213 protein-coding genes and 1 pseudogene (2 of these 214 running past the window's edge) are annotated in these 230,686 nt (G+C 45.1%); 130 read left to right on the top strand and 84 right to left on the bottom strand.

Features of this window, described 5'->3' with window-relative positions; translation table 11 throughout:
• Window positions 1-558, bottom strand: the 5' portion of a protein-coding gene (locus ACLD71_RS06210) for a TetR/AcrR family transcriptional regulator (protein WP_411993633.1). 51 nt of this gene lie to the left of the window's left edge; 558 of the gene's 609 nt are visible here — the first part of the coding sequence; the start codon lies at window positions 556-558; its stop codon lies off the left edge, out of view.
• A 176-nt stretch (window positions 559-734) separates the two neighbouring features.
• On the opposite strand from ACLD71_RS06210, the gene ACLD71_RS06215 reads away from it, so the two are divergent.
• Window positions 735-869, top strand: a complete 135-nt coding sequence (locus ACLD71_RS06215; RefSeq protein WP_411993635.1) for a hypothetical protein — start codon at window positions 735-737, stop codon at window positions 867-869.
• Here ACLD71_RS06215 and ACLD71_RS06220 read toward each other — a convergent pair.
• The 5 genes from ACLD71_RS06220 to ACLD71_RS06240 all read right to left on the bottom strand — a co-directional run bounded on the left by ACLD71_RS06220 (window position 843) and on the right by ACLD71_RS06240 (window position 6,389).
• On the bottom strand, window positions 843-2,957 hold the full coding sequence (locus tag ACLD71_RS06220; RefSeq protein ID WP_411993637.1) for a substrate-binding domain-containing protein: 2,115 nt from the start codon (window positions 2,955-2,957) through the stop codon (window positions 843-845). The two genes, ACLD71_RS06215 and ACLD71_RS06220, sit on opposite strands and share 27 nt — an antisense overlap.
• 145 nt (window positions 2,958-3,102) lie before the next feature.
• Window positions 3,103-4,128: a GGDEF domain-containing protein gene (locus ACLD71_RS06225; protein ID WP_137672574.1), complete on the bottom strand. Its 1,026-nt coding sequence runs from the start codon at window positions 4,126-4,128 to the stop codon at window positions 3,103-3,105.
• Between the two features lie 109 nt (window positions 4,129-4,237).
• Window positions 4,238-4,534 (bottom strand): hypothetical protein, encoded by a 297-nt coding sequence (locus ACLD71_RS06230; RefSeq protein ID WP_137672573.1) that lies wholly within the window; start codon window positions 4,532-4,534, stop codon window positions 4,238-4,240.
• A 231-nt stretch (window positions 4,535-4,765) separates the two neighbouring features.
• Window positions 4,766-5,875 (bottom strand): aspartate-semialdehyde dehydrogenase, encoded by a 1,110-nt coding sequence (gene asd / locus ACLD71_RS06235; RefSeq protein WP_411993640.1) that lies wholly within the window; start codon window positions 5,873-5,875, stop codon window positions 4,766-4,768.
• A 169-nt stretch (window positions 5,876-6,044) separates the two neighbouring features.
• Window positions 6,045-6,389 (bottom strand): hypothetical protein, encoded by a 345-nt coding sequence (locus ACLD71_RS06240; protein WP_137672571.1) that lies wholly within the window; start codon window positions 6,387-6,389, stop codon window positions 6,045-6,047.
• Between the two features lie 347 nt (window positions 6,390-6,736).
• On the opposite strand from ACLD71_RS06240, the gene ACLD71_RS06245 reads away from it, so the two are divergent.
• Genes ACLD71_RS06245 through ACLD71_RS06255 form a run of 3 tightly spaced genes read left to right on the top strand, consistent with a single transcriptional unit; the run spans window position 6,737 to window position 10,026 of the window.
• On the top strand, window positions 6,737-8,173 hold the full coding sequence (locus ACLD71_RS06245) for a sensor histidine kinase (RefSeq protein WP_137672570.1): 1,437 nt from the start codon (window positions 6,737-6,739) through the stop codon (window positions 8,171-8,173).
• Window positions 8,163-8,678: a hypothetical protein gene (locus ACLD71_RS06250; RefSeq protein WP_411993642.1), complete on the top strand. Its 516-nt coding sequence runs from the start codon at window positions 8,163-8,165 to the stop codon at window positions 8,676-8,678. Before ACLD71_RS06245 ends, ACLD71_RS06250 begins: the two co-directional genes overlap by 11 nt.
• A complete protein-coding gene (locus ACLD71_RS06255) occupies window positions 8,665-10,026 on the top strand; it encodes a sigma 54-interacting transcriptional regulator (protein WP_274595105.1) in 1,362 nt (453 codons plus the stop codon). The genes ACLD71_RS06250 and ACLD71_RS06255 overlap by 14 nt, the downstream gene beginning before the upstream one ends.
• Here the strand turns inward: ACLD71_RS06255 and ACLD71_RS06260 are convergent.
• Complete coding sequence (locus ACLD71_RS06260) at window positions 10,023-11,246, bottom strand: dicarboxylate/amino acid:cation symporter (RefSeq protein ID WP_137672568.1); 1,224 nt, start codon at window positions 11,244-11,246, stop codon at window positions 10,023-10,025. The genes ACLD71_RS06255 and ACLD71_RS06260 overlap by 4 nt on opposite strands.
• A 214-nt stretch (window positions 11,247-11,460) precedes the next feature.
• Here ACLD71_RS06260 and ACLD71_RS06265 point away from each other — a divergent pair, with 214 nt between their 5' ends.
• Window positions 11,461-12,744, top strand: a complete 1,284-nt coding sequence (locus ACLD71_RS06265; protein WP_411993645.1) for a leucine-rich repeat-containing protein kinase family protein — start codon at window positions 11,461-11,463, stop codon at window positions 12,742-12,744.
• Window positions 12,745-12,770: 26 nt separating this feature from the next.
• Here ACLD71_RS06265 and ACLD71_RS06270 read toward each other — a convergent pair whose 3' ends face one another.
• Entirely contained in the window at window positions 12,771-13,289 is a 519-nt protein-coding gene (locus tag ACLD71_RS06270; protein WP_411993647.1) for a hypothetical protein, read from the bottom strand.
• A gap of 261 nt (window positions 13,290-13,550) precedes the next feature.
• Here ACLD71_RS06270 and yeiP point away from each other — a divergent pair, with 261 nt between their 5' ends.
• The 3 genes from yeiP to ACLD71_RS06285 all read left to right on the top strand — a co-directional run bounded on the left by yeiP (window position 13,551) and on the right by ACLD71_RS06285 (window position 15,404).
• The gene (gene yeiP / locus ACLD71_RS06275) at window positions 13,551-14,123 is read left to right on the top strand and encodes an elongation factor P-like protein YeiP (protein WP_137672566.1); all 573 of its coding nucleotides are present in this window, start codon (window positions 13,551-13,553) and stop codon (window positions 14,121-14,123) included.
• Window positions 14,124-14,454: 331 nt separating this feature from the next.
• Complete coding sequence (locus ACLD71_RS06280) at window positions 14,455-15,042, top strand: hypothetical protein (RefSeq protein ID WP_411993649.1); 588 nt, start codon at window positions 14,455-14,457, stop codon at window positions 15,040-15,042.
• A gap of 59 nt (window positions 15,043-15,101) precedes the next feature.
• A complete protein-coding gene (locus ACLD71_RS06285) occupies window positions 15,102-15,404 on the top strand; it encodes a hypothetical protein (RefSeq protein WP_411993651.1) in 303 nt (100 codons plus the stop codon).
• 551 nt (window positions 15,405-15,955) lie between these two features.
• On the opposite strand, the gene ACLD71_RS06290 is transcribed toward ACLD71_RS06285, so the two are convergent.
• The 7 genes from ACLD71_RS06290 to ACLD71_RS06320 all read right to left on the bottom strand — a co-directional run bounded on the left by ACLD71_RS06290 (window position 15,956) and on the right by ACLD71_RS06320 (window position 25,320).
• On the bottom strand, window positions 15,956-17,842 hold the full coding sequence (locus ACLD71_RS06290) for a propionyl-CoA synthetase (RefSeq protein ID WP_411993653.1): 1,887 nt from the start codon (window positions 17,840-17,842) through the stop codon (window positions 15,956-15,958).
• Window positions 17,843-17,922: 80 nt separating this feature from the next.
• Window positions 17,923-19,101 carry a 2-methylaconitate cis-trans isomerase PrpF gene (gene prpF / locus ACLD71_RS06295; protein ID WP_411993655.1) on the bottom strand — a complete coding sequence of 393 codons (1,179 nt, stop codon included), beginning with the start codon at window positions 19,099-19,101 and terminating at the stop codon, window positions 17,923-17,925.
• Window positions 19,102-19,110: 9 nt separating this feature from the next.
• Window positions 19,111-21,705 carry a Fe/S-dependent 2-methylisocitrate dehydratase AcnD gene (acnD, locus tag ACLD71_RS06300; RefSeq protein WP_411993657.1) on the bottom strand — a complete coding sequence of 865 codons (2,595 nt, stop codon included), beginning with the start codon at window positions 21,703-21,705 and terminating at the stop codon, window positions 19,111-19,113.
• A gap of 56 nt (window positions 21,706-21,761) precedes the next feature.
• A complete protein-coding gene (gene prpC / locus ACLD71_RS06305; protein WP_411993658.1) occupies window positions 21,762-22,889 on the bottom strand; it encodes a 2-methylcitrate synthase in 1,128 nt (375 codons plus the stop codon).
• A gap of 174 nt (window positions 22,890-23,063) precedes the next feature.
• Window positions 23,064-23,948 carry a methylisocitrate lyase gene (gene prpB, locus ACLD71_RS06310; protein WP_137672561.1) on the bottom strand — a complete coding sequence of 295 codons (885 nt, stop codon included), beginning with the start codon at window positions 23,946-23,948 and terminating at the stop codon, window positions 23,064-23,066.
• The gene (locus ACLD71_RS06315; protein ID WP_411993660.1) at window positions 23,945-24,691 is read right to left on the bottom strand and encodes a GntR family transcriptional regulator; all 747 of its coding nucleotides are present in this window, start codon (window positions 24,689-24,691) and stop codon (window positions 23,945-23,947) included. The genes prpB and ACLD71_RS06315 overlap by 4 nt, the downstream gene beginning before the upstream one ends.
• 194 nt (window positions 24,692-24,885) lie before the next feature.
• Window positions 24,886-25,320, bottom strand: coding sequence for a hypothetical protein (locus ACLD71_RS06320; protein WP_303552318.1), 435 nt, complete (start codon window positions 25,318-25,320; stop codon window positions 24,886-24,888).
• 520 nt (window positions 25,321-25,840) lie between these two features.
• Here ACLD71_RS06320 and ACLD71_RS06325 point away from each other — a divergent pair.
• The 16 genes from ACLD71_RS06325 (at window position 25,841) to ACLD71_RS06400 (ending at window position 40,009) form a co-directional block, all read left to right on the top strand.
• Window positions 25,841-26,125, top strand: a complete 285-nt coding sequence (locus ACLD71_RS06325; RefSeq protein ID WP_137672558.1) for a hypothetical protein — start codon at window positions 25,841-25,843, stop codon at window positions 26,123-26,125.
• A gap of 230 nt (window positions 26,126-26,355) precedes the next feature.
• The gene (gene ubiE, locus ACLD71_RS06330) at window positions 26,356-27,108 is read left to right on the top strand and encodes a bifunctional demethylmenaquinone methyltransferase/2-methoxy-6-polyprenyl-1,4-benzoquinol methylase UbiE (protein ID WP_303516539.1); all 753 of its coding nucleotides are present in this window, start codon (window positions 26,356-26,358) and stop codon (window positions 27,106-27,108) included.
• 9 nt (window positions 27,109-27,117) lie between these two features.
• On the top strand, window positions 27,118-27,717 hold the full coding sequence (locus ACLD71_RS06335; protein ID WP_137672556.1) for an SCP2 domain-containing protein: 600 nt from the start codon (window positions 27,118-27,120) through the stop codon (window positions 27,715-27,717).
• Complete coding sequence (gene ubiB, locus ACLD71_RS06340; RefSeq protein WP_137672555.1) at window positions 27,714-29,342, top strand: ubiquinone biosynthesis regulatory protein kinase UbiB; 1,629 nt, start codon at window positions 27,714-27,716, stop codon at window positions 29,340-29,342. Before ACLD71_RS06335 ends, ubiB begins: the two co-directional genes overlap by 4 nt.
• A gap of 45 nt (window positions 29,343-29,387) precedes the next feature.
• Window positions 29,388-29,624 carry a twin-arginine translocase subunit TatE gene (tatE, locus tag ACLD71_RS06345; RefSeq protein ID WP_137672554.1) on the top strand — a complete coding sequence of 79 codons (237 nt, stop codon included), beginning with the start codon at window positions 29,388-29,390 and terminating at the stop codon, window positions 29,622-29,624.
• Window positions 29,625-29,626: 2 nt separating this feature from the next.
• Window positions 29,627-30,040 (top strand): Sec-independent protein translocase protein TatB, encoded by a 414-nt coding sequence (gene tatB / locus ACLD71_RS06350; protein WP_411993664.1) that lies wholly within the window; start codon window positions 29,627-29,629, stop codon window positions 30,038-30,040.
• A 3-nt stretch (window positions 30,041-30,043) separates the two neighbouring features.
• Window positions 30,044-30,787: a twin-arginine translocase subunit TatC gene (gene tatC, locus ACLD71_RS06355; RefSeq protein WP_137672552.1), complete on the top strand. Its 744-nt coding sequence runs from the start codon at window positions 30,044-30,046 to the stop codon at window positions 30,785-30,787.
• A 5-nt stretch (window positions 30,788-30,792) separates the two neighbouring features.
• The gene (locus ACLD71_RS06360; RefSeq protein WP_411993666.1) at window positions 30,793-31,572 is read left to right on the top strand and encodes a TatD family hydrolase; all 780 of its coding nucleotides are present in this window, start codon (window positions 30,793-30,795) and stop codon (window positions 31,570-31,572) included.
• Between the two features lie 178 nt (window positions 31,573-31,750).
• Window positions 31,751-32,668 carry a hypothetical protein gene (locus ACLD71_RS06365; RefSeq protein ID WP_411993668.1) on the top strand — a complete coding sequence of 306 codons (918 nt, stop codon included), beginning with the start codon at window positions 31,751-31,753 and terminating at the stop codon, window positions 32,666-32,668.
• Window positions 32,665-34,608, top strand: coding sequence for a methyl-accepting chemotaxis protein (locus ACLD71_RS06370; RefSeq protein ID WP_411993670.1), 1,944 nt, complete (start codon window positions 32,665-32,667; stop codon window positions 34,606-34,608). The genes ACLD71_RS06365 and ACLD71_RS06370 overlap by 4 nt, the downstream gene beginning before the upstream one ends.
• 468 nt (window positions 34,609-35,076) lie before the next feature.
• Window positions 35,077-37,302: an alkaline phosphatase gene (locus tag ACLD71_RS06375; protein ID WP_411993672.1), complete on the top strand. Its 2,226-nt coding sequence runs from the start codon at window positions 35,077-35,079 to the stop codon at window positions 37,300-37,302.
• Window positions 37,303-37,359: 57 nt separating this feature from the next.
• Window positions 37,360-37,839: a DUF3299 domain-containing protein gene (locus tag ACLD71_RS06380; RefSeq protein WP_411993674.1), complete on the top strand. Its 480-nt coding sequence runs from the start codon at window positions 37,360-37,362 to the stop codon at window positions 37,837-37,839.
• 98 nt (window positions 37,840-37,937) lie between these two features.
• Complete coding sequence (locus ACLD71_RS06385; protein WP_411993675.1) at window positions 37,938-38,588, top strand: FMN-binding negative transcriptional regulator; 651 nt, start codon at window positions 37,938-37,940, stop codon at window positions 38,586-38,588.
• Window positions 38,585-39,223 carry a DUF1294 domain-containing protein gene (locus ACLD71_RS06390; RefSeq protein ID WP_411993677.1) on the top strand — a complete coding sequence of 213 codons (639 nt, stop codon included), beginning with the start codon at window positions 38,585-38,587 and terminating at the stop codon, window positions 39,221-39,223. The genes ACLD71_RS06385 and ACLD71_RS06390 overlap by 4 nt, the downstream gene beginning before the upstream one ends.
• On the top strand, window positions 39,224-39,688 hold the full coding sequence (locus ACLD71_RS06395) for a GNAT family N-acetyltransferase (protein ID WP_411993679.1): 465 nt from the start codon (window positions 39,224-39,226) through the stop codon (window positions 39,686-39,688).
• Between the two features lie 114 nt (window positions 39,689-39,802).
• A complete protein-coding gene (locus ACLD71_RS06400) occupies window positions 39,803-40,009 on the top strand; it encodes a hypothetical protein (RefSeq protein WP_411993681.1) in 207 nt (68 codons plus the stop codon).
• Between the two features lie 41 nt (window positions 40,010-40,050).
• Here ACLD71_RS06400 and ACLD71_RS06405 read toward each other — a convergent pair whose 3' ends face one another.
• Window positions 40,051-40,473 carry an organic hydroperoxide resistance protein gene (locus ACLD71_RS06405; RefSeq protein ID WP_411993683.1) on the bottom strand — a complete coding sequence of 141 codons (423 nt, stop codon included), beginning with the start codon at window positions 40,471-40,473 and terminating at the stop codon, window positions 40,051-40,053.
• 111 nt (window positions 40,474-40,584) lie between these two features.
• Here ACLD71_RS06405 and ACLD71_RS06410 point away from each other — a divergent pair, with 111 nt between their 5' ends.
• The 3 genes from ACLD71_RS06410 to ACLD71_RS06420 all read left to right on the top strand — a co-directional run bounded on the left by ACLD71_RS06410 (window position 40,585) and on the right by ACLD71_RS06420 (window position 43,985).
• Window positions 40,585-41,040 carry a MarR family winged helix-turn-helix transcriptional regulator gene (locus ACLD71_RS06410; protein ID WP_137672541.1) on the top strand — a complete coding sequence of 152 codons (456 nt, stop codon included), beginning with the start codon at window positions 40,585-40,587 and terminating at the stop codon, window positions 41,038-41,040.
• Window positions 41,041-41,173: 133 nt separating this feature from the next.
• Window positions 41,174-42,511 carry an MATE family efflux transporter gene (locus tag ACLD71_RS06415; protein WP_161985104.1) on the top strand — a complete coding sequence of 446 codons (1,338 nt, stop codon included), beginning with the start codon at window positions 41,174-41,176 and terminating at the stop codon, window positions 42,509-42,511.
• Between the two features lie 202 nt (window positions 42,512-42,713).
• Complete coding sequence (locus ACLD71_RS06420) at window positions 42,714-43,985, top strand: O-acetylhomoserine aminocarboxypropyltransferase/cysteine synthase family protein (protein WP_137672539.1); 1,272 nt, start codon at window positions 42,714-42,716, stop codon at window positions 43,983-43,985.
• 155 nt (window positions 43,986-44,140) lie between these two features.
• Here the strand turns inward: ACLD71_RS06420 and ACLD71_RS06425 are convergent, their stop codons facing one another.
• Genes ACLD71_RS06425 through ACLD71_RS06440 form a run of 4 tightly spaced genes read right to left on the bottom strand, consistent with a single transcriptional unit; the run spans window position 44,141 to window position 48,837 of the window.
• Window positions 44,141-45,526 (bottom strand): ABC transporter ATP-binding protein, encoded by a 1,386-nt coding sequence (locus ACLD71_RS06425; protein ID WP_411993686.1) that lies wholly within the window; start codon window positions 45,524-45,526, stop codon window positions 44,141-44,143.
• The gene (locus ACLD71_RS06430) at window positions 45,501-46,310 is read right to left on the bottom strand and encodes an ABC transporter permease (RefSeq protein WP_137672537.1); all 810 of its coding nucleotides are present in this window, start codon (window positions 46,308-46,310) and stop codon (window positions 45,501-45,503) included. The genes ACLD71_RS06425 and ACLD71_RS06430 overlap by 26 nt, the downstream gene beginning before the upstream one ends.
• Complete coding sequence (locus ACLD71_RS06435) at window positions 46,307-47,245, bottom strand: ABC transporter permease (protein ID WP_411993689.1); 939 nt, start codon at window positions 47,243-47,245, stop codon at window positions 46,307-46,309. The genes ACLD71_RS06430 and ACLD71_RS06435 overlap by 4 nt, the downstream gene beginning before the upstream one ends.
• Window positions 47,245-48,837 (bottom strand): ABC transporter substrate-binding protein, encoded by a 1,593-nt coding sequence (locus tag ACLD71_RS06440; protein ID WP_411993691.1) that lies wholly within the window; start codon window positions 48,835-48,837, stop codon window positions 47,245-47,247. Before ACLD71_RS06440 ends, ACLD71_RS06435 begins: the two co-directional genes overlap by 1 nt.
• Window positions 48,838-49,605: 768 nt before the next feature.
• Here ACLD71_RS06440 and ACLD71_RS06445 point away from each other — a divergent pair.
• The 5 genes from ACLD71_RS06445 to ACLD71_RS06465 all read left to right on the top strand — a co-directional run bounded on the left by ACLD71_RS06445 (window position 49,606) and on the right by ACLD71_RS06465 (window position 54,919).
• Complete coding sequence (locus ACLD71_RS06445) at window positions 49,606-51,273, top strand: cellulase family glycosylhydrolase (RefSeq protein WP_137672534.1); 1,668 nt, start codon at window positions 49,606-49,608, stop codon at window positions 51,271-51,273.
• Between the two features lie 137 nt (window positions 51,274-51,410).
• Window positions 51,411-52,082 (top strand): substrate-binding periplasmic protein, encoded by a 672-nt coding sequence (locus ACLD71_RS06450; RefSeq protein ID WP_411993693.1) that lies wholly within the window; start codon window positions 51,411-51,413, stop codon window positions 52,080-52,082.
• Between the two features lie 211 nt (window positions 52,083-52,293).
• A complete protein-coding gene (locus ACLD71_RS06455; RefSeq protein WP_137672532.1) occupies window positions 52,294-52,857 on the top strand; it encodes a PepSY domain-containing protein in 564 nt (187 codons plus the stop codon).
• 63 nt (window positions 52,858-52,920) lie between these two features.
• Window positions 52,921-53,601: a response regulator transcription factor gene (locus ACLD71_RS06460; protein ID WP_137672531.1), complete on the top strand. Its 681-nt coding sequence runs from the start codon at window positions 52,921-52,923 to the stop codon at window positions 53,599-53,601.
• Window positions 53,540-54,919 (top strand): sensor histidine kinase, encoded by a 1,380-nt coding sequence (locus ACLD71_RS06465; RefSeq protein WP_411993696.1) that lies wholly within the window; start codon window positions 53,540-53,542, stop codon window positions 54,917-54,919. The genes ACLD71_RS06460 and ACLD71_RS06465 overlap by 62 nt, the downstream gene beginning before the upstream one ends.
• Window positions 54,920-55,380: 461 nt before the next feature.
• On the opposite strand, the gene ACLD71_RS06470 is transcribed toward ACLD71_RS06465, so the two are convergent.
• The 4 genes from ACLD71_RS06470 to ACLD71_RS06485 are packed head-to-tail and all read right to left on the bottom strand — an operon-like array spanning window position 55,381 to window position 60,149.
• Window positions 55,381-56,568, bottom strand: a complete 1,188-nt coding sequence (locus tag ACLD71_RS06470; RefSeq protein WP_411993698.1) for an ABC transporter permease — start codon at window positions 56,566-56,568, stop codon at window positions 55,381-55,383.
• The gene (locus tag ACLD71_RS06475) at window positions 56,565-57,746 is read right to left on the bottom strand and encodes an ABC transporter permease (protein WP_411993700.1); all 1,182 of its coding nucleotides are present in this window, start codon (window positions 57,744-57,746) and stop codon (window positions 56,565-56,567) included. The genes ACLD71_RS06470 and ACLD71_RS06475 overlap by 4 nt, the downstream gene beginning before the upstream one ends.
• A gap of 3 nt (window positions 57,747-57,749) precedes the next feature.
• On the bottom strand, window positions 57,750-58,733 hold the full coding sequence (locus tag ACLD71_RS06480; RefSeq protein WP_137672527.1) for an HlyD family secretion protein: 984 nt from the start codon (window positions 58,731-58,733) through the stop codon (window positions 57,750-57,752).
• A 12-nt stretch (window positions 58,734-58,745) separates the two neighbouring features.
• Window positions 58,746-60,149 (bottom strand): TolC family protein, encoded by a 1,404-nt coding sequence (locus tag ACLD71_RS06485; protein WP_411993702.1) that lies wholly within the window; start codon window positions 60,147-60,149, stop codon window positions 58,746-58,748.
• Window positions 60,150-60,659: 510 nt separating this feature from the next.
• Here ACLD71_RS06485 and ACLD71_RS06490 point away from each other — a divergent pair.
• Window positions 60,660-61,013, top strand: coding sequence for a DUF805 domain-containing protein (locus ACLD71_RS06490; protein ID WP_137672619.1), 354 nt, complete (start codon window positions 60,660-60,662; stop codon window positions 61,011-61,013).
• A 17-nt stretch (window positions 61,014-61,030) separates the two neighbouring features.
• Here ACLD71_RS06490 and ACLD71_RS06495 read toward each other — a convergent pair whose 3' ends face one another.
• The 4 genes from ACLD71_RS06495 to ACLD71_RS06510 all read right to left on the bottom strand — a co-directional run bounded on the left by ACLD71_RS06495 (window position 61,031) and on the right by ACLD71_RS06510 (window position 65,077).
• Complete coding sequence (locus ACLD71_RS06495) at window positions 61,031-61,534, bottom strand: M48 family metallopeptidase (protein WP_303514760.1); 504 nt, start codon at window positions 61,532-61,534, stop codon at window positions 61,031-61,033.
• Between the two features lie 76 nt (window positions 61,535-61,610).
• Window positions 61,611-62,546, bottom strand: coding sequence for a DMT family transporter (locus ACLD71_RS06500; protein ID WP_411993704.1), 936 nt, complete (start codon window positions 62,544-62,546; stop codon window positions 61,611-61,613).
• Between the two features lie 344 nt (window positions 62,547-62,890).
• Complete coding sequence (yjeH, locus tag ACLD71_RS06505) at window positions 62,891-64,162, bottom strand: L-methionine/branched-chain amino acid transporter (protein ID WP_411993706.1); 1,272 nt, start codon at window positions 64,160-64,162, stop codon at window positions 62,891-62,893.
• A 105-nt stretch (window positions 64,163-64,267) separates the two neighbouring features.
• Window positions 64,268-65,077 carry a substrate-binding periplasmic protein gene (locus ACLD71_RS06510; RefSeq protein ID WP_411993708.1) on the bottom strand — a complete coding sequence of 270 codons (810 nt, stop codon included), beginning with the start codon at window positions 65,075-65,077 and terminating at the stop codon, window positions 64,268-64,270.
• A gap of 321 nt (window positions 65,078-65,398) precedes the next feature.
• Between ACLD71_RS06510 and nirB the strand changes: the two genes are divergently transcribed.
• The 10 genes from nirB to folE all read left to right on the top strand — a co-directional run bounded on the left by nirB (window position 65,399) and on the right by folE (window position 73,436).
• The gene (gene nirB / locus ACLD71_RS06515; RefSeq protein WP_411993710.1) at window positions 65,399-67,957 is read left to right on the top strand and encodes a nitrite reductase large subunit NirB; all 2,559 of its coding nucleotides are present in this window, start codon (window positions 65,399-65,401) and stop codon (window positions 67,955-67,957) included.
• Window positions 67,957-68,283, top strand: a complete 327-nt coding sequence (gene nirD / locus ACLD71_RS06520; RefSeq protein ID WP_235836172.1) for a nitrite reductase small subunit NirD — start codon at window positions 67,957-67,959, stop codon at window positions 68,281-68,283. The genes nirB and nirD overlap by 1 nt, the downstream gene beginning before the upstream one ends.
• Window positions 68,284-68,318: 35 nt before the next feature.
• Complete coding sequence (locus ACLD71_RS06525; protein ID WP_137672519.1) at window positions 68,319-69,131, top strand: formate/nitrite transporter family protein; 813 nt, start codon at window positions 68,319-68,321, stop codon at window positions 69,129-69,131.
• A 198-nt stretch (window positions 69,132-69,329) separates the two neighbouring features.
• Window positions 69,330-70,103, top strand: a complete 774-nt coding sequence (gene cobA, locus ACLD71_RS06530; protein ID WP_137672518.1) for a uroporphyrinogen-III C-methyltransferase — start codon at window positions 69,330-69,332, stop codon at window positions 70,101-70,103.
• Window positions 70,104-70,160: 57 nt separating this feature from the next.
• Window positions 70,161-70,586 carry an Lrp/AsnC family transcriptional regulator gene (locus ACLD71_RS06535; RefSeq protein WP_137672517.1) on the top strand — a complete coding sequence of 142 codons (426 nt, stop codon included), beginning with the start codon at window positions 70,161-70,163 and terminating at the stop codon, window positions 70,584-70,586.
• An 8-nt stretch (window positions 70,587-70,594) separates the two neighbouring features.
• Window positions 70,595-70,801, top strand: a complete 207-nt coding sequence (locus ACLD71_RS06540; RefSeq protein ID WP_137672516.1) for a DUF3565 domain-containing protein — start codon at window positions 70,595-70,597, stop codon at window positions 70,799-70,801.
• A 77-nt stretch (window positions 70,802-70,878) separates the two neighbouring features.
• Complete coding sequence (locus ACLD71_RS06545; protein WP_137672515.1) at window positions 70,879-71,436, top strand: DUF3833 domain-containing protein; 558 nt, start codon at window positions 70,879-70,881, stop codon at window positions 71,434-71,436.
• Between the two features lie 106 nt (window positions 71,437-71,542).
• Entirely contained in the window at window positions 71,543-71,953 is a 411-nt protein-coding gene (gene folX, locus ACLD71_RS06550) for a dihydroneopterin triphosphate 2'-epimerase (protein ID WP_137672514.1), read from the top strand.
• Window positions 71,946-72,689: a dihydromonapterin reductase gene (gene folM, locus ACLD71_RS06555; RefSeq protein WP_411993713.1), complete on the top strand. Its 744-nt coding sequence runs from the start codon at window positions 71,946-71,948 to the stop codon at window positions 72,687-72,689. The genes folX and folM overlap by 8 nt, the downstream gene beginning before the upstream one ends.
• A gap of 66 nt (window positions 72,690-72,755) precedes the next feature.
• On the top strand, window positions 72,756-73,436 hold the full coding sequence (gene folE / locus ACLD71_RS06560) for a GTP cyclohydrolase I FolE (protein WP_137672513.1): 681 nt from the start codon (window positions 72,756-72,758) through the stop codon (window positions 73,434-73,436).
• Between the two features lie 139 nt (window positions 73,437-73,575).
• Here the strand turns inward: folE and ACLD71_RS06565 are convergent, their stop codons facing one another.
• Window positions 73,576-74,928 carry a DEAD/DEAH box helicase gene (locus ACLD71_RS06565; RefSeq protein ID WP_137672512.1) on the bottom strand — a complete coding sequence of 451 codons (1,353 nt, stop codon included), beginning with the start codon at window positions 74,926-74,928 and terminating at the stop codon, window positions 73,576-73,578.
• Between the two features lie 239 nt (window positions 74,929-75,167).
• On the opposite strand from ACLD71_RS06565, the gene ACLD71_RS06570 reads away from it, so the two are divergent.
• The 5 genes from ACLD71_RS06570 (at window position 75,168) to ACLD71_RS06590 (ending at window position 77,718) form a co-directional block, all read left to right on the top strand.
• Window positions 75,168-75,629, top strand: a complete 462-nt coding sequence (locus tag ACLD71_RS06570; RefSeq protein WP_137672511.1) for a RidA family protein — start codon at window positions 75,168-75,170, stop codon at window positions 75,627-75,629.
• Entirely contained in the window at window positions 75,629-75,958 is a 330-nt protein-coding gene (locus ACLD71_RS06575) for a TfoX/Sxy family protein (protein WP_411993716.1), read from the top strand. Before ACLD71_RS06570 ends, ACLD71_RS06575 begins: the two co-directional genes overlap by 1 nt.
• Window positions 75,959-75,971: 13 nt before the next feature.
• Complete coding sequence (locus ACLD71_RS06580; protein ID WP_411993718.1) at window positions 75,972-76,514, top strand: N-acetyltransferase family protein; 543 nt, start codon at window positions 75,972-75,974, stop codon at window positions 76,512-76,514.
• A 52-nt stretch (window positions 76,515-76,566) separates the two neighbouring features.
• The gene (locus ACLD71_RS06585) at window positions 76,567-77,013 is read left to right on the top strand and encodes a YaiI/YqxD family protein (RefSeq protein ID WP_303514721.1); all 447 of its coding nucleotides are present in this window, start codon (window positions 76,567-76,569) and stop codon (window positions 77,011-77,013) included.
• A 144-nt stretch (window positions 77,014-77,157) separates the two neighbouring features.
• Window positions 77,158-77,718 carry a pyridoxamine 5'-phosphate oxidase family protein gene (locus tag ACLD71_RS06590; RefSeq protein WP_411993720.1) on the top strand — a complete coding sequence of 187 codons (561 nt, stop codon included), beginning with the start codon at window positions 77,158-77,160 and terminating at the stop codon, window positions 77,716-77,718.
• Between the two features lie 33 nt (window positions 77,719-77,751).
• On the opposite strand, the gene ACLD71_RS06595 is transcribed toward ACLD71_RS06590, so the two are convergent.
• On the bottom strand, window positions 77,752-78,243 hold the full coding sequence (locus tag ACLD71_RS06595; protein ID WP_137672506.1) for a MarR family winged helix-turn-helix transcriptional regulator: 492 nt from the start codon (window positions 78,241-78,243) through the stop codon (window positions 77,752-77,754).
• A 143-nt stretch (window positions 78,244-78,386) separates the two neighbouring features.
• Between ACLD71_RS06595 and ACLD71_RS06600 the strand changes: the two genes are divergently transcribed.
• The 4 genes from ACLD71_RS06600 (at window position 78,387) to ACLD71_RS06615 (ending at window position 82,159) form a co-directional block, all read left to right on the top strand.
• Window positions 78,387-79,379, top strand: a complete 993-nt coding sequence (locus ACLD71_RS06600; protein ID WP_411993722.1) for an ABC transporter substrate-binding protein — start codon at window positions 78,387-78,389, stop codon at window positions 79,377-79,379.
• A gap of 63 nt (window positions 79,380-79,442) precedes the next feature.
• Window positions 79,443-80,342 (top strand): ABC transporter permease, encoded by a 900-nt coding sequence (locus tag ACLD71_RS06605; protein ID WP_137672504.1) that lies wholly within the window; start codon window positions 79,443-79,445, stop codon window positions 80,340-80,342.
• Window positions 80,335-81,567 (top strand): quaternary amine ABC transporter ATP-binding protein, encoded by a 1,233-nt coding sequence (locus tag ACLD71_RS06610; protein WP_411993724.1) that lies wholly within the window; start codon window positions 80,335-80,337, stop codon window positions 81,565-81,567. Before ACLD71_RS06605 ends, ACLD71_RS06610 begins: the two co-directional genes overlap by 8 nt.
• A 169-nt stretch (window positions 81,568-81,736) precedes the next feature.
• Complete coding sequence (locus tag ACLD71_RS06615) at window positions 81,737-82,159, top strand: GNAT family N-acetyltransferase (RefSeq protein ID WP_411993726.1); 423 nt, start codon at window positions 81,737-81,739, stop codon at window positions 82,157-82,159.
• 47 nt (window positions 82,160-82,206) lie between these two features.
• Here ACLD71_RS06615 and ACLD71_RS06620 read toward each other — a convergent pair whose 3' ends face one another.
• Window positions 82,207-82,719 carry a hypothetical protein gene (locus ACLD71_RS06620; RefSeq protein WP_411993728.1) on the bottom strand — a complete coding sequence of 171 codons (513 nt, stop codon included), beginning with the start codon at window positions 82,717-82,719 and terminating at the stop codon, window positions 82,207-82,209.
• Between the two features lie 672 nt (window positions 82,720-83,391).
• On the opposite strand from ACLD71_RS06620, the gene ACLD71_RS06625 reads away from it, so the two are divergent.
• Genes ACLD71_RS06625 through ACLD71_RS06635 form a run of 3 tightly spaced genes read left to right on the top strand, consistent with a single transcriptional unit; the run spans window position 83,392 to window position 84,891 of the window.
• The gene (locus tag ACLD71_RS06625) at window positions 83,392-83,925 is read left to right on the top strand and encodes an N-acetyltransferase family protein (protein ID WP_411993729.1); all 534 of its coding nucleotides are present in this window, start codon (window positions 83,392-83,394) and stop codon (window positions 83,923-83,925) included.
• Window positions 83,926-83,927: 2 nt separating this feature from the next.
• Window positions 83,928-84,176, top strand: a complete 249-nt coding sequence (locus ACLD71_RS06630) for a DUF2164 domain-containing protein (protein ID WP_137672499.1) — start codon at window positions 83,928-83,930, stop codon at window positions 84,174-84,176.
• 22 nt (window positions 84,177-84,198) lie between these two features.
• Window positions 84,199-84,891: an aspartate/glutamate racemase family protein gene (locus ACLD71_RS06635; RefSeq protein ID WP_137672617.1), complete on the top strand. Its 693-nt coding sequence runs from the start codon at window positions 84,199-84,201 to the stop codon at window positions 84,889-84,891.
• A gap of 117 nt (window positions 84,892-85,008) precedes the next feature.
• Here the strand turns inward: ACLD71_RS06635 and ACLD71_RS06640 are convergent, their stop codons facing one another.
• Window positions 85,009-85,209 (bottom strand): cold-shock protein, encoded by a 201-nt coding sequence (locus ACLD71_RS06640; RefSeq protein ID WP_137672498.1) that lies wholly within the window; start codon window positions 85,207-85,209, stop codon window positions 85,009-85,011.
• A 307-nt stretch (window positions 85,210-85,516) separates the two neighbouring features.
• Between ACLD71_RS06640 and ACLD71_RS06645 the strand changes: the two are divergent.
• From ACLD71_RS06645 to ACLD71_RS06675, 7 genes and pseudogenes are all read left to right on the top strand, one after another.
• Window positions 85,517-86,308, top strand: a pseudogene (locus tag ACLD71_RS06645) (PhzF family phenazine biosynthesis protein).
• 34 nt (window positions 86,309-86,342) lie between these two features.
• Window positions 86,343-86,699 carry a VOC family protein gene (locus tag ACLD71_RS06650; protein WP_137672497.1) on the top strand — a complete coding sequence of 119 codons (357 nt, stop codon included), beginning with the start codon at window positions 86,343-86,345 and terminating at the stop codon, window positions 86,697-86,699.
• A gap of 22 nt (window positions 86,700-86,721) precedes the next feature.
• The gene (locus ACLD71_RS06655) at window positions 86,722-87,576 is read left to right on the top strand and encodes a DMT family transporter (RefSeq protein WP_411993731.1); all 855 of its coding nucleotides are present in this window, start codon (window positions 86,722-86,724) and stop codon (window positions 87,574-87,576) included.
• A gap of 1 nt (window position 87,577) precedes the next feature.
• Window positions 87,578-88,177, top strand: coding sequence for a glutathione S-transferase N-terminal domain-containing protein (locus ACLD71_RS06660; protein WP_411993733.1), 600 nt, complete (start codon window positions 87,578-87,580; stop codon window positions 88,175-88,177).
• Window positions 88,177-88,599 carry a DUF1801 domain-containing protein gene (locus ACLD71_RS06665; RefSeq protein ID WP_411993735.1) on the top strand — a complete coding sequence of 141 codons (423 nt, stop codon included), beginning with the start codon at window positions 88,177-88,179 and terminating at the stop codon, window positions 88,597-88,599. The genes ACLD71_RS06660 and ACLD71_RS06665 overlap by 1 nt, the downstream gene beginning before the upstream one ends.
• Window positions 88,600-88,697: 98 nt before the next feature.
• Window positions 88,698-89,075 (top strand): hypothetical protein, encoded by a 378-nt coding sequence (locus tag ACLD71_RS06670; RefSeq protein ID WP_235836170.1) that lies wholly within the window; start codon window positions 88,698-88,700, stop codon window positions 89,073-89,075.
• 21 nt (window positions 89,076-89,096) lie between these two features.
• Entirely contained in the window at window positions 89,097-90,122 is a 1,026-nt protein-coding gene (locus ACLD71_RS06675; RefSeq protein ID WP_411993736.1) for a Solitary outer membrane autotransporter beta-barrel domain, read from the top strand.
• A 40-nt stretch (window positions 90,123-90,162) separates the two neighbouring features.
• Here ACLD71_RS06675 and dbpA read toward each other — a convergent pair whose 3' ends face one another.
• From dbpA to ACLD71_RS06695, 4 genes are all read right to left on the bottom strand, one after another.
• Window positions 90,163-91,551 carry an ATP-dependent RNA helicase DbpA gene (dbpA, locus tag ACLD71_RS06680; protein ID WP_411993737.1) on the bottom strand — a complete coding sequence of 463 codons (1,389 nt, stop codon included), beginning with the start codon at window positions 91,549-91,551 and terminating at the stop codon, window positions 90,163-90,165.
• A 218-nt stretch (window positions 91,552-91,769) separates the two neighbouring features.
• Window positions 91,770-92,243 (bottom strand): NYN domain-containing protein, encoded by a 474-nt coding sequence (locus tag ACLD71_RS06685; protein WP_137672614.1) that lies wholly within the window; start codon window positions 92,241-92,243, stop codon window positions 91,770-91,772.
• 395 nt (window positions 92,244-92,638) lie between these two features.
• Complete coding sequence (locus ACLD71_RS06690) at window positions 92,639-93,262, bottom strand: hypothetical protein (RefSeq protein ID WP_303552187.1); 624 nt, start codon at window positions 93,260-93,262, stop codon at window positions 92,639-92,641.
• Window positions 93,263-93,695: 433 nt separating this feature from the next.
• Window positions 93,696-95,603 carry a serine/threonine-protein kinase gene (locus ACLD71_RS06695; protein ID WP_411993739.1) on the bottom strand — a complete coding sequence of 636 codons (1,908 nt, stop codon included), beginning with the start codon at window positions 95,601-95,603 and terminating at the stop codon, window positions 93,696-93,698.
• Window positions 95,604-96,207: 604 nt separating this feature from the next.
• On the opposite strand from ACLD71_RS06695, the gene tagH reads away from it, so the two are divergent.
• The 25 genes from tagH to ACLD71_RS06820 all read left to right on the top strand — a co-directional run bounded on the left by tagH (window position 96,208) and on the right by ACLD71_RS06820 (window position 127,866).
• Complete coding sequence (tagH, locus tag ACLD71_RS06700; RefSeq protein WP_411993741.1) at window positions 96,208-97,614, top strand: type VI secretion system-associated FHA domain protein TagH; 1,407 nt, start codon at window positions 96,208-96,210, stop codon at window positions 97,612-97,614.
• A 2-nt stretch (window positions 97,615-97,616) separates the two neighbouring features.
• Window positions 97,617-98,081, top strand: coding sequence for a type VI secretion system lipoprotein TssJ (gene tssJ, locus ACLD71_RS06705; protein WP_137672489.1), 465 nt, complete (start codon window positions 97,617-97,619; stop codon window positions 98,079-98,081).
• A gap of 22 nt (window positions 98,082-98,103) precedes the next feature.
• Complete coding sequence (gene tssK, locus ACLD71_RS06710; RefSeq protein ID WP_137672488.1) at window positions 98,104-99,429, top strand: type VI secretion system baseplate subunit TssK; 1,326 nt, start codon at window positions 98,104-98,106, stop codon at window positions 99,427-99,429.
• 24 nt (window positions 99,430-99,453) lie between these two features.
• Window positions 99,454-100,758, top strand: a complete 1,305-nt coding sequence (tssL, locus tag ACLD71_RS06715) for a type VI secretion system protein TssL, long form (protein WP_303552176.1) — start codon at window positions 99,454-99,456, stop codon at window positions 100,756-100,758.
• 21 nt (window positions 100,759-100,779) lie between these two features.
• On the top strand, window positions 100,780-104,319 hold the full coding sequence (gene tssM / locus ACLD71_RS06720; RefSeq protein WP_137672486.1) for a type VI secretion system membrane subunit TssM: 3,540 nt from the start codon (window positions 100,780-100,782) through the stop codon (window positions 104,317-104,319).
• Window positions 104,301-104,987 carry a type VI secretion system-associated protein TagF gene (gene tagF, locus ACLD71_RS06725; protein WP_137672485.1) on the top strand — a complete coding sequence of 229 codons (687 nt, stop codon included), beginning with the start codon at window positions 104,301-104,303 and terminating at the stop codon, window positions 104,985-104,987. The genes tssM and tagF overlap by 19 nt, the downstream gene beginning before the upstream one ends.
• Complete coding sequence (locus tag ACLD71_RS06730) at window positions 104,981-105,805, top strand: PP2C family protein-serine/threonine phosphatase (protein WP_303514674.1); 825 nt, start codon at window positions 104,981-104,983, stop codon at window positions 105,803-105,805. Before tagF ends, ACLD71_RS06730 begins: the two co-directional genes overlap by 7 nt.
• A 4-nt stretch (window positions 105,806-105,809) precedes the next feature.
• Entirely contained in the window at window positions 105,810-106,922 is a 1,113-nt protein-coding gene (gene tssA / locus ACLD71_RS06735) for a type VI secretion system protein TssA (RefSeq protein ID WP_411993744.1), read from the top strand.
• A 47-nt stretch (window positions 106,923-106,969) separates the two neighbouring features.
• A complete protein-coding gene (tssB, locus tag ACLD71_RS06740; RefSeq protein ID WP_137672483.1) occupies window positions 106,970-107,485 on the top strand; it encodes a type VI secretion system contractile sheath small subunit in 516 nt (171 codons plus the stop codon).
• Window positions 107,482-108,975 carry a type VI secretion system contractile sheath large subunit gene (gene tssC, locus ACLD71_RS06745; protein WP_411993746.1) on the top strand — a complete coding sequence of 498 codons (1,494 nt, stop codon included), beginning with the start codon at window positions 107,482-107,484 and terminating at the stop codon, window positions 108,973-108,975. The genes tssB and tssC (ACLD71_RS06745) overlap by 4 nt, the downstream gene beginning before the upstream one ends.
• Before the next feature lie 34 nt (window positions 108,976-109,009).
• Complete coding sequence (gene tssC, locus ACLD71_RS06750; RefSeq protein ID WP_303552163.1) at window positions 109,010-110,566, top strand: type VI secretion system contractile sheath large subunit; 1,557 nt, start codon at window positions 109,010-109,012, stop codon at window positions 110,564-110,566.
• Window positions 110,567-110,570: 4 nt separating this feature from the next.
• Window positions 110,571-111,380: a type VI secretion system accessory protein TagJ gene (locus ACLD71_RS06755; protein ID WP_137672480.1), complete on the top strand. Its 810-nt coding sequence runs from the start codon at window positions 110,571-110,573 to the stop codon at window positions 111,378-111,380.
• Complete coding sequence (tssE, locus tag ACLD71_RS06760; protein ID WP_137672479.1) at window positions 111,380-111,859, top strand: type VI secretion system baseplate subunit TssE; 480 nt, start codon at window positions 111,380-111,382, stop codon at window positions 111,857-111,859. The genes ACLD71_RS06755 and tssE overlap by 1 nt, the downstream gene beginning before the upstream one ends.
• A 3-nt stretch (window positions 111,860-111,862) precedes the next feature.
• The gene (gene tssF, locus ACLD71_RS06765) at window positions 111,863-113,692 is read left to right on the top strand and encodes a type VI secretion system baseplate subunit TssF (RefSeq protein WP_411993749.1); all 1,830 of its coding nucleotides are present in this window, start codon (window positions 111,863-111,865) and stop codon (window positions 113,690-113,692) included.
• Window positions 113,693-113,758: 66 nt separating this feature from the next.
• Complete coding sequence (gene tssG / locus ACLD71_RS06770; RefSeq protein ID WP_411993751.1) at window positions 113,759-114,736, top strand: type VI secretion system baseplate subunit TssG; 978 nt, start codon at window positions 113,759-113,761, stop codon at window positions 114,734-114,736.
• A gap of 33 nt (window positions 114,737-114,769) precedes the next feature.
• Complete coding sequence (tssH, locus tag ACLD71_RS06775; RefSeq protein ID WP_411993753.1) at window positions 114,770-117,355, top strand: type VI secretion system ATPase TssH; 2,586 nt, start codon at window positions 114,770-114,772, stop codon at window positions 117,353-117,355.
• 200 nt (window positions 117,356-117,555) lie between these two features.
• A complete protein-coding gene (locus ACLD71_RS06780) occupies window positions 117,556-118,035 on the top strand; it encodes an Hcp family type VI secretion system effector (RefSeq protein WP_137672475.1) in 480 nt (159 codons plus the stop codon).
• Between the two features lie 65 nt (window positions 118,036-118,100).
• Entirely contained in the window at window positions 118,101-119,915 is a 1,815-nt protein-coding gene (locus tag ACLD71_RS06785) for a type VI secretion system Vgr family protein (RefSeq protein ID WP_137672474.1), read from the top strand.
• Between the two features lie 8 nt (window positions 119,916-119,923).
• The gene (locus ACLD71_RS06790) at window positions 119,924-120,211 is read left to right on the top strand and encodes a PAAR domain-containing protein (protein ID WP_137672473.1); all 288 of its coding nucleotides are present in this window, start codon (window positions 119,924-119,926) and stop codon (window positions 120,209-120,211) included.
• A 3-nt stretch (window positions 120,212-120,214) separates the two neighbouring features.
• Window positions 120,215-121,087 (top strand): hypothetical protein, encoded by an 873-nt coding sequence (locus ACLD71_RS06795; protein ID WP_411993756.1) that lies wholly within the window; start codon window positions 120,215-120,217, stop codon window positions 121,085-121,087.
• Window positions 121,088-121,104: 17 nt separating this feature from the next.
• Entirely contained in the window at window positions 121,105-125,343 is a 4,239-nt protein-coding gene (locus ACLD71_RS06800; RefSeq protein WP_411993758.1) for an RHS repeat-associated core domain-containing protein, read from the top strand.
• A gap of 43 nt (window positions 125,344-125,386) precedes the next feature.
• Window positions 125,387-125,920 (top strand): CbrC family protein, encoded by a 534-nt coding sequence (locus ACLD71_RS06805; RefSeq protein ID WP_411993760.1) that lies wholly within the window; start codon window positions 125,387-125,389, stop codon window positions 125,918-125,920.
• Between the two features lie 142 nt (window positions 125,921-126,062).
• Window positions 126,063-126,749 (top strand): D-Ala-D-Ala carboxypeptidase family metallohydrolase, encoded by a 687-nt coding sequence (locus ACLD71_RS06810; protein WP_411993761.1) that lies wholly within the window; start codon window positions 126,063-126,065, stop codon window positions 126,747-126,749.
• A 10-nt stretch (window positions 126,750-126,759) separates the two neighbouring features.
• Window positions 126,760-127,176: a hypothetical protein gene (locus ACLD71_RS06815; protein ID WP_411993762.1), complete on the top strand. Its 417-nt coding sequence runs from the start codon at window positions 126,760-126,762 to the stop codon at window positions 127,174-127,176.
• 300 nt (window positions 127,177-127,476) lie between these two features.
• Window positions 127,477-127,866 (top strand): hypothetical protein, encoded by a 390-nt coding sequence (locus tag ACLD71_RS06820; protein WP_411993764.1) that lies wholly within the window; start codon window positions 127,477-127,479, stop codon window positions 127,864-127,866.
• Window positions 127,867-127,978: 112 nt separating this feature from the next.
• On the opposite strand, the gene ACLD71_RS06825 is transcribed toward ACLD71_RS06820, so the two are convergent.
• From ACLD71_RS06825 to ACLD71_RS06845, 5 genes are all read right to left on the bottom strand, one after another.
• Window positions 127,979-129,166 carry an NAD(P)/FAD-dependent oxidoreductase gene (locus ACLD71_RS06825; RefSeq protein ID WP_411993766.1) on the bottom strand — a complete coding sequence of 396 codons (1,188 nt, stop codon included), beginning with the start codon at window positions 129,164-129,166 and terminating at the stop codon, window positions 127,979-127,981.
• Window positions 129,167-129,233: 67 nt separating this feature from the next.
• Window positions 129,234-130,763 (bottom strand): copper resistance protein NlpE N-terminal domain-containing protein, encoded by a 1,530-nt coding sequence (locus ACLD71_RS06830; protein ID WP_411993768.1) that lies wholly within the window; start codon window positions 130,761-130,763, stop codon window positions 129,234-129,236.
• Window positions 130,764-130,785: 22 nt separating this feature from the next.
• Window positions 130,786-131,580, bottom strand: coding sequence for a Cof-type HAD-IIB family hydrolase (locus ACLD71_RS06835; RefSeq protein WP_303514631.1), 795 nt, complete (start codon window positions 131,578-131,580; stop codon window positions 130,786-130,788).
• Window positions 131,581-131,616: 36 nt separating this feature from the next.
• Window positions 131,617-132,618 carry an alpha/beta fold hydrolase gene (locus ACLD71_RS06840; RefSeq protein ID WP_411993770.1) on the bottom strand — a complete coding sequence of 334 codons (1,002 nt, stop codon included), beginning with the start codon at window positions 132,616-132,618 and terminating at the stop codon, window positions 131,617-131,619.
• 121 nt (window positions 132,619-132,739) lie between these two features.
• The gene (locus ACLD71_RS06845; RefSeq protein WP_137672462.1) at window positions 132,740-133,195 is read right to left on the bottom strand and encodes a DUF2214 family protein; all 456 of its coding nucleotides are present in this window, start codon (window positions 133,193-133,195) and stop codon (window positions 132,740-132,742) included.
• 136 nt (window positions 133,196-133,331) lie between these two features.
• Here ACLD71_RS06845 and ACLD71_RS06850 point away from each other — a divergent pair, with 136 nt between their 5' ends.
• Window positions 133,332-134,252, top strand: coding sequence for a DMT family transporter (locus ACLD71_RS06850; RefSeq protein ID WP_411993772.1), 921 nt, complete (start codon window positions 133,332-133,334; stop codon window positions 134,250-134,252).
• Here ACLD71_RS06850 and ACLD71_RS06855 read toward each other — a convergent pair.
• On the bottom strand, window positions 134,199-134,567 hold the full coding sequence (locus ACLD71_RS06855; protein WP_137672460.1) for a DUF2500 family protein: 369 nt from the start codon (window positions 134,565-134,567) through the stop codon (window positions 134,199-134,201). The two genes, ACLD71_RS06850 and ACLD71_RS06855, sit on opposite strands and share 54 nt — an antisense overlap.
• A gap of 296 nt (window positions 134,568-134,863) precedes the next feature.
• Between ACLD71_RS06855 and ACLD71_RS06860 the strand changes: the two genes are divergently transcribed.
• The 3 genes from ACLD71_RS06860 to ACLD71_RS06870 are packed head-to-tail and all read left to right on the top strand — an operon-like array spanning window position 134,864 to window position 137,067.
• Window positions 134,864-136,576 (top strand): YdbH domain-containing protein, encoded by a 1,713-nt coding sequence (locus ACLD71_RS06860; protein ID WP_411993774.1) that lies wholly within the window; start codon window positions 134,864-134,866, stop codon window positions 136,574-136,576.
• 2 nt (window positions 136,577-136,578) lie between these two features.
• Window positions 136,579-136,734 (top strand): YnbE family lipoprotein, encoded by a 156-nt coding sequence (locus ACLD71_RS06865; RefSeq protein WP_174235933.1) that lies wholly within the window; start codon window positions 136,579-136,581, stop codon window positions 136,732-136,734.
• A gap of 6 nt (window positions 136,735-136,740) precedes the next feature.
• The gene (locus tag ACLD71_RS06870) at window positions 136,741-137,067 is read left to right on the top strand and encodes a YdbL family protein (RefSeq protein ID WP_411993776.1); all 327 of its coding nucleotides are present in this window, start codon (window positions 136,741-136,743) and stop codon (window positions 137,065-137,067) included.
• On the opposite strand, the gene ACLD71_RS06875 is transcribed toward ACLD71_RS06870, so the two are convergent.
• The 3 genes from ACLD71_RS06875 to ACLD71_RS06885 form a co-directional block, all read right to left on the bottom strand.
• Window positions 137,064-137,387 (bottom strand): hypothetical protein, encoded by a 324-nt coding sequence (locus tag ACLD71_RS06875; RefSeq protein WP_137672457.1) that lies wholly within the window; start codon window positions 137,385-137,387, stop codon window positions 137,064-137,066. The two genes, ACLD71_RS06870 and ACLD71_RS06875, sit on opposite strands and share 4 nt — an antisense overlap.
• Entirely contained in the window at window positions 137,384-137,695 is a 312-nt protein-coding gene (locus tag ACLD71_RS06880) for a DUF1820 family protein (RefSeq protein ID WP_137672456.1), read from the bottom strand. The genes ACLD71_RS06875 and ACLD71_RS06880 overlap by 4 nt, the downstream gene beginning before the upstream one ends.
• Before the next feature lie 259 nt (window positions 137,696-137,954).
• On the bottom strand, window positions 137,955-138,098 hold the full coding sequence (locus ACLD71_RS06885) for a hypothetical protein (protein ID WP_174235929.1): 144 nt from the start codon (window positions 138,096-138,098) through the stop codon (window positions 137,955-137,957).
• A gap of 281 nt (window positions 138,099-138,379) precedes the next feature.
• Here ACLD71_RS06885 and ACLD71_RS06890 point away from each other — a divergent pair, with 281 nt between their 5' ends.
• Together ACLD71_RS06890 and ACLD71_RS06895 are read left to right on the top strand one after the other, a co-directional pair.
• Window positions 138,380-138,769, top strand: coding sequence for a SirB2 family protein (locus ACLD71_RS06890; RefSeq protein ID WP_411993779.1), 390 nt, complete (start codon window positions 138,380-138,382; stop codon window positions 138,767-138,769).
• Window positions 138,770-138,782: 13 nt separating this feature from the next.
• Window positions 138,783-139,013, top strand: a complete 231-nt coding sequence (locus ACLD71_RS06895; protein WP_137672454.1) for a hypothetical protein — start codon at window positions 138,783-138,785, stop codon at window positions 139,011-139,013.
• Here the strand turns inward: ACLD71_RS06895 and ACLD71_RS06900 are convergent.
• The 5 genes from ACLD71_RS06900 to def all read right to left on the bottom strand — a co-directional run bounded on the left by ACLD71_RS06900 (window position 139,010) and on the right by def (window position 144,723).
• Window positions 139,010-140,467, bottom strand: coding sequence for a TrkH family potassium uptake protein (locus tag ACLD71_RS06900; RefSeq protein ID WP_411993781.1), 1,458 nt, complete (start codon window positions 140,465-140,467; stop codon window positions 139,010-139,012). The two genes, ACLD71_RS06895 and ACLD71_RS06900, sit on opposite strands and share 4 nt — an antisense overlap.
• A gap of 12 nt (window positions 140,468-140,479) precedes the next feature.
• The gene (gene trkA, locus ACLD71_RS06905) at window positions 140,480-141,856 is read right to left on the bottom strand and encodes a Trk system potassium transporter TrkA (RefSeq protein WP_137672453.1); all 1,377 of its coding nucleotides are present in this window, start codon (window positions 141,854-141,856) and stop codon (window positions 140,480-140,482) included.
• Between the two features lie 68 nt (window positions 141,857-141,924).
• Window positions 141,925-143,247: a 16S rRNA (cytosine(967)-C(5))-methyltransferase RsmB gene (gene rsmB / locus ACLD71_RS06910; protein ID WP_411993783.1), complete on the bottom strand. Its 1,323-nt coding sequence runs from the start codon at window positions 143,245-143,247 to the stop codon at window positions 141,925-141,927.
• Window positions 143,240-144,196 (bottom strand): methionyl-tRNA formyltransferase, encoded by a 957-nt coding sequence (gene fmt / locus ACLD71_RS06915; protein ID WP_137672451.1) that lies wholly within the window; start codon window positions 144,194-144,196, stop codon window positions 143,240-143,242. Before fmt ends, rsmB begins: the two co-directional genes overlap by 8 nt.
• A gap of 26 nt (window positions 144,197-144,222) precedes the next feature.
• Window positions 144,223-144,723, bottom strand: a complete 501-nt coding sequence (gene def / locus ACLD71_RS06920; protein ID WP_137672450.1) for a peptide deformylase — start codon at window positions 144,721-144,723, stop codon at window positions 144,223-144,225.
• A gap of 101 nt (window positions 144,724-144,824) precedes the next feature.
• Here def and ACLD71_RS06925 point away from each other — a divergent pair, with 101 nt between their 5' ends.
• The 5 genes from ACLD71_RS06925 to ACLD71_RS06945 all read left to right on the top strand — a co-directional run bounded on the left by ACLD71_RS06925 (window position 144,825) and on the right by ACLD71_RS06945 (window position 148,695).
• Window positions 144,825-145,901 carry a LysM peptidoglycan-binding domain-containing protein gene (locus tag ACLD71_RS06925; protein WP_411993785.1) on the top strand — a complete coding sequence of 359 codons (1,077 nt, stop codon included), beginning with the start codon at window positions 144,825-144,827 and terminating at the stop codon, window positions 145,899-145,901.
• Complete coding sequence (gene dprA, locus ACLD71_RS06930) at window positions 145,902-147,005, top strand: DNA-processing protein DprA (protein ID WP_411993787.1); 1,104 nt, start codon at window positions 145,902-145,904, stop codon at window positions 147,003-147,005.
• A gap of 2 nt (window positions 147,006-147,007) precedes the next feature.
• Window positions 147,008-147,481 (top strand): DUF494 family protein, encoded by a 474-nt coding sequence (locus ACLD71_RS06935; RefSeq protein WP_137672447.1) that lies wholly within the window; start codon window positions 147,008-147,010, stop codon window positions 147,479-147,481.
• 128 nt (window positions 147,482-147,609) lie between these two features.
• Window positions 147,610-148,185 carry a type I DNA topoisomerase gene (locus ACLD71_RS06940; RefSeq protein WP_411993790.1) on the top strand — a complete coding sequence of 192 codons (576 nt, stop codon included), beginning with the start codon at window positions 147,610-147,612 and terminating at the stop codon, window positions 148,183-148,185.
• A gap of 138 nt (window positions 148,186-148,323) precedes the next feature.
• Entirely contained in the window at window positions 148,324-148,695 is a 372-nt protein-coding gene (locus ACLD71_RS06945) for a hypothetical protein (protein ID WP_303514600.1), read from the top strand.
• A gap of 91 nt (window positions 148,696-148,786) precedes the next feature.
• Here the strand turns inward: ACLD71_RS06945 and glnG are convergent, their stop codons facing one another.
• The 4 genes from glnG to glnA form a co-directional block, all read right to left on the bottom strand.
• Window positions 148,787-150,196, bottom strand: coding sequence for a nitrogen regulation protein NR(I) (gene glnG, locus ACLD71_RS06950; protein WP_137672444.1), 1,410 nt, complete (start codon window positions 150,194-150,196; stop codon window positions 148,787-148,789).
• 12 nt (window positions 150,197-150,208) lie between these two features.
• Window positions 150,209-151,264 (bottom strand): nitrogen regulation protein NR(II), encoded by a 1,056-nt coding sequence (glnL, locus tag ACLD71_RS06955; protein WP_137672610.1) that lies wholly within the window; start codon window positions 151,262-151,264, stop codon window positions 150,209-150,211.
• Between the two features lie 75 nt (window positions 151,265-151,339).
• Entirely contained in the window at window positions 151,340-151,882 is a 543-nt protein-coding gene (locus ACLD71_RS06960; RefSeq protein ID WP_411993792.1) for a DUF4124 domain-containing protein, read from the bottom strand.
• A gap of 104 nt (window positions 151,883-151,986) precedes the next feature.
• Window positions 151,987-153,393 (bottom strand): glutamate--ammonia ligase, encoded by a 1,407-nt coding sequence (gene glnA, locus ACLD71_RS06965; protein ID WP_137672442.1) that lies wholly within the window; start codon window positions 153,391-153,393, stop codon window positions 151,987-151,989.
• Between the two features lie 340 nt (window positions 153,394-153,733).
• Here glnA and typA point away from each other — a divergent pair, with 340 nt between their 5' ends.
• The gene (gene typA, locus ACLD71_RS06970) at window positions 153,734-155,557 is read left to right on the top strand and encodes a translational GTPase TypA (protein WP_137672441.1); all 1,824 of its coding nucleotides are present in this window, start codon (window positions 153,734-153,736) and stop codon (window positions 155,555-155,557) included.
• A 71-nt stretch (window positions 155,558-155,628) separates the two neighbouring features.
• On the opposite strand, the gene ACLD71_RS06975 is transcribed toward typA, so the two are convergent.
• From ACLD71_RS06975 to ACLD71_RS06985, 3 genes are all read right to left on the bottom strand, one after another.
• Window positions 155,629-156,459: a PEP-CTERM/exosortase system-associated acyltransferase gene (locus ACLD71_RS06975; RefSeq protein ID WP_411993793.1), complete on the bottom strand. Its 831-nt coding sequence runs from the start codon at window positions 156,457-156,459 to the stop codon at window positions 155,629-155,631.
• Between the two features lie 348 nt (window positions 156,460-156,807).
• A complete protein-coding gene (cls, locus tag ACLD71_RS06980) occupies window positions 156,808-158,256 on the bottom strand; it encodes a cardiolipin synthase (protein WP_411993795.1) in 1,449 nt (482 codons plus the stop codon).
• A 107-nt stretch (window positions 158,257-158,363) separates the two neighbouring features.
• Entirely contained in the window at window positions 158,364-159,923 is a 1,560-nt protein-coding gene (locus ACLD71_RS06985) for a SulP family inorganic anion transporter (protein ID WP_303514589.1), read from the bottom strand.
• 195 nt (window positions 159,924-160,118) lie between these two features.
• Here ACLD71_RS06985 and ACLD71_RS06990 point away from each other — a divergent pair, with 195 nt between their 5' ends.
• The 5 genes from ACLD71_RS06990 to ACLD71_RS07010 all read left to right on the top strand — a co-directional run bounded on the left by ACLD71_RS06990 (window position 160,119) and on the right by ACLD71_RS07010 (window position 165,273).
• A complete protein-coding gene (locus tag ACLD71_RS06990) occupies window positions 160,119-161,009 on the top strand; it encodes a virulence factor BrkB family protein (RefSeq protein ID WP_411993797.1) in 891 nt (296 codons plus the stop codon).
• The gene (gene dtd / locus ACLD71_RS06995) at window positions 161,006-161,443 is read left to right on the top strand and encodes a D-aminoacyl-tRNA deacylase (RefSeq protein ID WP_137672436.1); all 438 of its coding nucleotides are present in this window, start codon (window positions 161,006-161,008) and stop codon (window positions 161,441-161,443) included. Before ACLD71_RS06990 ends, dtd begins: the two co-directional genes overlap by 4 nt.
• A gap of 190 nt (window positions 161,444-161,633) precedes the next feature.
• Window positions 161,634-162,635, top strand: coding sequence for a LacI family DNA-binding transcriptional regulator (locus tag ACLD71_RS07000; protein ID WP_137672435.1), 1,002 nt, complete (start codon window positions 161,634-161,636; stop codon window positions 162,633-162,635).
• 194 nt (window positions 162,636-162,829) lie between these two features.
• Window positions 162,830-164,173, top strand: a complete 1,344-nt coding sequence (locus ACLD71_RS07005; protein ID WP_411993799.1) for a GH1 family beta-glucosidase — start codon at window positions 162,830-162,832, stop codon at window positions 164,171-164,173.
• A gap of 2 nt (window positions 164,174-164,175) precedes the next feature.
• Window positions 164,176-165,273, top strand: coding sequence for an ABC transporter ATP-binding protein (locus ACLD71_RS07010; RefSeq protein ID WP_411993801.1), 1,098 nt, complete (start codon window positions 164,176-164,178; stop codon window positions 165,271-165,273).
• Window positions 165,274-165,338: 65 nt separating this feature from the next.
• Here ACLD71_RS07010 and ACLD71_RS07015 read toward each other — a convergent pair whose 3' ends face one another.
• Window positions 165,339-167,753 (bottom strand): GH36-type glycosyl hydrolase domain-containing protein, encoded by a 2,415-nt coding sequence (locus ACLD71_RS07015; RefSeq protein WP_411993803.1) that lies wholly within the window; start codon window positions 167,751-167,753, stop codon window positions 165,339-165,341.
• A gap of 16 nt (window positions 167,754-167,769) precedes the next feature.
• Window positions 167,770-170,997 carry a GH116 family glycosyl hydrolase gene (locus tag ACLD71_RS07020; protein ID WP_411993805.1) on the bottom strand — a complete coding sequence of 1,076 codons (3,228 nt, stop codon included), beginning with the start codon at window positions 170,995-170,997 and terminating at the stop codon, window positions 167,770-167,772.
• An 881-nt stretch (window positions 170,998-171,878) separates the two neighbouring features.
• Between ACLD71_RS07020 and ACLD71_RS07025 the strand changes: the two genes are divergently transcribed.
• Window positions 171,879-173,096 carry a carbohydrate porin gene (locus tag ACLD71_RS07025; protein ID WP_137672430.1) on the top strand — a complete coding sequence of 406 codons (1,218 nt, stop codon included), beginning with the start codon at window positions 171,879-171,881 and terminating at the stop codon, window positions 173,094-173,096.
• 89 nt (window positions 173,097-173,185) lie between these two features.
• On the top strand, window positions 173,186-174,145 hold the full coding sequence (locus ACLD71_RS07030; protein WP_411993807.1) for a MalM family protein: 960 nt from the start codon (window positions 173,186-173,188) through the stop codon (window positions 174,143-174,145).
• Window positions 174,146-174,350: 205 nt separating this feature from the next.
• Here the strand turns inward: ACLD71_RS07030 and ACLD71_RS07035 are convergent, their stop codons facing one another.
• Window positions 174,351-175,604 (bottom strand): hypothetical protein, encoded by a 1,254-nt coding sequence (locus ACLD71_RS07035; protein WP_411993809.1) that lies wholly within the window; start codon window positions 175,602-175,604, stop codon window positions 174,351-174,353.
• Between the two features lie 124 nt (window positions 175,605-175,728).
• Here ACLD71_RS07035 and ACLD71_RS07040 point away from each other — a divergent pair, with 124 nt between their 5' ends.
• From ACLD71_RS07040 to ACLD71_RS07050, 3 genes are all read left to right on the top strand, one after another.
• Window positions 175,729-176,151: a hypothetical protein gene (locus ACLD71_RS07040; protein ID WP_411993811.1), complete on the top strand. Its 423-nt coding sequence runs from the start codon at window positions 175,729-175,731 to the stop codon at window positions 176,149-176,151.
• A 106-nt stretch (window positions 176,152-176,257) separates the two neighbouring features.
• Window positions 176,258-177,169: a YiiD C-terminal domain-containing protein gene (locus tag ACLD71_RS07045; protein ID WP_411993812.1), complete on the top strand. Its 912-nt coding sequence runs from the start codon at window positions 176,258-176,260 to the stop codon at window positions 177,167-177,169.
• Between the two features lie 121 nt (window positions 177,170-177,290).
• Window positions 177,291-178,202, top strand: a complete 912-nt coding sequence (locus ACLD71_RS07050) for a LysR substrate-binding domain-containing protein (protein WP_411993813.1) — start codon at window positions 177,291-177,293, stop codon at window positions 178,200-178,202.
• Window positions 178,203-178,204: 2 nt separating this feature from the next.
• On the opposite strand, the gene ACLD71_RS07055 is transcribed toward ACLD71_RS07050, so the two are convergent.
• The 9 genes from ACLD71_RS07055 to glpD form a co-directional block, all read right to left on the bottom strand.
• Window positions 178,205-180,472 carry an AsmA-like C-terminal region-containing protein gene (locus ACLD71_RS07055; RefSeq protein WP_411993815.1) on the bottom strand — a complete coding sequence of 756 codons (2,268 nt, stop codon included), beginning with the start codon at window positions 180,470-180,472 and terminating at the stop codon, window positions 178,205-178,207.
• A 132-nt stretch (window positions 180,473-180,604) separates the two neighbouring features.
• Complete coding sequence (gene arnF / locus ACLD71_RS07060; protein ID WP_411993817.1) at window positions 180,605-181,036, bottom strand: 4-amino-4-deoxy-L-arabinose-phosphoundecaprenol flippase subunit ArnF; 432 nt, start codon at window positions 181,034-181,036, stop codon at window positions 180,605-180,607.
• On the bottom strand, window positions 181,027-181,386 hold the full coding sequence (locus ACLD71_RS07065; RefSeq protein ID WP_137672422.1) for an EamA family transporter: 360 nt from the start codon (window positions 181,384-181,386) through the stop codon (window positions 181,027-181,029). The genes arnF and ACLD71_RS07065 overlap by 10 nt, the downstream gene beginning before the upstream one ends.
• Window positions 181,386-183,035, bottom strand: coding sequence for a lipid IV(A) 4-amino-4-deoxy-L-arabinosyltransferase (arnT, locus tag ACLD71_RS07070; RefSeq protein WP_137672421.1), 1,650 nt, complete (start codon window positions 183,033-183,035; stop codon window positions 181,386-181,388). Before arnT ends, ACLD71_RS07065 begins: the two co-directional genes overlap by 1 nt.
• Window positions 183,036-183,054: 19 nt before the next feature.
• A complete protein-coding gene (gene arnD, locus ACLD71_RS07075; RefSeq protein WP_411993819.1) occupies window positions 183,055-183,969 on the bottom strand; it encodes a 4-deoxy-4-formamido-L-arabinose-phosphoundecaprenol deformylase in 915 nt (304 codons plus the stop codon).
• Between the two features lie 2 nt (window positions 183,970-183,971).
• Window positions 183,972-185,948 carry a bifunctional UDP-4-amino-4-deoxy-L-arabinose formyltransferase/UDP-glucuronic acid oxidase ArnA gene (gene arnA / locus ACLD71_RS07080; protein ID WP_411993821.1) on the bottom strand — a complete coding sequence of 659 codons (1,977 nt, stop codon included), beginning with the start codon at window positions 185,946-185,948 and terminating at the stop codon, window positions 183,972-183,974.
• 48 nt (window positions 185,949-185,996) lie between these two features.
• The gene (gene arnC, locus ACLD71_RS07085; protein ID WP_137672418.1) at window positions 185,997-186,983 is read right to left on the bottom strand and encodes an undecaprenyl-phosphate 4-deoxy-4-formamido-L-arabinose transferase; all 987 of its coding nucleotides are present in this window, start codon (window positions 186,981-186,983) and stop codon (window positions 185,997-185,999) included.
• The gene (gene arnB, locus ACLD71_RS07090; protein WP_137672417.1) at window positions 186,973-188,148 is read right to left on the bottom strand and encodes a UDP-4-amino-4-deoxy-L-arabinose aminotransferase; all 1,176 of its coding nucleotides are present in this window, start codon (window positions 188,146-188,148) and stop codon (window positions 186,973-186,975) included. The genes arnC and arnB overlap by 11 nt, the downstream gene beginning before the upstream one ends.
• Window positions 188,149-188,368: 220 nt before the next feature.
• Window positions 188,369-189,910 carry a glycerol-3-phosphate dehydrogenase gene (glpD, locus tag ACLD71_RS07095; protein WP_411993824.1) on the bottom strand — a complete coding sequence of 514 codons (1,542 nt, stop codon included), beginning with the start codon at window positions 189,908-189,910 and terminating at the stop codon, window positions 188,369-188,371.
• 191 nt (window positions 189,911-190,101) lie between these two features.
• Between glpD and ACLD71_RS07100 the strand changes: the two genes are divergently transcribed.
• Entirely contained in the window at window positions 190,102-190,845 is a 744-nt protein-coding gene (locus tag ACLD71_RS07100; RefSeq protein WP_411993825.1) for an MBL fold metallo-hydrolase, read from the top strand.
• Here ACLD71_RS07100 and ACLD71_RS07105 read toward each other — a convergent pair.
• Complete coding sequence (locus ACLD71_RS07105; protein ID WP_137672414.1) at window positions 190,842-191,630, bottom strand: DeoR/GlpR family transcriptional regulator; 789 nt, start codon at window positions 191,628-191,630, stop codon at window positions 190,842-190,844. The genes ACLD71_RS07100 and ACLD71_RS07105 overlap by 4 nt on opposite strands.
• A gap of 227 nt (window positions 191,631-191,857) precedes the next feature.
• On the opposite strand from ACLD71_RS07105, the gene glpK reads away from it, so the two are divergent.
• Together glpK and ACLD71_RS07115 are read left to right on the top strand one after the other, a co-directional pair.
• Window positions 191,858-193,372 (top strand): glycerol kinase GlpK, encoded by a 1,515-nt coding sequence (gene glpK, locus ACLD71_RS07110; RefSeq protein WP_137672413.1) that lies wholly within the window; start codon window positions 191,858-191,860, stop codon window positions 193,370-193,372.
• A gap of 188 nt (window positions 193,373-193,560) precedes the next feature.
• Window positions 193,561-194,502, top strand: coding sequence for a LysR family transcriptional regulator (locus ACLD71_RS07115; RefSeq protein WP_137672412.1), 942 nt, complete (start codon window positions 193,561-193,563; stop codon window positions 194,500-194,502).
• On the opposite strand, the gene recG is transcribed toward ACLD71_RS07115, so the two are convergent.
• Complete coding sequence (gene recG / locus ACLD71_RS07120; protein WP_411993828.1) at window positions 194,503-196,584, bottom strand: ATP-dependent DNA helicase RecG; 2,082 nt, start codon at window positions 196,582-196,584, stop codon at window positions 194,503-194,505.
• Between the two features lie 95 nt (window positions 196,585-196,679).
• Here recG and ACLD71_RS07125 point away from each other — a divergent pair, with 95 nt between their 5' ends.
• The 3 genes from ACLD71_RS07125 to ACLD71_RS07135 all read left to right on the top strand — a co-directional run bounded on the left by ACLD71_RS07125 (window position 196,680) and on the right by ACLD71_RS07135 (window position 198,354).
• Complete coding sequence (locus ACLD71_RS07125; RefSeq protein ID WP_411993830.1) at window positions 196,680-197,207, top strand: RodZ domain-containing protein; 528 nt, start codon at window positions 196,680-196,682, stop codon at window positions 197,205-197,207.
• 123 nt (window positions 197,208-197,330) lie between these two features.
• Window positions 197,331-197,852 (top strand): DUF2058 domain-containing protein, encoded by a 522-nt coding sequence (locus ACLD71_RS07130; RefSeq protein WP_137672409.1) that lies wholly within the window; start codon window positions 197,331-197,333, stop codon window positions 197,850-197,852.
• A gap of 187 nt (window positions 197,853-198,039) precedes the next feature.
• The gene (locus tag ACLD71_RS07135) at window positions 198,040-198,354 is read left to right on the top strand and encodes a DUF496 family protein (protein ID WP_137672408.1); all 315 of its coding nucleotides are present in this window, start codon (window positions 198,040-198,042) and stop codon (window positions 198,352-198,354) included.
• A 53-nt stretch (window positions 198,355-198,407) separates the two neighbouring features.
• Here the strand turns inward: ACLD71_RS07135 and ACLD71_RS07140 are convergent, their stop codons facing one another.
• Window positions 198,408-200,141, bottom strand: coding sequence for an ATP-binding protein (locus ACLD71_RS07140; protein WP_411993832.1), 1,734 nt, complete (start codon window positions 200,139-200,141; stop codon window positions 198,408-198,410).
• Between the two features lie 957 nt (window positions 200,142-201,098).
• Here ACLD71_RS07140 and ACLD71_RS07145 point away from each other — a divergent pair.
• The 3 genes from ACLD71_RS07145 (at window position 201,099) to ACLD71_RS07155 (ending at window position 203,409) form a co-directional block, all read left to right on the top strand.
• The gene (locus ACLD71_RS07145) at window positions 201,099-201,410 is read left to right on the top strand and encodes a hypothetical protein (RefSeq protein WP_411993834.1); all 312 of its coding nucleotides are present in this window, start codon (window positions 201,099-201,101) and stop codon (window positions 201,408-201,410) included.
• A gap of 29 nt (window positions 201,411-201,439) precedes the next feature.
• Window positions 201,440-201,799 carry a hypothetical protein gene (locus tag ACLD71_RS07150; RefSeq protein ID WP_411993836.1) on the top strand — a complete coding sequence of 120 codons (360 nt, stop codon included), beginning with the start codon at window positions 201,440-201,442 and terminating at the stop codon, window positions 201,797-201,799.
• Window positions 201,800-202,545: 746 nt separating this feature from the next.
• A complete protein-coding gene (locus ACLD71_RS07155; RefSeq protein ID WP_411993838.1) occupies window positions 202,546-203,409 on the top strand; it encodes a DUF2971 domain-containing protein in 864 nt (287 codons plus the stop codon).
• 70 nt (window positions 203,410-203,479) lie between these two features.
• On the opposite strand, the gene pntB is transcribed toward ACLD71_RS07155, so the two are convergent.
• Window positions 203,480-204,880 carry a Re/Si-specific NAD(P)(+) transhydrogenase subunit beta gene (pntB, locus tag ACLD71_RS07160; protein WP_411993840.1) on the bottom strand — a complete coding sequence of 467 codons (1,401 nt, stop codon included), beginning with the start codon at window positions 204,878-204,880 and terminating at the stop codon, window positions 203,480-203,482.
• Window positions 204,881-204,893: 13 nt separating this feature from the next.
• The gene (locus ACLD71_RS07165; RefSeq protein WP_411993842.1) at window positions 204,894-206,453 is read right to left on the bottom strand and encodes a Re/Si-specific NAD(P)(+) transhydrogenase subunit alpha; all 1,560 of its coding nucleotides are present in this window, start codon (window positions 206,451-206,453) and stop codon (window positions 204,894-204,896) included.
• Window positions 206,454-206,868: 415 nt separating this feature from the next.
• Here ACLD71_RS07165 and ACLD71_RS07170 point away from each other — a divergent pair, with 415 nt between their 5' ends.
• The gene (locus ACLD71_RS07170) at window positions 206,869-207,312 is read left to right on the top strand and encodes a hypothetical protein (RefSeq protein ID WP_411993843.1); all 444 of its coding nucleotides are present in this window, start codon (window positions 206,869-206,871) and stop codon (window positions 207,310-207,312) included.
• Between the two features lie 730 nt (window positions 207,313-208,042).
• Entirely contained in the window at window positions 208,043-208,168 is a 126-nt protein-coding gene (locus tag ACLD71_RS07175) for a hypothetical protein (RefSeq protein ID WP_255437773.1), read from the top strand.
• A 109-nt stretch (window positions 208,169-208,277) separates the two neighbouring features.
• On the opposite strand, the gene ACLD71_RS07180 is transcribed toward ACLD71_RS07175, so the two are convergent.
• Window positions 208,278-209,162, bottom strand: a complete 885-nt coding sequence (locus ACLD71_RS07180; RefSeq protein ID WP_411993845.1) for a LysR family transcriptional regulator — start codon at window positions 209,160-209,162, stop codon at window positions 208,278-208,280.
• Between the two features lie 115 nt (window positions 209,163-209,277).
• On the opposite strand from ACLD71_RS07180, the gene ACLD71_RS07185 reads away from it, so the two are divergent.
• The 6 genes from ACLD71_RS07185 to ACLD71_RS07210 all read left to right on the top strand — a co-directional run bounded on the left by ACLD71_RS07185 (window position 209,278) and on the right by ACLD71_RS07210 (window position 214,476).
• Window positions 209,278-210,459, top strand: a complete 1,182-nt coding sequence (locus tag ACLD71_RS07185; protein ID WP_411993847.1) for an MFS transporter — start codon at window positions 209,278-209,280, stop codon at window positions 210,457-210,459.
• 59 nt (window positions 210,460-210,518) lie between these two features.
• Complete coding sequence (locus ACLD71_RS07190) at window positions 210,519-211,811, top strand: condensation domain-containing protein (RefSeq protein ID WP_411993848.1); 1,293 nt, start codon at window positions 210,519-210,521, stop codon at window positions 211,809-211,811.
• 141 nt (window positions 211,812-211,952) lie between these two features.
• Complete coding sequence (locus ACLD71_RS07195; protein WP_137672398.1) at window positions 211,953-212,210, top strand: GrxA family glutaredoxin; 258 nt, start codon at window positions 211,953-211,955, stop codon at window positions 212,208-212,210.
• A gap of 174 nt (window positions 212,211-212,384) precedes the next feature.
• Window positions 212,385-212,582, top strand: a complete 198-nt coding sequence (locus ACLD71_RS07200; RefSeq protein ID WP_235836167.1) for a DUF4250 domain-containing protein — start codon at window positions 212,385-212,387, stop codon at window positions 212,580-212,582.
• 58 nt (window positions 212,583-212,640) lie between these two features.
• Window positions 212,641-213,234, top strand: a complete 594-nt coding sequence (locus ACLD71_RS07205) for a hypothetical protein (protein ID WP_137672397.1) — start codon at window positions 212,641-212,643, stop codon at window positions 213,232-213,234.
• A gap of 210 nt (window positions 213,235-213,444) precedes the next feature.
• Window positions 213,445-214,476 (top strand): porin, encoded by a 1,032-nt coding sequence (locus tag ACLD71_RS07210; RefSeq protein WP_137672396.1) that lies wholly within the window; start codon window positions 213,445-213,447, stop codon window positions 214,474-214,476.
• A 174-nt stretch (window positions 214,477-214,650) separates the two neighbouring features.
• Here ACLD71_RS07210 and argA read toward each other — a convergent pair whose 3' ends face one another.
• On the bottom strand, window positions 214,651-215,982 hold the full coding sequence (gene argA, locus ACLD71_RS07215; protein ID WP_137672395.1) for an amino-acid N-acetyltransferase: 1,332 nt from the start codon (window positions 215,980-215,982) through the stop codon (window positions 214,651-214,653).
• A gap of 182 nt (window positions 215,983-216,164) precedes the next feature.
• Between argA and ACLD71_RS07220 the strand changes: the two genes are divergently transcribed.
• A complete protein-coding gene (locus tag ACLD71_RS07220; RefSeq protein ID WP_161985097.1) occupies window positions 216,165-216,887 on the top strand; it encodes a TetR/AcrR family transcriptional regulator in 723 nt (240 codons plus the stop codon).
• On the opposite strand, the gene ACLD71_RS07225 is transcribed toward ACLD71_RS07220, so the two are convergent.
• Window positions 216,879-217,091, bottom strand: coding sequence for a hypothetical protein (locus tag ACLD71_RS07225; RefSeq protein ID WP_137672393.1), 213 nt, complete (start codon window positions 217,089-217,091; stop codon window positions 216,879-216,881). The genes ACLD71_RS07220 and ACLD71_RS07225 overlap by 9 nt on opposite strands.
• Before the next feature lie 174 nt (window positions 217,092-217,265).
• Between ACLD71_RS07225 and ACLD71_RS07230 the strand changes: the two genes are divergently transcribed.
• A complete protein-coding gene (locus ACLD71_RS07230; protein ID WP_137672392.1) occupies window positions 217,266-218,090 on the top strand; it encodes an HDOD domain-containing protein in 825 nt (274 codons plus the stop codon).
• Window positions 218,091-218,139: 49 nt separating this feature from the next.
• Here the strand turns inward: ACLD71_RS07230 and ACLD71_RS07235 are convergent, their stop codons facing one another.
• The 4 genes from ACLD71_RS07235 to ACLD71_RS07250 all read right to left on the bottom strand — a co-directional run bounded on the left by ACLD71_RS07235 (window position 218,140) and on the right by ACLD71_RS07250 (window position 224,763).
• Window positions 218,140-221,286, bottom strand: coding sequence for an efflux RND transporter permease subunit (locus ACLD71_RS07235; RefSeq protein ID WP_411993851.1), 3,147 nt, complete (start codon window positions 221,284-221,286; stop codon window positions 218,140-218,142).
• A gap of 37 nt (window positions 221,287-221,323) precedes the next feature.
• Window positions 221,324-222,487: an efflux RND transporter periplasmic adaptor subunit gene (locus tag ACLD71_RS07240; protein WP_411993853.1), complete on the bottom strand. Its 1,164-nt coding sequence runs from the start codon at window positions 222,485-222,487 to the stop codon at window positions 221,324-221,326.
• An 18-nt stretch (window positions 222,488-222,505) separates the two neighbouring features.
• Window positions 222,506-223,909, bottom strand: coding sequence for an efflux transporter outer membrane subunit (locus tag ACLD71_RS07245; RefSeq protein WP_411993855.1), 1,404 nt, complete (start codon window positions 223,907-223,909; stop codon window positions 222,506-222,508).
• 128 nt (window positions 223,910-224,037) lie between these two features.
• On the bottom strand, window positions 224,038-224,763 hold the full coding sequence (locus ACLD71_RS07250; protein ID WP_137672388.1) for a glutamine amidotransferase-related protein: 726 nt from the start codon (window positions 224,761-224,763) through the stop codon (window positions 224,038-224,040).
• Between the two features lie 135 nt (window positions 224,764-224,898).
• Between ACLD71_RS07250 and ACLD71_RS07255 the strand changes: the two genes are divergently transcribed.
• Window positions 224,899-226,395 (top strand): aldehyde dehydrogenase, encoded by a 1,497-nt coding sequence (locus tag ACLD71_RS07255; RefSeq protein WP_411993857.1) that lies wholly within the window; start codon window positions 224,899-224,901, stop codon window positions 226,393-226,395.
• An 8-nt stretch (window positions 226,396-226,403) separates the two neighbouring features.
• On the opposite strand, the gene ACLD71_RS07260 is transcribed toward ACLD71_RS07255, so the two are convergent.
• Window positions 226,404-226,595 (bottom strand): hypothetical protein, encoded by a 192-nt coding sequence (locus ACLD71_RS07260; RefSeq protein WP_137672386.1) that lies wholly within the window; start codon window positions 226,593-226,595, stop codon window positions 226,404-226,406.
• A 491-nt stretch (window positions 226,596-227,086) separates the two neighbouring features.
• On the opposite strand from ACLD71_RS07260, the gene ACLD71_RS07265 reads away from it, so the two are divergent.
• A complete protein-coding gene (locus ACLD71_RS07265; RefSeq protein WP_411993859.1) occupies window positions 227,087-228,631 on the top strand; it encodes a P-loop ATPase, Sll1717 family in 1,545 nt (514 codons plus the stop codon).
• A 299-nt stretch (window positions 228,632-228,930) separates the two neighbouring features.
• On the opposite strand, the gene ACLD71_RS07270 is transcribed toward ACLD71_RS07265, so the two are convergent.
• Entirely contained in the window at window positions 228,931-229,968 is a 1,038-nt protein-coding gene (locus ACLD71_RS07270; protein WP_411993861.1) for a transposase, read from the bottom strand.
• Window positions 229,965-230,686, bottom strand: partial view of a site-specific integrase gene (locus tag ACLD71_RS07275; protein WP_411993863.1) — the 3' portion only. The gene runs 175 nt beyond the window's last position; only the last 722 of its 897 coding nucleotides appear in the window; its start codon lies off the right edge, out of view — the gene reads right to left on this strand; the stop codon is at window positions 229,965-229,967. Before ACLD71_RS07275 ends, ACLD71_RS07270 begins: the two co-directional genes overlap by 4 nt.

Genomic DNA, 230,686 nt, shown 5'->3' on the forward strand with positions numbered 1-230,686 from the left:
ATCGACAATTTCTTCAATTTGCTCGGGTGACGGCATCAGTGAGCGACTAATAATTTGCGGCCAAAAGCACTGTCCTTTAATCAATGACATAAACTGAGTACATGCCAGTGAAGGATTGTCGGTGCTTAATAAACCCTCTTTTGCCGCGCTTTCAAACCAGTTGTTAATACTGTTTTCTAAAGTCGACATTTGCTGCATGGTGGCCACCATTTGCTCGGGCATATGAATCGCTTCTGCAATTACTAAACGTGCTAAGGCAATAAACTCTTGGTCGGCAAATAAGGCCAGTTCTTTATTGGCGAGTTCTCTCAGCTGTTCGCTTAAGCTTCGCTGACTAGAGAATTCCATTTTAGTTGCCGCAGAAATGAGCTCTAGCATTACGCTCACTATACCCACAAACAGTGCTTGTTTACTGGGAAAGTGATTGTACACCGTACGCTTGCTCACTTGGGCGACTTGAGCCACGCGATCCATGCTGGTGGCAGCATAACCGGCTGCTTTAAATTCGCTAATTGCAGCATCAATAATTTGAGCGCGCTTTTTCTGGCTAAGAGTCATTAATAATTCGTTGTATTACCTTGGCAACATTGCCGCGAACTTATTCTATCAAATTTGCTGAATAGGTGGGGTGAGAAAAAGCAATTTACGAGTACAGAATATTCATTAAAGTTTCACGGCCGCGAATGGATCCAGCGCCAAAATAGTTGGGTGATTAACAAGATAAAAGAGCGGTTATGAATAATTTTACCGATCTACCGTTAGCTAAATGGGTAAGCATAATCGACGATTATCGACACGCAAAAACCAACTTCCACCGACATCGCATTGTTATTACTTGGTGTTTAATGCAGCTCCGCAGCCTGGTTTAGTGCTGGTTGCGGAATAGTAATGTTGAAACTAAAACCTTGTTCAATTTGCGTTTCTATCTGCAGTTGCCACTGTAGTTTTTGAGTGATGAGGTTATACACAATGTGCATGCCTAAACCGCAGCCTCCATCACTTCGGGCGGTGGTGTAAAAGGGTTCAAAAATGTGGCTTAAAGTTTCCTGGCTAGCCCCTTTACCGTCGTCTTTAATACAAAGCTGTGCGCCGTTACTTAGTTTTTTAAGGCTGATGAGAATCGCCCCTTTACGACGTCCAGACTCAAAGCCATGCAGTAAGGCGTTAGCAAATAAATTGGTCATCACTTGGGCGATGGCGCCGGGGTAGGTAAACAAGACGATATTTCTGTCTAAATCAGTGTGTAGCTCAACGGGAGTCCCTTTCAATTGATGCTGCAAGCTACGCAGCACTTTTTCAATATAATCGGCTAAGTTGATATTACGTTGTTCTTCGTAGCTTTGGTCTACGGCGACTTGTTTAAAGCTGGTTATTAGCTCGGCGGCGCGTTGGGCGCTACTGATGATGATTTCGCTGGTATTGCCGGCATCCTCTATAAACTTCTCAAAATTTGATTTGGTGAGCTTTTGGTTGGCCATCAGTTGAGCCAGTTGAGCAATTTGCTCCTTAAGGTGGCTAGCGGCCAATAAGCTATTACCCAGCGGGGTGTTAATTTCATGTGCTACGCCGCTAACTAAACTACCTAGGGCTGCCATTTTCTCGCTGAGTTCGACCTGCTCTTGGTATTGCTTTGTATCATCCAGTAAGCGCTGATGATCGATAATATCGGCGATTTGCGGCGCCATAAATTCTATAAACTCGGCATGCACCTCTTCAGTGAGTGCCACCAAATACCCAAAGCTCTGTTGGTCGTTTTTTAGTTCACTAATAACCCATAAACCACGGTGTACGTCTGGGCTTATCGCCTGGTTAAAAGCGGCAGGTAGGGTTTGGTGTGATTCTTCAATGTTCAAATGGTGTGGATGTAGGCTATGGGCTAAATAGTTTAGGCTTTTACCCTGCTCGGAGCGCTGGTGTTGGTATATATATACTTCGGGAATGCCTAATTCGTTAAGCGTGTCTTGTGCCGCGCTAAGAATGTTATCTAGCCCTTGTCGTTGGTGTAATAAGCGCGTTACCGCTAAGCGTTGCGCATTGCTGTCTCGCTGTTGGATTAACAGCCGGCGTTGCTCATCGTTGCTGTGTAAGGCCGAATCTTTAACTGGGGTGCCAGTACTCGCACGAAACCTTGCCATGGTTTCTAGTTGATACTGCGGTTCTAATTGGGTGCCCTGAAGGCGGTCTGAGATGAGCTGGGAGGCTAAAGCCCCTGCTCGTTGCGCCGGGTAAATAGCGGTGCTTAAGCTGGGGCGAATGGCATCAGCATATTCAAAGTCATCAAATCCGGTCACCAAAATTTGTTCTGGAATGGCAACTTGTTGTCTATCCAATTCTTCAATTACGCCTTTGGCGCTCAGGTCGTTTACACACATAATCGCATCGGGAATACGCTTGTGTTGTTGTAGCCATTGCTTGCACAAAGCAGCAGCGCAAACTGGCGTCATATCGCCTACCAAGTGCTGTTGCTCGGGCAGGTTTAATCCATGTTCGGTTAAGGCGTCTTTAAAGGCATTGAAGCGTTGTTGTGAATCAAAATTAACCTTGGGTCCATCAAGATAAACAATGTCTTTACAGCCTCGTTCTAGTACGTGTTGGGTTAGTTGATACATACCACTGTAGTTATCAACTAATACTGAGGGAATATTGTCTAATACAGAGCCTATATTGATGATCGGAAGGGGCCCCAAAGCCGCGAGTAAGGTTTGCATTATCTCGGCTGAGGTTTTGTAACCTACGCCGCCGCCATAAAGAATCACGCCATCTATCGCTAGGCTAGGAATTTGTTTGATAAGCCACAAGTCGTTATCGGAAAACTGCTCTGCCACCGGTAAATAACCAATGGGCATGAATAAACAACTATAGTGCTGGGGATCTAAACTTGCCTGAATGCCTCGAATCACTTGTTGATCGATAGTTTGCGACAGCGTAGGCAATATGATGGCAATACGTTTTTTCATGAATATTAACGATTTTTCTAGTTATGCTATTCAATGTATCAAGTGTTAGTGATTTTGCTGTGATTTAGCTAGGAGAATTGTTATTAAATTGTATTGTAAATGGCAAAGCATAGCCGAGCTCACTGTTAAGTCGCTCGGCTAATCATTAACTTACAATTGGCATTACACGGTTACGGCCTAAGCGTTTGGCTTCGTAGAGCTGAGTATCTGCGGCATCTACAATAGCCTTTGATTTACTCACAACGTTGTACTCTGCCACGCCAAAAGAGCAGGTAATATTGTCGATTCGCTGATTAGAACGCCTATCTTTAAGGCTTAACTTCTCTATTGCTCTGCGTATTGATTCTGCTAAATGCCGGGCAGAACGCAGGTTCGATTTGGCGCAGATAATGGCAAATTCTTCACCGCCAATGCGATAAGCTTTAGCTCCCTCTCGGCAGGCTTCGGTGATTCGCTTTGCAACAATCTTAAGCACTTGATCACCCAATACGTGGCCATAGTTGTCGTTAAAGGCTTTAAAGTGATCAATATCGGTCATAATAATACATAGACCTTCCGGACTGGATTCAATCACATCTTTAAAGTCGGCATCGAAGGCTCGACGGTTTAGTACGCCAGTTAGTGCATCGTATAAGGCTTCTTTTTCTGTTTCTTTTAACTGAGTTTTAAGGTTCTCAATTTCAGCTTGAGCTTTACCTAATTGAGAGTTGAAAAAGTCGGTACTTTGGCGAATGTTGGTGGCGTCATCAATAAGGTTGCGCACTAGACCAAGCACTTGTTCAAGCGGAATGCCGTCTTCTTCAATGCGGTTTAGCTTAGCAAAGCTTTTATCAATGCTTGATTGAAAGGCATTGGCATCGGAACCTGTGTCTTGCATGGTTTGCGACAACTCGGTTGCCATAGCTTCTAGGCTTTGGCGCATACTTTTCATATCTAGCTCGTCTTGGCTGGCGATATGATTTTGATATAAGACTTGGCTGCTGGTGGTGGGTACCGTGTCGTACTCACTGATTATTTCGTCGATCGCGGCGTTAAGCTCTGGGTTTTGATCATCAACGTACAAATACCACAAGGCATAGTTGCTGGGTGTGGCCGGAATTTGATGTTTCATCATCAAAGGCACTGCTTTTTTTAAATTTAGCGTGGCTTTCTTTAAAATTTTCTCGCTCATAAGAGCTCCATCGATACTGGGTTGTTTACTGCTACCTTGCGTTTCCAGTATTGGATCATGCAAACAACATTACTTAATCAAATATTTATATATCCGAGTTAGAGGCGGCTTAAGAAGCCTCTGGGCATTGATATACATGTGCGCTAACTAACTCTGGCTCAGCAGTACTTAACGGAATCAACTGTACAGCGTTGCCTTTTAAATCAAGAACGCGTTGGCTTAGCTCTTGTTTGCCGTTATCGCTTTCTAAACTTTGTGGATCAACGTTAAAAACTCCGAGAATATTGCAATCCACTACATCGGTAGAACTTTCGGTAATCATTACGCCTTGGTTTTGCTCAGGAGCAGAGCTAGAACAAGCGCTCAATAGGGTGAAGGCGCTGGCTACAATTAAGGTTTTTTTCATTACGCTTCCTACAATTTCAAAAATAAGTAAACAGAGGATTTTTATCTTATCAACAGCTTAGTAAATTTTACTCAGCTATGAAAACAATTTACCGCTTAATTTTAACTCAGCCATTGTAATGAATGTTGTGCAGAGCGTTTAGAGACAGCGAATGCTGCAGGGAGACTAAATAGACGGCATAAAAAAGCCCAGCGTTTGAGGCTGGGCGTATGCAATGTCGAATGCCAGTAATTACTTACCGATTAAAATTCGTAGCATGCGACGAAGTGGCTCTGCAGCTCCCCAAAGTAATTGGTCACCAACAGTGAATGCGGAGATATATTCTGGGCCCATTGTTAGTTTGCGGATGCGGCCTACAGGCACACTTAAGGTACCGGTTACTTTGGTTGGAGTAAGTTCTTGTGCCGATAACTCACGGTCATTCGGAATCACTTTTACCCAATCATTGTGAGCGGCTAAAATTTCTTCAATTTCAGCCACTGGAATGTCTTTCTTCAGCTTAATGGTAAGCGCTTGGCTATGACAACGCATGGCGCCAATACGTACACAAATACCGTCGATAGGTGTTTGGCTATCACTTGTACCCAAAATTTTGTTGGCTTCAACTTGAGCTTTCCATTCTTCCTTGCTTTGGCCGCTAGCCAGAGGCACATCAATCCAAGGAATTAAGCTACCCGCCAGTGGCACACCGAATTGATCGGTAGGGAAATCGTCACTGCGCATTTTGTTGGCTACTTTGCGATCAATGTCGAGAATAGCAGAAGCTGGGTCAGCAAGTTCTGTGGCTACATCGTCACGAATGTCGCCCATTTGGCTGATGAGCTCACGCATATTGCGCGCACCAGCACCAGAAGCCGCTTGATAAGTCATTGGGCTTACCCATTCGATTAAGTCTTTCTCGAACAAGCCGCCAATCGCCATTAGCAGTAACGAAACGGTACAGTTACCACCTACGTAGGTTTTCACACCATTGCTTAAGGCTTTGTCAATCACGTCACGGTTAACGGGATCTAAAACAATGACTGCGTCATCTTCCATACGCAGCGCCGAGGCCGCATCAATCCAGTAACCATCCCAACCGCTTTCGCGCAATTTAGGGTAAACGTCTTTGGTATAATCACCACCTTGACAGGTGATAATGGTATCCATGGCTTTTAGGCTGTCGATATCGAAGGCATCTTGCAAGGTGGTTTCGCCGGTGCCCACATCTGGGCCAGCAATACCTACTTGAGATGTACTAAAAAAAACCGGAGCTATGTGGGCAAAATCGCTCTCTTCGCGCATACGCTGCATTAACACGGAACCCACCATGCCGCGCCAACCAACCAAACCTACTTTCATGGTCCGTTTATATCCTTTATTTTATGATCTTTTGTGTTTGCTTTTAGACTAAACAAATTTGTCTGTCCAATCTTTGAGATTACCATCGGCAGGCCCTTAACACTAGCGCTTATCAAACTAAATTGAGCGCTTTTCGACCACTGTTTGAGCAAAATACCACTCAATATAATTAGATATTGTTTGCCGGAAAGTTGACCACTTTGGGTGATTGTCGCTGGTCTTCACCAATCGTAATATTGCGGCTGCGGCGCTTACCCTGTGAATAGCGGTCGTAGGTGGCGTCGGTAATGCCCATGTCTTGGCAAAATTCTACAAAGGCAGCAAAATCTTTGCCGCTAAAGGCATTGTCTACACGGGTAAGCTGACTGTCGATGTAGGCTTGAGTGCCATTAAAATTGATATTGGCGCAGGCGTCGTAGGGTTGACCGTACTCACTAACACGAATAGCACGCACCATTTTTATTTCAAATATCCAATCGCCGACTCGTATACAACGTTGATCAAACTGTTCCATTTTTACTTCCTTAAATGAATGCCGTTGCGAGATAGGGGAAATCGCTCGCTATCAAGGCTTAGTGCCTTACAGCACAAACTGAGCCAGATATTTAAGGCTTTAAAGATCAATATCTTAGTAAGACAAAAGGTATTTGTTTGTCGCTAATCGGCGACAGGCGGCTAAAAAAACGTATTTTATTTGCTGGTTGCTAGCAATAAATGTTTACGGTGTCACATAAAAACAAGGATTTAGTGACTTTTTGTGTGAGCTAGGCGATCTGTCTCTAATTGGCGACAGTGGGATTTTTGTCCATCTCTGGCATTATAGGCGGCTGTTTTATTAAGAACCATGCTAGGGATAGGTGTTTGATTAATTTTCGCGCGCTAGTGTCAATTAGGCGACTGAGCTTTTGGGCTTTGGCAACCTTAGGTTTGCCTTTATTACTCAGCCTATCATTGGCTTCTTATTACTTGCAGCAAGTGTCTATGCAGGGGCAGCATACCGCATTTTTGGCGGCAAAAGTGGTCTCTGGCAGTAAACGCATTGATGAGTCTTTACTGGATTTAGAACGCAGTGCTAGGCAGTTTCGGGTGGTGGCCGACCAAAACCTACTCAAGCTTTATCGCCGCCAATGGCAGCGAGTATCTCGCGCCTTAATTGAACAACGAGAAAACACCGAAGATCCTGATTTATTGACCATTGTTGCCGAATTACAGCAGCAATTGCAGTCCTTACAGGAGTTAATGGAGCGCCCTCAGCCCTTACAAAAAATTGCGCTTAATCAGCAATTTTCGCGCTTTACTGAGCTGAGCCGTAACTTTGACCTGCGCAGCCAAACGTTGATTAATGAACTGGCCATGGATTTACAAAACAATACTCAGCAAGCTCAGCAGCGCTTGTTGCTTAGCATGATTAGTTTGCCGTTTGCCTTAGCCGCTGCAGTATTGTTGGTGCTAGTAATTACTCGGCCGTTGCAGCAACTAAGGCCGCAAATAGCTCGGCTTAAGTCGGGTGAGTTTGATCAAGCGATTAAGGTGAGTGGCGCTACCGAGGTCATGGCAATTGCCGATGCGCTAGACGATATGCGCTTGCGTTTATTGAGCTTAGAGCAGCAAAAGACTGCTTTTATTCGGCATATTTCGCATGAGCTTAAAACGCCGTTAGCGGCTATTCGTGAGGGGAACGAGTTACTTTACGATAACAGTGCCGGGCCACTAAATCCTCAACAGCAAGAGATAACCGAAATTCTTCGAGAAAGCAGTTTACGCCTGCAACAACTGATTGAAGCCTTGCTCGACTTTAACTTACTGCTCGATACACCTGGTGAGCAAGTTCATCATCCGGTGGATTTAAAACCGCTTATGGAAAAAGTGCTGGCGACGCATCGTTTGAGCTTATCTAGCCGCCAACTACAGGTTAAATTAGAGCTTAGTCAAGCCGCGGTATTAGCCAATCAAGAGCAACTGCGGGTAATTATTGATAATTTGTTATCCAATGCGATTAAGTTTTCGCCAGAAGGTGGGTTAATTAAACTTGGTGCATTTTCTACGGTGAGTGGGGTGAGCGTATACATTGATGACCAAGGCGAGGGCATTGATGAAGAGCTACAACAGCGAATTTTTCAGCCCTTTGTGCAAGGTAAGTCTGCCAAAGACCCACGGCTTAAAGGCAGCGGCTTAGGGCTGACTATTGCGAAAGAATTAGTTGAACGACAACATGCTAACTTAAACTATCAGCGATTAGATAAAGGCAGCCGATTTGTTGTAGAGGGATTACAAGGAAGCGAATTAGATGAAAGTTAAGATGTATATAGGCTGGATGCTTTGTTTAGCTTTGTCTGGCTGCCAACTGTTACAGCCTAATAGTGAGGTGGTGCCAGTTAACGACGCCCTAGCCATTAAGGTGGGTGAATTTGACCCTGCCGCTTATTATTTGCGCTTAAACGAGCTAAGCGAAGACCAAATCTTTAATGAGTTAGAGCTGCTGAACTTAGATCCTGAATTGGGTAATAACGGTATAAAACTAGGATTACTTTACGCCTATAAAAAGTCGCCGGTTAAAAATCCACATCGCGCCCATGCGGCCTTTAATCGCGCGGTTATTACCAACAATCCTTATGCGAAACACGGCATGATAGTGGCACTAAATGACCAGATTTTAGACGGTTTGCGTTGGCAGCATAAATACGAAGATTTAGGCTCTAACCAAGAGCAACAACAAATATTATTGCAGCAGCAAATTGCGGCATTAAAGATGCAGTTGGAAGAACTCACCAGAATTGAGCAGCAATTAAATGAACGAAATTAATCACCAAGGTGGCAATATTTTGGTTGTGGACGATGATCCCAGCCTATTACGCCTTATTAGCTTACGTCTGCAATCTGCAGGTTATCAAGTACATGCAGTGGCTAGTGCCAAAGCAGCCTTAGCAGAATTAGAGAGTTATCCAGCCCAACTGGTGATTAGTGACGTGCGCATGGATGGCATGGATGGCTTGGCTTTGTTTAACGCCATCAAGCAGCTTTATCCTAGTCTGCCAGTCATGCTATTAACCGCTCATGGCAATATTCCTGATGCCATTGCGGCCACCCAACAGGGTGTATTTGGTTATTTAACGAAACCTTTTGATAGCCAAGAGCTGCTGGCTAAAGTCGCTGATGCACTGCGTTTGCAGCCTAGTGTTTCGGAAGACAATAGCAGCAGTGATAAAGCCGCTTGGCGAAGCGACATTATTAGCCGTAGCCCAGTGATGGAAGTGCTGATTAAACAAATTCAGCAAGTGGCACCGAGCGATGTAAATATCATGATTCAAGGTGAAAGCGGCTCGGGTAAAGAGTTGCTAGCTAAGGCTATTCACCAAGCAAGTATGCGTAACTCGGGCCCATTTGTGGCAGTAAACTGTGCTGCTATCCCTGAAGGTTTGTTTGAGTCAGAGCTATTTGGTCACGCCAAAGGGGCATTTAGTGGTGCCGCGCATGCGCATCAGGGCTTATTTCAGGCGGCTGAAGGTGGCACCTTATTCCTTGATGAAATTGCCGATACCCCGCTAAGCGTGCAAGTTAAGTTATTGCGAGCCTTGCAAGAGCGTGAAGTTCGCCCGGTGGGCTCAACCAAAAATATCCCGGTGGATGTGCGGATTGTGTCGGCTACTCACCAAGACTTATACCAAGCGGTGCAGCAACAAGAGTTTCGCGAAGATTTGTATTATCGCCTGAACGTGGTTGAGCTGGGTTTGCCGCCATTAGTGAAGCGCAGAGAAGACATCCCTTTGTTAGTGCATCACTTCAGCCAACAAATAGCTGAGCGCCAAGAAATGACGATTAAAACTTACTCACCAGAAGCGATGGCGAGCTTAGTGGCGGCGCGCTGGCCAGGTAACGTGAGGCAGTTAATGAATGTGGTAGAGCAGACCAATGCGCTGTCTACTGGGCCGTTAATTCCGCAGCAATTGGTACAACAAGCCCTGCGTGAAAAAGCCGAACTAGTGAGCTTTTCGCAAGCCAGAGATGAATTTGAGCGAGGCTATTTAGCGCGCTTGTTGCGCCTAACTCAAGGTAATGTGAGCCAGGCAGCGCGCTTAGCGATGCGAAATCGCACCGAGTTTTACAAACTACTGGAGCGCCATCATCTGCGCCCCGAGTCGTTTCGCGCTTAAACGTGCTTTTCGTTAAAACGATCCACAATGACTGCACAGGCTGCATCGCCAGTGATATTCAGTGCGGTCCGAATCATGTCGAAAATACGGTCTAAAGCAAATAGCAGAGGTAGACCTTCAATAGGAATGCCTGCTGCTAGCAATACCGCTACCACCAAAAATGAAGGACCTGGTACGCCAGCTTGTCCAATAGCGCCCAAAGTTGCAGTGAAAATAATCGCTGCATAGGCTGCAATACCTAAATCTACTTGGAACATTTGGGCAAAAAATACCGCCACTAAACCATAGTAAATCGCGTTTCCGCTCATGTTAATGGTGGCACCTAAAGGCAGCACAAACGAGGCCGTTGCTTTAGAGATTTTGAGCTCTTCTTCTACAACTTCCATGGTGACTGGTAGTGTTGCCATAGACGATGAGGTAGACAGTGCTACTGCCTGTGGCTTTTTCATGGCGCTCATAAATTCACGCACCGGCATTTTTGAGAATAGCTTGATGGTCAGTGGGTAAAAGATGAAGCCATAGATAAGAATGGCCGCAACATATACGCCAAATAACTTCGCTACTAAGCCCAACATAGCAAAGCCGAAGGTACCTACCGATTCAGCCATTAGGCCAAATACACCCAGCGGTGCAATTAACATTACAATGTTAATCATCCAAATAAAGGCACGAATGATGGTGTCTAGGCCACCCATTATTGGTGCGGTTTTGTCACTAGGTTGCTTAGATAAAGCAATACCAAAGAATAAACAAAACACCATGATTTGTAGGATGTTAGCGTCCATTAATGAGGCAAAGATGTTTTCTGGAATCATGCCAATAATGGTTTCCATTACACCTGGTACGCCGCCTTGGTCGGCATATTCATTAGAGAACATATCGCTGGCTTGGCTTAAATCTAAACCGGTACCCGGCTGGAAAATAGAGCCCATGACTAAGGCGAGTAATACCGCTACTGCTGAAGTCGCCATAAAGAAGCCAAAGGTAGAAATACCAATTTTACCAGCTGCTGGGCTATTACCTAGGTTTGCCGCACCGGCAATAATCGATACGCCAATCAATGGAATAACTAGCATTTTGATCAGGTGGATGAAGATTGCACCTAGCGGGGCAAATATGGCGGCTTGTTCGCCCATGATGGCACCAACGATAGTACCTATGATCATCGCGACGATGACTTGCACGCCAATGTTTTTATAAAGCGGTTGTGTTGCGTCCATCAATTTTCCTGTTATGAATAGTGTTATCAGTGCTTTTGATGGTAGCGCATTGTACTGCATAAACTGATTTTGAACATCAATTATACCGACATTTATTTTTAAAGTGGTTTTTTATGTTTCATTGATAGTAAATGTTCGTGCTTAGTACTGAAAAGGCTTTGAGTGATGCTAAGCCCGTTAAAACATGAAGAAAAGCCATAAACAACACGTTATTATGTCGCATCTTTTTCTACTCGTCCGTTTAAGCATGCATACTCTCGAACAACTTCTTTCTGGTGAATTACGCCAGCAAACGCGTATTCATATCAAAGACAACTTGCTGTACTTACCGGAAAATTTCGTCCAGTTTTGTCCACAAGTAGAAGTGCTTGATGTTAGCGATAATCAGCTAAGTAGCTTACCGGACACCCTAGAGCAGTTACCAAACCTGCGCATCGTGTTTGCTTCAAATAATCGTTTTGAGGTGCTGCCGGAAGTACTCGGGCGTTGCGCAAAGTTAGAAATGGTAGGTTTTAAATCAAACCTTATTCGCGAAGTACCGGCTGCCGCATTACCTAAAAATTTGCGCTGGTTGATTCTTACCAATAATCAGATTGAGGTGTTGCCTGAACAGTTAGGCGAGGCTGCATTGCTACAAAAATGTGCCTTAGCGGGGAACAAGCTACGCGCTTTGCCGCAATCGATGAGCCAATGCACCAAGTTAGAATTGCTGCGTATTTCGGCTAACCAATTACTACACTTTCCTACTCAGTTATTAGAGCTACCACGGTTAGCGTGGTTGGCGTTTGCGGGCAATCCGTTTTGCCAAGCCTTTGATCATGGTTCCAGTTTGCCTAAGTACCAATTAACGGACTTTGAAATGGATAAAGTGCTTGGCCAGGGAGCTTCTGGAGTGATCTCTTTAGCTTATCCAAATGTTAGCACTAACTTACCTGCGAGCGTGGCGATTAAGGTATTTAAGAGCGAAGTGACCAGCGACGGCTACCCCAGTGACGAGCTAGATGCTTGCTTACATGTGGATCAGCATCCAGCATTGGTTAACTTTATCGGTCAAATCCAACAAGCTAATTGTTCAGCAGTAGTTATGGCGTTAATCCCAGAGCATTTCACCAACCTTGGCCAGCCGCCAAGTTTAGCCACTTGTACTCGCGATACCTTTTTGCCAGAACAGCAATTAAGCATTGAAGCAATCTGCGGCATTGTGAAACAAATGGAAAGTTTAGTAGCCCACCTAGCCGACCATCATATGTGTCATGGCGATTTATACGCACACAATGTGTTGGTAGACAGCGCGCATAACATTGTATTGGGTGACTTTGGCGCGGCGTCGCATTACGAGTACTTACCGCAGGAAGTACAAGCCAAACTCATGCGAGTAGAGCAGCGAGCGTTAGCGTTCTTTATCGAAGACATGCTAAGTATTTGTCAGGCAGACGAACAGGATTCAGATACTTATCAAAACTTAAAGCGCCAAAGCAGCGAGCTGCTCGGCGCTTAAAACATAAGATAGAAAGGCTGAGCTATTTACTCAGCTTTTTCTTCTATGCCTTCATTTGCCGTGCGGCAGGCCAAAATAAATTCATGTGCTTCTTTTTTGGTTTCGGCAATTTTTACTGGTGAATCGACCAATATTTCAAACTTGCTCAAATGAATGCTCGGCAGGCATAAGTGTTTTTGCGTCATATCTGAAAAGATATCTACGTTGTATAGAAACTCTCCACCTTCAGAGTAAACATCTAGGGTTGTGCTACTCATAAAATCGATTAAGAAGGTCGCGTTTTGGCTAGCGTCTTCACCATTAATTCGGGGCTGTTCACCGTCACGGCGTTGGTTAATGGTAATACTTTGAGAGGGGGAACTACCGTCTGCTCTAAAATGGCGTATTTGAGTAATAGTTTCGGTATCACCGGCAGAGCCAGGGAAGGAAACAGCAGGGGGATAAAAGGTAACAGCAATTTGACTACGTGGCTGTTCATCTTCAACAGAACAGGCCAATAACAAACCAAATAACAGCGCAACGGCAACAATACGCGGGGATAACATTCCAACTCCTAATACAGCAACAAGGCTAACTTTCCTGTCAGCTATCATCATCCCTAAGTAAGTAACCCAGCTTTTTACAGAAAGCGGTAAAACTAAGCAAGTTAAAGTTCTAATATTGAGCTAACTATCGGTATTTTATTCGTTTTCTGCGGGATTAATAACATAAAGCTTACTAATCTGCAGCGTCTAAATGCGCTAACGGTTGCCTAAAATTCTGTACATGATATTTTCATTGCACGAATTATTTAAGGACCTCAAGCCATGCCAAAGGCCAGTGAAATAAAAAAGAATGCCGCTATTGAACATAACGATAAAGTTTACTTTGTAAAAGACATCGCTAAGCTCACGCCAAGTGGCCGAGCCGGTGCCAGTTTATACCGCATGCGTTTATACGATGTAGCCACAGGCGCTAAAGCAGATGAGAGCTTTAAAGCAGACGAAATGATTACCTTGGCAGACGTAAGCCGCCATCAAGTGATGTTCTCTTACATCGACGGTGATGAATACGTGTTTATGGATAACGAAGACTACACGCCGTTTAATCTAAACAAAGAAACCATTGCAGAAGAAGTGCCATTTATCACCGAAGATACCGCTGGTATCCAAGTGGTTACTGTAGACGGCGCACCAGTGGCAGTAGAGCTACCAGCCAGCGTTGAATTAGTGATTGTAGAGACTGACCCATCGATTAAAGGTGCCTCGGCCAGTGCCCGCACTAAGCCCGCTATTTTAAGCACTGGCTTGTCGGTACAAGTACCTGAATACATTGCCAGTGGTGAGAAGATTAAGATCAGCACCACCGAGAAGAAATTTATGAGTCGTGCAGACAAGTAAGTTTTTGTGGTGAGCGGTGGATTTATAAAGCAGCCTAAGGGCTGCTTTTTTACAGGGATGATAGATGGACGGTGATTGGACTCACTCCAGCTCAAAAATATACTGCTTAAAAACGACACTAACGGGCTTTTGTGTATGGCTTGTCTTTAATCTGTTAACCGGTTTTATTACTGGAAACCATCGTTTAGACGATAACTACTTTATTTTGTTTCTCGTTGTGATCTTCGTGGTGGTGAAATGCAGTTACAAAGTAGTGTTTATTGATTCCTATCTAACTATATCTCGATTTGGCATGGTCACTGCGTACATAGATTTGTATAAGCTAGATAAAGTGAGTTTAGAGCAGCAGATGCTCCATTTAGTAACTAATGATCAAGCTCGCTATCAGCTTAAACTCTATAAATTGCCTGAAAAGCTTTACGACGATATTCGCCATTCAATCCAGCCTTTAACTGGGACGCGGCAGTCTAGGCCCGCGCCGGTTTTTGCGTTAAAAAATGAAGATAGACAACAGTTGGTTCTTTCTGGTGTCGGAGTAGTAGCTGGCTTGCTTGTACTGGCAGGGATGATCCGTAATTATTTGGAGTTAAATGGGCTCTTTGGTTCGGAAGGTATTCGATTAGATAGTCAGCTCGCTTCTGTGTTACACGGACTCCTTGTTGCTAGCCTGTTGATTGGTAATGGCCTTAGTCAGTTATATGGAAAAACTATCTATCAACGCATAAAAAGAGCGCGAGCAAATACGGTGGCGTTGATAGCGTTTATCTTGTTTCTTATTGCCGTAGGTCTAAATGAAGGTGGAGTGCTTAGACAGTTTGAAAATTCGATATTGGCCAATGTTATAGCTATTTCTCTTACCCTAACCTTTGTTGGCCTGTTGGTATTTGCCTATTTTTTAAAGAAAAGGGCTGAGAAATAACTTGGCTGTGATAAGTCAAAGAAAGTCCTCTTTCATCCGTTATTTTTAGGGAGTGAAGATTGAACTTTGAGAAACTACCACTACATGATGCTTTGCTAGATCGGATAGAAATAGATTGGGACAATGCTTTGGTCAGATTAGATTTTCAAGCATTTATCGAGGTGTCAGAACCAGCATTACCGTATCATTTATTGTTTCGAGTCGTTACTGACTTCCGGTGCTCTAGGGAAAATGAGTGGGGGCCTTCTAATTCTATACTTGAGGCAAAGGCGGTTGATGATGAATACCATATAAAAATGCAAAGCGGTGACAGCATTTTTATAAAAGCGAGTGGTTATGAGTTTCAGCAAAGTGGCATATAACAAGGTCATTGATCTTCAGGCACTTGGCGGCTTGGATAGTTTTAGTTGAATGAAGAAACTAAATAGAATAACTAAATTTTTGGCAATATTTCTTTGTAGCGGATTTATCTTGTATCAGTTATACGGCGCTAGCGTATACGGAGAGATCGCTGCTAGAGGAATCAATCCGACAATAAGAGCCAATCCATTTAAGTTTTGGCTGGTCGTTTCTGTATATTCTCTTATTGTCGCTGCAGCTCTATCCCTACTTAGTTTGACCATTGGTGGGTATGTAAGCAGTCGATTCAAAAAATATGGTGGAAATTACAATTTGAAAACTGTCCTGCATGTTTTCAAGGACTTTTTTAGTAAACATAAATAACAAGCCATGAAACATAAATCGCCAACATAGCAACTTGGAGTTGCAAACGCTCATTTGGTTACGGAGCGTCAGTTCAGGTTTTTCCAAATTTACGTTAATCCAAAACACCTTCGTACAAGAGCAAGCTCAAACTCACTTCATTTTAGAAATGAGTTTAAAGCTCATCAATGATATCCGTTGATGTTATTGGCTAAATCATCATCCTACCTTGGCGCATTAGCTCTTCAATTTCGCCTAAGCTGGCTGGGTCGTCGATGGTGGAAGGGATCGCGTATTCCTCTCCGTCGGCAAGTTGGCGCAGGGTGCGGCGCAGTATTTTTCCGGAGCGAGTTTTAGGTAAGCGCTGCACAATAATGGCTTGTTTAAAGCAGGCTAAAGGGCCAATTTCATTACGTACTTTTTGAATCAACTCTTTGGATACTTCTTGGTCGCTTTGTTGCACACCGTCTTTGAGAACCACTAAACCAAAAGGGACTTGGCCTTTTAAGTCGTCGTGGCTACCAATAACGGCGCATTCTGCCACTGCTGGGTGAGCACCAACTACTTCTTCCATTTCGCCAGTAGATAGGCGATGACCAGCGACGTTAATCACATCGTCGATGCGACCCATAACAAATAAGTAGTCATCTTCGTCGATATAGCCGCCATCTCCAGACACATAGTAACCAGGAAACTGTTTTAGGTAGGCTGATTCAAATCGAGCTTGGTCTCCCCAAACGGTAGGCAAACAACCTGGGGGCAGCGGGAGTTTGATGGCAATAAAGCCTTGCGCCATGGGGGCGCTGGGTTCACCCATTTCATCCAGTATGCTTACTTGGTAGCCGGGCAATGCTTTGGTTGCGCTGCCGGCTTTAACGGGCATGCGTTCTAAACCCAGTGGGTTGCCTGCAATGGCCCAACCAGTTTCGGTTTGCCACCAGTGGTCGGTCACTGGTTTGTCGGTTTTGGCGATGGTCCATTCTAGCGTGGGAGGATCGAGGCGTTCACCAGCCATGAAAATATCGCGCAGCTGGCTAAGGTCGTAGTCTTTTACCAAAGCGCCTTCGGGGTCTTCTTTCTTAATCGCTCTAAAGGCGGTGGGCGCGGCAAACAGTACTTTTACTTTATGCTCGCTAGCGACTCGCCAAAACGCGCCAGCATCTGGGGTGCGTACCGGTTTACCCTCATACAAAATGGTGGTGCAACCATAAATTAATGGGGCGTATACGATGTAGGAGTGGCCTACCACCCAACCCACGTCGGAAGCCGCCCAAAATACGTCGTCGGGTTGTACGTTGTACACGGATTGCATCGAGTAGTTCATGGCAACGGCATGGCCGCCGTTATCGCGCACTACACCTTTAGGTTTGCCGGTGGTGCCAGAGGTATACAGGATGTACAAGGGATCGGTGGCGTCCACAGGTACACATTCAGCGGGTTTAGCTTGCTGTTGTTGGCTTTGCCAGTCTTGGTATTGAGCATTAAATTCAACGGCTTGCTGCGGGCGTTGCCACACTAGCACGGGGGTATCCATTTGTTGGCTTTGCTCTAAGGCTAAACTCACCATGGGCATGTAGTTAATGACTTTGGCGCCCTCAAGGCCGCAACTGGCGGTAAGAACAACTTTTGGCTGCGCATCGTCTATTCGCACGGCCAGTTCTTGCGCGGCAAAACCGCCAAATACTACCGAATGAATTGCCCCTAAGCGCGCGCAGGCCAACATAGCAATCGCCGCTTGTGGGATCATTGGCATGTACAGCACCACCCGATCACCTTTATTCACTCCGTGCTCGGCTAACATACCGGCCGTGGTGGCCACTTCGTCACGTAGTTGGCTGTAGGTAAATTTTTGCTGTAGCTCCGCGACAGGTGAGTCGTAAATAAGCGCGGTTTGCTCGCCGCGGCCATTTTCACAATGATAATCTAAAGCTAAGTAGGCTGTGTTCATGCTGCCGCCTTTAAACCAGCGATAGTTGCCATGTTCGTCTTGGCTTAGCGCTTTGTCGGGCTGTTTAAACCAAGCTAATTGTTGAGCTTGTTCTAGCCAAAACTGTTCTGGTTGCTGCTTGGCGAAATCTGCTTGTTGCTGATAACTCATAATGTGCTCCTCGTCCCTAAGCTATAACCACTTGGTAGGGAGAATGTATTTAGGTTCCGATTTTTGATACCAGTGGTAGCTTAAAAGCTATCACTGGGTACCCGAATCCACCCTTCCATTAGTATTCTGGCGCTGCGACTCATGCTCACTTTGGTCACCTGCCATTGTTGATTGTCTTGCTGTGCTTGAGCGCCTACTTTTAAGCTGCCAGAGGGATGGCCGAAGCTCACTGCTTCTCGTTCTCCTCCGCCAGCGGCTAAGTTAACCAAGGTGCCGGGAATGGCGGCTGCAGTGCCTATCGCCACTGCGGCAGTGCCCATCATGGCGTGGTGTAGCTTGCCCATGGATAAGGCGCGTACGCACAAGTCGTTATCGGCGGTTTTTATCTGCTTGCCGCTCGCGCTTAGGTAGTCTTGAGGCTTAGCCACAAAGGCCACTTTGGGGGTATGTTGGCGCTGAGCTGCTTGATCAATATGACTAATTAAGCCCATTTTTAGCGCGCCGTAAGCGCGGATTTTTTCAAACATCGCGAGAGCTTTTGGGTCGTTGTTGATGTCGTCTTGTAATTCAGTGCCCGAGTAGCCCAATTGCTCGGCTTGTAAAAAGATAGTGGGGATGCCGGCGTTGATCATGGTGGCTTGTAACGTACCGATGTCTGGCACTTCCAGTTGATCAACTAAGTTACCCGTAGGAAACAAGGCACCGTCGCTATCTGCTGGGTCAACAAATTCTATTTGTACTTCGGCGGCGGGAAAGGTCACGCCATCTAGTTCAAAATCACCACATTCTTGCACTTCCCCATCATTAATCGGCACATGGGCGATAATGGTTTTTTGAATGTTGGCTTGCCATATCCTTATACAGGCAAAGCCATCTTGGGGAATTAAAGCTGGGTCAACTAATCCGCTGTTTATGGCAAACGCGCCCACTGCGGCGGTAAGGTTGCCGCAATTTCCACTCCAATCAACAAAGGCTTTATCAATTGATACTTGGCCAAACAGGTAATCAACATGGTGATTGGTTTGCTGGCTTTTCGACACTATTACCGTTTTACTGGTGCTAGACGTTGCGCCGCCCATACCATCAATCTGTTTGGCGTAGGGATCAGGGCTGCCAATCACTCGTAGTAGCAATTTATCTCTAGCTTCACCTGCTTGTTGAGCTACGTCTGGTAAGTCACTAAGCTTGAAAAATACCCCTTTGCTGGTGCCGCCACGCATATAGGTAGCAGGAATGCGAACTTGTTTTACTGTGCTCATCGTTGCCTCCTAATGCTGGCTTTCACTTTCGAGAAAGTCTTGAGCGAAGCGTTGTAATACGCCGCCCGCTTGATACACCGAGACTTCTTCAGCGGTATCTAAGCGGCACACTACGGGTAAATCGATACGCTCGCCGCTGGCACGGGTTATTACTAAGGTAAGCAACTCGCCGGGCGCGGGGGTACCAATTACATCGTAAGTTTCGCTGCCATCTATGCGGTAGCTATGGCGGTTGTTACCCTTGGTAAACTCTAGGGGTAATACGCCCATGCCTACTAAGTTAGTGCGGTGAATACGCTCAAAGCCTTCGGCTACAATCACCTCTACGCCAGCTAAACGCACGCCTTTGGCTGCCCAATCTCGCGACGAACCTTGGCCATAGTCTGCGCCAGCCACAATAATTAATGGCTGTTTACGATCCATATAGGTTTCAATGGCCTCCCACATACGCATTACTTCGCCTTCAGGTTCTACTCTGGCGAGTGAGCCTTGTTTCACTTCGCCACTTTCTTTAACCATTTCGTTAAACAGTTTGGGGTTAGCGAAGGTTGCGCGTTGTGCGGTAAGGTGGTCGCCGCGATGGGTCGCGTAAGAGTTGAAATCAACTTCTGGTAGGCCCATTTTGTCCAAGTAAGCACCAGCGGCGCTGTCGAGCATAATAGCGTTAGACGGTGATAAGTGATCGGTAGTGATGTTGTCACCCAGCACGGCTAAAGGTCGCATACCGCGCAAGGTTCTCTCACCTGCTAAAGCTCCTTCCCAGTATGGCGGGCGACGAATATATGTGCTTTGCGGGCGCCACTCATAAAGTGGTGAGGCACTATTGCCGTAATCTACCTTAATATCGAACATGGGTTGATACACTTTACGAAAATGCTCGGGTTTCACGCTTTGGTTCACTACCGCATCTATTTCTTCATCGCTTGGCCATATGTCTTTTAGAGTAATGGGGTTACCTTGGGTATCATGGCCTAACGCGTCTTTTTCAATATCGAAGCGCATGGTGCCGGCAATCGCGTAAGCTACCACTAGCGGTGGGGAGGCTAGAAATGCTTGCTTGGCATAAGGATGAATGCGCCCATCAAAGTTACGGTTACCCGACAACACTGCGGTGGCATATAAATCTCGGTCTATCACTTCTTGCTGAATCTTAGGGTCTAAGGCGCCGCTCATACCGTTACAGGTGGTGCAGGCAAAACCGACAATGCCAAAACCAAGTTGCTCTAATTCAGGCAGTAAATTGGCTTCTTCCAAGTAGAGTTGTACCGCTTTAGAACCTGGAGCCAGCGAGGTTTTAACCCATGGCTTGCGGTTTAAACCTAGCTTGTTAGCGTTGCGAGCAATTAAACCTGCTGCAATTACATTGCGAGGGTTAGAAGTATTGGTACAGCTAGTAATAGCAGCAATGATACAAGCGCCATCTGGCATCAAGCCTTCTTGTTTAGGAACTGGAGCAGCGATGCCTTGGCTGGCTAAATCTTTAGTGGCTACGCGGCGATGTGGGTTTGATGGCCCCGCAATGTTGCGGCCAACGCTAGATAAGTCAAACTGTAATACCCGCTCATATTCGACTTCTTGTAGATCATCGGCCCATAAGCCGGTGGTTTTGGCGTAGTTCTCTACCAAGGCCACTTGTTCTGCTTCGCGACCCGTAAGCTTGAGGTAATCAATGGTGTTATCGTCGATGTAGAACATGGCCGCTGTGGCGCCAAATTCTGGCGTCATGTTGGAGATGGTGGCTCGGTCGCCCAAAGTAAGCTGAGCTGCACCCTCACCATAGAACTCTAAGTAGCTAGACACCACGCGTTGTTCGCGCAGAAATTCGGTGATGGCTAACACGATATCGGTGGCAGTAATGCCTGCTTGGCGCTGGCCAGTTAACTCGATTCCAATAATGTCGGGAAGGCGCATATAAGAGGCGCGACCTAGCATTACGTTCTCGGCTTCTAAACCGCCTACGCCAATGGCAATAACGCCTAAAGCATCTACGTGCGGAGTATGGCTGTCCGTTCCTACCAGCGTATCGGGAAAAGCCACACCATCGCGCGCTTGAATCACTGGCGACATTTTCTCTAAGTTTATTTGATGCATGATGCCATTGCCCGGCGGTATTACATCGACGTTCTCAAAGGCAGTTTTGCACCAATTAATAAAGTGAAAGCGGTCTTCGTTGCGTCGGTCTTCAATGGCGCGGTTTTTTTCAAAGGCATCAGTTTCAAAACCGGCATGCTCAACGGCTAAAGAATGATCAACAATCAGCTGAGTAGGCACTACCGGATTTACCTTGGCGGGGTCTCCGCCTTTATCGGCAATGGCATCGCGCAGACCGGCTAAATCAACCAAGGCGGTTTGGCCAAGTATGTCGTGGCACACCACACGAGCGGGGTACCAGGGGAAATCTAGGTCTCGCTTGCGCAGAATAATTTGGCTAAGCGCTGCGTTTAGCTGGTCGGCAGGGCAGCGGCGCACCAGGTTTTCAGCTAATACTCGCGAGGTATAAGGCAAACCGGCATAAGCACCAGGTTGAATGGCTTCAACCGCGGCGCGAGTATCAAAGTAATCTAAGTTGCTGCCTGCTAGGGGTAAGCGATAATTGGTATTCATAAACGTTTCCACAGCAAAAGGAGAGGGTAGTGGAGCATTCGCTCCACTAAAAAAAGCTAGCCGCGTTGCTCTATTGGCAAGTAACTGCGCGGTTCGCTGCCGGTATAGTCGGCGCTCGGTCGAATAATGCGGTTATTGGCGCGTTGCTCCATGATGTGAGCGGCCCAGCCACTCACCCGCGAACAAACAAAAATTGGGGTGAACAGTGGAGTAGGGATGTTCATGAAATGATAGGCGCTGGCATGGAAGAAATCGGCGTTACAAAACAACTCTTTTTCTCGCCACATTACTGCTTCTACTCGCTCTGATACTGCGTAGAGGTGCTGGTCGCCGTTAGCGTCGCTTAGCTTTTTAGACCAAGCCTTAATTAAGGCATTACGTGGGTCGCTGGTGCGATAAATAGCATGGCCAAAGCCCATAATTTTATCTTTGCGCGCTAGCATTCCCATTATTTCGTTTTCAGCTTGCTCTGGGCTGGTCCAGTTTTCAATCATCGCCATAGCAGCTTCGTTGGCGCCGCCATGCAAAGGGCCACGCAGTGCGCCAATGGCACCAGAAACGGCGGAATGAATATCTGATAGGGTGGAAGCAATGACTCGGCCGGTAAAGGTCGAAGCATTAAACTCATGCTCGGCATAGAGAATCAATGAACATTGCATGACTTGTTCATGAAGTGGATCGGCAGGTTTATCATGCAATAATTCGAGGAAGTGACCGGCAACAGATTTAGCTGAACTTTGGGTTGAAATGCGCACACCGTCATGACTAAAGCGATACCAATAACAAATAATGCCCGGCAAGGTCGCAAGCAGGCGATCGGTATGCTGTTGCTGCTCGGCAAAGTTGGCTTCGGTTTCTAGGTTTCCTAGCATCGAAACACCAGTGCGCATCACGTCCATTGGGTGAGCATTCGCGGGGATCAGCTCTAATACTGCTTTTAGTGCATCGGGCAGTTCACGCAGGTTATGCAGCGTATCGTGATAGGCCGCCAGTTGCTCGCGATTGGGTAATTCACCATTGCATAGTAGGTAGGCTACTTCTTCAAAGGTAGCTTGGTCGGCGAGTTCGCTAATATCGTAGCCGCAGTAGGTTAGGCCTGAGCCACTTTGACCTACGGTGCATAATTTGGTTTCGCCTGCGCTTTGGCCTCGTAAGCCTGCGCCTCCTAAAGCTTTCTGTACCATAATGTTCTCCTTCATTCCTTGGTGTTAACAAGCGTGGCATCTGCTGTGCCGCATTGTTTGGCTTGTTAAATGGTGGGCTTAGCGGCTGAATCTTTGTTTAGCTGGCTAAGCCCTTTCACGTAGTGGTGTGTATACCAATCGGGATAGATATCTGTTCATCTATCCCGATTGGTATTATTCTTGTTTAAATAGCTGGTCGAGTTTTTGTTCGTAGTCGTGATAGCCCAAGTAGTCGTAGAGCTCAGCTCGGGTTTGCATGCTATCTACCACATCTCGCTGGTGGCCGTTACTGCGTAAGCTGCGATAAACATTTACAGCGGCTTGATTCATGGCACGAAAGGCTGATAGCGGATACAGCACCATGTCTACACCAACGCCCGCTAACTCTTCGCCGCTAAACAATGGGGTTTGGCCAAACTCAGTAATGTTGGCCAAAATTGGCACTTTTACCGCGTCGGCGAATTGTTGGTATTGCTCAAGCGTGAGCATAGCTTCAGGGAAAATCATGTCGGCGCCGGCTTCAACATATTGGCAAGCGCGCTCGATAGCGCCGCCCATTCCCTCTATTTGCAGGGCATCGGTGCGAGCCATAACGACAAAATCTGGATCTACCCGAGCATCAACAGCGGCTTTAATGCGGTCTACCATTTCTTGGCTAGAGACAATGGCTTTGTTGGGGCGGTGGCCACAACGTTTTTGTGCCACTTGGTCTTCCATATGCACGGCGGCAGCATCGGAGCGGATCATTTCTTTTACGGTACGGGCAATGTTAAATGCGCCACCAAAACCCACATCTATATCTACCAGTAGAGGTAAGTCGCAAGCTGCGGTAATCCGGCGAACATCTTCTAGTACATCGTTCATGGTGGTGATGCCCAAGTCAGGCAAACCATAAGACGCATTGGCGATGCCTCCGCCAGAAAGGTAAATAGCTTGGTGGCCTTCGCGTTGGGCCATCATGGCGCAGTAGGGATTAATAGTGCCTACAATCTGTAGCGGGTTCTGTTCGGCTACCGCTTGGCGAAAACGCGCTCCTGGTGAGAGTTTTGAGCTGTTCATTCGTTCACTCCTTGAATGTAAGTTGCTGAAGTTTGAGCTTCTAAGCTTTGGTCGGTCAGATTAGTTTGGTGTTGTTGTTCTATGGCTTTGCGGGCGCGCGCTATATGGCGACGCATTAACATTTCGGCCAGTTCGCCGTCGCGATCAGCCAGTGCCTGCCAAATGGCCCAATGTTCTTTTAAGGCTCGCTCTGGACGAGAAACTTGTTTAGCCGCTTGGTAGCGATACATGCGCAACAAGTGGTAAAGCTCATCACACAGCAGGTTCACTAGGCGTTGGTTAGCGCTGCCCTTAATAATGAGGTAGTGAAAATCGAAGTCACCTTGCTGTTCAAAGTAGGCTTTGCCTTGGTGTTGCTGTAGGTAGCTTTGGTGGTGTTCTAGTAGCTTTTTTAATTCATCAAGCTGAATTGTCGACAATTGCTCGGCGGCTAAGCGACAAGCCATGCCCTCTAAGGCTTCACGCACTGAGTAAATGTCTAACAGTTGTTGTTGGTTAAGCTGTACTACGCGAGCGCCAACGTGAGGTACTCTTTCAACTAAGCCCATGCCTTGTAGTTTAAGTATTGCTTCACGAAGAGGGCCGCGACTCACCCCGTAATGACGGGCTAATTCTGGCTCGGAGATCTTTTCGCCCTGAGCAATTTGGCCGCTCACTATGGCTTCAATTAAGGTATCACTGAGGTTTTGTGATAACAGGTTTTGATTTTCGCTGAGCGATTTAGCGGGACTACGTTGTGACATATTAAGGTTACATTCAGGTTGTTTGAATGTTGCTCAGTGTAGATCGATTGTTGCGGGCCGATCAAATAATTGTCGACAATATGTGCTTATACTTTAGTTTAAGTAGCAAAGTTTGCGTTTAAAGAAGGCATTTTGTCGACAATGGATGAGTGGTTCTAGTTATTGTCGACAATGTAGTTATAGCTGGCGGTGATTCAGGTTTGTTGTAATAGCGCAGAGATTGGCTTGGGTACGTTCACCTGCCAGTTTTCCAAGGTTGTTAGGCATTCTTCTACCGTGGCCACTTGAACAAATTTGCAATTGTGTTCAGTTACTTGAGCGTGAGCTTGCTGTTTTAAATACTCCAAAATTCCAGAATCTGGAGCTAAGTAAATACAGTGGCACAACTGGTTTTGTAAACACCAGCCAATTTGCTTTTGCATCACAGGGATACTTTCTGGGGTGAGAAACTGCCAATCGCGGATATCAAAAATGGCTGCCCAAGGTTGTTGTTCTAGCTGACCCACCGTGTGTTTTATATCTTTGCGATATTCATTGGTGGTGGTGACGTTCCAACTATCGTAAAGCTGAGCCAACAGGAAATCTTGGTGAAAGTGTAATTCATAATAACCATGGCTTGCTGGATGCATTCAAACCTCAGATCTACTCATTGAAACGGGATGTCAGGTTCACTTAGTGTGTATTGCCTAAACTGTCGTTTATTAAACGCGTAATTGAGGCTAACTGCAAATACTAGTGTGTCAGCGTTTGAAGTGAATAAGTCATTAGTATATTTGCCTAAAATAATCAGATATTTAGAGCTAATACGCTAGGGCTACCAACGCTTACAAAAAAGCCTCAATTTAGTTACGTTGCTTGCTTGTTATTTAAGCAGGCTCACGTTATGTTATGTATTCAATCAATTACTGCTTAAGTCGAGGGAACCATGAAACATTGTTTATGTTCAGCATACCGTTTAACCCGACTTGTGCCCGCAGCCTCGCTTGCCATGCGAAATAATAAACATGGCAGCCGAACCAAAGGGCCAGCAGCAAACTAAGATTGAGACCCATTCAATTTTATCCGAGCTGCGAAGTGTCGCAGTAAGGAAATAGCTAGACCATTCTCTCTATACTGCATCACTTCGCTCTCTATCAAGGAGAACGAGACATGATGTCACTTAAAATTCGCTTATTAACTTTTACCGTAGAATTATTACTGCGTTATCAACAGCATCTTGAAACCCAGCAATGGCTTAAACAACAACGCCAACAAAGCTGGCGAGTAGAGGGTATAAATGCCCACATCGCTAAAGATATTGGTGCCGATCCCGATGGTCGATTTAGAGCCAAACTTAAGCAAGCGGAACCCGCTACAGTAGCTAAAGAGGTGAAGCAGCAAACTAGCCACAAAGCTTGGCGCACACGACAGCAACCGGTGAAAATAAAAACGTAAACCAAGCGCCCTACGGGGCGCTTTTTAGTTGAATTCGACGGCGATGTTTATACATAAAACACCTGTGTTGTAATGAAGCTAAAAGTGTTCGGTTAGCTTGTTCAAGCTAGCATTGATTTTTTGCAGGCTTCGCGCTTTCCGTAAAAATGTTGAGAGGATGTAGCGCAAGAGTTGGAGCATGAGCTCAGCTACAGTACACTAGCCGCAGACCGCATTAGTAGGAAACAAATATGAGCGTTGAGCAAGACACTACCCACTTTGGTTATAAAACAGTAAACCGCGAGGAAAAGGTTGGCTTAGTGGCCGATGTTTTTCATTCGGTAGCGGCTAAATATGACGTAATGAACGATCTTATGTCGGGTGGGGTTCATCGCTTGTGGAAACGATTCACCATTGATTGCAGTGGCGTGCGCCCTGGCCAAAAGGTGTTGGATTTAGCCGGTGGTACTGGTGACTTAACCGCTAAGTTTTCTCGTATTGTGGGAAATACTGGCGAAGTGGTATTGGCCGACATTAACGACTCAATGCTTAAAATGGGTCGCAGTAAACTGCGTGACAAAGGCATTGTAGGCAATGTGCGTTATGTTCAAGCCAATGCTGAAGCGCTGCCCTTTCCTGATAATACCTTCGATGTGATAACCATTAGTTTTGGCTTACGCAACGTAACCGATAAAGATGCCGCTCTGCGTTCTATGTATCGCGTGCTTAAGCCGGGTGGTCGTTTGCTGGTCTTGGAGTTTTCTAAGCCAGAGATAGAGGCCGTAAGCAAAGTGTACGATGCTTACTCATTTCACTTATTGCCTAAAATGGGTCAACTGATCGCCAATGATGCTGAGAGCTATCAATATTTGGCTGAATCTATTCGTATGCATCCAGATCAAGAAACTTTAAAAGGCATGATGCAACAAGCTGGTTTTGAAGGCGTTGATTACTACAATTTAACTGGTGGTGTGGTCGCTCTGCATCGCGGTTACAAGTTTTAAGAGGCCGCTATGCCCTTTTCCTCATTGATCTCCGCTGGTGTAGAAGCGCTGAGTAATCAAGTATTAGCCTTAGATGACACCAGCCAAGCTCGCCGCAGCCAACTGGCTGGTAAAGTGTTGGCTATTAAAATCCAACCTCTGCCGTGTTTTTACTTTGTGATTAGCGAGCAACAGTTAGATGTGCTGAATCAGTTTGAAGGCCAAGCAGATTGCAGTTTGAATTTGTCTTTGTTCACCTTAGCTGAGCTTAAACAGGCAGATAAAATTCCTAGTTTAATTAAGCAAGACAAGTTGCAGCTAGAAGGCGATATTAAACTTGCTCAGCAGTTTGCCGATTTGTTCTTGCAGCTAGATCCAGATTTTGAAGAAAAATTATCCCTACGAGTGGGTGATGTTGCAGCTTACCAAATAGTCTCTAAAGGCCGTATGGTCGCCGAAGCTTTAAAAAGTCTATTTAGCAAAACCCCTGAAAAATTTACCGAATTGGCTAGCGAAGAGTGGAAGTTGCTAGTGGGGCAATTGGAATACCAAACTTGGCAGCAGCAAGTACAGACACTTGCCAAAGACCTAGACAACTTGGCCGTGAGAATACAGGAATTGAGTGAATGACCCCCAAAGAGTTCGCTCGTTTTAGACAAATCAATCGTACTTTATGTCGGTATGGGATCGACCAGTTGTTACCCAAACGTTTTTGGCCGTGGCCGCTACGTTTTTTACGCAGCCTAGTATTTTGGTGGCGTAACCAGCATAAAAATAGCGCTCCTGGCGCGCGTATTCGAATGGCGATGGAAGAACTCGGGCCAGTATTTATTAAATTTGGCCAAATGATGTCTACCCGCCGCGATTTGTTACCGCCAGACATTGCCGACGAACTCGCTTTACTGCAAGACCAAGTGTCGCCGTTTTCTGGTGAATTAGCGAAACAACAAATCGAGTTGGCCTTAGAACAGCCAATTGAAAACCTGTTTGATGATTTTGATATGCAGCCCTTGGCGTCTGCGTCTATCGCCCAGGTGCATACCGCTCGCTTAAAAGAAAATGGCCAAGAGGTGGTGCTTAAAGTTATTCGCCCTGGCATTGAGCGCACTATTTTGTCTGATATCGCGCTAATGCAGCGCGTTGCAGGGTTTTTTGCGCTGTTTTTCGCTGACGGTCGCCGCTTGCGCCCTAAAGAAGTGGTTGAAGAATATCGCAAAACTATTGTTGATGAATTAGACCTCGCTCGCGAAGCATCGAATGCAATTCAACTGCGCCGTAACTTTACTGACGCAAAAGAGCTGTATGTTCCTGAAGTGTATAGTGAGCATTGTCGTAAAACCTTGTTGGTGATGGAGCGTATTTACGGTATTCCGGTGGCCAATATCGACGAGTTAGAAGCGCAAAATACCAACATGAAATTGTTGGCAGAACGTGGCGTAGAAGTGTTTTTTACTCAGGTATTTCGCGACAGTTTCTTTCATGCAGATATGCACCCGGGTAATATTTTTGTCTCGCGTGAGCACCCAGAAGATCCGCAATACATAGGTATTGATTGCGGCATTGTAGGAACGCTAAACAAAGAAGACCAACGCTATTTAGCGGAAAACTTTTTGGCCTTTTTTAATCGTGACTACCACAAAGTGGCGCAACTGCATGTAGATAGCGGTTGGGTGCCTTCAGATACCAAGGTAGAAGAGTTTGAAGCAGCGATTCGCACGGTGTGCGAGCCAATATTTGCTAAGCCTTTATCAGAAATATCTTTTGGCCATGTATTGTTAAACCTGTTTAATACTGCGCGACGTTTTAACATGGAAGTGCAGCCGCAATTAGTATTGTTACAAAAAACCTTGCTGTATATAGAAGGTTTAGGACGACAGCTCTACCCAGAGTTAGATTTGTGGGCCACAGCGAAACCATTTTTAGAGCGCTGGATGCGCAAACAAGTGGGGCCAGAAGCAGTGTTTACTGCGTTTAAAGAAAAGGCACCCTATTGGTTAGAAACGCTGCCGCATTTGCCAGAGTTGGTTTATGATAACCTGCAATTGGCCAAGCAACAGCAGCTTAAGTTTCAACAGTTTACTGCACAGTATTTGCAGCAACAAAAGCAACGTCAGCGTAGCTTAATTTTGGCTTTGGTATCCGCTTCTAGTTTAATTTCGGCAGCGGTCATTTACTCAAGCCTACCCATGGTTGCTGCAGCCTTAGCGGTATGTAGTGGTTTAACTGGGTTAATTAGCTGGCGACAACTAAAATAGAACTATGGCCATTGTGGCCAAACAAGAATGTAAAAGGAAAAACAGATGGGTGGAATTAGTATTTGGCAACTGTTGATCGTAGCGGTCATTGTGGTGTTGTTATTTGGCACCAAAAAACTACGTAACATGGGTGGCGATTTAGGCTCAGCGGTGAAAGGCTTTAAAAATGCCATGAACGACGATGATGCCAAGTCTGCAGAAAAATCTACGCCAGAACAGCTCGCTCAAAACAAAGAGCAAACTGAAGAAACCACTAAAAGCAAAGACCAGCAGCAAGGTTAAGCATGTTTGATATTGGCTTTTGGGAGTTAATTTTAATCTCGATTATGGGCTTGGTTATTCTTGGCCCAGAGCGTTTGCCGGGTGCTATTCGTAGTGTATTGGCAGTGGTTAATAAAGTGAAGCAGTCGGTATCGTCTGTGACTACCGAGCTAAAGCAAGAGCTTGAGCTGGATGAGCTGCATCAGAACTTGAAAAAAGCCGAGCAACAAGGCTTAGAATCACTGAATGGTGATTTGAGTGAGTCTTTTGAAACCTTAAAGGCACGCGCCGAGTCTGTCACTCGCCCATATCAAAAGACCACATCCGATAAGCCTGATGTTGAAAAGGCTGATCCGGCAAATAGTCAGCATCAAGCCGACACCGTGGAGATGCCTGCGGATTCACAACCTGAAGCCAACCAAGAAGATAAAAAATAAGCTATGAGTGATGCCCCTGCGCAACCCCTAATTGAGCATTTAGTTGAGTTACGCAATCGTTTGCTGCGTGGCGTATTGGCCTGTTTAATTGTATTTCTTGGCCTGGTCTATTTTGCTAACGATATTTATTCGCTAGTGGCCGATCCCTTGTTAGCGGTGTTGCCCGATAACGCCAGTATGATTGCTACCGACGTAGCCGCGCCGTTTTTCACGCCTATTAAGCTCACTTTAGTGGCGTCGGCGTTTATAGCGATGCCTTATTTATTGGCGCAAGCTTGGGGCTTTATCGCGCCGGGTTTGTATCAACACGAGCGTAAGCTACTCATTCCTTTGGTATTTGGCTCTGGTTTATTGTTTTATGCCGGAGTGGCTTTCGCCTACTTTGTGGTATTCCCGCTGGCTTTTGCGTTTTTTACCGCAGTAGCGCCAGAAGGCGTAACCATTGCCACCGATATTTCTAATTACCTCGATTTTGTACTGAAGCTGTTTTTTGCCTTTGGTTTAGCCTTTGAAATCCCCATTGCCACTATGCTGCTGTGTTGGTCGGGTGCTACTACTCCTGAAAAGCTGCGTAGCAAGCGTCCTTATGTGATTGTAGGGGCCTTTGTGGTGGGTATGTTGTTAACCCCGCCAGATGTGATTTCTCAAACCTTATTAGCCTTGCCAATGTGGCTGCTGTTTGAAGTCGGTTTATTCTTTGCGCGTTTTTATGTACGCAAGAATGATGATGAAGAAGCGCAAGCCTAAGCCTTATGTTTGATATCGCGCTTAATCTTACCAGTTCGCAGTTTGATAAAGACCGCACCGAGGTGGTTGAGCGTGCCCAACAATCGGGCATTAATGGCATGTTATTGCTTGCCTCTGACATGCAAGAAAGCCAAGCAGTCAGTGAGTTGGCACTGCAATGGCCAAATCTGTGTTACGCCACTGCGGGAGTGCATCCACACGATGCTAAATCGGTAAGTGTAGAACAGCTGGTTGAGTTAAAATCCTTATTGGCGCAATCGCAGGTGGTGGCTGTGGGAGAGTGTGGTCTCGACTTTAACCGTGATTTTTCACCTCGTCCTCAGCAAGAAGCGATATTTGAAGCACAGCTCGCCTTAGCGGCAGAGTTACACATGCCGGTGGTAATGCATGAGCGAGACGCCCATCAGCGCTTTATCGATATCCTTGCTCCTTGGCGCGATAAGCTGCCTGGTGCAGTGTTGCATTGCTTTACTAGCGACAAAGCGGCGCTTAAAGCTTGCCTTGATTTAGATATTTATATCGGCATCACCGGTTGGGTGTGCGACGAACGTCGTGGTCAAGACTTACAGCAACGCGTCACTGAAATTCCCGACAATCGTTTATTGCTAGAAACCGACGCGCCTTACCTGCTGCCACGAGATCTTAAACCCAAACCTAAAAGCCGCCGTAACGAGCCTTGTTATTTAGGGCATATTTACCAGCGGGTAGCCGATTTACGCCAGCAAGATGTGTTTGAGCTACAACAACAAGTGCAGCAAAACGCCAAACAATTATTCCAACTGTAATCACCTTGTCACTTTTTTGATGTTTCCTTGAGTTTTGTCTTATTGTTCACACCTTGGGTGTAGTTCTTGCTTGGCTATATGCTTAAAAGGTTCCTATGCTTGAAAGATAAGTCTGGAAATAAACCCGAATAGGCTTCAAAACGGCTTTAATAAGCCGCCTCAAGGACGAGATTCTACTTTGATTAAATTAGTGTTATTTCTTCAACGATACGGTTTTGCCATTGGCTGTTTGCTGGTGTTTAACCCTGTTAGCGTGGCGGCGATTGTAAACAACAACCATCTTTATCAGAAAACCCAAGTTATTACTCAACAGCTGGTGGCGATTCGTGAACAGCAAAAGCTTCCAGCACTCAGTACCGAACCGCAAATTTTTGCCGATAAGCTGGCTATCCATTTGGTATTTAAGAGCCAGCAGCTAAGTGAGTTTGCTGTCAAGCTGCAAAGCAAGCATGGCGTGCCTGTTAGTGCTAATAAAAACGTGGTTTATCGTGTCATTCGGCCACGTAGCGTTATGCCTTATCTGGAGTTGCTAGAGCAACAACTTGATGCTGTGGCGACTAAAGTAGCGGCGACTAAGCCCGCAGACGTAGAACGTCCCTTAGGGAAATCAGTGAATGATGTTTACCAGCAATTGGTGATTATTGAGGCCTTATTTGTTGATTTAGTTGATCGAGAAGGGAGCACCGCGTTAGCCAAGAACCTTTCGATCATTAAGGGCGATTTACAACAGATAAGCCAGTTAAAAGGCTTACCACTGAACTTCGCATCGCTAAACAATTTTCAAAACCGCGAGTTAACGGACGCTAATATAGTGGCTTTTCAGTGTTTGTATTTATTAGAACGTTTATTCCGCCAATTGGCGATAGAACCGAGCAAGCCAGGACGTTTACCTACTGGGGAATCTAGCCTCTACCAAGTGGTGGATAGCACCGTTAATTTACGTGCCGAGTTACATCGAGCTAAAACCATCTTACAAATTGAACAAGACAGTCCTGCAGAACCAATGGCTGACCTTAGCAATGCGAATTTGTTATACGCACATTTGGTACAACTACGTAGTGGTTTGTTACAGATGGTAGGAGCGCCAGCCTTATGATGGACAAATTGAGCCTTAGCCAGAAAATCGCCCTTATTCCTATTGGTATTGTAGTGCTGCTCGGCATTATGCTGTGGAGCAGCATGTTAGCGCTAAAAAATGTTGAGCAACAAACCGTTGAGTTTTCGCAAAAAGTTGAGCCACGAGCCCGTTTAGCGGGTGAGTTGTCGGTAAATGCTTTACAGCGTTTAGTGGTGCAATCACGCTTTAGCCAAAGCGAAGACCCTCAGTTATTACAACGCTACCAACAGTTATCGCAACAGGCGGAGCAACTAGGAGGTAGTCCTCACCTTACAGGTTTTGATAACGCCGAACAGATTACCAGTAACTCCCAGTTGCTAGACCAACATTTTGCCGAAGAATTGGTTCCTTTATTGGCTGAAGTGAGCCGACTTGAAAATACTGTGTTACGCCAGTTAGTGCCACATGCGCTGGCTAATAGTGCTGATATTCATGCCACTTTAGATCCTCTGAACTCTGGCCGTTTACCGGGACTAACCGTTAATTTAGCGAATCATATTCAAGCTGCTGCCATTGCTTTAATGAGCCATTTAAACCGCCAAGATGATCGCAGTAAAGACCAATTCTATTTAGAGCTATTTGGTGCAGAAAATGCCTTGTTAGATTTACAAAAAGGGCTCAACCGTGAGCACCATAAAGCTTGGATTGAACTGGTGGCAAAAGACGTTGCCGAGCTGGCTAACTCGGCCTCTCGGTTATTTGAGTTACTGCAAGAGCGTCAATTGCTAATGGAAGACCTATTAAACCCTGCCGCTGAGCAAGTGGTGCAGGGTGCGAGTGACAGCCAGCAACATCAATGGCAAGTGCTCAGCGATTCTAGCCGAGCCATTAGCCAACAATTGCAACAAACCGCCTGGACTAATATGGCCTTTGGTTTGTCTATTGTGGTGATATCGCTACTCATGGGCTGGATAATAACCCGTTTGATTCGCCAACCTATTGTGACCATGGTTGAAGCGATGCAAGCTATTGCTCAAGGAGATGGTGATTTAACTCAGCGGCTTAAAGTAAAAGGCAAGGATGAGTTAGCGCAGTTAGCCGAAGCCTTTAACCAGTTTATTGCATTACTGCAAACTACCGTAACCACTATCAATACGAACGTGGTGGAGCTTAATTTGGCGGCAGGACAGCTAAATGATTTAGCTCGGCAATCTAAAGACCAAATGGGCCAACAGCAGCAAGTGGTTGGCGAAGTTAGCCACCATATTGGTCAGTTATCGCAAGGTTTTAGCGAAGTGGCTGATCATGTACGCAGTGCCGATACCTCTGCCATTGCGATTGATGAGGCCTCCGAACAAGGCAATCAGCTAACTCAATCAGCCACCTCTGAAATAAAGCAGCTAGTGGGGCAGGTGGATAGCGCGTCTGAAGATATGCGAGAGCTGGCGCAAAATAGTAAAGATGCCAGTAAGATCTTAGAAGTGATTAACGGCATTGCAGAGCAAACCAATTTGCTTGCCTTAAATGCCGCCATTGAATCGGCGCGAGCGGGAGAGCATGGTCGCGGCTTTGCGGTAGTGGCTGATGAGGTAAGGAACTTAGCCAAGCAAACCCGTGGTTCTACCGATCAAATTGAGCAAATGATGGGAGAATTAGTCAAAGGTGCAGAAAAAACCGAAGGGCAAATGCGCCAAGGGCGCAGCCAAGCTAGCGCTAGTTTTGAACTGATGTCGGAAATGCAGCAATCTGTAGCAACGACTCACCAGTTAGTTAGCGATATTACTAACTTGTTGGATGATGTAACGGCTGCTTGTGACGCACAGTTAAATACTTCGGAAACAGTAGTGAATGAGATGCAAGACATTGAATCGGCTGCGCAACGCAGTTTAGAAGGTACTGAGCACACAGCTCAACAGGCTGAAAAAGTGGGTCAATTAAGTGGATTGATACAAGCCAGTATTGCCAATTTTAAGGTGTAATTTCAGCTAAGCGTTAAGCTAACTAATTATCATTTTCATAGCGGTTCTTGGCATAGTGTTTATATTCCTTTCTTGATAATTTTTTAATTTTAAATCAACTCACCCACTTTATTTATTTGTGAAACCGCGTTGAAATCGTTTTCATTCTTTTTTAATAAGCCTTTCATGAATTAATTGTCTAAATAAATCACTCCCCTTTAAATAAATCCTATTAAACATGTATTTTTTGGATAGTTACGCACTTTTAACGTGACGGGTCTTGTTGTCTACGGATTTAATATTAAGTTATTGTTTTTTATATATTTAGTTTTTATCGGTTTCTGCGAGTTGTTCCTTGTATCGCTTCACATTTTAATATTTTAGTCATAATAAGCGAGTAGTTTACCGTGCTATGTTTTTATCGTGATTAAATTCATAGATATATAAATAAGTATAAAACATAAAATAATTATTTATTAAGGAAGTAAAATGCAAGTTGGGAAAGTTATAAAAGTTGTAGCTGGTATCGCTATTACATCTGTTGTAGTAGGTTGTAATAGTGATACTGAGTATGTGTATGTTGATCCGCCAATCGCAGACAGCATCGATTTAGGGCCATACAAGTGTAGCGAAGAAGAGATCGCTGAAGACGCCAACAAAGATTGCCGTTTGTACATTAAAGGTTCTATGAATAGCTGGTCATCGCGCCCAGAAGCACAATTGCATTACCAGGGAGAAGGCGAATACATTGCTTTATTCAGCATGCAGCCTGGTGAGTACTCATTTAAAATCTCTGATCCAAGCTGGAGCGCTGAGCGTGATTTAGCCATTGGTGAAGACGCTGATGCCGAAGTGGTGTTTGATATTCCGATGGAGCTGCAACGCAAGTATGACGACTTTGGTAACCAAAATATGGATATCACAGTTTCCAGCGATGAAGACCAAGTGTATCGCTTTACCTTAGATTCGTCGGCCACGATTAACAACCCCACCTTATTAATTGAAAACATCACCGATACCGACGTAGATAACTTAAGCCAAGCGATGTACTTAGTGGGTACCTTTAACGATTGGACTGCTAATGACAGCAGCGAGTTTAGCTACGCGGGTGCCGGTAACTACCAATTACAGGTAAAATTTGCTGAAGCTGGCACCATCAGCTTTAACCTACATCAAGGTATAGATAAACCCTTGGTTTACGGTTCTTTAGATAACCAACCAATTAGCCTAAGCGAAGGTGAGTCATCATTAACGACTTACCCTGGCGGAAAAATGTCTGCGCAGGTTGAAGCGGGTACTTATGTATTCTCTTTATCAACCTTGGGCGATGGCCAGCAAGCAGTGCCACTAACCTTGTCTAAAATGCGCGCGGTAGTGGGTCATGACACCATCACCGTACCTGATTTAGCCACCAGTGTTACTGCCGATGGCAGTACTTTTGCTCAAAGTTATACGTGGGAAACGGAAGGTGATATTACAGTTGGTTTAGCCAACGACGAGACTCAAACCATTGAGGGTATTCGTCAGTTAGCTACCGCCGATTCTCTAGGTCGTTATCAAGTAAACCTTAGCATTAACAAAGGCCAAGCTAGCGATAGCCAAGACATAGATGTTATCGATCTAGTATCTGCGAACAACATTGTAATGATGATTGGCGATGGTATGGGCTATGGGCAAATTGATATTACCCGTGCTTATCAAGGCGAGTCCTTATTCCTAGAATCTGGCAAGCATCGTGGTGATATTAAAACCGCCAGCGCTGATACTCTAGGTTACGAGAATCTTGCCGAGCTAGGCATGAATTACTATACCGACTCAGCCGCCGCGGCAACCGCTATTTCGACAGGCCGTAAAGCTATCTCTGGCACCATTGCTCAAGCGCGTCCGGGTGATGGTTCTGATTTAGAAACCATTTTGGAATATGCTCAAAAACAGGGTAAATCAGTAGGTATTGTTGCTACGTCGCACTGTGTGCATGCTACACCTGCAGCTTTTGCTTCACACGGTCCGAACCGAAATGACTTTGTTACCTTGTCACAAAGTATGTTTGGCGACGTAAAACCAAACGTTGCCTTATGTGGCAGTAAGCAAGTTGATGACGTAGACGTGATTAGCCAACAGGCTGCGCTAGGTGGTTACACCATCGTTAAAAACAAAACTGACATGATCCCGGCGGTAGCGGCGTTACCTGCAACAGACCCTGATGCAGAAATTTTGTTTGCCGGCATTTTTGGTGAAGACGAAATCCCTTATGTATTACCGCTTGGCGATCAGAAAAGTTACGAAGAGCAAGACATTCCCCAGCTGAATGAAATGACTCAAGTAGCCATAGACATTCTGTCTAAAAACCCTAATGGCTTTGTCTTAATGGTAGAAGGTTCGCAAATTGATTTTGCAGGTCACCTTAACGATGAAGAGCGTTTGATTCATGAAACCATTGCCTTTGATACCACGGTTGAAGAAGTCGCTAACTGGGCTGATTTACGCAGTGACTCAATGGTCATTGTTACTGCCGATCACGAAACGGGTGGTTTGAAGCTTGAGAAAACTAACGGTGTAGGTGTAGTACCAGAAGTCAGTTGGAAGTGGGGAAGCCACACTAACGTTGATGTACCTATCGCTTCTTGGGGCTTAAATTCACATGCCTTTGTTGGCCGTTCGGTAGACAACACTGCGATTTACAATGTAATGCGCGGCGCTTTAGACGCTGAGTAAATAAGCTATTACCTCTGAACTGTGCCTTGGTATAGTTCAGAGGACTTCAGGTGAACTATGTTACGAATATTATGTTTTGTTTTTGCTGGCTTAATTAGCCCAATAGTATTGGCGACTCCAAATCCTTGGTTATCGCTGGTGCCAGAGCTAGAAAGAGATCAGCCAAACCAAAATCCTATTAATCATCAAATTCAACTTGATGAGCGCGCGCCGCAAATAAAGTCTGGCGGTTTAGTGCAAGCCTTAAACGGCCAAGATATGCGTATGCCTGGTTTTGTCGTGCCATTAGAAAGCGATGGTGACAAAATTACTGAGTTCTTTTTAGTACCATTTTTTGGTGCTTGTTTGCACTTACCCCCACCGCCACCCAATCAAATTATTCATGTTCGCCATCCTGCTGGAATCGATATGGTTGAACCTTGGGAAGTGATTTGGATAAGTGGTGAAATGCAAGTAAAAGCCACCGACGTAGAAGGTATTGCCAGCGCTGGGTATGCAATGAGCTTAAACAAAGACATCGAGTTTTACGTGCCTTAACACTGGTTAAAAAGTGCCTGAACAATAACTTAATCATCACTAGTGCTAGGTTCCCTAATTGTGAGAGTATTCAAGCAACTAACAGGGAGCGATAGCACGTGCATATACCCAAGCATTTTAAACAAGACGACTGGACAACTATTTCTCAACTGATCTCCAGTTATCCACTTGCCACTATCACCACTCAAAGTGATGCAGGCCTAGTGGCCGATCATGTGCCCTTACTACTGGCTAAAAATGCTCAAGATGACTGGTGTTTACAAGGTCATATCGCGCGAGCTAATCCCTTAGCTAAGCGTTTGCAGTCATGCTTATCTGCATTAGTGGTGTTTCAGGGGGAAGATGCTTACGTGTCGCCAAACTATTATCCCTCTAAGCAGGCTAACCCCAAGGTAGTGCCAACTTGGAATTATCAAGCAGTGCATATTAATGGCGTTATTAAGGCTAAAAATGATGCCGCCTGGACGCTGGATTTGCTGCAGCGATTGACTCTAGAGAACGAGCAAAACCAAACTAAGCCTTGGCAAGTAAGTGACGCTCCAGACAACTTTATTGCTCAGCTTAATAAAGCCATTATTGGCTTTGAAATAAGCATTGATAAGCTGCAAGCTCAATTTAAACTTAGTCAAAACCACAGTGCAGAAAATCAACTGGGTGTCGCTAAAGGATTGGCTAAGATTAAGCCAAGCATGGCTAAGCAAATAAAAGAACATGCCGAGTTAGTAGCAAAGGGTGATGCAAGCGAATGACTAAAGCGAAGTTAGTCTCATGGAATGACGCCAAAGGTTTTGGTTTTTTAAAACTCAGTGATAAAAGCGCTGAGAAAAATTTGTTTGTACATGCCAGCAGTTTTGATGATCGAAGCATTAACCCCGAGCGCTTAATCGGCCATTGGTTTACGTACCGCTTATCTGCCGATAAACAAGGTAGGCCCTGCGCCAAGCAACTTAAATTGGTGGGCGAAAAACCGGCATTTGTTACTAAGACCAACAAGGCTGGATTTGGCGCGAGTATAAAAGTCGCAGTATTTGCCGGTCTACTAACGGCCTTAGTGATGTTGGCAAACTTGCCATTGGCAATTGCGTTGGCCTATTTAGTGATGAGCTTAGTCTGTTTTGCTTTGTATGCTCTAGATAAAAGCGCTGCTCAAGCGGGTCGTTGGCGAGTGCAAGAAGCCAAGCTACATGTATTTGCCTTACTCGGTGGTTGGCCGGGCGCTATGCTTGCTCAGCAGTACTTACGACATAAAACTCAGAAACAGCAATTTCGTTGGGTTTACTACGCTACCGTTTTGCTTAATTGTGCGGCTTTAGCGTACTTGCTTACGCCGTCGGCTGCGCCAATGCGACAAACGATAAGTGAGTTTGTGTCGAGTTTTGTTTAAATGAATATCACCATCGAGCCTTATTCCACTAGGTTTGCTAAACAAGTCGCCGATGTTTTTACTCAAGCGGTGCATGCCATTGCTAATGAGCATTATAGCGCGGAACAAAAACAAGCATGGGCAGCAACACCCGTAGATTACTCATATTGGCAGCAACGCTTAAAAGCTGAACGCTGCTTTGTAGCCTTGCAAGCTGAAACGGTAGTGGGCTTTATTGAGCTAGAGGGCTGCAATATTGATTGCTGCTATGTTTTGCCAAAATACCAAGCTAAGGGTATTGCTCTACAAATGCTTCAGTATATTGAAGCGATTGCTCGCCAGCAGCAAAGGGAATACTTGTTTGTTGATGCGTCTAAAGTGGCTAGGGGGTTCTTTGTTAAACAAGGCTTTAGCGTGATTAAAACCAACAAGGTACAGCGAGTAGGGCAAACTTTGCTTAACTTTAGTATGCAAAAATCCCTGTAGCCATTCCCACATACTGTAAAGCTAGCGAGATAGTGCTGACAATTATCATAATGAAAGATCCTCGCGCTTGTTTTTAAATAGTTCATGCTAATGGCAACGATGCGAGGGGGAAGCATGAAAATCATTATGGGTATTTTGCTGGTAACGTTAAGCGGCTGTAGTCAGCAGCAGGCTTATAATGCCATGCAAGGAAACCAACGACAGCAGTGTGACAAACACACTAATCATCAAGATTATTTAGGCTGTATGGATCAAGCGGATGTGAGCTTTGAAGACTACCAGCGTCAGCGCGATGAACTGTTGAGCGATGAAGCAAAATAAAAAACCAAGCCTAGGCTTGGTTTTTGGTATTTCAAGGGAGTTTAAAGCGCTTCGCCGTTCACACTAAGCTGTACGTCTATATTACCGCGAGTAGCGTTTGAGTATGGGCAAACCTGATGAGCAACCTTAACCAACTCTACTGCCGCTGCTTGCTCTAGTTCTAGCTCTACTGCCAGCGCGACTGTTAGTGCAAAACCGCCATTGTCATTTGAGCCAATGCCCACAGTAGCAGTGGTTGGGGCAGATTTAATCGCCACTTTACCTTCTTTGGCTACGTGTAAAATAGCATTAGAGAAACACGCGGCATAACCTGCTGCAAATAGTTGCTCTGGGTTAGTGGCTTCGCCGCTGCCGCCCATTTCTTTTGGGTAGCTAAGTGCTAGGTCTAGTTTTTTGTCGTCGGTGCTTACTTGGCCATTACGACCGGCTAGTGCTGTAGCTGAAGTAGTGTATAAGGTTGTCATATCGTGTCCCTTTAATTTAAGTTGTGCGCTATTTAATTGTTTGCAACTTTAGTTGAGGGTGAGATGAAATGCAAGTATATTGTGCACAATTTATTTTATGAAGGTTTTACCATGAGCAAGTTAAGTGAGCAATCTGACCAGGTGGTGAACCTCAGCTTAGACAAGCAACTATGTTTTTCTTTATACAGCGCGTCAAATGCCATGGGCCGTGCCTATCGCCCGTTGTTAGATAAACTCGATCTTACCTACTTGCAGTATATTGTGATGATGGTGCTGTGGGAGCACGACAGTGTCAGTGTGAAAAGCTTGGGGGAAAAAGTGCATTTAGACTCTGGTACCTTGACTCCTTTGCTAAAAAGACTAGAAGCAAAAGGTTTGGTGATTCGCGCAAGAAGTGAACATGATGAGCGAGTACGAGTGATTAGCTTAAGTGAGCAAGGTGTGAGTTTACAGCAACAGGCTGAGAGTGTTCCTCAAGCCATGTTGTGCCAAGCCGATATGCCGTTAGAAGAACTGCAGGCATTAAAACAAGGCTGCGATCGCTTGTTTGCCAAGTTGATGAAATAACTGTCATTAGTCGCTCATTTAGCTTGCGAGTGACAACAAGTTTTATAAAAGGTCTGTAATAACTCGAAATAAGTAATCGGTATAACGATTAGGCTGGTTACACTAATGCCTTACTCAACCATGGACAATGCTCATGCCTCAAGGCGCGGTAAAAGAACTCAAATTATTTAATTTGGCGTGGCCCATTTTGGTTGAGCAGTTAACCAGTGGCTTTGTGGTCATGGTTGATATTTATTTCCTGAGTTTACTAGGGGAAGACGCTGCCGCCACTGCTGGCTTGCTAATGCCCTACTTATGGATTGGCTTCTTTGTTTTGCCGATGCTTTCTACCGGCGGCACTGCCGCTGCATCGCAGTATTATGGGGCTAAGCAGTTCGACAAAGTGATACCGGTATTTATGACCAACGTTTTGTTGCTGGGTTTGGCTGGTATCGCCTTTAGTATTTTTACCTATCTCAACTATAACAATATTGGCGTGTGGCTTAACTTCCCTGCGGCAATGCAGCTGTATGCTGAAGATTACTTGGCCATAATGGCGTTTACTTTTGGTTTCTTTGGTTTGCGCTGTGCTTATGGCTCTATTTTGGCCGCAAAAGCCATGACCAATTGGAATATGTTGGCGTCACTACTGACGAACGTGGTGAATGTTTTTCTAAATGCTACTTTCTTTTTTGGCTGGTTTGGTATCGAACCCATGGGTTTAAAAGGCATCGCCTTAGGCACGGTGTTGTCTTACCTGTTTGCCTGTTTAGTGGTGATGGTGATTGTGCATGTTAAGGCGCAAGTGAGCTTTGAATTTAACCGCGCAATTATTCCACGAATGCGCGCCGTTTTTAAACCCTTAATGAAAATTTCTATTCCCTCTGCCGCAGAGCCCGCCAACTATACTCTGCAGCAAATTGTAGTCGCAGGTATTTTGGCCACACTTGGGGTATTGGCTGTGTCGTCTTATACCTTTGTGCTGCGCTTTTTGTTTATTTCAATGGCAGTGAGTTGGTCGTTAGCAGCGGCAGGGCAAATTATGATGGCGCATCAAATGGGCGCGCGAAAACTGCAACAAGTGGATGCTACATACAATCGTTGTGTAAGCTTGGCGATATTATTCGCCTTTGTGAACATGTGTGTATTTGCCTGGTTTTACCAACCTCTTATTGGTCTTTTTAGTGATGATCCTCAAGTGGCTTTTTATGCCAAATGGTTACTGATTATTTGTATTGTTATGGAGCCATTTAGAGCGATTAATATTGTGGCTGGCATGGGCCTAAAAGCGGTCGGCGATGGGCGCTTTGCGGCGACCGTAGGGGTTGCTTTTATTTGGGGTATTGTGCCGATTATTTACCTGTGTTCTATATCTTGGCAGTTGGGCATTATTGGCGCATGGGCATGTTTTGCCTTAGATGAAGTGGTACGCGGGCTGATCAATCACTGGCGTTGGAAAACTTACCGCTGGCATAACATGGGCATTGTTTAGTGGTGATTACACGCCAAGCTTAGCGATTGTTCACATTCTAGATTGCTTCGCTATTCTATTTGCTGCAAATTAGGCTAATACTTATCAACACTTTAGCGTGATCCTCGGGTTTATTGCGGTTCGCTGCAATAAATGGAATTGCCGCTGGCTTAGTTTGGCGGCAGACAGGGTTGTTTTATTCCTTTAAGTAGCGAGAACAGCAATGAAATTAGAGTCTTTAGCACTTCACCACGGCTATGAATCAGAAGCCACCACCAAAGCTGCGGCAGTGCCGATTTACCAAACCACGTCTTATACCTTTGACGATACTCAGCACGGCGCAGATCTCTTCGATTTGAAGGTACCTGGCAATATTTATACGCGAATTATGAACCCTACCACCGATGTGCTGGAGCAAAGAGTTGCAGCAATGGAAGGTGGCATTGCCGGCTTAGCCTTGGCCTCTGGCATGGCAGCAATTACGTATGCCATTCAATGTATCTGTGAAGTAGGTACGAATATCGTTAGCACCAGCCAAGTGTACGGTGGCACCTATAACCTATTTGCCCATACCTTCCCTAAACAGGGCATTGATGTTCGCATGGTGTCGGCTGATGATTATGCGGGTTTTGAAGCCGCGATTGATGAAAATACTCGCGCCATTTTCTGTGAATCTATCGGTAACCCAGCAGGTAATGTTGTTGACTTGATTAAACTAGCGGAAATTGCCAAAAAGCATGGCGTTCCACTTATGGTAGACAACACTGTTGCTACACCATTTTTGTGCCGCCCTATCGAGCTAGGTGCCGATATTGTTATCCACTCGCTGACTAAATACATTGGTGGCCACGGCACTTCAATTGGCGGCATTATTGTGGACTCAGGTAAGTTTGATTGGGTTGCCAATAAAGAGCGCTTTAAGATTTTGAATGAGCCTGATCCGTCTTACCATGGTGTGGTGTACACCGAAGCGCTTGGCCCTGCCGCATATATTGGGCGTTGTCGGGTGGTGCCGCTGCGTAATACGGGAGCGGCTATTTCCCCTATGAATGCTTTTCAAATTCTCCAAGGTTTAGAAACTCTGGGTTTACGCATGGAGCGCCATTGTGAAAATGCCGAAAGCTTAGCGGCGTACTTAAAGCAACATCCAAAAGTGGAATGGGTAAACTACGCTGCTCTGCCTACTAGCCCTTATAATGAAGTTTGCCAAAAAATCGCTGGTGGTAAAGCCTCTGGCATTTTGAGCTTTGGTATTAAAGGCGGTAAAGAAGCCGGCGGTAGATTTATTGATGCCCTACAAATGATTTTACGTTTGGTGAACATAGGCGACGCCAAGTCATTAGCTTGCCACCCAGCTTCAACGACTCACCGCCAACTAAATGAAGAAGAGCTGGCGAAAGCAGGTGTTAGCTCAGATTTAGTGCGCATTTCGGTGGGTATCGAAAACATCGGCGATATTATTAACGATGTAAGCCAAGCTTTAGAAAAAGCCTAATGTTTACACTTTCGATTAATAAAGCCGACTAATAAGTCGGCTTTATTTTTGCCGGCTCAATTTCCTGCTTGCTCGAACTAATTTGATTTAGGTATTCGATCAGATTGATAAACTTAAAAGAAGGTCATTAGGGAGTATTGACCTTCTATTATTGTTTACTTCAATTGCACCACCGTATCGCAGCGCTTCTCTATCATGTGTGGGTCATGACTCACCAGAAGCAAGGCACAACCCTGTTCTTTAGCGAGGTCTACCAGCAAGTCTGTGACTTCTTTTGCGATGATAGGGTCGAGTCGTGATGTTGGTTCATCGGCAAACAAAAATATTGGGTCGAGTAGCAGAGCCCGTAATATAGCAAAGCGTTGCAACTCTCCGCCAGAGACCTCGGTACTTCTGCGTGCTAGCAATTCTGGTGCTAGTTTCAGCTTGTTCATCAACGGTGCAATTCGCGCTCTATCGATCTGATGCAAATTAATGACATCTTCTAACAATACGCCAAGGCTTACGCTTGAAGTAAAGGCCGCTGGTGGATCTTGAAATAGCTTTAGCCATTGATAGTGCTTGGTATTTGATACTTGCTTGTTTACTTTGCCACTAATCGGCGGCAGTAAATTTAACAGGGTGTCACCCAGTGTACTTTTACCACTGCCACTATCTCCAACCACACCCACCACTTCGCCTGCATGAATGGTAAAATCAATGCCTGCAGACAGTGCTTGTCCGTTACGCCCAATCGCCAGGCTTGTCGCACTTAGCACCGGCTTTTTATCTATCAAGCCCTTAGTACGTTGATCCCAATGCTGAGGGTCAGCACCGATAAGTGATTGTGTGTAAGAATGCTCGGGTTGATTCAGCACTTGTTCTGCACTGCTTTGCTCAACTACAACACCTTCTTTCATCACTATGATGTCGCCACCGATTTGCCTTGCCACCTCAATATCATGAGTAATGGTGAGCAAACCGCCACCTTGAGCGCTTTGCAACAGTAATTGAACTATGTCATTACGGCGACTTACGTCCAAACCTTTAGTTGGCTCATCAGCTAAAATCAGCTTAGCACCACCTGCAGTTGCGGCTGTTACCGCTAAGCGTTGCGCCATGCCTCCAGATAATTGGCCCGGCCTTTTCGAGGCGCTTGATTTCAGTTCGACTTTATCTAAATCATCCATCGCTTGGTTAAACGCCTGCTCATGAGCTAAACCATGTAAACACTCATAGACCTCTAACACTTGTTGGTAAGCTGGCATCAAGGGGTCTAGCGCTCGCCATGGCTCTTGCGGCAACATAATCACCTCTTTACCCCATAAGCTAACTAAAGAGCCGCGGTCGTGTAATTTACCAAATACTTCCACTTGACCCTGTTGGCTTAACTCGCTGGGGAGTAGGCCAATAATCGCCTGTGCCAACAAACTCTTGCCTGATCCCGTTTGGCCAAGAATAGTTAAAGGTTTATCTTGGTAAAGACTCAGTGAAAGCGGCTGAAGGAGCTCAAGCTCTTTTGCATTGATCGATAGATCAGTGAGTTGAATTAAGAGATTCACGACTCGCTCCTGCTAACAAATGAAAGCCTAGTACTAGCAATGCCACCACAATAAGCGGCTGCATTAATACCCAAGGCGCTTCAACATAAAATGGGAATAGCTCAACACTCATCAAACCTAACTCGGCCAATGGTGGTTGAATACCTACAGCAACAAAGCCTAACGAAGCCATCATTAAGATGGCATTGGCACCACCAAAGGCTGCCATGGTGAATACTGAGGAAGAGATGGCTGGCCATATATGGCGTTTGAATTGATACCATTTCCCAAAGCCCATCATTACTGATACTTGGCGCTCAGGGCTGTCCATTAAGGTACGGGTTATTGCGCGAGTGACGCGGTAATACTCTACCCATTGCACTAAGGAAATCGCAAAATACAGAACCACAAATGACCCTGGAGCAATCGCTGATAGCAATAACACTAATACCAAGCCAGGTAAGGCCAACAGTATGTTTACCAGTACATCTAAGCTTTGTTCTACGCGGCCGCCAGCCCATGCGGAGCATACACCTAGAGTCACCCCTAGAATAGATGAGGTGAGTACGCAGAACACGCCTAAACTAAATGACAATACAATGGCGCTGGCTAGCCTTGTCATCATGTCGCGACCAAAATGGTCTGTGCCAAACCAGTGGTCGCTGTTAGGCGTTATAAGGCGAATAGAGAGATTTTGCTCATCGATGGTATAGGGCGAGAAACCACCCACCAGCACAGCAAAAGCAAATAACCCCAGTAAAAGCGTTAGCCCTAATTTTTGGTTCAAGCTTAATGACTTAATCATTGTTCTTGCTCCCCTCTAGGGTCAATCCAATAACACAGCAGATCGATAATGCCATTCAGCACCACAAACAGAACACCCATGGTTAAAGCACAGCCTTGAATAACTGGAATATCACGAGCAAAGATTGCATGGGCTAAACCATGCCCTACACCTGGCCATGAGAACAGTGATTCAATCATCACAATACCTTCGATAACACTGACCAATTGAATCCCAATAAAGGCAACGATGGGCACCGCCATATTGCGCATGCCATGACGGAAGAAGGTTTGTCGCTCACTTAAACCTTTAACCCGAGAAAACTGGTAAAAGGGCGAGCGTAATACTCTTCGAACACTGCCATGCACCACCCGGTTAGACACCGCAGCTAAGCTAATGGCAAGGGTAATGCTTGGAAGCACCAAGTGTTGCCAAGTGCCAAAACCCGCCACCGGAAACAGTGGCCATTCCAAGGCAAAAAGCAGGATTAAAATTAAGCCGAGAACAAAAACAGGCATGGCTCGGGTGCAAGTGGAAAACCACACCATTATTGAATTTATCAGCCCTCCCTTTTTGGCTGACCAAGTACCAAGGGGCAGTGCAATACAAATTGATAATGCTATGCCAAAGCCAGCTAACAGCAGCGAGTGACCGAGCTGATGTAGTACGGTTTCACTCACCGGCAAACCGCTCACCAGAGAGTTCCCTAAGTTAAACTGTAATAACTCGAACAACCAATTCACATAACTTGAGAGCCAACCTTGGTCTAAGTTGAGTTCTTGTCGGACTAATTCAGCGGCAGCCGAATCGACATTGTCTTGACCGTAGCGGCTTGCCGCAATGCGGTAAGCCATATCGCCCGGTAGGCTGCGCATTAACACAAAGGTTAGTGTGCCTACTCCCCACGCCACCAACACTAATTGGTAAAGGCGCTTCCGAAGAAGCTCCCATATCATTATTTAATCTCCATCTGGTTAATGAAGTAATCGCGCTCAAACGGGTCGAATTGGAAGTTTTTAACACGCTTATTAACCGATGTGTGTTGGCTATAACTGGATATTGGCAATACCGGATACTCGTTATAAATTGTGGCGGCAACCTGTTGGCTGAGCTCTAAAGAACGCTCAGGATCTTGCGAGCTCACTAATTCCGTTATGGCGCTATCCACCTCAGCATTATTCCAATTCATGGTTCCCCAATCACCGCCACCATGGGCGAAATCAGTACTCATAATAGGAAGAGGGTCACCACTAAAACCAAAGTTACGGGCGATTAATGCCATTTCTAACGAGCCGTCTTTATGGCCTGCAGGAATCATACTTGAGTTAGTAATATCCACCTTAAGCTCTACCCCCAATTTAGCCCACTGGGCCTGAATTGCGGTAGCAACAGTGGTTAGCTCGGGGCGATCAGCGTAAGTAATCATGGTTAATTTAAATGGGGTGCCATCACGCTCAAGCATGCCAGAGTCACCCTGTTGCCAACCTAGGTCAGCCAAAATGTCTCGTGCTTGCGCTAGGTTGTAGCCATTGGTTTCGATACCTTCAACAAACCACTGTGACATTGAACTGGGCATCAATTGCGAGGTTTCCGAGCCTTCAGAGCCAAGCACGTTAGTCGCAATGGCTGCGCGGTTTAGTCCCATACTTAAGGCTTTACGTACTTGTATGTCATCCAAGATTGGATGCGCAGCATTTAATTTAATGAACATGGTACGCGGCACCAAATGGCTATAAAGCTGCACTTCATTTGAGCCATCCAATTGCCCCAGCATTGATGGTTCGAGGGTGAATACGATATCTGCCTCACCTGATTTAGCTTGGAGAATCCGGCTTTCAGCCCTATGTCCGGTCAAATAGGTCGCAAACTCAATGCTTGGTTTTTGTCCCCAGTAGTTGTCAAATTTCTTCACTGTTAGCTTATGTGGCGGTGCAAAGCTACTCATTTGGTAAGGCCCTGAGCCAAAGAGTGTCTCAACTGCACCATCTTGTTTGTAAGACGCGGGAGATAAAATTGCATTGGAATAGTTGGTTAGCAGTGAAGCAAACGCAGCATAAGGCTTAGCTAACTCAATGCTAATTTGATCACTGTTTAGCGCTTTTATACTTACCACTTCGGCCTTATTTAAGGTGCCGTGTTTACTCTGTGCAAACTCTAGGCTTTGTACTACTGAGTCAGCATCCATTGGCAGACCATCATGAAAAGTTACACCTTTACGCAGGCTCAAATGCCATGTTAGGCCGTCTTCACTACTGCGCCACTCGGTCGCTAAACCAGCGGTGATAAGCCCTTTGCTATTTATGTTTAGCAAGGTTTCAATCACTTGCATCCGCGTCAAAATGTAGCCTTGCTTAGACGGATCTAAGCTGGATATTTCCCAAGGTCCGCTGATGGAGAGGGTATTGGCTTTAGTTGGAACAGTTTGGTCTGATGATTTTTGGGTAGCGGTAAATGCGATAACTGCACCCACTGCGATAACCGTGGCAACTAAAATGCCACGTTTAAGCTTCTTCTTTTTATTGATAGAAGCATACGATAATTCGGTCATAACAAATCCTAACGATGTTAATTAGCGTTATAAAAATGGGATAGAAAAATTGTATTTGAAGCTTAAGTAACGCTAGGAGGAGACCGAGTACGAGGAAGTTCTTTTGAGATGAATGCTATGGCTTGTGGTTCAAACGTCTGATAACACTGGGCTTTATCTGAACGATACTCCAGTGTTGCCGCTGCGTTCACGGCATTGTTAATTGCTTCATACATTTCACATTGATGATGCTCGTGAGCCTCATGTTCCATTTCCATTGAATGCATAAGCGACACGGTACTCAGCCCTAAAGGGAGTGAGAGCATGGCCAGCAATAGCAGCTTATTTAATTGAAGAGAATGGAAATAGCGCAAAACATGAGCAATGTGAAAATAAAACAGTGTGATAATGTAACAATTAAAATTGAATCACACCACACAATAGAGATGCTTTCCCATTTTAAATTTTTCGGACGTTAGTGACTCTATATAGGCTTAGGAAGTGATTGTTAAAACTGAAGAATCTACTGTGCGGCTGGTTTTATCATTTGCTAACGAAAAGACTCAGTGGGTAACGCCTTGCAATCCCTTAGCTTGGGGCTTTATGGTGATTTAGCCTCAATCTGCATATATTCCCTCGTTATTATTGTGTTCACAGCTTTGCAAAAAACCGGTTTTTAATTACGAAATATCGCCAAGATTTTGTTCAGTGAACTGGCTTGGGTTTTTATCATAGCGGGCTAGGTATAGTTTTGGTTACAGACTTAAACTTTTGCACTAAGGACTCGTAATGCGTTGTTTTCACGGAGTGTTTATTCTCTCCATACTGATTAGCCTTTGGGCGTGTAGTTCTAGTTCTGTTACTCAACAACAAGCGCTGCAAAATGTGAGCGTTTACCGCCCACTGGCCGATTACGACCCGCAATTACGCTTACAGGTTGAGGGGCGCTTTATCGTTAACGGTAAAGGTGAAAAAGTGCGTTTAAAGGGCGTCGCTTTTGGCAACGAGGTATGGGCGAATACCCATATTCCTAACAAACATCATAACGAACAAGACTTTGAACGCGTTAAGGCAATGGGTTTTAACAGCATTCGCTTTTACCTAAACTACCAAACCTTTGAAAGTGACTCTGCACCTTATCAATATCATCAAGCGGGTTGGGATTGGTTAGATCAAAACCTAGAGTGGGCTGAAAAACACGGCATCTATTTAGTGCTAAATATGCATGTACCGCAGGGTGGCTTTCAGTCTTTAGGTGGCGGTGATGCCTTATGGGAGCAAGCAGAAAACCAACAACGGCTGGTGAGTTTGTGGCAAGCCATTGCCAAACGTTATCGAGGCCATCCTAATATTGCTGGCCTAGATTTATTGAATGAACCCATTACTAGCCGCAGTAAACAACAATGGGTGGATTTGGCCACTACAGCGCTTGCGGCGATTCGCCAAGTAAATCCCGAGCATATTGTGTTTGTAGAACGCTTATTAGCGGTGCAAGGCAAATGGCAGATCGATCAGCAACAAAACTTCTTTAAGCTAGACGACCCCAATATTGTTTATCAGTATCACTTTTATGAGCCGATTGATTACACCCATCAGCAAGCTTCTTGGTTGAGCCAATTTCAAGCACCAGCCCAATATCCTGATCCTGAGCGCGTTAAAGTTATCGGTTCGCCGCACTGGTACGACGCCTATTTCAATAATCCTAGATTGAGCGAGCACAATGCAGATTGGCAGTATTTGCAGGGGCACAAGTTTGCACTTACAGACCCCAAAGTAGAGTTAATGTATCCAGCTTTAGTCTCTGCTAACAATGCAGGAGATACTTGGTTTAAACAGGTAACCATTACTGAATACGCCGCTGATGGTGAGCAAGTACTGCGGCACATTGAGGTGGATTTAAGCCAACATTCAAACTGGTACTTTTGGGCAGCTAAAAATAAAGGCGCTTCGAGGTCGCGCATTTTAGAAGGCGAAGATGCCATTCAGATTAGCAATACCAGTGGTGATGCTAACAGCGGCAGTTCCCAGCAGTTTATTGTGCCAACCCTAGGCCATTATTACCAAATCTCCGCCTGGGCCAAAACCAGTAATGCAGGGAGCGCGGCTCATGTGCAAGCGCGCTTAGACTTCCAAACCGGTGTTAACGCTATTTTACCTTGGGATAAAGCCCTGATAGCCGAAATAATACGACCTATCGAGCAATGGGGAATGGAACAAAAAGTGCCTTTATATTTAGGTGAGTTTGGCTGTATCGCTGCGTGTTTTAAAGACCAAGCGGGCGGCTTACAGTGGGTGAGTGATGTATTAGATGTAGCTGACAGTTATCAAACCCATTTTAATTTGCATACCTATCACGAAGATCCTTTTGGTTTATATTTTGGCTTTGGCAGTCTTCCGCAAACCGATAAATCGAATCAGCCATTAATTCAAATGCTTACCGAAAGGTTAAATGATTGAAGCGTAGATATTGAAGCTTAAGTGAGGCCTGCAAACCTTCAAATGAGTTAATTTGAAGGTTTGAAACATCGCAACATCAACTACACTAAAAAGTATATTGTCAGTTATTGCTCTCCTTTAGGGACTAAGGAAATAGCATGAAAATGATTGTACTGGTAATGCTGATGTTAATAAGCGTTAAGCTTCATGCGGGGCCAAGCCTTCGTATTTCAACAGTAGAAACCATAGCGGCTCTTCCCAACGTGAGCGAGTTAGTGAGCAACGCTTACGCCGAACTGGGTTATCAGGTAGAGATAATTCCTATGCCAGCCAAGCGTTCTTTGTATCAAGCTAAGAACAATTTTGGCATTGATGCCGAGTTAGCTCGAACCGAGTATGTCGCCAGTTATTTACCTCATCACTTAATGATTCCCGTGCCATTGGCTTACATTAATATTGCGGCGTTTGTGAAACGCGAAGAGATAGATATTTCACAATGGGAAGATTTGCAGGGTTATCAGGTCGCTGGGGTTCGTGGTCATCTGTTCTTAGAAGTTAAACTAGAAAATCACGCCAGCACAGTCTTCTTTAGTGATGCTCATCAGGCTCTCACCATGTTAGGCAGAGGGCGGGTTGACGTAGTTATTCTGCCACAATCGATTGGCGAGTATGTGGTTAAAAAATATTGGCACAAACAAATAAAAATGCTGTCACCCAGCTTAGATGCTATTCCGGTGTATCATTATTTACACGATAAACATCGAGGCATTGCCGATAGTTTAGCCGCTGTGCTGCGTAAGCTAACAGCCGAACCGTTGGTTAAAAACTAATTGGCAACCTAGCACAAGTGTTGCTTCCATTGATTATTTATCTTCTCATCAGCTTGTGGTTGAATAAGTGCATTAGGCGCTTACTCATCATTGTTCTAATGTTATTCGCTTGTTTTAATTAAGATGAACAAAATGTAATGTTGCAGCCACCTTGTGGTAAGGCGCGGTTTTATAAACTGCTTAGCGTCAATTAAGCAAATAGGATTACCGAATGAAACTGCCAATTAAATTCTCGAAAAAATTATGTGTTGCTGCTGCCGTAGCGTTAACCTCAACCGCAGCGATTGCCGACGATGATGCCTTATCAGCGCTAGCGCTTAAAAAAGCGGGCTTTAGCTTAGAGCAAGCCATTGAAAAGGTTAACACCACTTACCCAGGCCATATCACCGAGCTTGAGCTGGACGACTATAAAGGCCAAGCGGTTTACGAAGTGGACGTGATTAACTTAGCGCAAGAACAACAACACAAACTTAAGCTAAGCCTTAGTGATGGCGAAATGCTTAAAAATGAAAGCAGTAAACTGACCATATTAGGTGTGAGTAAAATAGACGATGATGAGCGTTTGGCCTTGGAGCAAGTAGCGGAGTCAGAACTTTCACTGCAACAAACCATTGCCATGTTAAATGATAAGTACCAAGCGCAAGTATTGGAGTTTGAACTAGAAAACGAAAAAGGCATTACCTTTTACAAGTTCAAATTATTAGGTCAACAGGGTAAACAACGCGTGATAGTAGACGTTGTTACTGGCGAGACCATTCCAGTGCTTAAGCACTAAGTTCTTAATGCTACGGTTGGCCAAGTGCCAACCTTGTTTTTATCTAGCTATAGGCCAAATCGAGTGCGAATATTAGTTATAGAAGATGACTTAACGACTCAGCAGTTTTTGCAGCGAGCCTTAACTGAGCAAGGCTATCAGGTAGATGTGGCGAGTGATGGCCAAGATGGGTTGTTTCTCGCTTTAGAGCACAACTACCAGCTACTGGTACTAGACAGAATGCTACCTAAGCTTGATGGTTTAACGGTATTGTCTACGCTACGCAATGCTAACAAAACCTTGCCAGTGCTGATCTTGAGTGCTTTAGACAGTGTAGATGAACGGGTCAAAGGTTTACGAGAAGGTGGAGACGACTACTTAGTTAAACCCTTTGCTTTGGCTGAGTTACTGGTGAGAATAGAGATTCTCTTACAGCGGCAGCGTGGCCAAGCAGAGCCGCAATCTAACAAATTGCAGGTGGCCGATCTCAGCATGGATTTATTGGCTAGACAGGTTTGGCGTGGCCAGCAAGAGATTGTACTGCAACCTAAAGAATTTAAGTTGTTGCGTTATTTAATGGAACACGCTGGCCAAGTGGTTACCCGCACCTTATTGTTTGAGGCGGTATGGGATTATGATTTTGATCCACAAACCAATGTTATTGATGTGCATGTTGCGCGCTTAAGAAAAAAGGTAGAACTTGATGGCCATAACCCACTACTTGAAACCGTACGTGGCGTGGGTTACCGGATGGTGGCGAAATAACCACCAAGCGAGCTCAGTTTGGCGCTTAACTCGGCTCTATACGGGGCTGCTCATGCTGGTGGTTGGCATATTGCTGTGGGTACTTTACCAACTCAGCGTTGGTCAGCTCGGCCGCAGCCAAACTCTGCAGCTCAATCAATTGCAACAACAGCAACAAGTATTGGCCGAAGAACTTAGCCAAGCTGATTTTATTCGTCAGTTTGAGCAACAAGCCGAACAATCGCGCCAGTTTATTATGGCCTACAGCGATAACCACACCACCTATGGTCGCTTGGCTACTATTCCTAAGCGAGTGACTGCCTGTCCGCAAATAGCGCGCTTTCCTGTTTATAATTACAATGAAATTCGGCTATTTTCCGGTTGTGTACAAAGCCTCGACAATGGCCGCTTGCTGGTGGCTACCGATGACGAAGCCCTGTTTGATTTACGTGAGCAATTTACTCAAGCCAGCGTTGCGGCCTTAGCGCTTGCCTTAGCTTTGGGGCTTATTACTGGTTGGTTCTTTTCTGCTCAAGTATTGCGCCGAGTGAATAGCATCAACGAGATTGCGCTTAAGGTTGAAGCGGGCGAATTGAGTGCGCGAGTGCCATTAAGCAAACGCAATGATGAGTTTGATCACATGGCAACTCATATCAACAAAATGTTGCTGCAAGTCGAACACTCCTTTGATGCCATTACTGGAGTCACTGATGCCATTGCTCACGATCTACGTACTCCTTTAGGGCGGTTAAGATTACGTTTGGAGCAAGCGCTACTAGATGCCGAAAAGCAGCATGTAACTAGCGAGCAACTTAGCAGCATGTTAGCCGAACTAGACGGCATATTAGCTACATTTACTGCCATGTTAGAGCTCACTCGCTTGGAGCAACAGCAGCAAAAAGCTAATTTTAAGCCGTTAGACTTAGCCAATATTGCTGAAGACGCCATTGAGCTGATTCAGCCGCTAGCTCAACAGCGCAATCAAGTGCTTAATGTAGAGATTAAGCAAGCGTGTAAATTGCAAGGTGATGCGACCTTGCTATTTCGTGCTATTTACAACTTGCTAGAAAATGCCAGTAAATATGCTGGGGAGCAAAGCCAAATTAAACTCACAGTTAACGCTACGGGTTTTTCGCTTAGCGACAATGGTCCCGGCATTCCTGAGTCTGAAACCGACAAAGTATTTCAGCGTTTATACCGTTTAGAAAGCAGCAGAAACAGCCCTGGTTATGGCTTGGGTTTACCCTTAGTGCGGGCGATTATTCGTTTACACGAAGGAGAGGTGAAGCTGCAAAGTAATCAGCCTGGGTTAACCGTGCTGGTGAATTTTGGTGAGTAATTAAAATTAAAGGCCTAAAAAAAGCCAGTACTCTAAAGAGACTGGCTTTTTACTTTAGACTGAGAGCAATCTAAGAATGTACCTTTCTCTTGTTAAGCTTATTCGCTTTTCTAGCAAAAAGGTTTACGTAATAAGTAAAATAAAACTGTTCCATAGTATTCCCACCATCCAATGTTAGTCACTGATGCGTTAGGCTGACAGCCTAATCGCACGCACAGCCGGCAAAATGCCAAACTGCAAGGTGCGAGCTAATTGCTCTACCAGTAAACGATAAACTTTGGCCACAATTGTTTACAGAGTGAGCAAATGGATCTGTGACGAACATTGATGATTTGTTGCTTTTGTGTATGTTCTTTGTGATCTGCCCGCGTATTGCTAGGTTCTATTTACGCTAGAAGTATAAGCTCTTGAATTGTCTTATTTTCAGCTCAGTTCAAATACCGACTTATTCCATGCCGTTTTCACTCTGAGAGTGAAGAAGGCAATGCTGATTTGGCAGCATCTACCTTAGGGGGTGACGTCGATTGCCAATAAACCATCGCGACAGCCAAAGCAAAGTAACAGCCTGCCAATGACCATAGGTGAGTGAAGTGATGTTGAATCTCGCTAAAGCTTGCTCCCATCTGATTCATTTTTAGCATGCCCAATACCATCGGTTTGGCCGGAATTAAATCCGCAATAATATTGATAGGCATAGGAATGGAGCTCAAAGGCCAAATAAAGCCGCAGGCAAACACAATGGGAAGCGAAGTCATTAAGCCAACAATAGTGGCGTAATCTCGTTTAGGCAGCAAGCTGGCGATGCACATGGCTAAACCGCTAGCGGCTAGCAAAAATGGCAACAATAGTTTGTAAATATCGGCCACATTTGCCCAGTGATGTACGCCGTAATAATCCAATACCACGCCAATGTAAAAGCTGCTCATTAGCCAGTAAATCGCCACAAACAATATGCTGCGAACCACGACTATTTTCCACGCCGGAAAAAAGCGAACTAAATTGGGTTTTATTGCTGGCTTGGTCGGGCTGGCGTGTAAGCCCATGGCAATCAACAAGGTTTGATGCAGTATTACAATAAACACCGCAGGAATAACGTAATCCAAGTAACCTTGATGAGCATTAAAGGCTGCGTTGGTGCTGAGCTGTACGGGTGAATGCAGTTGGCTAGCAAGAGAGATAGGCACGCCATCTACCACCATTTTGGCGACTTTAACCTGGGCTGCCAAGGTGGCCGACGTTTCTGCCAAGCCTTGCACAATAGTGCCATACACTAAGAAGTAAGAGGCATCACCGGCATAAGAGAGAGTGGGTGAGCGACCCATTAGAACATCGCGATAGAAGTTCTCTGGGATCACTAGCAAGCCTCCTACTTTGCGTTCAACCAATAGCTGTTGAGCTTGCTCAATACTGGCGACTTGGCTGGTGACTTCTAGCAGAGGGCTGGCGTTTACCATACGGATGAGCTGGCGGCTTAATTGGCTACCATCGGCATTAATAACAGTGATCGGTTGCTGCAAGGGGGTTTGTTTTATATAGGGCTGCGGATACAAAAACGCATAGAGCAGCAAGCCTCCAAATACTGTTAACAACAAGGCTCGATTGGCCAAAATTCGACGCAGTTCTAAACGCAGTAATACCCACCAACTCATGACCGTAGCTCCTGAGCGCCTGGTTGCGTAAAGCGAATTCGAATCAGCCAAGCGGCACTAATAAACGCGACGCTAAATAGCAACAAAGCCTGTAAAGAAGGTAAAGATTGCAGGGCACTTGCACCATAGTTGGCTTGCGATACTTGGGTTTCAATGTAATGGGTAATAGGGATAAGTTGTCGCCAAAACTGGGCAAACCAAGGCATGTCGCTAATCGGAAAAGTCACTCCCATAAACGCGAAGCTTGGTGCTGTAAGCGCGCCAGCAAAACTCAATGCTCGGGCAACATCTTGAAACAACAGCATAAAGATTAACGCTATTGCTTGGGAAGCGATCACACATAGCAGTAGCGCGAGCAATAATACACTCCATGAACCGCGCATTGGCCAATCAAAACCGTGGAACATTAAGGTGCATAACAAGACCCCTTGCAACCACAGTAGGCTGCCAAAAAACAGTAACTTTACAGTGATTTTTTGCCAAGCTTGTTTGGCTAACCAGGCTTTGTAGCTATGGTCACGCAGTTCCGCCCCTAAGACTAAAATCATTACTGCCATGATCAAAATTTGCCAAAAGGCAGGCAGTGCAGCCGACACAATAAACTGGGCATAATTGCTATTACCATTATACAAAGCACTAATCTGGTTACGTATGGGTAAGGCTGAGCCTAGCGCTTGTAGTATTTGAGTATTGCCGTGGCTGAGTGCCCGCGCCACTTCAACTTTGGCACTAAACGTACCGTGGCTTTGGCGCAACGCAGAGTTGATTTGTTTACCCAGTACCATAAATTGGCTGTTGTAATACGCCGCTACCGTTGGGGCATGGGCAAGCTTGGTGTGCTTCTCTAAATCTCTGGGAATAATGACTAAAGCAGATACTTCGCCAGTTCGTAGCAATGAACGCGCTTCCGGTTCGCCGCTTACACTGACGACTTTTAAGGTGGGGCTGGCATCGTAATGACGAATTAAACTACGCGATAGCTGGCTGTGGTCGTGATCCACCACCGCAATATCTAAATCTCGGGTTAACCCTGAGGAAAATACCCACCACACACCAACAAAAGCCAGTAAAGGCAGCCAAGTTAGCATGGCCATTAACCAACGGTTATCTCGCAGCAATGCCCATTGCTGGACAACTAACTGCCTTAGGCTAAGGCTTGAATCATCGGTATGTGGCATGGCTTACTGCTCAAGCGCCACAATGGCACTCATGCCTACCCGCAACTGCTCAATTTGCTGTAACGGTCTTGCTTCAATCTCAAAGGTTCGCAAATCAAAACCCGTACGGCTGTCGGTGGCTCGCCACGTGGCAAAGTCTCCCATTACCGCTACGTGAGACACTTCAAATTTAAATTCTTGGTTGTCTAACGCGGGTAACTTCGCTACAAATTGCTCGCCAGTTTGAAACTGGCTGAGTTGGTCTTCTCGCACATGCAGTACTAACCAAGCGTCTTGCATATCTATAATCGATACCACTGGGAATCCGGTAGGAGCCAGTTCACCGGTCTGTAATAGCAACTGGCTCACTTCGCCGGAATGCCAGCTTTTTACCAAGGTATCGCTAGAAAAGGCTTCTACCTCTGCAACCACTCCAGCGGCTGCGCGTGCTTGCTCTAACGCTGCGCGTTTGGTTTCGTCACGGGCGCCTTCTTTCGCCAATTGGTACATTTGTGAGGCGGCGTTCTCGGTATAACGAGAGGCTTGCCATTGGGTATAGGCTTCATCACGCTTTTGCTCAGACACTACGCCGTCTTCAAATAGGTTATCTACTCGCTGGTAGGTTTTTTCTGCCAATTTAGAGGCTGCTAGTGCCTTTTGCCATTGATCTTTAGCGGCTGATATTTCTTGGCTGCGTGCGCCGTTTTCGGCTTGCTCTGCGATGGCTGACGCAGCTTCTTGTCCGGCTTTTGCTTGTTCCAATTTTGCGTCTAATTCTGGACTAGTAATAGAAAATATCAGCTGACCCGGTTCAACTTGGTCGCCTTTCCTTACCAATACTTGATCAATACGGCCGGCCACTTTAGAGGAAATATTGTATTGCTGCGCCTCGATTTGGCCCTGCAAAATCTGCGGTTTAGGTTGATAGGCTTGCCAAAATGAGTATGCCACCCAAGCAATAATAGCCAGAAGCGGAACAATGGGTAAAACAGCTGAAAGCTTGCGCATAATAAGTAAACCCTAGTTAAATCGGTAATATTGTGAAAACTGCGCCATTTCACCACTGAGTGCAGTGAGCTTTGCTAAGGCGATAACATGGTGATAAGCAGCCGACTGGCGCTGCGTTTTTACGCTAGCCTGGTACATCTCGGCGTCGACTACATCTAGCGAAGTAGCCAAACCTTGGCTAAAGGCTTTTAAGCGGATCCGTAAGTTTTCTTTCGACAGTGCCAAAGTAGATTCCAAGCCTTGATATTCTTCTAAAGCTTGCTCCGCTTCGCGGTAGGTTTTCTCCACTAACAAGCCTAAATCACGTTCGGCTTGAGCCCGAATATAGCCAATTTGCACTAAGGTACTGTTGGCAGCTAGCACTTTGCCCGAGCGTCCAGAGTTATCAATAATCGGTACCGATACACCAACTCCTACCATCCAGTCGGGCGCGTATTTAGCGGCTAAGCTATCACCTTTATAAATATCGTAGTTACCAAACATATAAACCTCTGGCATATAACTGCCTTTGGCAATGGTGACCATTTTCTTGGCTTGTTCTGATTTACTGTCGAGAATGGCCAAACCCGGATAACTATTAAGCGTATGGCTCATAAAGCTTTCTAATTCGGGGATCTGTTCTTCGGTGAATAAGCTTGTGCTGGGTTGCACTGCATGCTGGCTATGCACTAACTCATTTAAGGCCAGTTGGGCTATTTCGTAGTTGCGTAGCGCTTTTTTGGTATCGACTTTCGCTTTATCAAATGAAGCGTCGGCTTGCAGCCGCTCAACATAAGCAATTTGCCCTTGCTGCTCTAGTTTTAATGCGTTTCGCTGGTGTTTCTTTAGGCCGTCTTCTACATCTTTGTAGGTTTCTGCTACTTGGGCGGCTAACACTACACCAAAGTACACTTTAGCTAAGTCTTCAAACTTGGCTTGTTGTTGCATGGCCAGCACTTTGCCTGCTTCAATATTTTGCTCGCGAGCAATATCAATTGCTGCCCCACGGCGACCACCGGTATATAAAGGCCAAATGGCGCGAATAGAGCTAGTAGTTATATCTTGTTCAGTGAAGTTTGTTACCGTGGGTAAGTTTAATAAAGGCGCTAGAATTTGCCCTAATGCTGGGTCTAGCCCGCTTAAATCTAAAGACGCGAGTGGTTCTAAGTCTTTTAGATCAAGAGAGACCGGTTTTTCTAAACGGGTATAGTTACCGGTTAAGTCCACCTTGGGAAAATACAAATCTTTGGCGGCATCACGCATTGCCTCGGAACGAGCTACGTTGGCTTTATTCGCGGCGAGGCTTTCGTTCTTTTCTAGTACTTCTAGCCATGCTTGTTCAAAGCTCATTGCGAAACTAGTGCTGCTCACTAGCGCACAGAATAATCCGACTAAACCTACCGAAAAGAGTTTAGGGCTCTTAAATCGAGTAATCACTAAGTATCATCCTTAACAATATAGAGCAATTACTCTATTGGGTTCGCTGTTGCGATTCAAGTTATTTAGCTAAGCATTTTCTGTTAAAGCATAGCAGGTAACTTAAAACCACGAGTAACTCATAAATGGTGGCTTAAGTAATTGAAATATTGACGATAGCATCGAGTTTTTCTGCATCGCTAGGTGCCTGCCATAACTAACTTGGGAAGCGTTCCCCAAATTGATGTAAAACTTAGTGATTAGGCCTGTTATTCATTTTGGCTAAGCGAATATATTCAATCATTTATAGCCTTTATAACTGTATAAAGAGGTGATGCCATAAGCATTGAATTTGCCACTATCAAATAGGTACTAAGTGGCCTGATTGCTTTCGCTTCTACTTACCTTCGCCTTTATTAATTGATCACTGATTTGCATCATAGTTTGTTTTTTAACAATGGGTTAGCGTGTTTTTTAGCTGGTGTTAGTCATACCAGTTTGAATTTATATGACTCATTGAAAAGGATTATGATGGAATACTTTATTAGCGCGTTGAAGAAATATGCCGAATTTTCAGGGCGAGCTCGCAGAAAAGAATATTGGATGTTTAGCCTGATTTACATGGTAATTAGCATCATCTTAAGTGTTATTGATGCTGCTATTGGCATGCAGTTATTGTCACTTATCTTCTCACTAGGAATGTTGATTCCTTGCATCAGCATTGCCGCAAGACGTTTACATGACACGGGGCGTAGTGGTTGGTGGCAGCTAATTGCTTTAATACCGATTATCGGCCTTATTGTGTTGATTGTGTTCTTGGCCTCAGATAGCCACGACGACAATAACTACGGCGCAAACCCTAAGGGTAATGGCGCATTCGCTTAATTGGCGATCTGGTTGGGTTAGTAAATTGGCCCAACCAATTCTAGCTGGGTTAAATACACCCGCGTATCAAATTCTAATTGATGATAATCAGGCAGCATATGCTGACAGAGTTGGTAAAATGCTTTGTCATGCTCTTTTTCTTTTAGATGCGCCAATTCATGTACCACAATCATCTTCAAAAACGGTTCTGGCACCTTTTGAAACAGGCTGCTAACTCGGATCTCATTTTTACTTTTTAGTTTGCTGCCTTGAACACGTGAAACATAACTATGTAAACCCAAGGCGTGTTTCACGACGTGAATTTTCTTGTCGTAAATAACTTTGCTTAATGGGGCTGATTTTCGCATATAGCGGTTTTTTAGTTCAGTAGCATATTCCCTTAGCGCCTGGTCGTTATGAATGTTGTGGATGGTGGGGTATTTAGCTAACAAAAAGTCACCCAATTTTTGCTGCTCAATCAAGTTTTGTATTTGCGAATGTAGCGTGTCGGGATAGCCGCCGAGATATTTAAGCGTGTTCATGAGTCATTAAAAGTCGATGTTTAGCCTAGTGTAACTGGCTGAACATCGACCGAGCAAGCTACCGCGCGGTTAGCGGTTATTTTCTATTGAGCAAGGCTACCGCAGCCACCACTAGGGCAATACCTATTAGCTGAAAGATGTTTACCTGCTCGTCTAAAATCCACACTGCCATGAGTAGCGTAAATACCGGCCCAGCGCTGCCGGAGATAGAGGTACGCTGGGCGCCAATACGGTGAATTGCTTCGCTAAATAAAAAGGACGGTATCACCGTAGAGAATATCGCCATATTTAGTGCGTACCAATATACTTGAGATGGATAAGCACTTAGGGAAATACTGCTACTTTGCAGGAAATAATGGACAAAAATGGCCAAACTTGCCGCTATCATTGCAATACACGTAAATGCTTGGCTGCCTATTTTACTGACTATGGCTTTACTAAATACCAGGTACACGGCAAAGCTAAGCGCACTCGCCACCACTAAACTAGTGCCTAGAGCCACGTTGTTGTTTAACTGGGTTGCGCTTGCTTCATGCCACATCATTAACGCCACACCCACCCAGCTTAGCGGTAGTGCGATAACAAATATCGCTTGTGGTTTTTGCCGATAGACCAACCAAGCCAATAAAATAGTGAAGCTAGGATAAGCGTACAATACCACCCGCTCCAAAGGGGCTGATATATACTGCAAACCGCTTAAATCCAAAAAGCTGGCAAGGTAATAACCCGCAATACCTACAATAGATGCTCTTAGGGCAAAACCGGCAATCGGTTTATTGGTAAAGCGCCCCTGTTTCCACCAAAAACCTGCTAGCGCCAAGTAAATGGGTAAGCTAAACGCCATACGCAAAGTCATTAAGCTCACTGGATCGATATCGTGTTGATAGGCAAGCTTGATCCAAATTGCTTTGAGGGAGAACAGCGCGGTAGCAACCAGCGCTAGTACTAGGCCAATAGTGTTGGCAGAAAAGCGACTGGCGATTTGACGGTATATCGGTTTGTGATTATTCATGTCCTTACGAGCCTTATTATGGATAAAAAAGTAGGCTACGAAGGGCAAAGGGGCTGGCTGCGCTTCGCAGCCAGTGAAAATGTATAACTAATCTTCACCACTGCTTGTAGTAAGCAGCAGCCACAGTTTAACCGCAGTAGTGTTCGCATTTAATGAGAGCAAACTGCTGAACTGGGCGGTGATGAAAACTTGGGTCATGTCATTTCCTAATTGATGAACTTTTAGCCTACGGCAATAGTAAAAAGGCTGCAAGTGAAGCTTAACGTTTAAAAAGCACCACGACAAAGTGGTGCTTGATACATTTTGGTTAGTGATTGCTTATGAAGCAACGGCGCATAAAGCTATCAACTCTTGGGTAGTTTAGACACTTTCCATTGTTTCTTTATTTGCATAAACAAAGGCTGAATTAGCAAAAATAGTACTGATAGCAGCAATACGTAGATACTTTGTTGGCCCAGCGCAAGCAGTAGCAAACAGCATAAGGCAGCGCCAATGACAGCCAGTATTCTAAATACGCCCTTAAGCAATACGGCACCAGCGATCATGCTTAACAGGTATACCACAATGAAATTGCCATTGGCGTAGCGAATCAGCTCATCTAAAGGCAGTTTAAATAACCACGCTACAACGCAGCTAACAACACAGGCACTAACAATAGTAATTAGTGCTCGGGTGGGGACTTTTTTTGTCGATAAATGTGCCAGTTGCTGGGGTAAGTGACCTTCGTCAGCCATGCTCCAAAGCAGCCTAGCAAAACCTTGAATATAAATGTTCATGCTAGCAAAGCAGGCTAAATAGCCAACTATGGCGGCTAGCCACTTTGCATGAGGGCCAAACAGCAAAGCCACTACATGCGGCAGTGACTGAGTATTAGCATGCTGAGTTCCGTAAGCACCAAACTTTAGAACCACTACCGACGCTGCCCAATACACGGCGCCAGCTACAAAAACGCCAAGCAATAAAGCGATGGGGAAGTCACGCTCAGGGCGGCGAAATTCTTCTCCCATGTGAGCGAAAGCTTCAATGCCAACAAAACACCAAAACATCACCGCCAGCGCAGGCACAATATTGGGGCTGCCTAGGTCACTGGGCAATTGGTAATCGCTGCTCACTATATCGGCTTGCCACCATAATGCCGCCACTAAAGTAACAATGGCCAAGGCGATAATGGCTTGCACATTGCCCGACAGTTTAGCGCCACCCAAACCCAGCAACAGCATACATAGCAAGGTAAAGAGTTGAATACCCAGAGACATGATTGGGCTTAGCTCGAATACCGCCTGCCAAAACCCCGTGGCCATCACTAACGCGGCCGGTAAACCTACTGGCAGTACCGACAGAAACAAAAAGGCAGTGAGTTTTTCGGCGCGCGGCCCCAAGGCTTTTCCCACAAAGTGAGCGGCACCACCTGCGTGTGGATAGCGCTTGCCTAAGGCGGCAAAGGTAAAGGCGATAGGCAGTACCAAAGCGATGAGAATGGCCCAGGCTAATAGTGAACTGCGCTCAGCAATGCTGGCGGCAATGGCGGGCACCACAAATATGCCCGTGCCGAGAAGAGAAGTGGCAAGCAAGGCAACGCCTTGGCTAATGCCTAATTGTTGATGTAAACGACTCATAGGTAACAACTGCTAGAGGGTGGAAAACTCAATCATAGTCCTAAATGTTTTCTTTGAAAGCTGTGAACTTAGCGGAAATTCACGTGAATTAGTCGCCTATTGCCGTTAATTTAACGGTGACAATAAACGGGGGGTAAATTGGTCGACTATTTCGGAATATCTCCCACTAGATTTTAGCGTTTGTAATCCTTGATTAAACTGTTTCAGATATCGTTGATTGTTTGGATATTGCTTAGATAACATCAAACGAAACTTACGTTGTTCGAGCAAGGTTTCTGAATAGCTAATTTGCTGAGCATCGCTGTTACTGAGGTGATAGTTGATATAATTCAGCGCGACATGCTTGGTGAGAGCAACCGCATCTATCCGTTTGTGCAGCAGTCGTTCGAATAGACGCTGATAATCGCCTACTTTTTCTAACACTATAAGCTGGTTTTTGGCGGCTTTCTCAAGCGAGGGATAGACAGAAAACATGGTTCCACCAATAGTGACTCCTTTTAAATCTTCTATTTTATGCCAGTGAATCGGCCTAGATTTTAAGAAGAATAAAACCTCTTTATCACTAACAATGGGATCGCTAAACCAAAAGTGTTGCTCGCGTTGCGAGGTTTTGACCCATGCAAGGCTGCCGTGCCATTTAGCGTTAGCGGCACCAAATCCGCGACGAGCATACTCATAAGAGCGCTTCCAAGGATAATAACCATAGTAAGTATTGATGTTATTAAGGGCAAAAGCCTCGCTGACAATTTGCGCAGCAATACCTCCTTTGCTTAATTTAGCTGATAAATAAGGAGGCCACTCGCCACTGGTTAAATTGATATTTTCTGCGGCAATTACCGAGTGAGAAACTAGCCAAGCAATACCTGCAAGTAGTCTAAATTTTCTGCGATAACATTTGCTTAACTTATTTATCATTACCTGCTCTGTTTGTTAACGCTCACCTGATTTAACTGTAGTTGAGTGTGTAAACTCAGTGCTCAATATTCACACCAACTACCTATTTTGAGTAGGTATGTGAAAAATAATTTCATCTGTTTACAAAATCACGTTAGGCGAAATACGTGTCTTTTAGTGTGTTTTTATTACTCAAATGTAAGAATATTTCAGAATTTGCAGTATAAATGACCAATATACCTCTTTAGGGTAGTTTAAAGTTGTTATTGATCTACATCATTCTTTTATTTTTGTTACATCCTATTATCCGCGCATTAATCTTATTTTGTCCCTAGGAATTCTATGAGCAAGTTGAAGCTAGTTGTAATTGGCAATGGCATGGTGGGTCACCGTTATTTGGAAGATTTGGTTGATAAAGCTGATCTGAGCCAATTAGACGTAACCGTTTTCTGTGAAGAGCCGCGAGTAGCTTACGACCGCGTTCATTTGTCTTCATACTTTTCTCACCACACCGCTGAAGAATTGTCTTTAGTGAAGCATGGCTTTTACGAGAAACACGGTATTGAGGTGTTGTTAGGCGAGCGCGCTATCAACATTAACCGTGAGCAAAAAGTGGTTTACTCAAGCACTGGTCGTGAAATCAATTACGACAAGCTAGTAATGGCAACAGGCTCTTACCCTTGGGTACCGCCTATTAAGGGCAGCGAAAATAAAGATTGTTTTGTTTACCGCACCATTGAAGATTTAAAAGCCATTGAAGGTAGCGCTAAAAAGAGCAAAAGCGGCGCAGTAGTCGGCGGCGGTTTACTAGGGCTAGAAGCTGCGGGTGCACTTAAAGCACTGGGCGTAGAAACCCACGTGATTGAATTTGCTCCAGTACTGATGGCCGAGCAATTAGACCAGCAAGGCGGCTTATTGCTGCGCAACAAAATTGAGCGCATGGGTGTGCAAGTGCATACCAGCAAAAACACCTTAGAAATCCAAGCGCAAGGCGAGCAAGCTCGTAACACCATGCAGTTTGCCGACGACAGCAAATTAGAAGTCGACTTCATTGTATTTTCTACCGGTATTCGCCCACAAGATAAGTTGGCGCGTCAATCTGAATTAAGCATTGCGCCTCGTGGCGGTATTGCAATTAATGACCAGTGTTTAACGTCAGACGAACACATTTACGCGATTGGCGAATGTGCGTCTTGGAATGAGAGCTTTTTTGGCTTAGTCGCACCTGGTTACAAAATGGCGCAAGTGGCCGTTGATCATTTATTGGGCAATAACAACGCCTTTGAAGGCGCTGACATGAGTGCCAAGCTTAAGTTACTCGGCGTAAAGGTAGGCAGCATTGGCGATGCCAACGGCCGCACACCAAATTGTAAGAGCTTTGTGTACCAAAACGATGAAGAGGGCGTATACAAGCGCTTAATCGTGTCTGAAGACGGCAAAAAACTGCTAGGTGCGGTTTTGGTTGGTGATACCGCTGACTACGGTAACTTATTGCAACTTAAGCTTAACGATATCGACTTACCGGAACATCCTGACACCTTAATTTTACCTGCTCATGCAGGCGCAGAGAAGCCAGCAATGGGTGCAGACTCTTTGCCTGACTCAGCGGTGATTTGTTCTTGTTTTGATGTTACCAAGGGTAAGATCGCTGCAGCAGTGGCTGACGGTCAAACCACTATGGCCGAAATTAAAGCCTCTACCAATGCAGGTACTGGTTGTGGCGGTTGTTTGCCACTGATTGGCCAAGTGCTTAATGCAGAGCTGGCTAAAGCGGGCGTAGAAGTAAACAACCACTTATGTGAGCACTTCGAATATTCACGCCAAGAGTTATTCCACCTGATTCGTATTGAAGGCCTGAAAAGCTTCGACCAAGTGCTCACTAAGCACGGCAAAGGTTATGGTTGTGAAGTATGTAAGCCTGCAGTTGGCTCAATTATGGCTTCTTGCTGGGGCGATCATGTATTAGCACCGCAATTGGTGAGCTTACAAGACACTAACGACAACTTCCTTGGCAACATGCAAAAAGACGGCACTTACTCGGTGATTCCGCGTATGCCGGGCGGCGAAGTAACGCCGAAAGCCCTTGGTGTATTGGCTGAAGTGGCCGAAGAATACAAGCTATACACCAAGGTTACTGGCGCGCAGCGTATTGGTTTATTTGGCGCGCAAAAAGACGACCTTCCTACTATTTGGCGTAAGCTAATAGAAGCGGGTTACGAAACAGGCCAAGCCTACGGTAAAGCGCTGCGCATGGCTAAAACCTGTGTGGGTAGCACCTGGTGTCGCTTTGGTGTGCAAGATAGTGTTGGCCTAGGGGTCATGCTAGAGAATCGCTACAAAGGCATTCGTACCCCGCACAAAATGAAGTTTGGTGTATCGGGCTGTACCCGTGAGTGTGCTGAAGCACAAGGTAAAGACTTAGGCATTATTGCTACCGACGCGGGTTGGAACATGTATGTAGGCGGTAATGGTGGCATGAAACCTCGCCACGGCGACTTATTAGCGGCCGATCTAGATCAAGCTACGCTGCTTAAATATGTCGACCGTTTCATGATGTTTTACATCCGTACTGCCGACAAACTACAACGTACTTCAGTGTGGTTAGAAAACCTAGAAGGCGGCGTAGATTACCTGCGTGAAGTGATCGTTAACGATAAGTTGGGCATTAACCAACAGCTCGAAGCCGACGTGACCAAGTTAATTGAAAACTTTAGTTGTGAATGGACCGATACCATTAACGACGAAGTACAGCTAAAACGCTTTGCTCACTTTATTAACAGTGACCAACGTGACAACAACGTGGTGTTTGTGGACGAGCGTGAACAGCATCGCCCAGCGACGTTCTCAGAAAAAAATCCAGGCGCTAAAGGCGACATTCTACACGTTGAGTTGGAGGCATAATCATGAGCTTTGAAACAGTTTGTAAATTACACGACATCACCCCAGGCACCGGTATTTGCGCATTAGTGAACGGGGCTCAAGTAGCTTTGTTCCGCCCACGTGATGACGAGCAAGTATTTGCGATCAATAACATGGACCCTTTTGCTCAATCTAACGTGTTATCACGCGGATTGATTGTTGAGCATCAAGGTCAACTTTGGGTTGCTAGCCCACTTAAAAAACAACGCTTCAATTTAACCAGCGGTGAATGCCTAGAAAACCCAACAGTATCTGTTGCTAGCTACCCAGTAAAAGTTAGCGCCGGCAAGGTAGCCGTAAGCGCCTAAAGAATTTCGATTTAACTTTAACATTAAGGACTAATATGTCTTACGTAAAACCCGCTGAATTCGTTCAAACCATGATCGATGCCGGTGAAAGCAAAGTGTTTATGTCGACCCGCGATACCATTGTTCGCGGCATTATGGCTGGTGCTATTTTAGCGATTGCGGTAGCAGTAGCGATTACCGCAGCCGTGCAAACTGGTATTCCGCTAGTGGGTGCATTGGTATTCCCAGTGGGTTTTTGTATTTTAAACCTGATGGGTTTTGATTTAATGACCGGTGTATTTGCACTTGCACCATTGCCGTTATTAGAAAAACGTCCTGGTGTGACTAAAGCGGGTGTATTACGTAACTGGGGCTTAGTAGGCTTAGGTAACTTAATTGGTTCTGTGGCAGTGGCGTTTTTGGTGGCCTTAACCTTTACCATGAACTTTAGTGTTGAACCGGGTGCTGTAGGCCAAGCGTTTATCAAAGCTTCTACCGCGCGTACTTTAGGTTTTGCTGAGCACGGCTTAAACGGCTGGATTACGGTGTTTGTTAAAGGCATTTTGTGTAACTGGATGGTGTGTTTAGGCGTGGTTGGTGCAATGACTTCTAAAACCGTTGGCGGCAAAGTATTAGCCATGTGGTTCCCCATCTTCATCTTCTTCGGTTTGGTATTTGAACACGCCGTCGTAAACATGTACCTATTCCCATTAGGCATGATGTTAGGCGCCGAGTTTACTATTGCTGACTGGTTAGGCTGGAACCTTATCCCGGTTATTTTAGGTAACATTGTGGGCGGTTTATTGGTGACAGGTATGAGCATTTATGTGACTCATGGTAAAACCTTGCCACAACGCAATGCCGCTTAAGCATTAAGCAGCGCATTTTGCTGAAGAAATAGAAGCCCCTAGCCTTTGTGCTTAGGGGCTTTTTTGTTTCTAAAGAATATTAACTTACCCACACCAAGGCCAAGGCTAATATAGGCAGCAAGCCACAGAGCTGGTACTCTACGCCATCGGCGTTAGCCCGCTAAACTGTTAGTAATAGATTTTAAAAGGATGCTGCAAATGTCTTTATCTCCCTCTGCCCCAAATGGCGACTTGGGTTTTGTTTCATTGGTGGGAGCTGGTCCGGGTGATCCAGACTTATTAACGGTAAAAGCGGTTAAGCGGATCCGCACCGCAGACGTGATTGTGTATGACCGCTTGGTATCGCAAGAGATCCTCGATTTAGCCTCGCCAACGGCCGAGATGGTGTACGTAGGTAAGCAGCTTGACCACCATTTTGTACCGCAACCCGATATCAATCAAATACTGGTAGACCAAGCCAAGCTAGGTAAACATGTGGTGCGCCTAAAAGGTGGAGACCCGTTTATTTTTGGCCGTGGTGGTGAAGAACTGCAATCGTTAGCCGCAGAAAATCTGCCTTTTGAAGTAGTGCCTGGCATTACTGCTGCGGTAGGGTGTACTGCATATGCTGGCATTCCGCTAACCCATCGCGACCATGCGCAGAGTGTGCAGTTTATTACCGGTCATTTAAAACAACATGGTGAAGATATTGATTGGCCGTCGTTGGCCCATTCAAACCATACCTTGGTGTTTTACATGGGCTTGAAACAGTGCCCACAAATCCAAGCCAATTTGGTGAACAATGGCCTAGACGACGCTACTCCTTGCGCCATTATTGAGCGCGGCGCAACCCCACAACAACGGGTGCTTACCGGCAAATTGGCAGAGCTAGCGATACTGGCCGAGCAAGCCATCAGCCCATCGCTAATTGTGGTAGGCAGCGTTACCGAGTTGCATCAAGAGCTTGCTTGGTTCACGCCCGAGCCATATTAGCCACACCAGCCAACATGTCTGGTTAAGCCAGAATGGGTAGATATAGGGAAGTAATGCTTGGATAAGTTTGATCAAAAAATTGTCGCCATGTTGGTCGACAATGCACGAACACCGGTGAGTCAAATTGCCAGAGAGGTTAATCTGTCTCGCTCGGCCACCGCAGAGCGAATAAGCAATCTAGAGAAACAAGGTGTAATAAGTGGCTACCACGCCCGTTTAGGTCATGCCCAACAAGCCGCACCTATCGCTGCGCATTTAGAGCTACGATATAAAGAACATAATTGTGAAGCTTATGCCGAGATTATGCGAGGTATTCCCGAAGTAAAGCGTTGCCAAGCTATTTCAGGTGACGTAGACATGCTGCTGTATATTGAAGTGGCAAGCATGGCGCGGCTTGAAGAAATCCGTTTGCAATTAGAACAAATGGAGAAAATGGTAATGGTGCGCACTCACATGGTATTACGTGACATGTTTAGCCGCTAAGGACAGTGATGAAGCAAGTGATAGTGGGTTTTGAACTAGACGATGAGCGGCATTGGGTGGCTCGACTAGCTTGTGGGCATTATCAGCATGTACGGCATCAACCGCCTTGGCAAAACCGCCCATGGGTAATGGACTATAAAGGCCGCTCATCAATGATTGGTCAAACGCTTAACTGCGTTAAGTGTACAGAACTGGCTCCTCGCGACTGGAACTAACAATTATTTCAAGTTGATAGATCTTTTTCCCTGCTTCCCTCGTTTTATTTGTATTGTTCCTGTTTGGCGAAAACCCTATGCAAATTGCATCTAGCGTTTATCAACGCTATCTCTTGTTACTTGGATTGTTAGCTGGGCTGGCAGGTTGCTCCAGTGCTGATGTTGCAAGTCATGCGGCCAATCAACCCAAACTAGTCATCGAAGACTTCTTTAGCGGAAAGCTTACTGCTCACGGCATTGTGAAAAACCGCTCAGGGGAATTGATTCGTTACTTTAATGTGGTGATTGATGCCAGTTGGGATGAACAAGGCGTAGGCACCCTAGACGAGCATTTTGTTTTTGACGACGGTGAAAAGCAACAGCGCATTTGGACCTTAGTTCGCCAGTCCGACGGCAGTTTTTTAGCCAGCGCAAATGATGTAAGCCAAGCCGCAACCATGCGTTTGGCCGGTAATGCCTTGTTTATGGACTACGTACTTACGCTTGACTATAAGGGAAGCCCGATGGACGTGGTGGTGGAAGACAAAATGTATCTGGTTAACCCAGCCACTATTGTTAACGAGTCAGTAATGAAAAAGTTCGGTTTTAAAGTAGGCTCCGTTAGTTTAGTGATTCAAAAGCAGGTGCTTGGCTAAAACTGCCGAGTGCACAAAAGTTAACTTAAAAGAGCAACTAACTTGTTAATGCCTACTTAAATGCGCTAGGTATGTAGTAAGCAACATGAATTAAAGAGAGAGTTAAATGAGTAAGGTATCTAATCTTGCACCACTGACCAGCAGTTTTAGTTTAGGCCCAGCGTTAATTACTATTACTAATTTACGTTTGCGTACCTACATAGGTTTTAACCAAGAAGAGTTAAGTAAGCAGCAAGATGTAGTGATTAATGCCGAGATTCGCTATCAAGCCACCAAAGCGTGTGAAGCCGACAGCGAAGATTTGGCGCTTAATTATAAAGTGATTACCAAGGCGATGATTGCCCATGTAGAACAAGGTCATTTTCGCTTGTTAGAGAAACTCTGCGCCGACTTGCTCTCGTTAGCCATGGATGAACCAAGGGTGATTAGCGCCAGCATTACCGTAGACAAACCTCACGCCTTGCGGTTTGCCGATTCAGTATCGGTAACTTTATCAGGCTCGCGTGACAGTGAATAAGCCATTGAATGCGATAACTGTTCCATCGGCTCCGGTGCTTATCACCGGTGGCACTCAGCGTTTAGGCTTGGCCATTGCTGAGAATCTGTTGGATCAGGGTTACTCGGTGTTAGTGACCTATCGTCGCGACAAACCGGCAGTGCTCGCCCTACGAGATAAAGGGGCGGATTGTATTCAGGCTGATTTTGCTGATGAGGCTGGAATTAGCGCGTTTATTGCCTACGTACTGCAGCATTACCAAGCATTGCGTGCAGTGATTCACAATGCCTCACAGTGGCTTAAAAATGGCGCTTTGGATAATGAGCATGAGTTGATGCGAATAATGTGGAGCGTGCATGTTAGCGCCCCTTATCAACTTAATTTGGCTTTTGAAGAGTTACTGAAAAACCAAACCCATAATCAGCTGTCCGATATTATTCATATGACTGATTACGTTGTAGAAAAAGGCAGTAGTAAACACATTGCTTACGCGGCCAGTAAAGCTGGCCTGGCTAATTTAACGCATTCTTTTGCGGCACGGCTTGCACCAAGGGTAAAAGTGAATAGTATTGCGCCTTCGCTGTTGATGTTTAACCAAGGCGACAAACCAGAATACAAAACTAAAGCGCTCGCTAAATCGCTAATGGCTGTTGAGCCAGGTGCGGCTGAAGCGGTAAAAGCGGTTAACTATATAATGAGCAGCCAATACCTCACTGGACGCACTATCGGCTTAGACGGCGGGCGCCATCTGGTCTAGGGTTAGTAGTGTTGTTACGTAAACCGCAGTGGGTGAGAAAAGAAAGACAATCTAAAGGAAGTGATTATGAAAGTAGCGTTAGCTGAAAAACAATTTAGAAAAGACGCTTGCTTGTCACCAGAGGCAATTCAAGTACGCCAAGCATTAATTGATAAAGGTATTGAAACACCTTTGCTGGAAAATCAATTAACCAACGAGCAAAAGTACTTAAAAATTAAGGCCTCTTTGACTGACGTAGTGGCAACCTTAGGCTTGGATTTAAAAGATGATAGCCTAGCTGAAACTCCGCATCGTATTGCCAAGATGTTTGTTGATGAAGTGTTCTCTGGTTTGGATTATTCGCGTTTTCCAAAAATCAGCATCATTGAAAATAAAATGGCGGTAGAAGAGATGGTGAAGATCTCAGATATTGCTTTCACGAGTACTTGTGAACACCATTTTGTCACCATTGATGGTTTAGCCAAAGTGGCTTATATCCCTAAAGACAACATAATCGGGTTATCTAAAATTAACCGTATTGTGCGCTTTTTTGCCCAGCGGCCTCAGGTACAAGAACGGCTAACTCAGCAAATACTGGTTGCTTTGCAAAGCCTACTAGGTACCGATGATGTGGCCATTACTATGGATGCGACCCACTTCTGTGTAAAAGCGCGCGGGGTAATGGATGCCAGTTCAAGCACCCAAACGTCGGCTTACGGTGGGTTGTTTAAGACTAGCAAATCTGTTCGTAGAGAATTTTTAGGTTAAGCATTGATAATAATGCAGGCGCATAGACGAGGCGTATGTGATGCGCTCACTAAGCGTGAGTGCCGTTTAAGCAGTTAACTGCCTGAGTATTATTAGTCAGAATTTTAAAAAAAGCCCGACATGTCGTCGGGCTTTTTATTTATCTGTTACCAGAATTAGCCGGTTTAGGCTTAGCAAACCTAGAACTGGTTTTTGTAGTACCGCCGCCAGCGTGGCGGCGATTTTTACCAACCGGCTTATTACCCCGAGAATTTTCACTCGAACGCTGACCATCGCGATGATCATTGCGGTGTTGCTTAGGCTTCTTCGGCTTTTTCGGTTTAATGGGCTTACCGCTTAAGGTGGTAGGTGGTAAGGCGGTTGATGGCTCAAACCCTTCCATTACCTTACGCTCTAACAGTTTGCCCGTTAAATGTTCTACGCCGCTCAAATCAGCAATTTCATCGGCACACACTAAAGATATTGCTTGGCCTGTTGAGCCAGCGCGACCAGTACGCCCAATACGGTGTACATAATCTTCAGCTACGTTGGGTAGGTCAAAGTTCACGACTTGTGGCAGTTGATCAATATCTAAACCGCGAGCGGCAATGTCGGTAGCCACTAATACTCTTACGTCACCGCTTTTAAAGTCTGCCAATGCGCGAGTTCGTGCGCCTTGGCTTTTATTTCCATGAATGGCTGCCGCGGTAATTTGGCTATGGTCTAAATGCTTAGCCAAGCGATTAGCACCATGTTTGGTTCGGCTAAATACCAGTACTTGTTGCCATTTATTGTCGTGAATCAAGCGAGTTAGTAAGGCCGATTTCTTCGACTTATCTACCGGTACAATCCACTGCTCTACAGTTGGTGCTGCAGCGTTAGGCGGCGTAACTGATACCTCTACAGGATTACTCACAAGGCTCTTGGCTAAGGTGCGAATTTCGTTAGAGAAGGTGGCTGAGAACATCAAGGTTTGGCGTTTTTTAGGCAATAGAGCCAAAATCTTTTTAATGTCGTGAATAAAACCCATGTCTAGCATGCGGTCTGCTTCATCAAAAACAATCACTTCAAGTTGCTGAAAACGAAACGCGTTTTGATTGTACAAATCTAATAAACGACCGGGTGTTGCTACCAATACATCGGCACCGCGACGCAGCTTTTGCATTTGCGGATTAATTTTTACCCCGCCAAATACTACGGTTGAACTTAATGGCAGGTTTTTACCGTAAGTGCTAACACTTTCGCCCACTTGTGCTGCTAGCTCGCGGGTTGGGGTTAATACCAAGGCGCGAACTTGGTTGTTACGTACTTTAGGGCCTTTGCTCAGAAGTTCAAGCAGGGGCAGGGTAAAGCCCGCTGTTTTACCGGTGCCAGTTTGTGCGGCAGCCATAATGTCTTTACCTTCAAGAATCACAGGAATAGCTTTGGCTTGAATTGGCGAAGGTGTGTCGTAACCTTGAGCGGCTACCGCTTCTAAAAGGGGTTTAGATAAACCCAGGGAGTCAAAGCTCATAGAATATTCTCTTGTGGTAATTAGGTATGCATGGCCGCACTTGTGGCGGGCGTGCAGCTTACAGTAAGTTGCTAGTGAGTACCATGCTTGGGCTAGGCTTCTGGCTTAATCTTGGCATTTAATTCGCGAGTTTTTTAGTTAATTAATGCCAGTGGCCTAGATTACGTCGAATAAACGGTAATCATGCTAGTCTGAAAGACACTATTACTTGCTCTTGTACCAGCATATAAGGAACCAATATGAGTATAGCCGAGCGATTGGTTGAGCTAGGAATTACTTTGCCCACACCTACAGGACCTGCAGCAAGCTACAGTAATTGCGTGCAAACCGGTAACTTGCTTTATGTATCGGGCAAGGGGCCGGTTGCTGGATTAGCAAACATTCCAAAAGGAAAGCTAGGCCGCGAATTTAGCTGCCAGCAGGGGGCTGATTTTGCTCGTGTAGCGGGTTTAGACATTTTGGCCGCAGTACAGCAGCACCTAGGTTCCTTAGACAAGGTGAGTAGAGTGGTGAAGCTACAGGGTTTTCTAAATGCTACCGAGCAATTCGAGCAACACCCAGAAGTGCTCGATGGTTGTTCAGCGTTAATGGTAGAAGTATTTGGTGAGCGAGGTCTGCATGCGCGCTCGGTATTTGCTGCGGTATCACTCAGAGCAAACTTACCGCTGGTGATTGATTCGATATTTGAGGTGGCTGAGTAATGGCTTTTGATTCAGACTTGGCCAACAAGATTCGACTGCAGCTAAATGACAAGGTGGAGATTAGCGAACGAAAGATGTTTGGCGGTTTGTGTTTTATGGTAGCAGGGCACATGGCCTGTGGTATTAACGGCGATAGGTTGATGGCACGAGTTGGGCCGAACCAATATCTTAGCTGCTTAAAGCTTGCACATGCCTCAGAGATGACTTTTACCGGTAAACCGATGAAGGGCATGATTTATGTGTCTGCTGAGGGTTTGCTCACTGCAGAACAGCGCGAAAAATGGTTAGACTACTGCCTTAATTTTGTGCATAGCCTCGCGCCCAAATAGAAGGAAAATGGCAGTGATATCGATTGAAGCTAAGCACGATCGTACTTTTATTTTGCGTTTAATAGAGCGGGGTGACGCTGAAGCTTTAGGTGCTTTTTTCCAAGGTTTAAGCCCCGCAACCACTTGCCGCTTTGGGCCGCATCCATTAACTCAGCAGCAAGCTAAACACTTATGTGAAGCCATTAGCACTGATAGCGCAGAACGCTGGGTGATTATGGATAAAGACCTGGTTGCGGGTTACTTTATTGTTGAGCGTCACATATCGTCAGAGGAAGCTGAGCGTTACAGTCGCCAAGGCGTAAGCTTACAGGCTGAATTAGACGTAATTTTTGCGCCGTGTATAGCCGATGCATATCAAAATGCAGGTTTAGCTTCTGCAGCCATTAAACCTTTGATGCGACATGTTAAGCAGCAAGGTGCGCGAAGCTTAGTGTTAATGGGCGGGACTCAAGAAAGCAACCATCGCGCGCGACATTTTTATAAGGCTTGTGGTTTTGATGAATACGGTGGCTTTCATACCGAGATTTATAATATCGACATGCGAGCGATCTTGTAATCAATCATTAATTTGGCATAGTAGCCGCACGATTGTTGAAGAGTAATTATAAATGAAGATTTGGGTAGATGCCGACGCCTGTCCGGTGGTGATTAAAGAGATACTATTTCGTGCTGCCGAGCGCACCCAAATTCCTCTTATCTTGGTGGCGAATCAATACATAAAGACGCCGCCTTCAAAAGTTATTTCTAGCTTACAGGTGAGTGCTGGTTTTGATGTAGCCGATAACGAAATTGTGGCACGAGTGAGCGAAGGTGATTTAGTGATTACTTCAGACATTCCATTGGCCGATGAGGTGATTACGAAACAAGGCCAAGCACTTAGTCCCCGCGGTGAGCTGTATACGAAAAGCAATATTAAATCGCGACTTAACATGCGTGATTTTATGGACACCATGCGCTCCAGCGGCGTGCATACTGGCGGGCCAGCTGCGCTTAGCCAAGCCGACCGAAAAGCCTTTGCTAGCCATTTAGATTCTATTCTCGCCAAACATAAATAAGGCTATAAGCGCTGGACGTTCCCCCGTCATTTTAGCTTGTTTATCAAGGTGCTTATTGGGTTAAAGCGTTGATAGATCACTGAACTGTCATCACTTGTTGATAAACTAAACCACTTGCGTTTAGGTTTTCTAGGATGACAACTAATGGGTAAACAGTTTAGTGCGATGATCCCCCCTCACGTCGAATTCATCGAACAACAACAGATGTTTTTTGTGGCAACAGCAGCGCCAAGCGGAAAAGTGAACCTGTCGCCAAAAGGTATGGACTCGTTTCGAGTGCTAAACAAACACCAAGTGGTGTGGCTAAACTATACCGGCAGTGGCAATGAAACTGCCGCTCATGTGAGCCAAGATCCACGCATGACGATTATGTTTTGTGCCTTTGAAGGCAAACCCGTTATCTTGCGTTTATACGGACAGGCGACAGCGATTCATCGAGGAGATGAATGTTGGCAAAGTTATAGTCAATTATTCTCTAACCTAAATGGCGCCCGGCAACTCTACTTGTTGGATATTGATATGGTGCAGAGCTCGTGCGGAATGTCGGTGCCATTTTACGACTATGTAGCGCCTAGAGAAGAACTAAGTCAGTGGGCAGATAAGCAAGGTGAGAAAGGTATTGAGCAATATTGGGCGAAGAAAAACCAGCAAAGCTTAGATGGGGTTGATACCCATATCCTAGCCTTATCAAAAATAACTGACTAAATCCTGAATTAGTTTGAGTTGAAAGTAATTTTCTTAGCGTTGTAGATCTTTTACCGGCGCTTCAATGTCTAATAATGGGGCTGCATCAATCGCTTCTGCATCCATCATTGAAGCAATATGTTGCATAGACGAGAGTATTTGGGTCTTCTCCCAATCTTCTAGGCTCTCAAAGCGCTGAATAAATTCTTCGTGCAGTAATGGCGGCACAGTAGTAAGAATATCGTGGCCGCGGCTGGTAAGGCGTGGGTTTACAATGCGTCGGTCAGTGGCACAGCGTACTCGCTCAATCAGCTGCCGCTCCTCCAGTCGATTAAGAATAGTGGTTACTGTGGCTTGACTCAATGAGACTTGGTCGGAGAGGCGTTTAACATTAACGGTGCCCATTTCTTCAATTGCCCGTAATACCATCACTTGCGGAATGGTTAAGCCACAGGCTTTTACAATGCGTTTGGATTGTAGGTCGGTAGCGCGGATAATTTTCCGTAAGGAAATCAACACGTCTTGCCAGTAAGCAGATTTTTGCATAACTATTTAAATGCTTTTTTGGGGTTTTTCGGAGTATATCCCATACTCAAACCAGAGGGTATACACATTAGTTAGTTTGAACTCTAATTATTTGAAGTGTATGATTCTTAACGCTAAGAAAGCACACAGGGAAGGATAGGGATATGAAGTTAAGATATGCAGCACTGCTTTTAGTGAGCGGATTTGCTCAAGCTGAAGACAGCTGTGGCAGTGTTACCATTGCAGACATGAACTGGAGTTCTGCAACCGTTATTGCCAACGTAGATAAATTTATTCTGGAACATGGTTACGGTTGTGATGCCGAACTTGTACCAGGCGACACCATGCCAACCACCGTTTCTATGATGGAAAAAGGCGAACCTGATATTGCTCCTGAGTTATGGAGTAACTCTGCTAAAGAAGTATTAGATCGCGGCGTAGCAGAAAAGCGTATTCGCTTTGCGGGTAAGTCATTGTCTGACGGCGGTGAAGAAGGCTTTTGGGTACCTAAGTACTTAGTTGAAAAGTACCCTGAAATTGCCACTATCGAAGGCGTTAAGAAACACGCTAAATTATTTGTTCACCCTGAAAGTAAAGAGCTATCTGGCTTTTACGGCTGCCCAGCGGGTTGGAACTGTCAAATTTCTGCAAGTAATTTATTTGATGCTTTAGAACTAGAGAAGTCAGGTTTTGAACTGATTGATCCAGGTTCGAGTGCGGGCCTTTCAGGTTCAATTGCTAAAGCCTACACCCGCGAACAAGGCTGGTTTGGTTATTACTGGGCACCTACTGCTGTGCTAGGTAAATACGAAATGGTTAAAGTGGATACTGGAAACGGTATTGACGAGCAAGAATTCTTGAACTGTACCACTCAAGAAGATTGTGAAAACCCTAAAGTAACCATGTACCCACCTTCGCCAGTTCACTCTGTAACGACGGAAGAGTTTGCCACTAAGGCGCCGGCTGCTTATGACTACATTACTAAGCGTTCATTCACTAATGCTGAAATGAATAGTTTATTAGCGTGGATGGAAGAAAGCCAAGCGGATGGCGATGCAGCAATGTATCACTACTTAACTGAAAACCCAGAAAGCTGGAAAGCTTGGGTATCAGATGAAGTTGCCGCCAAGGTCAGTAAAGCTTTAGCCAGTATGTAGTTTAAGTAACAAAAAGGCCAACCTCGGGTTGGCCTTTCGCGTTTTTAATAGAGGTAGTTATTTATGGCGGATTCGTCATGGTTGGAACGTTTTCCACAAATGAGTCGAGCCGATCTCACCGTTATTCGTAAGTCTTTAGATGGTGCATATCGTAATTTTTCCCGAGAGTATGGCGAAGCCATCGAATCATTTTTTGAGCCCCTTTTACAGTTTTTAGTTTGGTTTGAAAAATTGCTTATTACCACTCCGTGGTGGTTAGTATTGATTGTGTGTGCAGGTTTGGTTTATGCCGCGAGTCGTTCTTGGAAGCTCGTTATTGGCTCCGTAGTATCACTGCTACTGGTGGGTTACTTCGGCATGTGGGAAGACATGATGCGAACCATGAGCATCATTACCGTGTGTACTATGCTGGCCATTGCCTTAGGTATTCCTATTGGCATTGTGATGGCCCGTTCTAATCGAACCCAAGCAATTATTACCCCTATGCTAGATGTTATGCAGACGCTGCCAGCTTTTGTATACCTGATTCCGGTAGTGATGCTGCTGGGCATTGGTAAAATTCCTGGGGTGATCGCGGTGGTTATTTACGGTATTCCTCCGGTAATTCGTTTAACTAATTTAGGCATTCGTTTGGTGGATAAAGAGGTGTTAGAAGCCGCTACAGCCTACGGTGCGAGTACCACGCAACGTTTGTTTGGGGTGCAGATCCCCTTGGCGATGCCCACCATTATGGCGGGAATCAACCAAACCATTATGATGGCTTTATCGATGGTGGTGATTGCCTCAATGATTGGGGTGAAGGGTTTAGGCCAACCTGTATTAAAATCAATTACCAATCAGTACTTTACCTTGGGTTTACTCAACGGATTAGCGATTGTAGCGCTGGCGATTATATTTGACCGTGTCTCACAAGCCTACGCTAAGCGCACCCAAGCACATCTTCAAGGATTTAAGCATGACTGAGCCGCTAATTAAAATTCAGGGCTTATACAAGCTGTTTGGTGAAAATCCGAAGCAGGTGATGCCGCGAGTAAAGGCCGGAGAACCTAAAGATAAAATTCTGGCGGAAACTGGTCACACTTTGGGTCTTAAAGACATTAACTTAGAGATACAGCAAGGCGAAATTTACGTAATAATGGGGTTGTCTGGTTCTGGTAAATCGACCTTGATCCGTCACTTCAACCGTCTGATTGACCCTACCGAAGGGGTGATTAGCATTGAGGGCACTGACGTAATGAAGCTGAGCAGTAAAGAGCTGCAAGATTTCCGCCGTCATAAAATGTCGATGGTATTCCAACGTTTTGGTTTGATGCCACATCGTAGTGTGATTGAAAATGTCGCTTATGGTTTAACCGTGCAGGGCGTGCCTAAAGAGCAGCGTTTAGCAAAAGCCCAAGAGTGGTTAGATACCGTGGGCTTAAACGGGTATGAGCAGCAATATCCTTCGCAACTTTCAGGTGGTCAGCAGCAGCGTGTAGGTTTAGCACGTGCCTTAAGCACCGATGCAGAAATTTTGCTAATGGATGAAGCCTTCTCAGCCCTTGATCCGCTGATTCGAAGTGAAATGCAAGATCAGCTGATTGAACTCCAAGAAACCCTGCACAAAACTATTATCTTTATTACTCACGATTTAGATGAAGCACTGCGCATTGGCGACAAGATTGCTATTTTGAAAGATGGTGAGGTGGTACAGCAGGGCACGCCAGACGATATTCTGTTAAATCCCGCTACCGATTACGTTGAAGCTTTTGTAAAAGACGTAAACCGAGCTCGGGCGCTTACTGTAGAAACGGTAATGCGGCCTCCTGCGCGGCGAATTACGGCTGATACTATTGGCGAAGCATTGCAGCAAATGAAAAAAATCAAAGGCGACTACGCTTATCATGTTACCGAGGATGGTTACCAAGGCATTGTGACGCAAGATTCGCTTGAGCAAGCATCGAAATCAAATGCTGATGAGCAATTCGAAACGTGTGAGTATCAAGACGTGCCGACTATTTCACCAGACGCGGCCATTGAGAGTGTTATAACCGACAGTTTAGAAAGTGATTTCTCATTGCCTGTAGTAGATGATGACGGCAACCTCAAAGGTGAGTTAACTCGCAAGTCGGTGGCCGAAGTATTTGCCGAGCCTGAAGAGTCGGAAGTAGACGCTGATTCTAATAAAGAAGCGCTTGTTTCGAAATAAATGTGTCAACAAGTCTTGCTAAAATCGTTTAGCAAGACTTGAGTTTATCCCTTCCTTGTAAGCCGTTTTTATAGGGCTTAGCTAAATACCTTAGTCTTAAATTCAAGCATCCATACTCAACGTTGTGCTGCTATAGGTAGCATGGTTAATCCTTTAGAGAGCCTATAGAATGCAAGTGAGCTTACTGCAATCTGATACTGAATTAGGGCAAGTGGCAGATGTTATGCTGGTGCTTCGCCCAAGCTTCACCAAAGCTACATTGATTGAACAAATTAAGTTGCAGCAGCAGCAGGGTTATCAGTTGAGTTACTTAAGTGACCAGCAGCAAATTGTTGCAGTCGCCGGTTTTGTGATTGCTTGGAAGCTATCTTGGGGCAAACACCTTTATTTGGATGACTTAGTGACACTGCCAAATTGCCGCTCGAAAGGTGTTGGAAAGCAGTTGCTGCATTGGCTAGAAGACTATGCCAAGCAACAACAGTGTGAGCAGTTTCATTTGGGATCTGGGGTACAACGCTTTGCTGCTCACCGATTTTATCTACGTCATGGCTTTGATATTAGAAGCCATCATTTTACCAAGCAACTAAGTTAAGCAGTACTTTTCAATAACAACAAGGTACAAGCTGTTGCCTATTTGGCTTAACGCATTGCTAGGCCAGCGCTTTGTGCGCAAAGTTGCTTCATCCGCTCGTAAGTAGCTGTAAAGCCTTGTAAAGATACTGATGTGGTTTTTAACTTCAAATTTGCTGTTAGTGTAGGTTGCTGAGAAAACTGCAAGTATCTACCTTGTTTTAGTTGGGTAATTTGTTCTTGAGAGCTAAGGCTATAATTGAATTGGCTAAGCTTAGTTTTCAGTTGTTTGTGGTCAATGGATACGTGCTGTTCAGGTGCTTTAATCACATTGTGTTTTACCGATACCGCGCCATTATTCGCGCAGCTAAGCTTTAAAATTGCGTAACCATCAATAATCCCCACCAGACCTTTTATACGCGCCGGGCGATCACCTAGACTGGTGTTGTAATAGTGGTAGTTAATTTGCGCGTTTGAATTAATGAATTCAGATGGCGTGGACTCTACTATGTGGCTATTAAAGCCCCAGCAGGAGAAGGACAGAGTGCTAAGTGTCCCTAATAGTATTGCTAATGTTTTCACGAAAGTTCCTTGATAAATAGCTCTATAATTCGTTTACTTATTAACCTATCTGTCCGTTTTTTTTGCACTATACTTTGGTCTAATTTGTCCTACAATACTTATGATCGAAAAACTAGCAAATGTGTGTTAGTGCTAACGCTTTAGAAGCAACTTTTGTTTACACATTTGAGTAATGTCGTTTGAGGGTAATAACGCTAGTTGGATGTGTAGAGCTCAAGTATAGAATTCGCTTAAGGTTAAGCGCTGCCAATCCGGTGGTCACGTCGATTATTTGCTGACCTCTCCTCTACTTTCGATGCTGACGGCGCACTCTCGTTAAGAGAACGAAGGGTTTAAGTCACTAAGTTGGGCACAGCTACTTTTTATCATTCGGTGTTGGTGGAGTTTACGGCGAGCAACGGCCACACAAGATGTCGTGCTTCTAGCAGGTTAAGCGGTATAAACATTCCCCTTCTAATCTTGGGAAAATGTTTTATTGTGGGTGTAGTTTAGTTCTGTTTTAGAGTGCTTATAGCCCCGCTTAGTTTCAACATTGAAGCATATTCTTGTGGAAGGATAGTCATCAAATTTTTTTCTTTCGTCTGTATCAAGTTGGCTTTGTTTTTAAGTCGCTGATAGTCGAGCAAGTTGTTTGGTGAATACAGAGCGGTATTCGATAGGAAAAGGATAACCATGATCAGAGATGCACTGTTAAGTGATTGCCCGCAAATTTGCAGTATTTACAATTATTTTATTGAAAACAGTCGTGCCACCTTTGAAGAACGGCAAGTTGAGCCTAGTGATATCGCTTCGCGGGTTGTAACTCTGCAAAAAGAGCTGCTGTGGTTGGTGTACGAGCAGAAAGGTGAGATATTGGGTTATGCCTATGTGAGCCCTTGGAAAGGACGCAGTGCCTATCGCTTTTCCGTTGAAAGCTCCATTTATGTCGCGCATAGCACTGCTGGCAAAGGAGTTGGTACTCAGCTGTACCAAGCTTTGTTAAACCGCCTTCAGGATTATCCTATTGCTACTGTTATCGCGGGTATTGCTTTACCTAACCCTGCTAGCGTGGCTATTCACGAGCGCTTGGGTTTTCATAAGGTGGCTGAGTTTGAAAAGGTAGGGCGAAAATTCGGCGAATGGGTCAATGTGGGTTATTGGCAGCAGCAAATTAAAACCGAGCAACAAATAGATGAATTGGAACAACGAGTTCTAGAGGAATGTTAACCATGTCTGCTATTGAGTTTTCAGTTGATCAAAAACGCGCATTAGTGAGTAAAGTCCAAAGTTATTGTGAGCAACAGTTAGATGTTGAAATTGGTCAGTTCGATGCAGAGTTTCTATTGGATTTTTTCTCTGAAGAAATTGGCGCATTTTATTACAACCAAGGCTTGCAAGATGCACAAGTAGTAATGCAAAAGCGTATCGATAACATTGCAGACGATCTATATGAAATAGAAAAGCCTACCAAATGGTAGCTGGGTGAGCATTGAGGTTATGATGAAAACAATTGGCATTATAGGCGGCATGAGCTGGGAATCGAGCCTAATGTACTACCAGCAACTGAATCTTGCCGTTAAGCATGCAAAAGGCGGCTTACATTCAGCCAAAATAAACCTAGTCAGTGTCGATTTTGCTGAAATAGAACGCTTGCAACATCAGGGGGATTGGCAGGCTTTAGCTGAAAAAATGCTCGCTGCTGGTTTGTCGGTTCAAGCCTCAGGCGCAGATTTTCTGCTAATTGCTACCAATACAATGCACAAAGTAGCAGAAGATGTAGAGCAAGCTTTGAGTATTCCTCTGCTGCACATAGCTGATGCTACTGCGAGCGAGTTGCTTAAAGACGGTGTTAAGCGAGTGGGTTTATTAGGCACTCAGTTCACTATGCAGCAGGATTTTTACAAAGGTCGCTTGCAACAGCGTGGTTTAGAAGTGTTAGTTCCCGACGATGTTGGTATGGCGTTAGTACATAACATTATTTATCAAGAGTTATGTCAGGGGAAGGTGTTAAACAGCTCTAGAGATGTTTATTTGCAAGAAATGGAAAAGCTTAAAGCCGCAGGGGCAGAGGCTATTATTTTAGGATGTACTGAGATTGGCTTGTTGGTGCAGCAATCACATACCGCTATTAGGCTTTACGATACTACCGCTATTCATGTTTCCGCAGCTTCGCAGTTTGCTTTAGCGGATTGATCGCTATGTTTACTTTTCTACAGGCAATAAAAAACGGCCAAGCAGGCCGTTTTTTTAGCTTAAAGCTAGTGTCTAACTAATCAAAGACTAATTGGATACTATGCCTTAAAGAGCAGCTTAAGCAACAGTTACGTTAGCAGCTTGAGGACCCTTAGGACCTTCTTCTACTTCAAACTGTACTTCTTGGCCTTCAGCTAAAGTTTTGTAACCGTCGCTTTTGATAGCGCGGAAATGTACGAATACATCTTTACCATCTGGACGCTCGATGAAACCAAAACCTTTTTGCTCGTCAAACCATTTTACGCGACCTGTAGCCATGAGTAATCTCCAAAATATAATAAATAAAACTTACACCAAAAACGGGTAAGTTAAAGGGTGCCGAAAGATGCAGAAATTACTTACGAACAAACAGGTATGAAATCTAAGAAATCAACGCATTTGTATGGGGCATAAATATCCGCTGTAACCTTTACCAGCGAGCGAAGTGTAACGTATATTGGATTAATGTAAAGGTGTATGTGTGATCTTTCGCTCACTGTTCAGAGGAGTGCGTCTTGTAAAGTTGACGAGCTCATATCTCTACCCCAGTTGACAATAGGCAATTAGTCTAATGACAAGGAACACAATGAACTTGAAGATCCATCAAGTGGATAGCTTTAGCCAAGACTTATTTAAAGGTAATCCGACAGCGGTGATCATTCTTGAACGTTGGCTGGAAGACGCGTTAATGCAGGCGATAGCAATAGAAAACAACTTGTCTGAAACCGCGTTCTTAGTACCTCTCGCGACCAACTATTATTTTATCCGCTGGTTCTCGCCTATTTGTGAAATTGATTTTTGTGGACAAGCCAGGCTGGCAGTTGCACGCGTTCTCTTTGAAAACAATACTGAGGCCTTAGAACTAAGATTTGCGACTTCTAAAGTGGGAGAGCTAAGCGTACGCCGTGCGGAAAACCATTTAATTGCTATGGATTTTCCCATTCACCTACCTCAGCCAATACAAGAGATTCCAGATGCTCTATTAAATGGAGTATCGATATAACCGAGTGAGGTTTTGCGAAATCAACAGGCTTATTTCCTGGTCTATGATCAGCAAGCGTAGGTTGAATCGATAGTTATTGATGAAGTGTTAATTAAAACCCTTGGTCCTTATGATGTGGTTGTTACCGCTAAAGGTCGTGATTACGATTTTGTATTGCGTTACTTTTGGCCTGCCAATGGCGGATATGAAGATCCAGTTACTGGGTCTATTTATATTGGACTTACACCATTTTGGGCGGCGCGTTTAGATAAAAAGAAAATGGTGGCTTACCAAGCTTCGAACCGTGGTGGCGTATTGCATTGCAAGTTAAATGCGCAAAGTGTCACTGTTGCTGGGCATGCTACAACCTATATGCAAGGCACTTTGTTTATGTAAGTGCTAACCCAATTAGCTTTCAAGGAGTGAAATAATGAATCAGCACGAAAAGCTGAACTACGTAGAGTTCCCCAGCAGCGATCTCATCGCCACTAAGCGGTTTTTCAGCTCCGTTTTTGCTTGGCAGTTTGAAGATTTTGGTGAGCAATATACCGCGTTTTCTGGGCAGGGTTTAGACGGTGGTTTTTTTCAAGCGCCGTTAAAGTCGTCAACCGAAAACGGTGCTGCCTTACTGGTGTTTTATAGCCAAGACTTAGAGCAGACTCTTTCTAAAGTAGAGCGAGCTGGCGGGAAGGTAGTTAAAGCAATTTTTAGTTTCCCCGGTGGGCGACGCTTTCATTTTTGCGAACCTAGTGGTAACGAATTTGCAGTGTGGTCTGAGCTTGAGTAACTCCCAACCTATGCGCTCATACTTGACCACTCTTATTGCGCTGATTGCTTTTGCGGGTAATTCAGTACTGTGCCGCTTGGCTTTGGGGGACCAACAAATTGATGCTGCCAGCTTTACCGCGGTGCGTTTGTTGGCGGGTGCTATTACTTTGGTGCTGTTGTTGGCGATAAAACCTGCTTCTGGCGCAAAGCAAAGCAAGGGAAGTTGGTGGTCGGGCGTAATGCTGTTTAGTTATGCAGCTTGTTTTTCATTTGCCTATCTTTATTTGGATACTGGTATTGGCGCATTAATATTATTTGCGGCGGTGCAACTAAGCATGGTGGGTATTTCGATAGTTAAAGGTGTCAGATTATTTTGGGGCGAAGGCCTTGGTATTGCCTTCGCGTTTGCCGGTTTGGTCGTTTTATTAGCGCCAAGCGAACAGGCATCGGTATCATTGGTCGGCTTTGTTTTAATGCTAGTGGCAGGTTGTGCGTGGGGGGTGTATACCTTAAATGGGCGAGGTTCATTAAGCCCTAGCCGAGATACCTGTTTTAACTTTTGGCGCAGCTTACCATTTTTAGTGGTTTTACTACCTTGGATAGCGATGCAAGCTAACATGACTGTATATGGCGTGTTGCTAGCGTTGAGTTCGGGAGCTCTGGCTTCTGGATTGGGGTACTGGGTTTGGTATATCGCGTTGGGGAGTTTGTCGGCCAGCCAAGCGGCGGTGTTACAGTTATTGGTACCCTTAATTGCGGCGGCAGGCGGTTGGTTGTTTGCTAGCGAGCCACTTGGGTTAAACTTTATACTCTCGGCGGGTTTGGTATTAGGGGGGATTTTACTCACTATATACAGTCGTCAGAAAGGTTTAAAAGCCACGTTGCAGGGGAGCTGATATGGAGCAGAATTTAACCTTGGTTGTTGGGCGTGATTCCACTTGGTCATTGCGTACCTATCTTTGTATGCAGTTAGCAGAACTGGAATTTTCGCTTACTGCTGTCCCTCTAGGCCAGGCGGGTTACCAACAACAGTTAGCTAGCTTATCTCCTAGCTTGCTGGTGCCAGTGCTAAGGTGTGAAGATATTGTCATTCATGATTCCTTAGCGATTATCGAGTTTGCTAACGAGCAAGCTAATGGCCAGCTCTACCCCAATGAAGCGAGATTGCGTGCTCAAGCGCGTAGCTATATGGCGGAATTGCATGCGGGATTTTTGGCTATTCGCCAGTATTTGCCCTTTCAGTTTGAAAAAGGCTTACCACCGAGCCTAGCTCCTAAGATTGAGACTGAATTACAGCGCCTAAGTGCTATTTGGCAACAATTTGATGGTTGTTTCGCCTTTAACAAAGCAGGGGCGCTTGATGCTTACTATGCGGTAATGGCCCAGCGTTTAACTAATTATGGGATCGAGTTTGAAGGAGCCGCTGGGCGTTATCAGCAGCACCTTGTTTCTTGGCCGCTGTTTCAGCGCGCATTAGTATCGGCAAAGGCTTGGTAATGATGCGGCAATTAAAGCCAGAGCTGCAGGCTGCTATCTCAGAGTATCCTGCTGCTATTCAGCAACAAGTGTTGTTATTAAGAGCAGAAATTTTAGCGGTGGCCGAAACAACTGAGGGCGTAGGTGAGCTACACGAAACCCTAAAGTGGGGCGAGCTAGCCTACCTCACCGAACAAACAAAGTCGGGCACTACCTTGCGAATAGCTTGGCAAGCTAAGCAGCCAGGCTACTTAGGCTTATACGTAAATTGTAAAACAAAGTTGGTTGAGGTGTATAAAACCTTGTTCCCAAATTTGTTTCGTTATCAGAAACAGCGCGCTATTTTACTGCCTATCAATCAAACCTGGCCTTTGGCTGAGCTAAGAATATGTATAGCTATAGCGCTGCGTTACCATCTGGATAAAGTTATATTAAATGACTAGGTGCTACTTTTAAGAGGTAGCACCTAGCTCTTTGGTAAATCTAACGATTAAATGGTACTTATACTTAACTAAAATAAATCCATTTCTAAGGAGACGTTTTGAACATACTCAAATTAACCATGATAATGGCAATATCTACCGCACTATTTGCTTGTGCAAGTCAGTCGCAACAGATGCAAGAACAAGGCTATCCGGTTGATTACGCCGATGGCTTTGAAGATGGCTGCCATAGCGGACATCAAGCAGGAGGAAGTTTGTTTGACCAGTTCAAAAAAGACATCAATCGTTTTGAGCAGCAAAAGCAATATGCGCAAGGGTGGTCTGATGGCTTTCGTCAGTGTGAATCTCAAGAAGAGGCCTTGCAGCGACAAACACGTATAGCTATTGAACAGCAAAAACTTGAGCAACAACGTCAAGATGATATTGCGCACCAAGCATTAAAAGATATAGATACCTCAGGTTTAAAAGGCTTGTAGATAAGAAGGGTATATTCAAGGATGAATCTATCATTAACTTCACGTTGTATCTTGGTTGTTTTGATATACTCATTGCTTAGGAACACTGCTAATGCTGCTTTGGCAGAGGGACATTTTGAAGGTGAGGTCTTACCAATTATACAGCGAAATTTAGCGGGGACTTTTGCCGCCGATGCGGTGATTCATGATCGCGAAACGGTAACCATTGGCTTTGTTAATTTTGACCCTTCGGGCTTTATTCCCATCGACGATGATAACCTTGGTGGCGATGATGCCAATCGTCTCAAAAATGAGTTGAAAACCATTACCATACCATTAACCTTGTCACTTCCTTGGCATGGCCATGCATGGGAGAGTTATGCCACAGGCCGTTTGGGTTATACCCAGCGATTTCACGATATCACGCTTTACGAAGAGTTAGACCCCACCCGAGATCATGAAAAACTTAAAGTATACTCAGCATTTTTAGCCGGCGGCTCCCATTGGGATGGCATAAAAAATTGGCGTTTTAGTGCTGAATTAGGCACAAGTATTCGGCGTTTAGAGCAAGAATATATTTACAACAATTCCATTAGCCAAATATTTCAACCTGTGTTTGATGGAGTACTTACCAATTTTTCGCTCAATGCTTGGATGTTACACCCTAGCTTAGCGATGCAATATCAAAAGCGCTGGAGTAAGCACAAACTTAAGTATCGCTCGCGCTTTTCTTACATGTATGGGGAGAGCTTTGGGTCTGAGATTGAGCCTCATAAAGTCAATATTGGTGCAAGTTCTTGGCGTAATACCCTGTATTACGCTCACCCTATTGGTCGCGCTTTAGATATCTCATTTGCTGGGCAGTTATCGGCTTCACGGGTTGATTTAACTGGCAATACTAACGAGGCTTTTCAAACACCGCATTACTATGAATTTGGTTTTGATTTGTTAATGGGCACTGGTGCATATGGTGAGGGCTGGTTAGATAATGTAAGTATTGGTTTGCTATTTAATTATGGCAGCGTGCTAAAAGGTGGGAGTTTGGTCTTTAATTACAATACCTACTAGGTCCGCCAGTGATCACTGGCGGAGTGTTAGTTTGCTTAACTTAGCAAGTTAGGTGTCTAACTCTAAACGAGCGGCCTTTCATTTTTCCGTGCTCTAGCTTCTTACGTGCTTGCTTAAGTACTTCGCGCTCCACTGCTACATAAGCGCGGTTATCAAACAGGTTAATTTTGCCAACTTGTGCGCCGCTAATACCATTTTCGCCCGTTAACGCACCCAGAATATCGCCGGCTCTTACTTTTTGTTTCTTACCGCCGTCAATTTGCAGGGTAGCCATTAACGCACCTGCTGGTTTCTTGTTTAGTAAAGACATATCTGGAAGTTCTTCGTCTTCAATGGGGCGGCTTAAGTAGTCTTCCAGTAAGGCGACTTTGTAATGCTCTTTATCGCTAAAGAATGAAAAAGCCAAGCCTTTGCTGCCAGCACGCCCGGTACGACCAATGCGGTGCACATGCACTTCTACATCGCGTGCAATGTGGTAGTTAATCACAGCATCAAGCGAGTCAATATCTAAGCCTCGAGCTGCGACATCGGTTGCTACCAAAATGGCGGCACTGTTATTGGCAAACTGCACTAAGGTTTGGTCGCGATCACGCTGTTCTAAATCACCATGTAAGGCTACAGCGCTAAAGCCGAGTAGGCGTAATTCATCGGCAACTTCTTGCGCTTCGCGTTTGGTATTGCAAAATACCACGCTAGATTGAGGGCGATGCTGTAGTAACAGCAAGCGTAGCGCTAACATACGTTGCTCGTTGTCATCTACTTTATAAAAGTGCTGTGTAATAGACGAGTCATCGTGAGTGCTAGCCACTTCTATACGCACTGGTTCGCGCATTATATGCTGAGAAATACTCTCAATTTGAGCTGGGAAGGTGGCGCTAAACAATAAGGTTTGCCGATCACTCGGTGCTAATTCAATAATGGCATCAATGGCCGATTGAAAGCCCATTTCCAACATGCGATCTGCTTCATCAAGAATCAGGTTCTTAATGTTATCTAACTTCAGCGTGCCTTTGTTTAAGTGTTCTTCTACACGACCCGGTGTGCCAACAACAATGTGGGCTCCATGTTCTAACGACCCAATTTGCGGGCCAAAAGGCATGCCTCCACATAGGGTTAGCACCTTAATGTTATGAATGCTACGCGCCAGCTTACGGATCTCTTTAGCTACTTGGTCGGCTAGTTCACGGGTTGGGCACAATACTAATGTTTGAATGCGAAAGCGTTTAACTTCTAGGGCATTAAGCAAACCTAAACCAAAAGCGGCGGTTTTACCTGAACCCGTTTTGCCTTGAGCGATAACATCTTTACCTGCCAGAATTTCTGGCAGACTTTGCGCTTGAATTGGCGTCATGGAGCTATAACCCAGAGTTTCCAGATTTGCTAATAAATCAGGGTGTAGGGCAAGAGTAGAAAAATCAGTTTGGCTCACAATGGCGTCCTCTTCGAGGGAAAAATAAAGGTATAACCGCAGCAGCAATTGCTTTCGGGGGCGCGATGATAGCTGAAAACACGGCACAATTGTGTAAAAAATAGCAAGTTTTTCACTTTACTGAGCTTGTCTTGTAAAAATATATGTCACTTGAGGTGTTTTAGAAGGGCCGAACAGCAAAACTAGGCGGCATTTTGCTGGGGGCTAATGTAGGTAGTTTATTGTAATAAAGGCTGCTCTATAGCTTGAAAAACACTGGCCGAGTTAACTAAGGCATGGGCGGTAAGGCTAGGTACCCCATAGACCAAAGCCTCAACTGAATACTCCTGAGTGATTTTATCCAGCAAAATGGCAAAGTCACCATCGCCAGAGAGCAAGACTACCATGTCTACGTCGCGTGCCGCTTCTAATACGTCGATGGTAATGCCAACATCCCAGTCGCCCTTAGCTGAGCCGTCGCTGCGTTGAATAAAGGGCTTAAGTTTTACTTTGAAACCAATGTGTTTAAGTGCGTCTTGAAATTTTAGCTGCTGGTTATCACCGCGATCAATTGCGTAAGCATAAGCTGCAACAATGTCGCCTTGCTCTTTTAATTGCTGCCAAAGTTTGCGGTAATTAAACTGTTTAGCGTAGGCCTCGCGGCAGGTGTAATAGATGTTTTGAACATCGGCGAATACGGCTATTTTTTTCACTAGGCGCTCTCTAAGCTGGTGGCTATGAAATGACTGGCGGCTATTTGATGTATTAAACATTATTACATGCTGGTTATGAAAAGCCCCGCTCTAGCTTATGTTTATAAGTAAAAACGGGGGCTAGCTTAAACATTAAGCAATATAAATACTGCTCATGTAGCAGTAATTACCATTTTTCTTAGGGTGTTTTTGAAGACAAATTCGTCATTGGCATTTTAGCAGGGGCAAAATACTCATCATGGATGAGCAAGACTGTATTCCGCTTAAAATTGGCTGTCATTGCTAAGAATACTGCTACTTAGGGGGCTTATTGAAGAGCCGAGGGTAGGACTTTGTGGAATTAAAACGCGGCTAGCTTTGCGCTAGCCGTGAGTGACTAATGGCGTAATGTGTTGCTATTTTCTGCTGATAGAAAAGGCATCTACGCGTACTTCCAGCTCTTTATCTAAGCTAGGTGTCGTGCTGGTGTCTACTTCTAAAAGGCTAAATATTTCCACTTGGTTATTATCGCCAGTATTGAAGTCGATACTGACTTGGCGGAAACACTTCTTGTTTTCTCCTTGTGGCGCGTTGGCTAGATCACGCACGTGCGCGCGAGTTTCGGCTAGCATATTGCCAGTGAGCGATGCATCGCCAACTTCTCGAACACCAAAATATAATTGCGTTGGTGAGCTATTACCTTTTTTATCGCAATAGAATAGAGAGAACACCATGTCTGTATTGGCTGGTAAATCACGCACCAGCTGACTTAAACCAGGCATTGCTGAAAAATTATGGTTACTGACATCGCGCTTAAAGCGAAAACGAGATGAACCTTCTCCTTCAAAAGCGCTATCTTTTGAGCTGCCCACATCGCCTAAACCGTTACTTGAATCTTCGTGGCTTAGCCATACTGCACTTTTACCTTTGTCGGCGCGGTAGTTGGTGAGCTGCGGATCTTGAACATAAGCGTGAGCGGATAGGGCAATACAAGTGCCCAGAATGCCAGCACCAAGAGCGATTGTTTTTTGTAAGCGCATAGGTAATCCTTTTGAGTCGTCGATAAATCCCGTTATATTTGTATTATTATATAATTTAAGACGAGTTTGCTGTGAACCTACTCGCGTTTTTGTAGATTGTTTAAACAGCCTGGATTGAAGGCATTTTTGGGTGGCAGAGGTTTAGTTCTTGGCGAGTGTTGGTTTAGCCATTTTACTTAAGGCTTATTGGCAATAATGAGGCTGGCTTTCGAGTAAACAGGATTACAGGCGCAGTTCTTTGAAAATGGCTAAGCAGTGGAGGAATAACATTATCAGCCTATTGAGTTTTTGACGGTTTAGCACCGAATATACCTGCAGAGCGTAACCAGTGAGCTTTTAGTTAAAGCAGGTAGACCGATGACTCGGCCTACCTGCTTTGAATCACACTAAACTGTCATTACCTAAGGGTAATTATAAGTGCAGGCGAAGCCGTTTAAGCGTTATCGGCAACGCGAGCATCTTGCACTTTGGTCATTAAATCTTGCGCTTTTTTCATTACGGCACTGGCTTCTTTAGTGCGGCGTTTTTTCAATAAGTAATCTGAAAAACGTAGATACTTGTTAGCCATGGATTGGCGTGTTTCGACTAGGTGTGAGAAGTCGTTAGGCAACTCTTTGGCCATTACATCTACTTCTCGCGCCATTTTATCTAGCGTTTTCACACGGGTTAAACCATCGATGCGTTCTTGCATTTGTGCGAAGTGATTTTGGTAAAACACTTCAGCGGCTTGATAAGGAAAATCAGCTTCTTGTTCATTGGCTATGGCTTGCTTGTACTCTGCCATGGCACTAATTGATGACTTCAACTCTGCTGCACGAGCAATGCGCGCTTGCTGTTGTTCGCTATTGGCAAAAAAGGTCTCACCCGCTGAGATCATATCGGCAAGAGCAACTACATCTAAGTCGTCTGCGGCTTTGTCGAAAAGCTGAGTGAACATTTTTTCTGATTTTTCATTGGGCGCAAACTGATAGTCAGTTCTTACTTGCAACAAATCTTGATAGATAAGGTAAATATCGTCGCCATCTTCGCTATGCTGGTATCTACCTTGCTCTAGGTTAGTGTCTAAACGTTGGCTCAGTGCTTCAACGGTTCCCATCCAGCCTTGGTTTACGTCTTCAGCGATTAAAGCCAAGCTATAGGAATCAGGATAAATTCGATTCACTTCTTGAAGTAAAGACTGAATCGCGTAGTAATCGGGGTAAGCGCTGTCTCGATTATTTAACAAATCGTCGATTTTTTTCTCATAATAATCAATCACTAAACGTTGCTTATCACGAAGCATCGCTTGTTTAGGCACATGTTGTTTTGCAGGAATAGTGCTGAGAATAGGCAAAAATTGCTGAGGTGTTAAGGCCACCAACTCTTGGTTAGCCAGCTCTACTCGCTGCAAGGTTTCTAGGGCTTGTTGGCTTTGGTTAAATTGCAGCTCGGTTTGTTGGTAGCCATAAGCTACAGAGCCAATTAATGCTATCCCGCATGCAACTGCAAAAGTAGGCTTAAAGTAACTATTGGTTAGGCCTTTTTCCAGCTTGGAAAGATCTGTTGTGCGTTGATTTAACTCGAACTTTAAGCCTTTTTTCAAACTAGCCCAACGAATTAAAGGAGCATGTTTTGGTTTAGCTGGAATAATCTTTTCTTTCGCTGCCTGGTTTGCTGTTTTGCGATTAAATGGGTGCTTGCTAGATAGCAACTCGTAAGCGATACAGCTAAAGGCAAATACATCGTCGGCGATGCTCGGCGCAGCGCCATCCAGCAACTCTGGTGAAGCATAAGTCGGTGTAAAGCCACTCACAGGTGATGTTTCTTCAGGCTTGTCTGCAGCATACTGATCGGCATTTAAGTTAAGTGCGCGTGATACACCAAAATCAAAGATTTTGATGGTGCCATCTCGCGATAGCATGATGTTGCCTGGTTTCAAGTCGGCGTGTACTACGCCATTTTCGTGGGCATAACTGAGTGCAGAAGTCAGCTGCTGAAGTAGAGCCAAGCTGCTTTTATAAGACAAACCATTAGGTCGATGACTCTTTATCACTTCATCTAAGGTTTGCCCATCTAACCACTCCATTACCAAGTAGTAGTCTTCTTGGTCTACGCCAAAGTCGTACACGCGAATGATATTAGGATGGCTTAAACGCTGCGTTTTCCGAGCTTCTCGAATCAAAATACGTGCAGCATCTGGCTGATCATGAAATTCTTTTTGTAACAGCTTAATCGCCACATAAGGCTGGCTATCACCAGCGGCTTCTAGCAATAAGTCTTTGGCGCGGTACACATCGCACATTCCACCGTGGCCAACCAACCCTTCAATTTGATAGCGCTTTTTGATGACGCGATTGAGCATTTGATCGTTAGGAGTGTGCGCTTTGCTTTTTTTTGGGGTTACCGTTTCTGTATTACTTACTACGGTTTTGTCATTAGAACCTGAAGAATTAGCTGCTTGTTCAGCTTTTTTTTCGGTGTGGCGGTTTGGTCTTTATTAACGTCATCCATGGAAACTACCCTATCAGGCTAAAACACATTTTATCATTAATGTGTGACAAATATATTAATAGTAAGAATACTATTTTCGGTTTTTCTAGTCTTTAATTTCTCGAATTAAAGTCTCTTTAATAGAAGAAAATTAAAAGTATTTCTAAGAAACATAAGAAAATTATTGTGAAATCCGTTCGCTTTACTTTTTTGACTGTTTTTTAGTCACTGCTTTACATGGTTTTTAGCTTTTAGCCCAGTAAAACAAAGGTTCGGATGCTAACAATAATATCGTCAAAAATCAAAGGTAGGGAAAAATAATTTTATTATTAAAATTATTTATTTTGATATTGATTGGTTTATTTATTAAGTGTAATAATACCGCTTCTTTTTCTGGTGATATATAAATCATTAGTATCTTTAGGGTGATGGGTTCAGCCTGAGGTAAAAAAGTACTTCTAAGGGACGGGAAGAAAATGAATTTGTGTTTGTCTGTGATGAGTTATCACAGGTTTACCTCTGGCGTGGAAGAAAAGAAATTTCTTTCTACTGATTCAGGGGAGTCTGTAATTACTATTGGCCGAGCTAGCCAATGCTCATGGTGTCTGCTAGACCCCGAGCGTGTTATCTCAAGTCGCCATGCTCGAATTGAATCGAATAGTGGTCAGTTTTGGCTTTACGATACGTCTACCAACGGCGTATTTGTAAACCGCTCGGTTGAGCCATTAGCTAAAGATACGCCTTATCAGTTAAACGATGGTGATGTGTTAGCTATTGGTGACTACGAGATTGAAGTGGCTATCTCCGCACAGGCTCAGCCTGCTAGTGTTGTGGCTCCTGCAGCGCTTAGCTCTGCACCCATTCAACCGGTGGCAGAAGACTTTGGTGTATTGGCTGAACCAGAGCCTGTAGCAGTTGCGGCAACCAGCTTAGACTCTAGGTTAAATGCCAATCTAGATGATGCGTTTGCACTGCCAAAAAACTTAACCGATGACGAGCAATCTAGCATTCCAGAAGATTGGAATGCCCTATTCTCTAGCCCTGCGGCGCCCCAAAACAGTCAGTCTGTAGAACAACCAGCGCCTACAGCAGCGGTAGTGAGTGATCCTACACCGTCCCCAGCAGTACCTCATGTTCCTGTTGCTCAAGAACCCGTTGCGCCTCGAGTTGATGAAGGGCTTGCCTACGCAACCCCGCAAAATACTACTCAGCATTCAAATCACGTGGCGCCAGCAGTTAGTGCGCCAACTCAGCAAAATCAGGCTAAACCAACGGCAACAGTTGCTGATGAACACGCCCATCTCACTGCTTTTTTAGAAGGCATGGGAATATCTGCTGAGCTTGTTTCTCAAGATAATCCGGTACGCTGGTGGCACCAACTAGGCGTGATTACTCGCGACTCTTTGGATGGCATCATGAATACCTTGCATAACCGTGCTGCCTTTAAAGAAAACAGTCGAATCAATCAAACGACTTTCAGAAGGAATGAAAACAACCCGCTTAAGTTTTCTACTAATGCCGAAGATGCCATTCATAACTTATTACAACGCAAAACTGCTGGTTTTCTGCCTCCAGAGCGAGCGGTTAAAGAAGCGTTTATTGATTTAGAGCGCCATGAATACGCCCTGTTATCGGGGATTGAAGGTGCGGTTGCTGGAGTGATGCAACTGCTCGACCCTAAATCGATAGAATCCAAAGATCAACACGCTAAAGGAATTGCCAAAGTGTATTCGGCAATTGAAAAGCATAAGAGTTGGAACCGTTACTGTTCAATTTACAGTGATTTGGAAAATGAGTTTAGCCGAAACAGCAACGCTTTCTACATGGAAGACTTTGCCAAGGCTTATGAATCAAGCTTAAAAAGCATAGAGCAAAAGGGATAACGATGAGCAACATAGGGAAGTTAGTACTTAGTGTATTACTAAGTGTTTCAATGTTTGGCTGTACCGTAGCCAATTACGTAGTAGAACCATATTCAAAACTACAATTTCATGTCGACGAAGGGGTTAATCCAGACATTACTGGGCGTGCTTCGCCGGTCGTAGTGAAAGTCTTTGAATTATCGTCTCGCACCTTATTCGACAGCCAAGATTTCTTTGCTTTGTACGACGATGCATCGCAAGTGCTTGGTCCTGACCTAATCAATCGCACCGAGTTCGAATTTGAACCAGGTAGCCAGTTTGAATACAAACTGTCGTTATCTCCGGGTGTTCGTTATGCCGGTGTATTAGTTGCTTATCGAGATATTGATACCGCCAGCTGGCGTGAAGTAGTAACTATTGACCCTACCAACTACAAAACCTTCGATGTTCATGTTGGTGAACTCGCCGTATTTGTTGGCAATCCATAAAGCAGTATCACGGGATTAAAACATGAGTGACTTTTGTCGTGTCGCCTGGAGCGAGGGGATGTTTTTGCGTCCGCAACACTTTCAGCAGCAAGAACGCAGTTTGAATTTTCAGTTGCAGCAAAATCTATTACAGCAATCGAGTTATTACTGGGGTGTGAGCGAACTCAATTTTGACCGTGCTCTATTAAGTAATGGCAAGTTTGGTTTATCTACTCTTAAGGCTTGTTTACAAGACGGCGCGGCAATTATTAGCCCTACTCGAGACCCTATTCCAGAGCCTCTTTCTTTAGATAGCAGCATAAGAGACCAATTGGTGTTTATTGCTCTTCCTACTGAAAAGTCGAACGGTTTGAATGTATCAGCCCAAGGGCGCAGTGTTACTCGCTATCGCTTTGTTGATCACGAAGTGGTTGATACCAACATTGGCAATGATGCAGTTGAAGTATTGCAATTAGCCCAAGCGGGTTTTGAACTGAAGCTGGAAAGTGACAACTTATCGGGTTACGACACATTGGCGATAGCCAAAATCATCGAAGTGTCGGAAGAAGGTCAAGTTAGCCTCGACGAAAAGTTTATTCCCGCGTCATTAAACGCCCAAGCTAACCCGGTACTAAAACAACAGTTAACAGAAGTTCACGGTATGTTGCGCCAACGCGCCGAAGCCTTGGCTGCTCGTATTGGCGCAGGCCAAGGCAGTGCCAGCTCAATCGCAGATTTTTTAATGCTGCAGTTGCTCAACCGTTACGACGCGGTACTTGCCCATATATTGGCGACCAACGGTTTGCATCCGGAGCGCTTATATCAAGAGCTCGCAGGTCTTGCTGGTGAGTTGGCGACGTTCTCTAGTAAAGAAAAACGCGCCCCGCAATTGCCTGGCTATCAACATGATGAGCTAACCCGCGTATTCGGTGACGTGATGGTGGTATTGAACCAATTCATGAGCATGGTGCTAGAACAAACAGCGGTACAAATTGCCTTAGATGAAACCAACTACGGGATCCGTATCGCGCAGGTACAAGATAAAGGCTTGCTAGAGCGAGCTGAGTTTGTACTCGCGGTTAACGCCAACATTAGCCCAGACGAGTTGCGTAAACGCTTCCCATCACAGGTGAAAATTGGCCCTGTTGAGCACATTCGTGACTTGGTTAATAACCAGCTCCCCGGCATTTCTGCGATTGGTTTGCCCGTAGCGCCGCGCCAAATCCCATACCACGCTGGTTTTCACTATTTCAAATTGGATAAAAGCAACGATTACTGGTCGCGCCTTAGTGCCAGTGGTGGTGTCGCCATCCACCTTTCGGGGAATTACCCCGAGCTTGAAATGCAAATTTGGGCGATTAGCCAGTAATCAACGTTCCAAGGATGAATATAGATGTCTGAAGCTACAGTGATGAAGCCTCGACCAGGAAGCCGCGGTGGTAATAAGCCAGTGAGCGACCTTGGTAAAATTGCCGCAAATGCTGCTGAAGCAGAGTGTACCGTGGTTATCACCCCCTCTAAAAATAAAGAGCGAGGTGTACAACTACCAAAGTTTGGTGATAACCCTCTGATTGACGAGGCCAGCGCGCTATTGTCAATGGTAGGCCAGATTCGCTGCACTTCTAAACATGGCGATATCGCGTCATTACGCCAAGTATGTATCGACAAGATTCGTGATTACGAAGCTAACCTTAGGCATCAACAAATAAGCCCCGAGATTATCGATGCTGCCCGTTATTGTGTGTGCTGTTTCATTGATGAAACCGTACTAAATACCAACTGGGGTGGCCAATCTGTTTGGGCGAGTGACAGCTTATTATCTACTTTTCATTCGCAAACCTCAGGTGGCGAGCATTTCTTCACCTTGTTAGATGAAAACTTGATTTCTCCGCACGCTAAAACCCAATTGTTAGAGCTGCAATATCTAAGTTTGTCGCTAGGGTTTGTTGGCAAAATGCGTTTAGAAGAACGCGGCCAAGAGAAGCTAGAAGAGTACCGCCAGCAAGCATTTGACCGTTTGCAGTCTATCCATGGCGAAGCCGATATAGATTTGTCTCCACAAAGCCAAGCGAGTGTGAGTATTGGTAATGAAGCCAACGGTGGTTTACCACTGTGGGTGATAGCGGCAATTTTTGGTGTGGTGTTGTTATCAATTTATATGAGCTGCAGCTATTTCATTAATAGCTATTCAAATCAGGTGTTTAACCAAATTAATACCTTAGCTCGATGGGAAAGCACGTCAACAACAACCGTTGCGGTAGACGACCAACAAATTCTTATGCTGCAGCAACGCCTGCAAACAGAGGTAGATCGCCAATTACTCGAAATTGCTCCATTGAGTGATCGTGTTCGAATCACTATTAATTCTAGCGAGTTATTTAGTGCAGGCAGCGCCGAAGTTAAATCATCAATTGTGCCAGTACTGCAAAAGCTGTCTCGGGCCTTGGAGTCTACGACCGGGCGAGTTCTTATTACCGGCCACACCGACAACCAACCTATTTTTACTAGCCGTTATCCCTCTAACTGGCACTTGTCACTGGCGCGCGCGACTTCAGTCGCCAACACCATGTCGATAGGTACTTTGTTACAAGGCAGGTTATGGCCAGAAGGCCGAGGAGATTCTGACCCACGTGCTAGCAATAACACTGAATCGGAACGTGCTTTGAATCGTCGTGTAGAGATTGATTTGCTTTACTAAGCAAGGCTAAAGGATTGAAAAATGTTTAACAGTTTGTTTTTTCAACGCTTAATTCAAATGTTGAAGTCTAAATGGGCAATTACCTTACTAGGGTTTCTTGCCGTAGCCTTTCTCATCTGGTTTGGTGGCCCGTTAATCGCGATTGCTGGTTCAGAGCCTTTAGGTAGTGCTGCTGCGCGTTGGTTCACTATTATTACCTTGGCCTTAATCTGTATTATTTATCAGTTTTGGCAGCACATACAAAGCACTAAGCAAAACCAACAAGCGGTTCAGTCTTTACTCGATGGCGAAGACGAGCATGGTGATGATGAAGAAAGCCGCCGTGAAGTAGAAACTTTGCGTGAGCGAGTGGTAACGGCGTTAGATGTATTAAAAAATTCGAGTTTAGCCAAAGGCCAAGGCGTTTATCAATTGCCTTGGTACATCATGATTGGCCCTCCTGGTACCGGTAAAACCACCGCACTACAAAATTCAGGCTTAGAATTTCCGCTTAAAGACAAGCTAGGTGACGATCCCTTAGCTGGGGTAGGTGGTACTCGCCATTGTGATTGGTGGTTCACCAACAAAGCAGTATTGATTGATACCGCGGGGCGCTACACCACGCAAGACAGTAACAGTGCTAAAGATTCCCGTGCTTGGTTGGGCTTTTTGGGGCTACTTAAAAAATATCGTACTAAGCGGCCGATTAACGGTGCCATTGTTACAGTAAGTTTGGCGAGCCTGTTACAACAAACTCGCACCGAGCGTAACTTGCATGCGCGTGCTATTAAACAGCGTATTCAAGAGCTTAAAAATCAGTTAGGCATGCAGTTCCCGGTTTACGTGGTACTAACTAAGGCTGACTTAATTGCTGGTTTTAGCGAATTCTTTGCTGACTTAAACGCCAATGAGCGAGAGCAAATTTGGGGTATTACGTTCCCACTTATTGCTGAAAACCAAGATACCGGTGTAGTGGGTTTGTTCAACCGTGAATTCCACGGCTTACTTAAGCGTATTCAAACCCGCTTAAATGTTCGCCTGCAGCAAGAGCGCGACATTGATAAACGTACCTTGATGTACGAATTTCCTAAGCAAATGCATTTATTGCAATCAAGCATCGATGATTTCTTAAAAGAGATTTTCTCACCAAATGCCTTTGAAGAAGCGCCAATGCTGCGTGGTTTATACATTGCCAGTGCCACCCAAGAAGGTAAGCCGATTGACCGAGTGATGGCTGAAACGTCTAATGGCTTGGGCTTAGGCCAAGTGCCTTTGAAGCAACAGGGTGGTGAGACCAAAGGTTACTTTATTAAACGCCTTCTTGAAGACGTGATTTTCCCAGAGAAGTTTGTTGGTTCGGTTAATCGCCATCACCAGAAACATTCAATGTGGACCCGTCGCATTGTGGCGGGCGGTTGTGCTTTTACTCTGCTGACTTGTAGCGTTCTTTGGTACAACAGTTATAGCTGGAACAAACAATTAGTAGATCACAGTGAAACAGCTGTTAGCCAATACAAAGACATTGTAAAACCCGGCCTAAGTACTGATACCGACGTGATTACCTTGGTACAAGCGCTTAATGCTTTACGCGATTTACCGGCAGGTTTTAGTGAAAAACTCATCGACCAAGACGTTCACCGCATGGGCTTATACCAAGGTGAAAAAATTGGTCAGCCTGCGCAAATGGCTTATCAACGTGCCTTGCAAGGTTTCTTTGCTTCTTACTTAACCGATGCCTTAACCACCGAGTTGGCCGAAAATGAGGAATACCTCGAGTATTTATACGAATCGCTTAAAACTTATTTGATGATTTACGATGCCGAACATCGTGAAATTGAGCAAATCTATAGCTGGTTTGAAATCTACTACGAGCGTCACTTGCCTGGTGAAATTAATACTGGGCTTCGCCAAGACTTAATGGCTCATACCCGCAACTTGTTTGCTGATGGCGTGAACATTATTCCGGTAAATCAAAACGCAATTGCCCAAGCGCGTAGCGTATTAACGCGTATGCCTTTGGCCGAGCGGGCTTATCAACGATTACGCATTGAGTTTTTGTCTAGCCACGTAGCCGACTTTAGATTGAGTGATGTATTTGGCCGCCAAGGTCGCCAAGTATTTATTCGAAACAGTGGCGAGCCCCTGCACGAAGGTATTCCTGGCTTATACACCTACAGTGGCTTCCACGGCTTATTCCGCATTGAAAACAACCGCATCGTTAAACGCCTAATGGAAGACAGTTGGGTATACGGCGACAGCTTGTCGATTGATGAAGCGACTCGCGATGAAGTCGTTAAAGCGGTGAGTGAACGTTACTTCCGGGATTATGTTTATGTTTGGGAGCAATTGTTAGATGACGTTCAGTTGCGCCCATACTCGTCGGCTAAAGAAGGCGCAGAACTGGCCAAAAACTTAACTGGCTCAGAGCGTCCTTTGCAAAGCTTCATTATGGCAGTACAAAAAGAGCTTCGCTTAACCGATATCGCAGTGAGCGATAACGCAAAAATGGCTGGTGAAGTTGCCGGAAACGTTACTGACGTAGCCTTAAAGAGTCAAAAGGCACGCTTAAATCGTTTCTTACCTAACGATATGTCTAAGGCCAAAATTTCGTTGCCTGGCTCTGAAGTAGAAGCCGAATTTGAAGACTTGTTGAGCATTAATGAAGCTGATCTGGAAGGCATGCACGTTTCGATGCTACAGCTACGTGATTACTTAGACGTACTGTCAGAATCAAATAACAAGCGCGCTTATACCAGCTTAATGGATGACAACAGCCAGTCGGCGGTGACTAGTGCGCTGCGTCGTTCGCGTAAAGACTTACCCGCGCCGTTCTCGAATATGATGGGTGAGCTATCTAGCCAAACTTCATCACTGGCTAAACGTGGTGCGCAAGTGCATGTAAACGCAATTTGGAAGGACAGTGTTTACAAAGAATACCGCGCAGCGATTCGTGGCAAATACCCATTTAATAGTAAAGCGGGTGAAGAGGTTCGTCTAAAAGACTTTGGTCGCTTCTTTGGCTACGGCGGCACCATGGATACCTTCTTTGAGCGCTACTTAAAATCATCGGTTGATACCAGTAAGCGTAATTGGAAACTGGAGCGTTCGGTAGGCATAGACCCTGCGTCACTAAAAGTATTCCAACAAGCACGCCGTATTCGCGACGTATTTTTTGAGCCTGGCTCGCAAACACCAAGGGTTGAGTTTGGCTTGAAGCCACTTTACTTAGATGGCCACATTAATAACTTCCGGGTTGAGTTAGGCGAGCAAGAATTGGTGTATCGCCATGGCCCGCAGCGAACCTCGCACTTTATTTGGCCAACTGACTCAAGCCGTAGTACTCGCTTAGCCTTTGTACCACCTAAATCTGGCCACTCTATTTCTGAAACTTACCCAGGTCATTGGGGCTTGTTCAGAATGCTAGATGGTTTAGCTATGCAGCGTCCAGAAAGCCGTAAAGACAACGTTTTAGACATTGAATTTAAAGGTAATAAAGTGCAATTAGAGTTGATACCAACTACTGCGATGCACCCATTCTGGTCTAGAGATTTAGCGAGGTTCTCATGCCCAGTAACGCTATAAACGGATTTGGTTACTTTGGTAAGGTCCCGGCTCGCGGGGACTTTATTCAGAGTCATCTACCTAGCGATTTTGTCGCTGGCTGGAGCGAGTGGCTACAAGCTGTTATCGCAGTGAGCCGAGAGCAGTTAGGTGAACAATGGTTAGACCGTTACCTCACCAGCCCGATTTGGCATTTTGCTCTATCGCCAGGTGTATGTGGCGAGTCGGCCATGGCTGGCACGTTGATGCCAAGCGTAGATCAAGTGGGCCGGCATTTTTACTTCACCATGGCTAAACCTATTAGCCAACCGCCAGTGAACGCTTGGCAGCAACGTGAGTGGAGTGAACTAAGTGAACAAAAAGTACTGAAGCTATTAGACGATGATACTGACGTAGTTCGCTGGGCAGAAAGTGTGGCAGACGTTGATTGGTTAGATGCTATCAAACCCGCTAATCGTTTAGTTAATCATGCTAAGCAAAGCCAGCAGTTAGTGTTGGAGAGCGAGCAGTTTATTAACCCCGAGCACCTATTACATCAGCAATTACGCAAGCGCTTAGAGCGTTACTGCATATGGTGGACAGCCGGTTCAGAGTTTGTTCCAGAATGTAGTTTGGTGACCGAAAGCTTACCTCTTGTCAGTCAATTTTCAGCCATGTTAGATGGCCAATGGGAGCAATGGGGATGGTAGCTAGTTCAAGCTTAATGGATGGTTTTTTTGTGAGTTTTGCCCAAACCCATCCGGGCAAGGTAAGACCTTATAACGAAGATGCTGTGCTGGACATGCGAGAAGAAGGTGTTTGGGTCGTCGCCGACGGTATGGGCGGTCATGCAGCAGGTGATGTTGCCAGCCAAATGGTGATTGATGCGGTGAAGCAGTGCGTAGAGCAAACCCCTGCGGCGAGCTTAAGCATTGACTGCTTACGCAAAGCATTTCTACAAGCCAACCAACAAATTATAAATTATTCGCAGCAAAACTTAGATGGAAAAACCGCTGGTAGCACTGCCGTGTTACTGCATGTACGCGATGGTTTTTATCACTGCTTATGGGTGGGCGATAGCCGTATTTACCTCATGCGTCACAACCATTTACAGCGTAAAACCCGTGACCATAGCCAAGTGATGGACATGGTAGAGCAAGGCTTAATTGCCGAATCAGAAGCGGAAGACCATCCCCTGTCTAACGTGATTACCCGCGCCATTGGTGTGAGTGATGAACTGACTGTTGACCAAAACTCAGGGCAGTTGCTACCGGGTGACCAGTTTTTATTGTGTTCCGACGGACTGACTAAAGAGCTGAACGATAGCGATTTAGCAATGTGCATGCAGGCAAAAAGTGTCTCTGATATTGGTTTAGCGCTGATGCATTCAGCTTTAGTGAAAGGCGCTAGCGATAACGTGACCTGTGTATTGGTAAAAGTAAGCCAAAGTGACGCAGATACCGAAGACGAACACTGTGACGACACGGTGCCGGTATTTTTTAATCGTCGCGCAGCGGTAAGGACTTAACAGCATGTTTCTAGAATTGACCGATATCGATTTTGAACAACTGGCTCAGCCGCTTTCAGATGAACAACCTTGTGGCGAAGATCCGCGTTTAGATGCTTCGCCTATGTCTACTTATTTCACGCTTAAAGATGTGCGCAACACTGCGCGTGCTGCCGAGCGTAATGCGTTGGTGGATAACGAACCGCTACTGAGCTTTGCTAACGAATGGGACCCGATCGTTAATCAAGTTCCTGAGGTATTAGTAGAAAACTGCAAAGATCTAGAGCTGGCGGCTTGGCTTATCGAAGGCCTAGTGCGCCGTAAAGGTTTTAAAGGCCTGCGCCAAGGCTTTGATATAGCTAGAACATTGATTGAAAACCACTGGGACAATTTATATCCAAGCCCCGACGAAGACGGTGTTGTGACCCGAGTGGCTCCACTTGTGGGGCTAAATGGCTACGACGGTGAAGGCACTTTATTAATGCCCATCGCCTGTGTACCGCTGACCGATTTAATTGATGTACAGCCCTACTCTTTATGGGAATTTGAGCAAGCCAGTGAAGTGGAGCGCTTAGAAGAGAAGAAGCGAACTCAACGTCATAACTCCGGTGCGGTGCGCTTAGAAGATATTACTAATACGGTAAAAGCCACTTCGGGTGCGTTTTTTGTTGAATTGCTGCAAGACATTGAACTGGCCAGCGAAGCTTACAGAAAGCTATCAGCCGCTATGGATGAAGCGGTTGGCGAACCCCAACCTAGCTCACATATTGTAAAGCGTTTAACCGATTGTATAGAAGCAGTGCGTTATTTAGCGGCAGACAAATTGTCGGCTGCAGAAGCGCAGGCATCTATCGAAGAAATATTAGAAGAATCTGATGAACAGCCAAGCGACGCGGAAGTGGTTGCCGGGCCAAGTAATCAATTAAGGAATCGTGCAGACGCGATTCAGCAACTAGGCAAAATTGCCGAATTTTTTAAAGAAACCGAGCCTCACTCGCCAATGGCTTATGCCATTGAACAGGTGGTGCGTTGGAGTGGAATGAACTTGCCAGATCTATTGCAAGAGTTGATTTCCGACAACGATGCTCGTACGGGTTACTTCCGATTAACTGGTATTTCATCGGAATCACAGGACTAACGTGGTGCTTAGCGCTCTACGTGTTAATCAATAACAAGGAGATTGATATGGACAGTATCCACGGCAAGTTGTCTCGGGTACGCAAACCGAGAGTTCACATCACTTATGATGTAGAAACTGAAGGTGCTGCAGTTAAAAAGGAATTGCCTTTTGTAGTAGGCGTAATGGGTGATTTTGCAGGCGATAACACCGCTGCACTAAAACCATTAAAAGATCGTCGTTTTATTCAAATCGACCGTGACAACTTTGATGATGTGCTTAAGCGCATGAATCCAAAGCTTGAGTTTCGTGTTGATAACAAGCTAGCCGATGATGACTCACAAATGTCAGTGTCGCTTGAATTTAGCTCGATGAAAGATTTCGACCCTGCTGCGGTAGTAAACCAAGTTGAACCATTACGTAAGTTAATGGATACCCGTAACAAGTTACGCGACTTGATGACTAAGGTTGACCGCTCGGAAGACCTAGAGAACATCTTGGAAGAAGTATTAAACAATACTGATTCTCTGCAGAAGCTAAAAGGCGAGTTAGATAAAGAGCCTAGTGCGGAGGGCACAGAATGAGCGTAGAAAGCCAAACTGCCCTAGACCCAAGTGTTGAGGAAGCCCAAAGTTCAATCTTGGAGCAAGCTATCGGCGCAACTAAGCAAACGGATAGCTCGCGTTCAGCAGAGCTGATCCGCACGCTAGCCGATGAAGCACTTAAAGGAACTGTAAGCTGGAATAAAAACCTTACGGTGACTTTTAGAGAAGCTATTGCCGGTATCGATGAACTGATTTCTACACAGCTAGCTGAAGTTATGCACCATGAAAGCTTCCAAAAATTGGAAGGTTCTTGGCGTGGGCTTAACTACTTGGTAATGAATTCAGAAACCAGCCAAACGCTTAAAATTCGCGTACTAAGCATGAGCAAGAAAGAATTGCACAAAGACTTAAGTAAAGCGGTTGAGTTTGACCAGAGCCAAATCTTTAAAAAGGTTTATGAGTCTGAGTTTGGCACCCCTGGTGGCGAACCTTACGGCGCATTGGTAGGTGATTACGAATTTACTAATCACCCAGAAGATATTGAGTCACTAAGCTTAATGTCTAATGTAGCTGCTGCTGGTTTTGCACCGTTCTTATCTGCGTCTTCACCAGCATTGTTTGGTTTTGATAACTGGACAGAGCTAACCAAGCCGCGTGACTTAGAGAAAGTGTTTGAATCTCTTGAGTACACTAAATGGCGTTCGTTCCGTGAAAGTGAAGATTCACGTTTTGTTACCTTAGCAATGCCTCGTGTATTGGCGCGTTTACCTTATGGTGAATCAACCACGCCAATTGAAGAGTTCAACTACGAAGAATTCCAAGTTGATCCTAAAACTGGCATGTCTAAAACCACTGAGCATGACGAATACTGTTGGATGAATGCTTCTTACGTACTAGGTGTGCGTATGACAGAAGCCTTTGCTAAATACGGTTTCTGTACGGCAATTCGTGGGGCAGAAGGTGGCGGTAAAGTTGAAAACTTGCCATCGCACTTGTTTGTGTCTGATGATGGTGACCCAGATCTTAAGTGTCCTACCGAAATTGGTATTACCGATCGTCGCGAAGCTGAACTAAGCAAACTAGGCTTCTTGCCGCTTTGTCACTACAAAAATACTGACTACGCAGTGTTCTTTGGTTCGCAAACTTGTCAGAAACCTAAGAAGTATGACAACCCAGATGCAACGGCTAACGCAGCCATCTCGTCTCGCCTACCTTATATGATGGCTACTTCTCGTTTTGCTCATTACCTAAAAGTAATGGCGCGCGACAAGATTGGTAGCTTTATGGAAGCTGAAGACGTAGAGACTTGGTTAAACCGTTGGATCTTAACCTTTGTTAATGCTTCTGAGGGTGGTGGCCAAGAGATCCGTGCTAAGTACCCACTGGCTGATGCAAAAGTGCAAGTGAAAGAAATTCCTGGTGCCCCTGGTTCGTACAACGCGGTTGCGTGGTTACGCCCATGGTTACAAATGGAAGAGCTAACCACTTCATTGCGCTTAGTTGCAAAAATTCCAGAAATTGGTGGCTAAATAGATGGCGGGTCGCAAGGCCCGCTAATTTCTTATGACGATGACTCAAACTTTACCACCACTGAGTTTTGTGGACAGCCAAAGCCTGCATCAAGTTGAGACTGATACTCAACATGTTGATGTGGATTGGTGTGCCCAGAGCCAAGTGGTAGATAAGTTTCTAGCGGCAGAAGACGCCTACTTAGCACTACGTATATGGTTAGAACGTGATAACCAGCAATACAACACCGCTTGGACAGCAGAAACCTTAAGACCGATATTGCTGCGCGCCATTCGCGATATTGATGAACGCTTAAACGACCAAGTTAACGCAATTATTCATCATGATCGCTTTCAGCAATTAGAAGCAAGTTGGCGCGGGGTTAAGTACCTCACCGACAATGCGGGCACTCAAGATCATAGCTTAGTGACCAAGGTTAAGCTGATCAGCATTAACTGGCGTGAGCTCTGTAGAGACGTATCGCGCGCGATTGAGTTTGACCAAAGTGAACTGTTCAAACTTATCTATACCAATGAATTCAATATGCCGGGAGGTGAGCCTTTCGGCATGATCGTGGGTGATTATGCCATCAGCCATAAAGCCAAGCCGGGCATGCCCACCAATGACATTGAAGCGCTCCGTGCGATTAGTCATGCTGCTGCGGCAGCTTTTGCACCTTTTGTCACGGGGGCTGCACCCTCAATGTTTGGGGTGGATTTCTTTAGTGAATTGGCGTCGGTCAGCGATATCAGTGCGCAGTTTTCTCAAGCTGAATACCTTAACTGGCGCAAATTACGCAGCCAAGAAGACTCACGCTTTTTGGGCATTACCGCACCCAATATTTTAATGCGCGAACCTTACCAGCAAGATGGTCGCCGCCAAGAAGGTTTCATGTTTGTAGAGCAAGTAAACGATGCCGAAGGTGATTACTTGTGGGGCAATGCAGCTTATGGCGTTGCCACTGTCGCTTTGCGCGCGTTTAAAGAATCCGGTTGGTTTAGCCAAATACGTGGCTTGCAACCAGGCCAATACAAACATGGTTTGCTGTTTGATTTGCCGAGTTCGCGTTTTAAGTTGTCTCGGCATATTCGCTCAGCCAAACCCTCGGTAAATTTACAAGTCGGCGACCGTTTAGAAAAACAGTTATCTGACAGTGGTTTTATTCCGGTCTCTACGGTGCCGCATACCGAACATTTGGTGTTGTATAGCAATGCCTCAGTAAATTTACCGAAACATTACGACAGCTTGTCGGTAACGGTGAATGCGCGTTTATCGTCAATGCTGCAATACGTTATGTGTGTTTCACGTTTTGCTCATTATTTAAAAGTGATGGGGCGTGATCGGGTGGGCTCTTTTGAAAATGCCGATTCGATAGAACGCGACTTACAATCTTGGTTGCGCAGTTACACCACCGCATCCGATGAAGCCTCTGATGAAATTAGAGCGCGCTACCCCTTAAACGAAGCCAATATTCAAGTGAAGGAACAATCCGGCAAGCCGGGCCATTACTACTCGATTATTCATTTACGTCCGCACTTTCAGCTAGACCAAATGATCTCAAGTATTCGCCTGATAACCGAGTTATCTCCAAGCTATAAACAAGCAGGATAAACAGATGCAACAACAAATTAAGCAGTTGATTCAAGTAGGACAATTAAGCGAAGCGATTGCCGCTACCATCGCGCATTTAAAGGTTAAACCTAAAGATTTAGAAGCGCGCAGCAGCTTTATCGAGTTGTTATGTATCGACGGTCAGCTAGAGCGAGCAGATCAGCAGTTAGATTTGCTGGTAAAGCAGCACCCAGAATGTGTACCAGGCGCGCTTAATATGCGTCAAATCGTGCACGCTGCACAATCTCGAGTAGATTTTGCCAATGGCGGCGATACCGCCACCTTAACCAGTGGTGCAAAACAAAGCCTTACTCCTTTGGTAGAGCTGCGTTTAGCCTTGTTGAATCAAGATAAACCAGAGCTTGAAAGAACAGCTCAGCAATTGGAAGCCCTGCGCGAGAACGCACCACTAGATATCAATGAAAAAAGCTGCGACGAGTTGCGTGATATTGATGACAGCTTAGCCGGTTACCTGGAAGCCTTTGGTTCTAATGGTTTGTATTACTTGGTGCCGTTCTCTGAAGTGACGTGGTTAAAACTATTGCCTGCCAATAACTTGTTTGAGCACATTTGGCGTCGTGCAGAAATCGACATTAAAGACGGCCCAACCGGCGAAGTATTTATCCCAATGACCTACCTAGCCAGCGAAACTGATGCTGAGAAACTAGGTCGTGAGACCGATTGGCAGCCAATGCTAGAGAGTGAGTTTTACCAAGGCCGTGGCCAAAAGCTGTGGCTGGTTAATGATGACGCACTAACCCTATCGCAGCTGGAATCATTTACTGAAACCAAACAAGTTGAGACCGCCGAATAATGAGCGCAGTTCAACCGGCCTTACAACTCTCATTGCTTGATCGATTGAGCAATACCTTGGATGAGGATATTAACTCAACCAACGTGTATTCCAATTATGGTCGTCAGGCATATCGACGCAGTATTCGTCGGGATTTGGAAGCCTTGTTGAACGCTAAATTGCATTGGCATACCTGGCCTGAATGGTACGGCGAGTTGGATCTTTCTTTGTTTAGCTATGGCTTACCTGATTTTTCATCAATGCCTTTAAGTAGCCAAGATGGTCGCGACAAGTTGTGCCAAATTGTTGAGCAAACCATTCGCAAATTTGAGCCTCGTTTTATCGATTTATCGGTGACCACAGTGAGTGAAGAGCAACCCTTAGATAGGGTAATGCGATTACGGATCCATGCCTTATGCCATGCCGATCCCGAGCCTGAAGAAATGACCTTTGATTCAGAAGTAGAGCCCCTAAGTCTTGGCATCAAGATAGTTGAGTAGAGCATGAGCGACGAGTTATTAAAGTACTACAATCGAGAGCTAGCGTATCTGCGCCATATGGGAGCAGAGTTTGCCGAGCGTTACCCAAAAGTAGCTGGGCGCTTACGCATGAGCGAAGACAATGTAGAAGATCCACATGTCTCTCGTTTGTTAGAAGGTGTCTCGCTGCTCACCGCTCAAGTTAGGCAGAAGTTAGACGACAGTTTTCCTGAGTTAACCGAAGCCTTGTTAGGTCAGCTTTACCCTGATTATCACGCGCCTATTCCGTCGATGTCAGTGATTAAAATGAGTACGCAAAACGTCACCGACTATAGCTTGATGATCCCTAAAGGCACTGAATTAGAAACCCAGGTTCCGGGATACAAGAACTGCCGTTTTAACACTTGTTACGACACCCAAATGTGGCCAGTTGAAGTGACTCAAGCCAAATTTGAAGGGGCCCCGTTTAAAGCGCCGCGACCTAACTTTCAAAAGAACGCTTCTGCGGTAATAAAGCTGCGTTTGAGTTGTGAATTTGATGACGTAGCGTTTAGTGACTTAGGTGTCGATAAATTACGTTTTTATATTCATGGCCAGTCGCAATTAAGTTATCAGCTATACCAACTGATATTTCAATCTAGTGTTGGTATGGCGTTTGCGGCGCCGGGCAGTTTAACTGCCACTCAATACCTACAAGCACGGCATATTAGTGCGGTAGGTTTTGGCGACGATGAAAAAGTAGTGCCCTATGACCAACGTACTTTTAACGGTTATCGCTTACTGGTTGAGCACTTTCTTTGCCCAGAAAAATTCATGTTCTTTGAGCTACAAGATCTAGACCCAAGCTGGTTTGGTGAACAACATGAAGTGGATTTATACATCTATCTGGATTCTGACTCAGACATTCTGGCCAAACAACTAACCGCCGACAACATTATGCTGGGCTGTGTGCCAGTGATTAATTTGTTTGAAGATGAGTTGGAGCCCTTACGCTTAGACCCTGCACGTTTTGAGCACCGTTTAGTGCCGCGTTATCGTGATGCTGATATCTCTGAAGTCGTGAGAGTGACAGAGGTTGAAGCCTTTGACCAACACGACAATAGTGTGGATGTTACGCCGTTTTATGGCAGCCAACTGCCGCACTACCCGCAAGCAGGAAACCTATTTTGGACCTTGCGCCGTGAGCTTAATAAATGGGCGGGCGGACATGATGAGCCAGGCGTAGAAAGTTACTTAGCAGTGGTTGATGGTAACGCTAAGCCGCTAGATATAGATGAGCACGACCAATGGCTAGTATCGGCCAAAGCCTTATGCAGCAACCGTAATTTACCGGCGCGTTTACCGTTTGGTGGTGGTCAACCTTCAATTTTAGTTCCGAGTCGTGCTGACTCACTAAAAAATGTACGTTGTTTACTGCCGTTTAGTGAGCCCATCCGCCCAGCAATGTTTGATGCATCTCGTTGGCAATTGGCTAGCCATTTAACGCTGAATCACTTTAGCCAACCTAATGCGGTAAAACTGTTGCAAGAGTTACTGCAACTCTATGATTTTAAACAATCTCCACAAACCAAAGTGCTGATTGAAGCCATCGCGAAAGTGAATATTGAACGCGCCACTGCACGGGTTGTGCAAAATGGCCGAGTAGGCTTTTGCCATGGTTCAGACATTATTCTGGAATTTGTTAATCAAGATCTGTCTGGAATTAACCTGTTTTTCTTTGGCAATGTATTGGCGCACTTCTTTGCGCAGTACACCACGATTAATAGCTTTACTCGTCTGTCGATTAAATTGCTAGGTGATAGCAATGTATTGCACCGCTGGCCAGCAATGGCCGGTGACAAGGAGCTGATATGAGCACTGTAATCAGCAGCAAAGTGCTAGCTTTCAACGCAGTTTATACAAGGCGGCTTAAGCACTGATATGAAGCTATTTGATACCTTAAACAGCGGTAGCGAGCAAGATTTCCACCATAGTGTAGTGGCGATTCAAGCGAGTCGCGGCGCGCAGCATAGCGGTGTTGGCTCAGACACCTTGCCAAAGCATGAAGCGTTGCGCTTTAAGGTGCCGCAAAACTTAGGTTTTCCTGGTAAAGCTTTAGAGCGAGTAGATGTACCTCTTACGGCTGAGCAGCCTTACGAGGTATGCGTTAATTTCTTTGGTTTAACTGGGCCAAGTGGCGTAATGCCAAGGCATTACAGCGAATGGGTGATGGATCGCTGTAAGCAAAAAGATGAATCAATGCGTGATTTCTTAGACATTTTTCATCATCGATTGATTTCGCTGTATCACCGCGCCTGGGAAAAGTACCAATTTCCACTGCAGTACCAGCGTCAGCTACAAACCGATAAGAAAGACCCAATTTCTATGGCCTTGCATTCTTTGGCTGGCACTTCTGATCACACCCAACAGTTTTTGGGCGGTTTGTTTGCGCAGTCAATTCGTAGTGCTCAAGGTTTAAAACAAATTGTAGAAGCGCTGTCTGGCTGCAAGGTAGTGATAAATGAGCGTTTAGGCCAGTGGTTGGCGCTTACCGAAGAAGAACAAAGCAGCTTAGCTAGCCGCGTAAACCCTGAAGGCCAGCATGCCCAGCTTGGACGCAGCGCCACCTTGGGTAGCAAGGTATGGGATGTAGGTTCTGCCCTAGAGATAGAAATTCATGCCGCCAACCAGTTGCGGGCTCAGCAATTATTGCCGGGCAGTAAAACATTAACACTATTACAAAAAACAGTAGCCGAATACCTACCTGCACATGTGCGACCGCGTTGGAGCTTAATGGCTCGTTATCGCGATATGCCTAGTTCGCGTTTAGGTAAAAGCGGCTTGGGCTTAGGCCAAGGTAGCGCGCTAACCATTAATAGTAAGCGTATGGACGAACAAACCAAAATCCCCATCGCGTAAACGATTTTGTTTAAAGGATTATAGGAAGTATAGATGTCGACAATGACTTTAAAATCAATGGTAGAGAAGCTATCACCAGCAGCTAAACAAAGTTTAGAAGCGGCTGCTGCTCTCTCTAATAGCCGTAGCCATTTTAGTGTAGAAATCCAACATTGGTTATTGGCCATGTGTGAAGGCCAAACCGAAGATCTAATGCTGGTGGCAGAGCACTTCGGCGTAGATTTGGATGGCCTTACTAGCGATTTAAATCGCAATTTAGAGCGTGCTAAAACGGGTAATCAGCAAACTCCGGGCTTGTCACCGCAAATTGTTAGCTTGTTAAGTGCGGCTTGGATGGCGGCCACCATTGAATATGACAGCGGCAACATTGCCCCTATTCATATCATTCATGCTTTATTGAATGACGATACGCTTAGCTTCAATACCATGCATTTTCTAAAGCATTTAGAAAGTGTAGAACCAGCCCAGTTAGCGCAAGTTTGGCCAACCTTAAGCCAAAATGCTGAAGCGGCACCTGCCAACAAAGCTAGCGGTTCAGGCAAAACGCCAAACCTTGATCAATTTACTATCGACCTAACCGAGCAAGCACGTTCTGGCAAGTTAGACCCAATTTTAGGCCGTGACGAAGAAATCCGTCAGATGATTGATATTCTTACTCGTCGTCGCCAAAACAACCCAATCCTTACTGGTGAAGCGGGCGTAGGTAAAACAGCCGTTGTAGAGGGTTTAGCCCAGCGTATCGCCGATAACGATGTGCCAGAATCGCTACAAAATGTGAAAATTCACGTGCTTGATTTAGCCCTGTTACAAGCAGGCGCAGGCATGAAAGGCGAATTCGAAAATCGACTAAAAGCGGTGATTAGCGAAGTAAAAAGTTCTGCTACACCGATTGTGGTATTTATCGATGAAGCCCACACATTAATTGGTAGTGGCGGGCAGGCAGGTCAAAACGATGCTGCCAATATTCTTAAGCCAGCGCTAGCGCGTGGCGAGCTGCGTACCATTGCTGCGACTACATGGGCAGAGTACAAAAAGTACTTCGAAAAAGATGCTGCCTTAACCCGCCGTTTCCAAGTGGTAAAAGTAGAAGAGCCTAGCGAAGACAAAGCGATTGTTATGTTGCGTGGTTTATTGCCGGTAATGGAAAAGCACCATCGCGTAGCAATTAGCGACCAAGCCTTGCAAGCCGCGGTGCGTTTATCAAGTCGTTACATTAACGGTCGTCAACTGCCAGATAAAGCAGTGGCATTGTTAGATACCGCTTGTGCGCGTGTAGCAATGAGCCAAGCTTCTACACCAGCTCAAGTAGAGCGTTTACAACGTAAGCAGCAGCAACTTACTGCGCAAATTGAGCAGCTTGAACGTGAGCAATTAACCGGCTCAGAGCACCAAGAGTTATTAAGCCAGCTAAATGCAGAATTAGTGGACACCAATACCGCCTTTGAGCAAGCCGAAAGCACTTGGCGTGACGAACAAGGCATGGTGCTGCAAGCCAAGCAACATTCTGATGCCATTTTAAACACCGAAGAACAGCAAGAAGATGATACCCGTGAGCAACTGATTGAGCTGAAAGCGAACTTAGCTGAAGTGGCTCAGCCAATGGTTTTTCTAGAAGTTGACGAAGTATTAGTGGCTGAAGTTATCGCCGATTGGACGGGGATTCCTTTAGGGCGCATGCAGTCGGACGAAGTGGAAACCATTCTTAGCCTACCGCAAAAAATGGGCGAGCGAATTGTTGGTCAAGATCACGCCTTAGAGCTGATTAGCAAAGTGGTGCAAACCGCGCGCGCGCAGTTAAGTGATGAGCGTAAACCTAATGGTGTGTTTTTGCTTACCGGCCCAAGTGGTACCGGTAAAACCGAAACGGCGCTAACCTTAGCCGAACAAGTGTATGGCAGCGAAGATAACTTAACGGTTATTAACATGTCGGAGTTTAAAGAAGAGCACAAAGTATCTCTTTTAGTGGGCTCACCTCCAGGATACGTAGGTTATGGCGAAGGTGGAGTGCTGACCGAAGCCGTGCGTCGCAAGCCTTACAGTGTAGTACTACTTGATGAAATGGAAAAAGCCCACCCAGGTGTGCAAGACGTGTTTTATCAAGTGTTTGATAAAGGCACCATCAAAGATGGCGAAGGTCGAGACATCGACTTCAAAAATACCATCATCATTATGACTTCAAATGTGGGAACCGAAACCACCACTGCCTTGTTTGAAGATGAAGAAACAGCCCCTGACATTGAAGGTTTAAAGCAAGCCTTAAGTGATGATTTGCTCGCCGTGTTTAAGCCTGCCTTTATTGGCCGCCTAAACCTGATCCCCTTTGTGCCGCTTAATCGCGACACCCTTAACCAAATCGTTCGCCTACAGCTAAGTCGAGTAGAGCAGCGTTTTGCACGTAATTACCAAGCTGAATTGAGTTTTTCAGAGGACGTGGTTGAGCATTTAAATGCCCAATCGCAAAACGCAGATGTGGGGGCTCGGGCAATTCAGAATAATATCCAGAATGAATTGTTACCAATAATTTCGAATGTGGTGTTGGAAACAATATCTCAGCGTAAAGATATACAGAAAATAAGCGTTGATATGGTAGATGACACTTATTCTGTTGAAATGTTGTAATTAGTGTTTCTTCTATTGATCTAAATATCTATAATGTGGCTCTTACCATGTTTATGGTTGTCATTTTATTTGTTTATGTGTTCATCACTTTTATTAAAATTTGATGACTGTAATAAAGAATTTGCGCGTTTTTAAAATCGACGCATTTGAAAACTAACCCATTAGGGTGAATTTTATTTAATTAGCTAAAGGAAATTAGCATGCAAGCGAATACTTATTTGAAGTACGGCGATATCAAAGGTGAAGCGACAGCTGAACAGTACAAAGACATGATTACTCTACTAGCAGTAGATTGGTCTGTTGCTCGTGAGATTTCTTCTCACACTGGTACTGCTCAAGATCGTGAAGCTAGCTCTACACGTCTTTGTGATATCACTATTTCAAAACTGCAAGATAAAGCTTCTCCTGATCTTTTCAAAGAAGCCACTATTGGTAAAGGTAAGCCAGCAGTTTTCCATATTACTAAGCAAGGCGAGAAAATCGAAGAAATCATGAAAATTGAACTAACTGACGCTATGGTTTCTAGCTACTCAGTATCAATTCAAGATGACCGTCCAGTAGAAAACATCACTATTTCTTACACAGAAATGATGATGACAGTTACTCCTACTGATGACCAAGGTAACGTTCAAGCTCCGCTTGTTTACGGTTACAGCGGTGTTAAAGGCCAACAAATGTAATTGGCTTTCTGCGGGGTGGCTTGCCATCCCGCTTTTTTTGTTTAAATAGTGTGAACATGAAGCATATGGAAAAGGCAAGTCAAAGTAAGAATATCATCCAAATAGAAACTCCTTTGGGTAAAGATGTTCTTCATCTTACTCAGTTTGATATTCAGGAAGGTATTTCTGCGCCTTTCTTAATTAATGTTTCTTGTTATACAAATGGGCAAGTAATTGCTGAAGAAGACGTTATTGGAAAGCCGGTTACCATTAATTTAGATTATCTAAAAGGTAAATCGACTGTTACCCGTTTTTTTAATGGCGTTGTGGCAAGTGTGACCTCTTTAGGGAGCCGTGTGCCCAGTGAAGCTGATGGTGAGAAATTTCAAGATTATCAGCTACAAATTGTCTCTCATTTACATTTTTTAAAACAACGCACCAACTGCCGCATTTTTCAGAACTTAAGTGCTGATGAAATCGTTAAAAAGGTATTGGCAGAACACGGTGTGCAAGTTAAAAGTGAGCTTAAAACTAGCTATCCAACCTTAGGCTTTAAGGTGCAATACAACGAAAGTGATTTTGCCTTCATTCACCGTTTGTTAGAAGAAGTGGGTATTTTCTATTTCATCGAACATACCAAGGCAAATCATAGCGTGGTATTGGCTGATGCTTTAAGTGCCTATCGTGAAGCCGATGAAAGCAAAGTGGCCTTCACCACGGGATCGTTGTCGGAGTCTCATGTATTTTCTTGGAGCGGTAACCTTAATATTACGCCAGGTCGGGTAAGTAAAGGGGGGTTTGATTTTGTAAAACCTAGTGCTAAACCTAAGGGTGAGCATCAAAATACCGCCTTAGCCAAGCAGCAGAAAAGCGCTGAAGTATTTGAATATTATGCTGGCTCAGAGTTTAATCCACAGTTACAAACATCGGCTAACGTTGCGTTAGAAGCAATGCAGCGCGATGCGCTTATTTGCAGCGGCGGTAGTACCTGCGCCACCTTTACCGCTGGCCAATATTTTAGCTTTAAGTCGCATGAAGATCCGGCTCAAGTGAATAAAACTTACTTGATTACTCAATTATCATTGAGTGTCGCCATTGCTAGTCAAACTGGTGCAGCTAAAAATAGTGGCCAAGTATTGCACAATCAGTTTTCTTGTATTCCCTCAGATGTGTTGTTTAGACCTTCCCAAGCCACTGCCCGGCCGGTGATTCATGGCGCCCAAACGGCTTTGGTAACGGGAGACCCTGGCGAAGAAATCCATGTTGATAAATATGGTCGCATTAAGGTGTTGTTCCATTGGGATCGCGAAGGTAAATCAGACGGCAACAGCTCTTGTTGGATCCGTGTTTCGCAAAGTTGGGCGGGTAGCCGCTACGGCGCGTTTTTCTTACCTAGAGTAGGCCAAGAAGTATTGGTGAGCTTTTTAGAAGGCGACCCAGATCAGCCAGTAATTACCGGTGCTTTGTATAACGGCGATCAGATGCCGCCTTACGGTTTACCGAGCAAAAAATCTCAATCTGGAATCAAAACGCGTTCTACCAAAGGCGGCGGAGACAGTAACTTTAACGAAATTCGTTTTGACGACGATACCGGGAAAGAGTTGTTGTATATGCAGGCCGAGAAGGATCTGCAAACCGAGATTAAGCAAAACCAGTCGGAAAAAATTGGTAAAGACCTTAGCGTAGAAGTGGCTGAGAACCAGTCTGAAAAAGTGGGTAAAAACCTAGTGATTGATGTAGGCAAAAACATCGATTTAGTGGCTGGTAGCAATATCACTATTAAAGCAGGAGGCGCGTCTATAACGCTTTCTAGCGGTGGCAGTATTGATATCAAAGGTACCTCTATTTCTATCAATGGCACGTCTATCGCGCTAAAAGCGCCAGCTATTTCACTTAATTAGGAACGATAATGGGTAAGCCAGTAGCAATGCTTGGGTCATTTCACGTGTGTCCTAAAGTTCAGAATAAGGTGCCACATGTGGGCGGCCCAGTAGTGGGTGGAAATGGCACGGTGACCGCTGGCGGTATGCCAGTGGCTTGTGTTGGTGACAAACTGGTGTGTATTGGTCCGCCGGATACTATTTCAGCAGGTTCTTCATCGGTAACGGTGGGCGGCAAAGCCGTGGCTCGTTTAGGTGATTCCACCTCACATGGTGGCAAAATTGTTGTGGGTAATCCTACTGTGTTAATAGGTTAAGCGGTGAACCTACAGCTTAATATCGATGCGCTATTGCTCGGAAAACACCATCAACTTGACGATATTTTGGGGCTAAGCGAACAAGTGCTTGAGCCACAACTGCGGGTGAGTGATGAGCACTGCTTGCGTCATTTTAGTTTTTCAGAAGATGTCGTTAAGCGCGTTGAAAACCTTGATTTCAGTGCGGATGCGGTATTTGTTCTGTTGCCAGAGGCTCCGTTAGAAGAAGCCAAAGGTGAGGCTTATCAAGCGCTGTTAGCGTTAGTGCCAGCCTTGGAACAAGCCACTAAAGTGTATTTGTTTCCTTATGGGCGAAGCGCTATGCAGTTGGCGCTTCGACAAGCTTTGAAACTGTTCGAGCAACAAAAAATTAGCACGATTCAGCTGGTCGCGTATCACCAAGACGAACGCTTGCAAGCAAATGCTGCCGAGAGTGAGTCGCCGAGTGTGGCTAGCCAGTGTTTTATTGCTGCTAGCCTACAACCGGCTAAAAAAGGATTTACGATCCCATGGGCGAGCTACGAGGTACAAACGCCCGACAAGAGTGTTGAAGCCACGGTCAGCGCACTTATTCAACGTTACCGACAACAGTGCGGCGAAAGCTTAACGCAATGTTATTTACCCAGCGCATTAAATACTGAATTAATGGATGCATGGCTAAATGCTTATCAGCAGTTTCAAGACTGCGTCGGTTCGCGTAGCCAAGTTGTTTTTGCCGATGCCCGCGTTGGCGATTTGGGTGTATGTAGTGGCTTGTACAATTTGTGTCACTTATTTATGCATTACCAGCGAGAGAAACATGCTGGTGTGAGTTTTCAATTAGATATTTCTGATAAGACCTACCGCAGCGCAATGATGCTGGCTTGGGTCGCTTAGTGGTGTAGAGCAGCAGTATGGATGGAACCCAAAAACAAGTAGTTAAAGGGATAGACGGCTACGCCTATGAGTTTTTCTCTGGCACTAAGCGCTCTTCAATCGCTCCGGCTTTTAACGACTCAAATGCAGCCGATAGCTTTTTAGCTAACTTTGGCGGCGTAGCCGATGCGAACGGCAAAGGATTACAACGATTATATAATTTAGTGTCTAATCAAAAAAACGGTGACCGACACCAACAATTGATTAGTGCATTGCTTAATGGCGAGGTGTGGTTTTATGCTCAAAAAGAGCAGCAACTGCCTAGCCATAACCCCTCTTCGAGACCCTCCCGAAGTTCATCCGTCCTGAATGAACCCAAAGCTTCGGGAGGGCGCTCGAAGACCCAAAGTAACGGCAAAGATAAACACAGTGACGACGCGGTAGAGCAAGCGGTAGACCACCAGGATACGCAAACCTGTGGCGACCCAGTAGTAATGAGCAGCGGTGAAGAAGTACTGGAGCTAGAAGATGTTTGTTTAAGCGGTCATGTCGCTCTGCGTTGGCAGCGTTGTTATCGCTCAAGCTTGTCTCATATTAACGAGGGGATGGGAGTAGGTTGGCGACATAACTTTCATTATTCTCTAGAAGAGCAAACCGGTGAACAAGCCGGCTGGCTATTTACTGATGCCTTGGGTCATCAGCAATTTTTCCCTTATGTTGCTCCTGGCGGCAAAAGTAGCCAGCTAAAATCTGGCGTGGTGCTGCAGCATCAAACTGACGAAATCACTATTAGCGGCAGTGACGGCAAATTGCTGCGATTTACCAAAGATCAGCAGCATTGGTTATTAAGCAAAATGTCTGAGGGTGTAGATACCACCTACCGCTTGCGTTATTCAGCGGCACAGCGCTTAACCAGTGTTGAGGTGAATCACAGCCAGCAATTGTTCTTACGTTACGACTTAGAAGGCCGATTGGTGGAAGCGCGTAGCAGTAAAGCAACGGATGCGCAGATTTACGCCAGTTACACTTATGATGATGACAATCAGTTAGTTAGCGCCACCAATCGTTTAAACCAACAAGAGCAATACCGTTACCAGCAAGGCTTGTTAATTCAACGTACCCGCGCTTCAGGCTTTTCACATTATTTTCGTTGGGATGGCTCAAACCAGCATGCTCGATGTATAGAGCAGTGGGGCGATAACGAGCATTATCACTATCGCTTTGAATATGAGCTTGAGCAGGGTATTAGCCGCAGTTTCGACAGTTTTAATCACTGCTGGAGTTACTTGCATAATCCTCAGGGGCAAATTCTTAAGAAAACCGCACCAGACGGCGCAAGCTGGCAATATGAATATGATGAGCTGCAGCGAAAAGTGGCTGAGGTAGACCCAAGCGGTGCCACTCGTCGTTTTCATTACAACAGCGTAGGCCAGCTAGACGCAGAGCAACATCCCAACAAAAGCCTTACCCGTTACCACTATAACCGCTTGGGTTTTATTTCTCAGATTGATTATGCCGACGGTTCAAACCTTAAGCGTGAATTTAATAGCCTTGGCTTATTAACTCAGGAAACTGACGTACAGGGTGTAGTAACGCAGTATCGTTACGATGCGCAAAGCCGCTTAGTCAATAAGTCGGCCAGCAACCAAGTCACGCAAACGTACTGGTGGAACGAGCAAGGTTTACTCAGTGCCAAGCAAGAAGGGGAAGCGTTAACACGTTATAGCTATAACGCGATTGGTGAATGCAATGGCCAGGTTGATGTAAGCGGCTGGGTAAGCCAGTTCGAACGCGATGCACAAGGCAATGTGATTAGCGTCGTGGGTTATCATCAAGATTCACCAGAAAATAAGCAACAGCGCAAGTATACTTATGATGATGCAGGGCGCGTTAGCCGCGTTACCGACCCACTGGATCGCAGCACCAGCTTTGAATACGAGGGTTTATCGCAGCCCAGTAAACAGATAAACGCTGACGGCTCTTGGTTGGCATTTAGTTATGACAAAGAGCGTAACCTTACCAGCATTGAACGTAGTGACGGCCAAACTTACCAACTGGAATATGACAGCTGCGAACGGATTAGCAAAACCATTGGTTTTGATGGGCGTGAACAAGCTTACCAATACAATTTGGTTGGCCAACTTACCCAAGTCGCTGAAAATAGCGAGCGCCTAGTTCAATTAAAGCGCAATGCCATCGGCCAAGTGATAGAGCAGCGCAGCACCGGTAGCGACGGCATTAGCCTCATCAATAGTTTTGCCTATGATATTAACGGCCGTACAGCGTCTGCCAATAACGCTGCTCGAAAGAGCCGTTTTAGCTATTTTGCTAATGGGCAATTACAAGAACACTGGCAAGATAATTGGCAAACCTTGCACCAGCTGAATACGCAAGGCTTACGTAGCCACACCACCTTACCCGACGGTGGCACGCTGAGTTACCACTACGATGAGCAAGGCCGATTAACCGAGCTTAAGTTTAACCAGCAAGCCATTATGCATCGCCACTTTACCGATGCGGGCGAAGAAGCGGGACGCCATTTAAGCAACAGCCATCATCTACATAACGAGTACGACCCACAAGGCCGCTTGCTTAAGCAGCAATGGATAACAGACACAGGCCAAGGCGAAACGGCCAACATAGCGCGTGACTATCGCTTTGATGCGGGCGACCAACTTATCGGTGTAAACGACAGCGAGTTAGGCAGTAAAAATTACGCCTACGATGCACTGAGCCAGCTGACTAAAGCCAACAGCTTAAGTGAACACAACCAACAGTTTGAGTTTGATAGCTTTGCCAACCCAAAACAAGCAGAGCGGGTGGGCGATAAGCTGATTAGCGTTAATGAGCGAAGTTATCGCTACGACCGCTACGGCAACCAAGTTAGCGCCAGCCAAGCCAACGCTCGCCAACAACGAGTATTTAATGGCTTAAATCAATTGGTAAGCATCAACCAAGCAGGCAGCAACACCCTTTATCAATATGATGCTTTGGGTCGCCGCGCCAGCAAAACCACCGCCGCAGGCAAAGTAGATTACTTGTGGGAAGGCCAAACGCTAATCGGTGAACACAGCCAAGGCCAGTTTACTTGGTATGTATACGAGCCAAATAGCCACCGCCCATTGGTGATGATTAAACAGGGCCAGGTTTACCATTACCACTTAGACCATATCGGTACGCCAATTCGTTTAAGTGACGAGCAAGGCAACATAGTGTGGCAAGCCCACTACCAAGCTTATGGCGCCATTGAACAACTCAGCATCAACAAAATAGACAACCCACTGCGTTTTCAAGGCCAGTATTTTGATGATGAAAGCGGTTTGCACTACAACTTTTACCGCTACTACTGCCCGCAGCAAGGCCGTTACATACAGCAAGATCCGATTGAATTACTCGGTGGTTTAAACCTTTATCAATACACCCCAAGCCCGACTAACTGGGTAGATCCTCTGGGCTTATGTAAAGAAGATGGAACACCGTTGTTAGCTGGCTTACCGTTATTAGCACCAGCGGCACAACCACTAGCATCATCTGGCTCCCAAGTATTAGGGCAATACGTTGGCCGACAAGCCGCAAACCAAGCCGTATACGCAGTTGCTAATCGTTCATTAGTAGCAGCTTTGATACCAAAATCTCCTTGGGCTTTAGCTTTAATCTCATTTGACGTTGGAGCGGGTTCTGATGATGTGGATGGCTTCATTCAAAAACAAGCCGCACAAGATGAGCTAGGACATCGCACTTGGTTGGCTAATGGCGGCGATGGTAGTATTGACGAGTGGAAATCGCAGGGCAGGCCATCTGAGGTCATCGCTGGGGCTAACAACAGAACTCATACGGTTCTTCATAATAATGATGTTAATTGGAAGGGGGTCCCAGTAGAAACTTATGATGGTCATAAGTGGAGCCCGCTTGACCCAAGAATGTCGGAACCTCCAATAGTTGATGCTGGTGAATTTACCGATGCGCAGCGAAAGGCTTTTCTAAAAGGTAAATCAGGTGGAACAAAAATAGCTCCGCATCATAGGCATCAGCTTCCAACCGAAACACACGGCGGGGTTATTGATGAATTGAGAGGGCCAGGGCATCCAGATGGCAATAATCACACGGCCTTAGTTGATGGAGTTAACCGTCATCCTGGTGAATCATATTTTAATAAAGCTGAAGGTGGTAAAGCTCAAAGGGCTCGAGAAATTCGAGAGCACTTTAAACAAAAAGGTGAAAGACTTATTCCCCATCCAACGGAACCTGGAAAGTGGATAGATCCAGGCCCCGAGTAAGAAAGTGTTTATAATTCAAAAAATGAAATGGGAACAAAGATAAATGAGCGAAAATCTGCCGACTTTTAAATATCATCCTGATCCAATTGGGTCAGGTGTTTTTGTTGAATCAACATGTGAGTGTCCTGTCTGTGGTATGCAAAGAGATTATATGTATGTTGGCCCCTTTTATTCGAACGACGAAGTAGAAGGAATTTGTCCATCTTGTATCGCAAATGGAAAAGCTGCCGAAAAATTTGATTTAACTTTTGTTGATGAAGATGAAATCGAAGAGGTTGATGACGAATCGCTAGTAGAGGAACTCACAAAACGAACACCTGGATATTTCTTTGCTCAAGAAGATTCCTGGCCTGTTCATTGTGGCGATTTTTGTGTGGTTATGGGTAGTGCATCTAGTGTTGATATTCAAGATAAAGTACATGTATTGCAAGCTGATCTGGATCTGATAAGAGATAGGTTGGAATTGACTGATGAAGTATTAAATGCTGAGTTAGCTCGGGAAAATAGCCCATTATGGACAGCCCTATTTAAGTGTGAGGCGTGTGGTACATATAGGTTGGTTGCTGACTATGAGTAGGGGCTAACAGGGTAGATATTAATCCCTAATAAATGGGGATGAGTTACTTTAAGTCCCTCTTTGCGCACAGGTAACATTAGCGTTGTAGTTAGCGAAAAGTCGTAATAAAAATTTTAAATATAGCTTTGTATAAGGAACAACAATGGCTAAGTTACAAATCACCCAATCAGTCGGTATGGGTGGCATAAATAAACCCAACGATGTAAAAGCCGTACAAGCTGCTTTGAACCAAATATTGGGACAAATTCCACCGACTAAAAAGTTAGTGGTAGACGGAAAATTAGGCTCAAAGCCAGAAAATTCGAAAACTGTAGCTGCGATTAAAGTCTTTCAAAAGAAAGTCGTTGGCATGGTTCGCCCTGATGGAAAAATTGATGCTAATGGGCGAAGTCATAAGAAGCTAAACACTACGTTAGGTAATATTAAACCAGTGGTTACTACTCCAGCTGCAGGTAAAGCTTCGACCTATTTTGCTTGGAAAGAGTTTGCTTGCCACGATAATGACAAGACACCAGTCCCCACTGAGTTAAGGCCTAGCATTAAAACACTAGCTGGGCAGCTAGATGTGTTAAGAAAAGAGTTAGGCAAACCAATAAAAATAAATAGCGCTTATAGAACACCAGAGCATAACCGAAAAGTTGGCGGGACAAAAAATAGTCTTCATGTTCAAGCAAAAGCTGCAGATATTGCGGTGTCTGGTATGGCTCCAAAAGAGGTTCATGCGAAAGTGTTAGAGCTAATAGCTAGTAAGAAAATGGCTGATGGCGGCTTAGGGTTGTATAACACTTTCGTTCATTATGATGTGCGTGGCTATAAAGCCCGTTGGTAGGAATTCGACTATGAAGTTTAAATCAGTGTTATTGCTGACAGTATTGTTTCCATTGCTCGCGTTTGCTAGCGAGAATATAGAGCCAGAAGATTATAGCTCCCGTTTTTCATTGGAAGAAAGCCAAGCTAGTATTGAATATGTTGCTGATGCTTTGAGTAGCTTTAGAAAACTCACAGAAAAAAGCCCAAAAGAATTGACTGAACAAGTGGATAATACTGGTTGGGATATTCAAAACCTTGGATTTATCAATTGGGTTGATACTGTGACGGGTACTCTGTTACTTCAGCATTACCAAATTGCAGAGCTACGCTACCAAGCGCTATCTGAGAGCACTTCGATGGAAGAGAAAAAGAAGGCTGAGCAGGCTATGGTAACAGCTAAAGAACAGTATCAAGAGTTTACCTCTAAACTACAAGTCATGGATTAGTGATCTCGCCGCCAAGATTTCTTTTATTTAATAGAGTATGTTGACGCTGGGCGTGATCATACTTTTTCCAAATACCGACACTGATTATTTGGTTCATATTCAAGAGGTTTATTGTAGCTTGCCTATCAATGTTGCAGTCTTTCAGACTGCATCGAAAAATGGTTTGGTGTATTTTGAAAAGTAGATCGTTTCGCTTGCAAAGGCATTGCTTCTAATCTTAAGAAAATAGGGCCGATGGATGAGTTTTGGGCATTTTTTAGTGTTAGAGAACCCATACGATACATTGCGTGAGAGAGCTTAATGTCTAATAATTTTTCAAGCGCTTTTATATTGCTTACTTTTTTCGCTTTCAACGCAGTTGCAAAAGACAATCTTTCAATTGAAAGTTTGGAGTGTTTAGGTGCAGAACCCTTTTGGGGCTTAAGTGTTAAAGGTGAGACTATTTTTTACAGCGATATTGATGATCAGACTACTTCGTTTACACTAGGTAAAGTGATTGCTTCGGTTAATCATAATAACCGTTGGGTCATACAAGGTTCTGGGCTTAATGGGGAGGCTGTAAGCATTACATTGGCGAAAACACATCAATGTTCTGATGATATGTCCGATTTTGTGTATGAATATGACGTGATGTTTTCCGTTGGTGATAAATATCTATACAGCGGATGTTGTAATCGAATAAACAAATAGATTTAGAGTCACTTGAACGAGTCTTATTGTTTAAATCAACATGAGAATTGCTAGGTAGCGCTTGCCAAACAGCAATTCTCACTATTTCCAATTAGCACTTACAAATTTTCGTTCAACAATCCAACCCACAAGCAACACCGCTAGCCCAAGCCCACTGAAAATTAAACCCGCCTAACCAACCACTTACGTCCATTACTTCACCTATGAAGTATAAGCCTTTTGTCTTGTTTGCTTCCATAGTTTTAGAGCTAAGTTCGTTGGTATCTACACCACCCAATGTTACTTCTGCTGTGCGGTAGCCTTCGGTGCCGTTCATGGTGATTTGCCAATTGTTGAGTTGAGCGGCAATGCTGTCGCGTTCGCCATGGCCAAGTTGATTTAGTGCTTTGGCTAGCATGGCTTCTTCAAACAGGGCTTCTACTAAACGTTTTGGTAACCATTGGCTTAGAGTGTTTTTAAGGCTTTGTTTGGGGTGCTGTAGTAATACTTGTTCGAGCAAGGCTGCGGCATTTTGCTTAGGGAGTAAATCAATGCTAATGGCTTCGCCGGGTTGCCAATAGTTAGATATTTGCAAAATAGCAGGGCCAGAGAGGCCACGATGAGTGAACAATAGGGCTTCGCTAAATTGCTTGCCGTTGGCGGCGGTTATACAGCTAGGAACGGCAATGCCCGAGAGTGCTTCAAAGTGTTCTTTTTGCTCGGTATGCCAAGTAAATGGCACTAAACCTGCGCGAGTAGGGAGCACTTTTAAGCCAAACTGTTCAGCCACTTTATAGCCAAAAGGCGTAGCACCAAGCTTTGGCATAGAAAGCCCGCCAGTGGCGATGACTAAGGAGCTGCACTGGTATGTTTGTCCGCCAGCGCTCACTTCAAACTGTTGTTCTGCTAACTGTTTAATGTACTTAATTTCGCTGCGTAGGCTGATGGTTACACCTGCCCAATCACACTCGGTAAGCAGCATGTCTACAATTTCTTTTGCGTTGTCGTTGCAGAAGAGTTGGCCGTGGTCTCGCTCGTGGTATTCAATGCCATGGCGTTCTACTAATTCGATGAAGTTGCTAGAAGGGTAGCGGGCTAATGCCGATTTAACGAAATGAGGGTTTTCACACAGGAAGTTGTCTGGCGCGACGTGTTGATTGGTAAAGTTACAACGGCCGCCGCCACTAATCAGTATTTTTCGACCGGCTTTTTTAGCGTTATCAATGACTAATACCGAACGGCCGCGATAGCCTGCGGTAGCAGCACACATTAAACCTGCGGCGCCTGCGCCAATAATGATTACATCGTATTGCTGTGTCATAACTTGCCCCTGAAAAATCAGGGGCATTGTAACGCTAGCGCTGAGATTGAGCTAGCAATGTCTGTGGCTAGTTAAGCGCTCGCCCTGCGCCAGAGCTGAAGGCTTCAGCTTGAAAGGTAATACCGCTTACAGGGGCTGGCGAAGGAGCCTCTGGTTGAACGCTAGGGTTTAGCGGGTAACTTAGGCCGTCAAAGCGTAATAAACGCAGCCCTGGTGTGGCGCCGCCGCCCGATACTTGTATTAATAAATCTTGCCAGCGGGCATTGCTTGATGTGGCCAGAAAGAACGGCGTATGTACTAGTGTTGTTTTGCTTAAGAAACGGTGATTGTTATCTTTGGCTTCAAATACCAATAAGCTACAACCGCCGCTACCACACCAGTCAACGTAGCTAATAATTTCGTCTTTACCATCGCCGTTTAAATCAAACTTCCACCATTGGTACTTGGTGCCATTTAGCTCGGTACGATGCAACTTGAAGTACTGCTTTAATGCCGCCTCTACCTCAGGATCGTATTCGCTGCTGGCCTTTAAGGTGGCAGGCTCAAAGCTGCGTTGATGGTAAGTCTTTTTAGTTTTACTGTTATGCGCCATGGCTGGGCCGTTCATTTTCATCATATTAAGGCCAGCGCTGCCTTGTTGCTGAGACTCTGGGTTGCGTAAACGCAGTAGACGTCCGTCCCAATCAAAAATCATATCGCTTTTAACTTGCTGATTACGGCTTTGGCTAACGGTAAATGCCAGGCTAGTTTGGTTTAGTGGGTACCAATAACCTTTTTCAACAAAGCTTTTGTCTTGTTCTAAATAGGTGTTTTGTAGCTGGGCGCTAAAATCACCATTTAGGGTTAAATCTACCACTCGGCCAGATCCCGAAGCAGTAGGCAGTTTTACTTGATAATAACCGGCGAGTAAGTCTACATGCTGCTCGAAGGGGCGGCGGGCACAACCTTGGTATACTTTACCCTTGTAGGTGAGCTCTGCGGTATAGGGATACACGCTGTCGGCCATGGTATCCATGCACTGCTGCTTGGTTACGCTAAGGTAAAGGTCAGCACCGGCTTGCCAAAAATGAACGCCTTTATCTATACCACTGCGAGTAATTGCTTGGTTGGCTGCGCCAGACATCGTGCTGAGCAGAATTTTGTTTTCTTCTACATCTATTCGCCAGCTAGGTTCGTTACCCCAAGCGCTAAGCTCGGAAACACTAAACTCGCAACCTGGGCCTTCAGACGCTAGGTACTGCCAGCTTTCAGGAACAATTTTAGCAATATAGTCAGCCTGCGGGGCTTGCTTGCTTACGTTATCGAAGCGGCCCATCATTTCTACGTGTAGTTGGCTGTTGTCGGCAAAGCGTTCTAGCAGTTGTTTGTCTGCTGAAGAAAACTCTACCCAGTACTGGCTACTGCCTTGGCAGGGGGTAAATATAGCCCCTTGTTTGTTGAGCTGAAGTTGGCCGGTAAGCTGAGTGGCGGGGTTGAGTTTAACCGCTACTTTAACTGGCTCAACCTTTTTGGGTGGGGCGGGAGGTGGCGTTTGAGAACACGCAAATAAACTGATACAACTTACTGTTGCAATGCCAAGTACCTTAACAAACCTCATTACCTTTCCCTTATAAATACCGCTACAACTTGAAAGTGCCGATAAGAAACTCAGCTACTCCATTTTCTTTGTTGCTAAGTGTTTGTTCTAAATGAGGTAAAGTCAACTTTAAACGGTCATGCGCGTTGGCCATGATCACACCTTTTCCTACCAAAGCCAGCATTTCCTTATCATTTAAGCCATCGCCAAAGGCAATGCAATTTTCAGCAGAGATAGATTTTTGTTGTAACACTGCATTTAGGGCCTCGCCCTTGTTAGCTTTAGCGGTCATTACCTCAAGGCAGTCGGTAAGGGAAAAGGTGATGTTTAGTGCATCGCCAAACTTCGCCACCAGTTCTTTTTCCAGCTCAAGCAATATTTCATGGTCGGCAACAAAAAATAGTTTACAGATATGCTGATGCTCTAAATCTTCAAAATGCGTGACCTGGTAATTGAAGCCGGAGTGTTGGTTAAACGAGCGCACATATTCGTTTTCTTGTTCAACGTACCAATTGTCTTCATGGTAAATATTTCGGTGTAGTGGATACTTAGCTGAAATATCTAAAATGCCCTGAATTTGCTCAGAGTTTAAATCGGCTCGATACAGCACTTCGCCTTGTTTGTTATGCACTCGTGCACCGTTTGAGGTGATTAAATACATGGGGAAATCAAACTGATCGGCGATCGGTCTTACATCAATATAATGGCGGCCAGTAGCAATTAAAAACTTCACGTTTTGCTGGTACAAGCGTGTAACCGTTTGCATTGTATGTTCAGATATTTGATGTTCGCCGTTTAACAGCGTGCCATCTAAATCAGTGGCGATAAGTTGATACATATTAGCTCCTTGGTAAACCACTAAAGCGGGTTACTGCTAGTTAGAATGCTGAGCAAAAAACGCGAGAATGTTGTTTAACGCTGGGTTACGAAGAGTATCGCGCTCAAACAGTATTTCGTGTCGTGAACCGGCGATAATCTTAAATTGCCCCTGTTCATTCGAGCTGGTCATTGCCTTAAAAAAGGCCCGTTGGGCAGCTGCGGTAACTATAGAGTCCTGCTCAGCTTGTAGTAATAATAGTGGAAGATTAATGCTCTTGGCGTGTTCTATTATCTGCTGCATAGCGGTAAAACTTTGGTGAAGCCAACGGTTTGTTGGGCCGCCAAGTTGTATTTGTGGGTAGTTAAGATAAACCTGCTGCATTTGCTTAAAACGCGCTTCACTGTGGGTAAGGTGATTGTTGTTAAAACCACAGTGTTTATAGTTAGACTGGCCTACCGCATAATAAGGACCGCGTTGTAATGAGTGCTCTAATCGACTCATTGTTGCAGCAAGAGAGGTGGCAATAAATTTGGGTACCAAGCCTAGGTTTATGCCAAACATCGGCGCAGATAGCGCCGCCGCATTAAATATACCGGGGTGCTGCTGTAAGTAATGGGCGGCAATCGCCCCTCCCATAGAGTGGGCCAATAGAAAACGGTGTGAGTAGGTTTGGCTAAGCACCTGTTGTTCAATAAGCTGAGCTAGGTCGTCTACATAATATTGAAACTGCGCCACATCACCAGGCTCTTGGCGAGCCGACTCTCTGTCTGATAGCCCTTGGCCACGGTGGTCGATAATAAATACGTCATAGCCTTGCTGAGCCAAGTCGTAGGCCAGTTCATCGTATTTTAGGTAAGTTTCGGTTCGCCCTGGAGATACTACTATTGCCTGCTGGTTTGGTGTCTCTGCAGTGACTTTTACATAGTGAATATTTAAGCCATTCACCCCAGTAAAGCTGGCTGACTGAGCATGCTTTTGCCAATAAGGAGCAATCTTCTCTGGATACACCGTGTCGAGCTCATGCTCTTGGCTGAGCCGGAAAGATGGAGTAGGCATATCGTAAACCTCAAACGCTAAGTGTTGTTCGCTGTGCTTATCTATACAACAGGCACGACAACAAAAACAGCCTAAAGGTAACTTTAGATCTTAATTGCTCATTTAAGAGGTAAAACGGTGTTTAGTTACCAAACCCGGCACGCGCTAGCGTTACCAGCATTGGGATTAACAATAACACCCCTAGCTCTAAACGAATTAGCCAAATGACCGACGAGTGTTGGCGGTAGCTAATCATTGAAGGTTTGCCTTGCTTTAAGGCTCGGCGCCAACGGTAAAAGGTAGATGAAGGGTAAAGAGATAACAGCACTACCACAAAAAACAGCAGCATTTTTAAGGCAAAGAATGGATTGTCTAGATAAGTTTGGCTGGTGCTATGGAAAATAAATAATCTTAGCGCGCCAGTAATAAAAATGAGCACGGTAGAAAATGCGTGGGTGGCATCGGCTAACAGCAGCTTTTTAACGTCGTCTTCGTTCATTCCACGGCGAAACAGAAAGGCTTCAGAGTACAGCGCACCAGCCAGCAAAATAATTGCTGTTACATGCAATCCTGCATTAATAGCCTCGAGTAGACTCATTGATCGTTATCCATGAATTAATGTTGTAGTAGAAAACGCTATCAGCGCGATGGCGGATAGTACTGCAAATCACCGGCTGATGCTATACCCTAACAGCCCTAAGTGCTTGAGGTCTAGAGTGAGAAAGGAAGGTTTCATGAAAGGAAAGCTGTTGGCCTATGGTTTACTGGTTTTACCGCCGCTATTCTGGGCCGGAAATTTTGTTACAGGCCGTTATATTTCAGACCAAGTGCCGGCCATGTCTTTATCTTACTGGCGCTGGACCTTAGCAATGTTGATTGCCATGCCTTTGTTGTATTCCAGTATGTGGCGCCAGCGAGCAGTAATTAAAGCTAATTGGCTGCGTATTAGCACTTTAGCGTGTTTGGGGGTGGCAGGTTTCAACTCTTGCGTGTATATCGGTTTGCAAAGCACTACGGCTACCAACGCCCTCATTATTAATTCAATGATTCCCATATTCATTCTGCTGGTGAGCTGGCTAGCGCTAAAACAAAAAATTTCTGCTCGGCAATTGTTGGGGATTGGTTTGTCGTTTGTTGGGGTATTGGCCTTGTTAGTAAAAGGCCAATGGCAGCAACTCGCCAGCCTAAGCATTAATCAAGGTGACGCATGGATCGTGTTGTCATCGTTAGTATGGGCACTGTATTCAATAGGTTTGCGTTTTAAGCCCGCCGATCTAGGTGGTGCAGCATTCCTAGGTTGTACCTTAGTGGTAGGCTCGTTAGTGCTTAGCCCATTCTATTGGCTAAACCTGCCACAAGCCGCGTTTAACCTCAGTTATGATGCTATGGGTGCCTTGGCTTATGTCGCCATTTTCCCTTCTTTACTGGCTTATTTAGCCTGGAACTACGGAGTAAAAATTGTTGGGGCTAATCTTGCTGGTCAATATATTCATTTAATGCCGTTATTTGGCGCGGTGCTTAGTGTGAGTTTTTTGGGCGAACAGTTAGCGGCCTACCATGCATTGGGAGCGATGTTTATAGCCGCGGGTCTGCTGGTGGCCTTATTGCCCTTCGCTATCTTGCGCGCTCGCTTGGCCCGCTTCAAAGCTCACTAAGCGGCTACCTTGAATGGTGAGTTCGCCTTCAAGATCTTGGGTGAGCTGATTAAACTGCTTACGCTTAACTTGAAAGCGGCGCGATTCACCTCCCTCAAGGGGAGTGAATTCAAGAAAATAGCGGTAGCGAGTGTGTAAATCTTCATTTTCTTTACCGGGACGGGTTATCGGAATTTCATCACGCCTAGACACTGTTACCCACAAACTGTGTAAGGGTTGTTGCGAATCCCAGCGGCGCTGCTGTACGTTACGCCATAGTTGAAAAACCACCATGCCGATGATGATGGTCATGACCAAAAACCACCACCATGGCATTAGCGTGTTCCTCGCGTTACTGTTACACCCATATACGTAGCTCCTTGATAAGAAAAAGAATGCGGCGGCTAATTAAACTGATTAATAGTCTTAAGTTTTTGTCGCTTTTAGCTGATTCGTCAAGCTCAAATAATTGTTGAGCAAGTTGTTTGCTCGTTATTCAAGGCAAAAACGCTTAGTATTCAAACATACCCTTAAGCCAAAATGGAAGTATTCGCTTGCGTGGAAAGGCCCGTCATTCAGCCTTGAAGAGCCCTTGTTTTATTCAAACTCTTAGCTTGAATATATGCGTTTTTATGGCGTGTGTTTTTAGTAGCGTGTGTTCGGCGAATACTCAGCTGCTTGCTGCGATGGCTCAAGGTGAGTGGGGCGGATGCCCGGCTGTGCATACCGAAGGGTTGAGTATTACTGCCATCCCACTATCTGTGAGTATAGAGAGCGTACACCTAGATGTGTCTTGCTTGCTAGATACCGAGCCAGACGCTAGCTCTGAGACTATTTCCCCACCAATGTTACAGGCTGCCAGCCAGCAAATGTTTGAACAATTGTTGGCGCTTCCTCAAGCATTGAGTGCTAGCCAGGTTGAAGTGAAAAACTTGCAGCTTAGCGCTCACCAGCAGTTAATTACTCAGGGCAAGCTTGGGTTAAAACAGCAAGGTCTGCAATGGCAGCTTAACTATCAAGAGCAAGGCCCCAATTCGACCAGCCAGTTTAGTTTACTGATACTACCTAAAAGCAGCCATATCTCTTTGAGCGGCATGTTAGGCAAAACGCTTTTAGCGCGTTTAGCCACGCTTAGCCAACAACGTTGGTTAGTTGATTCGCGACTACATAATCTCGATTTTTCGCTAAGTGGTTTAGTGGGGCAGGAGCTGAAACTTAAAGGCGCGCTTAACTTGCCAGAGATCGATGCTTCTTTTACCGCCAAGCTAAGCCAATGGAACAACTGGCACTTAAGGTTAGCAAGTTCGCCCTTAAGTATTGCCGACATCAATTTACCTGCGGCAAACTGGCAATTAACCAAAGACTCTTGGCGGGTGAGTGTTGATGATTGGCAGGCCGAAGGCTCCGGCAGCTGGCATCTAAGCCCTGAACAGGCTGTTAAAGGTCGCTTAAGCAGCGATAACCTCCTTCCCCTGCAACAAGCCTTTATTGATTTGCCAGAGCCTGCAAGTTTGTTATCCGCTGCCGCTACCGTGGATTTTACTTGGCAAACGCAACAGCTAACAGGGCAGATTGATGCCACGACAATTAATGCACTGTGGGGAGAGTTGCGTTTTGATGATGCCAGCATAACCAGTGCGTTTAGCTATCAACCTCAGCAGGGCTGGCAGCATCAAGGTAAGCTTTCGCTGGCGCAATGGGATATTGGTATTCCCCTAACAGAGCTTGCCCTGCACTGGCAGCAACCTGCGTTTTCGCCCATAACTCAATGGCAAAGCCTGCTATTGCAGGATATTTCTTTCAATGTATTAGGTGGGCAAGCTCAGCTTGAAGAAGTGCCTTTAGCGTTACCAAATACGGCCTTACTAAAATTAGATAAAATTCAGTTAGAGCAGTTAGTTAAGTTGTATCCTGAGCTGGGTTTAAGTATGCATGGCTCGGTATCGGGTCGTTTACCGATGCGCTTTGGTGAGCAAGGCATCGCGATTACTGATGGTGAGCTGGCGGTAGTAGAACCGAGCGGTCATATTTCGCTAACTCATCAATCTTTAGTGGCGGTTAAGGCGCAGCATGCTTCTCTTGATTTTGCGTTAAGCTTATTAGAAGACTTTGATTATGAAACACTTGCAGCCGAGGTAGATTTTGCCGAAGATGGGCAACTGGATATGCAGGTAAAGCTTATTGGGCGTAATCAACAAGTCAGCCCGCGCTTGGTAACCTTAAATTACGGCCACCAAGAAAACATTTATCAGCTATTACGTAGTTTACGTATTGGCGAACAACTGTCAGGACAACTGCAGCAATGGATAGACGACACATCTTCGTTAGCAGCGCCATCACCTTAACTATGGTACTTGGCCTTGCGGCCTGTACTCCTAAAGTTGAAGTGGCGGTAGATAAACCAATTACGGTTAACCTCAATGTAAAAATTGATCATGAGATTCGAGTGCGTGTAGATAAGCAACTTGATGATTTATTTAGTGACGATAGCGGACTGTTTTAGGAGAGCATGATGAAATGGAATAGCTGGATATTAGCCTTACTGTTGAGCTTAAGCTTTTCTGTAGCGGCAATCGATTTAGATGACGCTAAAACCAAAGGCTGGGTAGGCGAGCAAAGCAATGGCTTATTAGGCGTAGTAAGCCACAGCAGTGAAGTGACAAGCTTGGTGGAGAGTATTAACCAAAAGCGCTTGGCTAAATACAAGCAGATAGCTAAAGAGAACGGCTTAACAGAGCAACAAGTGGCAACCTTGGCAGGTAAAAAAGCCATTGAGCGCAGTAACAGTGGCGCTTATGTGCAATCACCGTCGGGCGATTGGCTGAAAAAACCCTAGTGTTGGTGTAGGTAGTGAGTGATTTCGCTCACTAGCTGCTGATAGCAATGCAAAGTGTTCTCTAAATCTACTGCTAGTTGTTCGCTGTGCTTCAATTGTTGAACGCAGCGGTTTAAACTTGGGCTAGCCACTAGCGCCGCCATCCCTTGCAGCTGCAATAACAATCCGTCCGGACATTGCTGATTACTGACTGCTAGTTGAAGTTGTGCTAATTCTTGATCGCTACCGGCGATAAAATCTGTCAGCCAATGTTTTAGTAGGTCTTGGTGACCAAATTGGGCTTTTAGTTTGAACCAATCAATGATTGAATCGCTGCTCATTGTTTAGGGGTATACAGATTTGAGGGGAAAGGAGTAATGGTGGCATCTTCATGAATTTTGGCAAGCCCTAGTTTATCGACTTCATCAATGCGCAGTATATTGTGCATAGGCACAAATGTTTTCGATACTCCAGAAAACTCTGTTTTCAACTTCTCTACCGCAGGGTCAACGATCAGTTGAGCGCGCGCATCAAACACAAAATCTGCAAGTTCAACAAAACCCATCAGGGTGCCTTGATTGACCTGCCTAGCGTACAACTCGTAGGTTTTTCCATTACTAATAAAGCTTACTCGGTATAACTGCGACATTCCGTTACTCGCTGGGTGATAAGTTAACAGCTTTGATGCTTAATAAATCTACCTATAAATAGGCATTAAAGATATCAATTGTAACTACAATCGCAAGCCGAAAGCTAGCGCTGCTGCTGCAAATTCACAATCTTTACAAAGCGATTTAACTATTTGTTTTAGGTGGGCTTTATGGGCTTATGTTTTTTGTTATTAGGGGTGAAAACTGAGGCTTGTTAGTAAAGGTTTAAACAAATCGGCAGCCGAGGCTGCCGATTTTTTATTTATCTTCTGAATCTATTGGATCAAACTCGGACATTTCGTTTGGGTCTACACCCAACTCTTGGCAGGCATCTAAAAATGAGGCCCCAGTGTGGCACATCAAAATATCGATGGCAGGTAGCATATTTGGCGCTTCTGACATGACCGACTCCGGCATTTGTTAATGAAAAGATAATAAAGTAGCAACACTCTCCCATAGTTTAGCAGATCGCCCAAGAGAGCTAGATCACGTTATTTGTGATGAATTGGTGGCGAAATCGGCAAAACGGAAAGGTTAATGTGAGGTATGCCCTGTTATTGTTTTTATAATCAGGCACCTAGCTTTAGTTATTGAATTGTTACTGATGAAAAAAGTTTGTGGTATTAAAGCCAAGTTAATACACTGAGCGCTGTGATAATTGTTTACTAAAATAAGGATATGAAATGCTCGAGTACTACCCAATGGCAAAACACCTGCATATGACCTTGGCTATGCTCAGTATTCTCGGCTTTATTTTTCGTTGGATTTTAGCGCTTCTCAAATCACCCATGCTCAATAAAAAATGGCTGAAAATTACCCCACACATCATTGATACCTGCTTGTTAGCAGCTGCTATTTTATTGTGCGTTATGTTGCAGCAATATCCTATTGCTCAAGATTGGCTGAGCGCAAAAGTAGTGTTGCTGGTGGTATATATTGTGCTGGGTATATTTGCTCTTAAGCGCGCGCCAAATCAGTTGATACGTTTAGTGGCGGGCTTAGCGGCAATAGCGGTATTTGCTCAATTGTTGGCCGTGGCGTTTAGCCGCTCGCCTCTTGGCATGTTTGCATAGGCTGGGCTGATTTATGTTACTTGGGGCGCTGCGTTCTTTATTACTCACTTTGTGGCGCTTTTCTACCATCTACAGCATTGTAGTGATTACCTTATTGTATTGCCGTATCGCTGGCGTTGATTTTGAAACAGTGGATACCGGCAGTAATCAGCACAAAATGATTATTATTGGGCTGTACTTTGTCTACCTAGGGATTTGGTGGTGGGCGAACCCTTATCTCTTGCGAGGTCGTCGCCAAGCCTAACGATAGCGCCAGTAAGCGGGCAAAAATAGCACCAGTACGGTGAGCACTTCTAAGCGGCCTAATAACATCCCCAATGACAACAACCATTTGGCCGAATCAGGCAGCAAATGGAAGTTATGGTCGGGGCCGATCACTCTTCCTAATCCTGGCCCTACATTGGCTAAAGCGGTCATTGCGCCAGACAGCGCAGTAATGGGGTCTAAACCCAGCAAGGCTAAACCACTGGCGAGTAGAATTAAGGTGAAGAAAAAGGCGAAAATAAACGCCACCAGTGAGCGTACATGTTGCTCGCTAACTAATCGGCCGTTGTAGCGATGAGGATATATACCATTAGGATGCACTAACTGCTTTAACTGGCGTGAGAACAAACCGCTGGCTAGCTGAAAACGGAAAATCTTAATCCCACCAGAGGTTGAACCAGAACACGCTCCCACCAGCATCAAAAAGATAAACAGTACAGTCGTAAAGTTACCCCAATGACTAAAATCAGTTAAGCCATAGCCAGTGGTCGTGACGATAGAGATAATATTAAAGATACTGATGCGCAATGCATCCAGTAGTGAAAATGTGCCGTGTAACCACAGCCATAAGCTCATCATTCCGCCCACTACTGCGATTAGGATGATAAAGCCTCTTACCTGCGCGTCGCGCCAAATATAGTGTATATCTTTATGGCGAAGTGTTTGCACCAATAGTAAAAATGGCAAACCACCTAATAACATAAAGGCGCTGCCCACCCAGTGGCTGGCATTGCTAAAGTGCGCCATTGATTCGTCTGAAGTGGAGTAGCCGCCGGTGGATATGGTGGTCATGGCATGGTTAATGGCTTCAAACCAATCCATGCCGGTTAAGTGGTAAGCCAGCGCGCATAGCATCGATAACAGCAGATAAACTTTAAGAATATTGCTGGCCACATTTTTAGTTTTAGGGGTATTTTTGTCAGACCAATCGGAGGATTCGGTTTGGAATAAACGCATACCGCCAACATTTAAAAATGGCAAAATGGCTACGCTTAAAACAATAAAGCCGATACCGCCTAACCATTGCAGCATAGAGCGCCATAGCAGCGCGCTTTTGGGCATCTCATCCAAACCCGCTAGTACCGTTGAGCCCGTAGTGGTGAGGCCAGACATGGTTTCAAAAAAGGCGTCGGTAAAGCTGATGTGGTCGATACGATACAGCGGCAGTGCCCCAAATACACAGGCCACTAGCCATACGGTGGTGGTAAGCAAAAACATGCCACGAACTGACAGTTTAAAAGATGGCTTTTTCCCCCAGCGAATCAGGGCAAAGGCCACGGTTTGGGTCACTATGATGGTGTAAAAGAATTCAACGTAACCGGGCTCGTCGTAAGCCATGCCTAAAGCAAGCGGGGCTAACATGAGTAGGCTGAGTTTAGACAGCACAATGCCTGTAACAAACATGATGGGCCGAAGATCGGGGGTAATCATCATGTGAAATTTAGCCTACAGGAAGAATGGGCTAGGTTGGAATAAACGTTCTACTTCAGGAATAAATTTCTTATCCACTAAAAACATCACCACGTGATCGTCTTGTTCAATAACAGTATGGTCGTGGGCGATAATGACTTCGTTCCCCCGCATTACCGCGCCAATGGTGGTGCCTGGAGGGAGTTTTAGCTCACCTACGCTGCGACCGACCACTTTCGACGTGTTGCTATCGCCATGGGCAATCGCTTCAATCGCTTCTGCTGCGCCGCGTCGTAGCGAATACACGTTAACGATATCGGCGCGACGTACATGAGTGAGTAGCGCTGAAATGGTGGCTTGCTGCGGAGAAATGGCGATGTCGATGGTGCCGCCTTGTACTAATTCAACATAAGCGCCTCGTTGAATCAGTACCATTACTTTTTTAGCGCCCATGCGCTTAGCCAGCATGGCCGACATAATATTGGCTTCATCGTCGTTGGTTACCGCAATAAATACGTCAACTTGCTCAATGTTTTCTTCGCTCAGTAACTCTTGGTCTGAAGCGTCACCACAAAACACAATAGTATTGTTGAGCATTTCAGCCAGTTGTTCGGCGCGGCGTTGGTTTCGTTCAATCAGTTTAACGCTGTATTGGCTTTCTAAGCGCTTAGCGAGCGCTGCACCAATATTTCCGCCGCCTACAATCATTAAACGGCGATAGGGCTTCTCAAGTTTCTGCAGTTCGGCCATCACCTTACGAATGTGGTCACTGGCGGCAACAAAAAACACTTCATCATCGGCTTCGATCACCGTGGTGCCCTGAGGGCGAATAGCTCGACCTTGACGAAAAATAGCCGCCACACGGGTTTCGATATCGGGCATGTGGTCACGCAATACCGATAAGGCATTACCCACTAACGGGCCGCCGTAATAGGCTTTAATCGCCACTAAACCCACTCGGCCACGAGCAAATTGCATCACTTGCAAAGCGCCGGGGTAGTCAATTAAGCGGCTGATGTAGTCGGTTACCAGCTGTTCAGGCGCAATGAGGTGATCCAGAGGTACCGCTTCGTTGCAGAATAGCGCGTCTTTTTCCGCGAGTAATTCTTCTGAGCGGATCCGTGCGACTTTGTTTGGGGTATTGAACAGGGTATATGCTATTTGGCAGGCTGCCATGTTGGTTTCGTCACTGTTGGTGACTGCCACTAACATGTCAGCATCGTGAGCCCCTGCTTCGCGCAACACGCTAGGGTGGGCGGCATGGCCAAATACTACCTGTAAATCAAACTTATCTTGCAGCTCACGAAGGCGGTCTTGATTGGTGTCTACCAGGGTAATGTCTGATTTCTCACCCACTAAGTTTTCCGCTAGCGTGCCGCCTACTTGGCCCGCTCCAAGAATAATGATTTTCATTTGCTAACAATACCTTAAGCGTTTATTGCTATTTTTTAGTGTTACCGTTGTAAACGGTAAAGGCAAGCTTAACTGAGGCTTTTACGCAAACGCGCATAATAAAAACCATCCATGTTATTGTCGCCGGGTAAAAGTTGCCAACCGGGTTGTTCGGCTGTTTCATCAGGGTTAATTGGAATTAACTCTGCATCGTCAGTTTGTTGCAAAAAGGCGGCAATTTGCTGACTATTTTCATCGGGCAATACCGAACAAGTGGCGTACAACATGATGCCGCCGGGTTTCAGTTGGTGCCACAGTGCCTGCAAAATCTCTTTTTGTAGTTTCACTAGCTCGGCGATATCGGCTTCTCGGCGCAACCACTTAATATCTGGGTGGCGGCGAATAACGCCAGTGGCCGAACAGGGTGCGTCTAATAAAATGCGATCGAAAGGCTGTTTGTTCCACTCTTCAGGTTTACTGGCATCGGCGCAATGCAAAGTGGCCTTTAAGCCAATTCGCTGTAAGTTTTCAGTGACTCTATTGAGGCGCGTTTGCTCAGTGTCTACTGCCACCAATTCGCTTAACTCGGGTTGTAGTTCGAGAATATGGCAAGTTTTCCCTCCAGGAGCTGCGCAGGCATCAAGCACTCTTTCACCGGCTTGTGCGTCTAGCAGGCTGGCGGCCATTTGCGCAGCGCCATCTTGAACTGAAGAGGCGCCTTCAGCAAAGTTAGGCAGCTTGAACACGGCTTGCGCTTTTTCTAAACATAGTGCTTGTTTAGCTAAATCAGAGGATTGGCTGGCTATTTCTAACTCGCTGAGCTGAGCCTGGTAGTCATCACGTTGGCCTTGTAAGGCGTTTACCCTAATCCACATTGGCGCGTGTTGGTTATTGGCCTCTAATATGTCTTGCCAGCAGTTTGGATAAGCCGCTTTTAAGCGTTTGCTTATCCAGCTGGGGTGGCAATATTGTAAGCTGTCGTTGGCGGTAAGTTGTGGCTCTAACTGCTCACGTTGACGTTCTGCGTTGCGCAAAACACCATTCACCAGTTTTTTTAAACTATGCAGCTTTAGTTGGCCGGTAGCAGATACGGTTTCTGATACCGCTGCATGGGCAGGCACGCGCATATAAAACAGTTGGTACAAACCCACCATTAATAAGAAATGGCCGTTGCGAATTTTGCCTTTTAAGGGCTTGTCCATGAGCTGTTGCAGCACCGATTCAAAGCGCGGCAACCAACGTAATACGCCAAAACATAGCTCTTTCACTAAGGCATGATCACGAGCGACTACTTGTGGCAGTACGCGTGGTAACATTTGACTCAGTGACTGACCTTGGTCAACCACTTGAAATAGAATGTTAGCCGCAGCGGCACGGGCATTAATTTGTTTTACTTGTGGCTGCTCAGCCATTTGCACTCTCCAATTGAGTACCTACTTCAAACCACTCTTTGCGCGAATTTAATACGTCAGCGGCAGAGAGCGCTTTTTTACCTGGGAGCTGGATCTGTTCTAAACACAAGGCGTCTTTGCCGGTGGCTACGGTAATGCCGTGTTTATTGGCGCTAATAATTGTACCCGGCACCTGTTGGCTAGCATCGGCTACTACACTGGCTTGCCATACTTTAATGTTCTGTTCAGCTAGGGTGAAATAACTCACAGGCCATGGATTAAATGCTCGAATGCAACGTTCGATAAACTCAGCATCTTGTTGCCAATCAATACAGGCTTCAGCTTTGCTCAGCTTTTTAGCGTAGTTAGCATGAGCATCATCTTGTGGTGTTGCAGTCAGTTCGCCTTCGGCGATGCCATCTACAGCTTTGATGAGAGATTGTGGGCCTACTTCAGCGAGCCTATCGTACAGTGAGGCGCTGGTTTCATCGCTCGCTATCTCTATTTGCTCTAATAGCAACATGTCGCCAGTGTCTAAGCCAATGTCCATTTGCATAATGGTGACACCTGAGTGGCTATCGCCAGCCCAAATTGCGCGCTGGATTGGCGCAGCCCCGCGCCAGCGTGGCAGTAACGAGCCGTGTACGTTGATGCATCCCAAACGGGGCGTATCAAGGATGACTTGCGGTAACAATAAGCCATAAGCCACTACCACCATTAAATCGGCGTTCAGTGCTGCTAATTGTTGCTGAGCGTCTTCACTTTTGAAGTTTTCTGGTTGGAATACTTCAATATTGTGTTGCTCGGCGAGTTGCTTAACCGGGCTGGCTTGCAGCTTCTTGCCTCGGCCTGCAGGGCGATCGGGCTGCGTGTAAGCCGCAATCACTTGATGTTGACTATTGATAAGGGCTGAAAGGTGGCGCGCTGCAAAATCAGGCGTGCCAGCAAAGATGATCCGCAATGGCGTCATGCTGTTTTCCACAAATTGGTTAAGGCTTACTTGCGGCGAGCAAGTTTTTCTAGCTTAGTTTTTACCCGCTGGCGTTTAAGCGGCGACAAGTAATCGATAAACAACTTACCTTTTAGGTGGTCGAGTTCGTGCTGTACACAAATCGCCAGTAAACCTTCCGCTTCAAAAATTTGCTCATTGCCGTCGACATCCAAAGATTTCACTTTGATTTTTTCGGCTCTAGGCACTTGCGCGCGATACTCAGGAACAGACAAACATCCCTCTTCGTTAAGCGCGTCGCCGTCGGCTTCAATAATTTCTGGGTTTATTAGCGCAAGTCGTTGATCTCGCTCCTCAGAGACGTCGATTACAACAATTTGCTGATGAATGTTGACCTGTGTCGCAGCTAGGCCAACTCCTTCCTCTAGATACATGGTTTCAAACATGTTTTCGATTATAGTTCTAAGATTATCATCAATATTATTAACGGGTTGCGCTATAGTACGCAAACGCTCGTCTGGAAAACACAATACTTCGAGTACAGCCATAGCTTCTGTCTTTAATTAGGTTTTGGTAGATTGGTGGTAATTCTAGTCATTTATGTGACTAAAAAACAGCTTTGGATATAGGGATGTCGCTGGGAGACACTATGAAAGGGAAAAAATTAGTTTGGCTTTGGGCCTCTTTGTTGTTGTTAGTTGGAGGCGCAATTGCTGACACTTTAAAATTAAAGGAGGATTTTCCCGAAGTTTACGTTGTAAAAAAAGGTGATACTTTGTGGGACATTTCTGCTTTGTATCTACACTCTCCTTGGTTGTGGCCACGTTTATGGCAATTTAACCCGCAGGTAGAAAACCCGCATTTAATCTATCCTGGTGATCGTTTATCGCTGGTATATGAAAATGGCGAGCCACGTTTAGTGCGCAAACGCATTGTTAAAGTTACGCCAAAAGCGCGTATCGAAGAAAAAGCCCCACCGATTCCAACGGTACCACTGGCTTCAATTAGTGCCTTTTTGACACATGATCATATTGTTGATGAAGATACCTTGAAAGGTGCTCCTTACGTACTCGGCGACAATGATGCGCAATCACGTATTGCTATTGGCCGTGCCATGTATGCGCGTGGAGAAACCAAGCCTGGGCAGTATTACGGTATTTACCGTATTGGTAACAAATACCGCGATCCGGAAACGAAAGAAGAGTTAGGCCAGATTCTTACCTTTATCGGTATTGGTGTATCTGAACGCAAACATGAAGATAACATTACTCAGTTTAAAGTCACTCAAGTACTAAAAGAGATTAACCAAGGCGACATCATGTTGGAGCTGCCTGACCAAGATCGCTTACCTGCTTACTTTGTTCCTAACAACAAGCAGATAGAAGAGAGTGGTTATATTATCTCTGCGGCAACCGATACCTCTGTAATGAGCCGCTACGATGTAGTGATTATTAACAAAGGGACTCGTGACAACGTGGCGCCGGGCGATATGTTTGCCGTGGCTCAACCGGGTAAGGTAATGATTGATAAGGTGAAGCGTAAATCTTATGAAGATACGGCCAATCATTTTGACCGAGTATTTAATAACGGCGATCAACGCGTTAGCTTACCAAACGAAAAAGTCGGCGAGCTGATGGTATTTAAGTCTTATGAAAAACTAAGTTATGCCATTATTACTGATAGCAAAGTGATTCTTCGTCCTAATTATTTGGTGGAGAACCTATAGTTGCTACCGAGTTTATCGGTAGTTCAATATCTACTGCTTGCAGGTGTGCCAAGGTTTTCGGTGCAGCGCCTGCAAGCAGCTTTATCTCATTGCTCCGTTGACCAACTGCTCAGTGCTGATGAAACTCAGTTACAAGCTTGGCAATTTAGCCCGCAACAAATTTCTGTCCTCCGTCAACCCAATCAAGCTCGTATTAACTTAGCGCTAGCGTGGTTAGAACAAAGCGATTGCCACCTTATTGGCTGTTTTGATGCCTTATACCCAGAGTGTTTACGCAATATTCAGCGCCCACCGCTTTTACTGTTTGTGCGTGGTAATCCAGCGCTCTTAGCTAAACCTCAATTGGCGATGGTGGGAAGCCGTCATGCAGGTATATCGGGGCTTAATCACGCAAAAGATTTTGCCCAGCAGTTGGCTCAGCAAGGATTAACTATTACCAGCGGAATGGCCTTAGGCATTGATGCTGCCGCGCATAAAGGTGCGCTATTGGCTAGGGCAGACGCTACCATTGCCGTGGTGGCTACAGGACTAGACAGGGTTTACCCTAAGCGACACCAGCAGCTAGCTCACGAGATTGTGCAGCAAGGCGCTATAGTGAGCGAGTTTTGGCCTGGTACAGCGGCTAAAGCGAATCACTTCCCTCGTCGTAATCGAATTATTAGCGGTTTAAGCCAAGCCGTGTTGGTGGTGCAAGCTGGCTTGCCGAGTGGTTCGCTGTTAACGGCTAATTATGCAGCGGAGCAGGGCCGCGATGTGTTCGCGGTACCGGGTTCAATAGACGACCCTTTACACGCAGGCTGCCACCATTTGATTCAGCAAGGAGCTAAATTGGTCACTTCTCCGGTCGATATAATGGAAGAGCTAGACGGATTTGGCGGTCAAAGCTCCTTGGCTTTACCCGCGGTGGAGCAAAATATGCAGGAACAAGATTTGCCTTATCGTCAATTGTTGGATAACGTATCTTATGAGACGACGTCAATTGATGAACTCGTCTTAAGCACTCAACAACCTGTTGATGCTGTACTCGCTCAGTTAACTGAGCTTGAGATATTGGGTGTTGTGGCCGTTGTGCCAGGTGGTTACGTCAAGCTGAGGAGGAACTAACTATGTTTGATATCCTCATGTATCTATTCGAAACTTACATTCATAGTGATGTAGAGCTGTTGATGGATCACGATGAGCTCACAGAAGAGCTCAGTCGCGCAGGGTTTCATAAAGAAGAAATCTATAAGGCATTAGATTGGTTGGAGCAACTTGCTGCCCTGCAAGATAGCGACAAGCAGCCTTATTTAAATCCTTCTGAGATTCCCTCATTAAGGGTGTATACCACACCTGAAATTGCCAAATTAGACGTGTCTTGCCGAGGCTTTTTGTTGTTCCTTGAACAAATGAAAGTACTCAATGCAGAAACCCGTGAAATGGTAATTGACCGAGTGATGGAGCTAGATGGGCCAGAACTTGAACTGGAAGACTTAAAATGGATCATTTTAATGGTGCTGTTTAATGTTCCAGGTAGTGAATCGGCTTATCAACAAATGGAAGAACTATTATTCGATTTGGGTGATGGTCCACTGCATTAGGGCTTAAGTACACCGCTGCCAACCGGTGTTACGCCAACTTATCATCTCGATAGAGCTTTGCTTGCGTCGAATCAATAGCCTATTGGCGCTATTTTGTTATGCTTAGCAAAGTTCAACGAGGTGTAAGCATGTCTAAGATTGATCCTAAATTATTTTCCGCACACGAACACGCCTTAGAAAAAGAATACGATGTTTGCCCCAAATGTGGTGGCGAGCTGCAACATCGCAATAGCAAATCGGGCCCCTTCTTAGGGTGTAGCCAATATCCAAGTTGTGACTACAGCCGAGCGTTGCACCAACAAGATCATTCGCTAGAGAAAGTACTGCCTGGAACTGAATGCCCTAAATGTGGTGAGGAGCTGATGCTACGCCAGGGGCGTTACGGCATGTTTATTGGTTGTAGCGCGTTTCCAAGTTGTCAGCACATTGAGTCAGCACAACCGCAAGCAGAAAGCGCCCCCGAGATTACTTGCCCCTCTTGCAACAAAGGTAAGCTTGCTTCTCGCCAATCACGCTTTGGTAAAACCTTTTATGCCTGTAACGCCTATCCCAAATGTTCATATGCAGTAAATGATCAGCCCATCGCTAAGCCTTGCCCTGATTGTGGTTGGAAGTTATTAGTACTGAAGAAAACTGCAGCAGGAAAACGGGAAGTGTGCCCGCAAAAATCTTGTTCTTACAAAAGCGCACCTCTAGTTGAGTGATAAGTTTTAGTGTTCTGAACTTTAGGAAATAGCTCTTAATAGAGATAAGTTGCCTATAATCGAAGAAGCTTCGATTGAGCAGGTAGAAAAACTAAAGTGATAATAGATAACTTTTATACTTTACGAACAGACCAACAAGTGATGATTATTAGTATTATTGGCTCTTGGGACGTGAAGACTGCTGAGGCATTTATTAAGGACTATAAAGCCTACGCTAATGGCTTGTGCCATGACAATTGGGCTCACTTCGTTTACTTTGATGACTGGACCTTGGCCGTCCCAGAAGTTGAACCATTAATCCATGAGATGCTGCAATGGGCGATAATGCGAAATATGACTCATTCGGTACGTATCTACAAAAAAAACACATTAAAAGACTATCAACTGCAAAGGATGATAGGGCAGCAGCCAGAAGATCATATTAATCGCAATTTTTCTTCAGCCGCAGAAGGTTTTGAGTTTTTAGCTGAAAATGGCTTTACAGTAGGGCAAGCCTCAATCGTTGCCTAAGTGGTGGCAAAGTCTCTTATGATTTTTTCTATTCGCTTTTTTTTAGTAAAGCTTAACCAACGCGGTTAAGCTTTACTCGGCATGCTGCAACTTAAGCTTCAACATCTAGCTCTTTTAACTTGCGAGTTAGGGTGTTTCGGCCCCAGCCTAATAATCGAGCGGCTTCTTGCTTGTGGCCATGAGTATGCTCAAGTGCTGTGGTAAGCATGATGCGTTCAAAGTCTGGCATGGCTTCACCTAATATATCGATTTGCCCAGATACCAATTGCTGAGAAACCCAACTTTTGAGTAGTGAGCGCCAGTTAGTATCGGCACTTTCCCCTTGCTCGGTAATAACTGGTTGGCTTAACTCTGGCGGTAAGTCTGCTGGCAATACTTCCTGACCACTAGCCATTACGGTTAACCAGCGACAAACGTTTTCTAGCTGCCTTACATTACCTGGCCAAGCCAGTTGCATCATAAAGCGCTGAGTGTCTTTGTGTAGCAGTTTACTTTCTACATTCAGCTCTTTGGCGGCAATTTCTAAAAAGTGTTTGCCTAATGCGGGAATATCTTCACGGCGCTCACACAATGAAGGTAAATGAATACGAATCACGTTTAAGCGGTGAAATAAATCTTCACGGAAATCACCTTCAGCCACTTTTTTCTCTAAGTTCTGGTGAGTAGCTGCAATGATTCTTACATCCACCTGTACTGGAGAATGACCGCCAACGCGGTAAAACTGCCCGTCTGCTAATACCCGTAATAAACGGGTTTGAATGTCTAAGGGCATGTCACCAATTTCATCAAGAAATAGGGTTCCGCCGTTAGCTTGTTCAAAGCGACCGTGGCGAATATTGTTGGCGCCGGTAAATGCACCTTTCTCGTGGCCAAACAACTCAGATTCAATCAAGTCCTTTGGAATGGCTGCCATGTTAAGCGCAATAAAGCTGCCGCTGGCGCGTGGGCTATGTTTATGCAGGGCATGCGCAACAAGTTCTTTACCAGTACCCGATTGGCCATTAATAAGCACTGAGATACTGGAACGCGATAAACGACCAATCGCTCGAAATACCTCTTGCATAGCGGGTGCTTCACCAATAATTTCGGGCGCTGGAGAGCTAGGTTTGTTATTTGCTTTGCTGCCTTTTTGTTCTCTGGAAACCGTCACCGCACGCTCGGTTAACGAAACCGCTTCGTCAATATCAAAGGGTTTTGGCAAGTATTCAAATGCACCACGTTGGTAGGCATTTACCGCGCTATCCAAATCCGAATGGGCGGTCATGATAATCACTGGCATTTCTGGGAAGTGGCTTTGGATTTTCTCCAATAGGCTCAATCCGTCCATGCCTGGCATACGAATATCTGAAATGACTACGTCAGGTTGTTCATAGTCTAATTGCTGCAGCATCATTTCGCCGTCAGCAAAGCTTAGGCAATCATAGCCTGCCGTTTTTAACGCTTTTTCTAACACCCACCGAATAGAGCTGTCGTCGTCAACGACCCATATAGTTGCTGCCATGTTAGTACATCCTTAACGTCGTAGTGGAAGGTGAATGGTGAACTCGGTATGTCCGGGCCAGCTGGCGCATTCAATCTTCCCTTTATGCTGATTTATTAAATTCTGCGCGATTGATAAACCTAAACCTGTACCGCCTTCACGCCCGGTTACCATTGGGTAAAACAGAGTATCGAGTAGCTCAGTAGGTATCCCCGGGCCGTTATCTATAATTTTGATTTCTGCGGCCAGCTTAAAACGCTGCCCGGCAATGGTCGCTTGATGGGCGGTGCGGGTAACTATGTCTATCTTGCCACCACTTTCGCCCAGTGCTTGCACAGCGTTTTGTACAATATTGAGAAAGGCTTGTAAGAGTTGCTCGTGATCCATTTCAAAATCTGGAATGCTTGGATCGTAGTCTCGCTCAACGCTTATCCCTGAAGGCAAATCAAGTTTGACCAACTGGCGGACTTTTTCGAGTACCGAGTGCACGTTGTGTAGCTCATGTAAGCCTGGGCGCTGTGGCCCTAACAAGCGATCGACCAGTTTTCGCAGCCGATCGGCTTGCTCAATAATAATGCCGGTGAATTCTTTGAGTTCTGGATTCACTAGCTCTTTCTCAAGCAACTGTGCAGCGCCGCGCAGTCCGCCTAATGGGTTTTTGATTTCATGAGCTAAGCCGCGAACTAATTCTTTTGCGGCTTGTTGCTGGGCGTGTTGGTATAACTCTTGGGAAATTTTCTTCTGTTGACCAATGGCGCGCATTTCTAACATCAACAAGTTGTATTGTTGACTATTAATGCGCGTGGCCGAGAGCTCGACTAAAGCATGGTGGCTATCAAATACTAAGGTCACTTCGTTATCGGTAAAGCTCTGCCCTGAGCTACATACACTGCCAAGCTTGCTTAGGTCTAGAGAACTGTGTTTAACCTGCATGGCAAGCGGCTCGTCAATAAGCCGCTTGGCACTTTGCCCGAGTAACTGTTCGGCAGAAGCGTTTACATATTGAATTTTTAACTCAGCATCAAGCAGCACAATGGCGGTAACTTGATTTTCCAATACTAAACGTTCTAAGCCAGAGATCTCTAACACTACTCTCTCCTGAATGGGTGCACCAAGTTGGTGCTTCTGCACTGAGTTTAACCTCAAAAGGCAGAGAGTTGCTAGTTAGCCTCCCCCTGCTGCAGCTGCTCCAGCGCCAAATGCGTTAGCGCGGTGCAAAAATACGGTAATGGGTTTAGACGATGCAATTTCCTTGCCCGATTCATCAACCAACTGCACATGAATAGTATGGGCACCACGATCAATATTGGTGAGGTTAAAGCTCCCCATTTTAGTGATTTGCCCTTGGGGTACACCATCAAGCACCAACTTGTAGCCCATGCTATTTAACGGCAGTGGCGTAGTGGTTGCTGTAATCGAAATTTTGCCTTCGTTGTCGCGAATGGTTTGTTCATGACTTGGGCTAGTGATTTGTACTTGATACTTAATCGGTTTTTGTTTCTTTTTCAGGGGGGTACGCGGAGTTGCCAAGGGGCCATCGGTGGCTGGCGGAGCGACGTCTACCTGTAGTTCAGTGGCGCCAACTTGGGGGCGATCTGAAAAGTGGGTGATGCCATTCTCATCTACCCATTGGTAAATAGTGTCGGCGGCTTGAACACTTACTAGTCCGAAACTGATAAAAAAAATGATAGCAAACCATTTGCTCATTGATAATTCCTCCATTCAACCTGCTAACGGTGGGCAAAAACCTATTGAAAAGCAATAAAAAAACCCGCTTTAAAGCGGGTTTTTTAAGCTGTGTAACGTTTTGTTTATACGCTGTAGTACAATTCGAACTCAACTGGGTGAGTTGTCATGTTGATGCGCTCAACGTCAGCTGATTTCAATGCGATGTAAGAATCGATGTAATCGTTGCTGAATACGCCGCCAGCAGTTAAGAATTCACGGTCTGCATCTAGGCAAGCTAGTGCATTTTCAAGTGAGGTTGCCACTTGTGGAATTTCAGCTGCTTCTTCTGCAGGTAAGTCGTATAAATCCTTGTCCATAGCATCGCCAGGGTGGATTTTGTTTTTGATCCCGTCAAGGCCAGCCATCAACATTGCAGAGAATGCTAAGTATGGGTTAGCTGTTGGGTCAGGGAAACGTACTTCGATACGACGAGCTTTAGGCGAAGGTACTACTGGAATACGGATAGAAGCAGAACGGTTACGTGCTGAGTAAGCTAGCATAACTGGCGCTTCAAAACCTGGTACCAAACGCTTGTAAGAGTTGGTAGATGCGTTAGCAAAAGCGTTAATCGCTTTAGCATGTTTGATGATACCGCCAATGTAGAACAATGCAGTTTCAGATAGGCCACCATATAGGTCACCAGCAAACAAGTTTTCGCCGTCTTTCCAAATTGATTGGTGAACGTGCATACCGCTACCGTTATCACCAACAACTGGCTTAGGCATGAAAGTCGCTGTTTTACCGTAAGCGTGAGCTACGTTGTGAACAACATACTTAAGAACTTGAGTTTCATCAGCTTTTTCAACGATTGAGTTGAATAAAGTGGCGATTTCGTTCTGACCTGCTGTTGCTACTTCGTGGTGGTGCGCTTCAACAGTTTGACCCATTTCTTCAAGTACTAAACACATTGCTGAGCGTAGGTCTTGTGAAGAATCAACTGGTGCTACTGGGAAGTAACCGCCTTTAACGCCAGGACGGTGACCAGTGTTACCGTCTTCAAAATGTTTGTCTGAGTTCCAAGACGCTTCATCAGCATCAATTTTGTACATAGAACCTGACATGTCAGTTTTGTACTTAACGTCATCAAACAAGAAGAACTCTGGCTCAGGACCGAAGTATGCAGAATCTGCAATACCGGTAGAACGCATGTATTCTTCAGCGCGTTTAGCTACAGAGCGTGGGTCACGGTCGTAACCTTGCATAGTTGCTGGCTCAAGAATGTCACAACGAAGGTTTAGAGTGTTTTCTTCTGTGAACGGGTCTAGTACTGCAGTAGCAGGATCAGGCATTAATACCATGTCTGATTCGTTAATGCCTTTCCAGCCTGAAATAGAAGAACCATCAAACATTTTGCCGTCGGTGAAGAAATCTTCGTCAACCTGGTGAGATGGAATAGATACGTGTTGCTCTTTACCTTTAGTATCGGTAAAGCGTAAGTCAACAAATTTAACCTCTTGCTCTTTAAGCAAAGCTAAAACTTCTGCAGACATGTTTTTAACCTCCGGTGTCATCAAAATTGATGGTTCAATCGATTTAATAGTATTTATAACGAATTAACGCTGTTGTGTTGCTTGAAGCTAAAACTGTGCCAACACATAAGATATTGATATATATGGTTGTTATGGGAAGGGGCATCAATTTAGTGCAATGCGGTGCACTTTTATGGTGCTGTTCTTGTCCATTTTGGTGCGTTAAGTTTCTAGCCGCACTTATCATACCCTAAGTGGGTAGGAGAAAAACCGTGATCAACTTAAAACTATGAGAAGTTGTCGTTTATATGTACAATAGCGCACTTTTTACTTTTACCTCATTATAAAAGGGCTGAGAGCCGTGCTAGATAAGTTAAGAAACATCGCCATTATTGCTCACGTTGACCACGGGAAAACGACCCTAGTTGACAAGTTACTGCAGCAATCCGGTACGCTAACTACTCGTGGTGATGCTGAAGAGCGAGTCATGGACTCTAACGACATTGAGAAAGAGCGTGGTATTACCATTCTTGCAAAAAATACTGCTATTGAATGGAACGACTACCATATCAACATTGTTGATACTCCTGGACACGCCGACTTCGGTGGAGAAGTAGAGCGTGTTATGTCTATGGCTGACTCAGTGTTGCTACTTGTTGATGCCCAAGAAGGCCCAATGCCGCAAACACGCTTTGTAACACAAAAAGCGTTTGCTCAAGGCCTTAAGCCAATCTTAGTCATTAACAAGATTGATAAACCAGGTGCTCGCCCTGATTGGGTTATGGATCAAGTATTTGATTTATTCGATAACCTTGGTGCAACTGACGATCAGTTAGACTTTAAAGTGGTTTATGCATCAGCTATTAACGGCTGGGCAACCATGGACTTAGATGAGCCATCAGACAACATGGAACCATTGTTCCAAGCAATTGTTGAAAATGTTGCTCCTCCAGCTGCTGACCCAAGTGGCGATTTCCAGATGCAAATTTCTCAGTTAGATTACAACTCTTATGTTGGTGTTATCGGTGTAGGCCGTATTACTCGCGGTAGTGTTGTGCCTAACCAACAAGTGACTGTAGTGGGCGCTGACGGTAAAACCCGCAATGGTAAAGTTGGCCTTGTGCTAAGTTACTTGGGTCTAGAGCGTCAAGAAACACAGAAAGCAGAAGCCGGTAACATTATTGCTATTACGGGTCTTGGCGAGCTTAAAATCTCTGACACCATTTGTGATACCAACAACGTTGAAGCCTTAACGCCACTGAGTGTTGATGAACCTACGGTTAACATGACTTTCCAGGTAAACAACTCTCCGTTTGCTGGTAAAGAAGGTAAATTTGTTACTTCTCGAAACATTCTTGAGCGTTTGCAAAAAGAAATGGTTCATAACGTTGCTTTACGTGTTGAAGAAATGGACGATCCGGATAAATTCCGCGTATCTGGCCGTGGCGAGCTTCACTTAGGTATCCTTATCGAAAACATGCGTCGTGAAGGTTTTGAGCTTGCGGTATCACGCCCAGAAGTAATTCTGCGTACGGTAGATGGCAAACTTGAAGAACCGTACGAAACAGTAACCATTGATGTTGAAGAAGCGCATCAGGGTAGTGTTATGGAGCAAATGGGCTTACGTAAGGGTGACCTTACTGATATGGCACCAGATGGCAAAGGCCGTGTTCGCATGGACTTCTTGATGCCAAGCCGCGGTCTAATGGGTTTCCAAACTGAATTCATGACGCTAACTTCAGGTTCAGGTCTGATTTACCATACTTTTGAACGTTACGGTCCACATAAGGGCGGTACGATTGGTCAACGTCAAAACGGCGTATTGATCTCAAATGCTACCGGTAAAGCACTGACTTACTCGTTGTATAACCTACAAGACCGTGGTCGTTTGTTTACTCAACATGCCGACGAAGTATACGAAGGTCAAATCGTGGGTATTCACAGCCGTGATAACGATTTAACAGTAAACTGTCTGAAAGGTAAGCAGCTAACTAACGTACGTTCTTCAGGTACTGATGAAGCGCAAGTACTAACGCCACCGATTCTTATGACTCTTGAGCAAGCGCTTGAATTTATTGATGATGACGAGCTAGTAGAAGTGACGCCTGAAAGTATTCGTATTCGTAAGCGTTTGCTTACCGAAAACGAACGTAAGCGTGCGGGTCGCCCACCTAAGGCACCATAAGCAAGCGCTTAGTAAGGTGATTGAAAAAAGGCAGCTTAGGCTGCCTTTTTTAGTTTTTGTAAAAATTTTTGTTAAGCGGGGGAGTTGGCGTGTAAGCCTATTTTAGGGTTAACGCTTTGTTTAATCAGCTCAAACAAAGGTTGATATAACAAGGGGAGTTGCTCTTGAAAGCGCTCAAGAGTGATGTGGTAAGCCGCTCTAATACCGTGGTAATCAATATTTGGGCTAATGCGCGTCATCTTAATGCCAAACAAGGACAAGCTTCGGGCGAGTTTGGGTTCAACCATCACGTACGCGTGTTTAATGCCACTTTGTTCAGCAACAATCGATGCTGCTAAATATAAACTCATGGTGATATAGGGAAAGGTTCTCAGCTCTTTTTGGCTAAATTCCGCTAACGTCATGCCTGAAGGCCGATTACCACTTTTGTTATCAATTTTCCTACGACGAAATTGAGTATCTAAAGCCACGCGCGACACTTCGCAAATACTTTCTCTAGCAAAATTATCTGGGTGCAATGCTTGATGAGTAATGGCCGAACCGCAGGCATCCAAAATAGGCAGGCTCTGTTGACCTTTTGGGTGCACCATTCTTAAGCAACCGGCATCAAGCCCGCTGGTTAAATGTTGCACTCGGCAATACTGTGAGTAGCTATCGTAGTTGTCTTTTTCCTGCTGCAGCTTATTACTGGGTTCAAATTTAAACTCTTCACAATACACGCGATGGCGTAATTGATAGACCTTCTTCACTTCAGAATCGTTACTCGCGATACTCGCTTGAAAAAAACGTTGGTAGCGTTGTGCGAGTTCTTCGCCTTGGTGCTGAAGTGCTAATTGCTTTACAGAGGAGGCGCTTAGTTGCAATTTACGCGGAGCAATGGAACTGGGTTGTTGATGACTCACATGAAAACCTAGATATATCCTATAAATCGCCAAGCATAACGAGCGAAAATGTATAATTATGGGGGAATCGATTACATGCTCAAATGGCTATTTAGTCACTTTATTTAGATGTTTTTGTGATTGAAATGTGCGGTAGCTCAGTTTACAGGTGCTGAAAGCCTTATTCATACTATAAATGTATTGTAGTGGATAATAGTTAGAGGCGCGGCGTTTAAGGCTTGTTAGCTAAGTATTGTATTGAAGAATATTGCCCTTAGCTCGAATGATTACTTCCTGTAAGAGTGTTGCACTTGAATAAAAATTCAGTAGTGAATAATGTGCCTTGCTAGGGCTTAGGCCGTTTGATTGCTACAGCAAAGGACTAAAAATATGGATAATATTTTCCATCAACCGTCGATAAACGGGACGTTTTCGCCAGGCAATAGCATCAACTTTACTGCTTTGTTGTAAGTAGTGTTGCATGATTCTATATAAATCTTTGGCGTAATTTTTGTCATCAATAATCGATGTCACTTCAAAGTTAAGCCATAAACTGCGCATGTCTAAATTTACGGTGCCCACCAAAGCAACTTGCTGATCGATTAGCAGGCTTTTGGTGTGTAATAAACCGCCATTGAATTTGAAGATATTAACGCCAGCATCTAATAGTTGCTGATAAAAGGAATGGCTGGCGTACCGTACCAAAAAGGAGTCATTTCTTGCGGGTAAAATTAGGTTAACTTCTACCCCGCGATTAGCGGCAGTCACTAAGGCCATTTGCAGGCTTTCATCAGGCACAAAGTAAGGGCTGGTTAATACAATTTGTTGCTTGGCTAAGTATAAAGACGAAAGCAGTAACTGAATAACATGGTCGCCAAAGATGCCTGGTCCTGAAGGCATAATCTGCATGAGCTGCTGACCAGCAGAAGCGGCAGGAGAGACTAAATCTAATTGCTCGATAAGTGCCAAGCCAGTTTCCATTTCAATATCGTAAGCGACCACCGCTTGTAGGTTTACTGCAGCGGGACCTTCCACCCTCAACATCAAATCAACCCATTGGCCAAGGCCGCGCTGCTGATTAAAAAAGCGTGGGTCTACGAGATTCATAGAGCCGGTATACGCCACGTGTTGGTCAATGGCAGCAATTTTTCGATGCAGCCTTAAATCTATGCGTTGTAGTAGCATTCGAATGGGGTTGGCGTGTAATGCTTCAATCACATTTACGCCAGCATGTTCTAGTAGGGGTCTTTTCTCAGAGCTTAAAAACTCTCTTGAGCCTACTGAGTCAGCCAGTAAGTACACACTTACTTTTCGTTGGGCAGCAAGCGCCAAAGCGTCTAACAATGGGTCGACTAATCCACCGAGTTGTACAATGTAAAACTCAAGGTAGATGGTGGTTTTTGCTTGGTGTATATCTTGGGTTAGCTGGCTTAGCGTAGAGAGGGAATCTTCAAGGTTTTGTAATAAATTCCCTCCCAATATTGGCAAGCCAAGCAAACGCCGGGTTAGTTTGTTTAGGGGTTCTGCTTGTTCTGAACAGGAGCGCTCTACAGCGTGAGGAGAACGCTTAAACTGGTGTACACTTTGTTTGTACTTGGTTTCCATTACTCGCGCTCGCCTAGCGCGCAAGCGGCCCAAATAGCGCTCACCAAATAGCTGGTAGCAAATAATGCCCAGTAAAGGTATTGCAAAAATCAGTAGCAGCCAGGTAAGGGTTACGCCTACTGGACGGCGTTTTAACATCACTTGCAGGGCCACTGCAATAATCAGCAATACATAAATGAGCAAACCTAAGTCAGACAAAAATGAATCTAGCACTGTGGCCCCTAACGCCGCACAATCTCTGTTTAATCTAGCATGCGAGCAAAAAAAAAGCCGTTAACTCACTCGGAGTTAACGGCTTTATCTTGATGAGGTTAACGCGCTTAGTTGTCTAGCGTATCGCTGGCAACTTTGTAGCTAGGATCTTCAATCAAGTTCACTTCAACCGCGCTGCCTGCTTTAGTTAGTAGCTTGCGACATTCAGGGCTAAGGTGCTTAAGGTGCAGAGTTTTACCGGCTTTTTCGTAACGCTCAGCCAAGGTATCAATGGCTTCAATCGCAGAGTGATCACTCACTCGCGATTTAGCAAAATCAATCACTACATCTTTTGGATCGTTGGCTGGGCTAAACAAATCTAAGAAGTTAGCCGCAGAACCAAAGAACAATGGGCCATCTAGTTGATACACCTTGTGGTCTTCATCATCGCTAGAAGTAGTCACGTAGATGTGTTTTGCGTGGTTCCAAGCAAATACCAAAGCCGACACAATTACACCAATCACTACGGCTACTGCCAAGTCAGTGAATACAGTGACAACCGATACTAATACAATCACAAAGAAATCTGCTTTTGGTACTTTGTTAATCATGCGCAGACTCGCCCACTCGAAGGTACCTAGTACAACCATGAACATCACACCAACTAGAGCAGCTAAAGGAATCATTTCAATTAGCGAAGAGCCAAATAAAATGAAGCCTAATAAGGCTAAAGCAGCGGTAATACCAGACAGTCGACCACGACCACCAGAGCGAATGTTGATCATGCTCTGACCGATCATTGCACAACCGCCCATACCGCCAAAGAAGCCTGTTGTTACATTAGCCACACCTTGGCCAATACATTCTTTGTTACCATGACCACGGGTGCCTGTCATCTCATCAACTACCGTTAAGGTTAGTAGAGACTCAATCAAACCAATTGCCGCCAATACTAGAGCATAAGGGAAGATGATTTTTAGGGTTTCTAAGTTGAAAGGCACACTTGGAATAGAGAAGCTTGGCAGGCCGCCGGCAATTGTCGCATTAGCGTCGCCAGTCATACTGCGTACAAAATCTACTACGGTGCGGGTATCTAAGTTAAGTACATGCACTGATACCGTTACCCCCACAATGGCGACTAGAGAAGCAGGTACTGCACTAGTAAGCTTCGGTAAAAAGTGGATTACTGCCATAGTAATCGCCACTAGACCTAACATAATCCATAGTTGGCTACCTTGCATCCATTCCATTTCACCAAAGGCATTAGGCACTTGAAACTGCCCTAATTGCGCTAAGAAAATCACAATGGCTAAGCCATTAACAAAGCCTAGCATTACTGGGTGGGGTACCATGCGAATAAACTTACCGAGATGGAATACCCCCGCAAGCACTTGCAGGATCCCCATTAATACCACGGTGGCAAATAAATACTGTACCCCGTGGTCTGCGACTAGGGCGACCATTACTACCGCAAGTGCACCAGTGGCACCAGAAATCATCCCGGGGCGACCACCAATTACAGCGGTAATTAAACCCACCATAAAGGCCGCGTATAAACCGACTAAAGGTTCTACACCAGCAACAAAAGCGAAGGCTACTGCTTCGGGAACAAGCGCAAGCGCTACAGTTAAACCAGAGAGTAGGTCGTTTTTAACCGTAGCTCCCCGAAATTTAGGAAATTCAAACATGGTTCTTAGGATCCAAAAAAGAACAAAACGAAATGGGGCGGGAGTCTAGCACTTTATGTGATTCAGTTCAAAAAAACATCAGCTTTTGTTTAGCTTTTTTTTGTTAAATAAGAGGCTTAAGCCCTTGTTAAACTTGAGTTGAGCGCATATCTGAGTCATTCTTTAGCCATAAAAAACAAAGGAGTGAAATTAATCATGAGTGGCCGTTTAAAAACGCTTGATTGGCAAGGTTATTTTGCCACTGCAAAAAGCTTTAGCCATTTTCTGATTCAGCGTATCAAACAAGAAAAACTCACGATGATTGCCGGCTCACTTGCTTATGTCACGTTGCTGTCGTTGGTGCCTTTGGTGGCGGTGACTTTTTCAATTATCAGTGCTTTTCCGGTGTTTGCTGGATTTCAAATTCATATTGAAGATTTTGTCTTCAGCAATTTTGTGCCAGCCTCTGGCGAGGTAGTTAAAGAGAATCTGCGCGGTTTTGTGGAGAACGCTTCAAAAATGACCGCGGTGGGAATAGCTGCATTGGCGGTGGTAGCGCTGATGTTGATTTCTACCATCGACAAAAGTTTGAACATGATTTGGCGAGTAAAAGTGAAGCGACGCTGGAGCAGCGCATTTCCTATGTATTGGATGATTCTTACTTTAGGTCCCTTGTTAATGGGGGGCAGCTTAGCTTTAAGTTCATATATTTTCTCTATGCAGTTGTTTGCTGATGAAACATTGTTGGGAATATGGAATCAACTGTTACGTATGGTGCCTTTGTTGTTTTCCATTGGCGCGTTTTGCTTGTTGTACTTATTGGTGCCTAACCAATCAATTCGTTTTAAACACGGTTTAACCGGTGCGGTTGTCGCCGCCTTGCTATTTGAGTTGGGCAAGCGTGGTTTTGCCTTATATGTGGCTTCATTTCCTTCTTACCAAGTGATCTACGGTGCCTTAGCAAGTATTCCCATATTATTTGTATGGGTTTATGTGAGTTGGGTAGTGGTATTGATAGGCGCAGAGATCACCGCCGCCCTTGGTGAGTTTTCACAACAGCAACAACAAGCACAAGCAATAAATAGCAACATAGAGGAGTCGTTATGATTGCTTTAATTCAACGGGTTCAGCAGGCCAGTGTCACAATTAGTGGTGAAACAAGTGGCAGCATTGGTCCTGGTTTATTAGTTTTGCTAGGCGTTGAACAAACCGATGATCAAAGCAAAGCGGTGAAGCTTTGTGAAAAGGTTATTAAGTACCGCATTTTTGCCGATGAAAACGGTAAAACTAACCTGAATGTGCAGCAAGCTGGGGGAAGCTTATTGGTAGTGTCGCAATTTACTTTAGTGGCCGATACCGATAAAGGCTTGCGCCCTGGGTTTTCTAAAGGGGCTACGCCAGAGCAAGCTAAACATCTTTACGAACATTTTGTCAGTGCCTGTAAAGACCGCGGCCTAGCTACCGAAACCGGTGTCTTTGCTGCCGACATGCAAGTGTCTTCCGTAAATGACGGGCCAATGACTTTTTGGCTTCAAATCTAATTTTCACCAATGAAATCGAAACTTTGCGGCGGCTCACATATCAGATTTGCTGCCCCCAAAGGCAATTGACATAAATAACTGCAATCAGTCATATTAAGAGAAAGCGCTTTCACGGGAATAGGTTAACTCTGACTGTGCCCAGAGAAACTATAGTGTCAGCGCTTACTAATACAGCGAGGCTAAAGTAATAATGGCAACGATCAAGGAAGTCTCTGATCTAGCGGGTGTATCGCAAGCAACCGTATCTAGAGTGATGAACGGCAATAACAAGGTATCGGAAATTAACCGAGAGCGTGTTATGGCTGCGATGGATAAATTGGGTTATCAACCTAATTCATTTGCTCAAGCTCTGGCTACCAACCGCTCTTATAGCGTGGGGATTGTAGTGGGTACCTTATCTGGCCCGTTCTATGGTCCCATGATGCACAGTATTGAATCGGTATTGCGAAACGAAGGCCAGCACCTTATCGCTACCAGTGGCCACGATGATTTAGAACAAGAGCGAGATGCTATTCGCTTTTTAAATTCTCGTCGTGTCGACGCTATTTTGCTAGTGGTACAGGCCATGGGTGACGATGAGCTGATCGAAATGTGTCAGCGTAATCCTAATATTTTTGTATTAAACCGCTATGTGCCGGAGTTAGCCAATCGCTGTATTTATTTGAACAATGAATTAGGCGGATATTTGGCGACCAAACATCTTATCGATTTAGGTCATACAAAAATCGCTTCGATCACGGGTCCATTAGTTCACCTTGATGCGCGAGAGCGTTTACAAGGTTACCGTAATGCCCTTAATGAAGCAGGCATAGAATACGACGCACAGTTAGTCGTAGAAGGTTTGTACCAAGAAGATGGCGGCAACAAAGCGGCGGCTAAGTTATTCCAGCGTGATGTTGAGTTCACCGGAGTGGTGTGCGGTAACGATAACATTGCTATTGGCGTATACGACATTTTGTCGCTAGACAATGAATCACCAGCGGAGCGAATTTCGGTGGTGGGCTACGATGACATGTTTTATTCGCGCTATTTGCGACCGAAGATGACCACTATTCGTTTTCCAATTGAAGAAATGGGCACCATCGCAGCAAATATGGTGTTACAGAATTTATCAAATGTAGACCTAGTAAAAGGTGTGCAGTTAGAACCACAACTTATAGTGCGAGAATCGTCGGCACCTCCCGTCGGTTAGCTTACCTACCCAATTTAAGGAGTTGAATATGACCTGTCCCAGTTACTCTTAATCGACTCCTTGCTTGATGTTAGCTATGCGTTTTTGTGAATGTATAGCTAAGGTCGATCAGCAGTAAATCTGCTGGTAGTCTCTTTTTTATCCCATGAATATAATGATATGCGTCAGTAAAGGCGTAGTGTTGAGGTTGTGTTATGTCTTTTGAATTTCCCGAGTCTTCTCCTTTTCGTCGTAGTGACTTTGTATTTGGTGTGGCTACCGCTGCGTTTCAAATTGAAGGCGCAAATAAAGAAGATGAACGTTGTGAGTCTATTTGGGACCGCTTTTGTGCCACTCCCGGAAAAGTGGCTAATGGCGACGACGGCACAGTAGCATGTGATCACTACCATCTTTGGGAACAAGACCTAGAGATGATCGCCGAGTTAGGCGTTGATGCTTATCGTTTATCGATTGCTTGGCCGCGTATTATGCCAGTAGAAGGGCAAGTAAACAGTAAAGGAATTGAGTTTTATAAACGCTTAATTGCCAAGCTTAATGAATTAGGCATTAAGCCATTTGTTACCCTTTATCATTGGGATTTACCTCAGTATCTAGAAGACCGAGGTGGTTGGTTAAGTCGCGAAACAGCCTATAAATTCGCTGAATTCGCCGACATCATGACAAAAGCTTTAGGTGATTCAGTATTTAGTTATGCTACCTTTAACGAACCACTATGTAGTGCCTTTTTAGGTTACCGCTTTGGTCAGCACGCCCCCGGTTTAACAGAGGATAAGCTAGGTTTTCAAGCTGCTCACCATATATTGCTAGCTCACGGTTTAGCATTGCCAAAAATGCGTGAAAACGCCCCTAAAGCAGAGCACGGTATTGTACTTAACTTTACCCCTGCTTACCCAGCAGACCCAACCAATGCGGCTGATGTATTAGCTGCCGATTTTGATGAGCAACAGGGCATTCATTGGTTCTTACAGCCCATTGTTGAAGGGGAATACCCAGCAGCGATTCGCCAGCAGCAACCATTATGGTGGCCGACTATTTTACCTGGCGATCTGGCCTTAATTAACCAACCCATCGACTTCTTAGGCATTAACTACTATACCCGCCACGTGATTAAAGCCACTGAAAATGGCCCGCGCCAAGTGGTGCTGCCAGATGTAGAGCGTACAGATATGGGTTGGGAAGTGTGCCCTGAAGCACTCACCGCTTTATTGGTAAAACTTAATCAGCGCTATACCTTGCCGCCGATCTTCATTACCGAAAACGGCATGGCCGGCGCAGACAGCCTGGAAAATGGCGAAGTGATCGATCAACAACGTTGTGACTACTACCAATCACACCTAGACGCGGTGGCTGTGGCAATGGAGCAGGGCGTGGATATGCGTGGCTATTTTGCTTGGAGTTTAATGGATAACTTTGAGTGGGCCTTCGGTTATGAGAAACGTTTTGGCATTGTTTATGTTGATTACGCAAGCCAGCAACGAGTGCTTAAGCAAAGTGCTAAATACTTCCAACAATTTTTACAACAACGCGCAGGAGCATAATTATGGCGTCACTGTCATTTAAAGATCTACGTAAGAGTTACGGCAAAGTTGAAATTGTAAAAGGTTTCGACTTAGAGATGAGTGATGGTGAATTTGTGGTACTACTCGGAGCCTCTGGGTGTGGTAAATCCACCATTTTGAGGATGGTGGCCGGCTTAGAAACCATTTCTTCGGGTCAAATCTGTATGGATGAAAAATGCCTCAACGACGTTGACCCAAAAGATCGCGATCTTGCCATGGTATTTCAAAGCTATGCGCTTTACCCCCACATGACAGTATACGAAAACATTGCCTTTGCGCTTAAAGTTCAAGGGGTTAAGAAAGAAGAGATTAAAAAGTCGGTGGATTGGGCAGCCGAAATGCTGCAGTTAACTGACTATCTTCATCGTAAACCTAAACAACTTTCTGGTGGGCAACGCCAGCGGGTCGCCATGGGGCGGGCCATGGTGCGCACGCCTAAGCTATTTTTGTTTGATGAGCCTTTATCTAACCTCGACGCTAAGCTTCGCGGCAAAATGCGTGCAGAAATAAAAGACATGCACCATAAATTGGGTGTAACTACCTTATATGTTACGCATGACCAGGTAGAGGCGATGACCTTAGCAGACCGCATCGTGATCATGAACAAAGGGGTTACCGCACAAATTGGTACGCCTTATGAGGTGTTTACTCAGCCTAAAAATCAATTTGTAGCGAGCTTTATCGGTTCGCCGTCTATGAATATGATCCCAGCGACTGCTAAACAGCAAGACGGCGAGTGGCTGTTGGAATTAGCTGGCCAGGTGATTAAAGCCCCAGAGAAATTTGTAGGTAAGCTAAAAGAAGGTCAAGCACTAACGCTAGGCATTCGCCCTAACGATATTCATCTACATGAGAAACAGCTAGAAGCTAGCCACGTTATAGCGGCCAAAGCTACCTTCTCTGATAGTGAATTATTAGGTGCAACTATGCACGTGAAAGCAGAAATGGGTGGGCAGAATATTGTGATTGAAGCTCCAGCGGAGCATGGTCAATTGCCCAAGTCTCTAGAGATATTTTTAGATTCCACCTTCGTGCACTTGTTTGATGCTGAGACGCAAAAGTCCTTAGCTCAGTCATAGTAAGCGTTTGTTTTAAAAACAAAAAAAGCCAGCATGATGCTGGCTTTTTTATTGCTGTACTCGGTTTAGCCTAGTACCACTTTTACTTGATGCTCGCCTTCACTAAAGATTGGTAGCACTTTTCCATCTATTGCGTCGCCATTTACGGTAACACTTACCACACCCGAGCTCACGCCGTTAGGGTTGCTAACCTCAATGTTGTATTGCGCGCCACGGTAACGGCGTTTCACGCTAAAGCCAGGCCATGCCGTTGGAATACAAGGGTCTACTTCTAGCCCCGTTAGCGTGGGTTTAATACCCAAGATGTATTGGGTACCAGCTACATAAGTCCAGGCAGAGGTGCCCGACAACCAGGCGTTGCGACCCATACCAAATTGTTTGTGTTCCGCGCCTAGAATATTTTGCGGGTAACAATAAGGTTCGGATTGGAATACATCCAAGTTATCGTTGTGGAAAGCAGGGTTAATTTGGTTGTAGTACTCAAAGGCACGGTCTCCGTTACCGGCTATGGTTTCGGCCATCATTACCCAAGGGTTAGAGTGTAAGAAGATACCGCCGTTTTCCTTAGCACCCGGTGGGTAAGTACTTACACCACCAAGTTGTGGGTCAAAACCATTGTAACCAGGGCCAGACAACATAATGCCGTACTTGGTATTTAGCTTGTGATTAACAGCGTCAAGGCCGGCTAGCATGCGGTCGCCTTCAGCAAAGCCAGAGATTACCGGCCACGACTGTCCGTTGGTGTATAAACTACCATGTTGGTTTTTATGCGAACCAATCGGTTGGCCTTCGTTGGTAAAGTATCGCACCCACCATTCGCCGTCCCAAGCATGCTGATTAACGCGTTGTTTCATTTCTTGATAGTAGCCATTGAGCAAATCGTAGCTGCTCTGGTCATCCAAGGTTTTAGCAATGTCTAACAGCTCTTTTAGCGCTTTACCAAATAAGTTAGCAACAAACAGAGACTCAGCGCCTGTTGGTAAGTTAACGGTATCGTTCCAATCGGCAAAACCGAGTAGCGGTAGGCCATGTTCACCTACATTATTCCACGTAAAATCAACGGCTTTAAGCAAGTGTTGATAAACGCTGGCTTGCGGGCGATCTTCAGGTTCTAGGGTTTTGCTGTAATAAGAAATAGGCTTGTTTAAGAAATCCAGATCGCCAGTTTCTTTTAAGTACTGGGCAACCGTAAGTACGATCCATAAATGGTCGTCGCCGTAGTAGTTAGGGCATTCTGGCTCTTCGCGTGAGTCACCTTCGTTGGCTTCCATAGTGAGCGGGAAGTACTGGTGCATGGCCGAGCCATTGGCGAGTTGAACCGATAATAAACGCTCGGCAAATTCGCGTGCTTCTTGCGGCATGTGCGACATCACACCAATTAAATCTTGTGATGAGTCCCTAAAGCCAATACCGCGAGCGCCGTAGCCCAACTGGTATAAAGATAGATAACGAGACCAGTTTTTAGTGGTGTGGCATTGGCGAGGATTATGTACGTTGAGCATTGAGTTCATGGCTGTATCTGGGGTGTCTACCTGCATCACTTGTAGGTAGTCTTCCCAAAATCCAGATAGCTCAACAAAGGCTTGGTCTACAGCGCTTTCTTGGCGATATAAATCGATGCTTGGTTTGGCGTCAGCCAAACTGCTTACTTGGCCTAACTGAGTAATGACCCGCTCAGTGTTTCCCGGCGCAAGTTCGCCCAAGTTCACCAATAGCGCGCCTACGTTATCACCGCGGTCACATTCAGAGTTGCCTAAGCTAGGCTCCATTAGTGATAAGGGTTTTGACCAAGAGCCAAATTCGTTATCACCTAAAAATGCACGGCGGTCACCTTCCCAAGAATCAACCGGTCGGTTACAGCTTAAGTAGTTCACTGCGCTATCACGCTTCATGAAAGCATATTGCTCTAAAACTACGTGGCCAGTGCTTTCTGGGTGCGCTTTTAGCGCCATGGTTTGCGGTACCCAATCGGCATTTACTAGCTGTTTTAAAGCATCAAAGTGGGTGAACTCGTAAACCGGTACTACATCTACAGCTTGGGTTTGCTCACTAATGTTAGTGACCTGAATATCTTGAATTAAAGTGCTAGAACCTTGAGGAACAAAAATCTTAAGGTCGATACGCAAACCTTGAGCTTCAACTACCCAGCGGGTGTAAGACAAACCAATGCGACATTCAAACTTATCTAAGGCTTCTAACGTTGGCGTAAAGAACGGAGAAAACAGTTGGTAACCTTGCGCAGTTTTGCGGCGAATATATACCGTTGAGCCTTTAAACTCAGACTGTGGCAACTGGGCAATGTATTTAGTAATACGGTTTAAGGCGGGATCTTGTTTACACACAACGGTGCCGCCAGTGGTATCCACTAAACCGCCAAAGTCGAGAGTTCCCACGTAGTTCGCCCATTTTATCGGCGTTTTCGGCGTAGTTAGTACGTATTCCTTGTTTTGGTCATCGAAGTAACCGTATTGCTTGCTCATATTTACCTCAGAATTGTTAAGCTGAATGCTGTTCGGCGTTGGTCAAAGGCTTAACCAAAGCTAAAGAAAAGATCATGCCGGGGCGGAAGTAGCGACCTGCGGTGTACTTAAGTCCGGTATGGTGTAAGGCGTAGAACAGCGTTTGGCTGTTTAACTGAAATTGTTGGCATAGGGCGGCACTGCGCAGTTTGAACTCATTAAACTGACGTGGAATATCCGCAGCAATACGCCCATCTGAATAGAGTAAACCTAAGTCTATTAGCGCCTGATGAAGCTGCTCGGTTTCGCCGTCTTTCAAGTGGGAGAACTGCTTACTGTTAAAGCGGCAGCTAGCATTAAACCCTTCTGGAGCGGCAAATGGAATGCGTGCATCTTGATATAGATTGCGATAAGTGGCGTTGAGTAAATCAGCGGCTTGCTGCTGCATATCTAAAGCTGCCATCGCCGTGACTAAGGAGTATTGCACGCCAATCCACACGTCGTGAGCTTGGAAATTATCCCACTCTTTAGGTTCGCCTAAGCGTGTGACTAAGTTGGCTGCGCCTACTCGCGCGCTGTTAATTTGGTAGTTGTGGCGATAAACATAAGCCAAACTGCGGCGCTGTTGTTGCTCGCTGGCAATGGCGGGTAACTGCAGCATGCGACAGTAACTGTCGGCTAACAGTTGGTCGGCAAAGCTATCATCGCTATCTAGTTGTAACTTGGTGTGCCAAGAGCTTTGCCAAAAGTCGCCTAGCGCGAGGAGTGCTAGTTTTCGTATTTGGCGAAGTGTCTTGGGGTTGTCTTGAGTAGTAGGCCAGCTAAGTGGCGCGCACTGCTCGGCCCATAACTGCCGCACATTATCGGCTAAATCGCCTAACTCTGGCAGGCTTGGCTCGTTTAACCATTGGTTAAGCCGTTCCACTAATTCCACTGAACAGGGTTTGCTCTGTAGTTTAAGTTGCCCAGCAAAAGGAGACTGTTTTAAGGCATCACTTAAGGCCTCGAGTTGTTGTTCTTTAATATCGCGTATTTGCAGCGGTGTCACATAGAAGTGAAAGTAGCCTGCCTGCTCGTCCCATAAGCTGCTGTGAAACTGCTTACGTGCGCATGACGCTAGGTAGCGGTACTCCTGCGGGATCCCGGTTTTGTTTAGTAGTTCTGCAATGGTGGCGTAGGCTTCTAAGCTTGCGATCCACAATGAACCGCAATATACCGAAATACCGTGTGAAGATAGGTTATCAAAGGTATCGTCAGTGCCGCGAGTCAGTGGGAAGCATTGGCCGGGTTCTACCATGGCTTGCAAGTAATGCATGGCCGCTTGGCACGCTTCCCAGCAATCGCTTAATAGGGTTTTGTCATCATGAAAACGATAATGACGTAGCAACATTAAGATGTATTTAGGCGCTAAATCCTTCCATTCCTTAACATTGTGCCAATCGTAAGCATCAGGTTTGGCGTCAAAAGGGCTGCCTAAATCGTGAATCACTGCTCCTCGCACCGCACGTGGACCTTCGGTTTTATCGTTCGGTAAATCGGCGTGAGGTAAGCCTACGTATTCATGGTGGCGACGAATATGCGAGTTCTCTGCTAACACGGCTTGCGAGAAGTGACGCATTACCGCGCCATCTAGGCGCGGAAAACACTGTAGTAATGAAAACGAGCCATAAAAATACACATCCAAGGAATTGAAGAATGGGTAATCGGCACATTCTCTTACTAAAAATTTATCATCGGCATCCCAAACGGTAGCTTCAGCTAGAAACGATAGGGTGTTTAGAGCCAGAGTCCGTGTCTCGGTTTGTCCTTGCGGCCCAAGCGGTAAGTTAGTTAGGCTATCGTCAGGCATTAATTGTTCGCTGACACTAGCTAATGATGCCGTTAACTGAGGTTCTATCTCTATAGCATGCTGGCAAATAGCTAATGCTCTGCCTTCGCTTTGTGGAAATTGTTGGGTGTACTTTTTAAGGCTAGTTAGACCCGGTAAACGAATATGGGGGAAATCTAGCACTAGTGAGAAACATACTTCGACTTGCTCGCCAGGGGCAAGCTCGCCGCTAATGCAAAGCGCTGCTGAACTGAGTTCGCGGCCGCTGTAAATACCGCGGTCAAATGATTCTCCTAAGCGTCCGCTGGCTAAGCCTCCGGCCACTACATTGGTGGTATTATCTGTGTAAAAATACGGCTTAGCGCTTACCCAACAACCAGTTGGCGCGGAAACGGATAAACAACTTTGGCCGTCAAAGTCTATGCCTGGATTAGCGTTACCGCTCATTTCTACGGCGCAGTGTTCAGCGTCATTTTGCCAGCGATGCAGTTGGCTTGTTTGGCCGTTAGCCGCACGAACCAATTTACAGGCAGAGTCTTGAACGCCCGGGCGCTGTTTAATCGCTTGAAAGCCGCTTAAGTTTTCTATACAGCGAATTAAGCTAAATGCTTGTCTAGTTTGGCTTTGGTTACGCAATACGATACGAGTGTAACTCACCGGTAAGGCTGCCCAATCCTCGTGATTAGGGACCACCGGGCTATAGTGAAACTTTGTTACTTGGATCGCTTGCTGGTCAACGAATTGTTGCTTGGCGACTGGATACAGCGCTTGATAATTGACTTGCTTGCTCGGGCAAGTGGCTATGCCGTGGTAGGCATTTGCTTCCCAATCGCCATAGAGTGCTTGTTGGTGGGCTGCTTTAAGGCCAAGTGCGCCGTCATAGAAATCGAGTAACCAACTAATGTTAAGCGCTGCGCCAGTCACTTGGTTGCTTAACAGTTGCTGAGTTTTGTCTGATAACTCTACATTCCAACGCTGCAAATTAGCTTGGTTCCATTGGTAGAAGTCTGGCTCTTGAATAAGGTTTTGCAGGTGCGCAAGCTGTTGCTCTGTATCATCATTAGCTTTAAATAGTGGCTGTTGTAGGTGATTACTTAAGGCGAAAAATTTCTGCTTTTGCTGAAAGTTGCTGTGATTCACTATTACCAGTTGCTGCTCATTTGCATCGCGTTGGCTAAAGAAAAACTCTTCTAATCGCAAACCATCTCGCTGGCTGTCGGCTAGATGCAAACCCGGTAACATATGAAACAGTGGCGTTGTTCCCGCTGGTGTTAGGGTGTACGCACTACCAATACCACCTACCGCGATCCCCGTGTCTGCTGGGGTTGTACTTAATGGAACATACCAGGGTTGTACAAACTCGTCGGCCAATCCTGGACTCATCAAGTCACTGACCTGACCAAAATAACTGGATTGAGCGGTGTAACGATGCAACATTGGGATGACCTCAACTAAATACTATTGATGTGTAAGCGCTTTCACATGGCATGTTAACAGGTAGCCTTAGCTTGTTTAGTGCATCAATTCGAAAAAGTGATCGGCCTCAATAAAAGATTTCGTAATAGGAAAGCTATGAAAGAAGCCAAGGCAATTTAGTCAATAAGTGTAGTTTGGTTGTTCTATAGAAAGGCTCAAGGCCTTTATTGATAGGCTATCTGGAGGCTAGGTACAATCAGTTGATGTATGAAAGAATTCCATTGCCGTATTGCGAGGCCTGTGAGAATGCTAAAAAACATTAGCTGGTTATTTTATTGCATCGCGTGTTGACTTGTTCGATGAGAAAATAAGGCTTGGGGCTAAATTAAAGGTACCGCCGCTAACATTTGCTTCAGTATTTTCATGAATTTTAATGCTTTATTTGTTTTTCCTTATCAACTCAAAGCTTCATTTTAACTAATTAATAATAGGTATTGAGACTTATTGATGCACTAATAAGTGTAAAAAACATCAGATGAAAACAATTATTTGATTCATCTCACATAGTTTAGTTTTTGTAACAAAAGTGAATATGCGAAAAAACATCATTTGTTTCATAAGTATACAGCACCTTATTTCTCTAGATGAATAACTCATAAATAACAATGGTTTATCCGTGAAACTGCTTTCATGTTGCATGGGGTTATTTCACTATATTTCATGAAACTATAGGTTCTAATTTTGTTTAAATTGTGATCCTTGTTTTTTGCAAGCGCTTTCATTAGTGATGTTGGTCACTTATTTATCTAATTTTGAGTCTTATACTTCTTAACCATGGCTAGTTCGCCATATATAAAAAATGCTTCCAATAAAATTTCAAGATTCACACGGAGTTGAACAAAATGAAAGTGAAAGCGCTTACAATTGCAATTGCAGTCGCGTCAGCGGCAACCTCTCTTAGCTCGTTCGCGGGTACCCCTAATTTTTCTGGTTACGGCCGCTATGCTTTAGAAGCATCGGGCGACGAAATTGTTCAGCTAAAAGGCGAACACGGTGAAATTAATGGTGCAGGTCGTCTTGGTAACGAAGACAACTGGATGGAGTTTATGCTTTCTCAAGGTTTTGAGAATGGCGATGCTAAATTTGACATGAACGTTATGCTTAACACTCCTGGTTACTCGCCTACTTGGGGCGATACCATCGGTTTAGCTCAGTTCTACGGTGGTGGTAAAGGTATTTTTGCTTCACAACCAGATGCTTATGTTTGGGCTGGTAAACGTTTCTACGGTCGTGAACAAGGTGGCTTGAGCGATTACTTCATGCTTAGTGCCGATGGTTCTGGTGCCGGTGTTGATAACTTAAACCTTGGTTTTGCTCAACTTGATTTAGGTTGGACACAAGGTGGTGGTGGTACAACTCCTGAAAATAAAAAGGGTTCAGTTAACTCTTTAGCCTTTAATTTGCATGATATTAAAGTGAGTGAGCAAGGTGCTCTTAAATTCCGTGGTAACTACGCGTTTACTACTGGGGATATAGATGATGCAGCTAACCCTGACCGCATTGAAAACAATGATGCATGGCAGGTATTTGCTTCTTACCGTCAAGGTTTAAGCAATGGTTGGTTCCAAGTTGCTGCTCGTTACGAAACTGACGCTGCCGCATTGATTTCTGCTAACTCAGCGGGCCAAAACTGGTCAAACTATGAAGATAAAAAAGCCGCTTCTTACGGTGCTTTCTTAGACGGTGCAGTTAACTTTGGCGAAATGACAGCCATGGAATACAACGCTAACTACTTGTTAGTCGATTGTAAGCAAACTGGTTGCTCATTCGACGAAAAAGTTGAATACGCCGTTGCTGTTCGTCCTCAGCATCACTGGACTGAGTACATGGCTACTGCTCTAGAAGCGGGTGTTCACTTTACCGAGCGCACAGATGTTGGCGGCTCTGCAAACAAAAGTGACGCATGGAAAATCACCTTGTCGCAAAACTTCCAAGTGGGTCACTTCATGTGGTCACGCCCAGTTGTTCGCTTCTACGCTGTAACAGGTGAAGTGAAAACTGATGGAAAAGAGACGGTTGACGTAACAAAAGTGGGTGCCATGGTTGAAGCTTGGTGGTAAATCCAGCTAAGCTGAGTACTGTTTAAATAGGTACTCAAACCAAGGAGTGGGCGCTAAGGTGTTAGCGCCCGCATTTAAGAGGTGGAAATTTGAAAAAAGTATTAACGGTAGTAGTTGCTTGTGTTTTAGCTAGCGCGTGTTCAAGTTCTAGCAATGACAAGCCTTTAGAAGTCACTGACCCGTTTAGAACTTGGGGGGCTCAATTTGCCGATGAGGCAAAAATAGCAGCCAACTTACAATCTTCAAGTGTTTCTCCAAAGCTACCCTCACAGCTGCAATATCAGTTATTGTCTTTAGACAGAACTAATCGTATCGATGTCACTGAAAAGTCACCAGTAGTTCAATTTCCTGAAGGTAACTCTTATACCGCAGCCTTACTGATCCCTGATGATATCTCTCAATTTACCTTTCATTTAGATAGTCTTGTAGCGCGCACCGTATTTGTACCTACCGCGATTTTTTATGATCAAGGTTTGAATGAGGTGCTTCGAATTGAAAGTACTACATTAGACCCGGAAGGCTTTTTATCTATGCAGCAGGCCATCACACCTGAGCAAGCCAAACAAGCACGTTACTTATTGGTTTACAGTAAAGCCACTGAATATGGCGGTAAAACCGAACTGATTGATCCTAAAGTTGTTTACGAAGAAAAAACCGGTGGTGGTTTACCTTCGGCCTTTAAATATTATTCAAAACATTCTCCGATAGGTAACCTAGATATTCGTTTTAGCGAAGTGTTATTCAGTTCGTCGTTTGTTACTTCGGCTGAACCCAATCAAAATTTAACGCCCGTTGAAGCTGCTCCAGTTAAAGCAGATGCAGCGGCCGCTACTGCAGTAGCCACTACCACCGCGGTAGCTGCTACTAAAGCGCCAAGCGCAGATATGCTAAGTGATACAGAGACTTTTTATCTAGATCAAATTAGTAAAGCAGTAGCACAGGATGACCTTACTAGGGCCTTAAACCTAGTCGAGGAGGCAGAGCGAGCTGGTTCGACAAAAGCGCAGTCTCATTTTATGCAGCAATTGAAGAAACAGCAGCAACAGTAGTGTAATACCAGTGTGTTTTTTTCTAATCCCTGTTTATGCGGCGTTTATCGCCGCATTTTTTTGTCTCAAGTTTGAGGTCTAATGTGCGGATTACTTAAGCGCACATTGCCAGATTTAGACTGCATGAACCATTCAATAAGATTTTATCGTGTGATTGTCAGCAAGCTGACTTCAGCGGCGTTGAGAGGAGAGAGTGTTTTCACACTTAATTAACTGGCATGCTGTTCATGGTGAATTCATTGTCGTTGAAGATCAGTTCGCTGCGATCTCGGCCTTCTTCATGTAGCAAGTACCCGGCATTGCGTAGGGCGAGAATATAAGCAGATAAAGGGCTTTGATTAAACAGCTGGTCGCCAACATCTATGACCAAATTTAAATCTATGTAGCGCAATAGCTGTATCGGGCGGCTTACTTGGTCGAGTTTGAAAGGTAGCAGTTTCGCTTTGCCTGCTAGGTTAATATCGCCCTGTAAGGGTAAGCTTTTATAACTCGAGTCGACCTCAAACATTAAGGTATCTAACTGCCATTCAATACCATTTGATACTGCTTGCTGCACCAATACATCTCGCTCATCAGAACTGAGTGAGGTGTATTTTGACTGGGCCAGCTGAATTAAGCTTTGCATCGGTACACCGCCTAAACTAGAGCGCAGTAGTAATTGGTCTAGCTGAAATACTTCAGCCCCTTCTCTTAAAATGAAACTATTTAACTCAGTATTTAGACTTAAATAGGCATTCTGCTTAATTTCACTAAAGTTGTTGTTTACTGAAAGGTTCTGCAACTTCAGCAGGGTTTCACCTTGGCCTAATTGAAGGCGTAACTGTTCGACAGACCAACTGGCATTTTCTACTAATGTCCATTGCTGACGCTGGCTAAAGGTTTCGCTGGCTTCCACTTTACCTAAGTGAATGTGGTCACCATTTTGTTGGCTATCAAGCAATTCCATTCCTTGCCAGCTAAGCGTTGCCTCACCTTGCTGAAAGGACAAATCGCTAACCGTAGAAATGCTCATGGGCTTAAAGCTAAGTGCTAACTCCGTGTAGTTATGTTCAAAAGAATCTACCCGCAATTGCTGCTGTAACTTCTGGCTGAGCAAGTTAGCTTGCCAGGTTCCTAAATGTGGAACTGCTGTAAGGTTTAAGTCACTTAACCACTGCTGATAACTTGCTTGCTCGGGGTCAACTTGCCACTTTCCTTCAAGCCATAACGGCCAGATGCTAACTTGCTGAATGACGTGAAGCTCAATTGGCTGGGGATCTAAACCCAGCTGGCTTAGGTTGCCTGTAAGTTGCCATTGTTCTTGTTGCTGAAACCAGTTGCTGCTCAATACAGTTTGGTTTAATTGCCACTCATTCTGCTGGTTGAAGTCCGCCACGATTTGCTTCACCTGCTGGCGGTATTGCGAATGGCTTAGGTACTGAGCACCACAAGTTATGGCAACGAGTGTGGTTAGCGCCATTATGCTTTTCTTTAACACTGAGCAAATTCCTAAGGACTAGATTGGCCAATTTATCATTGTATATTGTTCCGCTGGGCAATAGTAAACTGATGGCCATTTTAGACTGAGCTAATGGGTTTTTACTATGACGCAGTTTTTGGCTGTAGTTGCCGACTTATACACACCATTGTTGGTGCTTGTATTAGTGCTTATCGCTTTTCAATGCTTAAAGCAGGAGCAACAGCAAAAGTTTCAAAATGGTCTTTTGTTATTACTGGTAGGCTTAGCAAGCACTTACGGGTTGATGCTAATAGATCTCCATTATTCATGGTGGCCACGCTGGGGTTTGGACTATAGCACTCATACTGCGCTAGCTTTTTGTCTTCAAGTGTTACTTCATTTGGCTAGGCCTCGTCGGCGCTTGGTGTCTTGGGCCATTTATTTCGCTTATTTGGCGCTGATGTGGTGGCTGAACTACCACAGTGTGATGGACATGCTAACTACCATGTTAAGTGTTGGTTTATTGTTGCGATTAGGTGCAATATGTAAAGTTAGCACTCCAGGTTAATGATAATACTTGGTATTGGGTGATGAATTTTTAATGATGATAAGTGTCATAATAAGACACAGCGCTGCAGCCGTGGGTTTGGCTGATAAGCAATAAGGGAATAGCTATGTTTAAGGTGATTTGCCCAGATGCGTCTGGTGAAATGGATAAGTATTATCAATTTCGTTGGGAAGTATTGAACAAACCTTTGCAGCTACCACTCGGTAGTGAGCGAGATGCCTATGATGATCACAGTATTCATCGCATGATTCGTGATAACAGAGGTGACCCTTTAGCGGTTGGTCGCTTGTTTTTAAGTGATAATAAAGAAGCACTTATTCGACATGTAGCGGTTTGCCCTGAGCAACGTAAACACGGTTTAGGAACGTTGTTGATGTTGGCGTTAGAAGAAGCGGCCCATGATGAAGGCGTAGAGCGTATTGTAGTCAATGCCCGTGGTGACGCTCAGGCTTTTTTTACTAGCTGTGGCTTTGAACCTGCTGGCGACCCTACCTTTGATAAAGTAAAAATCAAAGTGCAACAAATGGTGAAAGAGCTATCTCCAGAACACCGTTTTGTTCGTCAACCTAAGTTATGTACTGCCTTACAGTTAATGTTTAACCAACAAATTCCCTTAAGTGAAAAAATGGGCGTTCGACTACATCAATATACCGGCAACGAACTAACTACCAAATTACCTATTGCCGGAAACGGTAATCCGCATTCCACTATGTTTGCCGGCAGCATATATAGCCAGGCGGTATTGTCGGGTTGGGGAATGATTTGGTTGATGCTGCAAGAACATGGCTTTGCTGGAGATATTGTATTGGCTAAGGGTGAGATAAAACACCGTAAAGCGATTGACCAAGACGCTATTGCCAAGGTCAAGAAAAGCCAAATGAAAGGCAGCTTGTTACCCTTGTTAGAGGGGAAAAAATGCAAAATGACTGTCACTGTGCAAGTTTGCCATAACAATAAAACCGCCGCTGAATTTAAAGGTTTTTATGTTATTTTGCCGAAAACTCACCTTGATTCTTAAGTTGGTTCCTTCCTACAAAAGGCTCTAGCTAACCCTTTCTTCTCAGGCAGTTTCCTTTTAGTGCTAACGAGGTATATTAGAGTACTGAATATACTTTGTTGAGTTCATCAGGAAATCTTATATGCAGCATCTGTATCGCTTTAGTCTTAAACAGCTGTCGGTGTTTGTATGCATTGCCGAAACCCACAGTGTTAGTGCCGCTGCACTGCAACTATCCATGACTCAATCCGCTGCTAGTATGGCTTTAAATCAACTGGAAACCGGTCTGGGACAACGTTTGTTTGAACGCCAAGGCAAACGACTACGACTCAATCATTGGGGCCACTGGTTGCGCCCACGAGCCAAGCGAGTGTTAATGGAAAGTCAGCACATTATGCAGGGCTTTGCTGGGCAGCAAGTGATAAGCGGAGAGCTTACTGTTGGCGCTAGCCAAACTATCGCGGAATACTTTCTTGCGCAAATCATCGCTAAGCTAGATAAAGACTATCCTGATTTGGTGATTCACCCACAAATCAGCAATACCGAAGTGGTGCTAGCGGGTTTGCTCGACTATCGTTTGCAACTTGGCATTATAGAAGGGCATTGCAGCGACAGCCGAATTGCTCAGCAAGTTTGGTGTGAAGACCAGTTAGTAGTAGTGGCGGGTAAGCAGCACCCTCTAGCGGCTCATGAAGAAGTGAACTTAGCCAAACTTAGTCGAGCAAGATGGGTATTACGTGAAGCGGGCTCTGGAACGCGAGATATTTTCAACGGGGCGATTCATGGCAAAATTACCAAGCTAAAAGTGTGGCGAGAATATAGCCATGTGCCGAGTTTAATCGCGCTGGTGGCTAATGGCGCGTATTTAAGTTGTTTACCACTACGTAGCGTAGAACAGGCGACTCAAGCGGGTGAGTTAATAGCCTTAAATACACCTAGCTTAGATATGCGTAGAACCTTCAATTTTGTGTGGCGTAAAGACAGTAGCCAGAACCCTTTGCGAGATTGTTTTATTGAACAAGCTCAGCATCAGCCTTTAGCCATACAACTCTAGACTTATTGGCTTACTTGCCCTGCTAGAGGATAACGACACTGAGGAATGCTAGGTGCTCTAACAAAATCTTGTTGGTCTACCGAGTAGCGACGAGGTGAAAGATAGTGATCGAAGCTCACTGCGGGTTGGCTCCATTGACCAGTGATGGAGTGCACTAAACGCCAGCAAGGCTGATCGGCCACGACCAGTTTTAAGTCGTTAAAACGTTGTTTAGCTAAGTCTACTTCACCAGCTAAGGTAAGCTGGTAACGCAAGCCCGGTAGAGGCTGGGGAGCAATGCGCAGTTTTCCCTGCTCAAGTTCAGCACTTAAGGCTAGATTAGTAAATTGGGTAATCCCTTGTGGCAAGCTACGTGGATTTTGCCAAAAAACAGGCCATCCTGACGAAATGAGTGGGTTGGGGTCTTCAAAGTATTGACGCGGGCTTTCGATAATTTGATCTAAAGTCACTTCTAAATCGGCACCTGGCAGTTGTAATAACTGGCTATGAAAGTCGATTGAACCGTCGATATTAGCGCCAAAGTCGCTCAGTTTCCCACGTAACTTTCCGGCCAGTTCTAAATCCCCCACTAAACTAAAATCGCGGTTGTTTGCCAAGCGGGCTAGTGGGCTTACGTCGAGTAACAAGCCTGATAACTCGGCTTGCCATGGTTTATTTTCTTGGTCTAATAACGCTTGCCCTTGCAGCTCAAATTGGCCTAAAGGTAGTTCACCATAGAGATTGAAGTAACCTATCTGTTGATCTGACCCTAAATCCATACTCACATGGCTTAGTACCATGCCGCGGTAAGCTAGCTCTGGTGCTTCTACAAATACTTGGCTTCGAGCTTGCCAAATATCATCTACCGATTGCCATTTACCGTCTTTTATTAACTCTAATTGACGTAACTCTACGTTAAGGCCGGTGGCAGAAAAGGGGAACTGGTCAGCGTAAGAAAGTAGTTTAACTTGCTGTAGCTCCAACTGTTCAATATTGAATTGTTGGAGTGGAGCACCGAGCTCAGTGCTGGGCTGCACCGAATCTTCGCCAGAATCTGTTGGGGCTTGTGGTAACCAATTGGGCTGTATAGGTATTTCGTTATTGGCTAATACCAGTTGATGCAGGGTTAAGGCTTGTTGCTTCCATACATAGCTTAGCGATAAGCTGAGTTGGCCTTTAAACAACTGACTCCGCAAGGCAGCTAAGGAAAATTGCCCTTGTGCCACGCGTCCACTCGCAGTGAGGTCGTTAAACTGAATATGATCTATGCCAAATTCGTCGGCAATAAATGCGTAATCGGCTTCAAAGGCTTGTTGATCAAATGGCCAGGGACTTTGAAAGTTTTCGACTTCTGCGGTGAATTTATTGAGTACTAAGTTGTGGCCATTGACTTGCGATACCAAACTAATTTGGTTCAGCAATAAGTTATCTACTTGAATGCTATCAAGCCAGTCTAACTCAGGCAGAATGAGTGGCTCTTGCGGCTCTGAATTAGCATCTGTTGTGCCAAACTGCTGATTTGCAAAATGCTCTAAACGCAGGCTATTTAAGGCCACTTCGCGAATGCGTAATTGTTTATTACTCAGCTCTGCAGAAGCATATACCGAGCCTTGTAAAAGGTCGGCACCGATATGGTCAATCACCAACTGTTCTTGAGCATAGGCCAAGCTTAGCTGTGGCATGGCGATTTCTTGCCAAGGCGTGACCAACAATTGTGCCGAGCTATGTAAGGTAAATTGCCATTGTTTAGGGCTGGGGTTGTTTAAGTCAATTTGCCAATCTTCAATGGCCAGTTCAAAGCGTTCTAAACGATAGGGTTGCTCAGCGTCTTGCCATATAAAATCACTATCTTTAACAATAACCTGTTGTAGTTCTACGCTGTCAAGCCAAGCTAGAACAGGGTTGTTTGATTGTTGCTCTGTGGCTATTGGTTCGGCTGGGGCGTCGAATAACTGCTGAGTTAGAGCAATCTGTGCCTGATCAATCGATAAGCTATCAAGGCTAATGTTGCCCTGTAACAAAGGCATTAAGGCAAAATTAAGTGTTGCTTGTTTAGCTAAAATAGCTGCCTGCCCAGACTTCGCCAGTTCTAGATCAAATGCTTGCAGGCTTAAAGGTTGCTTCAAGGACCATTGGGTATTTTTATAGTTGAGCTGCCAATCGCTTTGTTGGTTAAACCAATGCAAAAAATCACTTTTGTAGCGATCTGGGTGAAAAGAAAACAAGAAAAAGACCGAAGTTGCCAGTAGCAGTAACAATAAGATGGCAAGTAGGTCAAAAAAGCGTTTCATGTTGGCGCAAACTCCATGCGACTAATTTAATGCAATAGTAATACAGATAGACATAGCAACAATACTTGAGTATTCGCACATTTAATAGCGTAGGCTTCACCCCTTTTGGCGAAAGCCGCAGTATTGCTGGTGTTAAGTATTACTTTTTGTGTTAGTTCGAGGAAATACCAAGACAATGCCAGCCAAAATAAAGACGATGCCTAAGGCTTTCACCCAACTAAAGGCTTCGCCAATCCACGGCAAAGCAATAGCAGAAAAATAAACGATCACGTAACTTAAGCTTAATAATGGATATGCCACCGAAAGGGCTAATCGTTTTAACGCCAAAACCCACCATACCATCGACAGCGCATAAAATGCTAAGCCTGCAAATACACTAACAAAATAAGCAAGGTAATTGCTCAGTACATCGAAGTATTGCTGGGTATGCCATAGCTCATTTAAGGCCGAAAAATGAAGAGCGAGCTGGCTCATTCCCCATTTCATAGCAAGCTGGGCCAACGATATAAACACTACGCTTAGCAATGCTAAGGCCACGCTTCTTGGCTCAGTTTTTAAAGCCATTGGCTTGCTCCTCCAAGAATCGCTACACCCAGCATTATTAAGGTAACTCCGCACCACTGGCGACGACTGACCGGTTCGTTAAAGGCAAATTTAGAAATGAGTAACATGATCACAAAGTTACTGCTAAGTAATGGGTAAGCAACGGATACATCCCATTGGCTGAGCACACCTAGCCAAAACACTGCACCTAAGGCCAAAAACATAATGCCCAGTAGCAAAGGCTTAGATAGCAATTTGCTTACCGTACTTAACTCAGGTTGATCAGCAAACAACAGCGCCGCGCGTTTCTGCCAATATTGGCTCAACGAGCTGCAACTAATGGATACCACCACCAATAACCACTCAAGCATTATTGGTTTAACGCTTGATAATAGAGCACGGTGTAGCGACCTTTATCTATGCGTTGAGTAGTGTCTGGTAACTCACCGCCCATATCGGGTTTATCGCGATAATAAATCATCACTGGTGCATGTTGCCGTTGTTGCTCAATAAATCTAGCTAGCGCTTTAGTTTCAATGTAGCGGTGCTGAGCATCGGGATACTCTAGGCCGTATCTTACTTCACCTTTTTGACCCACTAAGTAAACATCTTCACGTTTAAAGTACCAGTTAAACGCCGACATAGTGTCTGGGTAATCTGCCACTAATACAGTATTGGGCTCTACCAAGTGAGAGATTTGCTGCATAAATTTAGCCGGCATTTTTGAGTAGATGCTGACATTAGGAAAGGTTGCCCATGCCAACATAAATAATCCCAGCGGCATTAACATGTAGCTGGCCACTTTGCTGTTGAGGCTATTGGCTTTTATCGCTACCACGGCCATTGCAGACCAGAAACCGAAAATACTAAACAGTAACCAAGGGCGGTAAGACTCTTCAGCATCTAAGGGCAGTTTTCCAGTGAAGTGTAATACTAGCGTGGTTATGGCGAGTAGGGCAAATAAGGCCGCGTTTAAGTAGCTTCCCCACTTTAAACCTTTACAGGATTTAGCAAAAGCTTGCTGAATACCAAAGGCAAATAAAATCGCTAGCGGAGCCATAATTGGCAGAATATAAGTAGCTAGCTTGCCCTTAGCTAAAGAGAAAAAGACCAAAGGCAATACTGCCCATAACAAGGCATAACGAAGCAACGGAGAATGCATTTGTCCTTTTAGGTGGCTAATGGCGCTGGGTGACCAAAATAACCACGGCAGTACGCCAGCGGCTAAAAATGGCAAGTAATACCAGATTGGCGCAGAGTGCTGGGCATCTTCGGCGGAGAACCGCTGAATATGCTCCACCCAAAAGAAGTAATGCCAATAATCAGGTTCAGCGGCATGTACTGCTAAGGCCCACGGCAAGCAGGTGAGCAAGGCAAGCAGCATTACCCACCAGCCCCATTTTAATAGCACCTTAAATTGTTTAGTCCATAACATGTATGGCACAACTACCAGCACCGGCAAAGCCAATGCCAAAAAGCCTTTGGTTAATACTGCGCACCCGCAATAGAAACCAGCCAAACCATAATATTTAGCGCGTTGCCGCATTTCTTCACTGCGAATGGCAAAGTAAAACGCAGTAAAACTGGCGGTAAGCCAGAGGTTCAGCATGCTGTCTAACACACTATAGGTGCCCACCCCCGACACCATAAACATACTTAAATAAATGCCTGAGGTTAACCAAGCTACCGGCCGTGAGGCAAAGCGGGCTAACAACAAGAAAATACAAAATGCTGCCCCTAAGGCACTAAAGGCCGACGCCGCGCGCACCGCAAAATTGGTTTCACCAAACACCAACTGCGATACCGCATTCATCCAATAACCCATTACCGGTTTTTCGAAATAACGTAAATCGTTAAAACGCGGCACTACCCAATCACCGCTGCTGACCATTTCACGTGAAATTTCGGCGTAGCGTAGTTCGTCGGGTGACCATAAATCACGCATACCTAAAGGTAATAGGTAGAGCAAAATAAAGAAGATGGGCACCCAAGTGGCTAGGTTGATTCGTAAGTGGCGCATGCTAATGGTTATTCCTGATTTAAGGCGTTTGAGGGCGAATAAGCGACGCTTGATGGCTTAACCAACCTTCGCGTCCATCCATTTCTATATTAAGAATGCTATCTTGTGGCCAAGACACATAATCTTGGTCAAGCAAGTCACACAGTGGCACAAATTCAATGTTTTGTTGCTTGGCGGCAATAATCAGTTGCTCAAACATTTCAGCGCAAACAATGCCTTCTACTTCTGCATGAATGGTGTACACGTTTAAGCTATCGGCTTTAATTCTATCTAGAATGGCTTGGTTATAATTACTTTCGTCTACGCCTTCTTGACCAATTAACTCGTCGTAGGTGGGTAAGGTCACCGGGATTTGTGGCGCCATGCCTGGTTTAGGAACAAAAATAGATTCGCCTCGGCAGTCGCTATTATAACGAAACGGAAACGCTTCTTTTTCATCAAGAGTTGTGTCGGTACATCGCCAACCTGCTACCGCACTGCATTGCACGTCTTTGCCGGTAATGCCCGCCAGCATTTGATAACCCTTGCGAATTTCATTGCCTAATTCACTTTGCGACATGCTGTCAGTTTTCATTTGCCATTTGTGATGGTCCCATGCGTGTAAGCCAATTTCATGGCCGGCTTGATCAGTATTTTTTATGACTGATGCGAGCTTTTTGCCTATCACTGGGCCGGGCCAAAAAGTACCACGGAAAATGATATCCCAGCCGTATAAGCTAGCGGCTTTAGAGCGGAGCATTTTCTTCAGGAAGGCTGGACGTAAAAGGCGCCAAATATGGCGCCCCATGTTGTCGGGTCCAACGGTGAAGAAAAATGACGACTTAATGTTGTGGCGTTGAAAAATGTCTAATAACTTGGGCACGCCTAAACGCGTGCCACGAAAGGTATCTACATCAATTCTTAAACCAACTTTTATCGTATCTTTCGAACTCATTGTTACTCGTCAACGGCTGTTTTAAGGAAGAAGTCTAAGGTTTCTTCGATGGTATCTTCCATCATGATGCTAGGTTCCCAATCAAGTAAGCGCTTGGCGTTGCGAATACTTGGACGGCGGTGCTGAACATCTTGGTAACCATCACCATAGAAGGTTTTACTTTCTACTAAGTGGTAACCGGCAAACGGTGGGAATTTTTCACGGAGTGGGTGTGCGTCAAACTTATCCACTAGGGTTTCAGCCATTTGTTTAATACTGGCTTCGTTGTCTGGCGAGCCAATGTTAATGATTTGGCCGTCACACAAGCCGTCTTTGTTTTCGATAATACGGAACAAGGCTTCAATGGCTTCCGAGATGTCAGTGAAACAACGTTTCTGTTCACCACCATCAATCAGCTTAATTGGCGTACCTTCAACCAAGTTTAGAATTAGCTGAGTAATCGCACGGCTAGAACCAACCCGCGCTGAGTTCAAGCTATCTAAACGTGGGCCCATCCAGTTAAACGGACGGAATAGGGTAAACTTAAGGTTGTCTTTTTTACCGTAAGCCCAAATCACGCGGTCTAATAACTGCTTCGAGGTTGAGTAAATCCAACGCTGGCGGTTAATTGGGCCAGTAATTAGCGGCGAACTGTCTTCGTTAAACTCTTCATCAGTACACATGCCGTATACTTCTGAGGTTGACGGGAAGATAATGCGTTTATTGTATTTCACACATTCGCGCACAATCTTTAGGTTTTCTTCGAAGTCCAGTTCAAATACACGTAACGGGTTACGGGTGTATTCAATGGGGGTGGCAATCGCTACCAGTGGCAGCACAATGTCACACTTCTTAATGTGGTATTCAATCCATTCGTTATGAATGGTGATGTCACCTTCGACAAAGTGAAAATCAGGGTGCTCTAAATGCTGCTCAATTTGGTTAGCACTCATGTCCATTGCGTAGATTTCGTATTTGCCGTCATCTAGTAAGCGCTTGGTTAAGTGGTTACCGATAAAGCCATTGGCGCCTAAAATCAGTACTTTTTGGCGACGTTTTGCTGCAATTACGGCACTGGCTTGTGGGCCAAAACGCATGCCCGCTACTAGGTGCATTTCACCAGCCAGTTGCTCTCCGTTTAAGTACAAGCCGTTTTCGGTTTGGCCGGCATTAACCACTAATGAGCCTTGAGTACAGGCAATGGTCAGCGGCGCAGTGGCTACAATGGTACCTGGCGTTGCATCAAATTCTTGTTCGCTAGCAGTGGTGCTCCAGAAGATTACTTTGCGCTCACCCAAGAAGGTAAAGGCGCCAGGGAAGGGTTCAGTTACCGCACGACAAAGGTTAAAGATAGTTGATGCGTTTTCCGCCCATTTAATTTCACCATCGGCCGGCGTTCTGCGACCAAATACGGTAGCTTGGCTTTCATCTTGTGGAGTAAGGGTGTGTTTACCTGCCACTAGCTGTGGTAAAGCCTTAGCCAGTAGTTGGCTGCTTAGCTCGGTGAGTCGGCTATGCAAGGTTGCAGCAGTATCGTCACTATTAATACTTAACGATTGCTGAGCAACAATATCACCAGCATCGGCTTTGCTTGTCATGGCGTGTAGGGTTACGCCAGTTTCAGTTTCGCCATTTAATAATGCCCAGTTTACTGGCGCGCGGCCACGATAGCGTGGTAGCAAAGAACCATGCAGGTTAAAGCCACCTTTAGGGGCTAAATCTAATAAGGGTTGGCTAATCATCGAGCGATAATAGAAAGAGAAAAATACCTCTGGCTGCATCGCTTTAATTTTTTCTAACCATAGCGGGTGGTTTACATCTTCTGGGGCAAATACTGGGATGCCGTTACGGGCCGCTAGTTTAGCAACCGATTCAAAAAAGACGTTTTCGTTACCATCGTCTAAGTGAGTAAATACTGCGGCAATTTCTACGCCCGCGTCGAGAAGACTTTTAATGCCAGCACAACCAATGTTGTGATAAGCAAACACCACTGCTTTCATGGTTTATTCCTTAGAAATAATTGGTAAATGAGTTTCGCGTATCGTTACTTATTCAGGCTTACTATCGCGCGCCTGTTTGGTGGCTTCGCCTACCAACACATCTTGAACGTAATAACGCGGTCGTGCTCGTACGTCGGAATAGATGCGGCCAATATATTCGCCAAGCAAACCTAAACCTACAAATTGAGCACCAATAAAGATAAATAATAGAGCAAATAGTGGGAATACCCCGTCTACGCCCCATTCAGCGCCGTAAACTAAGCGCATAAAGAGTAAAACTAGGCCAAATAAACCGCCTAAAGCCGCAATGGCTCCGCCCACTATGCTGAGCATTCTTAGCGGTGCAGTGGTCATGCTGGTTAGCAAATCGAACATCAGGTTGATTAAACCCATAATGTTGTATTTTGATTCGCCTTGTTGGCGCTCGCTGTGTTCAACATCAATCTCGATGGTGTGGCGAGCAAAGCCGTTGGCTAAAATGGGAATAAAAGTACTGCGTTCGTGGCACTGTAACATCGCATCCACTACGTGACGGCGATAAGCGCGCAGCATACAACCGTAGTCGTTCATTTCTACGCCGGTTGAGCGTTTTACAATCTTGTTGATAAGCATTGAAGGGTAGCGACGAAGGCGGCTGTCTTGGCGGTTTTTACGCACAGTGCCTACCGAGTCATAACCTTCTTCTGCTTTGGCCACCAGGTTAGGGATCTCTTCTGGCGGGTTTTGTAAGTCGGCATCTAGAGTAACGATTAAGTCACCACGCACATGCTCAAAACCGGCCATAATAGCGTTATGTTGGCCATAGTTACGGTTTAGGATGACACCCACAACATGGCTCCCTTCTGCAGCGGCGGCCGCTTCAATTTGGTCGGCACTGTTGTCTTTACTGCCGTCATCAACCAATAGAACTTCGTAATCTTTGCCCATGGTATCTGCGGCTGCGCAGGTTCGTTTAATCAGCTCTTGTAAACTATCAGCTTCGTTGTAAACCGGAATAACGATAGATACGAATTTGATTTCTTGCTTATGCCTCATGAGAAGATCCAATAAGTTGAGTGATTGTCGTTACCACACGCTCAACATCGCTTAACTGCATGCTAGGAAATAGCGGCAGCGAGCAAATACGTTGGCTGTTAAATTCTGTATTGCTTAAATTCGGGTTTATTTCGCCGAATCGACTTGTGTAATTTTCACGATAATACTTTTGACTATGGCAGGCTTTAAAGTGAATACCTGCGCCAATAGCGTGTTGTTTTAACGAACTAATGAGCTGGTCGCGGTCAAAGCCACACACATCATTATCAACCCTTACGATCATTAAATGCCAGCAGTGAGTATGTGAATAGTCAGGAACGCTCAATGGCGAAATGCCATCCACTTCACTCAACAGTTCTCGGTAATGTGCCACTAGCTGCTGACGCTGTTGAGTAATCTCGGATAAACGCTGCATTTGGCCTAAACCAAGCACCGCGCAAATATCGGGCATGTTGTACTTGTATCCCGGTTCAATCACTTCTGCTTGAGGGGCTCTACCTTGGGTTTCTCGGTCAAAAGCATCAACACCTAAACCATGAAACTTTAAGCGGCGAATTCGCTCAGCCAGTTCAGCGTTATTGGTAGTAAAAATACCGCCTTCTGCAGTGGTTACGTTTTTAATAGCATGCAAAGAGAAAATACAGTTACCGGTTTTACCAATGGGCCTGCCTTGGTACTCACAACCAATAGCATGGGCTGCATCTTCGACCACGGGAATGTTGTATCGTTCAGCTAAGGCATAAATAGCATCTAGATCGAGAGGAGCGCCAGCGTAGTGAACGGGCACTATCAGCTTGGTTTTATTGGTGATTTGCGCTTCAATACGGTCGGCGGTGGTCATCAAAGTATTTGCATCAACATCTACAAATACCGGCTTGGCGCCCATTAGGGTAATCAGGTTAACGGTGGATACCCAAGTCATTGACGGGGTAATCACTTCATCGCCAGGGCCTATGCCTAATGCGACCAAAGTGAGGTGAAGGCCTGCGGTGGCGCTACTCAAGGCCACGGCGTGTTCAGCGCCAGTGTATTGTTTTACCGCGGTTTCTAGCTCGGCATTTTTCGGACCGGTGGTAATCCAGCCTGATTTAAGTACGTCGACTACCGCATCTATTTCTTGCTGCTCAATCGCCGGGCGGCTTAGGGGCAAAAATTCCTGATTCATTATTTCTAGTCAGCATATCCATACTAAAGTGGATGAAGTCTAACTGTGCCGGGCGTGTAAAGAAAGGAGCAAAGCGTAGGTGAATGTATGGTTTTGGTAAAAAATGCTGTTTAAAGCGTTATTTTTAGGATTGATTTGTAGTGTTTCAAACATGCTTTGGTCAAGCAATGATAAAAAAGCTCAAGAAGTTCTAAAGGACTTCTTGAGCAAGATTGGGTCTTTAGTCAACGTTTACCGAATCGACAGTACCGTTCTCTACAGCGGTTAAGGAAAGCTTGCTCGCCAAATAGTTCTGCAGGGTTTGCTGCTGCTCGGCATCAAACTTCAAACCTTGTTTAGTTCGGCGCCACAATATGTCATCAAGTTCACTGGCCCATTCATTGTTGCGCAGGTAATCCACTTCTATTTGATAGAGGTTGCCACCAAACAACTCGCCTAATCCCTGCTGTTGCGCATCGTGTAACAGTTGCTTGGCGCGATTACCGTATTGCATACACCAGCGAGCGATCAGCTCCGCTGGCAGGTCTGACTCGGCTTGCTGTAACTTAATAAAACTCTGAATGCTGCTATGGATTGCCCCGCCAGGTAGGAACGACGCTTTGGTCCAAGCGGGACCCAAATCTTTTATACGCGGAGCCAGCATCTCTAAGGCTGCTTCGGCTAGTTTTCGATAGGTGGTGAGTTTGCCACCAAATACTGATAGCAGTGGCGCGCCATCACTTTCATCGCTCAGCTCTAACGTGTAATCACGAGTCACTGCAGACGGGTCGTCAGACTCGTCTTGGCATAAAGGTCGAACGCCCGAGAAAGTATGTAGCACATCACTAGGGGCAATTTGCTGCTTAAAGTGCTGGTTTACCACATCACAAAGATAATTGACTTCTTCGTCTGAGATGGCGACTTCAGAAGGGTTGCCCTTATATTCCACATCAGTGGTGCCAATGAGCGAGTATTCCTGTTGATAAGGGATGACAAATACAATCCGTTTGTCGCTGTTTTGCAATATATAAGATTGCTGTTCGTTGTGAATTTTGGGCACCACAATATGGCTGCCTTTCACCAAACGAATCTTGCGCGGCGGTGTTTGCTGCATGTGTTGTTCGATAAATTGTTGAACCCAAGGGCCTGCAGCATTCACTAGGGTTGCACAGCGATATTGTTGCTGTTTTCCACTGTGGGTATTTTGTACATCTACCAACCAGTGTTGGCCATCTCGTTTTGCGGCAATCACTTTATGGCGGGGCGCGATATAAGCGCCATGCTTTTCGGCGAGTAACGCATTGCTGATCACTAATCTGGCATCGTCGACCCAGCAATCAGAGTATTCAAAGCCCTTGGTAATGTCTTTTTTCAGCACACTGTTTTGGCCAAAGCTTAATCCTTGGCAAGCGGGAAGCGTGCCGCGTTTCGCCAAGTTGTCATAAAGAAACAAACCCATACGAATTAATAACCATGGGCGCAAGTGCGGGCGATGCGGTAAACGAAAGCGCATTGGCTCGACTAAATGAGGAGCCATTTTCAATAATACTTCTCGTTCTTTCAGTGCTTCACTCACCAAGCGAAACTCATAATGTTCTAAGTAGCGTAAACCACCGTGTATTAACTTAGAGCTGGCAGAGGAGGTGGCACTGGCGAGATCGTTTTGTTCAAACAAGGCGACACGTTGGCCACGGCCTGCTGCATCTGCAGCAATACCTACTCCGTTTATACCACCGCCTATCACAATTAAGTCATAGCTATATGGGTCGTTTGTTTGTTCCATTACTCGCGATCCTCATGAGTTAAAGTTCGTTTGTTTTCGTTATCGAGCATAATAGAGCATAACTAGATCGAAAAACAATCATTGTTGCAAAAAAGTTGAGTTAATTGTTCGTGCGTGTTTTGCCTGCTGTTTGTTTGCATGGAGTTTTTGCTCTAAGCTGTTACATTCTATTAACAAGTGGTCGGAGCAGCATGAAGATTCATCAGCTTGAAGGTTATATTCAAAATATTTTTTTGGTTGAGTACCCAGAAAAGCTGTTGCTATTAGATGGCTGCTCACGTGCCGATGTCTCAATACTTAAGCGTTTTATCATCGAGCAACTGGGTCGTCCTTTTGAACAACTTAAATTGGTGATGGTCACTCACATGCATCCTGATCATGCCGGTGGAGCGAGTTACCTCCAAAAGCACTACCGGCTTGAGTTAGCTACTGGCGATGTTGCAGGCGAGTGGTATCAGGGCTTTAGAGGCAGAGTGATGCACTTAATGGATTTGGGGCTGGCATACTATGTTGGGCAGCGTCATCAGCGCGAACGCGTTAACCTTTGGTACTCTCCATTGCTAAGCACTAAATACCGCTTGAAAGATGGTGAGCTGCTCCCCGGTTTTAGTGATTGGCAGGTGCTATTTACTCCTGGGCATACCGATCGCGATTTGTCTTTGTATCACCCAGAAACTCAAACTTTGTATGTGGCCGATACTATTTTAAGGGTAAAGCAGAAGCTAATTTGTCCTTTTCCAATAAGCCAGCCAGCGGACTACAGAGCGTCTCTTGAGCGCTACCGACAATTGGCGGTGAGCAACTATTTACTGGCCCATGGCGAGGGAGGGGAAATTAGCAGTGACGAACTGCTTGCGCTGCAGCTACTTTGTCCTGCAAAGCCTACCCGCTATAAGCAGTTTTTAGGTGATTTAATCCGCAAAAAATTTGCTTAGTTAGCGCTGCTTGGCTGCGACGGAGGGCATAGGGTAAGTTGTACTTCTTCGCGCTTTAAAATGTCAGCAATGTCGGTGGGTACTGGCCGGTCGGTATAAAGCTGGCCAATTTGGGCAATGTTGCCAATGTTAATCATGGCGTTGCGACCAAATTTACTGTGGTCTGCCGCCAGTATCACGTTGCGCGAGCTGGCAATAATGGCTTGAGTGACACGTACTTCGTGGTAGTCAAAGTCTAATAAGGAACCATCTAAATCAATTCCACTAACGGTGATTACCCCGTAATCCAAGCGAAATTGCTTAATAAAATCAATAGTTGCTTCGCCCACTATGCCGCCATCTTTGTTACGTAACGCTCCGCCTGCCATTATCACATTGAAATCATCTTTCACCATCAGCAATGCTGCAACATGTATGTTGTTAGTAATAATGCGCAAGTCACGATGATTAAGCAGAGCTCTGGCGATGGTCTCAGCAGTGGTACCAATGTCTAGAAACAGTGACGCACCGTTAGGAATTTGCTCGGCAATTTTTTGCGCAATGCTTTCTTTTTCCACGTGCTGTTTAATCTTACGGGTAGAGTATGAATCGTTTACCACGCTGCTGGTTAGCAAAGAGGCACCGCCATGGTGGCGATGAATCAGCTTTTGCTCGGCGAGAACGTTAAGGTCTCGGCGAATGGTTTGCGGACTCACATTGAGCGATTCAACGAGTTCTTCTGTTGCGACAAAGCCTTGAGTTTTGATGACTTGAAGTATTTGCTGGTGGCGCTGGGTCTGCTTCACAACTGGGGGTTCCGTAATAAGGACTATTTTCTAGACAGGCTAAGTCTACTTAAAAACCAAATATTGTCACGATTAACAAAGTGATATAGGCGAGGTTACTACAAGTTTTTACTGAGCTATTGGGTTGCCAAATTTAAGCGCTTGTCACGAAATGGTTAAAAAAATGTTCTAAAATGTTCGTTTTCGAGCATAATGAATGCAAATGTTTAAGTGGAACGAATCTATCAATGGACACTGCGCGTTATATTGTGGCGCTTGATCAAGGCACCACCAGCTCTCGAGCCATCATTTTTAATCAACAATCAGAAATTGTAGGTAGCGTTCAGCGCGAATTTAGTCAGTTTTTCCCTAAATCAGGTTGGGTTGAGCACAATCCAATGGAAATTTGGGCCAGCCAGAGTGCGTCGCTAACCGAGGTGCTGGCAAAAACTGGTATTCGCAGTGATCAAATTGCGGCGATTGGTATTACTAACCAACGTGAAACAACCATTGTTTGGGATAAAAATACCGGCCAACCGATTTACAATGCCATTGTGTGGCAGTGTCGCCGTACTACCGAATTGTGTGAAGCGTTACGCGAGCAAGGCTGGGAAAATTACATCCAAGACACCACCGGCTTGATTCTTGATGCCTACTTCTCTGGGTCAAAACTTAAGTGGATCCTCGACAATGTAGAAGGCGCACGTGACAAAGCCGAAGCGGGCGATTTGTTGTTCGGCACAGTAGATAGCTGGTTAGTGTGGAAGCTCACCAATGGGCGAGTGCATGTTACAGATTATACCAACGCTTCACGTACCATGATGTTCAATATTCACACTTTGGAATGGGACCAAAAATTGCTGGATATGTTGGGTGTGCCTAGGCAAATGCTGCCAGAAGTAAAAGCCTGTTCAGAAATCTATGGGCAAACCAATATTGGTGGTAAAGGTGGAACCCGAATCCCCATTGCCGGGATTGCCGGAGACCAGCAAGCGGCCTTGTTTGGCCAACAGTGCTACCGAAAAGGCATGGCAAAAAATACCTACGGCACCGGATGCTTCCTATTAATGAACACCGGCGAAAAGCCAGTTAAATCAACCCATGGTTTGTTAACCACCATCGCGTTTTCGATTGACGGGAAAGTTAATTACGCCTTAGAAGGCAGCGTGTTTATGGGCGGGGCAACGATTCAGTGGTTACGCGATGAAATGGGTTTGATTCGCGATGCCTCGGATACGGAGTATTTCGCGTCTAAAGTAGACGACACCAACGGCGTATACTTGGTGCCGGCGTTTGTGGGCTTAGGCGCTCCTTATTGGGACCCTTATGCTCGTGGAACTATTGTAGGCTTAACTCGCGGGGCTAACCGAAATCATATTATTCGCGCAGCGCTTGAGTCGATTGCTTACCAAAGTCGTGACTTACTAGAAGCTATGCAAGCCGACGCAGATATTTCGCTCAAGCAACTGCGGGTGGATGGTGGCGCTGTAGCCAATGATTTCTTGTTGCAGTTTCAAGCAGATGCATTAGGCACTGAAGTGGTACGCCCTTCGCTGATAGAATCAACGGCATTGGGTGCCGCTTATCTTGCTGGTTTAGCGGTGGGCTATTGGGAGAGTATTGAGAGTTTGGCCGAAAGCCATACCCCCGATCGCTGCTTTACCCCAGACGGAGACGAAGAGAAACGAGAACGGCTATACAAGGGCTGGAAGCGGGCGGTGAACTGCAGCCGAAATTGGTATGACAAAGAGTTAGACGGTTAACCGCAGCGTTTAAACAATAAACCGTCACTATTGGCGGTTTTTTTATGCCTTAAGTTCCCATTGCGTTTATGTGCGCTTGCTCAGTAAATACCTAGCTTATTCGAATTATGATGAGCTTAGCGGGTTTCACTGCTACTGTTATGAGTAATTACTAACAGTTTCTGCCACCAATAGCCGCGGGGTAACCAGTGACCAATAGTTCATTTGAATCACTCGATTTAAACCTACTCAAAGTGTTTGTTATTTTAGCCCAAGAGCTAAATACTCGGCGCACGGCTGAGCGAATGAACGTAAGCCAACCGGCAATTAGTCGCTCCTTGCAAAAATTACGAGAACACTTTGGGGATGAACTGTTTGTTCGTGCTCAGCATGGCTTAATTGCCACCCCTAAAGCGGAACAGCTTTCGCTAAGTTTACCTAGCATATTGGCCGAATTAGCCAATGTGGTGGACCACCATAACGATTTTAATCCGGCTGAGCTAGAAGGCTTGATTAAGGTGGCTATGCACCCGATGTTATTAGCCTCTGTTGCCAAGCGACTATTTGTGGTGTTACAGCAACACGCTCCAGAACTGCGCTTGCAAGTGGCAACTTGGGGCGCCGATACCTGTGAGTTAATTCAGCGCGGGCAAATTGATTTTGGTTTGTGTTTATTGCCGGTAGAAGGCTCTAAGGAGTTGGTACAACGTAGATTATGGCGCCAGCCCATTTATGTTTATGCCAAAGAAGGTCACCCCATAGAGGGAAATACGGTGTCTCCACAGGATTTCGCCAAATACAGTACTGCGCTAATTCATGTGCCTGGCTGGAGTGCTGCGCGCAGTGAGGCCGAAAAATTTCTCGCTAATCATGGAGTAGAGATTACCATTGGTTTTCGCTCAGAGCTGCCAGGTTCTATTTTGGATGTGCTGCGGGTGAGTGACTTTATGTATCCCAGTGTTACTTATTATCCTCCCGAAGATATACCGGGTATTAAACGGTTTGAATTAGGCGAGGACTTTTTAGATTTAGCGGTAAAATATGATACTGGTTATGTGTTTCATTATCGTAATCGACAAAACCCTTTATATATGTGGTTGCAAGAGGTACTGGTGGAACACTGTCGAGACGAGATTTATAGCCTAACTTAGTTATGCTTGAGCAAACTGCTCGCGATCAGCTAACCAGCGAGCAATAAGCGGTTCAACGCAGGCGGGTGTTTGTTGTAGCAACTGTTTGGCCAAGGCTTGTGCTTCGCCTATCATGGTTTGGTCTCTTACCAAGTCAGCAATTTTAAACTCTGCTAATCCCGTTTGTTTGGTGCCTAGTAGCTCACCGGGCCCACGGATCTCCATATCGCGTTGAGCAATCACAAAGCCATCGGTACTGTCGCGTAATACACTTAAGCGTGAACTGGCTGTTTTAGACAGCGGGCTGTGGTACATCAATACACAGTGGCTTTCTACCTTGCCGCGACCCACGCGACCGCGCAATTGGTGCAGTTGCGCCAAGCCTAAACGCTCAGGATTCTCAATAATCATTAAACTGGAATTGGGTACATCCACCCCCACTTCAATCACAGTAGTGGCCACTAATAAATCGAGCTGGTGGCTTTTAAACTGTTCCATTACCCACTGCTTTTCTTGGGGTTTCATGCGGCCATGTACTAAACCAATTCGCAGATCGGGCAGTTGCTTTTGCAAGGTGTCGGCGGTGTCTTCGGCGGCTTGGCACTGCAATACTTCGGATTCCTCAATTAAAGTGCACACCCAATAAGCTTGCCGGCCATCGGTATGACAGGCTTGATAAACTCGCTCAATCACTTGTTCGCGGCGGGTATCGGGCAGTGCCACGGTTTTAATGGGAGTTCGCCCCGGTGGCAGCTCATCAATAATTGAAAGCTCCAGATCTGCGTAAGCGGTCATGGCCAAAGTGCGGGGGATAGGGGTTGCTGTCATTATCAGTTGGTGTGGCAGGGTATTGCTACCATCTATCGCCGCGCCTTTTTCTCGCAGGGCCATACGTTGATGAACACCAAAGCGGTGTTGCTCATCAATAATCACTAAAGCTAAGTGAGCAAACTGCACTTGCTCCTGAAAAATAGCATGAGTGCCCACCACCATTTGTGCTTCGCCATTGGCGATTCTTGCCATCGCTTCGGCGCGAGCTTTGCCTTTTTGTTTACCTGCAACCCAATCTACCTTTATGCCTAAGGGCTCAAACCAACTGGCGAAGGTGAGCGCGTGTTGCTCGGCCAAAATTTCGGTAGGCGCCATTAAAGCAACTTGGTAGCCGTTGCCCAAGGCTTGCAAGGCCGCCATAGCCGCCACTAAGGTTTTGCCGCTGCCTACATCACCTTGTACTAAGCGCATCATGGCATGTGGCTGCTGAGTATCAGTTTTTGTTTCTGCGACTACGCGCTGTTGGGCATTGGTTGGTTTAAAGGGTAATTGAGCGAGAAACTGGCGCTCTAGCTCGGTTGCCAAGGGCAGGGCTATGGCTGCTTGGCGTTGTTGCTCTTGGCGAAGCTTTAACATGCTTAGCTGATGTGCTGCCAGTTCTTCAATGACTAATCGTTGCTGAGCCGGATGGCGACCTTCTTCTAACAAAGACAATTCGGTATCGGGTTCCGGGCGGTGCAATTGCATAAGTGCTTGATTTAGATCTAAACCATGTGGCCGTAACGCTGGCGGCAGCCAATCCACTAATGGGTATTGTTTAAGCAGAGTAAAGGCTTGCTCACTGAGCTTTCGTAAGTTGAGCTGTTTTAAGCCCTCGGTAGTGGGGTAAACCGGGGTGAGTTTCTCATCCATCAATGGCGCACTGGGATCGGCCACAATGCTGTATTCGGGGTGGATCATTTCCCAGCCATGTTTACCGCGCTTGGCTTCACCAAAACACCGCATCCACAAACCTTGTTGCATGGCAGCTTTTTGGCCGTTGTTAAAATTAAAGAATCGCAGCGTTATGCTGCCGCTACCGTCACTAATTCGGCAGGTTAACATGCGTCGGCGGGCGTGAATGGTTTCTACTTTGGTGATCTCGCCATGCACCGATACGTGCGCGCCGTGCAATAAATCATTAATTGGCCAAATGCGTGTGCGATCTTCGTAGCGGTGTGGCAGATGCAGCAGCAAATCGCCCACATTTCGAATCTGCAGGCGTAGGAGTTTTTCGGCAAGTTTGTCGCCCACGCCCTTAAGTGCGGTAATGGGTAAGCTGCTTAATTCCACTTAAACCACTGTAAATATGATCATGTACCAAGAGTATATATGAATTTTTCAGCTATTATTACTAATCAAAGGTTTAAGCGTATTTGAGGCGACTAATGCTGAGATTCTTATGTAATATCGGTTTGGCCATATTATTGGTAATAGGCTTAATTGAAGCGTGTATTGCTGATCAAAGCGCCCAGCCTGCGCGCTTACATAAACCTGAGCAACCGATTGAACGCCCCATTCCTAGCCATCCTATTAAACATCCAATGCGGCCTATTTTACCTATTCGCCCACCTACGCAGCTGCCTTATCGTTGGCAAGGTTCACGCACTTATTACTGGGTAGCGCCTAGCGATCAATGGCAGCCAGAAACATTACGCCCCGATCAAGTGATAGAGCTAGAGATTGAAGCTGATGATCGCGCAGAGTTACTGGTGATTGATGGTCGCGACAAAGTGGTGTTTGACGGTTGGCTAGGCATGGGCGATTTGCGAACTTGGCAAGTGATGCACCCGGCGTCGCTGTATTTCTCGCAAATAGAAGGTTTTAGCTTACGGCTTAATGGCAGTGACATTGATTTATCGGGCTACCCGCAAGACCAACCTTTGTCTCTTACCCTGGCGCCAGAAGAGGAATAAGCCTTAAGCTGTGTTACTGCCAGCGTGGCTAATGGTTCTAATTAGAGGCTGCTTGGCGTATTATCTAGGCCACTGGCATTGCAGCCAAACCACTCATTAATAGATTGAAGGTATTCATTTCTCATGGCCAAGTTATCACTGCAAGAGCAAATGCTTAAAGCAGGTTTAGTCGACAAGAAAAAAGCCAAAAAAGTAGGCAAAACCAATAAAAAATCACGTACTTTAGCCAAAGAAGTGAAAGCCGCAGCAGAGCAATCGCGCACCGAACAGCAACAACGAGACGCCGAACTGGCTCAGCAGCAAAATGCCGAGAAAGCCAAAAAGGCGGTAGCTGCGCAAATTAAGCAGCTGATCGAAATGAACATGCTAGATAGAAAACGTGGTGACGAAGCCTATAACTTCAATCATGGTAGTTTAATTAAGAAAATCTACGTGACCGACGAGCTGCGCAAGCAACTCAGTAATGGCCGTTTAGCGATTGTTACGCTAGGTGAAGCGTATGAAGTAGTTCCTACCATTGTGGCCGAGAAAATAGCCCAACGCGATGAAAGCGTGGTGGTGCTAATTAACGACCCAAGCCAAGATGTAATTGATGAAGATGATCCTTATGCCGATTATCAAATCCCAGATGATTTGATGTGGTAAAGGAAAGTGAGATAGAACAAAGCCGCTAAGTAGCGGCTTTGTTGTTTTAAGGCTAGGATGAAATAGCCACGCCGTTTGATCTAGCTTCGGTGAAACCACGCTTTGTTTAAATAAAGATTGCCGAAAATATTCAAGCGAGTAAGTTAATCATAAGTGCGCATTTAAGGTTTAACACCACTTAGGAGAAATGATGGAAAAGCAAGCTGTAGGTAGTGTATCCAAGGTATTGGAGTTTGTTTCTATGAGTCGCAGACGTAATAAACTAAAGCGCGAAATGGTGGATATTGATAAGAAGATTCGCGATAACCGTAAGCGTGTAGATTTACTCGACAATTTAGAAAACTACATTCAAGACAACATGAGTGTTAGCGATGTTAAAGCGATTATCGAGAACATGCGTGCCGACTACGAAGACCGTGTTGACGAATACACTATTAAGAACGCTGATTTGTCTAAAGAACGCCGTGATTTAGCTAAGAAATTGAAAGACGCAAAAGGTTAATTTACCGCTGTGTTTTTATAGTAAGCCGCTAACCCTAGCGGCTTTTTTGTGGGCTAATCCAAAGGCAAGCTCACCACAAACCGAGCGCCTTTACCTTTCACACTTTCGCAGTGAATATTGCCGTTAAAGCGCTGAGTAATAATGTTATAGATAATACTTAGTCCTAACCCAGAGCCACCGTGGCCGCGTTTAGAGGTGAAAAAGGGTTCAAATATCTTATTCACTTGTTCGGGTTCTATGCCTTCGCCACTATCTTCAAAGTACAGCTCCAAATATTGGCTTTTCACCATGAAATGAATTTTAATTTCACCGCTATCACTGTTAGCAAAGGCATGAATCATTGCATTGTCGATAAGGTTGGTGATGATTTGGGCAATGGAACCTGGATAGGTGAGTAAGCTTAAGGTTTCATCACCGGAGAGAAATACTCTAATATTTTTCTTGTTGGTTTTTGGTGTCATCGCATTAACGACATCGTGTAAATATTGCATTAATACTATCTGGCGTTTTTCATCGTGTGACTGATCAACCGCAACCATCTTAAAGTTGCTCACCAAATCTGATGCCCGTTGTAAGTTGCGAAGGATTAACTCACTGCTTACGTTGATATTCTCGCAAATATTGTGAAACTTACTTTTACTGATATTGCCACTGAGTACTGCTTGATCTAAATCGTTCGACAACTCAGTTAAGTGACTAGAGCTAGTCACTGCTATACCCAGTGGAGTATTGATCTCGTGAGCGACCCCTGCCACTAACCTGCCTAATGCCGACATTTTCTCTGTTTCTACCAGTTGGCTTTGGGTTGTTTTAAGTTCCTCAATCACTTTTTCCAGTTTAGAGTTCGATTCACTTAGTTGCTCGGTACGTTTAGTCACTCTTTCTTCAAGTTCTGTTTTGGCGCTATGTAACTGTTGTTGAGTTTGCTTTAACAGGGTTATGTCATCGTAAGTTCCCACTAAGCCCACCACCACATCGTTTTTGGTGATGATCGGACGTTTCGACGTTCGCAGCCAAATTTGAGTACCATCTTGGTGGGTCTGCGGCTCCTCGGAGCTAATCATATGTTTACGTGTTTCCATTGTATGCGCATCGTCAGAGCGATATAACTCGGCTTGCTCAGGAAAGGTATCGAAGTCATTTAAACCAATAATATCTTCGGGCTTCCCTAAAGAAGCATCGGTGGCAAAGGCTTGGTTGCAGCCTAAATATCGAGAGCTGCGATTTTTCCAAAATACCCGCTGGGGCATGAGGTCGAGAACGATCTGATAGGTGTCGAGCTTAACCGACGCCACTTTATGCCTATGGTGGCTAAGCAGTAGGTTATTCAGCACCCAATAACTCGCAGGAAAGGTGCTTAGTAAGTTGGGTGAAGTTTCTGCTTGTACCCCGAGAACACCAATTAGAGTCTCGGCCTCAAAAAATGGAACCAGTTGAATACTGCAGTCTTGTTTGATTGAGGAAGAAAACCCAAGCTGTTGGTCTAGCTCATTACCGCTTACAGCACACTCTTGCTTGCTCTGGCTTAACTCTCGTAAATAGTTGGGAAGCTGCGCTTCAGCAGAGGTAGATTTAGCGTGAGTCAGTGTTGCTGTGGGCTGGTGATAGCCGCAACTGCTTAACTGTAACTCGTGATTGTCTTTGTCATTATAAATGTGGGTAAGGCTTAAATATGGGCTATTGAGTAGTTGGCTCAAGATATCTAAGGCTTGGTTAAAGTGGGCAGACTTAGTGAATTCGACAGCAGAGTCTTGGGATATTTGAGTAATAAATTCGAGTTCTAACAAAGCTCTTCCCTTGTTTCAGATTCGCTTAGATAAAAATAGTTGAGGGAAGGAGAGATAGGCAAATATTAAGCTGAACATTGATACGAAGAGTTTTTAAATCCAGGATCATTGTTCATTCCAAGTTTGTAGTGACCTAACTGCAGGTTCAAAGGAAGAAGTGCCGCTAAGGCTTTAGTAGAGATAAAGCCGCAGAACTCATTACCGTGTTTGAGAGGGAGGGTGGATAGTGTCTTTACCTAAACAAAATAGGCAAAGCTGCTTGTTTGTAGCACTACAGCAAGAAAGTAAGCCATTGCGTTTTTGTTGCTTGTTACTGGTTAAATTCATCTTTTTCAAATCGCTCTACCCGTTGTTTCGACCTAGTTAGGTTAATGCGAAAAGACAACTTTTTGTGCCACTTTGCGCAAGAAGCCTTAAATTCACGATTTTGTGATTTCTTGTATAAGGATTTGTCGCTCGTTTGTGTTTTGTTTTAGCGGCAATAATGGTGTTTTGAATAAAAATTGTGCGCTTTTTTTAGTTCATTTTGAATTATTGCTTGGTGTGGGTTCAGGTTTCGCTTTGCCGGCGATGTACTTTTCTTTGCTTGGCCAAAGAAAAGTACACAAAAGAAAGGCCACCCCGCACTCCCTTTTATCTTGTGTTTCTCATAAATTAGCGCGCCTTCGGAAACTCGCTTCGCTCAAACAGTCCTCGGCTTTATCGCTAATTTACTGCGATACTCAGCGGGAATGATGGGGAGGTAGAGCCGTCAGCGTCGGCTTTTTATCTTTATTACTCTTACATTATCGCGGATTAATTCATTACTAATAATTTATTTAGCTTTTAGATAACTGACTTATTTATCGTATCATGTTAACTTACTTGTCATTAGCGGTTTGGGGAGCCTAATAACGTGGTTACTAAATAGACGAACGCTAATTAGTATGCTCTATTTTGATGTAAGGAATTAACTATATGGATATACCGTTATCATTTTTGGTTGAAAGTTTAGGTTTGCTCATTGCTGCTAAGCTCCTAAGTGTCAATTTGAATTTTGTTACCGCTCCCCTTGTTATTTTTCTTGCTTCTGTGGCCACCTATTTTTTGCCGACTCTATTGGGAGTACTGGTTGGCTTCATCATTTACATCGGATTAATTAAACAGTTTGATGGTAGTTGTGATTATTTAAAAATAATTGGCCTATTTGTGATCGGATTAGTTGTACAGAAAGGACTTTACCAATTAGTTATCTACCCAATTTTGTTCGATTCAGTGGTACCCGCATAAAACTCGAGTTTTTCAGAAAGGAAATTGAAGTGAAGTATATTTTATTAGTGGTAGTCGTGGCAGGTGGTATATTTTTGTATAGCAAAAAGCAGCCTCCTACAGTTGTTGTGAGTAACCATCAAGAGCTATTTTTAAAATTAGATTCCAGTTCAGTATCAATTGATGAAGTGAAAGAAGGTGCATATTCTTTTTCAAAGTTTTTTTGTAATGACGAGGAGTATCAAACTTCTGGCGGCAAAAGTGTGACGTCTTGTCTTGCAAAATATGAAGACTTTAAAGAGATGTGTGCAGATCGAATATTCCCAGATTCTTCAGCAAGCTTTTCAGATAAAAAGCAGGTTATGGGTTTATTGTCTCGTTATACAAAGTGCGTTGGTGCTTCGACGTAACAGGTTATTTTACCCTTCTAAAGCTACTCGCTGATTTCAGTTTTTATAAATTACATTTGAGTCAGTGCTTGGTGTTGATTTAGGTTTCGCCTTGTCGGCGATGAACTAAGCTTTGCTCGGCTAAAGCTTAGTAGCAAAAGAAAGGCCACCCCGCATCTCCTTGTTTCCTCCGTTGCTCGCTCACAAGTGCACCTCGGAAACTCGCTGCGCTCAGACAGTCCTCGGCTTCATCACTTGTTCACTCCGCTACTCGGCGGAGATGATGGTACTAAAGAGCAAAGAGCAAAGAGCAAAGAGCAAAGAGCCAGACAGCGGAGCTCTTAGCTTTAGGTGTGAAGATGAACTATGCGTATTCGCTCTTGATCTCAATTCCCCTTCATCATCGCCGAGTAGCGCAAGCGAGCTGCGGGTATAGGCAAAACCTGTTTGAGCGAAGCGAGTTGTTTTGACACCGCAGTGAGTGAGCAACGCAGGAAGAAGATGATGCTAGGGCAGCCTTTCTTTTTCCTTAGTTTTTCTTTGGCTGTTCAAAGAAAAAGGAAGTCGCCGTCAGGGCGAAAACAGCAACTGAAACTGGGTAAAAAGCCAAATAAGCCGCAGTTTATTCAGCGGCAAAGAGCTCTTCAACTGTTACTCGTTTTTGTTAATTTATTTTTAACCCGCACTTTGAGAAGTCGCCTTTTGACCTACTTTTCTAAAAACATGTAATGTGGCTTAAGAATTAAAGGTGTTAGGTAACTTATTAAATGAATGAGCTATATCGTTATAGAAGCTACAACGAAAACACGATCAGGGAGTTGATAGAGAGTGAACTTTGGCATTCTCATGTTCGCCTCCTCAATGATCCATTTGAGCATCCATTCGAATTTGATTGGAATGAGCTTAAGATCGAGAAATTACCTGAGATTAACAAACATCTAAAAATAATGTCTCATGATGAACTGACTGCACAATATGCTCAACGTGAACAAAATAAAGTTCTCAATTTATTAAAAAAGTTCATTGAAATTCAACTTCAAGACCTGGAAAAGAATTCCACAGGAACGTTTATTTGTTGCTTTAGCAGTAAATGCGACGAGCCGTTGATGTGGTCACATTATGCGAATGGTATGACTGGTCTTTGTTTTATCTATGATAAAGCAGAGTTATCTAGACATGAAAAAATGGAGCTAAATCAAATTGACTATAATGAACAAGTCAAAAAAATTACATACCGAGATTTAAATTCATCGGTAACAGAACGAATTCAACAATTCAGTTTTACCGCAGGGAAGGTGATGAAAAAAGTCTCGGCTAAAACTGAGTTGCTAAATCACCACTATGCTTATCAAAAACATATTCGCTGGAAGTATGAAGGAGAGGTTCGCAGTGTGTTATTTGCTGGCAGCGATGAAGAAAACGCCAAATCTGGCGTGGTTGAGTCTGTATCAGATAAAGCTCTTATCGGTGTGATTATTGGTTCCAAAATGAATAAAACCAATAGAAAAGTTATCGCTATCCTCTGTAAGGAGCGAGGGATACCAATACATGTTGCTGCTCCTAACAGGAAAGATTACTCAGTAAATATTTATCGCGATGTTGATGACCCTGTTAGTTTTGAAGAAAGTTGATGTCACGGCCATATAGAAGATACAAAAAAGCCGCTCTAGGAGCGGCTTTCATATTCAACAAGCTATTTGCTTAGATGTGAGAAAGGATCTTCTGAACCGTTTCTTTAGCATCACCAAACAACATGTCAGTATTCTCTTTAAAGAACAATGGGTTTTGCACACCAGCGTAACCGGTTGCCATTGAACGTTTAAATACCACAACTTTCTTCGCGTCCCATACTTCAAGCACTGGCATACCGGCAATTGGGCTACCTGGCTCTTTAGCTGCAGGGTTAACCGTGTCGTTCGCACCAATCACTAGTACTACGTCGGTAGACGCGAAGTCTTCGTTAATCTCGTCCATCTCCATTACGATATCGTAAGGAACTTTGGCTTCGGCTAACAATACGTTCATGTGGCCAGGTAAACGACCTGCTACTGGGTGAATAGCAAAACGTACTTTAACGCCTTTATCACGTAGCTTTTGAGTAATTTCTGCTACTGGGTATTGGGCTTGCGCAACCGCCATACCGTAACCTGGAGCAATAATCACTTCGTTGGCATCTTTTAGCATTTCGGCTACGTCTTCAGCTTGCGTTTCAGTGTGTTCGCCTTGGTCTACGTCGCTGGCCACTACTGTGCCACCTTCGGCGCCAAAACCACCTAAAATTACGCTGATGAACGAGCGATTCATGGCTTTACACATGATGTAAGACAGAATCGCGCCCGAGCTACCGACTAATGCACCAGTAACAATCAATAGATCGTTGCCTAGCATGAAGCCTGCTGCTGCCGCTGCCCAACCAGAGTATGAGTTAAGCATAGATACCACTACTGGCATATCTGCGCCGCCAATGGCCGATACGAGGTTGTAACCAAATACAAAGGCGATAAGCGTCATAATCACTAGTGGCCACATAGAGCCGCTATCCATGTACATGCTGCCTAAGTAGATTGATACCACAATCATGCCTAAGTTTAGCCAGTGAGCGCCAGGAAGCGCTTTAGGGGCACTGCTGATTATGCCGCGAAGCTTACCAAAGGCCACGACTGAACCGGTGAAGGTGACAGCACCAATAAAGATACCGAGGAATACTTCAACGTCGTGAATGTTCTTAGCAACGGGGTCGATAAGACCTGTTACCGCATCCATTAACGAGCTGTGGTCGATGGCGCTTGAAAAACCAACCAATACCGCAGCCATACCTACGAAGCTGTGTAGCACGGCAACCAGCTCTGGCATTTCAGTCATTTCAACTTTAAGTGCTAAGCGAATACCAATAGCAGCACCAATTGCCATGGCAAGGGTGATGATCCAGCTACCGCCGGTAACTTGGGTGCTGGCTAGGGTTGCGATTACCGCAATGGCCATACCGATAATGCCAAATATATTACCGCGTTGAGCGGTTTCTTGTTTACTTAAGCCGGCGAGGCTGAAGATAAAAAATAGTGCAGCCACTAAATAAGCTGCAGATACAATACCTTGAGACATGTGACTATTTCTCCTATTTGTCTTTGCGGAACATTTTCAGCATCCGCTGAGTCACAGTAAAACCACCGGCGATGTTGATGGTGGCGATAAGCACGGCAATACCCGATAGCAACAATACTACCCAGGAGGTGTCGGCTTTCATTTGTACTAAGGCACCCACAATGATGATGCCACTAATGGCGTTAGTTACGCTCATTAATGGTGTATGCAGTGAATGGCTCACGTTCCATACCACGTAGTAACCAACAACACAGGCCAACATAAATACGGTGAAGTGCTGTAAGAAGTCTGCTGGAGCGGCATCAGCTACCCAAGCAAAGGCGGCGAGGCCAGCGGCTGCTATCAATGGTTTTACCCAAGGTTTCGCAGGCTTTTCTTCTACCACTACTTCTGGTGTTGGCGCTGGTGCTTCAACTTTAGGCTGGGCACTAACTTGAATGGCTGGTGGTGGGAAGGTGATTTCGCCTTCTTTCACTGAGGTTACGCCACGCAATACTTCGTCTTCGAAGTTGATGTTAATTTCGCCGTCTTTCTCTGGGCAAAGTAACTTAAGCAGGTTAACTAAGTTGGTGCCATACAGTTGGCTAGCTTGCGCTGGCAAACGACGAGAGATGTCGGTTAAACCAATAATGGTTACGCCATGTTTAACGGCAATTTCACCGGGCTCGGTTAACTCACAGTTACCACCAGTAGCGGCTGCCAAATCTACAATCACGCTGCCTGGTTTCATTAATTCAACCATGTCAGCTAAAATCAGCTTAGGTGCTGGGCGACCAGGAATTAATGCAGTGGTAATGATGATATCGACTTCTTTGGCTTGTTCGCGGAACAAGGCCATTTCAGCATCAATAAAGGCTGCGCTCATTTCTTTGGCGTAACCGTCACCGTCGCCAGTGTCTTCTTCTTCGTAATCTAACTCTAGGAACTCAGCGCCCATTGAGTTGATTTGCTCTTTAACCTCAGGACGAGTATCAAAAGCACGAACAATGGCGCCTAGGCTACCCGCGGTGCCCAATGCGGCTAAACCGGCTACACCTGCGCCAATAATTAATACTTTGGCTGGTGGTACTTTACCTGCTGCAGTAATTTGCCCGGTAAAAAAGCGACCAAAGTGGTTGGCTGCTTCAATAACCGCGCGGTAACCGTCTACGTTGGCAAGTGAACTACGCGCATCTAAAGATTGAGCACGAGAGATCCGTGGCACCATGTCCATGGCTAGCAAGTTAACCTTGGCGGCTTTAAACTTTTCTAGCAATTCAGGATTTTGTGCAGGCCATGCAAAACTGGCTACGGTTGCACCTTCTTTTATAAGGGCAAGTTCTTCAGTGGTATCGTTGCTGCCATCTAAAGGCGCATTCACTTTAAAAATGAGGTCGGCTTGAAAAGCCTGCTCTTTAGTTACGATATCTGCGCCGGCTTCTGTGTAAGCTTCGTCATTAAAGCTGGCCGCTGTTCCTGCGCCGCTTTCCACTGCCACAGAGAAGCCGAGTTTTAGCAACTGCTCTACGGTTTTTGGGGTGGCGGCTACCCGGCTCTCCTGGTCGAAGATCTCCTTAGGTATTCCGATTTGCATAGTGTGTTCCTGCTATTGGTTTTTATGTTGAGTTGCTATTTGGGCAACACGTCGCTGCATATTAAATATTTGTTAGTTCCTGCAAGTTAACTAACTTTACGCATTTGGTGTGATATGAAAGAAAACTACGGCCTAACAGTCAAGTAACTTCGCACAAAAGTATCGCTTATTTCTAATGGTCAAACCAATTTGTAAAGTTTATCGGTGTGATAGGTTATGCCTAGGTGTCATTAGGTTAGTAAAATGTAACGTCGTTCCTGAGTGATTCCAGAGTAGTGGCATGGAAATAGCTAGATACAACTACGTCTACTACTCTTTAGTAAAGGCTTTATGCCTAAGCAGAGCGATTGCTTGATAAACCCTTAGCAATAAAAGAGGAAGTAGCTACATATACTAAGGTAGGTTGGAGGTCGTTATGGCTATTGCATTATCGTTAATTGTAACAATGTTGATGTGGGTAAATGTGGTTTATGCTAACACTGCGCTTAAATTTGATTTCAGCGTTGAGAACGAACTTGAGCAACCCCAAGCAACTAAAAATTTATTTAGTGATATTAATTGGTTACAAGAGCAACAGTTTAATACTTCGCAAACCAATACTACTCAACCAGTGACTTCCTCTGAGCAACAATCTACTTTTTTACGCTACCAACAAGTGCCGCAATGGCGGGCCAATTGGCGCGGTGGCTTACGTTGGCAGGCTCAGCAAAACTTAATGTTTCGTGCCAAAGGTAACCGCATGTCTGGCCATTTAACCCTGTCGAATAAAACCCTATGTGCCATTTGCAAAACGCAAATCGATACCACTGTGTGGAAAAACGGCCATGTGCAATTACAGTTGCGTTCTTACTTCGAATAGCTTTGTCCTTGGCAATTATCAGGATATAATTTCTACTGGTAAAATTATTGGGGACTTAAATGGGCTATGTGCTGTTGGCCTTATTGTTGGTAATCGTTCTTCCTGCCGTTAGCTTTTTTCTTGGATACATCCATCTTTATTTGGAATATGGGGTCGTTGTATCGGCAACAATTATCGGACTGTGGTTGTTTTTCGATTTTGTGAAAATAAAGAAGCGCTAAGTCCAGTCTCCACGGGGCTTAGCGATAACTCATTATTTAAGTTTTTTGTCATTAGCGGTTTATTTGAATAAATATTCACATGTGTTACGGCTAGTAAACACTAACTTGTAAGTGATTGATTCATCTATTGTTATTCTCTGGCTATTTAAACAAATATAGCCAAATCTAATTAAACCAAGATCCCTACATATCAATTAGCTATAAGCCATTCTTTGGCGTTTTTTTGTTTTCATTAAGTTATTGATTTTAATGATTAAAAATATTGTCGTTTTTGGCCGACATCTCCAAAGTGGTAAATTAGTACTTCACATTTCTGATAAAAGCCTATAGATTACCTCCCGCAAGACTGAGCTAGATCAAGAAAGAGTGGGCTAAATAGGATTTTTACCGATTATTTCTTGTGCAATTTTTATTCACTAGCTAGCCTTACTTACGCAAGTGGCAATAAGCAAAACATAAGCAGAAATAATACTTTTTTAAACTTGCAACAACCTAGGAGACTTATCTAAATGGAACAAGACCAACAGCAAACGATGCGTTGTTTTGCAACGGGCAAAGGCTTTTTTGTACGCCTGCCTATCAGTGAAGACATTGAAGCAAAAGAACCTGAATCAGATGTTGAAGCGGCCGAGTAAACTACGCTGTAGTTGCCTTTTAAACTCGTGACTTAATATTTACGCTTGTTACATCCTATAAACCGCTAGCCTAAACGCTAGCGGTTTTTTTATGCCCGAAGGCAATTTGCTAATGTGTATTTTGAATTTGTTGACGCAGGTGCTGCAGAAAAGCACTGATATTGGGGTTTTCAAAGCGATGCGCTGGGTAATAGGCGCACACGGTGCGTTGCTCCGACAACAAACCCGGCACCACTTCAACCAATTTACCGTCTATTAACTGTTGCTGAACTAAATCTTCGGAGACCAATACCACTCCCATATGGTGTACCGCTGCCTGAATAGCTGCCAGCGGGTCGTGAGTGATGAAACGAGAGGCTTGGTTTAATATTGTGCCGTCGTTAAATTTTACCCCTCCGGAGCGTATTTGCCCTTGTACTAATAACAGCGGAAGTTGCTTGAGTTGCTTGGCATTTTCTACTGGACCATGAATAGACAAAAAACGTGGGCTGGCGAAGCACTTCACTGCGTAGTCAAATAAATGCAGCATGCGATAACTGGTGCTGTCGAAGTTGTCTATTTGCCGACTGATAACAATATCTAAGGATAGATCGGGAATCACTCCTGGCTCTATTTCTGATAGCTCTACTGTTAAATGTGGATGCATGGGTAAGAAGGTGGCGATAATGGGGGTAACAAATAGGCTACCCGACACAGCAGGAGAGCCAATGCTTAAGTTGCCAGTTAATCCTTGGGTGGAGGGACCCAGTTGCCGACGCATGTTGTCGAACTGACTTAACCAATCACAGCTTTGCAAATAGAACCGTTGGCCTTGTTCGGTGGTGCGTACCCGCCGAGTGGTGCGTAATAGTAGTTGGCTGTGTAGCTGAGACTCTAACCATGATATACGCTTGCTACAAGACGATGTAGTTATGTTGAGCTGGTGAGCTGCTTGTACAAAGCTATTGCTTTCTACTACTGCTACATAGGTTTGCACTACATTTAGCCAATCCATTACTGGGCTCCTGTTTGATTGTTTCCCGTAGGGAAATAAATCATGTCTTTAATGAATGATTATCCGCGCTTAGCAATAAATTACAATAAACTCGCTGATGTATTGGAGTTTGTTAGTGACTTATTCGCGTATTCCCCTGTTGTTCTCTATTGCCTTTATTGCCTGTTCTCAATTAACCAACGGCTTACTTACCCCTGCGCTACCAGAAATGGCGCAGCACTTTGCGGTAGACGAGCATTTAGTACAGCGGCTTATTGTGTGTTTCATTTTAGGTTTAGGCATCTCTCAGCTGTTTTATGGCCCGCTAGCCGACAGTTATGGCCGTCGTCGTATATTCTGGCTGGGGCAAAGTATTTTCTTGCTGGGCAACTTGCTCACTTTTTTAGGCTTAAATAACCTTAACTTGTTGTTGGCGGGAGTCATGATTCAAGGTTTGGGCGCTGGCAGTAACCAAATTTTGGCGCGCTGCTTGATTAGCGATAGCTACCGCGGAAAACATCTTAAAAATGGTTTTGCTTGGTTAGGTATGGCTGCGTCGGTGATTCCGGTTTTAGGGCCCGTCATTGGCGGTATTCTTACGGCTTACTGGGGCTGGCACTATCTGTTCATTATTATCGGCATTGCTGGCGCGAGTTTAATGATTATTGCTGCTAAGTTGCTGCCCGAAACCCAAGCCGAGCGCGGCCCGCCGTTACAGGTTAAGCGGGTGGTTAACGATTACCTAATACTAGCCTGCGATAGCAATTTTGTTCGTTACTCCAGCTACGGGTGGATCGCTAGCATTGGTTTGATGTACATGATTAGTAGCGCTCCGTTTATCTTGCAGCATGATTTTGGCTTAAGCGCCGACGACTTTGGTTTAATGATGATTATTCCTGCTGGCGGGCTCGCGCTTGGTAGCGCCTTTACTCGACGATTCACCGGCCGTTGGCCAGAGCAGCACATACTGGGATTTGCGTCTTGCTTGCCGTTTGTCGCGGCCTTTATTTTGGCTACTCAAGCGCACTCTTTAGCGTGGGTGGTAGTGGGTATGGCGATGATAAGCGTGAGTGTCGGGGTTATTTATCCTATCTCACAAGCTGGCTTGTTTGGTTTGTTTCCAAGCCAAGCGGGCGCAGTGTCTGCGTTAAGTGGTACCACTCAAATGACCTTAACCGCTATCGCGGTGGGCGGTTTAACGACCTTGTTGGTGCCAAGTCCCGATGCGATGGCGATCATATTTAGCATCATGGGTGTGGGTTTAATACTAAACATGGTGATCCAGATACTAAAAGTGAAAGTCCCATCTATGCAATGATGAGCCTTGTTAGTCGCTTAGCTGCAGTTGTAGTTAAGTAAATCAACAAAGGAGCATTGATGACGATTCGCCCTTTAGGTGTAACTGAAGCTTTATTTGCCGAACTCACTAGCACCGGCGCTATGTTAGTGGTGAATGCAGTATGTGTGAGAGGGCAAATCAACCCGGCTCACATTGCGCATATTCATCAATTATTGCAGCAGCGCCACCCATTGCTATCGGTATGCCTTTCTCAAGTTGATGAACAATGGCAATGGTTGCCGAGCTCAAAACCGCCGAGTGTTGAGGTGATTGAGTTTAACGGCGACGACGCAGTGTTTCCGCAATTTCTCACTGAACATATGCAGCAGCAAACCAATACTCCCTTAAGTGCGTCTGGTTTGCTTTGGCGGGTGAGGGTGCTGATAGGTGCAGAGCAGTCAGCGCTTATTGTAAGTATGCACCACAGTATTTGTGATGGTTTATCGGCCACGGCTTTATTAGCCGAGTGGTTAGAGCGGCATCAGCAAGTGGCCGAGCAACAGGCGCCGCAATTTGTTCCCTTTGCTATTCGCCAGTGTGTACACCATGCCATTCCTGATATTGACTTATCTACAGGTGAAAGTCCTTTTTGTTCACCGATTACACCTGAGCAGACAAGTGCTTGGCTTAGCCAAACCAGCCCACAAAGCATGCAGCAAAATAAACTGGCGCTGCTGGCCTTTAGCCAGCAACAAACTACTCAGCTTCTAGCGTTGGCGCGAGAGAATCATGTGAGCTTGACTATTTTGCTGTACACCGCGGCCGTTGAAACCGCCTTAGCATTAGCTAAATCAAACACGACTTTGGTTAGCGCAGGCGGAAATGCTAACGTGCGGCCAATAGTCGAGCCTCCGGCAGATGAGCATGAGCTAGCGTGTTACGTATCGATGTTCTCTTTTGCGGTAGATTGTTCCGCAGAGCAAACCTTTTGGCAACGCGCCCAGCAAGTTAATGCGCTATATCAGCAGCAAGTAAATACCGGGCTGCATTTAGTCTCTTGTAGCGATGAATGGTGGCAAGCTCAAGCGCCGCGCCGAGCGGATGACGATATGAAGCAAGTGGCGGGGCGCTTTAATTGCTTACACTTGTCTAACCTTGGTAACATCGCCCCTTTATTCGCCCAGGCAAGCGCTACTGCATTGGTTCCGCAGCAATATTACTTTACCGCTGCTCAGCATCTTATTGGCGCTATATTCTGGTTGGGTTCGCAAAGTTTGGCCGGTGCGTTAACGGTTACCATTAACTGCGTAGAACCGATGATTAGTGCAGAAATGCGCAACAACTTTGTTGAGCAGTTTAAGCAGTGTTTGTTAGCAATGTCTGATGGATAGAGCAATGAAAGAAACTAATCAGTACGCAGGTCTATAGAGTTTGATAGTTGTTGCCTATCGCTAACAACGAAATATTCAATTTTTTAATTTAATGCTTAGCCGTTATAGTAAGCCCAATTCACGTTATTCTGGAGTTTAACAATGTTTGCAGTAATTTTTGGTCGTCCGGGTTGCCCTTATTGTGTTCGTGCAAAACAGATTGCTGAACAACTTAGCGAAGCACATGAAGACTACAGCTTCCGTTATGTTGATATTCATGCTGAAGGTATTTCTAAAGCTGATTTGGAAAAAACCGTAGGCAAACCTGTAGAAACAGTACCGCAGATTTTTGTTGATGAGACACACGTGGGCGGCTGTACAGAATATGAAGCATTAATGCGTGAGCAATTTGATATCTAATTGCTAAGTAAGATGTAGTTAAAGCCTGGCCTTGGTCAGGCTTTTTGCGTTTTAAGGCTGGGTAAATAAAAACGTACAGCAGATTAGGCAAATGCTAGGTTCAAAATTTGTCACCCTTGCTGCTTTTTTAGCTAAGCTCAAATTAACTCAATACCATTTAATACTCGGGAGAGAATGATGGATGCTAGCTACATGTTAAACCTAGAAGCCAACATATTATTGGGCATTGTGAACGAAAAGTTACGCCTAGAGTGCGATAGCTTGGAAGATCTCGCCTTAACGTTTGGCCTTGAAGAGCGATCTTTAGCGCGCCGTTTAGAAACTATTGGTTATCACTATAATGCGATAAGTAACCAGTTTAAGCAGATTTGATCTTGGCTTAAGTGACTGAATGTTAGACACTGTTGATGTGTCTAACAGGAGGTTACCGATGCTAAAGAAAGGATGTTTTTTACTTGCGTGGAGTATTTCGCTACCGGCTCTGGCCGATCTTAGTATTGGAGCGGGTTACACCTTTGGTGGTGAAATGACCGATCTTGATACAGAAGAAACCTACTCGGTGCGTTCTGCGCCTTCTTATATGGCGGCTTTTGATTTTGCCACCACCAGTGGTGAAAACCGCAAGCGCGAAACCTACGACAATTACGTTGGGGCTTTAGTCTCTTGGCAAAACACCGAGATGAACGACAACGCCAACACCGACGTTGACGTATTGTATGCTCACCTAACCGCCTCTCGCCGTTGGCAGTATGAGAATTTTGAAACCTTTGCTAGTGGTGGTGCCGGTCTTACCCATTTTGCTGCAAGCCCTGGCAGCGACACCCAGCGTTTTTCTATTAGCATTGGTGGTGGTTATTTTTATCACCTAACCGAGAACCTCGATTTAAAACTAGAGGGGCGCTTGTACGGCACCTTTGTAAACGATGGCACCAAAATAGAATGTGGCCCCGGATGCCAAGTGACCTTCGTTGGCGGTTATTGGTCGCAATTGGGTCTTAACATGGGCTTGAATTACCGTTTCTAGGTGTTTGAATCAACCGCGTTTTATTCTGCATGCGTTTAATTAACTTGAGCATTAACTAAATAAAATGCTTAATAATTAGTCGCTTGCAGAACTTTCCTTAAAGTTCCGCTGTCATTAATCTTTAATGTTTCAGTCACCTCTCTGTCATTTACCAGTCCTAAGATTTGTTCAACTTTTACTTGATACAGTTCACATTTTTTAGGGATTAAAATGAAAAAGCTTACTCTTATTGCTATCGCAGTTGCCGCTGCTTCTGGTTCAGCTAACGCTGCTAAAGTATACGAAGACGAGAAACACGCTGTAGACCTATATGGTCGTATTTACGCGGGTTACACTGCTGGTGACGACGCTGGTAAGTCTGATAACTTTGGTGCAGATCAATACGTACGTTTTGGCGCTAAAGTTAAATCTATGATTGGCGCGTCAAACTATGCTTTAGGTCGTTACGAGCTACAAATGGAAAACAACGGCGAAGGTGACAACACTTCAGCAACTAAAGCGCGTTTAGCTTACGCTGGTTTTGGTGGCGACTTCGGTGAAGTTACCTTTGGTCGTAACTACGGTGCTCTAGAGTTAGTCGCTGACTGGACTGATTCAAGCTACGTTAACCCATACGGTAACTCTGCTATCGGCATCAGCTCTAGCCGTGAAGAAGGTATTGGCCGTTCAGACAGCGTTCTTAAATACGCGGGTGAATTCAGCGGTTTCGATATCCACGCTTCTTACAAGTTTAACGACAACCAAAAAATGGAAGATGCTGATGGCAACCAAACGGTTGACGCAGACAACTCTGCTTACGGTATTGCTTTAGCTTACACTTTTGATTTTGGTCTTGGTCTAGGTGCGGGTTACAACATTGCTAACAATGGCGAAGCAAAAGACAGCAAGCTAGCGTTATTGGGTGTTAACTACGACGCAAATGGCGTTTACGCAGCAGCTAACTACTCGATGGGCGAAAACAACAAAGCATTTAAACTTCACGGTTCAGATGCTAAAAACGAGCACACTGGTTACGAGCTAGTAGCGGGTTACAAGTTCACTAAAACCTTCCGTGCGCAAGCGATGTGGAACAAAGCTGAAGTTGAGCCACAAGGCGGAGCTAAGTACGACAACGTTGATTACTACACAATTGAAGGCCGTTACGACCTAACTAAGCAATTGCGTATCGTTGCTGCTTACCAAATCAACAACATCGACAATGCTGAGAACGAGTTCCACTTCGCAGCACGTTACGACTTCTAAGACAGATATAACACACGCTAAGCGCCTAACTTAGCGTGTTCCTTATTTTCTTGTGTATGTTTGTCTTTTGCCAGCGCCTTTATGGCGCTGGCTTTTTATTTTGTACAGATATACTCAGCATAAAAAAACCACTCACAGTGGAGTGGCTTTTTAGTGTGAGTGGCCGACAGCGAGTTAGCGCTCAACATCCATAATTAAAATTTTAGAGCGTCGCTGCAGGTTATAAATAGCCTGTTTCTCGGTGGGTAAGTCTTCGAAATCAGCGGGGCTAAAACCACGCTCCCTGAACCAATGAATACTTTTAGTTGTGAGCACAAACAATTTTGCTAAACCCTGTTGACGGGCTCGATTAACAATGGCTTGAAGTAGTCGATCACCCCGGCTCGCTTGGCGGTATTGCGGATGACTAACTAAACACGCTAACTCACCCACGTTTTCATTATTGAAAGCGTACAATGCAGCACACCCAATGATCATGCCGTCGCGCTCAACAATGGTAAATCGCTCAATTTCCATTTCTAGTAACTCGCGGGAGCGCCTTACCAGTATGCCTTCTTCTTCCAACGGGCGAATCAGCTCAATGATGCCATTAATGTCATCCAATCTCGCTTCTCTAACTCGCTCATAACTATATTGCACCAGCTGAGTGCCACTGCCGTCACGGGTATAGAGCTCTTTTAGCAACGCGCCGTCTTGCTGGTAACTGACTAAATGACAGCGGTCGATACCTCGGTCACTGCATTGAATGGCCGCCCGCAAATAACGCAGAGTGTCTTTGTCGGTATCACGTAAAAAAGGCTCTGAGCGCATTAGCTCGTTGGCCGCATCAGGCAATAGTTCGCTAATCAACAGGCCTTTGTCATTGTGAATACCTTGCTCGGGACTGAAGTAAATTACTTTATCTGCTTTCAAAGACACCGCTATTTCGGTGGTGATATCTTCCGAGCAAATGTTAAATAGCTCGCCGGTTACCGATACTCCTAATGGAGACACCATGACTATTTCGCCATGGTCCAGTTGGCGTTTAATACTTTGGTGGTTAATGCGGCGTACTTTTCCGGTATGAAGAAAATCAATGCCATCTTCAATACCAATTGGTTGCGCGACTACAAAATTGCCACGAACTACGTTGATATGGGCTTGATGTAAAGGAGAGTTAACCAAGCCCATCGATAGCTGAGCTTCAATATCCATTTGGATTTGACCGACCGCTTGCTTAATGATGTTTAAGCTGCGCTCATCGGTGATCCGCTGCTCGCCAGCAAACATGCAGCTGTGGTGGTGCTCCTCGATTAAACTGTCTATTTGCGGGCGGGCGCCACACACCAAGACAATTTTCACACCAAGAGTTTTGAGCAAGGCAATATCTTGAATAATGTTATTAAAGTTGGCGCTAGTGCTAGCTTCCCCGCTTAACATCACTACAAAGGTTTTACCGCGATGAGCGTTTATGTAAGGAGCCGACTGGCGAAACCAGCTGACTAAATCTTCGGCAGAGCGGTTCAAATTCTTCTCCGTGAATAACTAAACGTAAGATTTGACTTGTTAGTCAAATATTCGGTTATTGTTGCATATCCATCAACATTGTCGAGCAATAACTTTTTCTCGATGACAAATCTTATACATATGTTATGGCCAATTCAGTTGTGTACTATCGCGAGGTAGAGTATAAGCTGCTGTATCATTTAATGACTACCTCAGTATATGTTGAGGTAGCAGGTAAAAATGGAATAAATTTATTACGAGAGGTATTTATGGATAACTATGTCGTACCTGAGCATTTGGCCATGCGTAAGCAACCTAGCCAAGAGCGTACCAGACGACTAGTGGAACACATCTTAGACAGCACCTTGTCTTTGATTCAAGAGCAAGGGATGGCTGCAGTAAATACCAACTTGATCGCCCAACATGCAGAAATCGATATTGCTTCGTTGTACCGCTTTTTTAAGAATAAAGAGGCCATCTTTTTTTCGTTGGCTTTGCGCTGGTTTAAAAAGGTTCAAATTGTGGTGGAAGATGTAAACTTCCAGCAAACTCTAGGCAATATCGTAGAATATCCAGATAGTGCCCAAAGCAAGATAAACGCTCTGGATGAAACAGAAGTGATGTTAGTGAGTTTTCATGAATTGTTTACTCATGATAAAGACTTTAAGGCGCTTGAGAGCTGGCACCGAGTGATAGTGATAGAGCAAACTAAGCGCTCATTTATCAGTCATGGCTCGAAGTGGGATGATGAAGCCTTAACCAGTGTCTGTTTGTATTTGTACGGGCTTACTCGCAATTTTATGGCGGGTACCATAGGGTTTTCAGCAGAAGAGCATCACCACCAGTTCACTTGGTTTCAAATCATGCTGAATCAATTACGAAAAATGGTATTGCTAGAAAAAGTACCAGAGAAGTTTTTACGCTAGGGCATTGCTCACAATATGTGCTTGGTTGGTAGTAGGGTACTCTTGCTCATCAACTAGGCGCTCTGCACCCAAGCAATGTAACCAAGACCCATAATCTAAGGTTTTGTTTCCTAATATTAATTCTTTTAAGACCTGTTCTGATAAACCTTGAGTAATAGGTTTACAGCTGGGCCAAGATTTCCTGTCATTTTGTGCGATCGTCACTGTATTTTCTACGCCTATAAGGTCAAACTGTTCTGCATATAAGATTCAGTGTGGGTCAATTTGGCGATAAACAAGCTCACTTGTTTAGTCTATGTGAATTAACGCTCAATTTTTGACCAGGTAAAGAGTGAAAGCATGCAGTGCTTCACACTATTTTTTTTAGGAGAGTTGTCCATGGAACTGGAAGCCTTTTTCCAGCAGGTAAAAAAACTGCCAGTAATGCCGCAAATTATGCAGGAATTACTGACAAGCATTAATGATGAAAATGTCGATCTTCACCATTTGGGTAAAAAGCTGGCGACCGATCAATCCTTGGGTGCGAACGTATTAAAAATGGCTAACTCAGCGGCGTTTCGTGGGGTTAAGCAAATTGACTCTATTGAAGCGGCCGCTATCCGCTTAGGTTTAAAACGGGTTCGCTCACTGGTAGTGGCTGCGGGCTTAAATGGCATGATGCCGAGCAAAAACTTCGACCAACAACAGTTTTGGGGACAAGCCATGTACGTGGCGTTGTTAGCGCAAGCATTAGCTAAAAGTACCCATGTTGAACCTGAAACAGCCTTTACCTGTGGCATGTTACATAACTTTGGTGAGCTGCTGATTGCCAGTGCAACGCCTGAAGAAGCAGGGTTAATTGAGTTGTGCCTAGAAACAGGCGAAACGCGGGTGTCGGCACAGCGTAAAACCTTGGGTTTAGATTATGCGCAAATTGGTGGCGAATTAGCGCGTCGCTGGAATTTCTCACCGGTGATTACCGATGCCATTGAACAGCAGTTAAATCCAATGGACTTTGATGAAGTGTCTAAACCCGCGGTGTTAATCCGTTTGGCGATATTCGCGCATCATGCCTTAAACGCCGGTCTCAGTGCCGAAATGGTAGGTAAAAACTTACCTGAGCCGCTATGTGAAGTGGTTGAGTTGGATAAATCTACCGTAGCTAGCTTTATTGAAGAAGCGGTAGAACAGGGCGAAGCAATGGTTGCTACCACGACTGCCTAGATTCAAACAGTTTGTTAAAAAAGGGGTTAGCTTAGCTAACCCCTTTTTGTTAGTTGGCGGTTTTTTCAAAGCCTTTTAGCCACCACAGCTTAAAGCGGCGTAAACCCGCCTTGGCATCTTCCAGCAGTAAGTAGTTAACTGGCACAATCAGCAGGGTGATGCTGGTAGCGAAAATAATCCCAAAGCCAAGTGATACCGCCATGGGGATTAAAAACTGCGCTTGGGTACTTTTTTCAAAAATTAACGGCATTAAACCGGCAAAGGTAGTGAGCGAGGTAAGAATTACCGCTCTAAAACGGGCCACGCCTGCTTTGGTTACCGCAGTCATTAGGTCTACGCCTGCCTTGCGTTGGCGGTTTATATAGTCCACTAATACCAAGCTGTCGTTCACAACTACTCCGGTTAGCGCCAGCATGCCCATCATACTCATAATGGTTAGTGGCATGCCCATAATCATATGACCAAGTACCGCACCAACCGCTCCGTAAGGAATAATCGACATCACCACTATGGGTTGCCAATAAGAACCAAAAGGAATCGCTAGCAGGCCGTAAATAACAAACAGTACAAACAATAAACCCAAGGCCAAACTGGTAAAGGATTCTCGTTGCTCTTTGGCTTCGCCTTCTAAGCTGAAGTTAATCTGTGGGTAAGCCACTAAGGTTTGGCTTAACCATTGCTGCAGTTCGGCCTTAATCACCTCAATATTAGCCTGCTCTTTGTTTACATCGGCGCGAATGTTTTGGGTTCGCATACGATCGATGCGAGTAATGGTTGCCGGGCTTTGCGAGGGAATCACGCTAGCTACTTCGCTAAACGGCAGTTCTGCACCATCGGGAGTGCGAATTAGCATGTTGTTTAAGTTGTATTGAGAGCGCCGTTCATTGGCGGGGTAGCGTACATATACTTTCACGTCTTCGCGACCGCGTTGAATACGTTGTACTTGGTAACCAAAAAATGCACTACGTACTTGTTGAGCAAGGTCGTTTAGGGTTAAGCCAAGTGCTTGCGCTTGGGGTTTAATGTTTAACTGCAGCTCCAATTTTCCATCGGCTAAGCTGTCTTCTACATCAAACACCGCTGGGTACTCTTGCAGCTTTTGCTTGGTGAGATCGGCCACCTGCGCCATTGCAGCAAAATCGTTGCTACTAAACTGCACATCTAAAGGTGAACCACCGCGACCAATTTCAGCACGAAAAGTGAGGCTTTCCGCGCCAGGTAAAGATCCAATAAGCTGGCGCCATTCTCGCACCAAATCACCACTACTTATGGTATTGCTGCGCGACTCCGGAGGCTCTATTTCAAACACGACTCGGCCTTTGTTACTTTGGCCGCTGTCCGAGCCACCGCTAGATCCACTGGTGGCTAAAATGTTGAGGATGATACTGTCGCCGCTGTCGGGGTCGCGGTACTTGTCTTGCAAGTCTATGGCGGCATCTAACATGCGATTAATGTAATTGTCGGTGGTATTAAATGCTGTACCCGCCGGCATCACCAAAGTGGCGCGGGCGGTTTCGCTGGGTACTCTTGGGAAGAAAATAAAGCGCACCCAACCGGCAGTGGCTAGCGATAGCACCACCACAAATACGCTGATCGCAATAGCGGCAGACAATACTCGGCGAGATAACGCGCGTTTTAACAGTGGTTGATAGAACCTAAGAATGGCCGCTTCAAATCCTTCGGCAAGTTTATTTTGCCAGTAACTAAAGCGGCTTTGGGTTTGTTTGTTCACCGGTTTTATGTGTTTTAAGTGCGCCGGCAAAATCAGTTTCGACTCAACTAAAGAGAACATCAGTACGGGGATAACAATCAGTGGAATTTGTGCAAAAATTTTGCCCCTCACTCCATCTATCATCATTAGCGGGAGAAAGGCCGCTACAGTGGTAAGTACGCCAAAGGTTACCGGTATCGCGACTTCTTGGGTGCCCTTAATCGCGGCATGTAAGGGTTCTTCTCCGGCTTTCAAGTGGGTGTAAATATTCTCGCCCGTCACAATGGCGTCATCCACCAAGATCCCCAGCACCATAATAAAGGCAAATAGGGAGATAATATTTATCGTTACATCCATGGTTGGCATCATTAGCAAGCCGCCCATAAAGCTAATGGGAATACCAATACATACCCACACCGCAATGGCGGGGCGAAGAAATATAGCCAAGAGTAGCGCGACTAAAATACAGCCCTGAATGGCACTATTTTTAAGGGTGTTTAAACGCGCTTTCACCACTTTGGCGCTATCTCGCCAATAGTTTAGTGCCAGCCCTTGTGGCAAATAAGGCTGTTTATTGGTGATGTATTGTTTTACCGCATCGGAGATGGCAATCGCACTTTGGTCACCTACGCGATAAACCTCTATCATTACCGTGGGTTGTTTATTAAAACGGTTAATAATCGGCGTTTCTTCAAAGCCGTCTACCACTGTTGCTATATCAGATAGCTTAATGCGAGTACCATCGGCGCGGCTAATGATCAATAAGTCGGCAAATTCATCACCCACATAAGCTTGGCCTTTGGTGCGCAGTAAAATTTCGCCGCCTTGGGTTTTCACTGAACCTGCCGACAAATCTAAAGAGGCTTGGCTAATAATTTGCGCCACTTTGCTCAGCTCTAAACCATATTCTCGTAGTTTTTGCTCCGACACTTCAATGGAGATTTCGTAGGGCGCTACCGAATCCAACTCTACTTGGGTTAGCTCAGGGAGTTGTAACAACTCGTCACGAATGGATTCGGCGACTAAGCGCAGCTCTTTATGCGCAATGTCGCCCGATACTGCCACGGTAATCGTTTCACGTTTGCGTTGGCTTAAGCTCACTACCGGGCGTTCGGCGTCACTGGGGAAGGTATTTACCGCATCAATGCGCGATTTAATGTCGCTCATTACATCGCGAGTATCGTAGTGAGAGTTGATTTCAGCACTGACCCGCGCAGCATCTTCTTGTGAAACAGACGATATTTGCTCGATGCCTTCAATGTCGCTAATCGCTTCTTCAATGCGAATGGCGAGGCTTTCTTCGCTTTCTTCTGGGCTTGAACCGGGCAGCGATATGCTTACGTTTACCATGTCCAGTTCAAACTCTGGGAATACCTCTAAGGGCAAACGAAACTTTGCCGAGTAAAGTCCTAAACCAACAATTAACACCATCAGCAAGTTGGCGGCAACATGGTTACGCGTAAACCAGGCGATTAATCCATGCATAATAACATCCTAGGTAAAGTAGCTAAGAGGTGCATGGTTAGGCTCCTATCGGCTTGGCAGGAGTGCCGCTTATCACACGCCCGAGTGGCGTAGTAACTAAGGTTTGTCCGGCACTTATACCGCTTTCTACAATGTAGCTATCTTGGTCTTGCCAAATAATGCTTACGGTTTTGCGTTGCAATAAACCGTCTTCCAAAATAATTACCTGTTGGCCTGAATACAGAGCGCTGCGCGGTATTACAAATACCTGCTCTAGGGTTTTACCTTGAATGGTGGCTCGTACAAATTGGCCGATTTTAAGAGAAGGCTTGTTCTCGTTGGCAGGGCCGTAAGGATCGTTAATTTGTGCCACTAGGTACAACTGACGACTGGCACTGTCTAGGGCGGCTTCACTGCGCTCAACTTGAGCGTTCCACTGATACTCATGCGCGCCAAAGTTAGAGCGTAAACTCACTTGCGGTTTAACCACATCAGCGTTTGAACGACGGAAGTTTTCAGGAATATTCAACACACTTTGCTCATTCAAACTCAGTGGCAAGCGTACTTCTAAATAGTCGATGGCGTAGCTGCTGGCGAGCGATTTACCGCTGCTCACGTATTCACCCAATTCCGCACTTTTTTCTAAAACTCGCCCGGCATAGGGGGCGCGAATAACGGTGCGCTCTAAATCTAATTTGGCCTTGGTGAGCTTGGCCTTGGCCGAGGCTAATCCCGCTTCTTGGGCTGCCAACTGCGGTTTGCGTAGCACCAAATCGTTGGCGGGTTTACCTTTGCCTAGGCGTTTCCAGTCGCGTAAGGCTTGTTCCACTTTGGCTTGTTCTTCGGCCAGCAATAGCTGAGTTGACTGCAACTCTGCTTCGGCAATGGTGATGGCATTTTGGTAGTCACGGGCATCAATTTTTACCAGTACCTCGCCTTTTTCGAAAAAAGCCCCTTCACGAAAACTGTCTGATACGTAGGTAATGCTGCCGGCAACCTGAGCAATTAAACTGGCTTCGGTATGTGCTTGTACGCTGCCGTAAGAGTTAACTTTTGCTTGATAGCGTTGGGTGGCTAGTGGCATCACTTCTACCGCCAGCTCAGCTAGCTGGGCTTGAGGTTTGCGCTGAGCCTGAGGTTTGTTTGCCTTAATGTATTGGCTTATCAGTAAACCAATGATGATCACCAATAGAGGCAAGCTAAGACGTATCAGTTTGGCCATATTAGGCGTAACTCCCTGTTAAAATAATGGCTCTGAGGCAAAGGCCTCTCGCGTAGTTTGGGCTTGGTTTAAGCCTCCACCTAGTGCCAGGTAAAGCTCAATACGGTTTTGTAACTGCAAGTTTAAGGCGTTAATAGCACTGCTACGCGCATCAAAGGCGCGGCGTTGCGATTCCAACACTGTGACATACTCATTTAAACCCGCCAGATAGTTTTCAAAGGCCAATGACTCGGCTTGTTTAGAATCTTCTGCAGCAGTGGCGAGTAGTTGGGCATTTTGATACAGGCTGGGTTCAAGGTTTAAGCTTTGCTCTACTTCAGCAAAGCTATTTAATACTTGTTCTACATAAGCGGCATTGAGAGATTGAGCTTTCGCGTATTGCTGCAGTTGTTGATTCTCGCGGCGGGCAGCGTCAAAAATGGGGGCTGTCACCCCAGCAAACAAAGACCACACCAAAGATTCTGCATCCAACAGTTGCCCGAGTTGGTCACTTTGGCCACCACCACTGGCGGTAAGCGTTAGGCTAGGGAAGCGATCTCGATACGCGGCATACACTCGTAAATCGGCAGCCGCCAGTTGGTATTGCGCGGCTTTAATGTCGTGCCGTCGATTAAGCAACTCTGAGGGAACACCCGCTGGCATTGCCGCCAGTGGCACATCTAATACGCCGTCTACTTGAATAAGACCACTGGGGTAGCGGCCTAACAACAACTCCAACTCTCGTTGGGCTTGGGTGAGTTGGGTGGTTCGTGAATTTAACTGGGCGCGAGCAGCGCTTAAATCTGCCCTGGCAAGGTATACATCTAACGCACTGTTAAGGCCGCCTTGGTAGCTCTCTTCAATAATTTGTAAATTGGCTTTTAAGTTATCGTAACGCTCGGCAATTAGTTGCTTTTGTAGCTGAGCTTCTATCACGTTATACCATTGTTGAGCAGTGTTGGCGGCTAAGCGAATTTGAGCTTGTTGCCACTGTTCAAAGCTGACTTTGGCATCTAATACTGCAGCTTGTTGGCGCGCATCTAGCTTGCCAAGCCAGTCGATTTCCCAGCTAAAATCTAAACCCACGCTAAACTGACTGGCGCTATCGTTATTGGTTCCGCTACGTTGGCCACTTACAAAGGCGTCAATGCTGGGCCACTGCTGAGCATTTTGAATTCGAATTTGATAAAGCTGCTGGTCTAGGGCAAAACCTTGTTGTTGCAGTTGCGGGTTACTGCGTAATGCTTCTTTAAGTAGCGGTTGGAGTGAAGGAGGCAGTGCTTGCTCAAAGCGTTGCTCGGTAAACTCGCCTTGCTGAAATTGGCTGGTCCAACTGCTTGCCGCCAACTCACCAGAGGGCTGGTGCTTCGGGGTATCGGTCATGCTGCAACCGGTTAAGGTGGCAAGTAGTGCTGGTATCCAAACCCATGCAGCCAAGCGCATTGCTGTTCCTTTGTCTATTTCCCTACAGATGGTGTTATTTAACGTTGCTTAGCCAGTGATGTCGAGTGCAGATTATTGCTTTTACCTTAATTTACAGTCGCTTTGGTTTTTATTCCAAAGCTAGGTGCTTATTGCAACTTATACATTTGCACTATCCAATCGAAAACCGAGTCTGCATTGAGCGGACGTTTCAAACTTGTTTTAGCTAGAACGAACTGGGTAGGGGATAAGATCATTTGTCGTTTATCTATTAGTGCTGCGGCGTAGTCTGGCGCAAATTCGGGATGACCCTGAATAGCCAAGATATGCTGGTCTATTTGGTACATAAAGTTAGGGCAAAAATCACTGCTGGCCAGTAACTCTGCTTGCGGAGGCAATTGAGTCACTTGATCTTGGTGGCTAACTAAAATACGAAACGGTTCGGCTTTGGCTGTGTCCTCATCCTCAAGCGAGGGGCTGACCCAAGACGGTTTTTGTAACAAGTTGTTGGCCGCGACACCTAAGCCCCATCCTTTGGCAGACTTCTCTACTTTACCACCTAAAGCACGGGCGATAATTTGATGCCCAAAACAAATGCCCGCCAAGGGGCGTTGTAATTGTTCACACTGTTGAACCCAGCTTACTAATTGCAAAATCCATGGTTGTTGGTCGTAGGCGTTATGGCGGCTGCCGGTAATTAAAAATCCATCAAACTGATTCAATTTCGGTAATTCGTTGTTGAGCACGTCAAACACGTCGAATTGTAGCTTGCTGTCTTGAGCCAATAGATGCTGCTTAAACATGTCGGGATATTCGCCAAATTCTTCAACTAATTGGCTGTCAACTCGGTCGCAATTAAGAAGCGCTATTTGCATAGTAAAAACCCAGAAAAAGCAATGTGTATAAAAACCAACTGTTAAATAAACTGTATCAAGTATGGAATGATTATCTATTTTTGTGTAGCTTTGTTAAATATAACGTAACGAGTGGCGGCATAAACCGGAGGGAACATGGTTCAGCATAACTTACAATATTGGCAACAACAGGCACTAGATTTAGACTTCCCAAAACAAGCATTTATTAACGGTGAATTTGTTGATGCTGTGTCAGGTAAAACCTTTACCAGTATTAATCCGGCCACTGGTGAAATTTTAGCAGAGCTGGCGGAATGTGACGCTGCAGATGTTGAATTAGCCGTGCAAGCTGCTCGCAATGCCTACCAAAGTGGGGTGTGGTCAAACCTTGCCCCCGCAGAACGTAAACAAGTATTGCAGGCGTTTGCACAGCTAATAGAGCAGCACCAAGCGCAACTCGCCTTATTAGAAAGCTTAGACATGGGCAAGCCAATTGGTGATGCCCTGTCTTACGACGCGCCCGCCACCGCACGTTGTATCGCCTGGAATGGAGAGGCAATAGACAAGGTCTATGACGAAGTCGCTCCTGTCACTGGCGATGCCCTGGCCTTAGTCACGCGTGAAGCCTTAGGGGTGGTGGCTGCTATTGTACCGTGGAACTTCCCACTGGTGATGGCTTCATGGAAAATTGGCCCCGCTCTCGCCACCGGTAACTCGGTCATTTTAAAACCTTCAGAAAAGTCCCCCTTAAGCGCACTGTATTTAGCCAAATTAGCCAAACAAGCAGGTATACCAAACGGCGTATTCAATGTATTGCCAGGTTACGGTCACACTGCAGGGCAAGCCCTAGCGCTGCACATGGACGTAGATTGCATCACCTTTACTGGCTCCACTGCGGTAGGTAAAAAGCTGGTGGAGTTTTCTGGTCAATCAAACCTTAAGCGCGCATTTATGGAATGTGGCGGTAAAAGCCCCAACCTAGTGTGTGCCGACGTTGCCGATTTAGACAAAGCGGCCGCCACTGCAGTAGCCGCAATTTTTTATAACCAAGGTGAAGTATGTACCGCAGGCTCGCGCTTAATTGTGCATCGCAGTGTGCATCAAGCCTTAGTAGAAAAAATGTTGGCCTTAGTGGAGCAGTGGCAGCCGGGCAATCCTTTAGATCCCAATACCAGCATGGGGGCAATGGTTGATGAAGGCCAAATGCAACGGGTACTCGGCTTTATAGAGGCGGCTAAAGCACAAGGAGCCAAGTTGCTATGTGGTGGTCAGCAAACACGTAAAGAAAGCGGTGGTTTTTATATTCAACCGACTATTTTTGACGACGTTGATGCCAATTTAGACATTGTAAAACAGGAGGTGTTTGGCCCCGTGTTAGTGATTCAAGTGTTTGATGAACTAGAGCAGGGAATCGCCTTAGCCAACGATACCGATTACGGCTTAGCTGCAGGGGTGTGGACTGCCGACATTAACACCGCAGTGCGCACTTCACGTGCTATACGAGCAGGAACAGTATTTGTAAACAATTGGGATGGTGGCGATATGACCATGCCATTTGGTGGCTTTAAACAATCGGGTAATGGCCGAGACAAATCGCTGCACGCACTCGAAAAATACACCGAACTTAAATCAACCTGGATAGACTTAAGTTAGTGACAAGGCTATTTGCCCGATTCGTGAGTGTCGGGCGTTTCAATAAAGTGGTCCAAGATAAACTGCTGGTCGAGAGGGTTTAAATCAAATCGAAACGCAACTTCGTTGAGAGAACGAGCATCATGACAATGATGCTCGCCAATGTACTTAACCGCTCGAATCAAATCAGTTCCCTTGGGCAGCAAGTAACAATCGCTCATCGCTAGCCCTCCATACATGGGTACCTAAAGTATAGTTGCCCCCACCTAAACTGAGGTGTATTCGCCCGTATTCGCCAAGCTTTTGTGCAAATTTGTTAAGGCGAGCAATGCTTGCGTTTTATCTTATTGAAATTGGCTCGTCGACCTTAAGCAAGTATTGACTGACACAAAGGGGATAAGCTCACTATTTGGGTAAAAAGGGGCAATGTTAGCGCCCTCGATTCTTTGTCTATTTCTTGATATTTACTGTTTTTTCACGCAGCCTTTTTGAGATTCCTCCTTTCCACAAACACTTGCATCCTTTCGTGCTGAGTTTTTTGTTATTTCTTGTCTTAGGTGGCTGATGATGCGAAGGAAAAGTGATAATCTGGATTTCAATAAATGCGTGATAAGAGGAAAATTTCCTTGTTTAAACAAGGAATTTTTCTTCTTAATAAACTGTTAAGTAACCTTGATATATCACAGTATGATCCGTAATTATAAGGAAAGTAATGCAAAGTTTAATTAATAAGAAATTCACTTTATCAGATATTTCAGTAGGTAGTGCATCAGGTGAAAATGAAGCAGATTTTCTTGAGAATTTTGCTGATTATTTTTATGACTATGAAGATATTTCCAGAAAAGTTATGGAAAAAAATGTATTTTTTTTGATAGGAAGGAAAGGAACAGGTAAAAGTTTACTTGCAAAGTACATTGAGAATAAATTTAGCGACAAGGAAAAATATTTCAATTATTTTACTAGTATAGGGTCATTTAGAAATTTCAAGTATCAACAGTTAATGGAATATAAAGATGAAGAGTTTTCAGACAAAGAATACTTTTTTGTTTGGAAGTGGTGCCTTTTAATTAATATCTCATACCAGTTAGTATTAGATCAGTCTTGTACTGATACCGAGTCACTTGATTCTCTGAAATACTTTCTGCAATCAAATTTTGGGCTAAATTTAAGACAGAAAAAAGTATTCGATAAATCCAAGAATATAAAGTGGACGCTAGGTTCATCAAAAGTAGCTCAAGTTTCTGGCAGCCAAGAGTCAGAAATTGAGGTTGGTTCATATTTAGACTATTTAGAAGATCTAGAAGACGTAATTATATCTTTGGGCTCTTCAACAGACTCAAATTTCACTATATTTTTTGATGATTTAGATGATGGTTTTGAAGATACGGAAGTCTACGGGAAAGGTATTTGTAGCCTGATGTATGCCGTAGATGAATTGAACAGAACTTTTTTCCGGGCTGGGTTTAAGGCAAAGTTCGTCCTGCTGATGCGTTCAGATATTTTCAGCATTTTAAATAGCTCAGATCTTAACAAATTCCAAATGGATAATTCTTTAATTTTGAATTGGAGACCTGAAGAAAGGGAAAACTCACCTTTGTTTCAAATGCTTATCCACAGAGTTGTTACGGCTTTGAAATTGAACGGGAAAATAGATAAAGAAGACTACAACAGTGTTTTTCATGAAATATTTGAGCATAGTGTCGAAAATAAGCCTACAGCGCTTTGGCTAATTGATAAAACATTTTGTCGCCCTAGGGACTTAATACAGTTAATTAAAATTGTTGGCGAAGATAACCCTAATTTAAATATGTATAGGTCTTTTGCTCTTGTCAAAACCAAGGGGCTGTATTCTAAATATTTATATGGTGATGTTAGGAACGAAATGAAAGGTCATCAGAGTCATGAGTTTGTAGAAAACTCATTGTCCTTATTAAAAGGTATTGGTAAGGGATATACAGTGACCCTTGATAAAATTAAGAAAAAAAAGCCACACCTTTTTGATAATGAAAAGGGTGAAGAAAATGTTAAAGAAATGCTTTCATTTTTATATAGATTTAGTGTAATTGGTAATATTTACCATAACTCTACTGATGATAGCCAAGTTGCATTTCATTCATGGAGCCACAGAGAAGACCAATCAGAACCAGATTTTGACGCGCCATTTTCAATACATCAAGGTATTAGACTTGCCCTTAAAGTTGAAAGTAAAGAAGAGAATGCTGCTACATGGGCAGCTCTTCAGAACGGGAAAAATTAAGATATAAAATATACACAGATAACTAGCGCGAATAGGTTACTTAACAAATAAGAATAGGTGTCGCGCAGCCGACACCTTATTCGGGTGTTGAACAAGCCCGATGCTTCCTTTTATAGTAAATAACGGTGTTGATGTAGGCAGGGCCAAGGCCTTGTTAGTTTTCGCAAGGCGAGTTTGGCTAAGACAGGGGGAATGGTGCTAAGCCTTTACCTGTCATACGTGGTGCTAAGCTGTTATTTTTGTGTGTTTTTATCCTCGTGTTAAGCCCTGCCATTATCCTTATTTTGTTCGCCTTTCGGCTAGCTCGTTCGGCTAACGCCGGTGCAATGCATGGGGTGTTGGCAGCAAGGGCATGGCCGAGTTGCTTGGTTGTTGGTTTGGAGCGCGGCGAGGTTAACGCATTGAGGCACTCGCAGTAGTAACTGAATGCGCCGCAATACCTGTTTAGCGTTACCCCGTAAAAACCCATAATCTCTCACCCGCTGTAAGCCCTTGGGTAATACATGCTGCAAGATAAGCCTTAAGAACGTTATGGTTGGCAGGGTTCTAATTTTGCTGGTGTGGCTTTGGCTATCTTGATACCTAAAACTCACTTGGCCGTTATGGGTGCTGATGATGTCGCTATCGGGTAAGACCCCGCGATATAAGTAGCGCGAGAGGTATTTAAGCGCGGGCAGCCCAAAGCCAACGCTGCGACAATCTACCACCCACTTAGCGGGTATCGCCTTGGGTAGGGATAGCGCCTTGTGGTGGTTAATCGCATCCAGCATTCTCGCTCGCCATACCTTGGCCAGCGCAAAGGCGTTAAATAGGTATTTTTTATTGCCCTTATGCCACTGCTGCTTAGCGCAGTGATAGCGCCCACCGGCCACCAGAACATGTAAATGAGGGTGCAGATTGCGCTGGCGGCTATGGGTATGTAATACCGCGGTAAAGCCTAATTCGCCCTTGTTTTGGCGCTTAGCAAAGTCCTTTAACAGCTTTGATGCCACCTTGAACATGGTGTGGTATAAGGCTTTGGGGTGCATGCGGGCTAAAGCCCGTAGCTCATAAGGCAGAGTAAAGGTCACCATAAAGTAAGTTGTGGGTAGCAGCTTATGTTGTTGGCGAGTTAACCAGCCCGTGGTGCAATGATGTTGACACTGCGGGCAATGGCGATGGCCGCAAGAGAGTGCCAATTGGTCATGATGAGGGCACTGCCTACACTGCCAATGGCAGTGACCTTGTTGCTCGGTTTTACAGCGCAGCATGGCATACATTGCCCGTTTAGCGTCTGCCCCTAAAAGCGGCGCAAGCTCAGTGTCATGTTGTTGGAGTAGTTCAATAAAGGTGCTCATTGTTTACGCTCTGCGGCCCACATTAAGGTGAGCTTATCGGTGAGGCTATTCACCGCCCTTACTGCATCCAATTGCTTCACGTGGGTCAACTGGGTATAGCGCGCGGTGGTGTTTAAACTGGCGTGCCCCAGCAAGTGTTGCAAGGAGCGTAAATCCAAGCCTTGCTCAAGCAGATGGGTGGCATAACAATGGCGCAGCGAGTGAGGACTAATGGGTTTATGAATACCGCAATCGCACAATACCCGCTTCAAGGCTTTTTGTATGCCGCCTTTATCCATAGGCACTTGTACCTGTTTGCCTTGGCGCGGAAATAACAAACGCGCATGCCGATGGCTTTGCCAGTGGGCACGTAAAACCAGAAGGGTGCGATGCGGCATGGGCACTAAGCGGTCTTTACCGCCTTTAGCATCACGCACATGGACGTGCATGGCCTGACTGTCAATATCATGAATGCTTAGCTGTAAGCCCTCGCTCAAGCGCAGCCCCATGGAATACAACACCAAGAAGAAGACTTGATGGCGGGGTTGTTGAGTCATGCTAATCACTAAGCCTACTTGCGCAGGGCTTAAGATATCGGGTAAGCGTTTCACTTGAGGGGGTTTTACAATGTTTAACCACTGCCATTGTTTATCGAGGGTGTAACGATAAAAGAACTGCAAGCCATTGCGGTCTAGCTTCACGGTGCTCCAAGAATGAGAACTGATGAGCTGAGCAAAAT

Source organism: Agarivorans sp. DSG3-1, assembly GCF_046774965.1.
Lineage (GTDB): Bacteria > Pseudomonadota > Gammaproteobacteria > Enterobacterales > Celerinatantimonadaceae > Agarivorans.

Excerpts from the sequence above, each read along its gene's own strand:
- trkA (WP_137672453.1), bottom strand. The coding sequence starts at position 141,856 with ATGAAAATCATTATTCTTGGAGCGGGCCAAGTAGGCGGCACGCTAGCG.
- ACLD71_RS06480 (WP_137672527.1), bottom strand. The coding sequence starts at position 58,733 with ATGCGCAAGCTTTCAGCTGTTTTACCCATTGTTCCGCTTCTGGCTATT.
- ACLD71_RS07025 (WP_137672430.1), top strand. The coding sequence starts at position 171,879 with ATGAAAGTGAAAGCGCTTACAATTGCAATTGCAGTCGCGTCAGCGGCA.
- arnB (WP_137672417.1), bottom strand. The coding sequence starts at position 188,148 with ATGAATCAGGAATTTTTGCCCCTAAGCCGCCCGGCGATTGAGCAGCAA.
- ACLD71_RS06325 (WP_137672558.1), top strand. The coding sequence starts at position 25,841 with ATGATGTCACTTAAAATTCGCTTATTAACTTTTACCGTAGAATTATTA.
- folE (WP_137672513.1), top strand. The coding sequence starts at position 72,756 with ATGAAAGTAGCGTTAGCTGAAAAACAATTTAGAAAAGACGCTTGCTTG.
- ACLD71_RS06820 (WP_411993764.1), top strand. The coding sequence starts at position 127,477 with ATGTCTAATAATTTTTCAAGCGCTTTTATATTGCTTACTTTTTTCGCT.
- ACLD71_RS06545 (WP_137672515.1), top strand. The coding sequence starts at position 70,879 with ATGCAAATTGCATCTAGCGTTTATCAACGCTATCTCTTGTTACTTGGA.
- tssL (WP_303552176.1), top strand. The coding sequence starts at position 99,454 with ATGTCTGAAGCTACAGTGATGAAGCCTCGACCAGGAAGCCGCGGTGGT.
- ACLD71_RS07195 (WP_137672398.1), top strand. The coding sequence starts at position 211,953 with ATGTTTGCAGTAATTTTTGGTCGTCCGGGTTGCCCTTATTGTGTTCGT.
- yeiP (WP_137672566.1), top strand. The coding sequence starts at position 13,551 with ATGCCAAAGGCCAGTGAAATAAAAAAGAATGCCGCTATTGAACATAAC.
- ACLD71_RS06445 (WP_137672534.1), top strand. The coding sequence starts at position 49,606 with ATGCGTTGTTTTCACGGAGTGTTTATTCTCTCCATACTGATTAGCCTT.
- ACLD71_RS07210 (WP_137672396.1), top strand. The coding sequence starts at position 213,445 with ATGAAAAAGCTTACTCTTATTGCTATCGCAGTTGCCGCTGCTTCTGGT.
- ACLD71_RS07015 (WP_411993803.1), bottom strand. The coding sequence starts at position 167,753 with ATGAGCAAGCAATACGGTTACTTCGATGACCAAAACAAGGAATACGTA.
- ACLD71_RS06590 (WP_411993720.1), top strand. The coding sequence starts at position 77,158 with ATGGGTAAACAGTTTAGTGCGATGATCCCCCCTCACGTCGAATTCATC.
- ACLD71_RS06830 (WP_411993768.1), bottom strand. The coding sequence starts at position 130,763 with ATGAGGTTTGTTAAGGTACTTGGCATTGCAACAGTAAGTTGTATCAGT.
- ACLD71_RS07005 (WP_411993799.1), top strand. The coding sequence starts at position 162,830 with ATGTCTTTTGAATTTCCCGAGTCTTCTCCTTTTCGTCGTAGTGACTTT.
- ACLD71_RS06900 (WP_411993781.1), bottom strand. The coding sequence starts at position 140,467 with ATGATGATTACCCCCGATCTTCGGCCCATCATGTTTGTTACAGGCATT.
- ACLD71_RS06465 (WP_411993696.1), top strand. The coding sequence starts at position 53,540 with ATGGCCATAACCCACTACTTGAAACCGTACGTGGCGTGGGTTACCGGA.
- pntB (WP_411993840.1), bottom strand. The coding sequence starts at position 204,880 with ATGTCTCAAGGTATTGTATCTGCAGCTTATTTAGTGGCTGCACTATTT.
- ACLD71_RS07050 (WP_411993813.1), top strand. The coding sequence starts at position 177,291 with ATGCAGCATCTGTATCGCTTTAGTCTTAAACAGCTGTCGGTGTTTGTA.
- ACLD71_RS06495 (WP_303514760.1), bottom strand. The coding sequence starts at position 61,534 with ATGAACACGCTTAAATATCTCGGCGGCTATCCCGACACGCTACATTCG.
- rsmB (WP_411993783.1), bottom strand. The coding sequence starts at position 143,247 with ATGGCTGAGCAGCCACAAGTAAAACAAATTAATGCCCGTGCCGCTGCG.
- ACLD71_RS07045 (WP_411993812.1), top strand. The coding sequence starts at position 176,258 with ATGTTTAAGGTGATTTGCCCAGATGCGTCTGGTGAAATGGATAAGTAT.
- ACLD71_RS06430 (WP_137672537.1), bottom strand. The coding sequence starts at position 46,310 with ATGATTAAGTCATTAAGCTTGAACCAAAAATTAGGGCTAACGCTTTTA.
- ACLD71_RS06790 (WP_137672473.1), top strand. The coding sequence starts at position 119,924 with ATGGGTAAGCCAGTAGCAATGCTTGGGTCATTTCACGTGTGTCCTAAA.
- ACLD71_RS07000 (WP_137672435.1), top strand. The coding sequence starts at position 161,634 with ATGGCAACGATCAAGGAAGTCTCTGATCTAGCGGGTGTATCGCAAGCA.
- ACLD71_RS07265 (WP_411993859.1), top strand. The coding sequence starts at position 227,087 with ATGCAAAGTTTAATTAATAAGAAATTCACTTTATCAGATATTTCAGTA.
- ACLD71_RS06925 (WP_411993785.1), top strand. The coding sequence starts at position 144,825 with ATGAAAGGGAAAAAATTAGTTTGGCTTTGGGCCTCTTTGTTGTTGTTA.
- tssC (WP_411993746.1), top strand. The coding sequence starts at position 107,482 with ATGAGCGTAGAAAGCCAAACTGCCCTAGACCCAAGTGTTGAGGAAGCC.
- ACLD71_RS06845 (WP_137672462.1), bottom strand. The coding sequence starts at position 133,195 with ATGAGTCTACTCGAGGCTATTAATGCAGGATTGCATGTAACAGCAATT.
- ACLD71_RS07175 (WP_255437773.1), top strand. The coding sequence starts at position 208,043 with ATGGAACAAGACCAACAGCAAACGATGCGTTGTTTTGCAACGGGCAAA.
- arnA (WP_411993821.1), bottom strand. The coding sequence starts at position 185,948 with ATGAAAGCAGTGGTGTTTGCTTATCACAACATTGGTTGTGCTGGCATT.
- ACLD71_RS07250 (WP_137672388.1), bottom strand. The coding sequence starts at position 224,763 with ATGCAAATAGCGCTTCTTAATTGCGACCGAGTTGACAGCCAATTAGTT.
- ACLD71_RS06665 (WP_411993735.1), top strand. The coding sequence starts at position 88,177 with ATGATGCGGCAATTAAAGCCAGAGCTGCAGGCTGCTATCTCAGAGTAT.
- ACLD71_RS07100 (WP_411993825.1), top strand. The coding sequence starts at position 190,102 with ATGAAGATTCATCAGCTTGAAGGTTATATTCAAAATATTTTTTTGGTT.
- ACLD71_RS06215 (WP_411993635.1), top strand. The coding sequence starts at position 735 with ATGAATAATTTTACCGATCTACCGTTAGCTAAATGGGTAAGCATAATC.
- ACLD71_RS06525 (WP_137672519.1), top strand. The coding sequence starts at position 68,319 with ATGTCTTACGTAAAACCCGCTGAATTCGTTCAAACCATGATCGATGCC.
- ACLD71_RS06960 (WP_411993792.1), bottom strand. The coding sequence starts at position 151,882 with ATGAGCAAATGGTTTGCTATCATTTTTTTTATCAGTTTCGGACTAGTA.
- tssG (WP_411993751.1), top strand. The coding sequence starts at position 113,759 with ATGAAGCTATTTGATACCTTAAACAGCGGTAGCGAGCAAGATTTCCAC.
- ACLD71_RS06805 (WP_411993760.1), top strand. The coding sequence starts at position 125,387 with ATGAGCGAAAATCTGCCGACTTTTAAATATCATCCTGATCCAATTGGG.
- ACLD71_RS07165 (WP_411993842.1), bottom strand. The coding sequence starts at position 206,453 with ATGCAAATCGGAATACCTAAGGAGATCTTCGACCAGGAGAGCCGGGTA.
- ACLD71_RS06895 (WP_137672454.1), top strand. The coding sequence starts at position 138,783 with ATGTTACTTGGGGCGCTGCGTTCTTTATTACTCACTTTGTGGCGCTTT.
- tssF (WP_411993749.1), top strand. The coding sequence starts at position 111,863 with ATGAGCGACGAGTTATTAAAGTACTACAATCGAGAGCTAGCGTATCTG.
- ACLD71_RS06990 (WP_411993797.1), top strand. The coding sequence starts at position 160,119 with ATGAGTGGCCGTTTAAAAACGCTTGATTGGCAAGGTTATTTTGCCACT.
- tatC (WP_137672552.1), top strand. The coding sequence starts at position 30,044 with ATGAGTGATGCCCCTGCGCAACCCCTAATTGAGCATTTAGTTGAGTTA.
- ACLD71_RS07220 (WP_161985097.1), top strand. The coding sequence starts at position 216,165 with ATGACTACCTCAGTATATGTTGAGGTAGCAGGTAAAAATGGAATAAAT.
- nirB (WP_411993710.1), top strand. The coding sequence starts at position 65,399 with ATGAGCAAGTTGAAGCTAGTTGTAATTGGCAATGGCATGGTGGGTCAC.
- ACLD71_RS06640 (WP_137672498.1), bottom strand. The coding sequence starts at position 85,209 with ATGGCTACAGGTCGCGTAAAATGGTTTGACGAGCAAAAAGGTTTTGGT.
- ACLD71_RS07235 (WP_411993851.1), bottom strand. The coding sequence starts at position 221,286 with ATGCATGGATTAATCGCCTGGTTTACGCGTAACCATGTTGCCGCCAAC.
- ACLD71_RS07270 (WP_411993861.1), bottom strand. The coding sequence starts at position 229,968 with ATGAGCACCTTTATTGAACTACTCCAACAACATGACACTGAGCTTGCG.
- ACLD71_RS06405 (WP_411993683.1), bottom strand. The coding sequence starts at position 40,473 with ATGACAACCTTATACACTACTTCAGCTACAGCACTAGCCGGTCGTAAT.
- arnF (WP_411993817.1), bottom strand. The coding sequence starts at position 181,036 with ATGGCTTTAAAAACTGAGCCAAGAAGCGTGGCCTTAGCATTGCTAAGC.
- glnA (WP_137672442.1), bottom strand. The coding sequence starts at position 153,393 with ATGTCTGCAGAAGTTTTAGCTTTGCTTAAAGAGCAAGAGGTTAAATTT.
- ACLD71_RS06455 (WP_137672532.1), top strand. The coding sequence starts at position 52,294 with ATGAAACTGCCAATTAAATTCTCGAAAAAATTATGTGTTGCTGCTGCC.
- ACLD71_RS06605 (WP_137672504.1), top strand. The coding sequence starts at position 79,443 with ATGGCGGATTCGTCATGGTTGGAACGTTTTCCACAAATGAGTCGAGCC.
- ACLD71_RS06600 (WP_411993722.1), top strand. The coding sequence starts at position 78,387 with ATGAAGTTAAGATATGCAGCACTGCTTTTAGTGAGCGGATTTGCTCAA.
- ACLD71_RS07135 (WP_137672408.1), top strand. The coding sequence starts at position 198,040 with ATGATGGAAAAGCAAGCTGTAGGTAGTGTATCCAAGGTATTGGAGTTT.
- ACLD71_RS07065 (WP_137672422.1), bottom strand. The coding sequence starts at position 181,386 with ATGCTTGAGTGGTTATTGGTGGTGGTATCCATTAGTTGCAGCTCGTTG.
- ACLD71_RS06695 (WP_411993739.1), bottom strand. The coding sequence starts at position 95,603 with ATGCTCAATCGCGTCATCAAAAAGCGCTATCAAATTGAAGGGTTGGTT.
- ACLD71_RS07180 (WP_411993845.1), bottom strand. The coding sequence starts at position 209,162 with ATGGATTGGCTAAATGTAGTGCAAACCTATGTAGCAGTAGTAGAAAGC.
- ACLD71_RS07145 (WP_411993834.1), top strand. The coding sequence starts at position 201,099 with ATGGATATACCGTTATCATTTTTGGTTGAAAGTTTAGGTTTGCTCATT.
- ACLD71_RS06780 (WP_137672475.1), top strand. The coding sequence starts at position 117,556 with ATGCAAGCGAATACTTATTTGAAGTACGGCGATATCAAAGGTGAAGCG.
- ACLD71_RS06470 (WP_411993698.1), bottom strand. The coding sequence starts at position 56,568 with ATGAGTTGGTGGGTATTACTGCGTTTAGAACTGCGTCGAATTTTGGCC.
- ACLD71_RS06395 (WP_411993679.1), top strand. The coding sequence starts at position 39,224 with ATGAATATCACCATCGAGCCTTATTCCACTAGGTTTGCTAAACAAGTC.
- ACLD71_RS07010 (WP_411993801.1), top strand. The coding sequence starts at position 164,176 with ATGGCGTCACTGTCATTTAAAGATCTACGTAAGAGTTACGGCAAAGTT.
- ACLD71_RS06610 (WP_411993724.1), top strand. The coding sequence starts at position 80,335 with ATGACTGAGCCGCTAATTAAAATTCAGGGCTTATACAAGCTGTTTGGT.
- ACLD71_RS06585 (WP_303514721.1), top strand. The coding sequence starts at position 76,567 with ATGAAGATTTGGGTAGATGCCGACGCCTGTCCGGTGGTGATTAAAGAG.
- ACLD71_RS07255 (WP_411993857.1), top strand. The coding sequence starts at position 224,899 with ATGGTTCAGCATAACTTACAATATTGGCAACAACAGGCACTAGATTTA.
- ACLD71_RS07055 (WP_411993815.1), bottom strand. The coding sequence starts at position 180,472 with ATGAAACGCTTTTTTGACCTACTTGCCATCTTATTGTTACTGCTACTG.
- ACLD71_RS06435 (WP_411993689.1), bottom strand. The coding sequence starts at position 47,245 with ATGATATGGGAGCTTCTTCGGAAGCGCCTTTACCAATTAGTGTTGGTG.
- ACLD71_RS06880 (WP_137672456.1), bottom strand. The coding sequence starts at position 137,695 with ATGTCGCAGTTATACCGAGTAAGCTTTATTAGTAATGGAAAAACCTAC.
- ubiB (WP_137672555.1), top strand. The coding sequence starts at position 27,714 with ATGACCCCCAAAGAGTTCGCTCGTTTTAGACAAATCAATCGTACTTTA.
- ACLD71_RS06940 (WP_411993790.1), top strand. The coding sequence starts at position 147,610 with ATGTCTAAGATTGATCCTAAATTATTTTCCGCACACGAACACGCCTTA.
- tssC (WP_303552163.1), top strand. The coding sequence starts at position 109,010 with ATGACGATGACTCAAACTTTACCACCACTGAGTTTTGTGGACAGCCAA.
- ACLD71_RS07240 (WP_411993853.1), bottom strand. The coding sequence starts at position 222,487 with ATGGCCAAACTGATACGTCTTAGCTTGCCTCTATTGGTGATCATCATT.
- ACLD71_RS06635 (WP_137672617.1), top strand. The coding sequence starts at position 84,199 with ATGAAAACAATTGGCATTATAGGCGGCATGAGCTGGGAATCGAGCCTA.
- tssK (WP_137672488.1), top strand. The coding sequence starts at position 98,104 with ATGAGTGACTTTTGTCGTGTCGCCTGGAGCGAGGGGATGTTTTTGCGT.
- ACLD71_RS06865 (WP_174235933.1), top strand. The coding sequence starts at position 136,579 with ATGGTACTTGGCCTTGCGGCCTGTACTCCTAAAGTTGAAGTGGCGGTA.
- ACLD71_RS07040 (WP_411993811.1), top strand. The coding sequence starts at position 175,729 with ATGACGCAGTTTTTGGCTGTAGTTGCCGACTTATACACACCATTGTTG.
- prpB (WP_137672561.1), bottom strand. The coding sequence starts at position 23,948 with ATGAACAGCTCAAAACTCTCACCAGGAGCGCGTTTTCGCCAAGCGGTA.
- ACLD71_RS06410 (WP_137672541.1), top strand. The coding sequence starts at position 40,585 with ATGAGCAAGTTAAGTGAGCAATCTGACCAGGTGGTGAACCTCAGCTTA.
- ACLD71_RS07125 (WP_411993830.1), top strand. The coding sequence starts at position 196,680 with ATGCTGAGATTCTTATGTAATATCGGTTTGGCCATATTATTGGTAATA.
- tagF (WP_137672485.1), top strand. The coding sequence starts at position 104,301 with ATGCCCAGTAACGCTATAAACGGATTTGGTTACTTTGGTAAGGTCCCG.
- tssM (WP_137672486.1), top strand. The coding sequence starts at position 100,780 with ATGTTTAACAGTTTGTTTTTTCAACGCTTAATTCAAATGTTGAAGTCT.
- ACLD71_RS06575 (WP_411993716.1), top strand. The coding sequence starts at position 75,629 with ATGGCTTTTGATTCAGACTTGGCCAACAAGATTCGACTGCAGCTAAAT.
- tssE (WP_137672479.1), top strand. The coding sequence starts at position 111,380 with ATGAGCGCAGTTCAACCGGCCTTACAACTCTCATTGCTTGATCGATTG.
- ACLD71_RS06250 (WP_411993642.1), top strand. The coding sequence starts at position 8,163 with ATGAAAGTTAAGATGTATATAGGCTGGATGCTTTGTTTAGCTTTGTCT.
- tssH (WP_411993753.1), top strand. The coding sequence starts at position 114,770 with ATGTCGACAATGACTTTAAAATCAATGGTAGAGAAGCTATCACCAGCA.
- tatB (WP_411993664.1), top strand. The coding sequence starts at position 29,627 with ATGTTTGATATTGGCTTTTGGGAGTTAATTTTAATCTCGATTATGGGC.
- ACLD71_RS06255 (WP_274595105.1), top strand. The coding sequence starts at position 8,665 with ATGAACGAAATTAATCACCAAGGTGGCAATATTTTGGTTGTGGACGAT.
- ACLD71_RS06510 (WP_411993708.1), bottom strand. The coding sequence starts at position 65,077 with ATGATAAATAAGTTAAGCAAATGTTATCGCAGAAAATTTAGACTACTT.
- ACLD71_RS06840 (WP_411993770.1), bottom strand. The coding sequence starts at position 132,618 with ATGCCTACTCCATCTTTCCGGCTCAGCCAAGAGCATGAGCTCGACACG.
- ACLD71_RS06450 (WP_411993693.1), top strand. The coding sequence starts at position 51,411 with ATGAAAATGATTGTACTGGTAATGCTGATGTTAATAAGCGTTAAGCTT.
- ACLD71_RS06810 (WP_411993761.1), top strand. The coding sequence starts at position 126,063 with ATGGCTAAGTTACAAATCACCCAATCAGTCGGTATGGGTGGCATAAAT.
- ACLD71_RS06570 (WP_137672511.1), top strand. The coding sequence starts at position 75,168 with ATGAGTATAGCCGAGCGATTGGTTGAGCTAGGAATTACTTTGCCCACA.
- ACLD71_RS06660 (WP_411993733.1), top strand. The coding sequence starts at position 87,578 with ATGGAGCAGAATTTAACCTTGGTTGTTGGGCGTGATTCCACTTGGTCA.
- ACLD71_RS06490 (WP_137672619.1), top strand. The coding sequence starts at position 60,660 with ATGGAATACTTTATTAGCGCGTTGAAGAAATATGCCGAATTTTCAGGG.
- ACLD71_RS07170 (WP_411993843.1), top strand. The coding sequence starts at position 206,869 with ATGGCTATTGCATTATCGTTAATTGTAACAATGTTGATGTGGGTAAAT.
- arnC (WP_137672418.1), bottom strand. The coding sequence starts at position 186,983 with ATGAGGCATAAGCAAGAAATCAAATTCGTATCTATCGTTATTCCGGTT.
- ACLD71_RS06400 (WP_411993681.1), top strand. The coding sequence starts at position 39,803 with ATGAAAATCATTATGGGTATTTTGCTGGTAACGTTAAGCGGCTGTAGT.
- prpF (WP_411993655.1), bottom strand. The coding sequence starts at position 19,101 with ATGAGCACAGTAAAACAAGTTCGCATTCCTGCTACCTATATGCGTGGC.
- ACLD71_RS06935 (WP_137672447.1), top strand. The coding sequence starts at position 147,008 with ATGTTTGATATCCTCATGTATCTATTCGAAACTTACATTCATAGTGAT.
- ACLD71_RS06850 (WP_411993772.1), top strand. The coding sequence starts at position 133,332 with ATGAAAGGAAAGCTGTTGGCCTATGGTTTACTGGTTTTACCGCCGCTA.
- ACLD71_RS06565 (WP_137672512.1), bottom strand. The coding sequence starts at position 74,928 with ATGAGCTTTGACTCCCTGGGTTTATCTAAACCCCTTTTAGAAGCGGTA.
- ACLD71_RS06240 (WP_137672571.1), bottom strand. The coding sequence starts at position 6,389 with ATGGAACAGTTTGATCAACGTTGTATACGAGTCGGCGATTGGATATTT.
- ACLD71_RS06440 (WP_411993691.1), bottom strand. The coding sequence starts at position 48,837 with ATGACCGAATTATCGTATGCTTCTATCAATAAAAAGAAGAAGCTTAAA.
- arnD (WP_411993819.1), bottom strand. The coding sequence starts at position 183,969 with ATGAGTTCGAAAGATACGATAAAAGTTGGTTTAAGAATTGATGTAGAT.
- ACLD71_RS07245 (WP_411993855.1), bottom strand. The coding sequence starts at position 223,909 with ATGCGCTTGGCTGCATGGGTTTGGATACCAGCACTACTTGCCACCTTA.
- arnT (WP_137672421.1), bottom strand. The coding sequence starts at position 183,035 with ATGCGCCACTTACGAATCAACCTAGCCACTTGGGTGCCCATCTTCTTT.
- ACLD71_RS06870 (WP_411993776.1), top strand. The coding sequence starts at position 136,741 with ATGATGAAATGGAATAGCTGGATATTAGCCTTACTGTTGAGCTTAAGC.
- fmt (WP_137672451.1), bottom strand. The coding sequence starts at position 144,196 with ATGACGCCATTGCGGATCATCTTTGCTGGCACGCCTGATTTTGCAGCG.
- ACLD71_RS06800 (WP_411993758.1), top strand. The coding sequence starts at position 121,105 with ATGGATGGAACCCAAAAACAAGTAGTTAAAGGGATAGACGGCTACGCC.
- ACLD71_RS07155 (WP_411993838.1), top strand. The coding sequence starts at position 202,546 with ATGAATGAGCTATATCGTTATAGAAGCTACAACGAAAACACGATCAGG.
- ACLD71_RS06320 (WP_303552318.1), bottom strand. The coding sequence starts at position 25,320 with ATGCATCCAGCAAGCCATGGTTATTATGAATTACACTTTCACCAAGAT.
- ACLD71_RS06855 (WP_137672460.1), bottom strand. The coding sequence starts at position 134,567 with ATGCCATGGTGGTGGTTTTTGGTCATGACCATCATCATCGGCATGGTG.
- ACLD71_RS06595 (WP_137672506.1), bottom strand. The coding sequence starts at position 78,243 with ATGCAAAAATCTGCTTACTGGCAAGACGTGTTGATTTCCTTACGGAAA.
- ACLD71_RS06860 (WP_411993774.1), top strand. The coding sequence starts at position 134,864 with ATGGCGTGTGTTTTTAGTAGCGTGTGTTCGGCGAATACTCAGCTGCTT.
- tatE (WP_137672554.1), top strand. The coding sequence starts at position 29,388 with ATGGGTGGAATTAGTATTTGGCAACTGTTGATCGTAGCGGTCATTGTG.
- ACLD71_RS06650 (WP_137672497.1), top strand. The coding sequence starts at position 86,343 with ATGAATCAGCACGAAAAGCTGAACTACGTAGAGTTCCCCAGCAGCGAT.
- ACLD71_RS06675 (WP_411993736.1), top strand. The coding sequence starts at position 89,097 with ATGAATCTATCATTAACTTCACGTTGTATCTTGGTTGTTTTGATATAC.
- ACLD71_RS06540 (WP_137672516.1), top strand. The coding sequence starts at position 70,595 with ATGAAGCAAGTGATAGTGGGTTTTGAACTAGACGATGAGCGGCATTGG.
- ACLD71_RS06265 (WP_411993645.1), top strand. The coding sequence starts at position 11,461 with ATGTCGCATCTTTTTCTACTCGTCCGTTTAAGCATGCATACTCTCGAA.
- tagH (WP_411993741.1), top strand. The coding sequence starts at position 96,208 with ATGAATTTGTGTTTGTCTGTGATGAGTTATCACAGGTTTACCTCTGGC.
- ACLD71_RS07130 (WP_137672409.1), top strand. The coding sequence starts at position 197,331 with ATGGCCAAGTTATCACTGCAAGAGCAAATGCTTAAAGCAGGTTTAGTC.
- ACLD71_RS06475 (WP_411993700.1), bottom strand. The coding sequence starts at position 57,746 with ATGCCACATACCGATGATTCAAGCCTTAGCCTAAGGCAGTTAGTTGTC.
- ubiE (WP_303516539.1), top strand. The coding sequence starts at position 26,356 with ATGAGCGTTGAGCAAGACACTACCCACTTTGGTTATAAAACAGTAAAC.
- ACLD71_RS06380 (WP_411993674.1), top strand. The coding sequence starts at position 37,360 with ATGTTACGAATATTATGTTTTGTTTTTGCTGGCTTAATTAGCCCAATA.
- acnD (WP_411993657.1), bottom strand. The coding sequence starts at position 21,705 with ATGAATACCAATTATCGCTTACCCCTAGCAGGCAGCAACTTAGATTAC.
- ACLD71_RS06230 (WP_137672573.1), bottom strand. The coding sequence starts at position 4,534 with ATGAAAAAAACCTTAATTGTAGCCAGCGCCTTCACCCTATTGAGCGCT.
- ACLD71_RS06985 (WP_303514589.1), bottom strand. The coding sequence starts at position 159,923 with ATGTTTGAATTTCCTAAATTTCGGGGAGCTACGGTTAAAAACGACCTA.
- ACLD71_RS07230 (WP_137672392.1), top strand. The coding sequence starts at position 217,266 with ATGGAACTGGAAGCCTTTTTCCAGCAGGTAAAAAAACTGCCAGTAATG.
- ACLD71_RS06220 (WP_411993637.1), bottom strand. The coding sequence starts at position 2,957 with ATGAAAAAACGTATTGCCATCATATTGCCTACGCTGTCGCAAACTATC.
- ACLD71_RS06615 (WP_411993726.1), top strand. The coding sequence starts at position 81,737 with ATGCAAGTGAGCTTACTGCAATCTGATACTGAATTAGGGCAAGTGGCA.
- ACLD71_RS06630 (WP_137672499.1), top strand. The coding sequence starts at position 83,928 with ATGTCTGCTATTGAGTTTTCAGTTGATCAAAAACGCGCATTAGTGAGT.
- tssA (WP_411993744.1), top strand. The coding sequence starts at position 105,810 with ATGTTTCTAGAATTGACCGATATCGATTTTGAACAACTGGCTCAGCCG.
- def (WP_137672450.1), bottom strand. The coding sequence starts at position 144,723 with ATGGCTGTACTCGAAGTATTGTGTTTTCCAGACGAGCGTTTGCGTACT.
- ACLD71_RS06225 (WP_137672574.1), bottom strand. The coding sequence starts at position 4,128 with ATGAGCGAGAAAATTTTAAAGAAAGCCACGCTAAATTTAAAAAAAGCA.
- asd (WP_411993640.1), bottom strand. The coding sequence starts at position 5,875 with ATGAAAGTAGGTTTGGTTGGTTGGCGCGGCATGGTGGGTTCCGTGTTA.
- ACLD71_RS06420 (WP_137672539.1), top strand. The coding sequence starts at position 42,714 with ATGAAATTAGAGTCTTTAGCACTTCACCACGGCTATGAATCAGAAGCC.
- yjeH (WP_411993706.1), bottom strand. The coding sequence starts at position 64,162 with ATGAGTCGTTTACATCAACAATTAGGCATTAGCCAAGGCGTTGCCTTG.
- ACLD71_RS06270 (WP_411993647.1), bottom strand. The coding sequence starts at position 13,289 with ATGTTATCCCCGCGTATTGTTGCCGTTGCGCTGTTATTTGGTTTGTTA.
- glpD (WP_411993824.1), bottom strand. The coding sequence starts at position 189,910 with ATGGAACAAACAAACGACCCATATAGCTATGACTTAATTGTGATAGGC.
- ACLD71_RS06755 (WP_137672480.1), top strand. The coding sequence starts at position 110,571 with ATGCAACAACAAATTAAGCAGTTGATTCAAGTAGGACAATTAAGCGAA.
- ACLD71_RS07205 (WP_137672397.1), top strand. The coding sequence starts at position 212,641 with ATGCTAAAGAAAGGATGTTTTTTACTTGCGTGGAGTATTTCGCTACCG.
- ACLD71_RS06500 (WP_411993704.1), bottom strand. The coding sequence starts at position 62,546 with ATGAATAATCACAAACCGATATACCGTCAAATCGCCAGTCGCTTTTCT.
- ACLD71_RS06415 (WP_161985104.1), top strand. The coding sequence starts at position 41,174 with ATGCCTCAAGGCGCGGTAAAAGAACTCAAATTATTTAATTTGGCGTGG.
- tssJ (WP_137672489.1), top strand. The coding sequence starts at position 97,617 with ATGAGCAACATAGGGAAGTTAGTACTTAGTGTATTACTAAGTGTTTCA.
- ACLD71_RS06370 (WP_411993670.1), top strand. The coding sequence starts at position 32,665 with ATGATGGACAAATTGAGCCTTAGCCAGAAAATCGCCCTTATTCCTATT.
- dtd (WP_137672436.1), top strand. The coding sequence starts at position 161,006 with ATGATTGCTTTAATTCAACGGGTTCAGCAGGCCAGTGTCACAATTAGT.
- ACLD71_RS07035 (WP_411993809.1), bottom strand. The coding sequence starts at position 175,604 with ATGGCGCTAACCACACTCGTTGCCATAACTTGTGGTGCTCAGTACCTA.
- ACLD71_RS07260 (WP_137672386.1), bottom strand. The coding sequence starts at position 226,595 with ATGAGCGATTGTTACTTGCTGCCCAAGGGAACTGATTTGATTCGAGCG.
- ACLD71_RS07200 (WP_235836167.1), top strand. The coding sequence starts at position 212,385 with ATGATGGATGCTAGCTACATGTTAAACCTAGAAGCCAACATATTATTG.
- ACLD71_RS06730 (WP_303514674.1), top strand. The coding sequence starts at position 104,981 with ATGGTAGCTAGTTCAAGCTTAATGGATGGTTTTTTTGTGAGTTTTGCC.
- ACLD71_RS06360 (WP_411993666.1), top strand. The coding sequence starts at position 30,793 with ATGTTTGATATCGCGCTTAATCTTACCAGTTCGCAGTTTGATAAAGAC.
- prpC (WP_411993658.1), bottom strand. The coding sequence starts at position 22,889 with ATGGTACAGAAAGCTTTAGGAGGCGCAGGCTTACGAGGCCAAAGCGCA.
- ACLD71_RS06890 (WP_411993779.1), top strand. The coding sequence starts at position 138,380 with ATGCTCGAGTACTACCCAATGGCAAAACACCTGCATATGACCTTGGCT.
- ACLD71_RS06260 (WP_137672568.1), bottom strand. The coding sequence starts at position 11,246 with ATGGACGCAACACAACCGCTTTATAAAAACATTGGCGTGCAAGTCATC.
- ACLD71_RS07020 (WP_411993805.1), bottom strand. The coding sequence starts at position 170,997 with ATGTTGCATCGTTACACCGCTCAATCCAGTTATTTTGGTCAGGTCAGT.
- folX (WP_137672514.1), top strand. The coding sequence starts at position 71,543 with ATGAGTAAGGTATCTAATCTTGCACCACTGACCAGCAGTTTTAGTTTA.
- ACLD71_RS07190 (WP_411993848.1), top strand. The coding sequence starts at position 210,519 with ATGACGATTCGCCCTTTAGGTGTAACTGAAGCTTTATTTGCCGAACTC.
- ACLD71_RS06815 (WP_411993762.1), top strand. The coding sequence starts at position 126,760 with ATGAAGTTTAAATCAGTGTTATTGCTGACAGTATTGTTTCCATTGCTC.
- ACLD71_RS06335 (WP_137672556.1), top strand. The coding sequence starts at position 27,118 with ATGCCCTTTTCCTCATTGATCTCCGCTGGTGTAGAAGCGCTGAGTAAT.
- ACLD71_RS06375 (WP_411993672.1), top strand. The coding sequence starts at position 35,077 with ATGCAAGTTGGGAAAGTTATAAAAGTTGTAGCTGGTATCGCTATTACA.
- ACLD71_RS06825 (WP_411993766.1), bottom strand. The coding sequence starts at position 129,166 with ATGACACAGCAATACGATGTAATCATTATTGGCGCAGGCGCCGCAGGT.
- glpK (WP_137672413.1), top strand. The coding sequence starts at position 191,858 with ATGGACACTGCGCGTTATATTGTGGCGCTTGATCAAGGCACCACCAGC.
- ACLD71_RS06875 (WP_137672457.1), bottom strand. The coding sequence starts at position 137,387 with ATGAGCAGCGATTCAATCATTGATTGGTTCAAACTAAAAGCCCAATTT.
- ACLD71_RS06390 (WP_411993677.1), top strand. The coding sequence starts at position 38,585 with ATGACTAAAGCGAAGTTAGTCTCATGGAATGACGCCAAAGGTTTTGGT.
- ACLD71_RS06315 (WP_411993660.1), bottom strand. The coding sequence starts at position 24,691 with ATGTCACAACGTAGTCCCGCTAAATCGCTCAGCGAAAATCAAAACCTG.
- ACLD71_RS06625 (WP_411993729.1), top strand. The coding sequence starts at position 83,392 with ATGATCAGAGATGCACTGTTAAGTGATTGCCCGCAAATTTGCAGTATT.
- ACLD71_RS06885 (WP_174235929.1), bottom strand. The coding sequence starts at position 138,098 with ATGTCAGAAGCGCCAAATATGCTACCTGCCATCGATATTTTGATGTGC.
- ACLD71_RS06835 (WP_303514631.1), bottom strand. The coding sequence starts at position 131,580 with ATGTATCAACTTATCGCCACTGATTTAGATGGCACGCTGTTAAACGGC.
- glnG (WP_137672444.1), bottom strand. The coding sequence starts at position 150,196 with ATGGCAGCAACTATATGGGTCGTTGACGACGACAGCTCTATTCGGTGG.
- tssB (WP_137672483.1), top strand. The coding sequence starts at position 106,970 with ATGGACAGTATCCACGGCAAGTTGTCTCGGGTACGCAAACCGAGAGTT.
- ACLD71_RS06290 (WP_411993653.1), bottom strand. The coding sequence starts at position 17,842 with ATGAGTTATCAGCAACAAGCAGATTTCGCCAAGCAGCAACCAGAACAG.
- cobA (WP_137672518.1), top strand. The coding sequence starts at position 69,330 with ATGTCTTTATCTCCCTCTGCCCCAAATGGCGACTTGGGTTTTGTTTCA.
- ACLD71_RS06690 (WP_303552187.1), bottom strand. The coding sequence starts at position 93,262 with ATGCGCTTACAAAAAACAATCGCTCTTGGTGCTGGCATTCTGGGCACT.
- ACLD71_RS06785 (WP_137672474.1), top strand. The coding sequence starts at position 118,101 with ATGGAAAAGGCAAGTCAAAGTAAGAATATCATCCAAATAGAAACTCCT.